183 protein-coding genes, 1 tRNA gene, 2 other RNA genes, 5 pseudogenes and 1 riboswitch (2 of these 192 only partly in view) are annotated in these 230,686 nt (G+C 36.9%); of the genes and pseudogenes, 75 read left to right on the forward strand and 116 right to left on the reverse strand.

Translation table 11 applies throughout. The features are described from left to right. The 5 genes from CUB63_RS06810 to purL all read right to left on the reverse strand — a co-directional run. Positions 1-163: the 5' portion of an NAD+ synthase gene (locus CUB63_RS06810; protein ID WP_072063248.1), read on the reverse strand. 1,454 nt of this gene lie to the left of the window's left edge; only the first 163 of its 1,617 coding nucleotides appear in the window; it begins with the start codon at positions 161-163; its stop codon lies off the left edge, out of view. A gap of 73 nt (positions 164-236) precedes the next feature. Then, positions 237-1,574 (reverse strand): two-component system response regulator GlrR, encoded by a 1,338-nt coding sequence (glrR, locus tag CUB63_RS06815; protein ID WP_072063249.1) that lies wholly within the window; start codon positions 1,572-1,574, stop codon positions 237-239. Between the two features lie 11 nt (positions 1,575-1,585). Continuing rightward, the gene (gene qseG, locus CUB63_RS06820) at positions 1,586-2,641 is read right to left on the reverse strand and encodes a two-component system QseEF-associated lipoprotein QseG (protein ID WP_229096562.1); all 1,056 of its coding nucleotides are present in this window, start codon (positions 2,639-2,641) and stop codon (positions 1,586-1,588) included. After that, positions 2,641-4,089, reverse strand: coding sequence for a sensor histidine kinase (locus tag CUB63_RS06825; RefSeq protein ID WP_072063251.1), 1,449 nt, complete (start codon positions 4,087-4,089; stop codon positions 2,641-2,643). Before CUB63_RS06825 ends, qseG begins: the two co-directional genes overlap by 1 nt. 691 nt (positions 4,090-4,780) lie before the next feature. Continuing rightward, positions 4,781-8,671, reverse strand: a complete 3,891-nt coding sequence (purL, locus tag CUB63_RS06830) for a phosphoribosylformylglycinamidine synthase (RefSeq protein WP_109847736.1) — start codon at positions 8,669-8,671, stop codon at positions 4,781-4,783. A gap of 264 nt (positions 8,672-8,935) precedes the next feature. Here purL and mltF point away from each other — a divergent pair, with 264 nt between their 5' ends. From mltF to CUB63_RS06860, 6 genes are all read left to right on the forward strand, one after another. Continuing rightward, complete coding sequence (gene mltF / locus CUB63_RS06835) at positions 8,936-10,396, forward strand: membrane-bound lytic murein transglycosylase MltF (RefSeq protein WP_006533474.1); 1,461 nt, start codon at positions 8,936-8,938, stop codon at positions 10,394-10,396. An 807-nt stretch (positions 10,397-11,203) separates the two neighbouring features. Beyond that, positions 11,204-11,752: a fimbrial protein gene (locus tag CUB63_RS06840; RefSeq protein WP_006533475.1), complete on the forward strand. Its 549-nt coding sequence runs from the start codon at positions 11,204-11,206 to the stop codon at positions 11,750-11,752. 174 nt (positions 11,753-11,926) lie between these two features. Continuing rightward, positions 11,927-14,413 carry a fimbria/pilus outer membrane usher protein gene (locus CUB63_RS06845; protein ID WP_109847737.1) on the forward strand — a complete coding sequence of 829 codons (2,487 nt, stop codon included), beginning with the start codon at positions 11,927-11,929 and terminating at the stop codon, positions 14,411-14,413. A gap of 30 nt (positions 14,414-14,443) precedes the next feature. Further along, complete coding sequence (locus CUB63_RS06850; RefSeq protein WP_072063254.1) at positions 14,444-15,208, forward strand: fimbrial biogenesis chaperone; 765 nt, start codon at positions 14,444-14,446, stop codon at positions 15,206-15,208. A gap of 94 nt (positions 15,209-15,302) precedes the next feature. Continuing rightward, positions 15,303-16,307, forward strand: coding sequence for a fimbrial protein (locus CUB63_RS06855; protein WP_229096611.1), 1,005 nt, complete (start codon positions 15,303-15,305; stop codon positions 16,305-16,307). Then, positions 16,307-16,855 (forward strand): fimbrial protein, encoded by a 549-nt coding sequence (locus CUB63_RS06860; protein WP_109847738.1) that lies wholly within the window; start codon positions 16,307-16,309, stop codon positions 16,853-16,855. Before CUB63_RS06855 ends, CUB63_RS06860 begins: the two co-directional genes overlap by 1 nt. A gap of 8 nt (positions 16,856-16,863) precedes the next feature. On the opposite strand, the gene tadA is transcribed toward CUB63_RS06860, so the two are convergent. Continuing rightward, positions 16,864-17,394: a tRNA adenosine(34) deaminase TadA gene (gene tadA / locus CUB63_RS06865; RefSeq protein WP_006533484.1), complete on the reverse strand. Its 531-nt coding sequence runs from the start codon at positions 17,392-17,394 to the stop codon at positions 16,864-16,866. Positions 17,395-17,748: 354 nt separating this feature from the next. On the opposite strand from tadA, the gene CUB63_RS06870 reads away from it, so the two are divergent. Next, positions 17,749-18,009 (forward strand): YfhL family 4Fe-4S dicluster ferredoxin, encoded by a 261-nt coding sequence (locus CUB63_RS06870; RefSeq protein WP_072063256.1) that lies wholly within the window; start codon positions 17,749-17,751, stop codon positions 18,007-18,009. 40 nt (positions 18,010-18,049) lie between these two features. Here CUB63_RS06870 and acpS read toward each other — a convergent pair whose 3' ends face one another. The 12 genes from acpS to trmN all read right to left on the reverse strand — a co-directional run bounded on the left by acpS (position 18,050) and on the right by trmN (position 28,632). Beyond that, entirely contained in the window at positions 18,050-18,430 is a 381-nt protein-coding gene (gene acpS / locus CUB63_RS06875; RefSeq protein ID WP_072063257.1) for a holo-ACP synthase, read from the reverse strand. Then, entirely contained in the window at positions 18,430-19,161 is a 732-nt protein-coding gene (pdxJ, locus tag CUB63_RS06880; RefSeq protein WP_006533563.1) for a pyridoxine 5'-phosphate synthase, read from the reverse strand. Before pdxJ ends, acpS begins: the two co-directional genes overlap by 1 nt. Before the next feature lie 72 nt (positions 19,162-19,233). Then, positions 19,234-19,971, reverse strand: coding sequence for a DNA repair protein RecO (gene recO, locus CUB63_RS06885; RefSeq protein ID WP_006533564.1), 738 nt, complete (start codon positions 19,969-19,971; stop codon positions 19,234-19,236). A gap of 9 nt (positions 19,972-19,980) precedes the next feature. Then, on the reverse strand, positions 19,981-20,889 hold the full coding sequence (gene era / locus CUB63_RS06890; RefSeq protein WP_072063259.1) for a GTPase Era: 909 nt from the start codon (positions 20,887-20,889) through the stop codon (positions 19,981-19,983). After that, entirely contained in the window at positions 20,886-21,566 is a 681-nt protein-coding gene (gene rnc, locus CUB63_RS06895) for a ribonuclease III (RefSeq protein ID WP_072063260.1), read from the reverse strand. Before rnc ends, era begins: the two co-directional genes overlap by 4 nt. A 194-nt stretch (positions 21,567-21,760) precedes the next feature. Then, positions 21,761-22,732, reverse strand: a complete 972-nt coding sequence (lepB, locus tag CUB63_RS06900) for a signal peptidase I (RefSeq protein ID WP_006533568.1) — start codon at positions 22,730-22,732, stop codon at positions 21,761-21,763. Positions 22,733-22,746: 14 nt separating this feature from the next. Further along, the gene (gene lepA, locus CUB63_RS06905; RefSeq protein WP_072063262.1) at positions 22,747-24,543 is read right to left on the reverse strand and encodes a translation elongation factor 4; all 1,797 of its coding nucleotides are present in this window, start codon (positions 24,541-24,543) and stop codon (positions 22,747-22,749) included. 301 nt (positions 24,544-24,844) lie between these two features. After that, the gene (rseC, locus tag CUB63_RS06910) at positions 24,845-25,309 is read right to left on the reverse strand and encodes a SoxR-reducing system protein RseC (protein ID WP_006533571.1); all 465 of its coding nucleotides are present in this window, start codon (positions 25,307-25,309) and stop codon (positions 24,845-24,847) included. 12 nt (positions 25,310-25,321) lie between these two features. Then, entirely contained in the window at positions 25,322-26,290 is a 969-nt protein-coding gene (gene rseB / locus CUB63_RS06915) for a sigma-E factor regulatory protein RseB (protein WP_072063263.1), read from the reverse strand. Between the two features lie 47 nt (positions 26,291-26,337). Then, a complete protein-coding gene (rseA, locus tag CUB63_RS06920) occupies positions 26,338-26,964 on the reverse strand; it encodes an anti-sigma-E factor RseA (protein WP_202608224.1) in 627 nt (208 codons plus the stop codon). Between the two features lie 38 nt (positions 26,965-27,002). Further along, a complete protein-coding gene (gene rpoE, locus CUB63_RS06925; RefSeq protein ID WP_006533574.1) occupies positions 27,003-27,581 on the reverse strand; it encodes an RNA polymerase sigma factor RpoE in 579 nt (192 codons plus the stop codon). A 295-nt stretch (positions 27,582-27,876) separates the two neighbouring features. After that, positions 27,877-28,632 (reverse strand): tRNA(1)(Val) (adenine(37)-N(6))-methyltransferase TrmN, encoded by a 756-nt coding sequence (trmN, locus tag CUB63_RS06930; protein ID WP_072063265.1) that lies wholly within the window; start codon positions 28,630-28,632, stop codon positions 27,877-27,879. A gap of 263 nt (positions 28,633-28,895) precedes the next feature. Here trmN and srmB point away from each other — a divergent pair, with 263 nt between their 5' ends. After that, on the forward strand, positions 28,896-30,260 hold the full coding sequence (gene srmB, locus CUB63_RS06935) for an ATP-dependent RNA helicase SrmB (protein WP_072063266.1): 1,365 nt from the start codon (positions 28,896-28,898) through the stop codon (positions 30,258-30,260). Between the two features lie 144 nt (positions 30,261-30,404). Here the strand turns inward: srmB and grcA are convergent, their stop codons facing one another. Next, the gene (gene grcA / locus CUB63_RS06940; RefSeq protein WP_109847739.1) at positions 30,405-30,788 is read right to left on the reverse strand and encodes an autonomous glycyl radical cofactor GrcA; all 384 of its coding nucleotides are present in this window, start codon (positions 30,786-30,788) and stop codon (positions 30,405-30,407) included. 335 nt (positions 30,789-31,123) lie between these two features. On the opposite strand from grcA, the gene ung reads away from it, so the two are divergent. After that, positions 31,124-31,804 carry a uracil-DNA glycosylase gene (gene ung, locus CUB63_RS06950; protein ID WP_006533579.1) on the forward strand — a complete coding sequence of 227 codons (681 nt, stop codon included), beginning with the start codon at positions 31,124-31,126 and terminating at the stop codon, positions 31,802-31,804. Between the two features lie 117 nt (positions 31,805-31,921). Here the strand turns inward: ung and grpE are convergent, their stop codons facing one another. Next, on the reverse strand, positions 31,922-32,533 hold the full coding sequence (gene grpE / locus CUB63_RS06955; protein ID WP_109399836.1) for a nucleotide exchange factor GrpE: 612 nt from the start codon (positions 32,531-32,533) through the stop codon (positions 31,922-31,924). Positions 32,534-32,633: 100 nt separating this feature from the next. Between grpE and nadK the strand changes: the two genes are divergently transcribed. The 3 genes from nadK to bamE all read left to right on the forward strand — a co-directional run bounded on the left by nadK (position 32,634) and on the right by bamE (position 35,758). Next, positions 32,634-33,533, forward strand: a complete 900-nt coding sequence (gene nadK / locus CUB63_RS06960; RefSeq protein ID WP_109847741.1) for an NAD(+) kinase — start codon at positions 32,634-32,636, stop codon at positions 33,531-33,533. Between the two features lie 87 nt (positions 33,534-33,620). After that, on the forward strand, positions 33,621-35,282 hold the full coding sequence (gene recN, locus CUB63_RS06965; RefSeq protein WP_109847742.1) for a DNA repair protein RecN: 1,662 nt from the start codon (positions 33,621-33,623) through the stop codon (positions 35,280-35,282). Positions 35,283-35,395: 113 nt separating this feature from the next. After that, positions 35,396-35,758 carry an outer membrane protein assembly factor BamE gene (gene bamE / locus CUB63_RS06970; protein ID WP_006533585.1) on the forward strand — a complete coding sequence of 121 codons (363 nt, stop codon included), beginning with the start codon at positions 35,396-35,398 and terminating at the stop codon, positions 35,756-35,758. Between the two features lie 206 nt (positions 35,759-35,964). Here bamE and CUB63_RS06975 read toward each other — a convergent pair whose 3' ends face one another. Both CUB63_RS06975 and CUB63_RS06980 read right to left on the reverse strand, forming a co-directional pair. Next, the gene (locus CUB63_RS06975) at positions 35,965-36,261 is read right to left on the reverse strand and encodes an RnfH family protein (RefSeq protein WP_369961909.1); all 297 of its coding nucleotides are present in this window, start codon (positions 36,259-36,261) and stop codon (positions 35,965-35,967) included. Continuing rightward, on the reverse strand, positions 36,251-36,685 hold the full coding sequence (locus CUB63_RS06980) for an SRPBCC family protein (RefSeq protein WP_006533588.1): 435 nt from the start codon (positions 36,683-36,685) through the stop codon (positions 36,251-36,253). The genes CUB63_RS06975 and CUB63_RS06980 overlap by 11 nt, the downstream gene beginning before the upstream one ends. Positions 36,686-36,840: 155 nt before the next feature. On the opposite strand from CUB63_RS06980, the gene smpB reads away from it, so the two are divergent. The 5 genes and pseudogenes from smpB to CUB63_RS07005 all read left to right on the forward strand — a co-directional run bounded on the left by smpB (position 36,841) and on the right by CUB63_RS07005 (position 39,991). Next, complete coding sequence (smpB, locus tag CUB63_RS06985) at positions 36,841-37,323, forward strand: SsrA-binding protein SmpB (RefSeq protein WP_069367807.1); 483 nt, start codon at positions 36,841-36,843, stop codon at positions 37,321-37,323. 59 nt (positions 37,324-37,382) lie between these two features. Continuing rightward, positions 37,383-37,749: a transfer-messenger RNA gene (ssrA, locus tag CUB63_RS06990) on the forward strand. A gap of 171 nt (positions 37,750-37,920) precedes the next feature. Then, entirely contained in the window at positions 37,921-38,283 is a 363-nt protein-coding gene (locus CUB63_RS06995; protein WP_109847743.1) for a hypothetical protein, read from the forward strand. A gap of 668 nt (positions 38,284-38,951) precedes the next feature. Next, positions 38,952-39,086 (forward strand): annotated as a pseudogene (locus CUB63_RS07000) (DNA polymerase III subunit theta); the annotation flags it as partial. A gap of 236 nt (positions 39,087-39,322) precedes the next feature. Then, entirely contained in the window at positions 39,323-39,991 is a 669-nt protein-coding gene (locus tag CUB63_RS07005) for a hypothetical protein (protein WP_109847744.1), read from the forward strand. Positions 39,992-40,367: 376 nt separating this feature from the next. Here CUB63_RS07005 and CUB63_RS18045 read toward each other — a convergent pair. Further along, positions 40,368-41,501, reverse strand: a pseudogene (locus CUB63_RS18045) (phage tail fiber protein). 136 nt (positions 41,502-41,637) lie between these two features. On the opposite strand from CUB63_RS18045, the gene hprR reads away from it, so the two are divergent. The 4 genes from hprR to CUB63_RS07035 all read left to right on the forward strand — a co-directional run bounded on the left by hprR (position 41,638) and on the right by CUB63_RS07035 (position 45,393). Continuing rightward, positions 41,638-42,330, forward strand: coding sequence for a response regulator transcription factor HprR (gene hprR, locus CUB63_RS07020; protein ID WP_072063303.1), 693 nt, complete (start codon positions 41,638-41,640; stop codon positions 42,328-42,330). Then, entirely contained in the window at positions 42,305-43,663 is a 1,359-nt protein-coding gene (locus CUB63_RS07025; RefSeq protein WP_109847747.1) for a heavy metal sensor histidine kinase, read from the forward strand. The genes hprR and CUB63_RS07025 overlap by 26 nt, the downstream gene beginning before the upstream one ends. Before the next feature lie 108 nt (positions 43,664-43,771). After that, positions 43,772-44,782: a protein-methionine-sulfoxide reductase catalytic subunit MsrP gene (msrP, locus tag CUB63_RS07030; RefSeq protein WP_109847748.1), complete on the forward strand. Its 1,011-nt coding sequence runs from the start codon at positions 43,772-43,774 to the stop codon at positions 44,780-44,782. Further along, positions 44,782-45,393 carry a protein-methionine-sulfoxide reductase heme-binding subunit MsrQ gene (locus CUB63_RS07035; protein WP_109847749.1) on the forward strand — a complete coding sequence of 204 codons (612 nt, stop codon included), beginning with the start codon at positions 44,782-44,784 and terminating at the stop codon, positions 45,391-45,393. Before msrP ends, CUB63_RS07035 begins: the two co-directional genes overlap by 1 nt. Positions 45,394-45,654: 261 nt before the next feature. Here the strand turns inward: CUB63_RS07035 and CUB63_RS07040 are convergent, their stop codons facing one another. Continuing rightward, positions 45,655-46,554, reverse strand: a complete 900-nt coding sequence (locus tag CUB63_RS07040) for a PhzF family phenazine biosynthesis protein (RefSeq protein WP_109847750.1) — start codon at positions 46,552-46,554, stop codon at positions 45,655-45,657. 120 nt (positions 46,555-46,674) lie between these two features. Further along, the gene (locus tag CUB63_RS07045; RefSeq protein WP_109847751.1) at positions 46,675-47,256 is read right to left on the reverse strand and encodes a histidine phosphatase family protein; all 582 of its coding nucleotides are present in this window, start codon (positions 47,254-47,256) and stop codon (positions 46,675-46,677) included. Between the two features lie 506 nt (positions 47,257-47,762). Here CUB63_RS07045 and CUB63_RS07050 point away from each other — a divergent pair. Further along, positions 47,763-49,313 carry a methyl-accepting chemotaxis protein gene (locus CUB63_RS07050; RefSeq protein WP_109847752.1) on the forward strand — a complete coding sequence of 517 codons (1,551 nt, stop codon included), beginning with the start codon at positions 47,763-47,765 and terminating at the stop codon, positions 49,311-49,313. Positions 49,314-49,407: 94 nt separating this feature from the next. Here CUB63_RS07050 and CUB63_RS07055 read toward each other — a convergent pair whose 3' ends face one another. The 3 genes from CUB63_RS07055 to CUB63_RS07065 form a co-directional block, all read right to left on the reverse strand. Beyond that, positions 49,408-49,986 carry an NAD(P)H-dependent oxidoreductase gene (locus CUB63_RS07055; RefSeq protein WP_072063310.1) on the reverse strand — a complete coding sequence of 193 codons (579 nt, stop codon included), beginning with the start codon at positions 49,984-49,986 and terminating at the stop codon, positions 49,408-49,410. Between the two features lie 355 nt (positions 49,987-50,341). Next, positions 50,342-51,241, reverse strand: coding sequence for a LysR substrate-binding domain-containing protein (locus CUB63_RS07060; protein ID WP_109847753.1), 900 nt, complete (start codon positions 51,239-51,241; stop codon positions 50,342-50,344). Positions 51,242-51,439: 198 nt separating this feature from the next. Further along, on the reverse strand, positions 51,440-51,730 hold the full coding sequence (locus CUB63_RS07065; RefSeq protein ID WP_006533613.1) for a putative quinol monooxygenase: 291 nt from the start codon (positions 51,728-51,730) through the stop codon (positions 51,440-51,442). Between the two features lie 2,015 nt (positions 51,731-53,745). Here CUB63_RS07065 and CUB63_RS07070 point away from each other — a divergent pair. The 4 genes from CUB63_RS07070 to CUB63_RS07085 all read left to right on the forward strand — a co-directional run bounded on the left by CUB63_RS07070 (position 53,746) and on the right by CUB63_RS07085 (position 58,250). Next, positions 53,746-55,272: an L-lactate permease gene (locus CUB63_RS07070; RefSeq protein ID WP_006533616.1), complete on the forward strand. Its 1,527-nt coding sequence runs from the start codon at positions 53,746-53,748 to the stop codon at positions 55,270-55,272. Between the two features lie 118 nt (positions 55,273-55,390). Then, positions 55,391-56,110 (forward strand): (Fe-S)-binding protein, encoded by a 720-nt coding sequence (locus tag CUB63_RS07075; RefSeq protein ID WP_072063314.1) that lies wholly within the window; start codon positions 55,391-55,393, stop codon positions 56,108-56,110. Between the two features lie 12 nt (positions 56,111-56,122). Then, positions 56,123-57,544 carry a LutB/LldF family L-lactate oxidation iron-sulfur protein gene (locus CUB63_RS07080; protein ID WP_109847754.1) on the forward strand — a complete coding sequence of 474 codons (1,422 nt, stop codon included), beginning with the start codon at positions 56,123-56,125 and terminating at the stop codon, positions 57,542-57,544. Position 57,545: 1 nt separating this feature from the next. Beyond that, positions 57,546-58,250 (forward strand): LutC/YkgG family protein, encoded by a 705-nt coding sequence (locus tag CUB63_RS07085; RefSeq protein WP_109847755.1) that lies wholly within the window; start codon positions 57,546-57,548, stop codon positions 58,248-58,250. Between the two features lie 122 nt (positions 58,251-58,372). On the opposite strand, the gene umoC is transcribed toward CUB63_RS07085, so the two are convergent. Then, positions 58,373-58,777: a lysozyme inhibitor LprI family protein gene (gene umoC / locus CUB63_RS07090; RefSeq protein WP_109847756.1), complete on the reverse strand. Its 405-nt coding sequence runs from the start codon at positions 58,775-58,777 to the stop codon at positions 58,373-58,375. Positions 58,778-59,065: 288 nt separating this feature from the next. Between umoC and CUB63_RS07095 the strand changes: the two genes are divergently transcribed. Next, positions 59,066-59,410, forward strand: a complete 345-nt coding sequence (locus CUB63_RS07095; RefSeq protein WP_006533623.1) for a DMT family protein — start codon at positions 59,066-59,068, stop codon at positions 59,408-59,410. 403 nt (positions 59,411-59,813) lie between these two features. After that, a complete protein-coding gene (locus CUB63_RS07100) occupies positions 59,814-60,197 on the forward strand; it encodes a YkgJ family cysteine cluster protein (RefSeq protein WP_072063318.1) in 384 nt (127 codons plus the stop codon). Between the two features lie 466 nt (positions 60,198-60,663). On the opposite strand, the pseudogene CUB63_RS07105 reads toward CUB63_RS07100, so the two are convergent. The 10 genes and pseudogenes from CUB63_RS07105 to galE all read right to left on the reverse strand — a co-directional run bounded on the left by CUB63_RS07105 (position 60,664) and on the right by galE (position 73,925). Then, positions 60,664-61,282, reverse strand: a pseudogene (locus CUB63_RS07105) (DUF1287 domain-containing protein). A gap of 173 nt (positions 61,283-61,455) precedes the next feature. Then, complete coding sequence (locus tag CUB63_RS07110; protein ID WP_109399814.1) at positions 61,456-62,625, reverse strand: MFS transporter; 1,170 nt, start codon at positions 62,623-62,625, stop codon at positions 61,456-61,458. Positions 62,626-63,017: 392 nt separating this feature from the next. Further along, a complete protein-coding gene (locus CUB63_RS07115; protein ID WP_229096483.1) occupies positions 63,018-63,875 on the reverse strand; it encodes an alpha/beta hydrolase in 858 nt (285 codons plus the stop codon). Positions 63,876-63,990: 115 nt separating this feature from the next. Further along, positions 63,991-66,031 (reverse strand): annotated as a pseudogene (locus CUB63_RS07120) (IreA family TonB-dependent siderophore receptor). Between the two features lie 255 nt (positions 66,032-66,286). After that, a complete protein-coding gene (locus tag CUB63_RS07125; protein WP_072063323.1) occupies positions 66,287-67,921 on the reverse strand; it encodes a sodium/sugar symporter in 1,635 nt (544 codons plus the stop codon). A gap of 319 nt (positions 67,922-68,240) precedes the next feature. Further along, positions 68,241-69,254: a substrate-binding domain-containing protein gene (locus CUB63_RS07130; protein ID WP_109847757.1), complete on the reverse strand. Its 1,014-nt coding sequence runs from the start codon at positions 69,252-69,254 to the stop codon at positions 68,241-68,243. A 183-nt stretch (positions 69,255-69,437) separates the two neighbouring features. Next, positions 69,438-70,508, reverse strand: a complete 1,071-nt coding sequence (galM, locus tag CUB63_RS07135) for a galactose-1-epimerase (protein ID WP_109847758.1) — start codon at positions 70,506-70,508, stop codon at positions 69,438-69,440. Continuing rightward, positions 70,508-71,668: a galactokinase gene (gene galK / locus CUB63_RS07140; RefSeq protein WP_109847759.1), complete on the reverse strand. Its 1,161-nt coding sequence runs from the start codon at positions 71,666-71,668 to the stop codon at positions 70,508-70,510. The genes galM and galK overlap by 1 nt, the downstream gene beginning before the upstream one ends. A gap of 135 nt (positions 71,669-71,803) precedes the next feature. Then, positions 71,804-72,859, reverse strand: a complete 1,056-nt coding sequence (locus CUB63_RS07145) for a UDP-glucose--hexose-1-phosphate uridylyltransferase (protein ID WP_109847760.1) — start codon at positions 72,857-72,859, stop codon at positions 71,804-71,806. A gap of 49 nt (positions 72,860-72,908) precedes the next feature. Continuing rightward, complete coding sequence (gene galE / locus CUB63_RS07150; RefSeq protein ID WP_109847761.1) at positions 72,909-73,925, reverse strand: UDP-glucose 4-epimerase GalE; 1,017 nt, start codon at positions 73,923-73,925, stop codon at positions 72,909-72,911. 577 nt (positions 73,926-74,502) lie between these two features. On the opposite strand from galE, the pseudogene CUB63_RS07155 reads away from it, so the two are divergent. Beyond that, positions 74,503-75,461 (forward strand): annotated as a pseudogene (locus CUB63_RS07155) (NAD(P)-dependent oxidoreductase). Positions 75,462-75,533: 72 nt separating this feature from the next. Here CUB63_RS07155 and CUB63_RS07160 read toward each other — a convergent pair. Further along, positions 75,534-76,448, reverse strand: coding sequence for a cation diffusion facilitator family transporter (locus CUB63_RS07160; protein ID WP_072063491.1), 915 nt, complete (start codon positions 76,446-76,448; stop codon positions 75,534-75,536). A 534-nt stretch (positions 76,449-76,982) separates the two neighbouring features. On the opposite strand from CUB63_RS07160, the gene CUB63_RS07165 reads away from it, so the two are divergent. Next, positions 76,983-77,420 (forward strand): universal stress protein, encoded by a 438-nt coding sequence (locus CUB63_RS07165; RefSeq protein ID WP_006533647.1) that lies wholly within the window; start codon positions 76,983-76,985, stop codon positions 77,418-77,420. Between the two features lie 90 nt (positions 77,421-77,510). Here the strand turns inward: CUB63_RS07165 and eco are convergent, their stop codons facing one another. Further along, positions 77,511-78,002: a serine protease inhibitor ecotin gene (gene eco / locus CUB63_RS07170; protein ID WP_109847762.1), complete on the reverse strand. Its 492-nt coding sequence runs from the start codon at positions 78,000-78,002 to the stop codon at positions 77,511-77,513. Between the two features lie 252 nt (positions 78,003-78,254). Here eco and CUB63_RS07175 point away from each other — a divergent pair, with 252 nt between their 5' ends. Beyond that, complete coding sequence (locus tag CUB63_RS07175) at positions 78,255-78,470, forward strand: DUF465 domain-containing protein (RefSeq protein WP_006533649.1); 216 nt, start codon at positions 78,255-78,257, stop codon at positions 78,468-78,470. A 115-nt stretch (positions 78,471-78,585) separates the two neighbouring features. After that, positions 78,586-78,825: a YecH family metal-binding protein gene (locus tag CUB63_RS07180; RefSeq protein WP_006533650.1), complete on the forward strand. Its 240-nt coding sequence runs from the start codon at positions 78,586-78,588 to the stop codon at positions 78,823-78,825. A gap of 122 nt (positions 78,826-78,947) precedes the next feature. Here CUB63_RS07180 and CUB63_RS07185 read toward each other — a convergent pair whose 3' ends face one another. Then, positions 78,948-79,193, reverse strand: coding sequence for a DinI-like family protein (locus CUB63_RS07185; protein WP_072063330.1), 246 nt, complete (start codon positions 79,191-79,193; stop codon positions 78,948-78,950). Positions 79,194-79,372: 179 nt separating this feature from the next. On the opposite strand from CUB63_RS07185, the gene CUB63_RS07190 reads away from it, so the two are divergent. Next, the gene (locus tag CUB63_RS07190; RefSeq protein ID WP_109847763.1) at positions 79,373-79,723 is read left to right on the forward strand and encodes a nitrous oxide-stimulated promoter family protein; all 351 of its coding nucleotides are present in this window, start codon (positions 79,373-79,375) and stop codon (positions 79,721-79,723) included. Here the strand turns inward: CUB63_RS07190 and CUB63_RS07195 are convergent. Further along, positions 79,701-80,258, reverse strand: coding sequence for a GNAT family N-acetyltransferase (locus tag CUB63_RS07195; protein WP_109847764.1), 558 nt, complete (start codon positions 80,256-80,258; stop codon positions 79,701-79,703). The two genes, CUB63_RS07190 and CUB63_RS07195, sit on opposite strands and share 23 nt — an antisense overlap. A gap of 81 nt (positions 80,259-80,339) precedes the next feature. After that, positions 80,340-80,855, reverse strand: coding sequence for a bactofilin family protein (locus CUB63_RS07200; RefSeq protein ID WP_232240024.1), 516 nt, complete (start codon positions 80,853-80,855; stop codon positions 80,340-80,342). Positions 80,856-82,052: 1,197 nt separating this feature from the next. Here CUB63_RS07200 and CUB63_RS07205 point away from each other — a divergent pair. Both CUB63_RS07205 and CUB63_RS07210 read left to right on the forward strand, forming a co-directional pair. Next, entirely contained in the window at positions 82,053-82,889 is an 837-nt protein-coding gene (locus tag CUB63_RS07205; RefSeq protein ID WP_109847766.1) for a helix-turn-helix transcriptional regulator, read from the forward strand. 84 nt (positions 82,890-82,973) lie between these two features. Beyond that, a complete protein-coding gene (locus CUB63_RS07210; RefSeq protein ID WP_109847767.1) occupies positions 82,974-83,849 on the forward strand; it encodes a T3SS regulon anti-activator ExsD domain-containing protein in 876 nt (291 codons plus the stop codon). A gap of 59 nt (positions 83,850-83,908) precedes the next feature. On the opposite strand, the gene CUB63_RS07215 is transcribed toward CUB63_RS07210, so the two are convergent. Both CUB63_RS07215 and CUB63_RS07220 read right to left on the reverse strand, forming a co-directional pair. After that, entirely contained in the window at positions 83,909-86,611 is a 2,703-nt protein-coding gene (locus CUB63_RS07215) for a sugar transporter (RefSeq protein WP_109847768.1), read from the reverse strand. 5 nt (positions 86,612-86,616) lie between these two features. Beyond that, positions 86,617-87,111: a hypothetical protein gene (locus CUB63_RS07220; RefSeq protein ID WP_006533661.1), complete on the reverse strand. Its 495-nt coding sequence runs from the start codon at positions 87,109-87,111 to the stop codon at positions 86,617-86,619. 431 nt (positions 87,112-87,542) lie between these two features. On the opposite strand from CUB63_RS07220, the gene CUB63_RS07225 reads away from it, so the two are divergent. From CUB63_RS07225 to CUB63_RS07235, 3 genes are all read left to right on the forward strand, one after another. Further along, entirely contained in the window at positions 87,543-88,091 is a 549-nt protein-coding gene (locus tag CUB63_RS07225; RefSeq protein ID WP_006533662.1) for an NADPH-dependent FMN reductase, read from the forward strand. A 499-nt stretch (positions 88,092-88,590) separates the two neighbouring features. Then, positions 88,591-88,800 (forward strand): sigma-S stabilization anti-adapter protein IraP, encoded by a 210-nt coding sequence (locus tag CUB63_RS07230; protein ID WP_006533663.1) that lies wholly within the window; start codon positions 88,591-88,593, stop codon positions 88,798-88,800. A 273-nt stretch (positions 88,801-89,073) separates the two neighbouring features. Then, positions 89,074-89,277: a hypothetical protein gene (locus CUB63_RS07235; protein ID WP_109847769.1), complete on the forward strand. Its 204-nt coding sequence runs from the start codon at positions 89,074-89,076 to the stop codon at positions 89,275-89,277. Between the two features lie 350 nt (positions 89,278-89,627). Here CUB63_RS07235 and CUB63_RS07240 read toward each other — a convergent pair whose 3' ends face one another. From CUB63_RS07240 to xerD, 7 genes are all read right to left on the reverse strand, one after another. Next, positions 89,628-91,178: a methyl-accepting chemotaxis protein gene (locus CUB63_RS07240; protein WP_109847770.1), complete on the reverse strand. Its 1,551-nt coding sequence runs from the start codon at positions 91,176-91,178 to the stop codon at positions 89,628-89,630. Between the two features lie 376 nt (positions 91,179-91,554). Beyond that, a tRNA-Gly gene (locus CUB63_RS07245) sits at positions 91,555-91,628 on the reverse strand. 164 nt (positions 91,629-91,792) lie between these two features. Beyond that, complete coding sequence (gene lysS, locus CUB63_RS07250) at positions 91,793-93,307, reverse strand: lysine--tRNA ligase (protein WP_109399796.1); 1,515 nt, start codon at positions 93,305-93,307, stop codon at positions 91,793-91,795. Between the two features lie 8 nt (positions 93,308-93,315). Further along, a protein-coding gene (prfB, locus tag CUB63_RS07255; protein ID WP_109399795.1) for a peptide chain release factor 2 occupies positions 93,316-94,414 on the reverse strand; the annotation gives its coding sequence in 2 pieces (ribosomal slippage) (positions 93,316-94,338 and positions 94,340-94,414; 1,098 coding nt in all). 171 nt (positions 94,415-94,585) lie between these two features. After that, positions 94,586-96,319: a single-stranded-DNA-specific exonuclease RecJ gene (gene recJ, locus CUB63_RS07260; RefSeq protein WP_109847771.1), complete on the reverse strand. Its 1,734-nt coding sequence runs from the start codon at positions 96,317-96,319 to the stop codon at positions 94,586-94,588. Positions 96,320-96,328: 9 nt separating this feature from the next. Further along, positions 96,329-97,036, reverse strand: a complete 708-nt coding sequence (dsbC, locus tag CUB63_RS07265; protein WP_109847772.1) for a bifunctional protein-disulfide isomerase/oxidoreductase DsbC — start codon at positions 97,034-97,036, stop codon at positions 96,329-96,331. Between the two features lie 33 nt (positions 97,037-97,069). Further along, positions 97,070-98,008, reverse strand: coding sequence for a site-specific tyrosine recombinase XerD (xerD, locus tag CUB63_RS07270; RefSeq protein WP_006533672.1), 939 nt, complete (start codon positions 98,006-98,008; stop codon positions 97,070-97,072). A 108-nt stretch (positions 98,009-98,116) separates the two neighbouring features. On the opposite strand from xerD, the gene fldB reads away from it, so the two are divergent. Then, entirely contained in the window at positions 98,117-98,635 is a 519-nt protein-coding gene (gene fldB / locus CUB63_RS07275) for a flavodoxin FldB (RefSeq protein ID WP_109847829.1), read from the forward strand. Between the two features lie 16 nt (positions 98,636-98,651). Here fldB and CUB63_RS07280 read toward each other — a convergent pair whose 3' ends face one another. After that, positions 98,652-99,059 carry a protein YgfX gene (locus CUB63_RS07280; RefSeq protein ID WP_109847773.1) on the reverse strand — a complete coding sequence of 136 codons (408 nt, stop codon included), beginning with the start codon at positions 99,057-99,059 and terminating at the stop codon, positions 98,652-98,654. Positions 99,060-99,533: 474 nt separating this feature from the next. Continuing rightward, entirely contained in the window at positions 99,534-99,809 is a 276-nt protein-coding gene (sdhE, locus tag CUB63_RS07285; RefSeq protein WP_072063493.1) for an FAD assembly factor SdhE, read from the reverse strand. Between the two features lie 264 nt (positions 99,810-100,073). On the opposite strand from sdhE, the gene ygfZ reads away from it, so the two are divergent. Next, on the forward strand, positions 100,074-101,060 hold the full coding sequence (gene ygfZ, locus CUB63_RS07290) for a tRNA-modifying protein YgfZ (protein ID WP_109847774.1): 987 nt from the start codon (positions 100,074-100,076) through the stop codon (positions 101,058-101,060). Between the two features lie 31 nt (positions 101,061-101,091). Beyond that, positions 101,092-101,694, forward strand: coding sequence for an HD domain-containing protein (locus tag CUB63_RS07295; protein ID WP_109399790.1), 603 nt, complete (start codon positions 101,092-101,094; stop codon positions 101,692-101,694). A 68-nt stretch (positions 101,695-101,762) separates the two neighbouring features. Here the strand turns inward: CUB63_RS07295 and gcvP are convergent, their stop codons facing one another. The 7 genes from gcvP to CUB63_RS07330 form a co-directional block, all read right to left on the reverse strand. Then, positions 101,763-104,639 (reverse strand): aminomethyl-transferring glycine dehydrogenase, encoded by a 2,877-nt coding sequence (gene gcvP, locus CUB63_RS07300; RefSeq protein ID WP_109847775.1) that lies wholly within the window; start codon positions 104,637-104,639, stop codon positions 101,763-101,765. A 134-nt stretch (positions 104,640-104,773) separates the two neighbouring features. Further along, positions 104,774-105,166 carry a glycine cleavage system protein GcvH gene (gene gcvH / locus CUB63_RS07305; protein WP_006533681.1) on the reverse strand — a complete coding sequence of 131 codons (393 nt, stop codon included), beginning with the start codon at positions 105,164-105,166 and terminating at the stop codon, positions 104,774-104,776. Positions 105,167-105,200: 34 nt separating this feature from the next. Next, positions 105,201-106,295: a glycine cleavage system aminomethyltransferase GcvT gene (gene gcvT / locus CUB63_RS07310; RefSeq protein WP_072063348.1), complete on the reverse strand. Its 1,095-nt coding sequence runs from the start codon at positions 106,293-106,295 to the stop codon at positions 105,201-105,203. Between the two features lie 414 nt (positions 106,296-106,709). Then, positions 106,710-107,945 (reverse strand): FAD-dependent 2-octaprenylphenol hydroxylase, encoded by a 1,236-nt coding sequence (gene ubiI / locus CUB63_RS07315; RefSeq protein ID WP_109847776.1) that lies wholly within the window; start codon positions 107,943-107,945, stop codon positions 106,710-106,712. Positions 107,946-107,974: 29 nt separating this feature from the next. Then, positions 107,975-109,147, reverse strand: a complete 1,173-nt coding sequence (ubiH, locus tag CUB63_RS07320; RefSeq protein ID WP_109847777.1) for a 2-octaprenyl-6-methoxyphenyl hydroxylase — start codon at positions 109,145-109,147, stop codon at positions 107,975-107,977. Positions 109,148-109,160: 13 nt separating this feature from the next. Beyond that, positions 109,161-110,471: a Xaa-Pro aminopeptidase gene (gene pepP / locus CUB63_RS07325; protein WP_109847778.1), complete on the reverse strand. Its 1,311-nt coding sequence runs from the start codon at positions 110,469-110,471 to the stop codon at positions 109,161-109,163. A 51-nt stretch (positions 110,472-110,522) separates the two neighbouring features. Next, positions 110,523-111,101 (reverse strand): YecA/YgfB family protein, encoded by a 579-nt coding sequence (locus CUB63_RS07330; protein ID WP_109847779.1) that lies wholly within the window; start codon positions 111,099-111,101, stop codon positions 110,523-110,525. Between the two features lie 176 nt (positions 111,102-111,277). On the opposite strand from CUB63_RS07330, the gene zapA reads away from it, so the two are divergent. The 6 genes from zapA (at position 111,278) to CUB63_RS07360 (ending at position 118,335) form a co-directional block, all read left to right on the forward strand. Beyond that, the gene (gene zapA, locus CUB63_RS07335; RefSeq protein WP_023581530.1) at positions 111,278-111,607 is read left to right on the forward strand and encodes a cell division protein ZapA; all 330 of its coding nucleotides are present in this window, start codon (positions 111,278-111,280) and stop codon (positions 111,605-111,607) included. A gap of 109 nt (positions 111,608-111,716) precedes the next feature. Continuing rightward, a non-coding RNA gene (ssrS, locus tag CUB63_RS07340) (6S RNA) lies at positions 111,717-111,900 on the forward strand. Positions 111,901-112,069: 169 nt separating this feature from the next. After that, entirely contained in the window at positions 112,070-112,669 is a 600-nt protein-coding gene (locus tag CUB63_RS07345; protein WP_109847780.1) for a 5-formyltetrahydrofolate cyclo-ligase, read from the forward strand. 101 nt (positions 112,670-112,770) lie between these two features. Continuing rightward, complete coding sequence (locus tag CUB63_RS07350; protein WP_109847781.1) at positions 112,771-114,843, forward strand: peptidase domain-containing ABC transporter; 2,073 nt, start codon at positions 112,771-112,773, stop codon at positions 114,841-114,843. Between the two features lie 5 nt (positions 114,844-114,848). After that, a complete protein-coding gene (locus tag CUB63_RS07355; protein WP_202608235.1) occupies positions 114,849-116,210 on the forward strand; it encodes an HlyD family type I secretion periplasmic adaptor subunit in 1,362 nt (453 codons plus the stop codon). Positions 116,211-116,223: 13 nt separating this feature from the next. Continuing rightward, entirely contained in the window at positions 116,224-118,335 is a 2,112-nt protein-coding gene (locus CUB63_RS07360) for a type I secretion system permease/ATPase (RefSeq protein WP_109847782.1), read from the forward strand. A gap of 76 nt (positions 118,336-118,411) precedes the next feature. Here CUB63_RS07360 and serA read toward each other — a convergent pair whose 3' ends face one another. After that, positions 118,412-119,662 carry a phosphoglycerate dehydrogenase gene (serA, locus tag CUB63_RS07365; protein WP_006533704.1) on the reverse strand — a complete coding sequence of 417 codons (1,251 nt, stop codon included), beginning with the start codon at positions 119,660-119,662 and terminating at the stop codon, positions 118,412-118,414. Between the two features lie 272 nt (positions 119,663-119,934). Beyond that, positions 119,935-120,591 (reverse strand): ribose-5-phosphate isomerase RpiA, encoded by a 657-nt coding sequence (gene rpiA / locus CUB63_RS07370; RefSeq protein ID WP_072063358.1) that lies wholly within the window; start codon positions 120,589-120,591, stop codon positions 119,935-119,937. Between the two features lie 160 nt (positions 120,592-120,751). On the opposite strand from rpiA, the gene CUB63_RS07375 reads away from it, so the two are divergent. Next, the gene (locus CUB63_RS07375) at positions 120,752-121,651 is read left to right on the forward strand and encodes a LysR family transcriptional regulator ArgP (RefSeq protein WP_109407438.1); all 900 of its coding nucleotides are present in this window, start codon (positions 120,752-120,754) and stop codon (positions 121,649-121,651) included. A 72-nt stretch (positions 121,652-121,723) separates the two neighbouring features. Here CUB63_RS07375 and CUB63_RS07380 read toward each other — a convergent pair whose 3' ends face one another. The 10 genes from CUB63_RS07380 to ampD all read right to left on the reverse strand — a co-directional run bounded on the left by CUB63_RS07380 (position 121,724) and on the right by ampD (position 135,855). Further along, positions 121,724-122,458 (reverse strand): oxidative stress defense protein, encoded by a 735-nt coding sequence (locus tag CUB63_RS07380; protein ID WP_006533709.1) that lies wholly within the window; start codon positions 122,456-122,458, stop codon positions 121,724-121,726. A gap of 86 nt (positions 122,459-122,544) precedes the next feature. Continuing rightward, the gene (gene argO / locus CUB63_RS07385) at positions 122,545-123,168 is read right to left on the reverse strand and encodes an arginine exporter ArgO (RefSeq protein WP_072063360.1); all 624 of its coding nucleotides are present in this window, start codon (positions 123,166-123,168) and stop codon (positions 122,545-122,547) included. 166 nt (positions 123,169-123,334) lie between these two features. Further along, positions 123,335-124,195, reverse strand: a complete 861-nt coding sequence (gene mscS, locus CUB63_RS07390; protein ID WP_006533711.1) for a small-conductance mechanosensitive channel MscS — start codon at positions 124,193-124,195, stop codon at positions 123,335-123,337. 92 nt (positions 124,196-124,287) lie between these two features. After that, a complete protein-coding gene (locus tag CUB63_RS07395; RefSeq protein WP_006533712.1) occupies positions 124,288-124,659 on the reverse strand; it encodes a YacL family protein in 372 nt (123 codons plus the stop codon). A gap of 136 nt (positions 124,660-124,795) precedes the next feature. Then, entirely contained in the window at positions 124,796-127,393 is a 2,598-nt protein-coding gene (gene acnB / locus CUB63_RS07400) for a bifunctional aconitate hydratase 2/2-methylisocitrate dehydratase (RefSeq protein ID WP_109847783.1), read from the reverse strand. A gap of 485 nt (positions 127,394-127,878) precedes the next feature. Next, on the reverse strand, positions 127,879-129,306 hold the full coding sequence (gene lpdA / locus CUB63_RS07405; protein ID WP_072063363.1) for a dihydrolipoyl dehydrogenase: 1,428 nt from the start codon (positions 129,304-129,306) through the stop codon (positions 127,879-127,881). Between the two features lie 201 nt (positions 129,307-129,507). After that, a complete protein-coding gene (gene aceF, locus CUB63_RS07410) occupies positions 129,508-131,373 on the reverse strand; it encodes a pyruvate dehydrogenase complex dihydrolipoyllysine-residue acetyltransferase (protein ID WP_109847784.1) in 1,866 nt (621 codons plus the stop codon). 12 nt (positions 131,374-131,385) lie between these two features. Then, complete coding sequence (gene aceE, locus CUB63_RS07415; RefSeq protein ID WP_072063365.1) at positions 131,386-134,052, reverse strand: pyruvate dehydrogenase (acetyl-transferring), homodimeric type; 2,667 nt, start codon at positions 134,050-134,052, stop codon at positions 131,386-131,388. Positions 134,053-134,215: 163 nt separating this feature from the next. Then, entirely contained in the window at positions 134,216-134,986 is a 771-nt protein-coding gene (gene pdhR, locus CUB63_RS07420) for a pyruvate dehydrogenase complex transcriptional repressor PdhR (RefSeq protein WP_072063494.1), read from the reverse strand. A 326-nt stretch (positions 134,987-135,312) separates the two neighbouring features. Beyond that, complete coding sequence (gene ampD, locus CUB63_RS07425) at positions 135,313-135,855, reverse strand: 1,6-anhydro-N-acetylmuramyl-L-alanine amidase AmpD (protein ID WP_109847785.1); 543 nt, start codon at positions 135,853-135,855, stop codon at positions 135,313-135,315. A 211-nt stretch (positions 135,856-136,066) separates the two neighbouring features. Here ampD and ppdD point away from each other — a divergent pair, with 211 nt between their 5' ends. The 6 genes from ppdD (at position 136,067) to yacG (ending at position 140,783) form a co-directional block, all read left to right on the forward strand. Beyond that, positions 136,067-136,510 (forward strand): prepilin peptidase-dependent pilin, encoded by a 444-nt coding sequence (ppdD, locus tag CUB63_RS07430; RefSeq protein ID WP_109847786.1) that lies wholly within the window; start codon positions 136,067-136,069, stop codon positions 136,508-136,510. Positions 136,511-136,616: 106 nt separating this feature from the next. Beyond that, positions 136,617-137,717, forward strand: a complete 1,101-nt coding sequence (locus CUB63_RS07435; RefSeq protein WP_109847787.1) for an ATPase, T2SS/T4P/T4SS family — start codon at positions 136,617-136,619, stop codon at positions 137,715-137,717. Continuing rightward, entirely contained in the window at positions 137,714-138,913 is a 1,200-nt protein-coding gene (locus CUB63_RS07440) for a type II secretion system F family protein (protein WP_109847788.1), read from the forward strand. The genes CUB63_RS07435 and CUB63_RS07440 overlap by 4 nt, the downstream gene beginning before the upstream one ends. A 234-nt stretch (positions 138,914-139,147) precedes the next feature. Continuing rightward, positions 139,148-139,771, forward strand: coding sequence for a dephospho-CoA kinase (gene coaE, locus CUB63_RS07445; RefSeq protein WP_109847789.1), 624 nt, complete (start codon positions 139,148-139,150; stop codon positions 139,769-139,771). After that, positions 139,764-140,516 (forward strand): cell division protein ZapD, encoded by a 753-nt coding sequence (gene zapD / locus CUB63_RS07450; protein ID WP_109847790.1) that lies wholly within the window; start codon positions 139,764-139,766, stop codon positions 140,514-140,516. The genes coaE and zapD overlap by 8 nt, the downstream gene beginning before the upstream one ends. 54 nt (positions 140,517-140,570) lie before the next feature. Beyond that, positions 140,571-140,783, forward strand: a complete 213-nt coding sequence (gene yacG, locus CUB63_RS07455) for a DNA gyrase inhibitor YacG (protein WP_006533733.1) — start codon at positions 140,571-140,573, stop codon at positions 140,781-140,783. Between the two features lie 77 nt (positions 140,784-140,860). Here yacG and mutT read toward each other — a convergent pair whose 3' ends face one another. From mutT to tnaC, 3 genes are all read right to left on the reverse strand, one after another. After that, positions 140,861-141,253 carry an 8-oxo-dGTP diphosphatase MutT gene (gene mutT / locus CUB63_RS07460; RefSeq protein WP_072063371.1) on the reverse strand — a complete coding sequence of 131 codons (393 nt, stop codon included), beginning with the start codon at positions 141,251-141,253 and terminating at the stop codon, positions 140,861-140,863. 106 nt (positions 141,254-141,359) lie between these two features. Continuing rightward, entirely contained in the window at positions 141,360-141,569 is a 210-nt protein-coding gene (locus CUB63_RS07465) for an aromatic amino acid transport family protein (RefSeq protein ID WP_311753156.1), read from the reverse strand. Positions 141,570-141,891: 322 nt separating this feature from the next. After that, positions 141,892-141,996, reverse strand: coding sequence for a tryptophanase leader peptide (gene tnaC / locus CUB63_RS17970; RefSeq protein WP_109847791.1), 105 nt, complete (start codon positions 141,994-141,996; stop codon positions 141,892-141,894). Between the two features lie 607 nt (positions 141,997-142,603). On the opposite strand from tnaC, the gene CUB63_RS07475 reads away from it, so the two are divergent. Together CUB63_RS07475 and hpmA are read left to right on the forward strand one after the other, a co-directional pair. Then, positions 142,604-144,289 (forward strand): ShlB/FhaC/HecB family hemolysin secretion/activation protein, encoded by a 1,686-nt coding sequence (locus CUB63_RS07475; RefSeq protein WP_109847792.1) that lies wholly within the window; start codon positions 142,604-142,606, stop codon positions 144,287-144,289. Positions 144,290-144,322: 33 nt separating this feature from the next. Beyond that, complete coding sequence (gene hpmA / locus CUB63_RS07480; RefSeq protein WP_109847793.1) at positions 144,323-149,056, forward strand: calcium-independent hemolysin HpmA; 4,734 nt, start codon at positions 144,323-144,325, stop codon at positions 149,054-149,056. Between the two features lie 194 nt (positions 149,057-149,250). Here hpmA and secA read toward each other — a convergent pair whose 3' ends face one another. Both secA and secM read right to left on the reverse strand, forming a co-directional pair. After that, positions 149,251-151,959 carry a preprotein translocase subunit SecA gene (gene secA, locus CUB63_RS07485; protein ID WP_072063376.1) on the reverse strand — a complete coding sequence of 903 codons (2,709 nt, stop codon included), beginning with the start codon at positions 151,957-151,959 and terminating at the stop codon, positions 149,251-149,253. A gap of 95 nt (positions 151,960-152,054) precedes the next feature. Further along, a complete protein-coding gene (gene secM / locus CUB63_RS07490) occupies positions 152,055-152,582 on the reverse strand; it encodes a secA translation cis-regulator SecM (protein ID WP_109847794.1) in 528 nt (175 codons plus the stop codon). 45 nt (positions 152,583-152,627) lie between these two features. Here secM and CUB63_RS07495 point away from each other — a divergent pair, with 45 nt between their 5' ends. Further along, the gene (locus CUB63_RS07495; RefSeq protein WP_006533744.1) at positions 152,628-153,143 is read left to right on the forward strand and encodes a DUF721 domain-containing protein; all 516 of its coding nucleotides are present in this window, start codon (positions 152,628-152,630) and stop codon (positions 153,141-153,143) included. A 34-nt stretch (positions 153,144-153,177) separates the two neighbouring features. On the opposite strand, the gene lpxC is transcribed toward CUB63_RS07495, so the two are convergent. The 19 genes from lpxC to leuO form a co-directional block, all read right to left on the reverse strand. After that, on the reverse strand, positions 153,178-154,095 hold the full coding sequence (lpxC, locus tag CUB63_RS07500) for a UDP-3-O-acyl-N-acetylglucosamine deacetylase (RefSeq protein WP_109847831.1): 918 nt from the start codon (positions 154,093-154,095) through the stop codon (positions 153,178-153,180). Positions 154,096-154,193: 98 nt separating this feature from the next. Beyond that, the gene (gene ftsZ, locus CUB63_RS07505; protein WP_072063378.1) at positions 154,194-155,360 is read right to left on the reverse strand and encodes a cell division protein FtsZ; all 1,167 of its coding nucleotides are present in this window, start codon (positions 155,358-155,360) and stop codon (positions 154,194-154,196) included. Between the two features lie 70 nt (positions 155,361-155,430). Next, entirely contained in the window at positions 155,431-156,687 is a 1,257-nt protein-coding gene (gene ftsA, locus CUB63_RS07510) for a cell division protein FtsA (RefSeq protein WP_006533748.1), read from the reverse strand. Positions 156,688-156,732: 45 nt separating this feature from the next. Further along, on the reverse strand, positions 156,733-157,518 hold the full coding sequence (ftsQ, locus tag CUB63_RS07515; RefSeq protein ID WP_006533749.1) for a cell division protein FtsQ: 786 nt from the start codon (positions 157,516-157,518) through the stop codon (positions 156,733-156,735). A 1-nt stretch (position 157,519) separates the two neighbouring features. Next, the gene (locus CUB63_RS07520; protein ID WP_006533750.1) at positions 157,520-157,876 is read right to left on the reverse strand and encodes a hypothetical protein; all 357 of its coding nucleotides are present in this window, start codon (positions 157,874-157,876) and stop codon (positions 157,520-157,522) included. 5 nt (positions 157,877-157,881) lie between these two features. Beyond that, entirely contained in the window at positions 157,882-159,345 is a 1,464-nt protein-coding gene (murC, locus tag CUB63_RS07525; RefSeq protein WP_006533751.1) for a UDP-N-acetylmuramate--L-alanine ligase, read from the reverse strand. 41 nt (positions 159,346-159,386) lie between these two features. Then, positions 159,387-160,469, reverse strand: a complete 1,083-nt coding sequence (gene murG, locus CUB63_RS07530) for an undecaprenyldiphospho-muramoylpentapeptide beta-N-acetylglucosaminyltransferase (protein ID WP_072063380.1) — start codon at positions 160,467-160,469, stop codon at positions 159,387-159,389. Further along, complete coding sequence (gene ftsW / locus CUB63_RS07535; RefSeq protein WP_072063381.1) at positions 160,466-161,659, reverse strand: cell division protein FtsW; 1,194 nt, start codon at positions 161,657-161,659, stop codon at positions 160,466-160,468. Before ftsW ends, murG begins: the two co-directional genes overlap by 4 nt. Further along, positions 161,659-162,969 carry a UDP-N-acetylmuramoyl-L-alanine--D-glutamate ligase gene (gene murD, locus CUB63_RS07540; protein ID WP_006533755.1) on the reverse strand — a complete coding sequence of 437 codons (1,311 nt, stop codon included), beginning with the start codon at positions 162,967-162,969 and terminating at the stop codon, positions 161,659-161,661. The genes ftsW and murD overlap by 1 nt, the downstream gene beginning before the upstream one ends. Before the next feature lies 1 nt (position 162,970). After that, on the reverse strand, positions 162,971-164,053 hold the full coding sequence (gene mraY, locus CUB63_RS07545; protein WP_023581493.1) for a phospho-N-acetylmuramoyl-pentapeptide-transferase: 1,083 nt from the start codon (positions 164,051-164,053) through the stop codon (positions 162,971-162,973). Then, positions 164,047-165,429, reverse strand: coding sequence for a UDP-N-acetylmuramoyl-tripeptide--D-alanyl-D-alanine ligase (gene murF / locus CUB63_RS07550; RefSeq protein ID WP_109847795.1), 1,383 nt, complete (start codon positions 165,427-165,429; stop codon positions 164,047-164,049). The genes mraY and murF overlap by 7 nt, the downstream gene beginning before the upstream one ends. After that, the gene (murE, locus tag CUB63_RS07555) at positions 165,426-166,913 is read right to left on the reverse strand and encodes a UDP-N-acetylmuramoyl-L-alanyl-D-glutamate--2,6-diaminopimelate ligase (protein ID WP_109847796.1); all 1,488 of its coding nucleotides are present in this window, start codon (positions 166,911-166,913) and stop codon (positions 165,426-165,428) included. The genes murF and murE overlap by 4 nt, the downstream gene beginning before the upstream one ends. Then, the gene (gene ftsI, locus CUB63_RS07560; protein ID WP_072063385.1) at positions 166,900-168,696 is read right to left on the reverse strand and encodes a peptidoglycan glycosyltransferase FtsI; all 1,797 of its coding nucleotides are present in this window, start codon (positions 168,694-168,696) and stop codon (positions 166,900-166,902) included. Before ftsI ends, murE begins: the two co-directional genes overlap by 14 nt. Before the next feature lie 10 nt (positions 168,697-168,706). Beyond that, positions 168,707-169,024, reverse strand: coding sequence for a cell division protein FtsL (ftsL, locus tag CUB63_RS07565; RefSeq protein ID WP_006533761.1), 318 nt, complete (start codon positions 169,022-169,024; stop codon positions 168,707-168,709). Continuing rightward, positions 169,025-169,972 (reverse strand): 16S rRNA (cytosine(1402)-N(4))-methyltransferase RsmH, encoded by a 948-nt coding sequence (rsmH, locus tag CUB63_RS07570; protein WP_109847797.1) that lies wholly within the window; start codon positions 169,970-169,972, stop codon positions 169,025-169,027. A gap of 3 nt (positions 169,973-169,975) precedes the next feature. After that, positions 169,976-170,434, reverse strand: a complete 459-nt coding sequence (gene mraZ, locus CUB63_RS07575; RefSeq protein ID WP_109847798.1) for a division/cell wall cluster transcriptional repressor MraZ — start codon at positions 170,432-170,434, stop codon at positions 169,976-169,978. A 685-nt stretch (positions 170,435-171,119) separates the two neighbouring features. After that, positions 171,120-172,127 (reverse strand): catabolite repressor/activator, encoded by a 1,008-nt coding sequence (gene cra / locus CUB63_RS07580; protein WP_072063387.1) that lies wholly within the window; start codon positions 172,125-172,127, stop codon positions 171,120-171,122. Between the two features lie 223 nt (positions 172,128-172,350). Further along, positions 172,351-174,156 (reverse strand): AMP-dependent synthetase/ligase, encoded by a 1,806-nt coding sequence (locus CUB63_RS07585; protein WP_006533766.1) that lies wholly within the window; start codon positions 174,154-174,156, stop codon positions 172,351-172,353. 519 nt (positions 174,157-174,675) lie between these two features. Next, positions 174,676-175,620 (reverse strand): transcriptional regulator LeuO, encoded by a 945-nt coding sequence (leuO, locus tag CUB63_RS07590; protein ID WP_109847799.1) that lies wholly within the window; start codon positions 175,618-175,620, stop codon positions 174,676-174,678. A gap of 867 nt (positions 175,621-176,487) precedes the next feature. Here leuO and leuA point away from each other — a divergent pair. The 6 genes from leuA (at position 176,488) to mutH (ending at position 184,438) form a co-directional block, all read left to right on the forward strand. Next, complete coding sequence (gene leuA / locus CUB63_RS07600; RefSeq protein ID WP_006533771.1) at positions 176,488-178,047, forward strand: 2-isopropylmalate synthase; 1,560 nt, start codon at positions 176,488-176,490, stop codon at positions 178,045-178,047. 2 nt (positions 178,048-178,049) lie between these two features. Next, the gene (leuB, locus tag CUB63_RS07605) at positions 178,050-179,141 is read left to right on the forward strand and encodes a 3-isopropylmalate dehydrogenase (RefSeq protein WP_006533772.1); all 1,092 of its coding nucleotides are present in this window, start codon (positions 178,050-178,052) and stop codon (positions 179,139-179,141) included. A gap of 1 nt (position 179,142) precedes the next feature. Next, positions 179,143-180,552: a 3-isopropylmalate dehydratase large subunit gene (gene leuC / locus CUB63_RS07610; RefSeq protein ID WP_006533773.1), complete on the forward strand. Its 1,410-nt coding sequence runs from the start codon at positions 179,143-179,145 to the stop codon at positions 180,550-180,552. Positions 180,553-180,560: 8 nt separating this feature from the next. Continuing rightward, a complete protein-coding gene (gene leuD, locus CUB63_RS07615) occupies positions 180,561-181,166 on the forward strand; it encodes a 3-isopropylmalate dehydratase small subunit (RefSeq protein ID WP_006533774.1) in 606 nt (201 codons plus the stop codon). A gap of 291 nt (positions 181,167-181,457) precedes the next feature. Continuing rightward, a complete protein-coding gene (gene sgrR / locus CUB63_RS07620; RefSeq protein ID WP_109847800.1) occupies positions 181,458-183,137 on the forward strand; it encodes an HTH-type transcriptional regulator SgrR in 1,680 nt (559 codons plus the stop codon). 623 nt (positions 183,138-183,760) lie between these two features. Further along, positions 183,761-184,438 carry a DNA mismatch repair endonuclease MutH gene (gene mutH / locus CUB63_RS07625; RefSeq protein WP_006533777.1) on the forward strand — a complete coding sequence of 226 codons (678 nt, stop codon included), beginning with the start codon at positions 183,761-183,763 and terminating at the stop codon, positions 184,436-184,438. Positions 184,439-184,527: 89 nt separating this feature from the next. Here mutH and CUB63_RS07630 read toward each other — a convergent pair whose 3' ends face one another. The 3 genes from CUB63_RS07630 to speA all read right to left on the reverse strand — a co-directional run bounded on the left by CUB63_RS07630 (position 184,528) and on the right by speA (position 194,818). Next, a complete protein-coding gene (locus CUB63_RS07630) occupies positions 184,528-191,622 on the reverse strand; it encodes an anthrax toxin-like adenylyl cyclase domain-containing protein (RefSeq protein ID WP_109847801.1) in 7,095 nt (2,364 codons plus the stop codon). 265 nt (positions 191,623-191,887) lie between these two features. Further along, positions 191,888-192,808 carry an agmatinase gene (speB, locus tag CUB63_RS07635; RefSeq protein ID WP_006533786.1) on the reverse strand — a complete coding sequence of 307 codons (921 nt, stop codon included), beginning with the start codon at positions 192,806-192,808 and terminating at the stop codon, positions 191,888-191,890. A 102-nt stretch (positions 192,809-192,910) separates the two neighbouring features. Then, a complete protein-coding gene (gene speA, locus CUB63_RS07640) occupies positions 192,911-194,818 on the reverse strand; it encodes a biosynthetic arginine decarboxylase (protein ID WP_109399752.1) in 1,908 nt (635 codons plus the stop codon). A gap of 689 nt (positions 194,819-195,507) precedes the next feature. Between speA and metK the strand changes: the two genes are divergently transcribed. Beyond that, positions 195,508-196,662: a methionine adenosyltransferase gene (gene metK / locus CUB63_RS07645; protein WP_006533789.1), complete on the forward strand. Its 1,155-nt coding sequence runs from the start codon at positions 195,508-195,510 to the stop codon at positions 196,660-196,662. 117 nt (positions 196,663-196,779) lie between these two features. On the opposite strand, the gene CUB63_RS07650 is transcribed toward metK, so the two are convergent. From CUB63_RS07650 to CUB63_RS07660, 3 genes are read right to left on the reverse strand one after another with little or no spacing between them, the layout of a single operon-like run. Continuing rightward, positions 196,780-197,193: a YeeE/YedE family protein gene (locus CUB63_RS07650; RefSeq protein ID WP_006533790.1), complete on the reverse strand. Its 414-nt coding sequence runs from the start codon at positions 197,191-197,193 to the stop codon at positions 196,780-196,782. A gap of 4 nt (positions 197,194-197,197) precedes the next feature. Then, on the reverse strand, positions 197,198-197,632 hold the full coding sequence (locus tag CUB63_RS07655) for a YeeE/YedE family protein (protein WP_006533791.1): 435 nt from the start codon (positions 197,630-197,632) through the stop codon (positions 197,198-197,200). Between the two features lie 3 nt (positions 197,633-197,635). Beyond that, on the reverse strand, positions 197,636-197,959 hold the full coding sequence (locus tag CUB63_RS07660; RefSeq protein ID WP_036912417.1) for an ArsR/SmtB family transcription factor: 324 nt from the start codon (positions 197,957-197,959) through the stop codon (positions 197,636-197,638). A 105-nt stretch (positions 197,960-198,064) separates the two neighbouring features. On the opposite strand from CUB63_RS07660, the gene CUB63_RS07665 reads away from it, so the two are divergent. Then, positions 198,065-198,571, forward strand: coding sequence for a SprT family zinc-dependent metalloprotease (locus CUB63_RS07665; protein WP_147280391.1), 507 nt, complete (start codon positions 198,065-198,067; stop codon positions 198,569-198,571). A gap of 85 nt (positions 198,572-198,656) precedes the next feature. Here CUB63_RS07665 and mgtE read toward each other — a convergent pair whose 3' ends face one another. The 4 genes from mgtE to hcp form a co-directional block, all read right to left on the reverse strand. Continuing rightward, positions 198,657-199,730 (reverse strand): magnesium transporter, encoded by a 1,074-nt coding sequence (gene mgtE, locus CUB63_RS07670; protein ID WP_006533794.1) that lies wholly within the window; start codon positions 199,728-199,730, stop codon positions 198,657-198,659. A gap of 76 nt (positions 199,731-199,806) precedes the next feature. Next, positions 199,807-199,978: riboswitch (M-box (ykoK) riboswitch) on the reverse strand. Positions 199,979-200,192: 214 nt separating this feature from the next. Continuing rightward, positions 200,193-200,528: a DUF6694 family lipoprotein gene (locus CUB63_RS07675; protein ID WP_006533795.1), complete on the reverse strand. Its 336-nt coding sequence runs from the start codon at positions 200,526-200,528 to the stop codon at positions 200,193-200,195. A gap of 270 nt (positions 200,529-200,798) precedes the next feature. Beyond that, positions 200,799-201,803 (reverse strand): NADH oxidoreductase, encoded by a 1,005-nt coding sequence (gene hcr, locus CUB63_RS07680; protein ID WP_109399750.1) that lies wholly within the window; start codon positions 201,801-201,803, stop codon positions 200,799-200,801. A 57-nt stretch (positions 201,804-201,860) separates the two neighbouring features. Further along, complete coding sequence (hcp, locus tag CUB63_RS07685; protein WP_109847802.1) at positions 201,861-203,513, reverse strand: hydroxylamine reductase; 1,653 nt, start codon at positions 203,511-203,513, stop codon at positions 201,861-201,863. A 494-nt stretch (positions 203,514-204,007) separates the two neighbouring features. Between hcp and CUB63_RS07690 the strand changes: the two genes are divergently transcribed. Continuing rightward, entirely contained in the window at positions 204,008-205,489 is a 1,482-nt protein-coding gene (locus CUB63_RS07690; RefSeq protein ID WP_109847803.1) for an aldehyde dehydrogenase family protein, read from the forward strand. Between the two features lie 187 nt (positions 205,490-205,676). Here the strand turns inward: CUB63_RS07690 and CUB63_RS07695 are convergent, their stop codons facing one another. Further along, positions 205,677-207,077, reverse strand: a complete 1,401-nt coding sequence (locus CUB63_RS07695) for an alanine/glycine:cation symporter family protein (RefSeq protein WP_109847804.1) — start codon at positions 207,075-207,077, stop codon at positions 205,677-205,679. A 195-nt stretch (positions 207,078-207,272) separates the two neighbouring features. Between CUB63_RS07695 and clcA the strand changes: the two genes are divergently transcribed. Beyond that, positions 207,273-208,694 (forward strand): H(+)/Cl(-) exchange transporter ClcA, encoded by a 1,422-nt coding sequence (clcA, locus tag CUB63_RS07700; RefSeq protein ID WP_109847805.1) that lies wholly within the window; start codon positions 207,273-207,275, stop codon positions 208,692-208,694. A 68-nt stretch (positions 208,695-208,762) separates the two neighbouring features. Here the strand turns inward: clcA and tehB are convergent, their stop codons facing one another. The 5 genes from tehB to CUB63_RS07725 all read right to left on the reverse strand — a co-directional run bounded on the left by tehB (position 208,763) and on the right by CUB63_RS07725 (position 213,375). After that, complete coding sequence (gene tehB, locus CUB63_RS07705; RefSeq protein ID WP_109847806.1) at positions 208,763-209,617, reverse strand: SAM-dependent methyltransferase TehB; 855 nt, start codon at positions 209,615-209,617, stop codon at positions 208,763-208,765. A 78-nt stretch (positions 209,618-209,695) separates the two neighbouring features. Continuing rightward, positions 209,696-210,811 (reverse strand): NAD-binding protein, encoded by a 1,116-nt coding sequence (locus tag CUB63_RS07710; RefSeq protein ID WP_229096600.1) that lies wholly within the window; start codon positions 210,809-210,811, stop codon positions 209,696-209,698. 79 nt (positions 210,812-210,890) lie between these two features. Next, positions 210,891-211,973 carry a linear amide C-N hydrolase gene (locus CUB63_RS07715; RefSeq protein ID WP_202608236.1) on the reverse strand — a complete coding sequence of 361 codons (1,083 nt, stop codon included), beginning with the start codon at positions 211,971-211,973 and terminating at the stop codon, positions 210,891-210,893. 235 nt (positions 211,974-212,208) lie between these two features. Continuing rightward, positions 212,209-212,787, reverse strand: a complete 579-nt coding sequence (locus CUB63_RS07720; protein WP_109399744.1) for a YceI family protein — start codon at positions 212,785-212,787, stop codon at positions 212,209-212,211. Positions 212,788-212,820: 33 nt separating this feature from the next. Further along, on the reverse strand, positions 212,821-213,375 hold the full coding sequence (locus CUB63_RS07725; RefSeq protein WP_072063409.1) for a cytochrome b: 555 nt from the start codon (positions 213,373-213,375) through the stop codon (positions 212,821-212,823). A 1,008-nt stretch (positions 213,376-214,383) separates the two neighbouring features. Here CUB63_RS07725 and CUB63_RS07735 point away from each other — a divergent pair. The 8 genes from CUB63_RS07735 to CUB63_RS07770 all read left to right on the forward strand — a co-directional run bounded on the left by CUB63_RS07735 (position 214,384) and on the right by CUB63_RS07770 (position 228,215). Next, positions 214,384-215,211: a MurR/RpiR family transcriptional regulator gene (locus tag CUB63_RS07735; protein ID WP_072063411.1), complete on the forward strand. Its 828-nt coding sequence runs from the start codon at positions 214,384-214,386 to the stop codon at positions 215,209-215,211. Between the two features lie 228 nt (positions 215,212-215,439). After that, positions 215,440-216,189 (forward strand): YadA-like family protein, encoded by a 750-nt coding sequence (locus tag CUB63_RS07740; protein ID WP_109847809.1) that lies wholly within the window; start codon positions 215,440-215,442, stop codon positions 216,187-216,189. 228 nt (positions 216,190-216,417) lie between these two features. Then, a complete protein-coding gene (locus CUB63_RS07745; protein WP_072063413.1) occupies positions 216,418-216,909 on the forward strand; it encodes an N-acetyltransferase in 492 nt (163 codons plus the stop codon). 325 nt (positions 216,910-217,234) lie between these two features. Beyond that, positions 217,235-218,794 (forward strand): sulfatase-like hydrolase/transferase, encoded by a 1,560-nt coding sequence (locus tag CUB63_RS07750; protein WP_072063414.1) that lies wholly within the window; start codon positions 217,235-217,237, stop codon positions 218,792-218,794. 151 nt (positions 218,795-218,945) lie between these two features. Next, a complete protein-coding gene (locus CUB63_RS07755; RefSeq protein ID WP_006533824.1) occupies positions 218,946-219,830 on the forward strand; it encodes an OmpG porin family protein in 885 nt (294 codons plus the stop codon). 36 nt (positions 219,831-219,866) lie between these two features. Then, complete coding sequence (locus CUB63_RS07760) at positions 219,867-222,032, forward strand: autotransporter family protein (RefSeq protein ID WP_109847810.1); 2,166 nt, start codon at positions 219,867-219,869, stop codon at positions 222,030-222,032. Positions 222,033-222,043: 11 nt separating this feature from the next. Next, positions 222,044-225,109, forward strand: coding sequence for a chondroitinase family polysaccharide lyase (locus CUB63_RS07765; RefSeq protein WP_109847811.1), 3,066 nt, complete (start codon positions 222,044-222,046; stop codon positions 225,107-225,109). A gap of 55 nt (positions 225,110-225,164) precedes the next feature. After that, positions 225,165-228,215: a chondroitinase family polysaccharide lyase gene (locus CUB63_RS07770; RefSeq protein WP_109847812.1), complete on the forward strand. Its 3,051-nt coding sequence runs from the start codon at positions 225,165-225,167 to the stop codon at positions 228,213-228,215. Between the two features lie 1,194 nt (positions 228,216-229,409). On the opposite strand, the gene CUB63_RS07775 is transcribed toward CUB63_RS07770, so the two are convergent. Together CUB63_RS07775 and kduD are read right to left on the reverse strand one after the other, a co-directional pair. Further along, positions 229,410-230,471 (reverse strand): glycoside hydrolase family 88/105 protein, encoded by a 1,062-nt coding sequence (locus CUB63_RS07775; RefSeq protein WP_006533832.1) that lies wholly within the window; start codon positions 230,469-230,471, stop codon positions 229,410-229,412. A 17-nt stretch (positions 230,472-230,488) separates the two neighbouring features. Then, on the reverse strand, positions 230,489-230,686 hold the final stretch of the coding sequence (gene kduD, locus CUB63_RS07780) for a 2-dehydro-3-deoxy-D-gluconate 5-dehydrogenase KduD (RefSeq protein ID WP_006533833.1). Its footprint extends 558 nt past the window's final position; the window shows 198 of its 756 coding nt (coding positions 559-756); the start codon falls outside the window, past its right edge; the stop codon is at positions 230,489-230,491.

Genomic DNA, 230,686 nt, shown 5'->3' on the forward strand with positions numbered 1-230,686 from the left:
GCAGATCTTCAGGAGAGTAACCACATAAAGCCAACTCAGAGAACATGACCAAATCAGCCTCTTCTTGTGCTTTAATGGTAGATAACATGCGTTCGCAGTTACCTTCAATATCGCCAACAACCCAATTAAGTTGAGCCATGGCGAGTTTTAGTTTACGACTCATAAAAATTAGTCTCTCCGCTATCTTCCGCATAAAAGGAAAATTAGTTTAAAAATATATTCGTTATCTGAAAAGGTTATTCCTTAAAATCATTCGCATCTAGCTCATGACGAGATAACAATTTATAAAACTCTGTTCGATTGCGTCCAGCCATACGCGCGGCTTGAGTCACATTGCCTTTTGTCATTTGCAAAAGTTTTCTCAAATAGGTCATTTCAAAATGTCCTCTAGCTTCTGCAAATGTCGGCAGTGCCGTATTTTCACCTTGTAATGCCTGTGTGACAAGCGCTTCACTAATCACAGGTGCTGTTGTTAACGCAACACATTGCTCAATAACGTTAACCAATTGACGCACATTACCCGGCCAACTTGCTGTCATTAAGCATTTCATCGCATCGGTTGAAAAACTTCGAACAAAAGGCTTATGGCGTTTAGCCGATTCACGTAGTAGATGATTTGCAAGAACGGGAATATCTTCTGCTCTCTCACTTAATGTCGGTATACGTAAGTTAACCACATTTAAACGATAGAATAGATCTTCACGAAATTCATTACGTTCCATCGCTTTAGGTAAATCACGATGCGTTGCAGAAAGAATACGTACATCAATATCAATATCGCGATTACTGCCTAATGGACGAACTTTTCGCTCTTGTAAAACACGTAATAACTTAACTTGCAATGCCATTGGCATATCGCCAATTTCATCTAAAAATAATGTGCCGCCTTCAGCTGCCTGAAATAGACCTTCACGACTACTCACTGCTCCTGTAAAAGCGCCTTTCGCATGGCCAAATAATTCAGACTCTAGAAGTTGCTCAGGTAAGGCGCCACAGTTAATGGCAATAAAAGGTTTTTTCGCTCTAGGACTGGCACGATGAATAGCTTGAGCAAGCACTTCTTTACCTGTGCCACTTTGACCGTTAATAAGTACACTGACATCAGATTGTGCAACTAACTTTGCTTGCTCTAATAAACGTAGCATTTGCGGGCTACGTGTCACGATATCTTTTGACCACTCTTCATCTGAAACAATAGTCACAAGCTCAAGTGCTTCATCAATCGCTTTATAAAGTGCATCTCTATCAACGGGTTTAGTTAAAAAACTAAATACACCTTGCTGCGTTGCAGCCACTGCATCAGGAATAGAGCCATGGGCGGTAAGAATGATAACAGGCATACCTGGTTGCTGGCGTTGTATTTCAGCAAACAGCGCCATACCATCCATTTCATCCATTCGGAGATCACTAATAACAAGATCTATTTTTTCTTTTAAGAGAAGTTTTAGTGCTTCTTGTCCACTTTCAGCGGTGAAGATATGAAAACCTTCACTTGTTAATCGCATGCCAAGTAACTTTAATAACCCAGGATCGTCATCGACAAGTAAAAGATTTGCTGATTTATGGCCAGCCATGCACATTCTCCTTATTTAGAACCTGCTTCAGTCGGTTTTGAGCTTTGCGTGTCAGTATCAGTTTTGACTGGTTCTGATTTTACCGCCTCAGATTTCGTTGATTCGGCTTTCGTAGATTCTGGTTTTGAAGGCTCTGGTTTAACCGCTGTGGCAGAAGGTTGTTTTTCCTCACCCTTTGGCTTCTCTGTTATCGATTGTGTCGAAACAGGTTTTTCAGTCGTTTTTTCAACAACAGTTTTTTCAGTGGTAGTTTTCTCTGCATTCACTTTTTCTGTTTCCGCAGATGTTGCAGTTGCGCTCTCAGCTAAATCTTCATTTTGCGATAACGAATCAACAGAACCACTCTGTTTTCTATTCGATAACTGTCGTTCAATTTGGGTAAGGCTCTCAAGCTTTTTCAGCGTGACACTCAGTTCATGTTGTAACGCATTATTCTCTTTTCTTAGCGCATCAATTCTATTATCTGTATCTGTAGTTAAACGACGATAGCGATTCTTTTCTTCAGCTAAAGAGAGAATGAGTGTTTGGTTCTCAATCCATATCGATAATAGAACCCGCATAGAACTCGGAAATTGTAATTTATAGCTTTCTAATAACACTAATTGTGTTCGACGTTCGGCAATCGTCATTCCAGCACGTTCTAATAGAATACTTTTATAAAATGCATCATCCCAACCAGTGATGATAACATTGCTTGCTTGGCGTTGTGCTTCAGTCGTCATTATGCGGTTTGTACATTCAATAACACGTAACCAATAAAGTGCGTTATTAATGCCTTCATCATAAAATGAGCTTAAGGTTTTACATTCAGCCCAACGATAATCAATCGTTTTTTGTTTAACAACGGGAATTTCTTGCTCAGGCTCTAGTGTATTAGTGAGCGACTTTGGTGTACACCCTGAAAGAACCAGTGGAAGCATAATAAACAAGAAACATTGCTTCCAATTTAATGCGATTTTTCTAGTTGATGCAGGGGCCATAAATAACCATTCAATACCAAGCATCTTCTTATTTATTTTTTTATATTCATGATGAGGAGATGCTTGTTTTTGTGACCTGATTTGCATTATTTAATCTCAGAAAGTAGCGGTAATTCAATACGAAAACAGACATCAGCATAGTCAGAAGGAACAACACTTAATTCACCTTCCATTCTTTTGATACAGTCATGAGCAATACTCAAACCTAAACCACTTCCTTTGACAGCCCCTTTACGTAGCAAAGAACCTTGGAAAAAGGGTTCAAAAATCATTTTTTGTTCAGATTCAGGGATCGGTGTTCCTTTATTGGCTATATCAATAACTATTTTCTGTTCAACTTGATAACTAGAGATCCAGATATTACCTGATTCGGCACCATAGTGCACCGCATTCGAATAGAGATTGTCGATAACTCGTGATAATAATGTCGCTTCTGCTCGACATTTTGTCAGATTAAGTGAAATTATCGTTTTAATCTCTTTTGCTCTGGCAGGTAAGCTGTGTGCTAATACCACATCATTCACTAAATGAGTTAAATCGACCTCTTCAATTTGCTGAGGAACCTCAGAAAGTTTACGATTATAATCAAGTAGTTGTTCAATTAATAACTGTAACTGTTTACTACTATTATCAAGAATAGAAACCACTTCTTTTTGATCGAGCGTTAAAGGACCCGCAACTTCATCGGCTAATAATTCAGTACCTTCCCGCATACTAGCAAGTGGCGTTTTTAACTCATGAGAAATATGACGTAAAAACTCATGACGTTGTGATTCAAGCCATGCTAATCGTTCACTTAACCAAATAATGCGTTGAGCTAACGATCGCAGTTCTCGCGGTCCTTGAAAAGAATCCAAATTGTTACTAAGCGTTCGACCTTCACCTAATCGGTTGATCATCTTTTCAATCCCTTTAACAGGACCAATAATCATTCGAGTAAATAGCGCGATGAGGATCAAGCTGAAAACAAAAACGATAAGGCTTTGCCAACCGAAATAGCGTCCTTTCTCAGCAATTGCCATTTGAAGTTGTTCACCGCGACTAAAAATAATCTCTTTGGTTAAGACAACAATACGATTATTGGCATAAGAGAACTGCTCAAGAGCTTGTTGCATCTCTTTCGTAGGCTCACTGCTTTCACACTGAATAGACTTTAGCTTTTCAAGTGAAGAATTAAGCACGTCGGCTTCTTTAGATGAAGAAAGTGGAATTATGGTTTGCTGTAATGTTGAGAAAAGTTTGGTGTATTGCTGATAGCGTTGTTGGTACATATCATCATCAGTCTTATCACGTAAAACACAATAACGACGATAGTTTCCTTCCATCTCAATAGCTAAATTTCGCATAACTTCACTGCGTTCAGTATCGGCCAATGCATTTTTATTAGTAATTGCTGCTTGATTACTTAATTGATCGAGACTTTGATAAGCTTGATAAGCAAGGACAAGTAAAGGTAATAGCACCATCCAAAATGCCATTATCACGAGCTGTCTTAAAGAACGAGGAAAAATACGCCACTTTTTCAATGAAATCATCTCAACACCTATTAGAGTAATGCGATGCTACATGACTTGATAACAAGAAAAAAGTCCGACATTAGGAAAATCAGGCAAGAGAACAAACACAATAGAGGAAATGCGACAGGCTCTAGAAGTGGGAGAGCGGAATATCTTATTGAGATATTCCGCTCGTCAATATTTCATCTCTTTTTTCTCTAAAAGAGAATGAAGGTGGTGCCTCACTCCACGTGTCGCCCTGTGTTTGATAAGGTCCGAAGACGAGTATCATGATGTTGGACGGTAGGCACCTTACTCTGGCGTCATTCCTGGCTTATGTGGTATGTTCCCACCCATTATTGTGGACCGACATAAAAAGTTGAATGAGCAACTGATTTATATAATGCACAAGGCGTGCCAACCTTCAAAGTAATTGTTTAATATATTGAAAAATAACAAAAAATAAAAACAACCCTCTGATATTTTATGTATAACTCTTTTTTATCTAGTTATAAAACAACCAAGCTGTCTCCATATCCAGACAGAGTTACCCTAAATTTTATAATTACTTATATTTCAATAATATATATGTCGCCAAAAGGAGACACATAAAATAGTGAATGTCGTCGTTTTTACACAACAATAAATAATTCTTTTATTATCAATGAAATAAAGCCTCTAACAATGTAGAGGCTTTATTTGTTTATCACTAAGACAAGATGACTTTTGATTAATCAAATTGCTTTCTTGCATTACGGAATAATCGCATCCAAGGGCTGTCTTCGCCCCAGTTATCTGGATGCCAAGAATTACTAATTGTTCTAAACACGCGTTCTGGGTGAGGCATCATAATGGTTGAACGACCATCTTTTGTCGTAACAGCAGTGATCCCTTTTACAGAGCCATTAGGGTTTAATGGATATTGTTCTGTTGGATTACCATAGTGATCGACAAAACGTAATCCCACTAAATTTTGAGCTTCTAGTTGTGCTAATTGCTCTGCATCACGGAATTCAGCAAAACCTTCACCATGAGAAACTGCGATAGGCATTTGCGAACCCACCATACCTTGCAGTAATAACGATGGACTTTCTGTCACTTTCACTAAACTAAAACGTGCTTCAAAACGCTCAGAACGATTGCGCACAAAACGAGGCCACAAATCTGCACCCAGAATAAGTTCTGATAATGTTGACATCATCTGGCAACCATTACAGACCCCAAGGGATAAGGTATCTTGGCGTTCAAAGAATTGAGCAAATTCATCACGTAAGCGAGAGTTAAATAAAATAGACTTCGCCCAACCTTCACCCGCGCCTAATACGTCACCGTAAGAGAATCCACCACACGCCACCAGCACATCAAAATCACTAAGTGAACGTCGTGAGGAGTGTAAGTCACTCATATGAACATCGATAGCATCAAAACCCGCTCTGTCAAAAGCCGCCGCCATTTCAACATGAGAGTTGACGCCTTGCTCCCTTAATACCGCAATACGAGGACGGCTTCCTGTTGCAATATAAGGTGCAGCAATATCTTCATTTGGATCAAAGGTTAAATTCACATTTAACCCCGGATCGTTGAGATCTTGTTTTGCTTGATGCTCTTCATCTGCACACTCAGGGTTATCGCGTAAACGTTGCATTTGCCATGTTGTTTCTGCCCACCAAAGACGCAAGGTACTGCGTTTTTCATTATAAACTTCAGTTTCACGGCTTTGGATAATAATGGCGTCATTTTCTGTTGCTTGACCTAAATAGTGTAAACAATCCGATAAGCCATATTCAGCAAATAATGCTTCAACAACCTCTTGATGTTCAGCACTAATTTGGATCACGCCACCGAGTTCTTCATTAAAGAGTCCAGCTAAAATATCTTCATCATACGCACTGATATCAACATGTAAGCCACAATGGCCTGTGAATGCCATTTCTGCAAGAGTGACAAATAATCCACCATCAGAACGATCGTGATAGGCCAACAATTTGCGCTCATTAACCAATTGTTGCATTACATTAAAGAACTGTTTTAACTGCTCAACATTACGAAGATCTGCCGCTTTTTGGCCGAGTTGACGATAAACTTGTGCTAGTGCCGTCGCACCTAATGCGTTATGCCCATTTCCCAAATCAATTAGATATAGGCGATTTCCTGCTTGTGTTGATAATTCAGGTGTCACTGTTTTACGCACATCTTCAACACGAGAAAATGCCGTGATAACTAAAGATAATGGAGAAGTAACCTCTTTGGTTTTCCCATCTTTATCTTGCCAACGCGTCTTCATTGACATTGAATCTTTGCCCACAGGAATAGTAATGCCTAACTCTGGACATAACTCTTCACCAATGGCTTTCACTGCATCATATAAACCCGCATCTTCACCAGGATGGCCTGCTGCCGACATCCAGTTAGCCGAAAGTTTAATACGATTAAGCGCTTCCACATCACAACCCGCCATATTTGTTAACGCTTCGCCGACAGCCATACGTGCAGATGCAGCAAAATCTAATAGTGCGATTGGCGCGCGTTCACCGATCGACATTGCTTCACCATAATAGCTATCTAATGTTGCTGTGGTAACAGCACAGTTAGCAACAGGAATTTGCCAAGGACCAACCATTTGATCTCGCGCAACCATACCCGTTACCGAACGGTCACCAATGGTAATTAAGAAGGTTTTTTCAGCAACAGCGGGTAAATGAAGAACACGATATATGGCATCTTTTAAATCAATATCTTTACGATCTAGATACTCACCTTCTGTTTTTTGTGATTTCACATCACGTAACATTTTAGGCGCTTTACCTAATAATATGTCCAATGGCATATCAATAGGTTTATTATCAAAGTGTGTATCGTTTAATACTAATTCACGCTCTTGCGTAGCTTCACCAATTACAGCATAAGGTGCTCTCTCACGTTGGCATAACGCATCAAAAAGAGGCATTTTTTCAGGTGATACCGCCAATACATAACGCTCTTGAGATTCATTACACCAGATCTCAAGTGGGCTCATACCCGGTTCATCATTAAGAACATCGCGTAATTCAAAACGACCACCACGCCCCCCATCATTGACTAATTCAGGCATTGCATTCGAAAGGCCACCAGCACCAACGTCATGAATAAATAAGATTGGGTTATCGTCACCTAATTGCCAACAACGGTCGATAACTTCTTGACAACGACGTTCCATTTCTGGGTTATCACGTTGAACAGAAGCAAAATCTAAGTCCGCATCAGATTGGCCTGATGTCATAGAAGAAGCTGCACCACCACCAAGGCCAATGTTCATAGATGGTCCACCAAGTACAATCAACTTAGCACCAACAGTAATTTCACCTTTTTGTACGTGATCTTCACGAATATTACCAATTCCCCCTGCTAACATGATTGGTTTATGGTAACCGCGAATTTCAACGCCATTGTGACTATTAACTTGTTCTTCATAAGTTCTGAAATAGCCTAGTAATGCCGGACGACCAAACTCATTATTAAATGCTGCACCACCTAATGGGCCTTCGGTCATAATATCTAATGCATTAACAATTCGCTCTGGTTTGCCAAAATCTTCTTCCCAAGGCTGTTCAAATCCAGGAATACGTAAATTAGAAACCGAAAATCCAACTAGACCCGCTTTAGGTTTTGCACCACGCCCCGTTGCACCTTCATCTCGAATTTCACCACCAGAACCTGTTGCAGCCCCTGGCCAAGGTGAAATCGCCGTTGGGTGGTTATGTGTTTCCACTTTCATCAAGATATGTACGGGTTCTTGATGATAATGGTAATGCCCTTTCTCAGCATCAGGATAAAAACGCCCTGCCACAGAGCCTTCCATTACAGCAGCATTATCCTTATAAGCAGACATGACATAATCAGGCGTTTGCTCAAACGTATTTTTAATCATTTTAAATAATGATTTATCTTGAGCTTTACCATCAATTATCCAATCTGCATTAAATATTTTGTGGCGACAATGTTCAGAGTTGGCTTGTGCAAACATATAAAGCTCAACATCAGTTGGATTACGTTGTAAGCGGTTAAATGCATCGACTAGGTAATCAACTTCATCATCTGCCAGCGCTAATCCCATTTCGATATTCGCTTTTACCAGTGCATCCTTGCCTCTTGCAAGAACATCAATAGTTTTTAGTGGTGCTGGCGTTTGCTCGGCAAAAAGTGCATTTACATCTTGATAATTTAAGAAAATGGTTTCCATCATTCGATCATGAATAAAACCATAAAGTTGTTGCCACTGAGTGTCTGTCATCGTACCGCATTCAATAAAGTAAGCGATACCACGTTCAATTCGGACAACCTTGGCTAAACCACACTTATGTGCAATATCTGTCGCTTTAGAAGACCAAGGTGAAATTGTTCCTGGGCGAGGCGTAACAACTCGCATTTCCCCAACAGGCTCATGCTCTGTTAATGAAGGCCCATAATGCAGTAGTTGACGTAATTTAATTTGGTCATCTTCAGATAACTGCCCTTCCACTTTCGCGAAATGGACAAATTCCGCGTATATACCTTGTACAGGAAGAGCATTTTCCTGACATAGAGTGAGTAATTTATTAATACGAAACGCGGATAAAGCGGGGGAGCCACGCAGGATTTCCATAGTATTGAGTTCTCTCTTTTAGCAGCTAGCCTGATCAATCATTCAGGGGAAACTCGCCTAGTATAATAGAATAACCGTCCAGACGAAACCGTTTGCGTGAACAAAATAACGGCATTTAACTTAGAGTGTTTTAATGATTAATTGGTGTAATCAAGTTGCGTCTTGCCAATATGTTAAGCAAAATGCTCGATTACTGGAAATTTATCCATGTTAAAATGACGATTTTACACACAACAATAAACAACGTTAACGAGAACCAACCTATTGAATAATATAAGGATAAACTATTTCGTTATCGTTATCATAGCGCTCTTTTCAGCGGCCATTATCGCATTGAATATTACATGGCCAGATAGGCAAAAAGCGCAGATAAATAAGATTTTATCTCGTGGTGAGTTAAGAATTAGTACGATACCTTCACCATTGATAACGATGAACGATAAAAAGGACCCCGTAGGTTTCGATTATGAATTAGTTAAACGCTTTGCAGACTACTTAGGCGTGAAACTTGTCGTTAATATGCGGACAAATATCAACCAAATGTTTGATGATCTGGAGAATAATAAAGCTGATTTTATCGCCGCCGGATTACTTTATAATCAAGAGAGATTAGATAAGACACGCAGTGGCCCTGCTTACTTTTCAGTTTCTCAACAGCTCATTTACCGTAAAGGGACATTGAGGCCACGTAGCTTTGATACGTTAGATGGGCGCCTTGTTGTCACGGCTGGCTCTGCTCATGCAAGTTTATTGCGAACATTAAAAGAGACGCAATATCCCGAGCTTGAATGGGAAGAATCAGATAATCAGACAACCTCACAACTGCTAGAAGCATTATCTGAAGGCAAAATAACCTATGTGTTAGCAGACTCAATCAGTGTTGCAGTACAACAACGCATTCATCCGAATGTTGCCGTAGGGTTTGAAGTCACGGAAAGCCGACCATTAACATGGTATTTGCCGGATAGTGAAGATAACAGCTTATATGCGGCGATGCTTGATTACTTTAATCAATTATCTCAAGAAGATGTGTTAGCAAGACTTGAAGAAAAGTATTTTGGCCATGTGGGTTCGTTTGATTACTTCGATACTATCTCTTTTATTACGGCGATAGATTCTGTTTTACCAAACTATCAGCCCCTTTTTGAAAAATATGCAGATACTTTCGATTGGCGGTTATTGGCAGCTATGGCATGGCAAGAATCACATTGGGACCCTCATGCTACATCACCAACTGGAGTAAGAGGATTAATGATGTTAACTCGTCCCACGGCATCAAGTATGGGCGTTACTGATAGGCTTGATCCTGAAGAGAGTGTTCGAGGTGGAGCGCAATATCTTAAGCATCTCCTTTCGCGTTTACCAGATTCTATCCCTGAAGATGAAAGAATTTGGTTTGCATTAGCAGCATATAATATAGGATTTGGCCATATGCTTGATGCCAGAAGACTTACTGAGCAACAAAATGCCGATCCTGACAGTTGGCTAGATGTAAAATCAAGATTACCTCTACTTAGCCAAAAGAAATATTATGAAAATCTCCCTTATGGCTATGCCAGAGGGCATGAGGCTTATCGCTATGTTGAAAACATTCGACGATATCAACTCAGCCTTGTTGGTTACCTTCAAGCCAAAGAGAGCAAAAATAAAATATTATCTAAAGATCAAGAGGATGATGAAGAACAAGGAAGCTCACCATTGACTCAAGATATGGCTTATCAATAATTTTTTGTACTTAAAAACAACCAATTAAACAGCATAGCCTCTTTTATAGAGGCTTATTTATTTCATTTCTCTATTGAAAAATCTTTCCTGTCATAAAGCAATCCCTAAATTAATATTTTCTTAATACTAAGAATTGTTACATTTTTTCAAGTTTTTTTTCCCAAAAATAGGGAAAACTCATGTGTTAAAAAATGTAACACTCATTAGCAAAAACACTCAGCCAATGAGTAAATTGTATTTTAAATAACCTAACTAGTCATTTTAAGAGTATCAGAATAGGTAAAATATAAGAAAAAATTAACTTAAATACGTAGGAATTATCTCATTAGTTACTATTCATTTTATGATTATTATTTTGTTAAAAACTTTTTTTTCGTCAAAAATTAACTCAACCACTTCTTTATTAACATCTAACTTATTGAATTATATATATTATGATAATCTATAATTGTTTTTATTAATTTTCTTAACCTAATGTTAAGAACCTTACCTTTTATAAAGTTAAAATAATGTTAATTATATTGTCTATTAAATTTATCTGCCTGATAAACTTTTTAACCCATAAAGAGAGTAATAAAAATAATAAACCTATACAAAACTCTATTAATATGGAATAGGCGAGATTAAATATGAAAATTGAGGAAATCAACAAAACGTTATATCAAACAGAGCACATTTGTTGATATCATATAAACCAGTCATTATTCGAAATAACTCGAAATATAATGCAAATCAATTTTTATATTCCGACATTAATATTATTTTCTACAAGTAATAATACGCACGATCTTCAAGGGATTATTTATAATGAAACTGAGTAAAATTGCTTTAGCTGCTGCTTTAGTATTTGGTATTAATTCTGTTGCAACTGCTGAAACTCCTGCACCAAAAATTGGCGCAACTAAAGGCGAAATTCAATTAAAAGGTGAAATTGTTAATTCAGCTTGTGGATTAGCCGCTTCTTCAAGCCCTGTTATTGTTGACTTTAGTGAAATCCCAACTTCTGCATTAGCAAATATGCAGAAAGCAGGTAACGTTAAAAAAGATATCGAATTACAAGACTGTGATACTACCGTAGCAAAAACAGCTACTGTTAGCTATACACCAAGCGTTGTTAATGCAACAAATAAAGACTTAGCTTCTTTCGTATCTGGCTCAGCTTCTGGCGCAGGTATCGGTTTAATGGATGCTGGCAGCAAATCAGTAAAATGGAACACAGCAACAACACCTGTACAATTAGTTAATGGCGTTTCTAAAATCCCATTCGTTGCTTACGTTCAAGCTGAATCAGCTGACGCTACTGTAACTCCTGGTGAATTCCAAGCCGTTATCAACTTCCAAGTTGATTATCAGTAATCGTTTTATTTATTTTAATTAATTAAATAATAAATTACTGCATTAACGCAGGGGATTTCCTCTGCGTTAAATTTGATAAAACACTTCAATTTAATAAGAATAAAATAAAAATTAATTAAATAAATATTCATTATTTAATTGGTTTTTATTTTATTAATAATTAGGCGTTTATTCATGTTAATTTCTTTTTTTCACAGCACAATATGGAAAAACATTTGTGCCATTTTGCTATTGTGCTTAGCGTTTTCCGCTCAAGCTGAGCAAGATGATTCTGTGGAATTTAACATTCATATGCTAGATGCCGAAGACAGAGATAATGTTGATTTATCTCGTTTTGCAACTTCTAATTACATTATTCCGGGTATGTACTACTTAGATATCCGTATAAACGGCCGTGATTTCCCTCGCCAAAACATTAATTATGTTGAAGTGAAACCCAATTACTCCATCGCTTGTATTGACCCTACTCTTCTAAAAAAATTAACAGTTAACGAAGAAAATCAAAAATTTATCGAAGAAATCTCACCAGATTGTTTCGATATTAGTCAATTACCGGGTATCTCTATCAAAAATGATGGTGGTGTTCTCGATATTGTTATACCTCGCTCACTAATGAAGTATGAAGATACGGATTGGACGCCACCTGAATTGTGGGATCCGGGTGTATCTGGGCTATTAGTTGACTATACCTTAACAGGGACATCGACACGTCCTAATAAAGGTAATAATAACAATTCATTGACAGGATATGGGCAAGCAGGGATTAACCTTGGTGAATGGCGATTACGTGCTGAATATCAAGGAAATTATTCATCTGAATACTCATCAAACAATAGTTTTGATTGGAATCAGATTTACGCATATAAACCATTACCTAACCAAGCAGCAAAATTAACGCTTGGTGAAACTTACTTAAACTCCCAAGTTTTTGATAGTTTTCGTTTTACAGGCGCCAATATACAAAGTGATGAAAGAATGTTGCCCCCGTCGTTGCAAGGTTATGCACCTGAAATTCATGGTATCGCAAACACTAATGCCAAAGTAACGGTAACGCAAAATGGTCGCTTAATTTATGAAACCACCGTACCTGCGGGCCCTTTTGCTATTAAACATTTACAAGATACGGTACAAGGTCAATTAAATGTCAGAGTTGAAGAGCAAAACGGTAAAGTAAACGAATTCCAAGTACAAACAGCCAATCTACCTTATATGACTCGCCCAGGTTCAGTGCGCTATAACACATCAATCGGTCAGTCATCACTCAACAACCATAAAATGCAGGGGCCTGTTTTTTATCAAGGCGATTTTTCATGGGGTATGAACAACACATGGTCACTGTATGGCGGAGTTTTATTAACGGTTAAAGATTACAATGCGTGGTCATTAGGCTTAGGTCACGATATGGGGCGTTTAGGTACCCTTTCAGGTGATATTACTCAATCTTATAGCAAAACCTATGATAATGAGAATATCAACGGGATGTCTTTCAAACTGAACTACGCTAAAACATTCGATGAGTACCATAGTACGATTACTTTTGCTGGTTACCGTTTTTCAGAGAAAACATTCCGCTCTTTCTCTCAATATATAGATGAGCGTTATAACAATATTAATAACAATGGTTATGAAAAAGAGATGTATACCATTACAGGTAACAAAACTTTTTGGGCTGATGATATTGAAAAATCGACAACACTTTATCTATCTTATCGACACCAAAACTATTGGGATAAAAATACACAAGAACAATATGGTGTTACGGTAAGTCGCAATTTTTCTATTATGGGTATAGAACAGATTAATACTAATTTATCAGCATTTCGTACTCAGCATAAAGGAAATACTGATGACAGTATTTCTTTCAATATTTCAGTTCCATTAGGAAGTAGCAAAAGCCTTGGTTATAGCTTGCAAAACAGTAACGGAAAAGTGAACCAAATGGCCTCTTATTCTGATAATAGCAATTATAATAATCTATGGCGTATCCGAGCTGGTTTAAGCTCAGATAATAAAGCGAATACTGATGGTTATTATCAATACCGCTCGCAATATGCAGAAATTAATGCCAATGCAAGCTATCAACAAGATAACTATGTTGCTGTAGGTGCAACAGTAAAAGGCGGATTTACAGCTACTCGTCAAGGTGCTGCATTACATAGTAGCAGCATGACATCGAGTACAGCTCGAATGATGGTTGATACAGATGGCGTTGCAGGTGTTCCATTTAATAATCAAAGCACAACAACCAACCTATTTGGTATTGGAGTATTAACTGACTTAACCAGTTATAACAATGTTGATGCTCGTATTGATGTTGATAAAATGGATTCAGATATTGAAACACACAAAGCCATTACATCTGCAACGTTAACTGAAGGTGCGATTGGCTACTATAAATTTCCTGTTCGACAAGGTGAACGCCTAATGGCTATCTTACGAACTGTCGATCAAGCATACCCACCATTTGGTGCCGAAATTACCAATAAAAACGGTGAAAATATGGGAATGGTAATGGAAGATGGTTTAGTTTATATCGCCGGTGTTAACCTTAATGAATCATTAAACGTGATTTGGGGTGGTAAAACCCAGTGTACGATTACAATTCCAGCCGTAATTAACGATCCACTAAAACGTGAATCATTATTATGTCAGGGACTTTAATGAACAAAATGAATTACTAGAGATAATTGTATGAACTCATTCAACACACTCAAAACGCTTTTTTGTGGCTCATTAATTGCACTCAGCATAGTGAGTACGACTCAAGCGGGCGTGTCATTAGATAGAACTCGCGTTGTGCTTATGGGCAACGAAAACTCAGCGAGTGTAAACTTAAAAAATACTAGCCCTGATATTCCTTTTTTAGCGCAATCATGGGTTGAAAATGAACACGGACAAAAAATCGCATCTCCTTTAGTGGCGTTACCGCCCTTACAGCGTCTTGATGGTGACCAAAAAGGTGTTGTCAGAATTACCAAAACAGCAGAAATTGGGCTTTTGCCACAAGATAGAGAATCATTGTTTTATTTAAATGTTCGTGAAATTCCTCCGGCACCAAAACAAGCGAATGTGTTGCAAATGGCAATGCAGTCTCGCATTAAATTATTCTACCGCCCAACTGCTATTATTCCTGAAAAACCGGGCATGATTTGGCAAGACCAATTAGTATTTAAAAAACAAGGTAATCAATTTATTGCCGAAAACCCAACACCTTACTACATCACAATTATTGGGCTTTCTAATAAATTGAATGGTGAAGATAGCGATAAGTTAACCACTTTTCCTGGTTTAATGGTTGCGCCTAAATCATCACTGGAAATTCCAGTTAAAACGAGTAACGTCAATCAATTTTACATGATGTATGTAAATGATTACGGTGGGCATCCAGAATTAAAATTTGTTTGCCAACAAAATAGCTGTAAAGCAGCACCGAAAGACCAACAACCAAAATATTAATTAACTTGACGCCGGTAGGAATAAAATGCAATTAAATAAAAAAAACATTCATTCCAAATCAGTAATGCTATTTTTTACCGGCATTTTCTCATTAATGCCAATTTCAGCTATGGCTTATCTACAAGGGGAGGTAACAACCAATGGCGGACCTAATATTTTTTATGCTGCATTAGATAACACAACGTTCCCTAATAATCGAGCAGGTGAAACAACGACGGTTAGATTTTCCTTGCCAGATCGCTATGATGGTACGGTACATTGCCCTAGCACAAATATTGATAAAAGAGCATTAACTTACTTTAAAGCAACAACCGACTTAATTCCTGTTGGTGGCAATTTTTATCAATTAAATGAATACGTAGATGTTCGTATTAAATTTGAAATTTGGGGTCCAGATCCTCTCCCTACAGTCCCTTTTGAAAATAAAGAAAACAAAAGAAATAATCTGCAAGGTTGTACAAGACCTAATTCTCCCAAACCTCATATCGCATCAGGTAGCAGTGGAGAACTTACTTTCCGTTTAAGAAAACCGATTATTAACGGAGTAAGCTTAAATGGTCAATCTCTTGCACAAATGTATGCCATGGTAAGCTACAGAAACAAGCCGACAGAATATGGTAACGAACCTATATCTAAACTGATTATTACATCAGGGATCATCACAACTGAAGATAAATGTATCTTTAATAACGGTTCCCCAATTACCTTTGATTTTGGCAATGTTGGTAATACTTCTGACTATTTGAATGGCCAAAACTACAAGATCACACGCAATATTCCAATAAAATGTGAAGGTGGTAGTTTTACTAATCCTAACAGTCGAATTATGTTTAAAATTCAAACAGGAAGCTCAGGTATCGCTAGTTTTAATCCTAATTATCTTGGTACCACAGGACCTGTAGATAGGACAAATTTGGGGATTGTTTTAAGAGACAAATCAGGAGCGATTGTGCCACCTAATCAATATTTTTCTGTCGGGAAGCTGAATAATTTTAAAGGTAATTGGGAAGTTACTGCGGCTCCCATTGCAAAAACAGGTAGCAAAATTACAGAAGGCGAGTTTTCAGCACATGCCACATTAGTTGCGGAGTTTATGTAATGGGAACTCCAATAATAAAATCTGCTATTTCTCTTTTATTATTACTATCACCTTCTGCCTTTGCTGCTACAGAGCTGATTGGCGGTGATATGGAATTTAAAGGCGTTGTGGTTGCACATGGTTGTACCATAGTTGCTGGTGATGAAAATAAAGTAATCGATTTTAAGCAGATATCCGCCAAAGATCTCTATACCTTTCAAAAAAGTGAACCCGTTGCTTTTAGTATTAGTTTAGAAAATTGCAGCCAAGACATTTATAAAAGTGTCACAATTACACTTGATGGGAAAGAGCATCCGACTATGTCGAATCATCTTGCTGTTGTTGGTACAGGATCTGAAGATCCTAAAAGTATTGGGATTGTATTTACTGATATGCAACGCAATATAATTCAATTAAAAAAACCGAGCTCAACTCAACTTCTTAATAATAAACGTATTCAGTTTAATTTTATGACATATGTTGAAGCATCACCCTCTGCGCTGAAAAATCAAACATTGTTAACAGGCCCTTTCCAAGCACAAGCAACCTATACCCTTAATTATCAGTAAACAGATATCTATTCTTTTGTTGCTTGCTCTGTATTTGCTAAAACAGGACTATTATTTTGCTTTTTAAGTTGTTTCTTTTCAGCCCTTCTCATCTTAAAAAATTGGCTTAAAAGCTGTGAACACTCTTCACCTAATACACCTGAAGTTATCTCAACTTTATGGTTCATGCCGGGATGCTGTAAGATATCAATAAATGAGCCCGCTGCACCTGTTTTTAAATCTGAGGCGCCATAAACCACGCGTTTTACACGGCTATGTACAATCGCGCCAGCACACATCACACAAGGTTCGAGAGTAATATAGAGAGTAGCATCGAGGAGACGATAATTTTGCAAATGCTTCCCACCTTTGCGTAATGCCATAATCTCTGCATGTGCTGTAGGATCGTTATCGATAATTGAATGATTCCACCCTTTAGCAATGATTTTATTATCAACGACTAATACCGCACCCACCGGAATTTCGCCTATCTCTTGTGCTTTGTGCGCTTGCTCAATCGCTTTATGCATCCAATAAATATCATCTTTAACTTTATTCACAAGGATATCTCTTCATTATCATATAGCGGGATATTGTACCCTGTTTTCTATTGATAACTAAAGAGATTGTCTTGAATTGTTTATGACAAATATCGTGAAGATTAACTTTTAGTTTCTTCTTCACATAATCTGATAGGTCATTTGAATGATGTTACTTTAGGAAATGCCCTAGAAATGGTAATCTTATCTTCCTTTGCTTATCTCTCACTAAGCAAGAAAATTTAGGCGATATCCCTATTTGAATGATAAAGCACTACTTTATTGGATATAGCAACACAAAACTGATAGATGGTAACATATAAGTGCAAGATATAAGTTACTGAAATTTAATAATTTATATATTAAGTGACTGATATGGCTTTACTAATTACAAAGAAATGCATCAACTGTGATATGTGTGAACCAGAGTGCCCAAATGATGCTATTTCAATGGGGGATGATATTTATGAAATTAATCCTGATCTTTGCACTGAATGTGTAGGACATTACGATAAACCAACTTGCCAATCGGTTTGTCCGATTACCAATACGATCATCACTGATCCTACTCATATTGAATCTCAAGATGAATTATGGGAAAAATTTGTGTTGATCCACCACGCAGATAAGATCTAAATCTTAATCGATGATTTTGTGGGTGATAAATCTAAGAGAGCTATTTTTCTAAAATAACTGTCGCACAAGCATAACGCTGTTCATCAGCAAGTGTTACGTGAACAGAATTTATCCCCGCTTTCTCTGCCATCTCTTTTGCAACTGCTAAAAAATGCAATGTGGGTTTACCTAACTCATCATTACGCACTTCAAAATGATTAAAAGCCAATCCTAAACGGATACCTGTTCCTAATGCTTTTGCCGCAGCCTCTTTTACTGCAAACCGCTTAGCTAAAAAGCGAATTGGCTGTTTATGGGTTTGATAGATTTCCCATTCCGTTTCAGTAAGGATGCGACGAGCAAGGCGTTCACCAGAACGCCCTATAATATCTTCAATGCGTGATATCTCGACGATATCCATACCTAAGCCAACAATAGCCATTAACGACGCGCTTCTCGCATTAAGCGTTTCATTTCTTCAACCGCTGGTGCTAATCCACTAAATACGGCTCTACCAATAATTGCATGGCCAATATTCAGTTCATAAAGTTCAGGTAATGCAGCAATACGTTGTACATTGTGGTAATGCAAGCCATGTCCTGCATTCACTTTTAAGCCTTTAGATGCGGCATAAGTCACTGCATCACGTATACGCATAAACTCTTTTTCTTGAGCCATTTCATCTTCAGCGTCAGCATAAGCACCAGTGTGGATCTCAATAAAAGGCGCGCCAACACGGTCGGCTGCATTAATTTGTTCATGGTCAGGATCAATAAACAGAGAAACTTTGATACCTGCTAAAGATAAGCGTTTAATGGCATCAGCAACTTTTGCTTCATTGCCAACAACATCTAAACCACCTTCTGTTGTCACTTCTTGGCGTTTTTCAGGTACTAAACAGCAAAAATCGGGCTGAGTTTGACAAGCTATCTCGATCATCTCTTCAGTGACTGCCATTTCCAGATTTAATCTTGTCTGCACTGTTTGGCTTATCAGCATTAAATCGCGATCAGTGATATGACGTCTATCTTCACGTAAATGAATAGTAATACCATCAGCACCAGCTTGTTCTGCAATAAAAGCCGCTTGAACAGGATCGGGATACGTTGTGCCTCGGGCATTACGAAGGGTGGCGATATGGTCAATATTAACACCAAGTAGAATATCAGACATGCTCTTCTCCTGAAAAATAACGTTGCATTACCTTAGTTTACACATTCCATTGAGAAGAAAAAGACAATATTACTATTCTGCCTTCAATGCTTTTTCCTTTGGGGATTTTTTAATGGCAAATTGTCTAAAAAGTTCTCTACTTTTTAATGGTTTTCCGCCTAAGTAAGGCTTCAATGCCATTCGAGTAAACCTTTTTGCCGCTTTTAATGTTTCAACAGTAGGAAATTCTCGACTAGCTAAGGATTTTAATTCAAATCCAGTAAAACTATTATGATCAACCACTAAACTCGCAATAAAACCTTTTTCTTCCCGATAACGATAGGTCATTGAATCGGAAACAGGCTCTCCACTTCCGGCACAATGCAGAAAATCTAAGCCATAGCCAAGCTGTGTTAATAACGCAAGTTCAAAGCGTCTTAGTGCGGCTTCGGGTGTGGTTTCGCTAGCAGCAAGAATTTGCAAGCAGGAGAGGTATTCAAAAAAAAGTACACTGTAAGACGTACCATTTTCTAAAACCCGAGACAATAACTCATTAAGATACAAGCCACTGTATAGTACAGAGCCTGTCAGTGGTAATGCTAAAGAGATAGGTTCAGCATCACGAAGTGTTTTTATTTCTCCTCGCCCACTCCAACGAATGAGCAGAGGAGTAAAAGGTTGTAGCGCCCCTTTTAAGGGTGAACGACGGCCTCGCGCACCTTTTGACAAGATGCGTACTCGCCCTTCATTTTCAGTGAAAAAATCGAGTAATAAACTTGTTTCACTGTAAGGTCGAGCATGGATAACGAATGCACGTTGCCAGCCATCCACTTTAGTTACCTACTTTAAATCGTCCACATAGCCGAGACTACGTAAAGCACGCTCATCATCAGCCCAGCCAGCTTTGACTTTCACCCAAAGTTCTAAGTGAACTTTGTTTTCAAATAAGTCTTCCATATCCATACGGGCTTCAGTGCCAATTTTCTTGATTTTCGCACCTTTATTACCAATAACCATTTTCTTCTGGCCTTCACGCTCAACCAGAATTAATCCGTGGATATCATAACCACCACGCTCATTGGTAACAAATTGCTCAATTTCAACAGTGACCGAATAAGGTAATTCTTCACCCAAAAAGCGCATCAATTTCTCACGAATAATTTCTGAAGCCATAAAGCGCTGAGAGCGATCAGTAATATAATCTTCAGGGAAATGATGCGTAGCTTCTGGTAAACAATTACGCACGATTTTGGCTATCGTATCGACATTCATGTCTTTTTCAGCACTGATTGGTACGACATCAAGAAAATCCATTTGTTGGCTTAAAAAACCAATGTGTGGAAGTAACTTGGTTTTATCAATCACGTTATCCACTTTATTAATTGCTAATAAAACAGGGCAACGTAATGATTTTAATTTGTTCAATACCATTTCGTCGTCAGGCGTCCAGTTGGTGCCCTCAACAACGAAAATAACTAATTCAACATCACCAATCGAGCTGCTTGCTGCGCGGTTCATTAGTCTGTTGATGGCTCGCTTTTCTTCAATATGCAAACCAGGTGTATCCACATAAATTGCTTGGTAAGCACCATCTGTATCAATACCCATAATACGATGGCGCGTAGTTTGCGGTTTACGTGATGTAATAGAAACTTTCTGCCCCAGTAATTGGTTCAGTAGTGTTGATTTTCCCACATTTGGGCGACCGACTATCGCAATAAATCCGCAATAGGTTTGTTCTTCGCTCATTCAAGCTCCAGTTGTATTAATGCCTGTTCAGCAGCGGCCTGTTCAGCTTTACGACGACTCGTACCCATCCCTTTGACAGGTTGTTCGATACCGCTTATCTGACAATGGATCGTAAACTCTTGATCATGGGCTTCACCACGAACCTGTACCACATTATAAGAAGGTAATGGTAAGTGACGGCCTTGCAGATATTCTTGCAAACGAGTTTTAGGATCTTTTTGCTTATCGCCTGGACTGATTTCAGCCAAACGATTTTCATACCAGTTTAAAATGATTTTTTCGATATTTTGAATATCACTATCAAGGAAAATTGCACCAATTAAAGCTTCCACCGTATCCGCTAAAATTGATTCACGACGAAAACCGCCGCTTTTTAATTCCCCAGGGCCTAAACGTAGACATTCGCCCAGTTCAAATTCACGCGCTAATTCAGCGAGCGTGTTTCCACGAACAAGCGTTGCTCTCATTCGACTCATATCCCCTTCATCAACACGAGGAAATCGATGATAGAGCGCGTTAGCAATCACATAGCTTAGAATTGAATCACCTAAAAATTCTAAACGTTCATTATGTTTACTGCTGGCACTACGATGCGTTAAAGCCTGTAGTAATAATTCATTTTGCGTAAAAGTATAGCCCAGTTTTTTTTGTAACTGGTTTACTAATAAAGTATTCATGTGCGATCAATTTCCATAACTTAATTTGAAGCACACGCAACAAATCTGTTTAAGACAACGAGATATTACCGAGTTGGATAACAGAACTGTTGCGTTTGCACTGGCTCCTGTGAATAACAGGAGCCAATCATATTAAAGAAGTGGCATATTCTACACTGAGATAGAAAGGAATGCTGTAGCTATTTTGTCAATAGTTACTTAATGCCACCGATACGACTGAGACGAACACCAGTAGGCCATTCATTCTCTACTTTTTCGAAGCTCATCCAGATTGTTGTCGCTTTACCGACTAAGTTTTTCTCTGGAACAAAGCCCCAGAAGCGACTATCTGAACTACCGTCTCGATTATCCCCCATCATAAAGTAATGACCTTCAGGAACAATCCACGTACCGACTGGTAATCCTGGTTGGATAAACTCGGGCATTGTCATATCACCCGGTATTGTCATAATACGGTGAGAGACTTTATCAATAGTTTCTACCCTTTCCTCTTCACGTAATTGAGTTGCTGTTGAAATAGGCTCCTCAATTGGAATGGATTTCATACCATTAATACGCTGGCCACCTGGTACATTTTGTAATAATAGCGTCCATTCACTTGGGTACGCAGTACCATAAGTTACTGATATTTCGTCATTACAAATGGCTTTATCACAATTTGGATAGATATGAAGTTTTTTCGACATCATATCATAAACAATTTTATCACCTGGTAATCCTATAACACGTTTAATAAAGTCAGTAGAAGGATCACGAGGATACTTAAATACTGCGATATCACCTCGTTTTGGCTTCCCTGTATTAATTAATGTGGTTTGCGTAATTGGATCTTTTAATCCATAAGCAAACTTTTCAACCAAGATAAAATCGCCAACTAACAAGGTTGGCATCATGGAGCGAGAAGGTATTTGAAACGGCTCATACACAAATGAACGCAGAACCAAAACAATAATCAAAACTGGGAATAAGGAGCCTAATGTCTCTGCCCAGCTTGGTTTATTAATTGATTTTGCTAACTCTTGCTGATCCTCGGACCCTTGCGTCATCTCTTGAAGACGCTTTAGTTTTGCTTTTCGGGCTGGCTTGAGCTTAAAGCGCTCAATTCCCCAAAAAACGCCTGTTATTAGCGTTGCCAGCGTTAGGATCAAGGCAAACGTGTTAGCCATGTTTTCTCCTTAAATTATTTATCTTTACCAACATGAAGAATGGCTAAAAACGCTTCTTGTGGTAGCTCTACGTTACCAATCTGCTTCATGCGTTTTTTACCATCTTTCTGTTTCTGTAACAGTTTCTTCTTACGGCTAACGTCACCACCATAACATTTGGCTAATACGTTTTTACGTAACTGTTTAACAGTTGAACGAGCTATAATATGGTTGCCAATTGCCGCTTGGATGGCGATATCAAACTGTTGGCGTGGAATAAATTCTTTCATCTTTTCCACCAGCTCACGCCCACGATAAGGTGCATTATCGTTATGTGTAATCAATGCCAAAGCATCAACGCGATCACCATTAATCAAGACATCTACACGTACCATGTTAGAGCCTTGGAAACGAATAAAGTTATAGTCTAAAGAAGCATAACCGCGTGATGTTGATTTTAAGCGGTCAAAGAAATCTAATACCACTTCAGCCATCGGAATTTCATAAGTCAATGAAACCTGATTACCATGATAGACCATATTGGTTTGAACACCGCGTTTTTCGATACATAAAGTAATTACATTACCTAAGTATTCTTGCGGTAATAACATATGACATTCAGCAATAGGTTCTCTGATTTCTTCAATATTATTTAGTGGAGGCAATTTAGATGGGCTATCCACTGATATAATATCGCCGTTAGTCATTTCAACTTCATAAACTACGGTTGGGGCAGTTGTAATCAGATCAAGGTCATATTCACGTTCTAAACGTTCTTGAATAATCTCCATATGAAGGAGACCCAAGAAACCACAACGGAAACCGAAACCTAACGCGGATGAGCTTTCTGGCTCATAAAATAATGACGCATCGTTTAAGCTTAATTTACCTAATGCATCGCGGAATGATTCATAGTCATCAGAGCTAATTGGGAATAACCCCGCATAAACCTGTGGCTTAACTTTCTTAAAACCTGGTAAGGGTTTATCTGCTGGTTTTTGTGCCGCAGTTAAGGTATCCCCAACCGGCGCACCTAAAATATCTTTAATACCGCAAACAACCCAGCCGACTTCACCACAATTTAATGATGTAGTGTCAATTTGTTTTGGCGTAAAAATACCAATACGGTCAATGTTATAAACCTGTCCCGTACTCATTACCTTAATTTTATCGCCCTTGCTGACTTTACCGTTTTTAACGCGGATCAGTGAAACAACCCCAAGGTAGTTATCAAACCAAGAGTCAATAATCAGTGCTTGCAATGGAGCTTCAGGATCACCCTCAGGTGCGGGAATTTCTTTCACAAGGCGTTCGATAACTTCTTTAACACCTATACCTGTTTTTGCGGAACAACGCACCGCATCTGTAGCATCAATCCCCACAATATCTTCAATTTCTTCAGCAACACGCTCAGGCTCTGCTGCTGGTAAATCTATTTTATTTAAAACTGGAACGACGGTGAGATCCATATCCATCGCGGTATAACAGTTTGCTAATGTTTGCGCTTCAACCCCTTGTCCTGCATCAACGACCAATAAGGCACCTTCACACGCAGCAAGTGAACGAGATACTTCATAAGAGAAGTCAACGTGTCCTGGGGTATCGATAAAGTTAAGCTGATAAACTTCACCGTCATCAGCGGTGTAATTCAAGGTTACGCTTTGCGCTTTGATTGTAATACCACGTTCACGCTCAAGATCCATAGAATCAAGAACCTGCGCAGCCATTTCACGATCTGATAAGCCACCACAAATTTGAATAATTCGATCTGATAACGTCGATTTACCGTGGTCAATATGTGCGATAATGGAAAAGTTACGTATGTTTTTCATTCTGAAATTATTTTTCTCTATTGCTTTGCTCTATAAATCTGGCTTTGGAGTCATTCATGGACACAAAGCGAAAACTCTATATTGCAGGAGTTATTATTGATGACGCATTCTACACACTAGAGACATTATACTCAAAGAAACGTTCATCAAACACAAACATTTATGCTAAGACTTGCATTTATTTGTAATTTTTTGCGGGTAATTTCCAGATATAGAAACGCGTTAATTTAAGATAGATATTATTACAAAAGCAACATGGCAAAAATAATGGGGCAAATGCCCCATCTGTTTAATCAACCCATTATTTTTGAAATTGAACGCTAAGTTCATTCGGTGGAAGCCCTATTTGCAATACAATAGGTTCAAAACCTTCATCTTTACTCCACCAGGTCGCCACTTTTTTAGCAAATAAGAAACCAAGGACACCGCCCATAAGTCCACTGCAAAAAATAGCAAATTCACTGGAAAACCAAAGACCCGCAATGCCTGCAACAATAAATAAGCCAATAAGTGGCGTTAAATACACTAGCATTGCGGAAAGAAGTAGATTATTTTCAGGAATACCCACTTCCACTTTTTGCCCTTCGACTAAAGGTTGTGCGACGGGGAGTTCGAGTTGATGAACTGTCTCAGGCCCTATTTTATTTAATAAATAAGAGCCACATGCAGCCCGAGCTTGGCAACTACCACAGCCAGAAGACGATCCATAGCGTAATAACGCTCTTCCTTCATGCCAATGTATAACTGTTGCCCACTCTTTAACCATAACTTATACCTTTTACTTTTTCGTAAATACAACACTGTTGACTATCTTCTGTGCCGTAGAAAATGGTAATTGACCAATAAAGGTAATTTCATTGCCTTCTTTGTCATAGGTATAAATTGTATTACGACCATACCTCAACATTTTATCGCGTTCGGGCGAATTAACCTGTTGACCACTTTTATTAACATAAATGGAGAAGTCAAATAAACCGTCGCTAAATAAAATAGACTGACTAAACTCGGTTTCAGAAATCTGATGGTGACTACGTTTTACCTCTTTAAAACCCTCAGGCAATTGACTAACCGACCAGTTATAAACCAGAGGTTTAGCTTTTGGTACAAGTAATAAAGGTGGCATATTGACGGTACGTAACGAATTAAGTTCAGTTTCGACTTCACTCCCTTCATTAACTGTGATCACTCGAAATTGTTCAATGATGTCATTATTCTTATCTAATAAATCGACTCTTAACGGCAGATATCTCTCTTCATCAATAAACAAGACATAATCATAACGGTCATTATTTTTCGATAGTACTCGAACAACTCGGCTTGGAATATCACCAATATGCGTTCTACCTGCATCAATAAAATTATAATAATCTGATAATTCATTGAAATCTTGGTAAATGATAGAAGGGATATAATCAACGATATGATCATTTCTTAAGCTAAAAGCATCTAAGCCTGGTTCAAAGTAACTGATTTCATCACCACGTTGAACTATTTCACGGCGAGTACTATCCATTTGCATTAGTTGTGCAAGGGGTTTGCCATCAATAAGAGTATGACGATAGCGAATAGGAACAATACCTTGAGAATTAATATTGATAAAAGATAATTCATAGGTAGAAGTTTGACTTGTATGACCCATCTTTTGCAACAAAGCCTTGACACTACCTATTTGCGGTTGTGCCAAGGCTTGTATCGGCATTGACAGGCTGCCCACCAATAATAAGGTGGATAACCATGATTTTTTCATTACGACAGTTTCATTCCCACACGTTATTTATACATTCACATCTATTATTACTGTGTTACTACAGATTGAGTTTCACCTTGAGCACTAACTGGTGCTTCATTTTGTGGTGCATTATAGATACGACGATCTAACTCATACTGTTGCAACATTAATCCAAGGCGTTGATTACGCTCTTGTAAACGTGTTTGTTGGTCTTTACCTAAAGTATCGTTTTGAAGATTTAGGCTTACTGGTGAACCCGCCCCCATAATAGGTTGAGTATTAAATACAGGCGTATCTACTTGGAAATCTTCAGAACCACTTTTTCCATTATATTGCTGAACACCAACAATAACAGCTAATGAAACACAAGCCGCAACACCGATTTGAGTTAACTGACTTGCCCAAGGACGTAACGTTTGTAAGAAAGAGTGCTGACGCCATTGTGATGGCGCAGGTTGCTGCTCTTGTTGTTGTTCAGGACTTATGCGAACAGGTTCATTCTCTAAAGCGAGCGCAACGCGACTTGCGATATCAAAGTGGACTACTTCACCTACATCACCACGCATTGTGTCACGAATTAAATGGTAGCGTTGCCATGTCTCCTTCATGGAGTCATCACGAGCAATTGCACCCATTAATTCTTTATCAAGAACTTCGCCATCCATAAATGCAGAAAGTTTTTCTTTTTGCATGTAAAAGTACCCTTCAGTCAATGATGGTTCACCCACAATTAAAACTCTTGTATTAATGGTTGAACCTTATTATCAATAGCTTCTCGCGCCCTAAAAATACGTGAACGAACTGTTCCGACAGGGCAATCCATAATGACTGCTATCTCTTCATAGCTTAGTCCGTCAAGTTCCCGAAGTGTAATAGCAACCCTTAAATCTTCAGGTAATGACTCTATGGTGTGAAAAACCACTCTCCGTAACTCTTCAGACAACATTAAATTCTCAGGGTTCGAAATTTCTTTTAGTGCGTTTGGTGATTCGAAATTTTCCACATCACTTGCATCTAAATCATTCGAAGGCGGACGTCGCCCCTGTGCAACCAAATAATTTTTTGCTGTATTCACTGCAATACGATAAAGCCATGTATAAAAAGCACTATCTCCACGGAAAGAACCGATGGCTCGATAAGCTTTAATAAAGGCTTCTTGCGAAACATCTGGCACATCACCCTGTGGTACATAACGGGAAATCAGGCTTGCTACCTTGTGTTGATAGCGGATAACCAGCAAATTAAACGCTTTCTGGTCACCATTTTGTACCTTTTCAACCAACATTTGGTCCGTTAACTGCTCGCTCATTAGAGATGGACTCTCCCGAAGTCAAGCTTCGCACTATTTTTAAATGACTCCGTCATATTTACTCTCGTTATTCCTTCTCGTTTTTATGAGCTACAAGACTTAGAGCGAAAAAATAGTATGAAGTTCAATTCAATCATTATTTTAAGAGATGAATCACAAAAAAAATATCATGGTGATCACCAACCAAAATGCAATTTGCCAATAAAAAAACGATAACACAATGATATTATTTAAATATATACAATTACTTACAACAATATATATTATCCTAAATAATATATTATTAAATATAGATTTAATAATATAAATAAAAGTCAGTCACCCAAGATTGGAACTTATCGGTATAGTGCCCGTCATTATGACGAATAATAAGTTCATCTATACTGCATTCAACACTGCCTTGGTTTTGTCTTTGAAATGCTAACAAAATTCGATGATAAGGTTTATCTGCGCTGTCTTTAATATTAACGCGTTTTACAACATTCCACTCTTTTTTTTCTGCAATTTCAATAAATTGCTCGCCAATAGAATAAGGCAATACAACACAGAATAAACCATCTTCGGTGATAAGTAATTGCGCACTATCCAATAATCCCTCATGCGTTAAGGTTTTGGTATAACGCGCTTGCTCACGAACATCATTACGACAAGCAATTGCTGGCTCAAAATAAGGAGGATTACTAACAATCAGATCATACTTATTTTGTGCTTGCTCTGCATAATGATGAATATCACTATGATAGATATGAATAAGTGAATGCCATTGTGACTCTTGGGCATTTTCCGTAGCTTGTAATGCCGCCTTTTCATCAAGTTCAATGCCATCAATACACTCAACTTTATTCGCTCGTTGAGCTAGCATTAATGCAATTAAGCCACTCCCAGTACCAATATCAAGTGCTCTTTTTATATTATTAATAGGCGCCCAAGCCCCTAATAAAACACCATCTGTACCCACTTTCATTTCACACTTATCATGAGCAACAAAAAATTGTTTAAATGTAAAACCACCTTTGCGTAATCCCGCTTTTTTCACTTTCTTTTGATTCATCTATAAACTCTATTGATTCGCCTTACTATCTCTTTTTATTACTTATCATTCATGTCATTGAAAAAGAGATATATGGTATGATAACGCTTCTGCAACCCCTATCTTAACATTAAACTATTTGTATACGATGCACGCTTATTTAGATTAAGCCTAAAAACAACGAATACCTTCGTCTATCGGTAATATATAATGTGATAGCGGTAAATCCTCTGGCTTTTAGCGGGGGATAATGTCAAAATCCGCGCCCTAAACAGAGGTATACAATGACAGCCACGACATTTTCCAGTCTTGAACTTGATGAAAGTTTATTGACCGCATTAGAAGAAAAAGGATATCAACGTCCTACTGCAATTCAAGCAGATGCTATTCCAGCAGCAATGGATGGACGTGATATTTTAGGCTCTGCGCCAACAGGCACAGGGAAAACTGCGGCATTTTTACTTCCGGCAATTCAACACTTGCTTGATTATCCACGTAAAAAATCAGGCCCGCCGCGTATTCTTATCCTAACGCCAACACGCGAACTTGCTATGCAAGTTGCCGAGCAGGCAAAAGAATTATGTGCGCACACACATTTAGATATCGCCACAATCACCGGCGGTGTTGCTTATATGAATCACGCTGAGGTTTTTAGCGAGAACCAAGATATCGTTGTTGCAACTACAGGTCGTCTATTACAGTACATCAAAGAAGAAAACTTTGACTGCCGTGCGGTAGAAATGCTGATTTTAGATGAAGCAGACCGCATGTTAGATATGGGTTTTGCTAATGATATCGAAACTATTGCAGGCGAAACTCGCTGGCGCAAACAGACATTACTGTTCTCAGCAACACTAGAAGGTAATGCGGTTATTGATTTTGCACAGCGTATCCTCAACGAGCCGGTTGAACTAAATGCCGATCCATCTCGCCGCGAACGTAAAAAAATTCAGCAGTTCTATTATCATGCTGATAATCTTGAACACAAAACCGCATTACTTGCTGCATTACTGAAGCAAAACGATGTTAAAAAATCGATTGTCTTTGTTCGTAAAAGAGAGCGAGTAAGAGAGCTTGTCACTGCATTAGAAAAACAAGGTATTAAATGTAGCTACCTTGAAGGTGAAATGGCGCAAACACAGCGTAACGATGCGATCAAACGTTTAGAATCAGGCAAAATGAATGTGCTTGTTGCCACAGACGTTGCTTCTCGTGGCCTTGATCTAGATGACATCACACACGTTTTCAACTTTGACTTACCTCGTACTGCCGATGTTTACTTGCATCGTATTGGTCGTACAGGACGTGCGGGTCGTAAAGGTATCGCAATTTCATTAGTTGAAGCTCACGATCACCCATTATTAGGTAAAATTGGCCGTTATGTTCAAGAACCCATTAAATATCGTGTTATTGCTGAACTACGTCCAGAAACCAAAGCACCAAGCCTGAAAGCAACATTCAAACCTTCTAAAAAAGTGCTTGCTAAACGCAAAGCGAAAAAAGAAGAAGAGAAAAAAGCAGTTAAAGAAAAAGTGCGGACTCGCGATCGTAAAAATATTGGTAAACGTCGCAAAGCAGTTGCTAAGCATACAGAAAAAAACGTTGCTCCTACTGCACCAGCAAAAGAAACGAATACTGATAACGAATAATCTGTATTCTTTATGATGTTATAAAAAACCGTAGCTATATAATAGTTACGGTTTTTTGTTATTTTATCTTTCTTCTTATTTTATATAAAAAAAGCCCGATATTTTCATATCGAGCTTATTATTAACTTATTACTTTAGTGAAAATTACAGGCTTTCTGTGAAAGTACGAGTAATAACATCACGTTGTTGTTCTGGGGTCAGTGAGTTAAAACGCACTGCATAACCAGAAACACGAATAGTTAATTGCGGATATTTCTCAGGATTGTTAACAGCATCTTCCAGTGTTTCGCGGCTTAATACGTTAACGTTAAGGTGTTGACCACCTTCTACACGAACAACCGGTTTAGATTCTACAGGTACTTCACGGTATTCGATATTGCCTAACTCTTTACGGCTAATTACTTGGCCTTCTTCAAAGCCTTTTTTAGCACAGATGCAACGAGCTTCGCCGTTTTCATCATCTAACAACCAGAAAGAGTGTAATAAATCGTCGTTATCAGCTTTAGTAATTTGGATACCAGTAATCATTTCGACCTCCAATTTGGGCGCAAAATCAAATTCTAATCTCATATCAGAACTTGGGTATTTGGTCTAACCAATGTTTCTGTCTACTTATATACCAGTATAAATGGTGCCATTCTTTGATAAATATCAATAAAATTCATAAGCACTTTACCTACCAAGGCGCAAAGTGTTGTTTTAAATCAATTATTATTAAAAGCTAACTTGCAATTTTTTTTGTAAATTTTCAAAGAAAAGTTGAGAAATCAATTAATTTTTTATTTTTAGTCCGTAATATTTTCATTCCCCTGATGAAATCGGTAAGCTTAGACACGATAAGATATCAACAAGGATTTTAGGTTATGACTGCACCATTAACTTGGCATGATGTGATAGGCGCTGAAAAAGAAAAGCCTTACTTTCATCAAATTATGTCTCAAGTCGCACAACAAAGAGCCGCAGGTAAAATTATTTATCCTCCTCAAGAAGATATTTTTAATGCTTTTCGTTTTACGCCTTTTGATAATGTAAATGTCGTTATTTTAGGACAAGATCCTTATCACGGCCCCAATCAAGCTCATGGGCTCTCTTTCTCAGTACGACCAGGCGTACCAGCCCCTCCTTCATTAGTCAATATGTATAAAGAGCTTGAAAAAGAATACCCTGATTTTAAACGCCCTAACCATGGCTATTTAGAAAGTTGGGCAAAACAAGGCGTTTTATTGCTTAATACCGTATTGACCGTAGAGAAAGGCCAAGCACATTCTCACGCTAATTATGGTTGGGAAATATTTACAGATGCTGTTATTGAGCAGATTAATCAACGTAGAGAAGGTGTTATTTTCCTACTTTGGGGCGCACATGCTCAGAAAAAAGGCCGTTTTATTGATACAAATAAACACGTTATTTTAAAAGCACCTCATCCATCACCACTTTCTGCTCATAGAGGCTTTTTAGGCTGTGGTCATTTTAAACAGGCTAATGATATTTTACAGCAACAAGGCCGAACACCAATCAATTGGCATCTTGATCCTATTGAATAAAATCACTCTATAAAATATAAAACCGCACAATAACAAGAATATTAAATAATCTTCGTGTTGTGCGGTTTACTTTATCTACATGTAATAGCACATGTGATAACTAATGTTTTATTGATATTATTTAGAAACGATAACCATCGCTGGGCGCAATAAACGACCGTTTAAGGTATATCCTTTTTGCATAACATCGACAACATGATTAGATTCATGCTCAGGGCTATCGATTAAAGTCATCGCTTGGTGAACTTCTGGGTTAAATGCCACATTTTTTTCTTCAACCACTTCAATGCCAAATTTACGAACGGCATCTAAGAATGACTTCAGTGTTAACTCTAACCCTTCAATCATTGGCTTTAATGATTCATTTTCATGATCAGCCGCAGATAACGCACGCTCTAAATTATCAAGTACCGGCAATAACTCATTAGAAAATTTTTCAAGTGCAAATTTATGTGCTTTCTCAATATCCTGTTGAGTACGGCGACGCACATTTTCAACTTCTGCTAAAGCACGAGCCATGGCTTCACGCTCTGTTTTTTGAGATTGCTCTAGTTGTTTTTCAAGAGAATCAATACGCGCTAATGCTTCCACTAACTCCGCTTGAGCATTAAAGTCCGCTTGTGCTTCTTCAGTTGTTACTTGCTCTTGAGACTCATCCATTACAGATCCCATTCCTTCTTTTTCTTTTGAGACTTGCTCTTCATGTACATTTTGTTCTTTACTACTCATGAACATCTCCGCGTAGTTTTAGTATTCATCTTCATATTTAGTTTATTATGGGGATCAATAAACGGGTTTCAAGGAATTGGCGCAAAACGAGGGTAAAAAAATGCCAGATAATACCGTAACGGAAGAAAAACACTTTAAATGTATTGGCATTGTTGGTCATCCACGCCACCCCGAAGCAATTTCAACTCATGAAATGCTCTATCATTGGCTATTGGCTCAAGGCTATGACGTTATTATTGATACACAAGTTGCTCAAGAACTAAAGCTAGAAAATGCACAAACAGGTGATCTAACTCAAGTTGGTAAAGCAGCCGATCTGGTCATTGTTGTTGGTGGCGATGGCAATATGCTTGGGGCTGCACGTGTTTTATCTCGTTATAACATCAAAGTGATTGGTGTTAACCGGGGTAATTTAGGCTTTCTTACTGACCTTGATCCTGATAATGCCTTACAGCAATTAACCAATGTATTGGCTGGGCACTATCGTGAAGAAAAGCGTTTTTTACTTGAAGCACGCGTCTATGCAGAAGGTCAAAGAAATCGCATTGGTACAGCAATCAATGAAGTCGTGCTTCATCCTGGTAAAGTGGCTCATATGATTGAGTTTGAGGTTTATATTGATGATCGTTTTGCTTTCTCTCAACGTTCTGATGGCTTGATTATTGCAACACCAACAGGATCAACAGCCTATTCACTTTCTGCGGGGGGGCCTATTTTAACTCCAAATCTTGATGCTATTGCACTTGTCCCTATGTTTCCACATACCTTATCAGCACGGCCTTTGGTTATCAGCAGTGATAGCCAAATTCGCTTAAAATTCTCACAAACAAATATCGATTATGAAGTCAGTTGTGATAGCCAATTAGTGTTACCAATTAAAGAGGGTGATGAAGTTATTATTAAAAGAAGCCGTCAAAAGCTCAACTTAGTTCATCCGACTGATTATAATTATTTTAATACACTCAGCTCAAAATTGGGTTGGTCAAAAAAAATGTTCTAATTTTTGTGCCTCACTACTTTACTGTATAAAAAACCAGTTTATACTGTATGTAATTACAGATATGTTTTTATACACAGGAGAGGCACTATGCTGACTCAATTAACCATTAGTCATTTTGCCATAGTCCGTGAACTTGAAATCGATTTTTCAGGTGGCATGACCACCATTACAGGCGAAACTGGCGCAGGTAAGTCTATTGCAATTGATGCTCTAGGTTTATGCTTAGGTAACCGTGGTGATGCTAATATGGTGCGCCCAGGTGCAACTAGAGCCGATTTATGTGCACGATTCTCACTCTCTGATACGCCATCAGCACAACATTGGCTTGAAGAACATCATCTTGATAATCATAACGAATGTCTATTAAGAAGGACTATCTCTGCTGATGGGCGTTCTCGTGGTTTTATCAACGGTACTTCCGTACCTCTTTCACAATTAAGAGAGCTTGGTTCCTTACTTATCCAAATTCATGGGCAACATGCTCACCAGCAACTTCTAGAGCCTCGTTATCAAAAACAACTACTAGATATCTATGCCCATGAACCTACTTTATTAAAAAACATGAAGTCGGCTTATCAAACATGGCATCAAAGTTGCCAAAATTTAGCCGCATTTCAACAACTCTCTTTAGAACGAGAAGCAAGGCAGCAACTGGTTGATTACCACTTAAAAGAACTCAATGAATTTCAGCCAGTACAAGGCGAATACCCTGAATTAGATCAAGAATATAAACGTCTTTCTAACTGCGGTCAGTTTTTAACGCTAAGTCAAAATAGTTTGCAAATTTTAAGCGACAACGAAGAGCAAAATATTTTAAGTATGCTCAACGTGGCTAAACATGAAATTACTGAACTAACCTCTATGGAAGGTCAATTCAATTCATTATTAGAGATGCTAGAAGAGGCTACCATTCAGATTAGTGAAGTGAGTGATGAACTTCGTCATTATAGCGATCGCTTAGAGATGGATCCTAATCGCTTATTTGAAGTCGAAAAACGTATGTCTAAGTACATTAGTTTGTCACGCAAACATCGCGTTGCACCTGAAGAACTTTATGATCTTCATCAGCAATTAATTGAAGAAAAAAATGCCTTACTTCGTCAAAATGACGACTGTGATGCCTTAATAGAACAAGTCAAAGCTGACCATTTAATTGCATTAGATGTCGCCAAAAAACTGCATCAAGTTCGCCAACAATATGCAAATGAGTTAAGTCAACTTATTACTAATAGTATGCATCAGTTATCAATGCCACATGGTTATTTTACTGTTGATACCTATTTTGATGACAGTTCACTGCAAATTGATGGTGCCACAAAAGTTGAATTTAATGTCACCACCAATCCAGGACAACCTCATCAAGCGCTTCCTAAAGTGGCTTCTGGTGGTGAGTTATCTCGCATTGCGCTCGCAATCCAAGTGATCACAGCAAAAAAAATGGATACACCAGCACTTATTTTTGATGAAGTTGATGTGGGTATCAGTGGTCCAACAGCAGCGATTGTGGGCAAATTGCTCCGTGAATTAGGTGAGTCAACTCAAGTGATGTGTGTCACTCACTTACCTCAAGTTGCAGGTTGTGGTCATCAACACTATTTCGTTAATAAAGAAACCAATGGTGAAGAGACAGAAACCACAATGAAACTATTATCGAAAAAAGAACGATTACAAGAGCTTGCCCGTTTATTAGCAGGAAGTGAAGTCACCAAAAATACCTTAGCAAATGCGAAAGATTTGTTGGCTGCATAACGATTAACAAACTTTTATTGATATTTAAGGTCATAGGCAGAGCGTGAAAGGTTTTCAATTGCTGCGTTGTCGATTATCATCGTCACTATGACCCTAAAAGGAATGTAATAACCATGCGTTTTAAACTGTTAAAAGTTGCCGCCTTATCTTTAGTCGTAATGACTTCAGGTTGCTCTATGTTCGAGAGACTGGTTTATCACCCAGATATCAATCAGGGAAATTATTTAACACCAGCCGAAGTCGCAAAAGTTCAGCAAGGAATGACACAGCAGCAAGTTCAATTTGCCCTTGGTACGCCAATGCTTAAAGATCCTTTCGGAAGCCAGACTTGGTATTATGTTTTCCGTGAAGAACCTGGTCATCAGAAAGTACGTCAAGAGACGCTCACCCTGACTTTTGATAGCAATGGCATACTGACTAAGATTGATAAGCAAGGCAATATGCCTAACTTCGCAGCACCTGAAACAAAATCGTAATACGATTACTGTGCTAAGAAGGCTTAGTTTTGTATAAGATTGGCAAAAACGAATTGCACCCCATACGTTAAATTTGACGTTGGGGTGTGTTTTTATAAAGAGGAATTGCTTTATAACAGTGTTGTCTTTTTATTGTATCTGACTGTAACCAAATGGCCTATCAACGCAGTATGTGACGCCCCTTTTATTATTGGGCAAACATAATATTAGTCCGCTTTTTGTCGTGCTTTTTCAGCACGCTTACGGCGCATTTCTTTAGGATCAGCAATTAAAGGTCGATAAATTTCAACTCTATCACCGTCTCGCACATTATCGCTTAACTTTGCTGGTCGACTATAAATACCCACTTTATTCTTAGTTAAATCAATATCATTACAAATCGTTAAGATATTTGAAGCAATAATAGCTTGTTCAACAGTATCCCCTAATGTTAGTTCAACAGGGATAAGGTACTGTTTGTCGGGCAACGCATAGGTTACTTCTACCCATATTTTAGTCACGATAAATCTCTTTCGCTCGGTGAGTAAATGCTTGAACCATATTGTTCGTTAAATCCTTAAAAATACGCCCAAAAGCCAACTCAATTAATTTATTAGTGAACTCAAAGTCTAGCTGAAATTCTATCTTACACGCATTATCATCAAGTGCGGTAAACACCCATCCTCCAGTCAATTTACGAAAGGGGCCATCAACAAGACGCATATCAACACGTTCATTAGTCTTTAAAAAGTTATGGGTAGTAAATGTTTTACTAATTCCCGCTTTTGAAACATTTATTGATGCAATCATTTCTTCTGGTGTGCTTTTGATCAGTTTACTTCCAACGCATCCTGGTAGAAAATCAGGATAAGTAAGAACATCATTAACCAGTTTAAACATTTGCTCTGTACTAAAAGGGACGAGAGCAGATCGACTAATCTGAGGCATAGTTATTCCTGTACGACAACACTGTGTGGATCATATCATTGAACAGTGACTAATTAAAAATCTAATGGAATATAGCTTAAGTTTTATGCAATTGAAAAGAAAACAGTCAGTTAAATGATTTCTTTCTATTGCTCATACAGTATAATGTGGAAATTATGACAAAGAAAAAATCACACAAACCTGGTTCTGCGACCATTGCGTTAAACAAACGCGCTCGCCATGAATATTTCATTGAAGATGAGATAGAAGCGGGCTTGGCTCTCCAAGGTTGGGAAGTTAAATCACTGCGTGCAGGAAAAGCCAACATCAGTGATAGCTACGTTGTCATGCGTGACGGTGAAGCTTATCTTTTTGGTGCAACCATTACACCTTTAAATGTTGCATCAACTCATGTGGTTTGTGATCCGACACGTACCCGTAAATTATTATTAAAACAGCGTGAACTTGATAACCTTTATGGTCAAATTAACCGTGATGGTTACACCGTTGTTGCTCTCTCCCTTTATTGGAAAAACGCTTGGTGCAAAATCAAAATTGGCGTTGCAAAGGGTAAGAAAGATCACGATAAACGTGAAACGATTAAAGATCGTGAATGGAAATTAGACAAAGCACGTATTATGAAAAATGCTAACCGCTAAATTGCGTTAAGTACTAGCTATTACAAGTATTTTTCTGATATACTCGCTTTTAACAACTTGGGGCTGATTCTGGATTCGACGGGATTTGCGAAACCCAAGGTGCATGCCGAGGGGCGGTTGGCCTCGTAAAAAGCCGCAAAAAAATAGTCGCAAACGACGAAAACAAACTAGCACTAGCAGCTTAATAACCTGCTCAGAGCCCTCTCTCCCTAGCTTCCGCTCTTAAGACGGGGATCAAGAGAGGTCAAACCCAAAAGAGATCGCGTGGATGCCTAGCTTGGGGTTGAAGCGTTAAATTTAATCAAGCTAGCTTATTCATGGCGTGTCTGTCCGCAGTGGGTAAGTGAAATCAAAGACTAGACTAAGCATGTAGTGCCGCGGATGTAGAAATTTCGGACGCGGGTTCAACTCCCGCCAGCTCCACCAAATTTGGTGGGTCAGTGATAGGACAACGGTTTCAAAAACAAGAAGTTAGCGAAATCATCAAGACTACACACTGACACAGATAGGACTCTAAATCATACGCAAAACGTACGCGGATATTTAGAGTTCAAAAAGGCTCACTTCGGTGAGCCTTTTTTATATAGGAGACCAAGAGTGGATACAGTTAATAATATTTTATCAAATTCCGCGTTGGGTACAGTGATTGGGATCATTGGTATTCTTATAGCCATTTTTATTTATGTTTTAACTCGTAAAGTTTATAAAATCTCTAGCTGTCATGAATTTTCAAACCTCATAAATAAAAACCACTCGAGCCTACCACAGCAAATAAGTGTAATGTATGATGGCTCATTAGTAGAAAGTGTATCTTCTTCTGAATTTGTTATTTGGAATTCGGGTAACTCTGTTATAACAAAAAGTGCATTAGCTACTAAAGAACCTCTAAGAATTGAATTTAGCAGGGAAATTCAATTATTGCGTTATCAAGTCGTAGCATCAAACAATCCAATAATATAGAGCTAAAGACTGACAGCGAATATCCTAATTGTATTCTTATTGATTTTGATTTTATTGAAAAAAATGAAGGTGCTAGAATAGAAATTCTCCATACTGGAGATAAAAACGATGTTAGAGAGAAAGGAAAACTAATAGGTGTAAAATCTATCTTTAGTAAACAGAAAAAACTATCAAGAAAAAAGAAAAAATCCCAAAAAACTTTTAGTAAAAAAGCATTAGATGTAATTCTTTTATTGTTGTCACTATTGTTTCCAATAATGATCCTATTAATGATTATTTACTCATTCGCCTCTCCAGAGGCTTTTATTTCTACACCCCGCCCCGTTAGAGATAGTAGTTCTCCATGGGTGATGCGTATTATGGGCTTTTCCGTGATATGTGTATTTATTTTTCAATATATTAGCCAGCGTCCCCCTTACCCATCAAGTTTAAAAAAGCCTTAAATTAATATTATATTACACACTGTCATGGGGTGTCTGGGGTCGTAGGTTCAAATCCTATCATGCCGACCATTTTTATTTAAGAAAACCAACCACTAATGGTTGATTTTCTTATGTTTGGAATTTGCTTGGTGTAAAACCCACATCAGATTTACCATAGTTAAAATTCAATCCTCGCTCTATTCCTATGCTATACTTATTCTACAATTCATTAATATAGCTTATAGAATGAGAAACCTTGCGAACTTATCTCAAGAAAAAAAAGACAAAATCAATGTCGATTTAGCCGCCTCAGGTGTCGCTTATAAAGAACGCCTCAATATGCCAGTTGTTACGTCCGAAGTTGAACGACAACAACCAGCACCGAAGCCTGCAGCCCGGATCATCCCACTACCAACGAAAGTCGGTCAGGCCAAGCTCGGTAAAGGCGCTTCTTTTCACTGGACTAGCCCCGATAGGCAGGGCTTGGGGTGTGGCAACAATTTCCGCTGTGTCCATAGAAAAATCGCCAAAGGTGGTATCTGACGAGGCCTGCGCGTTAGCAAGTTTCGTTTATTCGCTCACAACAATAGAGAGCTCATACAAGAAGGAGATTAGCAATGAATGTATCAAACCCTCTTCGCCTGCAATTCATCGATGCTTTCGGGAATGTTTGCTTTACTGCGTTCTGCTACAACCTGAACCAGCTTTCGGGCGCGGTTCAAGAAGCCGCACAGCGCGACGCGCAGAAGTTGGTTTCTATCGACGTGATGGAGCCAAAAGGCTCTAACACTATCAGCACCTACAGTTGTTCGCTAATCGTAGGGCCGACTGGCGCAGAGCAGAGCAGTCTGTACAAACAAGTTCTGCAAGCGGCCAAAAGCAATCTGAACTGGCCGCAAAACTACATGCCCGCGTCTGCGACCGAGAAGGAACTTGAGAACCTAGGAATTCAGATCGCGGCCGGTGTGGCAGCCCAAGTTATCGTCCAGATTGGCGGTAAGGCTGTTAAAATGATCCTGCGCAAACTGACCGGCGTTCCAGCCCCAGCAGTAGTTGACGGAAACGACCCGACCCCGCCTGAAAGCGCTGGCGATGTGATCGGTCGCGTTCCCGACCCAGACCCCGAAGGCTTCTTGCCAGAAGGTGGCGATTCAGGCGACAACCCGGAAAACAGCGGCGACGGTGATGGTGACGGCGAAGATGGTGGCGACGGCGATGGTGGTGGTGATGACGGCTTTGACCCCGATATCCCCGATATCCCCGATGTCTTCGAAAAGAAAGACTAAGCACCCGAAGGCCCCTTATTGGGGCCTTTCTTCATAGGTTCAATTATTTCGGGGGGAAGTGGTTAGGGCGAAAGGTCTTTATGCATTTGGTCTTGCGGCTGGCCTAGTGGTCGGGGTTGCGCGCCCATTTCATCGAAAAGTCAAAAAAAACCAAAAAACCGTGAAATGCCGCTAGCTCATTAGCACTAAAACCAGCGCTATGTTCAAATTCCCCCCAAGAAATTGGATCGAATTTTATTAAGAATGATAGATATTCATCGCATAAACTGACTAACTTTAGCAACATCCGCTTCTGGAACAAAGCAGACTACTGGATCACATATAGTTTGATGCTATAACAGCATAAGTTCTAATATTGAGCCAGTACAGCTAATATCTATAACAATACATCATGTTCACCTAACCCTAATTGCGCTTTCATTTCCTCTTCTTTTCCCCTGCGCTCCTCTTCCGCTTTCTGCGCTTCTTCCATCTCACGTATTTTCACGTTATAGATTGACTGCTCTGGCATCTGTACACGAACGGAAATAAAACGACCATCAGGGATATCAATTGGGTCGCCGTCTTTGTAACCATCAATATCATTACGAGCAAACTTAGGTGCATTGGGATGGGTTCGGTTATACGTTTTGACGAGAATCGAACCGTCCTCATTTACTTCAGAGTCAACCCAAATAAGAGGCTGTTTATTAACATCAAGTGGAATTTCAATACCCCCATCAACACCGCCCCAACCTGCGTCTGAATTAAAACCTAGCACACCTTCGATAAGATATTCACTCTGTCCTACTCAAGCAACAGTTGCACCATCGGATTCGTCGTTTGTAGTGAATGTGCCGTCGGGGTTGATGTTGATAATAGGGGAAGCTTTTTTGATAAAGCCTTGCGGGTCTGTGGTTGTATTGCCAGAGCCCCATGTTGTGTTCCAAACCATTCCAATAGGGCTTATATTAGTTCTCCTAACGTTAGTAATTATAGATCCATCTTTGGGGTTTATAAAAAGTTTAAATGAATTTGCAAAGTCATATTTAATATTAATTCCCGCTCCCCATGTTGAGAAATATTTGTCATCAGAACCCCCGCCTTGCCTAAACAAATAACTTTCAGTCCTTGTATTATGTAGATCTGTATCTTTTAATGAAATAGCATCACCACCAATCCCATAATCACCAACAAGCATCATTTTGCCAGTCTTTTCAGGAAGCGTTGTTCTATAGTATGTTCCATTTATTTTATATAAAAATGATGGTGAAGGGTCTAAACTAAGAAATAAGTCATTACTACTATTTCTTGAACCTACAGCACCCGCGGAAACAATACCTCCTTTAAAATCTTGAGGAGTCGTTCTTGTTAAGTCAGCTTTATTGGCAATATCCCCCTGTATCTTTTTAATACTATCAAGTGTGACAACTTCACCATTTGGCATCTTAATTTTTGTCTGCCCTGTTTCAGTCATCCATGTATTCATCGCATCGAGAAAATATTGCGTGTATGCATTTATTGCAACCATCGTTCTTGCTGCATCACTATTATTACAAGGTCATTTTTAGTAAAAACTATCATATTTAATTAGCTCTATTAATCCTATATATGACTAGTTTAAAATAATACAAAATACCTATTCTAAAGAGTTTAAGAGGATCATAATGAAAATACTCTTAATTGAAGATCACGAAAAAACGGCCAATTGGGTTAAAAAAGGGCTAGAAGAAGCTGGATATACTATTGATATTACGAATGATGGTCGTGATGGCCTCTATTTAGCATTAGAAAATGATTACAAATTGATTATTCTTGATATCATGCTTCCCGGAATGAACGGTTGGAATATTTTAAAAATATTACGCACATCAAAGTCAGTCCCTGTGATTTGTTTAACAGCAAGAGATGCTATAGATGACCGAGTTAAAGGATTAGAATTAGGTGCAAACGATTATTTAGTAAAACCTTTCTCATTTTCAGAATTATTGGCAAGGGTCAAAAATCAATTAAGAGTTCAACAAAATATTTCAACAATTATTGAAATTGCTGACTTAAAAATCAATTTATCTCGTCATGAAGTGGAGCGTAATAATATACAGATCCCAATGACTCGCCAAGAATATTCTTTATTACTTTTTTTTGCTTTACATATTAATGAAATATTACCTAGGACATTAATTGCAAGCGAGATTTGGGGAATTAACTTTGATAGTGATACTAATATTGTAGATGTTGCTATCCGTCGTTTACGAAAAAAAATTGATGATGGATTTGAAATCAAATTAATCGAAACGGTTAGAGGAATGGGATATAGGCTAAATGGAGTCAATAATGAAAACAAAATCACTGAGATTTAAAATTATCTCTTTATTTATCATATTGATGATTGCAAATGCAGGTTTTATGTCTTTAACGCTTTATCAATCGCTTAAAAATGAATTAATATCTCGTGATAATACCTTACTTGTAAATCGTGCAGACCAATTAGTAAAGTTAATTAATAGTGGAATTGATATCAAAACATTACCTATCTATTTTCAACGTATGATGGATATGCAACAAGATATTATTTATATTACGGATGCTAATAATAAAATTTTAGTTGATACTAATTCAGATATTTTATTTACAGATCATCTAAAAACCACTGATACAAAGAATATAGATTTAAACATGATTACCTCCTGGGAAACAGAATCAGGAGTTCCTGTTTCGGCTATTAACTTTACAATAGAATCACCAATAGGCGTGTTAAATGTTGTGATCGCCAAAGCATCCTTTGTGCGCATCAGTATGCTAAGCGAATATTTAAGTAAAATATTAATTATCTCATTGGCTTCTATTTTATTTATGGGAATATTAAGTTTTTGGTTAATTAAACATGGATTGAGAGATATCCGTTTTCTTAGCCAAATTACGGCTAAAACAGATATACATACTCTTAGTCAAACCATAAATATCTCACAACTTCCCAATGAACTGAAAAGTTTAGGTGACTCATTAAATATAATGAGAAAAAGGTTAAAAAATGATTTTATAAAGTTAACTCAATTAGCAGATGACTTGGCTCATGAACTCAGAACCCCCATTAACGCTATAAAACTTCAAAATGAAATTATGTTACAACGTTCTCGTAGCGTAGAAGAATATGAATCAATTATTATTAGTAATATTGAAGAATTGGATAAACTTGCAAAAATAATTGAAAATGTTTTATTTATCGCTCGTGCTGAAAATAAAAATATCATTTTAAATAGAGAAAGCTTGAATTTATCGGATCTAATTGATGAAATTTATAACCTATTTTCCTTTTATGCAGAAGAAAAACAGATTACCTTATTAAAAGAGCCTACAACATTAACAGTTAGTGCAGATCACTTACTTTTTACTCGCATATTAATGAACCTCATATCAAATGCAATTAAATATTCTCCTGCTAATACACAAGTCGTTACTCAATGTAAAAAAGAAAAAAATCAGTTACTGATTTGTATCAGTAATATTGGTGATGAATTGAATCAACATGAACAAATATTTACTCGTTTTTGGCGTGGTGATAATGCAAGAACAACAGAGGGAAGTGGCTTAGGTTTATCAATTGTACAAGCGATTATGACATTACATGAGGGTAAAGTCAGTTACGAGCGTATTGGAAAACATAATGTATTTATTTTAGCCTTTCCATGCTAATTACGCGATATGACAAAATTGTCATCTTTTTGTCAGCTTTTTTATAAAACATATCTGCATAATTAACTTATCAATCAAATATCTTCTTAATTATGTAGAGGTAACATCATGAAAAAAAACAGGAAAAATAATCTATCAGAAATTACACCTGAATCTGTTTTTATGATGAAACGACGTAATTTACTAAAATTATTAGGCATCGGCGCTACTGGAATAGCGGTTTCATCCACTGTAAAAGCCGATTTATTTTCATGGTTTACTGAAGATAACAAACCAACGACACCAAAATCATCCCGTAAAGAATTACAATTTATTCAACCTGAAGAATATCAATCTTCATTACAATTAACTCATGAAGATAAGGTAATCGGATATAACAATTTCTATGAATTTGGCCTTAATAAATCCGATCCTGCTAAGTATGCACACACAATGAAAACAGAAGAATGGACATTAACTATTGATGGTGAAGTTAATCGCCCACTTACTTTAAACTTAGACGATATTAATCATAAATTTCAATTAGAAGAACGCATCTATCGTATGCGTTGTGTTGAAGCATGGTCGATGGTCATTCCTTGGGTCGGTTTTCCATTAGCGAGCTTACTTTCTTTGGTTGAACCCAATAGTCGTGCAAAATATGTTGCCTTTGAAACGCGTTATGCACCACTGGAGATGCGCGGACAAGATAGTCGCTTCATTGGCGGCGGTTTGCAATACCCGTATGTCGAGGGATTAAGACTCGATGAAGCAATGAATCCACTCACATTATTGGCGACAGGAGTATATGGAAAATCCTTGCCAAACCAAAATGGCGCACCTATTCGCCTTGTTGTTCCGTGGAAATATGGATTTAAGGGGATCAAATCCATTGTCAAAATTCGCTTAACTGAGTCAATCCCACCAACAACGTGGAATCTTTCGGCACCACATGAATATGGTTTTTATGCAAATGTTAATCCAGATGTTAGCCATCCTCGTTGGTCACAAGCAACAGAACGCTTTATAGGCACAGGTGGATTAGGTCAAGTTACAAGACAACCAACACTATTGTTCAATGGCTATGGCGACCAAGTCGCGCATTTATATAAAGATTTAGATTTACGGAGAAATTTCTAATGAAACCAGTATATGGAATAGAAGTTAAATTATTAAAAACCATATTCCATCTTATTGGTTTATTGGCTTTCACTTGGCTTATTTATACAATTTATACGCAAAATTTCAGCGCAGATCCTTCAAAAGATATTCAGCATTTTACTGGAATTACAACGTTACGTTTATTAATTATATTAGCTCTGATCCCTATGGCTGCTTTTTGCTTAAAATTAAACACATTATTTCAAGTAAGAAAACTATTAGGGTTATGGTGTTTTTTTTGGGCTAATTTACATTTAGCAAGTTATCTGCTACTTGAAATAGGTTGGGAAAATATTACTTTCTTTTTTAGCGAAGTTTTTTCCCGTACTTATCTTATTATAGGCGCTTTATGTTGGATAATTTTATTATTGATGGCTATAAGTTCATTTGATTGGTTAAAAAATAAATTTAATCAAGAATGGAAAAGAATACATAGTCTATTTTATCCACTCTTATTATTAGTCTGTATTCATTATTTTTTATCATTAAAATCGCCAACACCAGAGCCTATTATTTATCTAATTATTATTGGATTAACTTACCTTTTTCGCTTTTGGCAACAGAAAAAAAACAAATCAACTAATATATAAAATAATTTACCCACCAATTTAATTCTAATATTATATAAATGAGCTTATTAAAGCCTCATTTAAGAGGCTTTAATAAATTGTAATAAACTATTTACATTATAGTAAGCCGTTATGTCAAATACAGTTTAAAAATCAATATGATATAGCCATTCACAGCCATTCCGTATTGCTTGATTACCTTCTTTTCGTGCTGAATAAGTCATAAATATCCCTGCACCATATTTTTTATCCGCATTATCATAAGATAAGGAAGAAACCCATTTAACAGGTTGTATAGAAAGTAATAATCTTCGAGCCTATCATTGTTGCTTTTCCTCCCACTCTCACTCGACTAATTGTATTTTCTGTTGAATCAATAATAACGTGAATAAGAGAAGAACATTGCATTGCACGCCCCTGCTCTAATAGAAAATGCGTTTTATGAGGGAAAACATGCTTAACAAGATAGCAGCCTAAAGCGCCACTAGAACTCCCTGTAGCAGATTCTTCATTGATGCCATATAAAGGTGCAAAGTTACGGCAATGAGCTGTAATTTCTTTATCTTGGCTAAGCTCAAAAACATGAAAGCCAATAGTATTAAATTCACGACTTAAGTCTGCAATCGCATCAAAATTCGGTTTTAGCGTATCTAATTGCCCAAATTGTACGGGGATCAAAATATCAGATAATCCTGTTGAAAATATCTCAATAGGTAAGCCTGTTTCTGAAATAACTTCGCAATTTACTCCCAATGCAGCAGCCACTGCATCGATCTTTGGAGCTTGTCGTGAAACAGGCAGTGTTTGCTCCATAACAACATTTTCAGTATCAATTGCTACGCTTAAAATACCTGCCTTCGTTTTTTGTGTGTAATGGCCAGAAGCCAATAAATTGAGTGAAGATAAAGTGAAAAATACCGCTAATGTAGCATGACCACAAAAATCGACTTCTCCTTCAGGAGTGAAAAAATTAACTTCAAAATCAGTCTCGTCACCTCGATAGACAAAAGCTGTTTCAGAAAAGCCGACTTCTTTAGCGATAGCTATTTTCTGTTCATCACTTAATTGAGGGGGATTTAGTACTACGCCAGCAGGATTCCCCCCTGTATTATTCCGAGTAAATGAGTTTACAAGGTATACTTTGATCTCGTGCTCTACTGAGCGTATAGCTTCATTCTGCATATATTTTCCATATTACTTCAAATCGCATTAAACTTGTGTGTAAAAAAATAGAATTGTCTAGATCTATCTTGTATTACTCCACTTTAAATATATTTTTTTAAGTAGTAGATAAAATTCTCACTAATTAGGGCAAACTGCTGACACGCTATCTAAGCCTTGTTGTCTTTGTTCAAATGTGACACTTTTATTATCACCTTCTCGGATAATTTTTAAGATATAAATACTATCAAAATCATTACTTTTCCATTTAGGGATTAATTTAGGATCGCCCCCCACTCGCTTCATAATATCTCGTGCCACTTTAACTAAATTGTCATGCTCCCATGCAATAAAAATAACTGCATTTTCATATTTCTTACTTAACAGGGCTTCACGCAATTCTTTTACTTCTTTAGCATGAAATTGAAGATGAATAGGCAACGAGGTTTTAATAGCAATAGGAGAAATTGTTTGGAGTGAGCGTAATGAATTGCCTAATTTACTCTGTTTGGGTGCAGCGGCAAATAATGCATCAGGTTTGCCAAATTGATTTATAAGTACATCAGGTAGGGCTAATGCTCTATTTAATCCCTTACAGGTCAATTGCCCACTATCATTATCAGGTTTTTCACCATGCCTTATAAAGACAAGTGTTTGATCGGAGTACGCCATATGACTAAATCCTAAAATAAATATGCTCAAAAATATAAATACACTGCGCATACAGCGTTGCCTTTAAGTCAATTAAGTATAAGAAATATAGAAAATTAAAACATACCTAATATTAACCATAAACTCACCTATTTGATGTCATTCAGTCTATCATAGACCAAAGTATTTTAGCGGTGAGCGAGTCTTAGATAACGTACATTTAGCCACTCTTATAATTTATTGACCTTTATTCTATCTTCTAAACACCCCAAGATTAATTAACAAATATTAAAATCGAACAAACAATTGTTAACGGAAAATAAAGAATATCTTTAATTTTTTATTACTTTACGTCCAAGTTTATAAAATTGGATTAAACTTAAATACTCAGAACTCTTAGATAAAAAAGAGAGGAAATCTCTTTTTTAAAATAAAAACAATGTGTTAAAAATCAATGCAAGCCTTTTTATCTCCCTTTACTTAGTTTAATGACTAAAGTTCTGCCACTACTTACCGATACTGTTTGTTCTTAAATAAGTTACCAATACTTATTAATTTTTATTTATCCAGGGTTAAGCATGTTCTTTAAAAACTTTAAAATTCGTACAAAGTTAACCATCGCATTTACAACTTTTGTGATGTTAATTATGTTGGGTTCTAGTTTCGCATTAATGGGTTTAAATAGTGCGAATCAAGATATTCATGATGTCGTTGATGATATCTATCCAACCACGGTCAAAGCCAATTTACTGATTAATAATTTCAATGAGTTTATTATATTTCAGCAACTCACTATGCTTGATGAGCAAGAAAGTTTAGCAACTGAACAAGAGAGCAAAAAAGCAGAGATCACCGCTAAAGTTGCGCAATTGCTGAAAGAGTTAGATGAAACTACACACGATGCTGAGTCAAAAAAAATCTTAGCAGAAGTTTATGACATTCGTCAGCAATATATAACCTCTCAAAACTTTGTAATAAAGGCATTTAATGAAAATAACAGACACGCCGCAGTCAATGAACTGATCACAAAAACCTCCGCTATCCAATTAAAATATCGCGATAAAATATTAGAGTTTATCGAATTACAAAATCAAAAAATGGAGGAGGCAGGTGACGCTGTTGAACGTAATTTTATTGAGAAAAGAACATTTTTAATATTATTAACTCTTGTCAGTATTATTGTGGGCAGTATTTTAGGATGGTTTATAACTAAAGGCATTACTCTCCCATTAGAGAAGGCAATAAACTTTGCAAAAGCCATTGCAAATGGTGATTTAACACAAGAAGTGAATACTGATTATCATGATGAAGTAGGGATATTATTACGGGCCCTCGCTGAAATGAAAAAGCGCCTATTAGAGGTTGTGCAAAATGTACAAAATGGCGCTGAAAATATTTCATCGGCAGCAGAGCAAATTACTGCTGGTAGCCAAAATTTAGCAGCAAGAACAGAAGAACAAGCAACCTCAGTAGAAGAAACGGCAAGCTCAATGGAGCAAATGACGTCAACCGTTAAAAACACAACGGATCATACTCATAATGCAATTAATGTTGCTGAAAAAACTGAAGTCGCCGTACATCACAATGGCAAAATGATGCTTCAGTTAACTGAAAAAATGAGAGCAATTAATAGCTCATCATCTCAAATGACAGATATTATTAACTTAATTGATGCCATTGCATTCCAAACTAATATTCTTGCACTAAATGCTGCTGTTGAAGCCGCTAGAGCAGGTGAACATGGTAAAGGTTTTGCAGTTGTTGCTGGTGAAGTCAGACTACTGGCACAAAAAAGTGCAGATTCCGCTAATAATATACGCACTCTTATCGATAACTCATCAACTCAAACACAGGAAGGGATGGAATTAGTTGAGCAAGCAGGCTCTCAAATCAAAAAAATGATCACCGATGTTGAAGAGATCAGCGCATTATTACGAGAAATTGGGCAAGCAAGTAATGAGCAAAGCGCTGGTATATCACAAATAAACAATGCTATAAGTCAGCTTGATTCGACAACTCAACAGAATGCAGGATTAGTTGAAGAATCTGTCGCAGCCGCAAATTCTCTCAACGACCAAGCCTTAAATCTAACCAAACTCGTTAATTACTTTCAGATTAAGTGCATCTAATTCGTTATTGTATTAGATAGTGTTGTTCAAGGTCACTCAGTGGAAACTGTCGTGACCTTGAAATCATATTTAGATGAAAGAATAACCTTTTATATCAACCAAAAACGTGAGTTAAATGTGCTTTATATTCAGCAATATCATTATCAATTTTTGGCTCTTTAATAACGTCATTGACCATAAAAGTTGGTAATTGAGATAATCCTAAAAATTGTTGTGATTTGTGAAAAGCAAAATAAACACCATCAACACCTCTGCCATCAAAAAAATTGCCAAATTCATTAAAGGCTTCAACGGGAGCATTCCATGTTACGGAGAGCATATATTTTTTACCTTGTAATAGTCCCCCTGTACCGTATTGCTTTTTAGGATCACGACGAGTACGTCCATCATTCTCATATAACTTGCCATGACCAAATGTATACACATCATCCATATATTTTTTTACTTTCCATGGCATCATCATCCACCAGCCAGGCATTTGATAAATAATGGTGTCTGCCCATAGAAATTTTTCTATTTCATCATCAATATCATAGCCTTCTTCTATTTGAGTCTCTTTAACACCATGACCTAATGTGACTAAATGTTCAGTAGCAACATCATGCAATGTGCGGTTTAATTGACCAGCAGAATGACCAAATTTTTGGCCACCATTAATCAGTAAAATATTCATGCTAACTCCTAAATTTTTTCTTGCGATGTGTCTAATGGAGTTAATTTAACAGGAAATAAATAAGTTCGCACACGACAATAAAATTACAAAACAAACAAAAAGCAGAATTATAATCTTTATTTTGACTAAAAAAATCAGTTTTAAAAACAAAAAACCAGAAACAATCACTTTTACGATTACGTATATTAATAATAGCGATTATTGCTTTTTAGGTAAAAGTCTATTGTTTCTTAGGCTATTTTTTTAATGACTGGCTGTTATAACATTAATAGGAGTACCTTCTAGCCAGATAGGATTGTATTACTATCACATTGAGATAAATTGTAAGAAATAAAGCACATCAATGTGCTAAAAGTTACAGCTTTAATGTATCTGATAGATATTGAGTTAAACTATCAATAAAAACGCGAATGCGCTGGCTCACCACTCGATCACTATAATAAACAGCATGAAAAGGTAATGGCATAGATTGTATTTTATCGCTAAATAGTTCAACTAGTTTGCCTTCTTGAATATCTTTATTCACCACAAAATCAGATAAACAAGCTATTCCTTCACCACTCATACATAGTTGCCTTAATATTTCGCCATTGTTTGCAGATATCCCTTCCGTTACCGTAATGAATACATTTTTTTCGATTTCTAAAGGCCATGTATTTAATGAAACAGGCTCAGTAAATGTTAAACAAGTATGTTCGCTCAACATTTGCGCTGTTGTCGGAAATCCTTTTCGCTCAATATATTTTGGCGAAGCAATAATTTTGCGATGGCTATTAAATAAAGGACGAGCACGTAAACTTGAATCGGTTAAATGACCAACTCGTATAGCCACATCCACTTTACGTTCAATTAAATTAACAAAGGTTTCAGAAGAGACTAATGACAAAATAATATCAGGATATTGTTGGCGAAAAACAGAAATAAAAGGGATCAAAAGATGCAATACCACAGGTGTAGCAGCGTCAATACGCAATAAGCCTTTAGGGGAACGTTGTGTACCATGTAACTCATTTTCAGCGGCTTGCATTTCTTGCAATATCACTTTCATTCGCTGAAAATAAAGTTCACCTTCTGAAGTAAGAGCTATTTGGCGGGTTGTTCTATTCAGTAAATTAACACCTAATTTATCTTCTAATTTTTTTACAGTACGACTTACCGCTGAATTAGCGAGATTCAATTTATCTGCAGCTTTTGTAAAACTTTTATGTTCAACGACTTCAACAAATACTCTCGCTTCTTCTGATGTTGCTTTCATATCATAAACCTCGGTAGCATTAAGTAACGCACTGAAATTTAAGAATACGAGTATCTTTTCATTATTGCAATTAAGTTAATAATAGAGAGATATAGTGAGTTACTAGTCATAATCTACTATAAGTAATGTATATATCAAAAAAATAAGCAGGTAATCCTTAATGAGATACCTGCTTAACTCACTGTGGAAAAAATAACATTAAGCCAATTTCTCAATAAATTTAATCTCTAGTGAATCAGTTTTATCTTTTAAATTTTCGATAAATGTTTTCATATGTGCCGTTTCATTATGTTTATCAATGGCACTTTGGTTCTCCCATATTTCAAAGAAAATAAAAGTTCTTGGTTGAGTGGTATCCTTATGAAGTTCATACTGGATACAACCTTCGTCTTGATGACTTGGCTTTATCATCGCCAGACAAGCAGACAAAATATCGCTCTCATAATTTTCTTTTGCCACAATAGTGGCTATTAATCTGATATTGTTCATATAAAATCCTATCGCTCGGCTATGAGATTGTTAAGTACATTGATTAATAAACTCAAATTACTCTAACACAATTCTTATCTCATTCTTCATTCCAATTATTTCCATTTAAGCAAAAGTATTTTCCATTTAAGCAACTGGATCTACCTCAAAGAAATGGTGATTAATCCTTGTCTCTAAGTAAAACTTCTCAATCAAAGTAGTGAACAAATAATCCCTACTTTGTCACGAGTGTCATTACAATAGCTTTTATAATGGCATTCGATTTATACATTAACACGCATTTATCCCAATGAAAAAAAGCAACCTAGCTCACACTTTTGTTCTTTTTTTTATGTGTAACAACATCGCCAATGAAATGTAAACAAATTTACCAATATCAGACAAACTGTTTGTATTTGCAAAATTATTTCAACGGTAATGGATAGCGTCAAATGTTAAATCCTAAAACATCGCTAACATAATCGCTGATTTCTGTTATCAAAACAGGGCTATTTAATGATGAAAATAATCTTTTCACTATTAATACTTCCATAATAATCTCAACGTAATATCACTTATTGTAAGTGAAGCTTATCGCGCTAAAAAATATCCTCCCCCCCTCCCTCACACTAAAGAAAACATTTCGCGAGAGATTATTACGTAGTTAAAACAAAAATAATTATCTACAAACTCATTTTTCAATCATTTTTTTACTTTCAATATTTGTATGACAATTTTTAGGTAAAACAAATATCTTATCTAAAAATGAAACTATTACTTCAAGAACATTTCATATCTTATTTTTGCTCTATAACAGTTAACTTAAACACTTTAAATAAGGTATAGAAAAACCATTAAATAAATATTTTCCTCTTATTACATAGGGCTTATTCTATGCTTTTTCATTTATGAAAATAAGAAAAAATAAATTTTTTTACTTTTAAAAATACGATCAAGATCACTTAAATTATGTCTTTAACTGAAAATCATTAAGAATAACCATTCTCATTTTATATTTATTTCACACATTACATATCCATTATCCCTCTGATTTGTATTACAATTAAATCTAGTGTCAAAGCGAGTCATTGTGCCTATTAAGAGACAAAAAGAAGTCAATCACTGATGATGAAATCATATTAACATCGACTTAAACAGTTAATATAAAAATATTATTTTTGTATAATTAACATTGTTAAATTTAAAAAAAAGAAAAAACAAACCATAATAAATTATATTCTTACAATAAAACAAAAATTTCTATAATTAGAATAAAAAAACATCGTGATTTATAAATAAAAAACAACAAAAAAAACAAACAAGAAATAAAAACAATGTAAAGAAAATAATTAATATAAAAAAACAAAATAAAAAAAAAACAACAAACCAAAAACAAAATAAATACAACAATAAAAGCAACCATTGAAAAATAAAATTAAAGATAATTTAAATAATAAAAAAATAAAAACTTATAATAATAAAAAATTAAAATATATAACATTAAAGCTATTTGTTAATAAAATAGCCCCTTCAAACAATACATTAATTTAATTTATGATTAATTAAAGCATAGATAATCATTTCTATCCTAAAAAATGGCATTTTAGACTTAAATTCATCTTTTTATTACATAGCTAAAACCATCAATATCGTTCTTTTTTTCATCAAAAACCAATTTGATAACAACATTAGCAATCCAATTACATTGATGAACATCAAAAAACACGACAATTAACAAGCAAATAATGAGAAAAAAGGAATTTTTTTATATTTGTCACACAATTGATTTTATTCTATTACATCTCAATAAATATTCCCTACAATAGCCAACCAATCTAGCCTAACAATTTCATGAGTGATAATGTTTTTCATTGTTTAGGCTGGTAACTATCTTTTTTTATTTATGATTTATCGTTTCAGCAAAGTAGAGCATTAATAAAACCTAGTACCCTACACAATTATATGATGACCAATTTATAGGTTTGCCAACGCAGTTATAAACGATAAAAATTGCAAACTTAAGGATAAAAATAATCATGTCCGACTATCTATCATTCTTATTAGGTATTGTGCCTTTAGCGGTTTTGATTTTTATGATCTTAAAAATGAAATCAGCCGTTCACCATGCCGTGCTTGTGTCTTTAGTGATAACGGTTGCGCTGGCCATTTTCCATTGGAACAACACCATTCAATTTGCTTCAGTCTCGGTCCTTTATGGTGCAGTTAAAGGATTGTGGCCAATCATCATCGTCATTCTTGCCGCTATTTATAGTTATAACTTAATGCTAAAGACAGGTGGCATGGATGTACTGAAAGATGTACTCGCGGGTATAAGTGATGATAAGCGCGTGCAAGTTCTGCTTATCTCATGGTGTTTTGGTGGCTTCCTTGAAGCAGTTGCGGGTTATGGTACTGCGGTTGCCATTCCTATCGGCATTTTAATCGCACTTGGATTTGATCCTTTTAAAGCAGCTGTTGCCTCTTTAGTTGCCAATACGGTTCCTACTGCTTTTGGTGCAGTCGGCATTCCTGTTTCAATTTTGGCACAAAACACTGGGCTTGATGTATTAGTGCTAAGTAAAACGATTATCATTCAGTTGGGATTATTTAATATCGTCTTGCCTTTTGTCATCGTTGCCATTGCTGGTGGTGGAATTAAAGCAATTAAAGGTGTCGGATTTATTACTTTAATGTGTGGTATCAGTACACTGATCCCTCAATATATCGTTGCTGCTAATTTAGGTGCTGAATTACCGGCGTTTGCTGGTAGCTTAGTCAGCTTAATTGTGGTTATTTTCCTTGCTAAACGCATGAAAAACAGTGGTGATAAACAACAAAATATCAAAAAGCACACGGGCAAAGAGTTGTTAGTAGCAAGTTCTATTTACTTGTTTACCTTTATTTTTATTTTAGCGTGCTCACCTTTATTCCCTACACTTCAAAGCATGGCGGGTTCAATATCCACAAAGATCCCATTTGTATTAAGTGAGACACAAACGGAATATCAAACCATTGCTTGGTTAAGTACACCAGGTGTATTAATTATTCTCGCCAGCTTTGTAGGCGGCACCATTCAAGGTGCAAGCGTTTCAACACTTATCTCTGTTCTGGTTAAAACGACGATCCAACTGAAAAACTCTATTATTGCCATCACAGCAATTGTAGCGATGGCAACTGTCATGGATTTCAGTGGCATGATTGGCAGTATCGCCGAAACCTTAGTTGATTTCACAGGTGCAGGATTTATCTTTATTGCGCCAGTAATCGGTGCGTTGGGAACCTTCGTAACCGGTAGTGACACCAACTCTAACGTACTGTTTGGTAAGTTACAAACCAGTGCGGCCGCTAAACTCAATATCGATCCATTTATTCTGGCTGCGGCCAATACCTCTGGTGCTACGGGCGGTAAAATGATTTCACCACAAAGTATCGCCATTGCTGTTTCAGCGACCAAAATGGATGGTCAAAGCAGTGCCATCATGCGTGAAACCTTAAAATACTGTATCGCCTATATCATTATTCTCGGGGCGAAGATCGGTATTATTTATCATCTAATGAACTAATTAATAAGGAGAAGGGAGTGTGTTCATTCCCACTCTTCTCCTCTTATAACAAATCAATAAAAGAATTTTATCTTTAGTAAAAATGACAACATCTGAGCGATGTTTTGGAGTTCGATTAATGAAAGTTAATTTTTATGCGACCTGTCTTGGTGATGTGCTGAAAGCAGATTCAGCTCGAGACACCGTCCTGTTACTTGAAAAATTAGGCTGCGAAGTCTTGTTTCAAGAACGCCAAGGTTGCTGTGGTCAGCCAGCGCTTAATAGCGGTTATGTAAATAACGCAAAACCAGCCATGAAATCGTTAATTGAAACATTGGAAGTGAACGACTATCCCATTATTTCACCCGCAGGCTCCTGTACTTATGCCATTAAAGGCTATCCAACTTACCTTGCTGATGAACCTCAATGGGCATTACGGGCACAAGGTGTTGCCGATCGCCTGATTGATTTAACCAGCTTTATTGTTAACAAACTTGGTGTTGTTGATGTTGGCGCTCGCCTTCCTGGTAAAGCGGTTTATCACCCATCTTGCAGTTTAACCAGAAAATTAGGTGTCGTAAGTGAGCCTTTAACATTATTAAAACATGTTGAAGGTCTTGAAATGTTGCCATTTGCAAACTCAGAAACCTGCTGTGGCTTTGGGGGGACATTCTCCGTGAAGATGTCTGAAATTTCAGGCGAGATGGTGACCGAAAAAGTAAAACATATCATGGATGTGAGCCCTGATTATGTCATTGGTGCCGATACAAGTTGCTTAATCAACATTCAAGGTCGCTTAAGTCGTGAAAAGCGTCCTGTAAAAGTGTTGCATATTGCACAAGTTTTAATGAGCCAATAAGGGAGCTTGCTTATGTCTATCAAAACCAGTGATATAGATTTCAGACCTCGTCTAGAACATGAAATGAAAGACACAATCATGCGTAATGCGGTTGTTATGGCGCAAGAACGTATTGGGGCTAACCGTCAAATCATGGTCAAAGAGCTGGGAGATTGGGAAGAGTGGCGTGATCGCGCTGAACAAATCCGTAACCATGTTCTTGAAAACTTAGATGCTTATCTCTATCAATTATCTGAAAAAGTAACAGAAAACGGAGGTCATGTTTATTTTGCTAAAACAGCAGAAGATGCCTCTCGTTACATTTGTGACGTTGCCAAAAAGAAAAACGCGAAGAAGATCGTAAAATCTAAATCAATGGTCACCGAAGAAATTGGGATGAATAAGGCCTTACAGAATGAAGGCATTGAGATCATCGAAACTGACCTTGGTGAATATATTCTTCAATTAGATAACGATCCACCGTCTCATATCGTGGTTCCTGCGATCCACAAAGATCGTTATCAAATTCGCAAAGTCTTAAATGAAAAACTCAATTATGAAGGCAGTGAAACGCCTGAAGATATGACGCTTTTCATTAGACAACGTATAAGACAAGATTTCCTTTCTGCAGATATTGGCGTTACTGGTTGTAACTTTGCAGTAGCTGAAACAGGCACCGTCTGTTTAGTCACTAACGAAGGTAATGCCAGAATGACCACCACATTACCTAAAACCCATATTGCAGTCATGGGCATGGAACGTGTGGCACCGACATTTGAAGAAGTTGATCCATTAATTACAATGTTATGCCGTAGCGCGGTTGGTTCTCGTTTAACCAGTTATAACACTTGGGTAACTGGCCCACGTGAAGCTGGCAATGTTGATGGTCCTGAAGAATTCCATTTAGTGATTGTCGACAATGGCCGTTCTGAAATTTTAGGCTCACAATTTAAAGATATTTTACGCTGTATCCGTTGTGGTGCTTGTCTTAATACATGCCCTGCTTATCGTAATATTGGTGGACATGCTTATGGTTCAATTTATCCAGGTCCAATTGGTGCGGTCATTTCACCACTGCTAGGGGGCTATAAAGATTTTCATAATCTCCCTTACGCTTGTTCATTATGTAATGCATGTAATGTGGTTTGCCCAGTCAAAATTCCTTTAGCACAACTCATTTTAAAACATCGCCGAGTGATGGCAGAAACAGGTCTTACACCCAAAGCTGAACGTCGAGTCACCGGTATGTTTAACTACCTCAATTCACACCCTGCTCTTTGGAAAGTGGGTATGAATGTTGGTGCGAAAATGGCGGGATTAATGATCAAAAATGGTTCTACACCAATCAAAATCAGTGTTCTTAACGATTGGATGGAATCGCGCGATCTCCCTGAACCGGATGGTTATAGCTTCCGTAGTTGGTTTAAACGCCATAAAGCAGAAGGAAAAAAATAACATGTTAAACGAACAAAACCGTAATGAATTTCTGCAAACTATTGCTGAAAAATTAGGGCGTCCTATCGCTCATAAACCACAGCCACAACCTACACCGGTAAATAATTTAGCAAAAACACGGTTAACTAATTTAACTCAAGATGAATTGTGCAAAGAATTTACCGATTTTGCACAAACTCAAATGGTGAAATGTGTTGTTAGTAAACCAGAAGAGCTTATCAATAACTTAATTGATCTCTGTGAAAGTTATGATTGTAAAGGCTCAGTGGTAATAAGTGGTGATGATCGCCTAGATGCATTAGGTGTGACAAAAGCGATTAGTGAAAAATACGAAACCTATATTTGGAACCCAGAACTTGGTCATGAAAATATTATTCATGCTGAACGCTCTCAAATTGGAATTGTCTTTGCTGAAGCGGGCCTAACTGAATCAGGAGGGATTGTCTTATTTTCTTCACCAGAAAAAGGACGTGCCGTTAGCTTACTACCTGAAACATCAATTGTTATTCTACGTAAAAGTGATATTTTGCCTCGTGTGGCTCAAATTGCTGAGCGTTTACATAAGATGGCTCAAGAAGGTGTAAGAATGCCGTCTTGTATCAATTTAATTGGTGGTGCAAGTTCTACTGCTGATATTGAGTTGATTAAAGTGTGGGGGGTTCATGGCCCTGTTCATGCGGCTTATTTAATTATTGAAGATTGCTAATTCAAGATAAAATAACGTTAAAACGATAACAAAATAACTAACAGTCTGAGTCAATCATCGACTCCTAAATCAAACCCAAAAGATAAGTTAATGGCTTTTGGGTTTTCTCTATTGTTTACCAATTAATTATTTAATAAAACTTTTGCTCTCCATTGATTCAATTTTATTTCACATGCGAGTAAAACATCTCCTGCCCCCGTTCCCCCCATTAGTAACGCAGATTGTCGTTGGCATTCAGCGCTTCTAAATTGAATAAAATGCTGTTGAGAACTGGCTAATGCATCAATGGCACTTTTCGCTGCAATAGAATCAGTATCTTCAAGATCACTCTTACTTTTGTCATAAATGACATTCATTTGCTGTTCTGCCAGTTTTAACTCATCCAATAAACAAGCTTGCACTGCTGTTCTTGGCTCGTTTGCAGTCACTTCATAACATTTTGCTAAAGGATCGTATTTGTTTTGTGCCAAAGAAAAAAAACTAACTGTCAGTAAGCTACAGAAGATCATAAATAAACTTATCTTCACACGAACTCCTTATAGATATTTATAATAAAATTTATGCTCAACATAATGTATAAAATAGCCAATATTACATCTATTAGTGTGAACAGTATCATTTTAATGATATATCGCATATTACTTGATAACTTTAAATTTCAATCAAGTAATTATAAAAAAACATTATTAATGCCTTTTAAATTTAAACCTGTTTTTTTTCTTAGTATAGCAATAGAAAATCCACTTTTTTTGCAGTAATCTCATACCATTCTTATTGGCAATTTTTAACTAAAAACGACCAGTGGTATCACCAATATGCTCTACAAATTCACTCCCATTATTCTTCTCATCATTTCCAACGTTTTTATGACATTTGCTTGGTATGGACACCTAAAATATGGCAATAAACCCCTTATTGTTGTCATTATTTTAAGCTGGTTGATTGCCTTTGTTGAATACTGTTTTGCTGTGCCCGCAAATCGCATTGGTCATAATTATTACAGTGCGGCAGAATTAAAAACCATACAAGAAGTGATCACATTAACTATTTTCGCTATTTTTTCTGTCACTTATTTAGGAGAAAATTTTACATTAAATCACTTTATTGGTTTTCTTTTAATTGGTGCAGGTGCTTTATTTATCTTTAAAGGTCCTTTTTAGAAAAACCAATTAATAGATATTGTTAGCTCATCTTTTCAGCATATTATCTACGCTTATTTATTATCGCCTTATCAAAACTGATAAGGCTTTTTTATTCAAAACTTAACTTTTTGATTACTTTTAATACTATTTATAGTGTGGTTTTTACGGAGGGTTAAATAACACCATCACTTACCATTAAGTTATATAGTCTATTTAGATAATTTTTCCAAAATAATAGTCTGTTTTTTAATAAATACGCTCTACATATAGAAATATTTCTCTTGAAAAATATTTTTCATTCAGCGCATAATGATTGCTCTAAGAGAAGCATCGTTTCTCTGTCTTTTTTGCTTCTCTTAAACTACCGCACCCTTAGAACGTGCGTTTTGTCACTTTAACGTCAGATAAAATGGTATCTGGTATGAGCAAACATTCTAACGATTTTATTTATATGCAGGATAACCCCTGTATGCATTGTGGTGCTTGTTGCGCCTATTTTAGAGTTTCGTTCTATTGGGCTGAAATGGTAAGTGGTGGAGGCGTGGTTCCTGATGAACTAACAGAGCCATTAACGCCTTTTCTCTCTTGCATGAAAGGAACAAATTCTAAAAAACCACGCTGTGACAAACTGATTGGTGAGGTTGGAGAGTGTGTAAGCTGTTCTATCTACGAGCAACGCCCTTCTCCTTGCCGTGAGTTCCAACAATCTTGGGTAAATGGCATCCATAATGAAGCTTGCGATCGTGCGAGAGCGGCTTATGGTTTACCGCCATTAACTCACATCACATTGCCTCACAGCGCGTAAGACATCAGAGGGGTTAATCCCCTCCTGATCATTTAATACTATCCAATATGCATTTTTTATAAAAAATAAAATAATAGAACAAAAAAGCATTATTAAATAACACGTTAGTTTGACTTTATTTTTAAATAACCTAGTATATAAGAGAATTAATTAATAACTCTTATTTAGTGAGGTTTTTTATTTAAAAGAAGCAACAAACTTGGGGGGCATTATGATCAGTAGCTCTTTTTTTATCCTTTTCCTTTCTTTTATCTGTTCTACTGCTGTCGTTAGTATGTTACTCGGTGGCTTAGAGGAATAATTATGAATATTTCTGATGAAAATATTCTTTCCCAGAAATAATGCCCATACTTTACATAAAATCAGTATGGGCATTATTTTTTAAATTTTATATTTTTTACTGTTGTTATTTTTATTCTATTTTTTATAAAAAACTAAACATCTCAATTTTTCCTCACTTACCTATTTAGTAAGTAAAATGCCCGGTTATTTTCCATGAAAATAAGACATCCTCAGCAACTTGCCCAAATCCAATATTATGCATAACGAGATAGCGTTGATTGTCCCAACTTTTTTTTATTTACTACAATGCCAATATGAGGCCGCCCATTATCTAGGCGCCAACTAATAATATCGCCTGGAACATAATCTTCTGCATTTTTTGTAATCGGCTTTACTTTTCCTTTTCGTGTAAAAAAGACTTCTAAATTGGGAACTCTACGGTGATCAATGTTCGTATCAGGCTTATTCAATCCCCACATTCTTTTACTTGGGTAAGCAGAAAAATGTGCTTTAATGTCTTCATGCAGTAATTTTTGTAGATCGATATCAATTCCACGATAACTACGAATAATAACGTCGCTACAAACTCCCTTATAAGCAGGAACATCACCATTTGGGTAATCTATTTTGCGATAATCTGAGTCATAAATTACGGCTCTTGGTAAATCAGTGGCATATTCCACCAGCTTTTTATTTTGCTCTGCCGTTATTGCTTTGGCACTTGAAAAAGGAATAATCAATAAAAGCAAAAAGCTGAGTACCGTTATTCTCATTATATAATCTCCATGAAAAGTTAAATCCATTATCTTTAAAGAAGGGATTGGATGATCTGTTTATACTGATAAAATACAGTATAAAAATATAAGTGGAATCTTAATTAATTTTTAAATATAACATAAAAAAACCGAGCGACTTTTTACAGTTAGCTCGGCTGATAATAAAATAAAAGAGAAAGAGATCTAATTAAGAGAAATTGTTAGTTCAACACAATATGGCTTTTGCGTCGTAAACTGGCAAAAAGCATATAAATCGCCGTCACTAATAACACCACAAAGAAGAAGTTCATAATGCCATTATTGGCAGCTTGAGCCATAAACATTCCTGCGCCTAAAGGCCCAATGGCAGAACCAATGCTATAACTTAATAACATTACTTGTGTGATTGCGACAATATAACTTGCATTAACATGATCACACGCCAATGTAATAGCGATAGGATAAAGTGCAAAAGAAGACATTCCCAATAACGCTAGTGCAATAATAAGCACCATATAATCGCTAGAAAGATAAGTCAGTCCCATGGCAAAAACGCCCACTAAACACATCATCGCTAATAACAGTGTCTTACTTATCATCACAGACAATTTGCTAATAATAGGCTGAACCACCATTCCTCCTAAAATAATTGCTGCCATCAACACACCTATTTGGTCTGTTGTAAATTGCCCTTGATTTAAAGCCAATGGCATCATGCCATAAATACTGCCCATCACCACACCAGAGACCATACAGCCCACCAAAGCCGCTTTATTTAATCGGCTCATCTGCTTGAGTGACAAACTTTTATGATCATGTCCTTGTGGTTGCCCTTGTTTAAAAAGCAGAGGCGGTAATACGGCGATTAATAACAAAACTAATATCGCCATAAACGGGATAGCGCCTTGCGTACCAATTGCGCCAATTGCCAATTGTCCTAATGTTGTGCCACCATAAAGCGAGGTCATATAAAAACCTAAGCGTTTAGCTCGCTCTTTAGGATTATCGCCAATTAATAGCCATGACTCGACAACAACAAATATCCCTGCGACCGCCATACCACCAATAAAACGGAAAATTATCCATGCTGATAAATAAGGCATGAAAGGCAACACACCGACAGTCACTGCCAGTAATAATAAAAATACAACGAAAGAAAGACGATGCCCTATTCTTGCAATAATAGGTTCTATCATGACTGAACCTATTAATAATCCGATAAAATAAATACTTGCTAACCAACTGGCATAGAGTGTATCCATTCCAAAACTGCTCATAGACAGCGGAATTAAACTCATTAAATAGCCTGACGCGATAGCAAATACCGTTAACCCAGCCACAGGTACTAATGTACTGTCGCCTTTGCGTACCAAAGTAGTGTGCTGTTTCACTACCCTCGTCTCCACAATCAAAACGGTTGATGATGCGCTGTTTTCTCGATGCCAGATAGAGGCGGTTCTTTTATCTAGGAAAGATAAAAGAAACAAAGGTGAAAACAGTGGATGGCGTCCCTAAATTTAGGAGACGCGAATATAACGCTTAAACTGCCATAAATAAAATTATAAAATCTAATGCCAACAAACAATTTTATTTATATCACTCACAATTATCGTCTTTTCCTACAAAAAATAAATAGCTTGATTAAAATATTTATTTTAATAAAAAGATAAACCTTTTTTATTAAAATCATTACGGATAAATACGTATTCAGTAAAATAAGAAATACTTATAGCTATCCTATTATCGCCCTATAGGATAGCTAAAAATAAAGAGATACTTTTGTTTATTCTGCACTTTTTTCTAAAGCAATATTTATGGCATCAGGGATTGAACCACCATGGCCTTTACCTTCAAATAGATAAAATTTACACTGTTTTCCTTCATCCAATAAATATTGGCATAACTGGCGTTGCGTTAACCAACTACTACGTTCTTGATAATTCTTTTGTTGTTCTTCACTTAATTTACTTAAATCTGGTTTTTCTTCTTTTTCACCTAGCGTTATTGTAATAGAAATATCATCAGGAATAGCTTGCCATTGCTCTTTTTTTACCCACTCACCATTTCCCCACCATAAAGAAGGGCTTGCTGCTATATAACGTTGAAACGTTTCTGGATGATTAAATAAAACATATAGCGTAAATACACCGCCAAAAGAGTGACCAAAAAGAGATTGCTGGGTAACTGAAATATTCTCTTTCGCGAGTTGTTCAAACGCATAAGGCCTGACTTGCATTAGGATAAAATGATAAAAACTCTCTGCATTTCCGCCTTGATTAAATGCCTCTCCTTTTACACTCGGCGTATAGTCATGCGTTCTCTCTGTAATAAAATAAGCTTTATCACCCACATACCCCACACTAATAATTGCAGGTAGCGGTTTATTTTTCTGCTTTATAGCTTCGTTTATCATCAATGGAAACTGCGCATTTCCATCAACACTATAAATGAGCGCTGCCTTAGTGGTATTTTTAGGAATAGCAAGAAAGAGACGATATTGCTTTCCTTCATATGCCACTTCTTTTTGTGTGATTTGATAATAAGATTGTGCTTGTTCTTCAATTTTAGGCACTTCTTGGTTAGGTCTAGCTTGAGCAACCGCAGATAACATAATCATTCCACATAACATTAGTATTCGCATAAATCAGATACTCTGTCAGTAATATAAAAAGGTGAACAGTTAAACTGAAAATAATAGAAAGTGATAAAAAATAAACCCCATATAAAATACGGGGTTTATTTCAATTTAGGCTCAATTAGAAACTATATTTAATATTCGCCCAATAACGACGTCCTTCATCAACTACCCAGTTACCGCCTTTATCATTTACAGCAGGCCCTGTTTCATCTGTAATATTTAATACTGCGAAGTTAAACATGGTATTTTTATTAAAGTTGTAAGTCATCCCTAAATCAAAGGTTGTGTACCCACTACGATAACGTGCACCTGAATGGCTATTTCGTTGTGCTGCCCAAATTTGTTTGCCCGTATAAGCGGTATTGGCATAAAAACTAGTCGCTTCATCAAACTGCCAATCCACGCGCGCGTTGGCACTGTGTTTAGGCGTCATATCTAGTGGATATCCTTTTAATGACTCACCAGAAGCTAGCTTTTCGTCATCACTTTTACGTTCTGAATCAATATAGGTGTAGTTCGCATTAATATGCCAGCTTTCAGCAATAGGGAAACCAATCGCGGTTTCAATTCCTTTAATATTCGCCTTTCCTACATTGTCATACTGATATAAATCTAATCCAGTGATTGGATCTTTCTCAGCAGTTTTGTAATTCGTTAACTTATCTTTAAAATCCGTATTAAAGAAAGTCACACTTGCAGTAACGCCATCCCCGTTATCATAACCAATACCAATTTCTTGGCTAACTGAAGTTTCAGGTTTTAAATCACGATTACCATACATAATTGCATGGCCTTTATCGGTTGAGGTGCCATATTCTGGGCTGATTTCACGCAGGCTTGGCGCTTTAAAGGCTTTCGCTACACCACCTTTTAAAGTCAATTCATCTGTTAAATGATAAACGGCATAGGCTCTTGGGCTCCAGTGATTACCGTAATACTCGTGATCATCAAGACGCACACCTCCCGTCAATGCTAAATCATCCGTAACGCTATATTCATCTTCAATAAATAACGCTTTTTGATCAGCCGTAATGGTCGATTGTTTTATATCTTTGCCACCAAGAGACGATTCATCTTTTAAACGTGAATATTGATATTGACCACCAAAGGTCATCACATTTGAAGGTAAAAACGCGGTAAATTTTGCATCAAAAACGGTATTAGTGATCTCAGGGCGACGAGCTTCGTAATATTTATAGCTATTTCCCGTCGCCTTATCAACGGCTTCGGTTTTTTTGAATACGTTTAGTTTGTTCTTGATAAACACTTAATTCAGAGTGAAGAATATCAAACTGATTTTTATAAGTTAATGCCCAATGGTTACGATCATTATTGGTTTCTAACATCTTGTTTTTATCAAGACGCCCACCACGATTGGTAAATTCACTCATGGATTTACCTGGTGTCGTTGTGCGTTGTAACGTATTACGACCTGCTTCTAATAAAATGGTTTGATTATCAGTCGGTGTGAATGCCAATTTTGCCGTAATATTTTTATTGTCATTACGACCTTGCCCATAAGTGATTTTATCTTCTGCACGTAAGTAGCTACTGCCATAAAGCTGTAGGCCTAATTTATCTTCAATTAAAGGCCCCGAAAGATAAAAATCACCATTAATAGAATCACCTGCATCACGGTTATGTTGCAATGTACCGCCAAGTGCAACAGAGCCATGCCACTCTTTTGTTACTGGTTTAGTGATGATATTGATAACACCACCCATTGCATCTGAACCATACAGAGATGACATGGGTCCACGAATCACTTCTATTCGTTCAATCGCATCTGCGGGTGGAATAAAGCCACCTTCATAACCACCACTCCCATTTGGGCGCGACTCGCGGCTATTTTGACGGCGACCATCAACAAGAATAAGTGTGTATTCACCCGGCAAACCACGCATCGTGATTTCTTGTTTGTTGGCATTACCGTTAATGCTAACACCTTCAACACCTTTTACGGCATCGGCTAAATCATGAACCGGTTTTTTTGCGAGTTGTTCTTTGCTAATCACGGTGATACTTGCTGGTGCATCTGTAATTTGTTGAGCAAACCCTGATGCTGATACAACAAGTTTCTCTTCTTTATTTTCTTGTGCATACAGCGGGTAAGAGGCAGATAAAATACAGGCTGTTAAAACACCCATTTTAAAGTTCATAGTGGTTCCCTGAATTGATAACAGTTATAGTAATGAGAATGATTAATATTAACTTAATCAAATATTCATGAGAATGATTTTCTTTTCATATTTGGTGTTTTTTTTTAATCTGTATCAAAGTAAATCAGCACCATTTTCGCTAGACCTCTTTGTAAACAATTCAAACATAAAAAAAGCAGAAGGTATTAACCCTCTGCTTTCTTCTTTTGTAGGATATTTATAGATTTAACGGATCAACAAATCATCACACTGTTATTACCAGAACACAGCATAAAGCACACATAATATGACCATGATGGCATAGGAAGCGATGTTAAATCCGCTTTGTGTTTTAAAGGTTTTATCTGTTAATGTAATCGCCCCTACGCTGTCATCTGTTTTCGTTGAGGTTAAGCTCACTAAACCAATCACGACGGTTGTAAACATAAAGGTGTACATCATTTGATCAAGGAATGGCATACCTAAAGGCATTAATTTTAGGAATAGAGCAAACGGTATAGATAAGACCACACCAATAATCGCACCTTTTGCGTTTGTTTTTTTCCAGAATAAGCCTAATAGGAATACAGCTAAAATACCTGGACTTACTAAGCCAGTATATTCTTGAATATATTGGAATGCCTGATCGATACCACCCAATAATGGTGCGATAAAACAAGCAATAATCAGAGCAATAACCGCACTGATACGCCCCACATTCACTAAACGCGTTTCAGAAGCTTTAGGCCCGACATATTCTTTATAAATATCCATCGTGAAGATAGTCGCGATAGAGTTAAGCATAGAGGCCAAAGATGAAACTATTGCAGCAGCAAGTGCAGCAAAAACAACACCTTTTGCACCTACTGGTAAGAACTGAGTTAACCAAGGATAGGCTTTATCTGCTTGTGACAACGTTGGAATATGCGCTTGTGCCATTGTCCCTAAGCCCGCCATTAATTCAGGGTTAGTTGTAATAACAAATGCAGCAATTCCCGGAACAACCACAAGAACAGGAACAATTAATTTTAAGAATGCAGCAAACACGAGTCCTTTTTGTGCTTCATTGATAGATTTAGCAGCTAAGGCACGCTGAATAATATATTGATTAAAGCCCCAATAATAAAGGTTAGCAACCCATAAACCACCAATTAGCACAGCGATACCCGGTAAGTTCATAAACTGCGGGTTATCTTTTTCTAAGATCATTTTAAAGTGATCTGGCGCGGCTTGTGTCATTTTGCTTAAGCCTTCCATGATCCCGCCATCACCACCGATATAGCTGACCGCTAATACCGAGGTAAATAAACCACCAAGGATAAGGAAGAACACTTGTACTACGTCTGTCCATGCAACAGCAGAAAGTCCACCATAAAGTGAATAGATAACCGCAAATAATGCTAAACCAATAATGGCATACATCATTGGTACACCTAAGATGGTTTCTAATGCCAATGAACCTAAATAAAGTACCGATGTTAAGTTAACAAAGATAAACAATGCCAACCAGAACACGGCAAGAATGGTTTTTAAGTTACGGCTTTTAAAGCGATTCTCGACAAATTCTGGAATGGTATAAATACCTTTTTCGATAAAGACAGGTAAAAAGTATTTAGCAACAATAATTAATGTCAGCGCTGCCATCCATTCATAAGAGGCGATAGCAAGACCAATGGAGAAACCAGAACCTGACATACCAATAAATTGTTCTGCTGAAATATTCGCGGCAATAAGCGAAGAACCAATTGCCCACCAAGGAAGGGTTTTACCTGCTAAGAAATAATCCTTTGTTCCTTTTTTCTCACCATCCTTTGAACGAGAAACCCACAATCCTAGACTAATAATGATGACGACATAGAGGGCAAAAATTGCATAGTCTATTGTGCTTAATCCAACACCTTCTGTATGCATAATATTTTCCTTTCAGACCCATAGAGAGAGTAGATTTTCAATGTAAACGTTTTCACAATCTTTTTCCGTTACTCCGTTCACAAATTTATCGCTTATGTTACGTAAATGGATCACAAAATAAGAAAACAAACGATTACCATGGCGAGCAAAGCAAAATTTAAGCTTAAAATACAATGATAGCTTTATTTAATAAATTTCAGACTCTCAAATAATCGTTTAAAAAGGCCTTAAAATGATAACGATTACACAGGTTAATTAAGTTTGACCTCTTAATGTGAAAACCATTAAGAGGATAGACTAGATTAAAAAGTAAATAAGGTTATTTAGAGAGGTGACTAAGATTAAAAACAGAATTACGTTGAACTAATGTGGGTGAAAAAATACGTTGTTTTTGTTCGAGGATTTCACCTTTAGAAAGCCTGATAGCAAGTGTTGCGGCTTGCTCTGCCATCATTTGTACAGGATAACGCACCGTGGTTAAACGAGGGTGAATATAGCGTGCAATTAAGACATCATCAAAGCCAATAACTGAGATTTTTTCAGGTACAGGGATTTCATTTTCATCAAGAACAGATAAAGCCCCAGCGGCCATAAAATCGTTGTAAGTCACTACTGCTGTAAAATCAATTGATTTTGTTAGCAAATGCATCATGGCTTTTTCTCCCCCTTCACCTTCCGGCTCGCCATACTCAATATAGCTTTCAGGCAATGAGATATTATTAGCTTCTAATGCAGCTTTATAACCAGCAAGGCGCTGAGTTGTATCTTCAATATGATGAGTAGATGAAATATACGCGATTTTAGTATGCCCTTGACGAATAAGATGCTCGGTTGCCATCCATGCCCCTTTATAATTATCTAAAGCGACACAACGTTCGGCAATTTCAGGAATAAAACGGTTAATCAATACCATGCTTTTAACTTCATACGCATAAGCCAGTAACTCTTCATCAGAGAGGGCTTTTGAATGAATAACAAGGCCATCGCAGCGGCTATTAATCAATAACTCAATAGCTTGTCGCTCATCTTGAGCATCATGATAACCATTACAGACTAAGATGTGTTTCCCTGATTGTCTTGCAACGTTATCAACCGCTTTAACGAGTGTACCAAAAAAGGGATCAGAAACGTCATGCACTAAAACCCCCAAAGTTTGCGTACTTTGACTAACCAACGCCCTTGCTGCCGCATTAGGTCGATAGCCCAGTTTTTGCATCGCTGCATTAACGGTTTCGATAGATGTTTGACTTGCTTTCGGCGAGTTATTGATGACTCTAGATACCGTCGCGACAGAAACACCCGCTTCTTTCGCTACATCTTTGATAGTCGCCATATCCACTCCTTATGGATCACCTTTATTCATGGTTAAGAAATAACGAGCCGTTAATCTACAAACAAAGAAAAAAGAGAATAATAGAATTTAAGTGGCTTGATTATCAGCGAAGAAGTGAAATTTAAAAAGTAAAAAGATCAAATAAATAGTGAAAAGGAAAGCGTTTACACTTTCCTTTTGTTATTACGAGTAAAACTTATAGATTGTTTGGCTATTCCACGCTGTATTGGCAGGTAAAACACCTTGGTTTTCATGCCATTCAGGATGATTAGGGCCATCTGGAAAATATTGTGTTTCTAATGCCAATCCTGAGTAATTACCGTAATGGCGACTCTTTCCTCTTGTTCCTGCCAGAAAGTTACCTGTATAGAATTGGACAGAAGGCATGGTTGTAAAAACATCCATTTTAAGTTCGCCTTCAGGGGCAATAACGGTCGCAACGGGCTTTTTATCCTCAATCGCTTTTTTATCTAAAATAAATGCATGATCGTAACCATTTGCGGCTTTTTGACATTCATCTGCCATAAAATCAAGGCCAACACGTTTTAATTTACAAAAATCAAACCCAGTTCCAGCTACGCTTGCAAACTCACCCGTAGGAATATTGCCTTTACCATTTTTTAAATAATGAGTCGCACAAATTTTTAAATCATGCTCAAGCGCGGTGCGCTCAGTGTGTTCGCCCGCAAGGTTGAAATATGCATGATTAGTTAAACTTAATGGCGTAGTTTTATCACTCATCGCCTGATAATCAATACATACTTCATTATTATCTGTCAGTGTATAGGTCACACTTACTTTTACCGTACCGGGAAAACCTTGGTCACCATCACTAGAAATCAGCGAAAAAGTGACAGATTGCGAAGATTGCGCCGTGATCCCCCAGCGAAGATGGCTAAAGTTTTGCTTACCGCCATGTAAGGTATTTTTACCCTCATTAGCACTAATTTTATATTCTTGCCCCTCTAATACAAACTTAGCCCCTGCAATACGATTAGCAAAACGCCCAACCGTTGCGCCAAAATACGCGGTTTGTTGTTTATGGGCATTCATATCCGCAGAGCCTAATAACACATCCCGACGATATCCATTAACCGGTACAATACAGGTTAACCAAGTTGCTCCAATATCCATTAAAGAGATAGACATACCAAAACGATTTTTAAGCACGACCACTTGTGCAGGTTTTCCATCTGATGCAGGTTGTGCTGTCATTTGTTCAGGTTCAAGAAAGCGAAGCTCATTAGTCGCCATTATTTTGCCTCCGAATAGCCCGCTCCTTGGCTTGCAGAGCAGACATAGATAGTTTCTTTTAATCCCGTTTTAGCTTCGTATTGCGCCTTAACAGAGTCAATGACTTTATCAACTAAATCTGGTGTCACTAATGCTACGACACAACCACCAAATCCACCACCCGTCATTCTTACGCCACCACAATCACCAATCACCGATTTCACGATTTCAACCAATGAATCAACCTCTTTAACTGTGATTTCAAAATCATCGCGCATTGAGAAATGTGATTGCATCATTAACTTACTCAATGTACTTAAATCACCATGGCGTAAGGCTTCTGCAGCATCTAATGTACGATCATTTTCAGTGATAACATGACGTGCCCGACGATAAACCACTTCGCTCATTAATGATTTTTTTGCAACTAAATCATCTAATGTGGCATCTCTTAATGCAGCCACATTTAGAATACGAGCAGCTTCTTCACACTGTTGACGACGGGTATTGTACTCACTATCCACTAAACCACGCTTTTTATTGGTATTGATAATCATCACAACCATATTTTCGGGCATTGTTACCGCTGACGTTTCTAATGAGCGACAATCGATTAATAGTGCATGATTTTCTTCACCACAAGCCGAAATAAGCTGATCCATAATGCCACAATTACAACCAACAAATTGGTTTTCTGCTTTTTGGCCATTTAATGCAATCTCTTTTTGGCTAATAGGTAATTGATAAAGTGTTTTAAGCGTTTGGCCAATGGCAACTTCTAATGCAGCAGAAGAACTTAACCCAGCACCTTGAGGGACATTTCCGGATATCGCAATATCCATACCATGAAAAGAGTAGTTATCTTTTTGTAGAAAATGAATAACACCACGAACGTAATTAGCCCACATTTTATTAGGTAAAAACTCAATGGTATTATCGAGGCTAAATTCATCAACATCATTTTGGTAATCAACCGCAATGACACGGATAGTATTATCTTCTCGTCTTGCCGCTGCAACGACCATTTGATAATTAATTGCACAAGGTAAAACAAAACCATCATTATAATCAGTATGTTCGCCAATAAGATTTACCCTACCTGGCGCTTGAATAAAATGTGTAGGCGCGTAACCAAAAATAGTTGAAAATGAACGAGTCACATTATTAATAAGTGCCTGCATAATAAATCCTTAGCTTAAAATTAAGTAATAGAAACCCCATCACATCATTATGTAAATAATGAGATGTTTGATTTAATTTATTTCGTGCTCAATAAAAAGCAGATTAATTAAAATACCTTGCTATATCGCAGATCATTAATGTTGCTCTTTATAATGAATATCACTTACTTGACGTAAATTATTCGCGGCTTGTTCTGGCGTTAGATCTCTTTGTGATTCTGCCAGCATTTCATATCCCACCATAAATTTACGTACAGTGGCTGAACGTAATAGTGGCGGATAGTAAAGCGCATGTAATTGCCAGTGATCGATATTTCTCTCATCTTTAAAAGAAGGCGCAAAATGCCATCCCATTGAATAAGGGAAAGAACAATGGAATAAATTATCATAACGGCTGGTTAATTTTTTCATTGCAATAGCAAGATCATCTCGTTGAGCACTATTTAATTCACTCATTCTTCGAATATGCACTTTAGGTAACAACATCGTTTCATAAGGCCAAGAAGCCCAATAAGGCACTACTGCCAGCCAATGTTCTGTTTCAACTACGGTACGACTTGCATCTTTACATTCAGCATCAACATAATCGATTAATAGATTGCGTCCATATTTTTCAAAATAAGATTTTAATTGCGTATCTTTTCGCGCTAATTCATTAGGCAAGAAATCACTCGCCCAAATCTGTCCATGAGGATGAGGTTGAGAGCATCCCATCGTTTCGCCTTTATTCTCGAAGACTTGAACCCAAAGGTATTCTTTACTGAGCTCTTTTATTTGGTTATCCCAAGTATCAACAATTTTACGTAAGCTACTGACGGGCAATTCAGGGATCGTTTTTCCATGATCAGGCGAGAAACAGACAACTCGACTAATACCTCTTACTGTTTGAGTTTGAAATAAAGGGTTTGATGAAGGCTTAGCATCATATTCATCTTGCAACAACGCAGAATGGTCATTATTAAAGACATACGTTCCTGTGTAATCGGGATTCTTATCACCGGAAACACGGATGTTATTTGGACACAAATAACAATGCGGATCATAAGAGGGAAGTGTCGCAATCTGAGGCTTTTCATCTTTACCATTCCAAGGTCGTTTCGCTCTATGTGGTGAAACTAAAATCCACTGACCCGTTAGCGGATTATAACGACGATGAGGATGTTCAACAGGATCAAAAATCAGTTTCGACATAACCTTCTCTCTTATTTATTCAAGATTATCTGAATACTTACTTTAAATCTTATTTCAGATAACCATTTGGGTTTTGTAACTGCCAACGCCAAGCATCCGCAGCCATATCATCAATTGAACGAATAGCTTTCCAATGTAAATCTTTCTCTGCTTTTGCTGGGCTTGACCAACATTCTGCAATATCACCAGGACGACGAGCTTGTAATTGATAAGGAATAGGTTTACCGCTAGCTTTACGAAATGCTTCAATCATTTCAATCACACTAGTACCATTACCTGTTCCCAAATTATAAATATGTAAGCCCGCTTTTTTACCTAATTCATTTAATGCTGCGATATGACCATCAGCCAGATCCATAACGTGGATATAATCGCGAACACCTGTACCGTCTTTTGTTGGGTAATCATTACCAAAAACAGCGACTTGTTCACGACGACCAATTGCCACTTGAGAAATATAAGGGGTTAAGTTATTTGGAATACCTTTAGGATCTTCGCCCATCGTACCTGATGGATGCGCTCCTACTGGGTTAAAATAACGCAGCAAACTAATAGACCAACTTTCATCAGCAACAAATAAGTCAGATAAAATACGCTCAACCATATATTTACTGGTGCCATAAGGGTTAGTTATCCCTCCTACTGGCGAATCTTCAGTAATAGGAACCGTTTGAGGATCACCATAAACGGTTGCAGATGAGCTAAAAATAATGCTTTTTACGCCCGCATCACGCATACAACGCACTAGCACCAATGTGCCATTAACATTGTTATCGTAATACTCGATTGGCTTCTGAACAGATTCACCGACCGCTTTCAATCCCGCGAAATGAATAACAGACTGAATAGAATGCTTCGCAAAAATTGATGCTAATAGCTGGCCATCACGAATATCACCGTTATAAAACAGAGGGCGTTTACCTGTTAAGGCTTCAACACGATTAAGTACTTCTTCATTCGCATTGCTAAGGTTATCTAAAACAATCGGTGTCATTCCCGCTTCGATCATTTGTACGCAAGTATGACTACCGATATATCCCATACCACCCGTTACTAATATTTCCACATTCACCTCTTTTGATTCAATTCAAAGGAAAAGCGCAAGACGGTTTCTGTTCACTGACACAGAGTTTAGCAAGATCCACAAAATCATTTCGTGATCAAACCGACATTTAGTGTAAACGTTTACACTCTTTTGATACGCTTTAAATTTTAATACAACATCTTAATTTAGGATTGCATTACAGTAAGTTAATAAAATACATAATACATTCCACCTATTTATCTCTAAAATAAACACCCACTTAAAGTAAACGGTTACATTTCAATTAATCAGTGAATTACATGATAAGACTGACATTCAATGGGTTTTATCATACCTTATTAACTTCTCCGCTAATATGTTTAAGCGGAGTAAGAACACTCCCCTTTAAATAATTCGGAGAAAAACGGGTCAACGACTACATACAATAGTCACCATTAATAAACACATTGAATATATACGCTAAATAATTCAAGGTGTAGCTAGGCGACAAGTAAATGAGTCGCTAGGAGCATACAGTAGTATGTGAGACTAGTGCGAATGAACGCAGTCAACAACGCTGTGATTTGAAGTATGACGAGTATCGAGTATGGAGAACATAATGAAACCGACTGTCTTGCTCTACCAAGATCTGCCCGAAAAACTGTACAACAAACTATCTGATTTTGCTGATATCAGACAATTTAAAACGCTCTCTTTAGACTCTAATGACTTCCGTTTAGCACTTGCTAATGCCTCTGGATTACTCGGTGCAGGTGGCAATATCGATGAAAATTTTATTAACCAAGCACCTCATTTAAAAGCCGTTTCAACGGTTTCTGTAGGCTATGATAATGTTGACGTTAATGCACTCACCAAACGTAATATTAAACTAATGCATACTCCAACTGTATTAACAGACACTGTTGCAGATACCATGATGGGGTTAGTCCTTGCTGTAGCAAGACGTATTCCTGAACTTGCTGATAATGTTAAACAAGGTTTATGGGTTAAAAGTATCACTCCTGATTGGTACGGCACCGATGTTCATCATAAAACTATGGGTATTATTGGCATGGGGCGAATAGGCAAAGCCTTAGCTCAGCGCGCGCACTTTGGTTTTAATATGAATATTCTTTATCACTCACGAACGGAACATACAGAAGCAAACAATAAATTTGCAGCAAAGCATTGCTCTTTAGAGGCCTTATTACAGCAATCTGATTTCGTTTGTATCACGTTGCCATTAACACCAGAAACGCATCATTTAATGGGGAAAAACAATTTTTGATGATGAAATCTGATGCTTATTTAATTAATGCAGGGCGCGGAGCTGTAGTGGACGAATTGGCACTAATCAGTGCATTAGAACAAAAAGAGATCGCAGGTGCTGGACTGGATGTTTTTGAAAAAGAGCCTTTATCTTCATGTTCACCTTTATTAACAATGAAGAATGTGGTTGCTGTTCCGCATATCGGCTCTGCAACAAAAGAGACTCGCTATGCGATGGCGGAATGTGCCGTAGATAATCTGATTGCAGCGCTAAGTAATCAAGTAAAAGAAAACTGCGTCAATTTTTAAAGTAGTCATTTAAAGTACAAAAAAGGTAATGAAAATCTATCATTACCTTTTTTATTAGTTGTTCAATTTAATTTAAGCAGGATCAACGTGAGCCATTACACTCAAGATCTGTTTATTTTGCAAAACATTATTACGTGCATTAACAACAATTTCGTGACTTTCATTGACTGTGAGATCACCTCTGATTTCAAGATGTACATCTACAAGTAAATAATCACCAGAACGACGCGTCTTTAAATCATGAACACCTTGTACACCCGGTGTTGAAACCAGTACCTGTTTGATCTCTTCCAGCGTTTCTTCATCAGCGCCTCTGTCCATTAAATCTTGTAGAGCTTGATAAGTAAAACGCCATCCCATACGACCAACAAATAATCCGACAATTAATGCAGCTAATGGGTCAAAAAATTTAAATCCAGCCAAACTTCCGATAATACCAATCGCAACAACTAATGAAGAAGCAGCATCAGAACGTGCATGCCAAGCATTTGCGACTAACATATTTGAGTCGACTTTCTTTGCAACAGCAAGCATATAGCGAAATAATCCTTCTTTAGCCGCTAATGCAAGTAAAGCCACATATAAAGCAACACTATGAACTTCTGGAATAGTAGATGGATCTAAAATTTTATGAATGGCTGAAAACACCATCCCTAAACCCACAATTAATAAAATAACCCCAAGAATAAGTGATGCCACGTTTTCATAACGAAAATGCCCATAAGGATGGTCTGCATCCGGTTTTTTCTGACTACCTTTATTGGCAATTAAAACAACAAAGTCAGCAATAAGATCAGAAAGTGAGTGAATACCATCAGCAATTAAACCTTGAGAATGTGAGAAAAAGCCCACTGTAATTTGCCAAATGGATAAAATGATATTGACAAAAACACTCACTAACGTACTTTTTTTAGCTGCCTTAAATTTTTCAGACTGCTTATTATCAGCCCGAGCCAACTCAATATCATCAATGTGATTATGTGTCATAATAATAATCTTATTTGGTTTTAAATAGCCTACTCTATTGCCATAGATAAATAGAGTTCCACAGGTTATTTCAGGTTCCATAACTCATTGGTGAGAATAAAGGACGACTCTGAATAACAATCCAGTTTAGGGACTAAGATTGCTGTCCAAACATCATATTGAGATGTCATTACCTATTAATATGCCATATTTAAATCTTTCTGTCTCTTATTTTTACTAATAAAATCTTATAGATACAAAACAATAATATAATTGATAATCATTCTTTTATGCATCTTCTATTTTTAATGAGAAAAAGAAAATTTAGTTTTTAATACGACTTTATTAATTGCTTTCCTGTCAACAAGTTAAGGTGTATAACTTATTTTGATTATATTTCTAATATTATTTTAGACTATTTTTAATTTTTAATGCTTAATACTATAAAGTAGTAAATAATCATTCTCACTCTTATTTAAAACACAGATCACAGCTATTTTTTACTATTAGGAGATAATAGTAATTATTTTAAACTAACGCTAAGTGAGGTTTGTAATGTATAAGAAAATCCTAGTTCCCATTGATATTTTAGAAGATGAACTTTCTCAGGAACTAATCACTCACATTGAACAAATAGCAAAGGTGGGTAAACCTGAGATCCACTTCCTCACCGTTATACCTAATGCTGAACTTTTCTTTGGTATCGAGTTTGCCGCTATTCCTGAAAAATTCAAAGATTCGTCAGAGCGTACTCGCCTTGCTTTTGTTGCACTACAAGAAATGATCAAAGATGCAAAAATTCCTGATGAGCAAATTATATGTAATGTGGGTGTTGGTAATGCAAAAGATGAAATTTTAGAATATGCCCGCCACATTGATGCTGATTTAATTGCGATTGCCTCACATAGACCTAATGTTTCCTCTTATTTATTAGGTTCAACAGCATCATCAATTGTACGCCATGCCAAAATGTCAGTTTTAGTTATACGTTAATATTTAGCTTTTAAATCGCAACAAAGCCCTTTGTCTCAACAACAAAGGGCTTTTTAGTAAATGAAGATCTATCCTAAATAGGGCTGGCTGTTATTTTTTCACAGAATCTTGAGTAGTCTCAGCCGCTGACCAAATACGATATTTCACATCAACATCTTTTGGCGCATAAACAACAATAGGTAATTTGCTGTTATAACGGATGAAAGCACCTGATCCTATATTAGCCTGTACAAAGGCATCTTTTTTCGTATTGTCAGCGCATCCCATCATTGTAGACATTGGGCCATTTAAATCACCAACAACATAATAGCTATAACCCCAACCTTCTAAATTCTTTTCATCTAAATCCGCACCAAACCACTGATGATTGCAATCTACTTTAAGTTCTTTACCGATAATTAATTCAACCTGATAATTGCTTTCATTATCTTTTTTCTCTAACTCAATAACATGACGAACTTGATTTTCTTGAGCCTTAGGATAAGGCGCAACTTTATCTAAACTGTCAGTAGCTTGTGCACACGCAGATAAAGACATTGCTGCTACTAAAGATAATATTACTTTGTTCATCACTCTCTCCATTTTTACAGCGAACACTTCGCCGTTAATAAAATTAGTCAGATGTTTTTATTGCTCGTTATCTGAATACTAATATTTTTAGTGCTTGAATGCTAACATCTTAGTAAATAGTACTATGAGTGGATAATTCTGAATGTTTTAAAAAGAAAAATCACGTTTTTTCATGAAATGTAAATTTGTGATACATCGCCGTGCAGATAAGCTATCTATGATTATACTGAAATAGAGACCCAATTTCTTTTCATAGGAGGTTATATGTTCTCAGATCAACAATCCCTTGTTTCTCAATTAAGAAATAGTGATCCCCGCTTTGAAGCTCTCTACGATAAACATCATCGACTCGACCAAGAAATTGCTAAATTAGAAGGCCCTAACGGAGCTGGCTATAATGATGAAGTTGCCAAACTAAAAAAAGAAAAACTTCATCTCAAAGATGAAATGCAAAAAATACTTCAACGAAGTGAAAAATAAGGCTCTTTTTAAGCGATGATTTATTATCATCGCTTTTTATGATTAAAAACAAAGATACCACATCATAAAGATGCATAATTAATATATCTTTTGTTTTTTTAAGGGCTCACTCACTATGTCATCAATACATGGTCATGAAGTTTTGCAAATGATCCTTTCTTCAGAAATGACATTCACTAAATTATCACTAATTGATGCTATCCATAAACAATTCGGCGATGACTCACGTTTTCATACTTGCTCAGCTGAAAATATGACAGCGACTGAATTAGTTGATTTCTTAGAAAGGAAAGGTAAATTTATTCCTGCAGAGGGGGGATTTACAACAAGTGAAAATAAGATTTGTCATCATTGATAGACATACAGTGTTAAAGTTAGATTGCCAGTGATTTCCTTTTCTATGTCATTGGCTTTTTTATATAAACAAGTAAAAAGCCAATTCGTTCTGGCAATCGTTATTACTTTATTTACTACATTTTATTCATCGTCTATTTGTAACCAACCATCATCTTCCCAAACACTTTGAATAAGTTCCATTATGTGTTCATGCTTAGTTTCATCTTTTATGCCCGTAACTTGAATCGAGTTCATGCTACTAAAGGCGATACGAAACTGCATATCTGGATATTCTGGAGTGATCTTTTTTCTCAGTTCGTGTTCTAAGAGCGGAAATAAGGAGTCAGTTATCTTAGATTGTTTATTAAATAAAATTTCCACACGCATTGGTTTCACCATTTAAAGGCAAATAAACTGTATATAAATACAGTAGTATATTCTAAGAAAAAAGAAAAGTCTTTTTGATAAAAATTTTTATCATTATGCATTACATAATATTTTAGCATCTCTATTGACTCAATGATAACATGCATAATAAATACAACATATTGCTAAGAGAGAAAGACATGTCAGGAAAAAGAATAAATCGTGAGAAAAAAACTATTCAAAAAATGGTTCACCTTTATGCTCATTCGCACCCTAAAACTGACTCAGATTATTATCAACAATTAATCGATTACGCCTACAACCGGTTAGATAAATGTCGTTATGGTGAAGATAAACCGGCCTGTAAACAATGCCCTATTCATTGTTATCAACCCGCTAAGCGAGAAACAATGAAACAAATCATGCGTTGGGCTGGTCCACGAATGTTAATTTATCATCCAATTTTAGCAATACGTCACCTTATTGATGATAAAAAACCTGTTCCACCACTTCCTGAAAAAAAGCGTACTATTCGTTCAACTGAAAAGTAAAATCAGATTTCTTCAAACGGTATAAAACATGCTCAGCTAGAGGATGTGTTTTATCTAATGATGGATGAAAGAAATGATCAGATTGATGCATACCAAGTTTCTGCATTACACCTTGAGATGGAAGGTTTGAAACTGCAGTAAAAGCAACAACCTCTTCTAACCCCAATGTCTCAAAAGCAAATTTAAATACAGCTAAAGCCACTTCATAGGTATAACCTTTTCGCCAAAACTTTTTCGCAATTCGCCAACCAATTTCTACGCAGGGATTAAATGGTAAAGGCGCTACCGGAATATTTAACCCAACAAAACCAATAAATTCTTGAGTCTCTTTTAATTCAACAGCCCACATTCCCCATCCATTTTGTTGAATAAATTTTTCACGGATAATATCAACCATACTATCACTTTCTAATCGAGATAAAGTGCAAGGAAAATAACGCATCACTTCAGGTGAAGAGTTGATTTCAGAAAAAAATGGCGCTTTATCGCTTTCACGCCATTCTCTTAGGTGTAGCCTGGGAGTCTCTAAATTCATCGTTATTCTCTGTTTATATAAAATTAAGACAATAGCGATAAAATAGGATAAGTAACGAACAATGAAAAGAAAAATGGTACTTTATTTTTTGTTTTCTTTTAGTTGATTTTCTACTGGAGCAACAACTTTATCTTTATTTGCATTAGAGCTTTCTTTTATTGAAACAACGCGTTGTTGAGCTACTGATTTTGCTTGATGTTCAACTTGCTCTGATTGCCCAGTAAAAATACCGCCACGCTTAATAGACATACTGCCACAACGACTAGTACCACGTAACTCGCCATGTTCTAAGATATCTAAATTATTTGCAGCGCAGATACCTTTTACAAAACCATCAATAATAATATCAGGTGCAGTTAATTCACCTTCAACTTGCCCCGCATGCATAACACGAATAACGCCATCTTTAACATTAATATTACCAGCAACTTTACCCCAAATTTGAATATCGCCATCAACATTAATATCGCCTTGGAATACCGTTCCTTTCGCAATAATGGTGTATAGTTTTTGCTCTGGCATCGGTTTTTTCTCTTCTGTTACTACTGGTGCAACAGGCTCTGCTGCTTTTGGTGTTTCAGTTTTACGACTAAACATAGCGGCCTTTTTTAACCTCAACGTTATAGAATAAATAATAATGCTAAAAATTAGGATTAGAATAATCAAAAATTCACCCGCCATTTGATAACGCCAAAAGGCAATTAAGGCAAGAGTCCAAATTATCCATATCCCACTGAATATAATATTTCGCAGTGTTCGCTTATTATCCATAATTAGCTATATCCTTTTACCTCCCTGACAATAAATACACTTATGCATTCACCATTCTAATAAACAAACGGCAAGCATAATGCCGGCAATAAGCCTATTATTACCTTTTAGTTTTTTGATTTGTTCCTTGAACAAAATAAAATTTAGCTTAATTAAATTAGGAGATAAAACACACTATTTTAACAATCTACGCGCAATGTAAATAAATCGTAATAATTATCAGCTTATTTGGATAAATATTTTTCATTAAAAATTAACATTTAACACCTAAATCCATATTTTCACAAAAGTTCATTCAAAAAAATTCAATATCTCAAATTAACTCTATCTAAAATTTATCAAAAAAAATACGAGACATTGATCACACAAACAATAAAAACAAACGATAAAAACAAAGCAAATAAACAAATAATAAATTTTTTGTGTACTATTTTATGGTTTATGGCTTGTTTTATATTATATAGAAACAACGTTATAGTAACAGTGGTTAATATAACTTAATATTATTATTTATTTTTTCAATTTTGATCTTCTTTATAGTTATGTTCCTCGCTTGATTTTTTAAAATTTATTTAACAACTATTTTTCATAATTACTACGAATTAGCATTTATAATAAATTTTGCATTTTAAATGCATTTATTATTTTTTTACACTGTAAAGAAATAATCAAAATCAACTAATTGTTATATATGGGTTTTATTTAAATTTATAAAAAGCGTAAATTATTAATTACATTAATACTCATACTATTACTGAGCGCCTCAAAGAAAAAATTTATCCGTATTTAATTTCTTTTTGCAATTTATAAGGAATGTCATTAAATTAACAAAATGACTTATCTTAAATTAACAAAACAAAATGCAATGCCTAATATCTAAAAAAAAACCACATCAAATTAAAGAAAATAGTCTCTTTTTTATTTTTAATAACATTCAATAATAAAGAAGTGTTTTTATAAATATTCTGATATTTATCTTTATAAAAATGCAGTGATACTTATATAATATTTTTTGGGCGAAAAATGAATACAATACAGTGTGACAAAACCGAGCAATATAATTGTACTATTCAAAAAAAATCTTATTTTTATCCACAATATCAAATATTAGAAAATGAACAAAAAGCGATCTTTCTTATAAGAAAGAATGCACTTATATTACAAAATTGTACTGACACAGTGACAATTAATGAAAACCAAGTTCTTTTTCTACAACAAGGTAGTTATACAATAAAAACTCAAGGCGCAGAGCCTAGCGATATTATTTATATCCCTATTTCTGATGACTTCTTAAGAAACTTCATGTCTAAGCATAACGATATCTTGTGCCAAATAGAAAGAGATGAAGAGTTTTCTCGAGCCTTTATTTGTTTTCAAAACTCACCTCTCATTCAGTTTTGTAGTAATGGCTTTGAATATCTTACTGCTCAATCTTGTCCTGAAACTTTCACTCAATTACGCATTGAAGAGCTTTTAGTTCTATTGCTTTCAACTGAACAAGGTTCTGACTTAATGGCGTTATTTCGTCAACTTAGCCATCGTCAAGTTGATCGCTTAAAGATTTTTATGGAAAAAAATCATTTAAAAAATTGGAAGCTCAAACAATTTGCTCGAGAGTTTGGAATGGGATTAACAACGTTTAAAGAGCTTTTTAGTCATGTTTATGGTACTTCACCAAGAACATGGATCTGTGAAAGACGAATTATTTACGCACACCAACTACTGCTGACCACAGAAATGAGTATTGTTGATATCTCAATGGAATCAGGTTTTTCAAGCCAATCATACTTTACACAAAGCTATCATCGTCGTTTTAATATGACGCCAAGTAAAGCGAGAAATATCAGATCAAAATTATAAAAAATCCGACCGAATATCATAATATCTAAAAGCAATTTATAGTTAGAATACTTGAAATCTATTCTTATACGTGAATTGTATATCGTGATAAAAGAAAATATATATAGTACCAAAGCCCATTATTATGGCTATTTAGCCCTATTAAAAAAGATAATGGCATCAAATAATGAAGAAACTGTAGATAACTTGTTTGATCTACAGTTTTCTTTCCGCTCGAATAAAAACACTATTACTACATGTGATATTAATGAACAACAAATAAAAATACTAGCTCGGGTTTTATGCCGTGAAAGCTTAGACAGTTTATTACAGTCCACTTGGTTTTTACGAAAGAAATACTGCTTTGTTGTTATATCTAAAGAAGATATACGTGATGTTATTAATTTCGCAAATCATTTTCATGCAGAGCAACCATATTCAACAATAACACTGGCGGATTGGGATAAATCGTTAAAAGCAACGGTCAATATCAATGAGCATATGCGTTTAATTCAAGCTGTAATAAAACCACTTTTTATGTGGTGGGTTCAACACATTACACCTCAGCTTTTCACGCTTTATGACACAAAAAGAGAACTTGAGCTTCAAATTAAGCAGTGTGAAAATATTAAGTTATTTGAAGAAAAACAACTATCAAATAAAAGTGATTCTTTTTTATCTTTAAATGATATAAATATTAAACTTAATGCGGATAAAGCCAGACTAATTGTTATTGATGACTTATTACAGAGTAATATCCAGTTTCTCCTCGATAATTGGAAAAATGAACCTGTCTTTAATATTGAAATTAATAATACTTTAGATTACATCCAAAAAATAACACCGAATTCTGAATTAATAAAACCATTATGGAAGATTTTAAACAGTATTCCAGAACATCCTAAAAATTGTCAAAAATTAAAAGATTGGTTGCTAGAAAGAGAACTTTGCTTAAAGAACGATGAGTATTTATGGCGATAATAAAATTTCAGCTCTTCTCTAAATAAAAAGAAAAGAGCTGATGCTAACTTTTAATTATTCTATTTAATATCTAAAATCTCAATTGTTACAATAGACATGGATTCTGGAGGTACTTGCCCAGGTACACCATTTTTCCCATAACCGCCACTTGGTTTTATATAAATTTTGGCTTTACCATTGATACCCGCTTTTGCAATAAAGGTATTCAGTGGTAATGGCAGTTGACGGTAAGGTAAGATAAGTGGCTTAGATTTATCATAATTAAGAGTTACAGTACCGTCAGTCAATGATTCATGCATTGTAAATACAACTGTTTTACCTGTAATTGAAGCCACTGGTTTACCCTGTTTTAAGATTTTAAAATAGGTATTATCGTCATATTGTACGTAATTTTGTTTTTGGATCTCAGATAAAATGGATTTATTACGCTGGGCATTATCTTTTCCAATGATCGAATAAGCATAAGCAAGTTGCCCAGCAATCATTTGCCCTTCACCCGCCATTTTCTCAAGCTGCTCTTTTAGCGTTTTATTCTCTTTTAAAATATTATTAGTGTCTGTATTAACTTTTGCTAATTCAGCATCTTTTGCTTTAATTTGCTCATTTAATTTAGCAATAGATTCTGTTTGCTGTTGCTTTAATATACTGATTTTTTGTGTGTTTTCTGTATTCTGTTTTTCTAATTGTACTTTTGCTTCAGCTAATTGAGCACTCAATTTATCCGTCGTATTTTGCTTTTCAGCGAGTTGTTTTTCTAGTAATGCTAAAGCTTTCTCACTCTCTGTTTTGCTCGTGGTAACTTGAGCTAAGACGATATTATTCTCTTTAAATTGTGTATCTAATGTTTGATATTTCTCAGATAGCTCAGTTTGCGCTTTTTCTAATTTGGCTATCAGATTATTTTTATCAGCAATTAAATTATCAACAGCTTTTTCACCGGCAGATAAACTCTTCTTCAAATCAGCTAATTCAGTGACTTTATTATCTAACTGTGATTTTAATTCTGGGATCGCTTTTAATTTCTCATCCACTTGCTCTTTTTGCTGTTGAACAGCTAAAAGCGATTTATTAAGTTGAGTTTGTTCCTGATTACTTTTTTCAACTTGTATTTTTAGTTGTGCTATTTCTTTGCGTTGTTCCTCAACAAGTTTGCTATTAACATCTTGTTGCTTTTCTGCTTCTGCTACTTTTAATGCAAGTTCTTTAGATAAATCTTCACGTTCTGATGTGATCTTCAATAATGTACTTTGCAATTTATCTATTTCTTTTTTCGCAGAGTCATCTTTTAGCAATAGTTGAGCCTGTGTAAATTGAGTCTGCACATCTTCTTTCTCTTTCTTTATTATTGCTAATTGATTTTGTACATCTGTGAGTTGTTTAGTTAATTTTTCTTGTTCCGTTGTTATTGTTGATAACGAATTTTCTAATGTTGCTATCTCTTTATTTTTTACTGCTTCTAAATTAGCTAATTCTTGTTCTTTTTGCTTATTATTACCAACTAGCAATTGCTGAGATTCAACATACTGAGCTTGTATCGTTTCTTTTTCTTGTTCAATTTTAGCGAGTAATATCTGCTTTTCATTTAATTGGCTAATTAATTTTTCTTGCTCTAGTTTTATACTCTCAAGTGAACGTTGTAATTTATCAATCTCTTTTTTCGCGCTATCATCTTTTAACAGAGTTTGAGCCTGCTGATACTGAGATTGTAATTGTTCTTTTTCTTGCTCAAGCTGAGTATATTTTGCCTCTAAGGTTTTAAGTATTCCCGCTTGGTTTTCAAAATTTTGTTGCTGTTTTGCTAACTCTGTATTTTTTACTGTTGTTGCCTGTAATACGTTCTCTTTTTCAGATAATTGTTTAACTAATAAATCACGCTCTTTTTGTATTGTTTCTAAATCACTTTGTAGCTTAGCAACCGCCTGTTTTAACGTGTCATCAGTAAGTAGGTTGTTCGCTATAGCTAACTTTTCTTCTGTTTCAGCCAGCGTTAATTCAAGTTGTTTAATTTGGTTATTTGCATTTTGAAGTTTTTCCAAATGCTCTTTTGTTATAGCTGCCTGCTCAGTGTATTTTTGATACAACGATTGATATTTATTTCTCGTATCTGCTAAACGATTTAATAGCTCTTTATTAAAAAGCGGTTGTTTATGATCGAGTACAGAACGATTGAACTGATATGCAAAGTGAAAAGGGATAGCCGTAACAGAATAAAATGTTCCTGGAATAACATCTAACAAGAAATTGTCATTACGTTGAGGCTTTGTATAACTTTCTTTTGAATAAAGGGTCAACGGGTTATAAACCGTTGTATTATTTCTGTAGCTATAACGATTAAGATCCTCTGGTGTAAATTGTGGTTTTATAGGAACAAATGAAAGCAACGGAGTTAAATAACGAGTGTAATCACTCTCTAATTTTGAATAATTAGTGGGTAACACAAGGCAATTTTCTGCCAACGTAATATCAGGCGTCTTAATAGGTTCGACTGCTTGATTATCTGTTTTAGCTGGCGTAGAAGGTTTAACTTGTCGCTCTGGTTTTGTTTGTTGAGTCGCTGTTGTGGTGAGGTTTACTCTACGATTAACCTGACCAGTTCTCGTTGACGATGAAGTTATAGCAGATGTTTTAGGCTCAATTTTAATTGGCTCTTGCGTTTCAAAATAACGGTCAAAATCTTCAATAACAGAATTAAACTCATTATTGGCAAACGATAGCGTTGGAAACAGCATAAAAGCGAGACAAACACTCTGCTTTAATTTCATAGTAATTATTCACCTAATTTTTTTAATGTCGAATTAACTGACATAATCGACAAATAGCGAACTTTTGCACATAAAACTTCTGTTTTTGATTCAATGCTCATTTTTAATAAATCTAAGCTATCTTTACTTGCTGTACTTTGAACACTACGGTACATCGCATTGATTTCGCTAATTTCTTTAAATGCGCTCATCATAGATTTATAGTCAGATGGAGAAAAAGTTTTCAAAGAATCAAGTTGTTTGATACAAGCACTTTGAGGTGCTATCCCCAGTTTTCCTGCATCTACACCACTATCTACAGACTCTGATGAGGGTGCCATAGAAAGCGGTTGTGCAACTGCCACTGGCTGAGTTTGTACTACTGGCTGTGTAGTTTGTGCTGGCGCAGGCGTTTCAACTGGACGAGAATAATCAGTCCACGTACACCCAGATAATGTGAGAACGCTGGTTGCCATAAATACAGCAAGGACATTCTTTTTATTTTGTAATAAGGACATCATTTTTCCTTAATTCCGATCAGACTTAAATAAGAGCATATGAGTTGTCGCATTTTAAGCCATTTTATTATAATTTTCTATTACCTACTGCATACTAAATAAATAAGCTAGCGTCCTTAATTTCAATGAGTTCTCATATCAATTCATTTTTTTACTTAAAACACTACTTACATCACACTAAACACATCAATTTTTGAATATTGGATTTATTTAGTAAAGACGTTGTCATATAAACTATATCGTTTTTATATTATTAAGATAATACCAGATAATAATAAAAATAATAATACGAATTTTATCATTTAGTTACGCAACTTACGTGTAAAAATATTCTTGTATTCTGTTGCTGTTTTTGAATACAAAGATAAAATCAAAAAATGAATATCTAATATAAGAGTTGATATTCATTTTATCCTTCCAATAGGAGAACTAAGATGAGTCATTTTAAAATTGGTATCGTTGTTGGTAGTTTAAGAAAAGATTCGTTTAATAAACAAACAGCACATGCCTTAATTAAGTTATTTCCTCAAGAATTTACCTGTCAGTTTATTGATATTAGTACTCTTCCTCTCTATAACCAAGATGATGACAGCAATACCCCCGCCTCTGTTATCGATTTTAAACAGCAAATAAAAGCGTGCCAAGGCATCATATTCATCACACCGGAATACAACCGCTCAATACCCGGTGTGCTTAAAAATGCGATTGACCAAGCCTCTCGCCCTTATGGAACAAATGCTTGGAATGAAATTCCAGCCGGTATTATTGGCGTTTCAACCGGCAATATTAGTACCGCAATAGCTCAACAGCATTTACGTAATTCATTAGCCTTCTTGAATATGCCAACACTAAATCAACCAGAATGTTATCTAAAATGGTATGACGGAATGGTTGAGAATGGGAAGTTTTCAGAGAAAACAGCAACTTTTATACAAAGCTGGGTTGATGCCTACATTGCTTTTGTGAAGCAAAATAATCATTAATCAAACTCCAAAGAGCTTTATATAAAAAATATAAGCTCTTTTTTTATTACCAGAGCTAATGTAATTTATTGGGTTATAATATCCCCGCTGACAAATAAAAAATTTAATCTTTCATAGACAACAAATAACGACATCCCTTGCTGATTTCAATATTAAGCAATGTGAGACAAAAATAGATTATCTTTAAAAGATATATTCTTATTATTACAACTAAGAATTGTTTACTATACAACCAGCAATAAAGCCATTAAAAGAGAACTAAATTTAACATCAATTTTAATCATTTATCTTATTCATTATAATGTCAGAGGATATCAATAAAGCCTTAATCTACAGCCACATATAAAATTTACTATTTGATAATTATTTTTAATGTTTTATATTAGGTTAAAACACTAGACATAATGTGCGATATTTCTCTAAATAATATGCTTCTATAATTGTGATAAACAAAAAAATTACCTATATTACTCACCTATTAAATACTGGCAGGTAAACCATGGATAAAAATTTAAAAGAAATTGAATGCGAAATTGCCGCTCTAAAAATTGTTATCAAATCCTTACTTTCCACGCTAAGTGATAAACAACGAAGAGATATGTTGGCCAATATATCTGTAGTACTTGAGGATACATCGAACAAATATCCTCAACTCAATGAAATCATTAACTTAACTGAACAATATGTGAAGAAGCTTACTCAACCTTAATGAAAATGATATTTACTATTGCTATAAAATTTACCCCTTAGTTTTATAGGGTATTCTGTGATTTTCTACCCATTAATACAATGCTAAGTTAAATTTACTGAATATCTGTTTTTCAAATCTCAAATACCCTCATATTTACTGTTCTAATATACAACATGATAAAATCGTATATTCTTTATCAAGTTAATTTTTTCTTGGATTTTATTAAGTAATTAATTAATATAAAAAACAATTTATCACAAAGCAATAAACTGCCGTTCTTTTGAGGATCTTATGGAAAAAAAAGTTGTCAATATAGCGTATGAAATTGCGGCAGTGAAAGTAATTTTAAAAGCCTTGTTATTGACTTTGACAGATAAACAAAAAGAAAGAGTAATCCATGATATAAATAAGACCGTCAATGAGGCTTATCTCAATCATCCTCAATACCAAGATGTTATAAGCAAGACAGAACAATATATAAAAAAAATACTCTAAATATTGATTCTGTATTCTTTAGCACCCTCTCTTATTATTTATAATAAGCGAGGGGATGTATATCTTTATATTTAAAAAATCAAATCGCTTCAAGCTATAATATAATCACTGATTGACTATAAGAATTGAAATAGAAAGTACTTTTTGATTAATTGAATATAAATGAAATAATACTATTACTTATAGCTCACTTAATTTGGGTATAATTTTCTGTTTCTCATGGAAGATGTCATGAACTATGCTGTTTCAATACTCAATAAATGACTAAATTAAGCTTTATATTTATTATGTTCACGCGTCTAACGAGTAAAACTTACCACCTTAGACACATACTCTATGCATTTTTTATATCAACGATGAACAAAATTGAATTTTTGTACAGATAACTGTAATTCTTCGGTTTGCCTTTCTAATGAAATGGCCGCCGCTGAAACTTGTTCAACTAAAGAGGCATTCTGTTGCGTTACACCATCCATTTGGGTAATAGCTACACTCACTTGACCAATACCTTTACTTTGCTCTTCAGATGCAATCGTGATTTCTTTCATTATTGACGTTACCTGTTTAACTCCCGTCAAAATATCTTCCATCATTTTTTCCATATTACTCACTAATCTTGCACCTTTTTTTACGCGTGTTGTAGAATCAGCAATAAGGGCTTCAATCTCTTTCGCAGCTTTAGCACTATCTCCTGCTAAATTACGCACTTCATTGGCGACAACCATAAACCCTCGACCATGAGCTCCTGCTCTTGCCGCTTCTACTGACGCATTTAAAGCGAGTATATTCGTTTGAAAGGCAATGTTATTAATGACATTGATAATATCTGCAATCTGACTTGAACTATTAGAGATCCCATCCATCGTTGTTACAACAGATTCAGCTAATTCATTGCCTTTTTCAACAGTCACTGATGCAACTTCAGCCAATTCTCTCGCTTGATAAGCATGTTCCATATTCTGGTTAACAGCTGCGGTTATCTCTTCCATACTTGCTGCTGTTTGCTCTAATGCCTTTGCTTGCTCTTCTGTACGAGAAGCTAAATCGTTATTCCCTCTGGCAATTTCAGATGCACCACGATAAATATTATCACTTCCCATTCTGATCGTGCTTACCGCGTCATGTAAACTATTTTGCATATCATTTAATAACGGTATTAATCGCCCAGCACAGTTATTACCAAAAGGCTCTAGTGGCTGACTCAGATCACCTTCTGTAATTTTCACAAAATGTTGACGAATGCTTTCTAGTGGTTTTTGTAACATTACCACTAAATAACGATCAGTGAGGATCAGGATACATCCCCCTAAAATGGCGCTAATAATAATAACAATTTGTGTCACTTCAATAAGCTCATTCACTTCTTTAATCGTACTATCAATTTTTATATTTGCGACATTATTAAAGTTTTCACTCACATTACCTAATTCACGACTCAATGCTGGTGTTACATTTTTTGCATGATGTTCATATTGCTCTATGGTGCCATTGAGTGCTAATTCCATCTGCTTTTTTACGCCTTGCTCAAAAAGCGCTTGCCATATATCCATTAACTCTTTTGATACTTTTGCATCCATTGGCCCAGGAGAAACAGATTTCATATACGCAATCTGTTTTTCCATATTTTCCATCGCCAGCTGTGCTTGTGTAAAATCGACGTCTTTACCTTTTGCTTTTTCCTCAACAAGACGATTTAATCGAGAAGTGAATCGAAAATACTGATCATTTCCCATGCTAAGAGCAGCCATTTGCTTAATTATTTTATTATCAGATTGATTACCTTCAGATATTTTTGATAGTGACCATGCGCTATAAAAACTAACACTGCCAAATAACACACATAAAGTCCCCAATATGATTATCATCATCAGACGAATAGTAATGTTACGAAGTTTCTGCATCGAATTTCTCAACTAACAAGATAAAGTAAGCCCAATAGGGCGTAATGTACTCTTATCGACACTTTTTCAATTTATTTTAATTTTTTACTAAAGTTTTTTATAATTTGATTTTTTATTTTATATACATAAAAAGAGTTATGCGCAGGAAGCAAAAATGTTACTTATATATCATTTTTTATAATTCCAGATAAAAAACAAAAAATCATTTAAAATCAGAACGTTGATATAATGATTACGATAAAAATAAATAAGAAGCATTAAAGAGAGAAAAGAATAATTGAGGGGAAAAATAAGGTTTGGAATATTCTTAAATTAGCTAAATAAACATAAATGTTGAGTGGACAATATTGAGAGAGTATTTGAGGAAAAGAGTTTTTGGAGCGGGCGAAGGGAATCGAACCCTCGTATAGAGCTTGGGAAGCTCTCGTTCTACCATTGAACTACGCCCGCAGTTGTTTTTTCCAATTATACGCTCCCCTAATCTAACAGCAATCCCCTTCTTATTTAAGTGATTATTTAATCATCATGAAAAATATAATCTATTAATAATAAACATAAAAAAGCCACCTATCGGTGGCTTTCAATTAATTGCGATTCTTTAATTAGAATAACAATTATTTATTAGGACGCATTGCTGGGAATAAAATGACATCACGGATAGTATGACTATCAGTAAATAACATTACCATACGGTCAATACCAATACCTAAACCTGCTGTTGGCGGTAATCCATGTTCTAATGCCGTAATATAGTCATGGTCAAAGAACATCGCTTCTGCATCACCGGCTTCTTTTTGACGAACTTGATCTTCAAAACGTTCGGCTTGGTCTTGTGCATCATTAAGTTCTGAGAAACCATTACCAATTTCACGACCACCAATAAAGAATTCGAAGCGGTCAGTGATAAATGGATTATCGTCGTTACGACGAGCTAATGGTGAAACTTCTGCCGGATATTCAATGATAAAAGTTGGTTGAATTAAGTGACTTTCTGCAACTTCTTCAAAAATTTCACACTGAACACGGCCTAAGCCCCAGCTTTTCTCAATCTTAATACCAATAGATTGAGCAATAGCAACTGCCTTATCCATATCATCAAGATCAGCCATTACCGTTTCTGGACGATATTTGCAGATAGCTTCTTTCATGGTTAATTTGGCAAATGGTTTGCCAAAATCAAACTCTTGGTCGCCGTATTTCACTAACGAAGAACCCAATACATTTTCAGTTAATGTACGGAATAATTCTTCCGTTAATTCAATTAAGTCACGGTAATCTGCATACGCCATATAGAGTTCCATCATAGTGAACTCTGGGTTATGGCGTGGTGATACACCTTCATTACGGAAATTACGGTTGATTTCGAATACGCGATCAAAGCCACCCACAACTAAACGCTTTAAATATAGTTCAGGTGCAATACGCAGATACATATCAATATCTAACGCATTATGGTGAGTAATAAACGGACGCGCACTTGCTCCACCAGGAATGGTTTGCATCATCGGCGTTTCAACTTCCATAAAGCCTTTGTTCACCATAAATTGACGAATACCCGCCATAACTTGTGAACGAATTTGGAAAGTTTTACGTGATTCCTCGTTAGAAATTAGATCTAAATAACGCTGACGATAACGCATTTCTTGGTCAGCTAAACCGTGGAATTTATCCGGTAATGGGCGCAATGCTTTAGTTAATAAACGTACTTCTGTACAGTGAACACTTAATTCACCAGTTTTCGTTTTGAAAACTCGCCCACGAGCACCTAAGATATCGCCAAGATCCCATTTTTTAAATTGCTCGTTGTAGATACCTTCTGGCAAATCATCACGAGAAACATAAAGCTGGATGCGCCCCCCCATGTCTTGCAATGTAGCGAAAGATGCCTTGCCCATAATGCGGCGAGTCATCATACGACCTGCAATAGCAACTTCCACATTCGCTGCTTCTAACTCTTCTGCACTCATTGCATCATACTTTTGATGTAATTCGTTAGACAGAGAATCTCTGCGGAAATCATTTGGGAATGCGTTACCATTATCACGTAAAGCGGATAATTTTTCGCGACGTGTTTGCAGTTCGTTATTTAAATCAGGTGCCTGCTCCGCACCTTGTTGCTGTTGCGACATGTTTTTCCTCACAGGCCCGCTTTTAAGCTAGCTTCAATAAATTTATCAAGATCACCGTCTAATACTGCTTGTGTATTACGCGTTTCCACACCAGTACGTAAATCTTTAATACGTGAATCATCAAGAACATAAGAACGAATTTGACTACCCCAGCCAATATCGGACTTGTTATCTTCCATTACTTGCTTGTCTGCATTTTTCTTCTGCATTTCCAGCTCGTATAACTTCGCTTTCATCTGCTTCATTGCCTGATCTTTGTTCTTATGCTGAGAGCGATCGTTTTGGCATTGAGTGACAAGACCTGTAGGAACGTGGGTAATACGAACCGCAGATTCTGTTTTGTTGACGTGCTGTCCACCCGCACCTGAAGCACGATAAACGTCAATACGTAAATCAGCTGGGTTGATTTCAATATCAATATTGTCATCAACTTCAGGGTAAATAAAGGCAGAGCTAAATGAGGTATGGCGACGGCCACCGGAGTCAAATGGGCTTTTACGAACTAGGCGATGAACGCCTGTTTCTGTACGTAACCAACCATAAGCGTACTCACCAATAATTTTGATAGTCGCTGATTTTAATCCTGCAACATCACCGTCAGATTCTTCAATAATTTCAGTTTTAAAGCCTCTTGATTCAGCCCAACGTAAGTACATACGCATCAGCATACTTGCCCAATCTTGTGCTTCTGTACCACCAGAGCCAGCTTGTAAATCAAGGTAGCAATCCGCACTGTCATATTCACCAGAGAACATGCGACGGAATTCTAATTGCTCAAGCTTTTTATTTAACACATCTAATTCAGCAATGGCTTCGTTAAATGTCTCTTCATCATCAGCTTCAACCGCTAATTCAAGTAAACCAGAAACGTCTTCTAATCCTTGGTCTAATTGGTCGATAGTTTCTACGATAGCCTCAAGAGATGAACGCTCTTTTCCCAATGCTTGCGCCCTTTCTGGCTCATTCCACACATCAGGTTGTTCTAATTCAGCGTTAACTTCTTCTAAACGCTCTTTCTTGGCATCATAGTCAAAGATACCCCCTGAGAACATGTGTTCTTTCAGAGACTTCTTCAATTTGGTGTTTTACTGGGTTGATTTCAAACATGCTTTTTCGTCTTTATGTTGTTTTCAAAAACAATTGGAATAAATTTTGAACCGCATATTGTAACGGATATATCCACGGGTTTATAGCATTTATATACAATTGTCTACTCAATAGTTGTTGTCATAACAACGTTTTACTTTATATCACAATAAATTGCTTAAATTATTCGTATTAACAAGGCCAAATGTGCTCAACAAGCAGTTGCGCATTTCTTTGCCCTCTAAATTCATTCACATCTAATCGATAAGCTAACTCAACGGTTTTAATACTGTTATCAGGCCAAATATTGATATCAACATTAAATGCTATAGCATCAATCATAAGATGACTATTTACTGGCTGAAGCATCATTTTTAAATGCTTACTGCCTACAATACGCTGTTGCAATAACGTAAATTTGCCATCAAATAATGGCTCAGGAAAAGCTTGCCCCCATGGGCCTGCTTCTCTTAGCATTTCAGCGATAGGTAGCGATAATTGATTTTCCGTTAGTTCACCATCAGATAAAATAACACCTTGCAACTGCTCGTCAGAAACCAATTCAGACATTAAAGAGGAAAAATGACGCTGAAATAGCGGGAATTTATCTTCTTCAAGTGAAAGTCCTGCCGCCATTGCATGCCCACCAAATTTGAGCATCAGACCTGGGTTTAATGTATTTAATCGCTCTAACGCATCCCTGAGATGTACCCCACTGATTGAACGACCTGAGCCTTTTAATAGACCATCCCCGCTAGGGGCAAAAGCAATAACAGGGCGATGTAATTTTTCTTTAATGCGAGACGCTAAAATCCCCACAACACCTTGATGCCATTCAGGATGATAAATTGCTAAACCATTCGGCAAGTCATGTTGAGTGCCCATAAATTGACGGAAAATAGTGGAGGCTTCTTCTTGCATACCCGCTTCAATTTCACGACGAGTTTGATTTAAGCCATCAAGTTCATTAGCAATTTCACGCGCAGAGCCAATATTATCGGTTAAAAGTAAAGCGACACCCACAGACATATCATCAAGACGCCCAGCTGCGTTTAAGCGAGGCCCTAAAGAAAAACCTAAGTCACTACTAACCAATTGAGAGAGCTCTTTACGAGAAACTTCCGTAAGTGCCTTTATCCCTACGCAACAACGACCCGCTCTAATTCGGCGTAATCCTTCATAAACAAAAATACGATTATTTTCATCTAGAGGAACAACATCTGCCACAGTACCTAGCGCTACTAAATCGAGAAAATCCGCCATATTGGGGCGAGGCAAGTTTTGTTGCTCAAACCAACCTTGTTTTTCTAATTCAGCTCTTAATGCCGTCATTAAATAGAACGTAACACCAACGCCCGCTAATGCTTTAGATAAAAAAGGACAATCAGAAAGATTAGGGTTAATAATCGCATCAGCAGCAGGTAATGTTTGTCCCGGCAAATGGTGATCTGTTACTAGAACTCGAATACCGTATTCATGGGCAGTTTCCACCCCTTCAAAAGAGGAAATACCATTATCAACAGTAATAATGAGATCAACCCCTTTTTTTGCAACATCATGAACAACTTGAGGGCTTAAGCCATAACCATCATCAAAGCGATTAGGAATATGATAGCTTACTTGCTTAAATCCCATTTGGCGTAATGCTTTGATAGCCAATGCTGTACTGGTTGCACCATCAGCATCAAAATCACCAACAATCACGATACGAGATTGCTGTTTTAAAGCCTCTATGAGTAATGAAATTGCCGTTTTAATTCCTGTTAATGCTTGGTAATGAAGTAAGCCTTTTAACGATCGTTCTAGTTGAACTTCGGATGTTATTCCACGATTAGCATAAATCTGTCGTAATAAAGGATCTAAGTTATCCGGCAATTGAGTTGCCTGTGCAATTCGACGACGTAGTGTCGGTTCAATAGTGACCATAAAACGTGATTACTTCTCTTTTTTATCTAATAATTCAATAAGGTTTTGAGCAGAAATATATCCACCATAAATACTCGCATTAGGTAACACAATAGCAGGTGTGCCTTGAATTCCTATCATGGTGCCTAATTTAAAATGTTCATTAATATTGATTTTTTTACATTCATCAATGGGAATAATTTTGTCACCTTTAAATGCACTGTCTAACGATTTATTAGGGAAACCGCTACACCACACCGCATTCATTTCTTTACTCACAATATTATTGCCAACACCATTACGAGGAAATGCTAAATAACGGACCGTTATCCCCTGTTTATTCAGCTCAGGGACTTCTTGGTGAAGTTTTTGACAGTAAGGACAACTAATATCAGTAAAAATGGTGATCACATGGCGTTCATTACGCGCTTTATAAACGATCATTTCATTTTTAAGTGAATCTACTTTTTTCATAATAACTTGATTGGCAATACTAACAGGCTCACCGCTGCTGATATTATAAATAGGGCCTGCTGTTAGATATTTACCATCGTCAGTAATGTAAAAAATACCTTTATCTGATAACACCGCATTTAATCCAACAATCGGGGTTGGTTGAATGCTTTCTGCTTTAATTTGCATTTTAGCCAATTGCGCTTCAATAGAAGCATTGTCAGCAAGCACAGGCATTGACACCATGCTTAATAGTATTGGCAACCAGCGTAATTTCTTTTTCATTTAAATTCCTATTTAATGCCAGCGTGTTGATGGCTATCCCCTTGGATGATGTTGCTGATGAAGCACTTTCAAGCGCTCTGTTGCAACATGGGTATAAATCTGTGTTGTAGAGAGGTCACTGTGCCCCAATAACATCTGTACAACACGCAAGTCTGCTCCATGATTTAAAAGATGTGTTGCAAATGCATGGCGCAACACATGGGGTGATAACTTTTCAGTATCAATTCCAGCAATCACAGCATAATGTTTTATCCGATGCCAGAAAGTTTGTCGTGTCATTTTCTGCCCTCTTAGGCTAGGAAAAACAATATCGTCTGTTTTTCCTTGCATTAAAGTGGGTCTTCCATATTGCAGATATTGTTCTAACCAGTAAATAGCCTCTTCCCCTAAAGGGACAAGTCGTTCCTTATCGCCCTTACCGATCACTCTTAATACACCTTGCCGTAAGCTGATATCAGAAAGAGATAACCCCACTAATTCAGACACACGAAGCCCACAGGCATAAAGCACTTCAAGCATTGCTTTATCACGTAATTCTAATGGTTCATCAATACAAGGGGCATTGAGTAAATCATCAACTTGTTGCTCGCTTAAATCTTTTGGTAAACGCTTAGGAAGCTTAGGGGTTGAAAGCAATGCGCTAGGATCGTCTAAACGTAATTTTTCACGATATAAATATTGGAATAACCGACGCATTGTACTGAGTAATCGAGCTGCACTGCTGGCTTTATAACCTTCATCTAAACGCGTCGCGAGAAAAGATTGCAAATCCAAAGTAGAGACTGACAACCAATCTAATTGATGATGTGCAAGCCATTGCCCTAATGCTTGCAAGTCTAAGCGATAAGAGCTAAGCGTATTTGCGGATAAGCCTTGCTCTAACCAAATATTGTCGAGAAATTGTTCAATGATAATATCTGTATCTTCATTGATCTGAGTTGTCTTTTTTATCGATAATTTGGTTTGTGACACAGTCTGACTCTCCCTCTCTTTAGCTTATCGCCTTTACATTATGCCTTATAAAAAAATTTTTCTGGTACAATAGTGACCTTTATTGGCAAAAATATCCTAGAAATCTTTATGAAAATTGGTCTATTTTACGGTTCCAGTACCTGTTACACCGAAATGGCAGCAGAAAAAATTCGTGATATTCTCGGTGAAGAGTTCGTTGATCTTCATAATGTTCAAGAGTGTGATATCACGCTTATGGAGCAATATGACATCCTTATTTTAGGTATTCCCACTTGGGATTTTGGCGAGATCCAAGAAGATTGGCTCAATATTTGGGACACGTTGCCAACATTAAATTTAAAAAATAAACTTATTGCCATGTACGGAATGGGTGACCAAGTCGATTACAGCGAATGGTTTCTTGATGCGCTGGGTATGCTCTATCATCATTTATTACCAAGTGGTGTTAAATTTATTGGTTTCTGGCCTGTCGATGGATATGAATTTATCAGCCCCAAACCTTTATCAGATGATGGCAAACATTTTGTTGGTCTTGCATTAGATGACGTCAACCAGTTTGAAGAGACTGATGAACGTTTATCACAATGGTGTATGCAAATTCTACGTGAAATAGAAGAAAACTTATAAATTTAATATCCAGATATTAAATATCTGGATATTGCATTAATAACTGAGAGAAGTTACGCCACTCATTTTCAGTCATACTATCAAATGCAACCCATAACGTGATTTGCTTTTTATTTAGAATAGAAGTCAATGTTATTCGAGTGCCAAAACGGCTTATCCAAGGACGTTTCGTTATTTGCCATTCATGTAGTTTCCATTGAATTCGATTGCCATTTAGTAAAATAAAATCTCCTTTGATACGGCTAATATTCTTTTGTGTGAAATACCAACTGCTTATCAGGAGAAGTAACAATGGCACCCAAACATAAATAAAATCAGGTGGCCATGGATACAACAGTAAAGCTATCACAAAGGCAACATAAGCAACCGTTGAGAAGAGTTGAGTGAACCATGATACTGTGAGGTGCGATTTCCATAAAATCACGAGTTATATTCACTCCTGCTATAATTCTATATAGATAGAAATAAGTTAAAGATAATAAAAAACCAACCTATTTATAATGTAACTTCCTTCTTAACCTTGCAAATAGTTTATCTTATATTTTAGCTTGATTATTAATTGTTAATTTTTCTATTTAATCTGTGTTTAAAAAACACAATTTAATAATAAGTACGTAATTTTTATTCTTTTTTAATTGCTGTTTTAATAAAATAAGCATACCCGATCGACTAAATATCCAGAAGATAATCGTGAAAAAAAATCATTTAAACGATAATTTATAGAGATAACACGCATTTTTATCGCAAACCTGTTTTTTATTTCATCACATTTTAGAACATGAATAATATTATTTTTATATAAAAATAAAAAAACGCCTTTATGAGATAATAAAAGCGTCATTTATAATCAACAAAAAATTATTATTTAGCCTATCGCTGATTTTATACGTTTTTTTTATTAATATTTATCAACGATTTCCGCCATCCTAGCTTTATTGCGATCTTGAATTAATTTCACCATATAATAGAGCTCATCATCATCAGGGCGTCCATGATTCATTAACCAGTTAAATAAATCAGGATCTGCACACTCTAGTAAACGAACAAAAAGTGCTTTATCGTTATCAGATAGCGTATCGTACTCATTCTCGAAAAAAGGCATGATAGAAATATCTAGTTCACGCATTCCACGACGACATGCCCAGTTAATTCGTGCTTTATTCTCTATATCGATAGTCATACTCTGCTCTTTACATTGTTCAAATCAAGAAATACCACTATTTCTTCCTAGCATTGATGATAGTCTTATCGCAAAATTTTTAACATCAAAATGATCACAGTTTGCATGTTTAGTCTCATAGACAACCTATTGAACACACATTCATTTGTTATTTATCAAGTTCATTTTCTGTGCGTTAAAAATAATAATGACTTGCATTGTCTTGTCACTCTTTTACCATAACCGATGTATCTGATTAATTTAATAGCTGGTGACATCATGACTCAAAATTCTATTCAGGCTAAACGCCCTCATGCAGCAATCAATTTGCCATTAACACTGGTTTCTTTAGATGAATGGTCACTGATAACAGCAACAGGTGCTGACAGTGAAAAGTATCTACAAGGTCAATTAACAACGGATATTGCAGCACTTCCAACAACGACACATACATTGGCTGCACACTGTGAAGCAAAAGGTAAAATGTGGAGCACACTTCGCTTATTCCACCAGCAAGAAGGTTTTGCTTATATTCTGCGTAAAAATATCGCACAAAAACAACTTGCCGAATTAAAAAAATATGCCGTATTCTCAAAAGTAACCCTAGCTGAAAATACAGATAGCGTTTTATTAGGATTAGCTGGACAAGGTGCAGCTCTTGCATTAGCTGATTACTTTCCAAATATCCCTCGTAAAGCAAACGAAGTCGTTAATCATGATAATACTTATATTCTTCAACTGCCTTTACCTACCGAACGCTTTTTAATCGTAACTGATGAAGAAACAGCAAAAAATCTTGTAGCAACATTAAAAGCAGAAACCAGTAATAGTGAGCAATGGTTAGCTTTAGATATTGAGGCTGGATATCCTATTATTGATACTCCAAATATTGAGCAATTCTTACCTCAAGCAACAAACCTACAAGCATTGCCACTGAGCATCTGCTTTAAAAAAGGATGTTATACAGGGCAAGAGATGGTCTCTCGTGCGAAATTTAGAGGTGCCAATAAACGTGCAATGTATCTGTTATCAGGTGGTGGTACTGAGTTACCTGAGATCGGAGGTAGCATTGAGTGGCAATTGGGTGAAGATAAATGGCGTAAAACGGGCACTGTATTAAGCGCTGTACGTATGGCTGATAATACTATTTTGGCTGAAGTTGTTATGAATAACGATATGGAGTTCGATAGTGTATTTCGAGTTCAAGGCGATAGCACCAGTCGTTTATCCATTAAACCACTGCCTTATTCTTTAGAAGAAGAGTAATTCTTATTTATCATAACCAATACGGATTTTTATGACACAATTACCTAAAGGCGCATTTGGCCCCTTCTCTGATACGATTAACTTTATTATGGAGTTAGATAAACTTAAACGTGTTTATCGTAAAAATAATGTATTAGACAATAGCCGTTCTGAAAATACAGCAGAACATAGCTGGCATTTTGCGGTTGCTGCAATGAGTTTCCAACCTTATGCGGGCGATATTGATATGGGGCGTGCTATTCAATTAGCTTTAGTCCACGATATCGTTGAAATCGACGCTGGCGACGTTATGGTGTATGACGTTGCGGCACGTGAAGCTATCAAAGAACACGAGCAAAAAGCGGCAAGACGCATTTTTGCTTTATTACCCTCCCCACAAAGTGAATATTTCCTCAATTTATGGTTGGAATATGATGCTGCTGAAACACCCGAGTCTCAGTTTGCTAATATTCTTGATCGCACCATGCCAATGCTGATGAATTTACATAATGAAGGTCAAAGTTGGGTAGAAAATAATATCCGCTTAGAACAAGTATTAGCGCGCAATCTGTTTATTGAAAAACAGTGGCCAGAATTTTGGCAATATCTCTACCCTCAATTATTAGAGGCGCAGAAAAAAGGCTGGTTGAAGTAACAACAAAAAAATACCGATGGCTAACTTAACCATCGGTATTTAATTTAGGAATATTGTTAGATTAAAGCTTATTCATAATCACTAATTGGCGCACATGAACAATGTAAATGGCGGTCGCCATACACATCATCCAGACGTTTAACCGCAGGCCAATATTTGTTTTGTTTCGTTGCTTCACTTGGGAATACAGCACACTCTCGGCTATAACCGTGTGACCACTCTTGCACTAATTCATATTGTGTATGAGGTGCATTAACTAATGGATTGTCATCAATTGGCCATACACCTTTATCTACCTGTGCAATTTCAGCCCGAATAGAAAGCAGAGCTTCAATAAAGCGATCAATTTCCACTTTGCTTTCTGATTCTGTCGGCTCAATCATCAATGTACCCGCAACAGGGAATGACATGGTTGGAGCGTGAAATCCATAGTCAATTAAACGCTTAGCCACATCCATTTCACTGATACCGTAATTCGCTTTTAATGGACGAATATCGATAATACATTCATGTGCGACATAACCATCAGCGCCAGCATAAAGAATGTCATAGTCATTTTTCAGACGTTGCGCGATATAATTCGCATTTAAGATTGCCACTTGGCTTGCTTGTTTAAGCCCTTGAGACCCCATCATACGAATATACATCCAACTAATGGGGAGTATTGAAGCGCTACCAAATTGGGCTGCAGAAACCGCGCCTTGTGTGGTGACATTCTCCATTTCAACAACAGAATGTCCCGGTACAAATGGTGCTAAGTGTGATTTCACACCAATAGGTCCCATACCTGGGCCACCACCGCCATGAGGAATACAGAAAGTTTTATGTAAGTTTAAGTGAGAAACATCAGAGCCAATAAAGCCCGGTGTTGTGATCCCCACTTGCGCATTCATATTGGCACCATCAAGATAAACTTGTCCGCCATATTGATGAATGATTTCACAAACTTCACGAATACCTTCTTCATAAACACCATGCGTTGATGGGTATGTCACCATTACACAAGAGAGTTCAGCTTGATGTTTTTCTGCTTTAGCTTTTAAGTCTGCAATATCAATATTGCCGTTATCATCACATCCCACCACCACTACCGTCATTCCCGCCATATGAGCAGAAGCAGGGTTAGTACCATGAGCTGAACTTGGGATCAAACAGATATGTCGCGTTCCTTCCCCACGACTTTGGTGATAACGACGAATAGCTAATAAACCTGCATATTCACCTTGAGCACCCGAGTTTGGTTGCATACACATTGCATCATAACCGGTTAATGCAGCAAGCCAATTAGCCAATTGCCCAATCATGACCTGATAACCTTTCGCTTGATAAGCTGGGCAGAATGGATGTAGCTCTGTAAATTCAGGCCATGTAATAGGGATCATTTCAGCTGCAGCATTAAGTTTCATCGTACATGATCCTAATGGGATCATCGCTTGATTCAATGCTAAGTCTTTATTTTCCAAACGATGCATATAGCGCATCATTTCTGTTTCACTGTGATACTGATGAAAGTTTTCATGTGTCAGCACAGTGTCTTTACGTTGCATAGATGCGGGAATAGATGCTGAAGATGAAGCGACTTGTTTATCAAGTGTATCAATATCACCCACCAATGCTTTACCACTGATAATTTCAACTAGCTTTAATACATCTTCACGAGTTGTAATCTCGCTTAATGTGACACCAACGGCACCCACAATATCAGTGCGCAAGTTAATTTCAGCGTCTTTTGCACGTTGTAATACAGCGGCTTTATCTGCAGTTTCAACTGTTAAGGTATCAAACCAAGTTTGATGGCGTAAGGCCATGCCATTTTGCTGTAAACCCGCCGCCAAAATATCCGTTAAACGATGAATACGTTGAGCGATAGTTTTTAATCCTTCTGGCCCATGATAAACCGCATACATAGCAGCAATGTTGGCAAGCAAAACTTGAGATGTACAGATATTGGAGTTGGCTTTTTCACGACGAATATGCTGTTCACGCGTTTGCATTGCCATGCGTAATGCCCGATTACCCGCAGCATCACGAGATACCCCAATAATACGCCCTGGCATTGCTCGTTTATATTCATCACGACAAGCAAAGAATGCTGCATGAGGGCCACCATATCCCATCGGTACACCAAACCGTTGTGCTGAACCTAATACGATATCAGCGCCTTGATGACCCGGTGCTGTTAATACCACCAGCGCCATTAAATCGGCAGCAACACTAGTAATGATTTTGCGTTCTTTCAGTTCAGCCAATAACTTACTGTAATCATGAACTTCACCCGTTGTGCCGACTTGTTGTAATAGCACACCAAAAACACCTTCAAGTTCCAATACTTTCTCAGCTTTATCAACAACAACATCAAAGCCAAAGGTATCTGCACGAGTTCTGACAACATCTAAGGTTTGAGGATGAATATCATCAGCGACAAAGAAACGATCTGCATTTTTTAGTTTGCTTACACGTTTTGCCATCGCCATTGCTTCAGCTGCAGCCGTTGCTTCATCTAGCAATGATGCAGAGGCGAGATCCATTCCTGTATAATCGATTGTCACCTGTTGGAAATTCAGTAATGATTCTAAACGACCTTGAGATACTTCTGGCTGATACGGTGTATAAGCGGTATACCAACCCGGATTTTCTAATAAATTACGCAAAATCACAGGCGGTAATACAGAAGGCGCGTACCCCATTCCAATATAAGAAGTAAAGCGTTTATTTTGGCTAGCGATCGCTTTCAATTCAGCTAAGGCTTCTTGCTCTGTTGCCCCAGCACCCACATTCGGTGGTGTTTCTAATTGAATATTATCTGGAACAATTTTTTGAGTTAATTCATTTAATGAGGAGACGCCAACAGCACTGAGCATCTCTTTAATCTGTTCTGGTGATGAACCAATATGGCGACGAATAAATTCATCGCGATACTCTAACTGATTTAAAGTCTGTGTCATTGCAAGTAATTTCCTGAATTCACTATGATATGGATAGGTAAATAGCACACGGCTTAAAGCGCGTTAAGACAGCATTACGATAACAAGCTAACAAATGAAAACGCCCCGACATTAATTTGACGGGGCGCTTCGGTTTACTCTTCGCTATCTACCAATTCTTGATAACCAGCAGCATCAAGTAGGTCATCTAATTCACTTTCATTATTTGCTTTAATGCGAAATAGCCAACCTTCTCCGTAAGGCGCGCTGTTTACCAGCTCTGGAGAACCATCTAACTCTTCATTTACTGCGATAATTTCACCCGATAATGGTGAATAGATATCTGATGCAGCTTTTACTGATTCCGCGACTGCACAATCATCACCTGCTGCCACTTCTCTACCCACTTCAGGTAGATCAACAAACACCATGTCACCTAATAATTCCTGTGCATGTTCAGTAATACCGATAGTGTATTCACCATTACCTTCTGAACGGATCCACTCATGAGACTGCGCGTATTTTAATTCACTAGGTATTTGACTCATTGACCTTACTCTCCATTTAAAATAATTGTGCGTGTTATACCAATGCTTTACCTGAACGAACAAAGCCAGGTTTTACCACTTCTACTGGCATCTCACGATTACGCATTAATACAATTGCGCTATCTTTTATACCTGCGGGAACTCTTGCTAATGCAATACTAAAGCCTAATGTGGGCGAGAAAGTACCACTTGTAATCACACCTTCTCTTAATTCCCCCAAATCATCAGTAAAGTGTACGGCAGTACCTGCACGCAACACACCTTTCTCTCGCATGACAAGGCCGACAAGTTTATCTGTGCCTGTTGCGCGTAATTTTTCTAATGCTTCACGACCAATAAATTGACGATCTTCAGGTGCCCATGCAATCGTCCAGCCCATATTCGCTTCAAGTGGATTAATAGTTTCATCCATCTCTTGGCTATATAAGTTCATTCCCGCTTCTAAACGTAATGTATCTCTTGCGCCTAATCCGGCAGGTTTAACACCCACCGCTAATAATTTTTTCCAAAAATCGACAGCTTGCTCTTTTGGCATTGCAATTTCATAACCTGCTTCACCGGTATAACCTGTTGTTGCGATAAACAAGTCATCAAGCTCTACGCCATAAAAAGGCTTCATAGCTGAAACAACTTGGCGTTGCTGTTCAGTTAATAAACGTTGAACCTTTTCTTGTGCATGAGGGCCTTGAACCGCGATTAATGCCAAATCGTCACGAACAGTGATATCAACGACATAATCTGAAGCATGATGCTCAATCCATGCCAGATCCTTTTCACGAGTAGCGGAGTTCACCACAAGGCGATAGAAAGAATCATCAAAGTAATAGACGATAAGATCATCAATTACACCACCTGATGCATTAAGCATACCGGTATAAAGCGCCTTACCTTTTTCGGTGAGTTTAGCGACATCATTCGCTAATAAATAACGTAGGAAATCTTTAACTTGCGAGCCATGTAAGTCAACAATGGTCATATGAGAAACATCAAACATACCTGCATCACGGCGTACATTGTGATGTTCATCTATTTGAGAGCCATAATGCAGTGGCATCATCCAACCATGAAAATCGACCATACGAGCACCGCAGGCTACGTGCTCATCATACAACGGAGTCTGTTTTGCCATTCTTCCCTCTTTCTACTTTTACTTTAGATTATTCAGAGAACGCAATTTGTTAAATATAAAATTAAACTTGATTAGAAATCAGCGTATTAATCACGAGTTTAAGTTTATTTTTAAACAGAGATTTAACAAATACGAGCAATTAACGTACAACGCAAACGATACCATCTTCTTGAACTTAGCATTGTCAGAAAAAATAAACCATAAGTTAAAATAGGGTATTGTGTTTCTCAATCATAATAGAGAGATATGAGTATGCAGAACTAATGATTGCAATTATGCGTATCAGCGCTCATTTTTAGCGAGGAATTCCTATAAAAAAGGAATTAGTGCAAAGAATAGACTGAAAAAATAGATTTTTTTAGTTCTATTTCTTCAGTCAGATATAAATAAAAGTAATGTGAAATAAGAGAGGAATTAGATTTTTTCAACTGAAGTGAAATTTTTATCACTTAACCATTCAGGTAAATCAGAAAGTCCCATTGCTTGTTCAAGTAACTTTGGTTTTACGCCCGGTAAACTATCTGCTAACGAAAGACCGATATCTCTAACCAGCTTTTTAACTGGATTGTTGCCAGCAAAAAGTTCACGAAATCCCTGCATACTTGCCAACATAATAGCAGCAGCATGTTTGCGACGACGCTCAAATCGTCTCAAGTAGAGATATTCACCAAAATCTTTACCTTCTGCTTTTAAGCGACGGATCTCACCGATTAACTCAGCAACATCCATAAAGCCAAGGTTAACGCCTTGTCCAGCTAAAGGATGGATAGTATGTGCCGCATCGCCTAATAATGCTAAACGAGGCGCTGCAAATTGGCGTGCATAACGACCTGTTAATGGTATGGTCATACGATCACTGATTAATTCACATTGGCCTAAACGCATATCAAAAGTCACACCTAATGTACGCTCAAACAGTTTTTTTTCTGCGTTTTTATAACTTTCAGCGAGGTTATTTGGTAAAGACCAAACGATAGAACAAGTATAAGGATCAGAAAGAGGCAGGAATGCCAAAATACCTTCGCCATGAAAGACTTGGCGAGCAACATTATCGTGGGGTTGTTCAGTACGAATAGTCGCGACTAATGCATGGTGTTCATAATCCCAAAAAGTCAGAGGAATATCTGCATGTTTGCGTAACCATGAATTAGCACCATCGGCTCCGACAACTAATCTTGCCGTCAACATTTCACCATCATTAAGGGTAATAAATGCATCATTTTCCCCCCAAACAACACGTTCAATTTGTGTCGATGAATAGAAGGTTATATCACTGTGGCTTTCACATTTTTGCCAAAGCACTTCTCGAATAAGATTATTTTCAATAATAGAGCCTAAATGGCTGAACCCTTCTTTTTGTGCCGAAAATTCAATACGACCAAAACTATCTTGATCCCAAACTTCCATACCTTGATAAGGTGCAGTTCGTAATGCTTGTAAACTTTCCCAAACACCTAATTTTTTTAGCAACATTTCACTGGCTGTATTAATAGCAGATACCCGTAATGAAAAATCATCTTGCGGGTGAAAATGTTTTGTTACTGGGTGATTTTCTATTATCGCTATCCGTAATCCACACCCGTGTAATCCGCAGGCTAATGCAAGCCCCACCATTCCACCACCAGCAATAACAACATCAAATGATTTCATAATAAAAGTATCCTAAAAAGCGATTATATTTAGTCTGTCCAGCCAAGTGTTTGATGCGCCAATTTATCTCTCATCATTGGAAGCAACTCCATCGTCATTAACCCTAAGTTGCGAGAAACAATCAGTGGCACACAACGATTTGCAAACACTTTCACCAACCCATCAGTAATAGAGATTGTTTTTTCTCTATCTTGTTGGCGAAGCCGTTGATATTGAGAGAGCACTCGATAACTACCAATATCAGCATTGGCATTAATCGCTTGAGTGATCGTATTGGCGAGTGCCATAACATCACGTAAACCGAGGTTAAAACCTTGCCCTGCAATAGGATGAAGTGTTTGCGAAGCATTGCCAACTAACGCTAAACGATGACCAATAATTTGATTGGCTTTTTGTAGTGCTAAAGGGTAGCAATTGCGTTTACCAATATGTTCTATTTTTCCTAAACGCCAGCCAAAGTCACGCTGTAAATGTGCAACGGTTGTTTCATCATCCCACTGTGAAATTTCATCCCATTTTTCAATCGGATGACACCACACTAATGAGCTGCGCCCTTCACTCATCGGTAACATGGCTAATGGGCCAAATTCAGTAAAACGCTCGAAGGCTTTTCCCTCTGGGTCTATTTCTGTTTTGACATTAGCAATTACAGCGACTTGATGATAAGGCTCACGTTGCCATTGAATATGGCATTGGTGGCCTATAGGCGAATTTGTACCATCTGCTGCAATCAGTAAATCACCTGTTACTTGCGTACCATTATCAAGCGTTACCTCAACGCAGTCGATATTACGCTGAACTTGTTCAACTTTAGCAGGGCAATAAAGCGTGATATTAGATTGCTTTTTTAGCTTGGCAAAGAGTAGCCGCCCTGCATCATGCAACTCAATCACATAACCCAGAGCTGAAATATCATAGTCTTGTGCATCAATATTAACAAAACCACAATGACCTTTATCAGAAACATGAACATGATTAATGGGAGTGACAAAAGGTTTTAATGTTGACCAAAGCCCGATTTGCTCTAACCGTTTCGCTGTTCCATGAGCCAATGCGATCGCTCTTGCATCAAACCCCGGATGCCCATTCTCAGGCTCTTTTGCTTCAATTAACGAAATTGAAATCTTACCTTTATTTAATGCAGAGAGTGCAAGTGCTAATGTCGCACCGGCCATTCCACCACCCACAATAATCACATTCATGCTGATTTTAGCCTTAAATTTTTCCTGCCATCAGAGCTTCAATTTCATCAGGATCTTTAACGACAGATGCCGTTAAGTTCTCATTACCTGTTTCAGTGATAACAATGTCATCTTCAATACGAATACCAATCCCACGATACTCTTGTGGTACATCGGCATCTGGCGCGATATATAACCCCGGTTCGATAGTCAGCACCATGCCTGGCTCTAAAATACAGTCACGGTCTGTGCCATAATGTCCAACATCATGAACATCAAGACCTAACCAATGGCTTAAGCTATGCATAAAGAAACGCTGATAAGCTTTTGTTTCAATAAGATGCTCGATTTCACCGTGCATAATGCCTAGTTTAACCAATCCTTCGACCATGATATACACGACATGCTCAGTGACTTCTTTGATGCTTGTACCAGGTTTATACAATTCCAAAGACACATTGATGGATTTTAAGACAATGTCATAAATTTCACGTTGTTGACGGCTAAATTTACCATTGACAGGGAAAGTACGGGTGATATCACCAGCATAACCTTCATATTCACAGCCTGCGTCAATGAGTACTAAATCCCCATCACGCATTTTGGTTTCGTTTTCGGTGTAGTGCAAAATACAACCATTTTCACCGCTGCCGACAATACTGTTATAGGAAGGAAAACGCGCACCATGAGAGACAAACTCATGTTCAATCTCACCTTGAAGTTGATATTCATACATACCAGGCTGACATTTTTGCATCGCACGCGTATGTGCTAATGCAGTAATTTTTCCGGCTTTACGCAGTAATTCAAGTTCAAAATCAGATTTAAATAGGCGTTGCTCATGAACAATTGGACGCCAATCAATAATAATTTGTGGTGCTTTTAAATTACGACGAGAACCTTTTCTTAAGGTTTCTAATGCATTAAAGACTATCTCATCAGCAAACGCATATTCACCTTGAGCATGATAAACAACATCTAACCCGTTTAATAATTGGTAAAGTTGTTCATTAACATCTTCATAAGGTAGCGCCTTATCAACGCCCAATTTTTCAGGTGCAGCTTCTTGCCCAAGGCGACGACCAAACCAAATTTCAGCGGTTAAATCTCTAACACGATTAAAAAGCACACTATGATTATGTGTTTCATCACTTTTAATCAGCACAAGAATAGCTTCAGGCTCACTAAAACCCGTTAGATAAAGGAAATCACTATGTTGACGATAAGGATACTCACTATCGGCATTACGTTGCGCTGGTGGTGCAGCGAAAAAGATAGCTGCACTCGCAGGCTTCATTTGAGCTAATAATGCCTGACGACGGGATAAAAATTCTTGCTTATTCATACCCACTCCTGTCTTTCATTTATCTTTATGGTTATCTAATTAATGATGAAATTAATGTAGTACACGTTGCTCATTTTGTTCGTTATTGTCTTTGTCTTTTGGTGCGACAAAAGTGATATAACAAAGTTGAACGGATACTTTTACATATTCACTGACTTCTTCAAGTGCATCTTCAAGTTCTTCTTGGTTTTCGTCTTCTTCGTAACCTAGCGCACCTATATTACGCAAATCAGTAATCACTTCGGTCAATTCTTTATGATCAGACAACTTAGGTTGAGCAACTCCCAATCCTAAAAGAAAATGATTAACCCAACCCGCAAGCGCATCAGCTCTTGAAAAAACCGATTCCGACTCGTCAGGCACTAACATAAAGAAGTTAAACACACTGTCATCAAGCTGTTCATAGGTGATGTGATAAAGCTCTTCAAGCGGCTCTGATAGCGTTTTAGGAAAGGCTAAACCTTCATTAGTCAGATCGTGCAATAAGGTTTTCCAACTGCTATCGCGCACTGCACCGCAAATAAATCCTGTAATCAAACCATGCATTTCAGCCGCAGTTAAAGGTACTGTATGTTGCTGTAATAATGCATCAATAGTTTGATAATTTGGTAATGTGTTCTGTTTTGACATAAGAATAAACGTCGCATTTAGGGGAATAGTTCAAGATATGCTACCATCAATAGAAGTCGCTGTACCAGTTAAGCCATGTTAATCATTGGAATTTTTGCAGTAATAGCGTTTAATACAGTGTTATAACCGTATACACTACTAAACACGTAGCACAGATTTTATGTCAGGAAGGAATCATGTCCGCACAACCCGTTGATCTTCAAATTTTTGGGCGCTCATTACGTGTCAATTGCCCACCAGAACAAAGAGATGCTTTACTGGCTTCTGCTGCTGAACTGGAACAACGATTACAAGATCTCAAAGAACGCAGTGGTGTTTCCAACACAGAGCACTTAATTTTTATCGTGGCATTAAATATGAGTCATGAGTTGGCAGAAGAAAAGTTAAAAACCAGAGACTATGCCTACAACATGGAAGAAAAGATAAAAATGCTACAACAATCCATTGAACAAGCTTTACACGATCAAGGCAAGCACCATGATCGCACTTTTTCAACTGCGAAGTAGATTTGTTCAGAAAGCATGCGTATACCACGAAATTCACAGATAATAGGTTGCTTTCTACAATTAAAATAATACAATAGTTCATAGATAAGGTGCTTAACGCACCCACCAAATTTCTCTGAGATGTTTGCCAGCGGGCCAGTCCCCTGAGCCGATATTCGAAACACATAGAACGTGGTGATCTGTTGCTTGTGAGCATACCCGATTCGTTCAGGCAGCCTAATGGTAGCAACACTATGTTCACCTTGGACCATGGGTTCAAGGGTTACAGCTTGCGGCGGCATCTTGGAGACCCTACTAAAGTTCTAAACATTAAGTATTTTATAACTACTTAGTGTTTAGAACTTTTTTTATGCTTCTATTCTCATATCTTCAACCTCTTCGCTTTCTTACCTCTAAAGTGTGATAAATTGATAAAAATGATGATTCCCACTTAACACTAAGCACTTATTGATGGATTAATGAATGACGCATACTTCACTTTTTCAACAAAGAGATGAAATCCGCAAAACTATTCGCCAAAAACGACGTTTACTGACATTAGACGAACAACAACAGGCTGCTGATAAATTATGTGAGCAAGTTCTTACTCATCCTAAAATCAAGCCAGCGCAGACGATTGCACTATTTCTTTCTTTTGATGGTGAAATTGATACATCACCTTTGATCTCTCAACTATGGGCATTAAATAAACAGATTTGCTTACCTGTATTACACCCATTTCATCGTCATCACCTCCTTTTTTTGCGCTACACACCTTCTACTGTATTAGTCAAAAATCGCTTTAATATTTCTGAACCCCCTTTAAATGTGAATATGGTTATTCCTATCTCTAATATTGATATTATTTTTACACCATTAGTGGCTTTTGATACCCAAGGCCAACGATTAGGTATGGGAGGTGGTTTTTACGATAGAACACTAGAAAACTGGCAACAAAAATCATTTTACCCAATGGGGCTTGCTCATACTTTCCAACAAGTTGATTATCTTCCTATTGCTAATTGGGATGTTCCATTACCTGAAATTATTACACCTAATAAAAAATGGAGCTTCAATAACTAACTTATATATATTAATTTTTATTTTCCACCATCTTTGTTTTTTTATATCATTATCTTACATTATTAGTTTAAATCTCTATTTTTAACCAAACTGTATCTAAGATGAAAAATAGAGAAAACACAAAGATTATAAAAAGTATCAATATAATTCTGAATCTATCGGGAAAACAATTAAACAATGACAATTTAACTAATAATGAATGTAATAACACTATTTCATCATTAGAAAAAACCTACGCTTTTAAACTAAGAAAAAAAAGCATTCATCATGTTTTTAAAAAACAATTAAATCATCCAATTATATTTTTAGACAATTTAGAAAACATATTTATTATTTTAAAATATAATGATCATGAGTTTCTGATTTATAACCTACAAACTGACCAAATGGAAACATGGAACAAAGAAACATTAATAAAAAACAGTGCACATCACTATTATTATCTAGATTTTTTAACAAAGCATTTTTTTGATATTTCTTGGTTTATTCCTACTTTTATGAAATATCGTTCATTCTTTCAAAGTGTTTTATTTTACTCGTTGATTCTTCAGCTGCTAGCACTTGCATCTCCTCTAGTCATACAAATAATTATGGACAAAGTTATTATACATCGAGCTTTGTCCACACTTGATGTATTAGTAATAGGTCTTATTTTTGTAGCTATTTCAAGCTCTGTACTTCAGGGAATAAGAGAATATATTTATCATCATACTGCTAATAAAATTGATATGTTACTGAGTTTAAAATTGACTCATCATTTATTCAAGTTACCTATTAGTTACTTTAAATCTCGCCAAACAGGTATTATTGTCACCCGTGTAAAAGAACTTGATATTATTCGAGAATTTATTACAAAGACCTTATTAATGTTATTAGTTGACTTCTCATTTATTTTTATTTTTCTGTTTGTTATGGCATATTTGTCATTAAAGTTAACATTAATATTTCTTACCACCATTCCACTCTATTTTATATTAGCTAAATTAATTGCACCAAAAATAGAAAACACAGTACAACAACTTTATCAATGCTCGGCAACAAATAGTGCTTTTTTAACAGAAACACTAGGAGGCATAGAAACAATAAAAAGTCTTTCATTAGAACCGCGTTTTACACAACAGTGGAATACGCAAATTCATCAACTAACTAATGAAAATTTAAAATTGCAAAAAATTGATAACCTATCGCAATACATTGTTTCATTTTTACAAAAAATAACGATAGCCACTCTTTTATGTCTTGGTGCCTCTGAAGTGATTTCACTCTCAATGACCATAGGTCAGCTAATAGCATTTAATATGTTGTTAACTCATTGTTTGCAACCTTTAAGTTCTGCAATAGAAGTTTGGGGAAAGTATATAAGAACAAAAACGGCTGTTTATAATTTACAAGACATTCTTAATCTTCCAATAGAGCAAGAAAAAGCACATAAGAAAATTATATTACAAGGTGAAGTGAGTTTTGAGAATGTAAGTTTTTACTATCAACATGATGCTCCCGCCATTTTAAAGCAAATTTCTCTTGTGATTAAAAAGCATGAAACTATTGGCATAGTTGGAACTTCTGGATCAGGAAAAAGCACATTAGCACGCATGATCGCAGGACTTTATATACCACAATTAGGACTAGTTAAGCTTGATGGAATTCCTGTTTGCGAAATTCCTCCCACAGTATTACGTCAACAAATAGGATTTGTATTACAAGAGAATTTTTTATTTCATTTAACCGTTTTTGATAATATCCGATTAACCCAACCATCAGCCTCATTAGATGAAGTTATTCATGTTGCTAAATTAGCAGGTGCTCATGAATTTATTTTAAAGCTTCCTTTGGGATACGATACCTTAATTGCTGAAAATGGCAGATCTTTATCTGGGGGACAACGCCAACGTATAGCAATTGCCAGAGCCTTACTATCATCACCTAAGATTTTAATTTTTGATGAAGCCACTAGTGCATTAGATGGCGAGTCTCAAGCCATAATTGAAAAAAATCTTCCTCTTATAACGCAAAATAAAACCGTCATTATGATAGCTCATCGCCTTTCAACAATAAAAAACTGTGACCGCATTATTGTATTAGAAAATGGTCAGATAATTGAAGAAGGAAAACATAATGAATTGATTAAAAAAGATAGTTCTTATAAAAAACTTTGGCTACATCAACAAGGATAAAAATAATGAAATCAAAAATCAAACAACTCATTAATCATTATTTTAAAGCTAAAAAAGAGCCTAAAAACTATGATTTTTACCCTAATCATATTGCAGTGCTTGAAAAACTACCAACACCTTATAGCCGTATTATTGCGATAATAATTTCATTAAGCGTTATTATATTTATACTCTGGGCATATATAGGAAAATTGGATGTACTCTCATCAGCAATAGGGAAATTAGTTGTTTCAGGTTACTCTCAACAAATTCAAATTTATGAACATAGTCGCTTAACAGCAATCCATGTAAAAAATGGTCAACAGGTTTCAAAAGGAGAAGCTTTATTAACACTCGATATTTTAGGTGTTGATGAAGAGATTAATAATCTAAAAAATAAAATAGAGAATCTATTATTACTAAAAATCCGTTATCAAGCCTTAAGCCAAATTACTTTACCTGATACATTCCCTCAATTTAATTTATTAAATGAGAAAAACAAAGAATCAATTTTATTAAGTTATAAAAAAGAAAAAGATGAATTTGATGCCAGTATCAACAATATTAATGCTGAAATAGAAACTAACAATAAAAATAAACTCCTTACTCATCAGGAAATTGACTCATTAAATAAATTAAAGAAGAATATTGAAAATCGCTTTAATATAAAAAAGACACTTTATGATAAGAAAATCATTAGTACTATGGAATTTTTGGAAAATCAACATGAACTACTAGAAATTAATCGTTTTATTAAGAGGAAATCATCAGAATTAATTATCTTATCCAGTCAAGAAAAAAAGCATATTAAAGAACGCGACAGATTAGAAAAACAAAAATATCTAGAGTGGTATGACAAATTTAAACAATATGAAAGTGAAATTTTTCTTTATCAGCAAAATCTTTATCATGCTCAGAAACGTCAGCAATTAAAAATTGTACGCTCTCCTGTTACAGGTACTGTCCAAGAGCTCTCTGTTCATACTCTAGGAGCCGTATTACAACCTTCACAAGCAGTAATGGTAATAGTACCAGATAATCAACATAATGTTGCAGAGGTAAATATTCTCAATAAAGATATTGGTTTTATCTATCCAGGACAAAAGGCGGTAATTAAAATTGATGCTTTTCCTTATACCCGTTATGGCACCATTGAAGGAACTATTATCAATATAGCAAAAGATTCCGTACAGCATGAACAATTAGGCTTAGTTTATCCAGTCCTTATTGAACTAGATAAACAAGCTATTGGTGAAGATGAAGAGCAATATCAGCTTGCCACAGGGATGTCTTTAGTCGCTGATGTAATTATTGAAAAACGTCGAGTGATTGATTATTTACTCAGCCCAATAGAAGTTTATCGTCATGAAGCATTAAGGGAAAAATAATAGAGAGATATCTATGAATAATATAGCTAAAAATCATCTTCCTCTTCATCCTTCAATTATTGATGGGTTAATTTATTTTTCAAAAGAAAATAAGAATTCATTAAAAAAAGAGCAGCTTATTCATTTTTTAGGTGATACTAATCATCTTTCAGAGTTAAATATTATTGAAGCTGCTGAACAGCTAAATTTAAAATGCGAATTCTCTCACCTTAATAATAAAGATGAAAGTATCATTGATACACTTATTGAAATAAACGGATATTGGTATATTCTAAAGAAAAGAATAAATGATAAATTAATTATTATTAATCCAAGTACTAACACAGAAAAAATTCATCATATTAATAAAAACATCACTTTTCCAACGCTGCTAATTATTAATAAGATACTTACAAATAAACTAAGCAAGTTTAGTTTAATGTGGTGTATTCCTTCTTTATTAAAACAAAAAAAATCATTATGTTTAATTTTTATTTTATCTTGTTTTATTCAATTATTTTCCTTGGTAAATCCAATCATTTTTGAAAAAATCATTGATAAGGTATTAACAGGAAGAAGCTTATCTAATTTACAGGTTTTAGGTTGGGTGCTTGTACTTATTGCTGTTATAGAGCCTATATATCTTTTAGTACGGGATAAACTTTATGCTTTTGTTTCTTGCACCCTAAGTGCGGAATTTTCTGGTAAAATTTATAAGCATCTCATTCGATTACCAAATCAGTTTTTTAATCAACGTCAATCTGGACAAATTATCTCTCGTATTCAAGAGCTTGCCCATATTCGCCAATTTATTACTGGCTCAGCACTGATGATGGTGTTGGATTTTATTTTTATTATCGTGTTTATTTCTGTAATGTTTGCTTACTCAGTTTTATTAACTTGGATAACCATAGCAGCATTAGTACTTTATTTTTTACTCTGGCTGATACTTGGCCCAATGATCCGTTATTGGGTTGAACAAGAGTACCAAGCGAATGCCGATAATACGAGCTTATTAACTGAAGCCATCAATGGTATAGAAACCATTAAAATAACAGCAACAGAAAACCAATTTATTGAAAAATGGCAATATAAGCTCACCAACCATATTCTTAAGCGTTTTTCTGCTGCCAAAAAAGCGTTACTTGCTCAGCAATTAATTGGCGCTGTTCATAAAATTACTATGGCAATTATCTTGTGGCATGGTGTGAACTTAATTATGAAGGCACAGTTAAGTGTGGGAGAATTAGTGGCTTTTAATATGTTTGCCGCTCATATTACACAACCTATTTTACGTTTAGCTCAACTCTGGCAAGATGTTCAACAAACTAGCATCTCAATACGTCGTATTGGCGAGATCCTCAATACTCCCACAGAGTATCAACATCAAGGGCTTGCCACTGTACCGCATATTAAAGGAAATATAGAATTTTCTCATGTACGCTTTCGGTATACAGACAATACTCCAGATGTGATTGAACAACTTTCTTTCGCTATTCCTGCAGGAAAGTTTATTGGTATTACAGGACCATCAGGTTCAGGGAAAAGTACCATCACACGTTTAATTCAACGTTTTTATACCCCACAACAAGGGCAAATTTATATAGATGGCATGGATCTCGCGATTGCCGATCCCCTTGCTTTACGCCAATCGATTAGTGTTGTTTTACAAGATAATTTTTTATTTAGTGGCACTATTATGGAAAATATTCGTTTATCAAAACCTGATTGTAACGAAGAAGATATTATTGAAGCGACCAAATTAGCAGGGGCTTTTAATTTTATTACTCAACTCCCTAATGGGTTTAATACGCAAGTAGGAGAAAGAGGAAGTAATTTATCAGGGGGGCAGCGTCAGCGCATTGCTCTAGCAAGGGCACTTTTACCTAATCCGCGCATTCTTATTTTAGATGAGGCAACATCCGCATTAGATTATGGCTCAGAAGCTGAAATCTTAGCAACCTTTCCTGCTATTTGTAAAAATAGAACGGTAATTTGTATCGCTCATCGACTTAATTCCATTTCTATTTCAGATTATATTTATGTCATTGATAAAGGTCGTATATTAGAAGAAGGTACACATACAGATTTATTAAATAATAAAACACTTTATCAGCAATTGTGGCAACAACAGACACAGCAATAAACCATAGTAAGTGATGAATCATAAAAATAAAGGCTCAAATTATTGAGCCTTTATACTTAATATTAAAATCGTTTATTTAGTACAACATACGAGCACGAATTGTACCTGGTAACTCTTTTAGTTTCTGCAACACTAACTCAGCTTGAGCTTTAGTTTGTGTTGTAATATCAATCACAACATAACCTACATTACCTGATGTACGTAAATACTGTGCGGCTACATTAATATTTTCTTCAGTAAACACTTTATTGATGCTATTCATCATACCTGGGCGGTTTTCATGAATATGCAGTAAACGGTTTACATCATCACCGTGGCTTGGCAGTGATACTTCTGGGAAGTTAACCGCAGATAACGTAGAGCCATTATCTGAATATTTCGCTAATTTACCTGCAACTTCATAACCAATATTTTCTTGCGCTTCTTGTGTTGAACCACCGATATGAGGCGTTAATATCACGTTATCGAATTTAATAAGTTCAGAGACAAACGGATCGTTAGGATCGTTATTTGCACCTGGCTCAGATGGGAACACGTCAACGGCAGCACCAGATAAATGTTTTGATTCTAACGCTTGCGCTAAAGCAGGAATATCAACCACAGTACCTCGAGAAGCATTGATAAGAATTGAACCTGGTTTCATGCGCTGAATTTCTTCATGACCAATCATATTCTTTGTTGATGGTGTTTCTGGTACATGTAAGCTGACAATGTCACACATATTCAATAGTTCAGACAGATGACGAATTTGCGTTGCATTACCCAGTGGCAGTTTATTTTCAATATCATAAAAATAAACATCTAAACCCACACTTTCAGCCAAAATACCTAACTGTGTACCAATATGACCATAACCAATAATACCTAGTTTTTTACCGCGCGCTTCAAAACAACCTTTGGCTTGCTTATCCCAAACACCACGGTGGGCTTTCGCGTTTGCTTCCGGAATACGGCGCAGTAATAACAGTAATTCACCTAGCACCATCTCAGCCACGGAACGAGTATTTGAGAAAGGAGCGTTAAAAACAGGAATACCGCGACGAGCAGCAGCATCTAAATCAACCTGATTGGTCCCAATACAGAAGCATCCTACAGCAACTAATTTTTCAGCGGCTGCAAAAATTTCTTCTGTTAAATGAGTACGGGAACGAAGACCAACAAAACGTGCATCACGGATAGCTTCTTTTAATTCTTCGTCCGATAATGCGCCTTTGTGATATTCAATGTTGGTATAACCCGCAGCTCTTAAATTTTCTACTGCACTTTGGTGCACACCTTCAAGGAGTAGAAACTTTATCTTTTCTTTTTCCAAAGATACTTTGACCATTTACCCTGCCCTATCGTTGTTACATTTAATGAAAAACAAAATCCTGTCTCAACAACATAACAAAAATAGAGTTTGTGGCAATACAACCGATTGCAGTGATGACAGAATAAGCGATAAAGAAAGCGATTTTCTACCGAGTAAAATGATTTTGACTTTGAAAAAGGCAGGATTTTAAAGAGAGATATAACTATGGTGTGATATATATCACTGAATTTGCAGTTTCTAAAATAATTTTAAAAAGAGGTCGCCATTGCCACCTCTTTTTAATCATCTTACTTAATCGTTTTAACGCCTTCAGACGTTCCCATTAAAACGACATTTGCACCACGATTAGCAAATAATCCTACTGTAACCACACCTGGAATACTGTTAATTTTATTTTCCAGTTCAATAGGGTTAAGAATTGTTAAGTTATGAACGTCTAAAATAACGTTTCCATTATCTGTTACCACGTTTTCACGATATTCAGGCAAGCCACCCAGTTTAACCAACTCACGAGCGACATAAGAGCGCGCCATTGGAATAACTTCAACAGGTAGAGGGAATTTACCTAATACATCGACTTGTTTAGATTCATCAACGATACAGATAAATGTTTTTGCCACACCTGCAATAATTTTTTCTCGCGTTAATGCAGCACCGCCACCTTTGATCATTTGCATATGGTGGTTGATTTCATCAGCACCATCAACATAGATATCTAAAGAATCGACTTCATTACAGTCGAAAACAGGAATGCCGTAACTTTTTAATTTTGCAGTTGATGCTTCTGAACTTGAAACAGTGCCTTCGATTTGACCTTTCATTGTTGCTAATGCATCAATAAAGTGAGAAGCCGTGGAACCAGTACCGACACCCACAATCGTGCCTGGTTTTACATATTCAAGCGCTGCCCAACCTACTGCTTTTTTCAATTCATCCTGAGTCATTTAAAAAACCTTATTTATCACATTAATGGATTAAGAATAGCATATTGCATTCAAAACTAGCACTGGACACATCAAAAACTGAGAAGCAACATTTTAACTCATTACAACCAAAAATATGGCATAGTAAGCAATAGAATATAAAATCGAAGAGAGTCTGTTAATGAAACGCCCTGATTATCGAGCATTACAAGCCCTTGATGCCGTCATTCGAGAACGTGGTTTTGAAAGAGCCGCGCAAAAGTTATGTATTACACAATCTGCCGTTTCTCAGCGTATCAAACAGTTAGAAAATTTATTTGGACAGCCGCTATTAGTCAGAACTGTTCCACCTCAACCCACTGAGCAAGGACAAAAATTATTAGCGCTATTGCATCAAGTAGAATTGCTTGAAGAGCAATGGTTAGGTGATGAAAATAGCGGCTCTACACCTCTTTTACTCTCTTTGGCGGTGAATGCGGATAGTTTGGCAACGTGGTTATTACCCGCTTTGCACCCTGTCTTAACGCAACTGCCTATTCGTCTTAATATTCAAGTAGAGGATGAAACTCGTACTCAAGAACGATTAAGGCGAGGTGAAGTCGTTGGTGCCATCAGTATTCAACCACAAGCACTACCAAGTTGCCTTGTCGATCAATTAGGCGCTCTTGATTATCTATTTGTGGCCTCACCTGATTTTGCCCAGCGTTATTTTGCAAATGGTGTAACTAAGTCGTCGTTATTAAAAGCGCCAGCAGTCGCATTTGACCATCTTGATGATATGCATCAGGCATTTTTACAACAAAATTTCGGTTTATCTCCAGGTAGTGTGCCGTGTCATATCGTGAACTCCTCTGAAGCCTTTGTGCAATTAGCTAAACAAGGTTCGACATGTTGCATGATCCCACATCTACAAATTGCTAATGAACTAAAAAGTGGAGAGTTGGTTGATTTAACACCGGGACTTTGCCAACGACGTATGCTCTATTGGCACCGCTTTGCACCAGAAAGTAGAACAATGAGAAAAGTAACAGATGCACTAATTGATTTTGGCCGTAAGGTTTTAAAACAAGGTGAAGAGTAATACATTATTTTATCTTGTTACCATAAAGAATAGGCTTCATATTGAAGCCTATTCTATTTTATCGCAGTACAATTATTTAGTGCGTTTTAATTCAAAAACCACATCCACATAATCTTTAAACTCAATACTTTGTTGTTGATAAGTTTCTTGTACGGCGGCAGGTGCTTGTGCTTTCAATGTCATTGCATCCATACGCACTTGTGCGATTGGATAAGGCGTTGCCTCTGGTGCTCGATAACTTACACTATAGACTGCCCCTAAATCAGCGCCAAAACCTTTTGCAACTGAACTTGCTTGATCAATCGCGTTTTTAATCGCCACTTCACGTGCTTTCGCTTTATATTGTTCTGGATTATTAACACCAAATTCAACGTTATTAATCTCATTTAAACCCGCCGCTAATGCGCCATCAAGTAGCGTATTAAGCTGTTCTAATTTCTTAATTTTAACATTAACAGTACGTGTTGCTGTATAACCATTAATCACCGAACGCTCTGCTTTTTTATCATACTCATAGTTTGGTTGAGTACGAATATTAGCAGCATCGATATCTTCCTTCACAACACCATTTTCTTTTAAGAAGGCAAAATATTTTGCAACACGCTCATCAACTTGTTTCTTAGCCTGAGCAGCATCTTTTGCTCTTTCGCTAACCTGAATATTTAATGTCGCCATATCAGGAGCTGCTTTAATTGTCGCATTACCCGATGTTGTAATATGTGGTCCTTCTGGCTCCGATGCAGCTAGTGCAATGGAAGGTAATCCCAACGTAAACACGGATGCTAATACAATCGCTTTTAATTTCACAAAAACCCCCTGACAAAATAAATTTTAATGCCCTGTTTTTAGGACTAAGAAGAACATTAGCATATATGATGTAAAGTTCTTTAAGATTAAAAGAGAGTTTTCCATCCTTGAGCCGCTAATTGCACAGCAATAAACCACATTACACATCCTACAAACAAATTAATGATACGTTGAGAGCGTGTTTTGCTTAATATTGGAGAAAACCAAGCCGCAAGTAGTGATAATGCGAAAAACCAACTTATAGAGGCAAATACTGCACCAATTGTAAACCAAGGGCGAAGATCTGTGGTTAATTGTCCACCAATACTGCCTATCACAACAAAAGTATCTAAATAAACATGAGGATTAAGCCAAGTTACGGCAATTAATGTCACAATCACACGCCAACGGCTTTTTACCTGATTTTCACTTTGTGATAGTTCAATATCTTTTGAAAAAGCTGTTTTAAATGCATTCCAACCATACCAAAGTAAAAATGCCACGCCTCCCCATGTGATCAATAATAAAAGCGTTTCTGATTGACTAAGTAATGCACTGCCACCAAAAACACCCGCTGTTATTAATACAACATCACTTAAAGCGCATAAAAATGCACTCATTAAATGAAATTGTTTTTTACTCCCTTGCTGTAAAACAAAAGCATTCTGAGCACCTATAGGTAAAATCATGGCAGCACTTAATAAAAAACCCTGAAAAAAAGTTGTAAACATGCAAAATACCTTAATAATTATTCGTTAGATATTAGCTGAATAATAGAGGGGTTTTGATATTAGAGGAAATGAATCATTCTTATCGGTAATAAGAAAAACTAATGGCGATAAAGACAAAAAAAGCCACGTTATTAACGTGGCTTTATGTCATCTATTTACTGTAAAACTACTCGGTTTTAGCTGTTGTATTTTGTGTTTGATGCATATAAACATCCATTTGTGGGAATGGAATACCAATATTATTTGCATCTAATGCGCGTTTAAAATTTTCCATTAAATCCCAATAAACCGGCCATGCATCAGCATTCGTTGTCCAAACTCGTACCACAAAATTTAATGAAGATGGCGCCATTTCATGTAAACGGATCGTCACGTCTTGTTCATGTTGAATACGTTTGTCTTTTGCAACAACGTCACCCAATACTTGTTTTACTTTATCAATATCAGCATCATAAGCGACACCAACAATAATTTGAGTACGGCGATTAGGCTCGCGACTTAAGTTGATCACTTCACTACTGATAATTTTACTATTTGGGATAACAATAATTTTGTCATCTGCTGAGCGTAATGTTGTAGAAAAAATCTGCACATCTTTCACAGTACCTTCTACAGAGCCAATCATCACATATTCATCCGTACGAATTGGACGGAAAATAACAATTAATACACCAGCAGCAAAGTTAGACAGCGAACCTTGTAATGCTAAACCGACGGCTAAACCGGCAGCACCTAGCACTGCGATAACAGACGCTGTTTGAACCCCTAATCGTCCTAATACTGCAATTAAGGTAAAAGCAACAACGGTATAACGAACTAGGACAGACAAAAACGTCACAACAGTAGCATCAATATGGCGCAATGTTAAAACTCTGGCGACACCTTTACCAATCATTTTTGCCACAAAAAGACCGACAAATAGTATCAAAAATGCAGCAATAATATTTACCGCATACTGAATAAAGAGATCCTGATTTGCGACAAACCAACCTGTTGCTTCATCTAAACTAGCGGGTAAATCATTCATTAGACCACCTTTTAAACTTAAAAACGTAATGAAAAGAATAGTAATTCAATAGTATATTGTGGCAGATTTATTCAAGAAATATATAGGATTTGTTAATTTCTTCTATTATCCAGAATAAATAACCGATATTTTTGTAACATAGTAGCAAAATCATCTAAACCACAAAAAGAGATGCTTTCATTATCGTAATAGCTCATACCCTCTTCCATTTCATCTGTCTCAAAATGCAAGGTATTGGCTCTTACCATCACTTCTTCGTCATCAATAGAAAGACTGTATTCTTTACCGATAAGTTCCCACTGTCTTTCACTGCCTTTAATACCTTCCATTTCTTCAATAATTTGATCTATCAGACTAATATCGCCTTGAATTTCATCATTCAACCAATAGCCTATTGCTTCATGATCCATCGAAAAACGGGCTAGTATACCGCCAGTGAGATCTCGCTGAAATTCATAATCCATGGTGTACGCCCCTTATAAAGCTCTCGCTTTTTTAATAAAAAATATCTTATTCTTATTATGACAAAAATAACAAAAAACGGGAGGCATTTGCCTCCCGTTTGTTCACATAAAATACTTTAAAGCAATAAATTAACCGTTATACCGTTGTTTGGAAAATAACTTGATCCGCTTTATCCGTATATTGCTCTAGTTGATCAAAGTTTAGATAACGATAAGTATCTTCTGCAGTTTCATCCACTTTACTCATGAAATCCAAATACTCTTGTGGCTCAGGTAAACGACCTAGTAATGAAGCCACTGCCGCAAGCTCCGCAGAAGCAAGATACACATTTGCACCTGTACCTAAGCGATTAGGGAAGTTACGTGTCGAAGTTGAAACAACTGTTGCACCATCAGCCACTCGCGCTTGGTTACCCATACAGAGTGAACAACCTGGTACTTCGATACGCGCGCCACTTTTACCAAAGACGCTATAATAGCCTTCTTCCGTTAATTGTGCCGCATCCATTTTTGTTGGTGGCGCAACCCACAAACGTGTTGGTAATTGACCTTTGTGTTGATCAAGCAGTTTACCCGCAGCACGGAAGTGACCAATGTTAGTCATACAAGAACCAATGAACACTTCATCAATTTTGCTGTTTGCCACTTCAGATAGTAGGCGAGCATCATCTGGATCGTTAGGCGCACATAGAATTGGCTCTTTGATCTCATTTAAATCAATTTCGATCACTGCGGCATATTCTGCATCAGCATCCGCTTCAAGTAATTGCGGATCTTTCAGCCAGTTCTCCATCGAAGTGATGCGACGTTCAATCGTACGACGATCACCATAACCTTCAGCAATCATCCATTTCAGTAAGATGATATTAGATTGCAGGTACTCAATAATAGGCGCTTTATCCAGTTTAATAGTACAACCCGCCGCTGAACGTTCAGCTGATGCATCAGCAAGCTCAAAAGCTTGTTCTACTTTCAGTTCTGGTAAACCTTCAATCTCAAGAATACGACCAGAGAAAATGTTTTTCTTACCTTTTTTCTCAACTGTCAGTAAACCATCTTGGATCGCATAATAAGGAATAGCATGAACCAAATCACGCAGTGTCACACCCGGTTGCATTTCACCTTTAAAACGTACCAGAACAGATTCTGGCATATCTAATGGCATAACCCCAGTTGCTGCTGCAAAAGCCACTAGACCAGAGCCTGCTGGGAATGAGATACCAATAGGGAAACGAGTATGCGAGTCACCACCCGTACCAACAGTATCAGGTAATAACATACGGTTTAACCATGAGTGGATAATACCATCGCCCGGACGCAATGAAACACCACCACGATTCATAATAAAGTCAGGCAAAGTATGATGTGTTGTAACGTCTACCGGTTTTGGATAAGCAGCAGTATGACAGAATGATTGCATCACTAAATCAGCAGAGAAACCAAGGCAAGCTAAGTCTTTTAGCTCATCACGAGTCATTGGACCCGTTGTGTCTTGTGAACCTACTGAAGTCATTTTAGGCTCACAATATTCGCCAGGACGAATACCTGTACGACCACAAGCACGACCAACCATTTTCTGAGCTAATGAGAAACCACGGTTGCTTTCTTCAACAGATTTAGCATGGCGGAATAGCGTGCTAACTGGTAAGCCTAGTGATTCACGCGCTTTTGACGTTAACCCACGACCAATGATCAATGGAATACGACCACCAGCACGAACTTCATCAATTAATACTTCTGTTTTCAGCTCAAAGGTTTCTAGTAACTCATTCGTTTCATGGTTACGAATTTCACCTTTATATGGGTAAATATCAATAACATCACCCATATTTAATTTAGAAACATCAACTTCGATAGGCAATGCACCTGCATCTTCCATTGTGTTAAAGAAGATAGGTGCAATTTTACCACCGAGAACAACCCCGCCACCGCGTTTATTAGGAACGAATGGAATATCATCCCCCATAAACCAAAGTACAGAGTTTGTCGCTGATTTGCGAGAAGAACCCGTCCCTACAACGTCACCAACATAAGCCAGTGGGAAGCCTTTTTTATTTAATGCTTCGATTTGTTTGATAGGACCAACACTACCCAGTTGATCAGGTTCAATTCCTTCGCGCGCATTTTTTAACATGGCTAAAGCATGTAATGGGATATCTGGGCGGGACCAAGCATCTGGAGCTGGAGATAAGTCATCGGTATTGGTTTCACCAGTGACTTTAAATACGGTAACAGTAATTTTTTCTGCTAATTCGGGGCGCTCAGTAAACCACTGCGCATCAGCCCAAGATTGCATAATCTGTTTAGCATAAACGTTGCCTGATTTGGCTTTTTCTTCAACATCATAGAAGTTATCGAACATCAGTAATGTGTGAGAAAGCGCTTTGGCTGCAATTGGGGCTAATTTATCGTTATCCAGAGATTCAATTAAAGCATGAATATTATAGCCACCTTGCATGGTACCTAATAATTCAACGGCTTTTTCTGGCGAGATAAGAGGTGATGTGGTTTCGCCTTTCGCGAGGGCAGTTAAAAAACCCGCCTTAACATAGGCAGCTTCATCAACTCCAGGTGGAACACGGTTAACAATTAAATCAAGAAGAAATTCTTCTTCACCTTTAGGGGGATTTTTTAATAGCTCAACAAGTGCGGCTGTTTGTGTTGCATCGAGAGGTTTTGGAACGACACCTTCAGCTGCACGCTCTGCTACGTGCTTACGGTATTCTTCTAGCACGACTGTCTCCTCGCTTCTTTGTCATTTTGTATAACCCGGCTGTCTGCACCTTATTAATAAAGTGCCAGGTCAGAGGATCTTTTGCTCGCATAAAACATAAGAGGTTGTGAAATTATGCCCAGCTAAGGGCTATCAGCATAGCAAATCTTCAACACGATGTTAATTCGTTCACATAAAAGTAACATTAATCAGATTCAAATATCCACTTATTCAGATTAAAACACTTAAACAAAATATATAACAGAGACTTTTAACCAAGATTTTGGTTAATAACCACACTTTTTATAGTTTTTTTCATACCCAAATTAGTACTAAAGTAAAATTTGCGGTCAAATAAACATCAATTACACAAAATAACCAGCATCACACAACCGAAGACAATCAAGCATTCAATAAAAAATATAAAAAAAGAGCCAAGTTCCATAAAGAACTTAGCTCTTATCATTTAAACTACTTTAGTAAACTGTTTTCAGTAAAAAAGTTGCTTATTTTTTCTTTTTCGCTTTTGGATTTGGCAGGTCAGTGATACTACCTTCAAATACTTCCGCAGCCATACCAATTGATTCGTATAACGTTGGGTGAGCGTGGATAGTTAATGCGATATCTTCAGCATCACAACCCATTTCGATTGCTAGGCCAATTTCACCTAATAGTTCACCACCATTAGAACCAACAATTGCACCACCGATAACACGGTTAGTTTCTTTGTCGAAAATCAGTTTAGTCATACCATCTGCACAATCTGATGCGATTGCACGGCCTGATGCAGCCCATGGGAAAGAAGCCACTTCATAGCTAACACCTTTCTCTTTCGCTTCTTTTTCTGTCATACCAACCCATGCAACTTCTGGTTCAGTATAAGCGATTGATGGAATAACTTTAGGATCGAAGTAATGTTTTTTACCAGAGATAACTTCTGCTGCAACGTGACCTTCATGAACACCTTTGTGAGCCAGCATTGGTTGACCAACAATGTCTCCGATAGCAAAGATGTGAGGTACATTAGTACGCATTTGCTTATCAACATGGATAAAGCCACGATCATCAACTTCGATGCCCGCTTTACCTGCGTCTAATAATTTACCGTTAGGCACACGACCGATAGCAACTAATACTGCATCGTAACGTTGTGGTTCTGCTGGCGCTTTTTTGCCTTCCATTGTTACGTAGATACCATCTTCTTTTGCTTCAACCGCAGTTACTTTGGTTTCTAGCATCAGGTTAAATTTCTTGCTGATACGTTTGGTAAATACTTTAACCACGTCTTTGTCAGCAGCAGGAATAACCTGATCAAACATTTCAACTACGTCAATCTGAGAACCCAGAGAGTGATAAACCGTTCCCATTTCCAGACCAATGATACCGCCACCCATAACCAGTAAACGCTCTGGTACGGTTTTCAGTTGCAGTGCATCTGTTGAATCCCATACTCGTGGGTCTTCATGTGGAATGAATGGTAATTCGATTGGACGTGAGCCGGCAGCAACGATTGCATTTTCAAAAGTGATGGTAGTTGTACCTTCACCACCTTCAACAGACAATGTGTGAGAACCTGTGAATCGTGCTTCGCCATTAACAACAGTCACTTTACGGCCTTTAGCCATGCCCGCTAAGCCACCGGTTAATTGAGAAATAACTTTGTCTTTCCAGATGCGAATTTTGTCGATATCTGTTTTTGGTGCATCAAAAACAACACCGTGTTCAGATAATGCTTTCGCTTCTTCGATAACTTTAGCAACGTGGAGTAACGCTTTAGAAGGGATACAACCCACGTTCAGACAAACACCACCTAAAGTAGAGTGACGTTCAACTAAAACTGTTTCTAAACCTAAGTCAGCGCAACGGAACGCCGCGGAATAACCCGCAGGGCCTGCACCGAGAACCACTACCTGTGCTTTAATTTCAGTACTCATCGTGACCTCATTATTTATTTGTCCGGCGAGTCAGACGAAAATCCATATTTAACACCGAGACTTACATACCGCATGCAGTTTACAGAAATGTTAATAAACTGAAAAGCGCTCTAACATGACGGATCTCACAACCTAAGATGTATGACTGTAAAATCCATCACTGTAATCAGAGAAACCGGCGCTAAGCACCGGTTTAAATAATTACATTACCAAACGACGTAAATCGCTCATGTACTGATTAATCAGAGTGATGAATCGAGCACCGTCAGCACCATCGATCACACGGTGATCGAAAGAGAGTGACATTGGTAGAATCAAGCGTGGTACGAATTCTTTACCATTCCATACTGGTTTCATAGAAGAACGGGAAAGTCCCATAATCGCAACTTCTGGTGCGTTAACGATCGGTGCAAAACCGGTAGTACCGATACCACCAAGGCTAGAAATAGTGAAACATCCGCCTTGCATATCTGCAGCTGTCAGTTTACCTGCACGTGCTTTCTTAGAAACTTCAGCTAACTCATAAGACAGTTCGATAATGCCTTTTTTGTTAACATCTTTGAAAACAGGAACAACTAAACCGTTAGGTGTATCTACAGCAATACCAATATTGATGTATTTTTTCAGGATCAGTTTCTGTCCATCTTCAGAGATAGAGCTGTTAAAGCGTGGCATATCGGCCAGTGCTTTTGCTGCTGCTTTCATCACGAAGACTAACGGAGTGATCTTAACATCCAGTTTTTTCTTCTCTGCTTCTTTATTTTGCTGTTTACGGAATTCTTCAACCTCAGTGATATCTGCTTCATCGAACAGATTTACGTGAGGGATCATCACCCAGTTACGGCTTAAGTTAGCACCAGAGATTTTCTGGATACGGCTTAATTCAACTTCTTCAATTTCACCGAACTTACTGAAGTCAACTTTCGGCCAAGGTAACATGCCTGGTAATCCGCCACCTGCATTCGCTGGTGCAGATTCAGCACGTTTAATTAACTCTTTCACGTAAGACTGGACGTCTTCACGTAAGATACGGCCTTTACGACCAGTACCTTTCACTTTCGCTAAATTCACACCAAATTCACGCGCCAAGCGACGAATAACCGGTGTTGCATGAACGTAAGCATCATTTTCAACGAATTCTTCTTTCGCCGCTGGTGCAGTCGCTTGTGCTTTAGCAGGTGCTGCCGGTGCAGAACTTGCTGGTGCTGGTGCAGTTGCCGCTGGTGCTTGAGCAACAGGTGCTGCACCTGCAACTTCAAACATCATGATCAGTGAGCCAGTTTTCACTTTGTCGCCCACCGCAATTTTGATCTCTTTAACCACACCTGCAAATGGTGCTGGAACTTCCATAGAAGCTTTGTCACCTTCAACGGTGATCAGTGATTGTTCTTCGGAGATGGAATCACCGACTTTAACCATCACTTCAGTCACTTCAACTTCGTCATCACCGATATCTGGTACATTCACTTCTTTCACAGCAGATGTTGCTGGTGCAGATGCTGCTGGAGCTGGTGCTGCCTGAGCAACAGGTGCGCTACCTGCAACTTCAAACACCATGATAAGAGAGCCTGTGCTCACTTTATCACCCGTTGCGATTTTGATTTCTTTCACTACACCAGCAAATGGAGCTGGAACTTCCATAGAAGCTTTATCACCTTCTACAGTGATCAGTGATTGTTCTTCAGCAACGCTATCACCCACTTTTACCATCACTTCGGTAACTTCAACTTCGTCACCGCCGATATCAGGTACATGAACTTCTTTTAATTCAGCTGTCGCAGGCGCAGCGGCTGGTGCAGGTGCTTCAGCTTGAGCAGGTGCAGCTTGCGCAGCACCTTCTGCTTCAAAAATCATGATAAGAGAACCGGTTTGAACTTTATCGCCCACAGCAATTTTGATCTCTTTCACTACACCCGCTTGTGGTGATGGGACTTCCATAGAAGCTTTGTCGCCTTCTACAGTAATTAAGGATTGTTCTTCCTCAATACGGTCGCCCACTTTCACCATCACTTCGGTGACTTCAACTTCATCCGCACCGATATCTGGGACATTAATTTCAATAGACATTCACTTTACCTCTTACGCCAGACGTGGGTTTACTTTTTCAGGGTTGATGTTGTATTTATTGATTGCTTCTTCAACAACCTTCACATCAATCTCACCACGTTTAGCTAATTCACCTAATGCAGCAACAATCACATAAGAAGTATCAACTTCGAAGTGGTGACGCAGGTTTTCACGGCTATCAGAACGACCGAAACCATCTGTACCTAATACGCGGTAATCATCTGCTGGTACATAAGTACGAACTTGTTCAGCGAACAGTTTCATATAGTCAGTAGAGGCTACAGCTGGTGCATCATTCATAATTTGAGCGATGTAAGGTACACGCGGTGCTTCAGATGGGTGTAGCATGTTCCAACGTTCACAATCTTGACCATCACGAGCCAATTCAGTGAATGAAGTTACGCTATAAACATCAGAACCAATACCGTATTCAGTAGACAGGATTTGTGCTGCTTCACGAACGTGACGCAGAATAGAACCTGAACCCAGTAACTGAACTTTACCTTTCGCGCCTTCCAGTGATTCTAGTTTGTAGATACCTTTACGGATACCTTCTTCAACACCGGCTGGCATTGCTGGCATATGGTAGTTTTCATTCAGTGTAGTGATGTAGTAATAAACGTTTTCTTGTTTATCACCATACATACGCTCTAAACCATCCTGCATGATAACAGCAACTTCATAAGCGAATGCTGGATCATAAGAGATACAGTTAGGGATAGTTAGCGATTGAATATGGCTATGACCATCTTCGTGTTGTAGACCTTCACCGTTAAGTGTTGTACGGCCTGAAGTACCACCTATTAAGAAACCACGAGCTTGTTGGTCACCTGCTGCCCAGCATAGGTCGCCAATACGTTGGAAACCAAACATTGAGTAGTAGATATAGAAGGGGATCATTGGCAGATTGTTAGTGCTGTAAGATGTTGCAGCTGCTAACCAAGATGCGCCAGCACCCAGTTCGTTGATACCTTCTTGCAGAATTTGGCCTTTAACGTCTTCTTTATAGTAAGCAACTTGCTCACGATCTTGAGGCGTATATTGTTGGCCATTCGGGCTATAAATACCGATTTGACGGAACAGACCTTCCATACCGAAAGTACGTGCTTCGTCAGCAATAATAGGTACTAAACGATCTTTGATAGATTTATTTTTCAACATCACGTTCAGTGCACGAACGAATGCGATAGTTGTAGAAATCTCTTTAGATTGTTCTTCTAATAATTGGCTGAAATCTTCCAGTGTCGGAATATCCAGTTTTTCGTCAAAACGAGGACGACGAGCTGGTAGGTAACCGCCTAAATCCTGACGACGTGCGTGCAGATATTTGTATTCTTCTGACTCTTTATCAAAAGTAATATAAGGCAGGTCTTTGATTTGCTCATCAGCAACTGGAATATTGAAACGATCACGGAAATGGTGAACACCATCCATGTTCATTTTTTTAACTTGGTGAGCGATGTTTTTACCTTCTGCTGTTTCACCCATACCATAACCTTTAATGGTTTGAGCTAAAATAACAGTTGGTTTGTTTTGAGTGTCTTTTGCTTTTTGGAATGCTGCAAAGACTTTCTTCGGATCGTGACCACCACGGTTTAGTGCCCAGATTTCATCATCAGTCATATCTTTAACTAATGCTGCAGTTTCTGGGTAACGATTGAAGAAGTGCTCGCGAACATAAGCGCCATCACGAGATTTAAATGTCTGGTAATCACCATCCAGAGTTTCATTCATTAATTGAATGAGTTTACCAGAGGTGTCTTTACGCAGAAGCTCATCCCAACGATCGCCCCACATGACTTTGATAACGTTCCAGCCAGCACCCGCAAAGATACCTTCTAATTCGTTAACAATTTTGCCGTTACCAGTAACTGGTCCATCAAGACGTTGTAAGTTACAGTTAACAACGAAGCACAGGTTATCTAATTTTTCGCGAACTGCGATGGTGATTGCACCTTTAGATTCTGGCTCGTCCATCTCTCCGTCGCCTAAGAACGCATAAACCGTTTGTTTAGTCGTATCTTTTAAGCCACGGTGATTCAAATATTTCAGGAATTTAGCTTGGTAAATTGCAGATAGTGGTCCCAGACCCATAGAAACAGTTGGGAACTGCCAGAATTCAGGCATTAATTTAGGGTGTGGATAAGAAGATAAACCTTTACCACCAATTTCTTGACGGAAGTTGTTTAATTGCTCTTCAGTTAAACGACCTTCTAAGAATGCACGTGCGTAGATACCTGGGGAGATATGGCCTTGGAAATAAACCAAGTCGCCGCCATCATTGTCATTATGGGCACGGAAGAAGTGATTAAAGCATACTTCATATAACGTTGCAGAAGACTGGTATGACGCCATGTGTCCGCCGAGTTCCAAATCTTTTTTGGATGCACGCAGAACCATCATTACTGCGTTCCAGCGAATAGCAGAACGAATACGACGCTCTAATTCCAGATTGCCAGGGTAAGCGGGTTCATCTTCAGCAGGAATGGTATTGATATAATCACTGTGTACAGCACCGCCTAAAGCGATATTAAGACCACCATTACGGGCTTGTTTTAATACCTGATCAATCAGAAACTGTGCACGCTCAACACCTTCTTCACGGATGACCGAGTCGATCGCTTGTAACCAGTCGCGAGTTTCGATCGGATCCACGTCATTTTTCAGCATATCTGACATGGTGTATTCCTTATCTGTTATCTGTTTTTAATGGTTATGGGAGCCTATCTTCCCGTTATACCCATCTGATATGACGGGAAGATAGGCCCTGCTGTTATTACCGCTTCCCCTGAAAATCACAGGGCGATAGGTAGTACAGACTCAGCGGTCAGGATCTGTGCTACTAAAATAAATCAGGATGTTGTTGTAGCCGGCGCAAAGAGCGCTCACGGCGAGTATGTTCACGACTCATATCCAACAAAACATCTTCAATAAAGGCCAAATGGCGATGTGAAGCTTCACGCGCTACCTCCGGCTCTCTATTAATAATAGCCTGATAAATCTGACTACGATGTTCACTTACTGCTGTTAACATCTCTTTACGAGTGTAAAGAAACTCAAAATTCTGGCGAATATTTTGCTCAAGCATTGGCACCATGCATCGTAATAGATGCAATAAAACAACATTATGAGCAGCTTCCGTAACAATTAATTGATATTGCAATACCGCTTCAGATTCAGCGACTAAATCACCCTTTTCGTGGGCTTTCAAGATGCAATCATGACTAGCTTTGATACGTTCAAGATCTTCATCGGTGCCACGTAATGCAGCATAATATGCAGCAATACCTTCAAGTGCATGGCGCGTTTCTAAAAGATCAAATTGAGATTCGGGATGTCCGCTAAGCAGTTGAGCTAAAGGATCACTAAAACTTTGCCAGAGATTGTGCTGAACAAAAGTACCACCGCCTTGGCGACGGAGTAAAAAACCTTTAGCTTCTAATTTTTGGATTGCTTCACGCAATGAAGGGCGAGATACATCAAATTGCTTCGCCAGTTCACGCTCAGGTAAGAGTTTTTCTCCCGGACGCAGAGTACCTTCTAAAATCAGATGTTCAAGCTGTTGCTCAATAACATCAGAAAGCTTAGGTTGGCGGATTTTTGTATAAGCCATATTGCTGAAAGCCATTATTGGATAACTATTACCTTAGTGATTGAGTTGTCAATTGGTAATACCAATTTAATATAACGGATAATAAAGTAACAAAGTATTCACTAACTGTCCATACAGTTGTTGAGCGAAATCATAAAAACCTGCAAATTTTAACAAATTATTTTAAAAATTCATCAAAAGTGATAACCAGATCGCATTATTCAGAAACGTCAAAAAATAAATTTTTTAACGTTTTTTAAACACATAAACAGTCAAACTGAAGCGTGACAGCAATATTATTTTGAATTTAAAATTAAAATTAATGATTTAAAATTCAATTCAACTAGTTATTTTGTTAACAAACTGCGGAAATAAGCCCAATCAAAGTGAGGCCCCGGATCAGTTTTTCTATTTGGTGCAACATCACTATGCCCAGTAATATTTTCTTCAATGGCAGGATACAGAGCAATAAGCGATTGAGTTATCTTCACTAATTGCTGATATTGCTGCTGAGTAAAATCGCATTCATCAGTACCTTCAAGCTCAATACCTATTGAGAAATCATTACATTTTTCTCTGCCTTTATATAAAGAAACGCCAGCATGCCATGCCCTCTCTGTAAAAGGCACATATTGTACAATTTCACCATCACGCCGAATAAGACAATGAGCAGATACTCTTAAACCGATTATTTCACTAAAAAAAGGATGATCTTGCTCTGATAATGTATTGGTAAAAAGTTGGTCAATATAAGGCCCACCAAATTGGCCTGGAGGCAAACTGATATTATGAACAATTAATAAAGAAGGAGACTCACCTTCAGGTCTCTTATCATGATTAGGTGAAGGAACATGTCTAGCATCGATTAGCCAACCTTGTTTTATTTCCACATCAACCCTCTTTTATTTTGTTTTAGACATTATCAATAACTTTATTAGCTCATACTCATCAATAAATGCGAACTTTCCCTCAATAATAAAGGTTAAATATGTATATCTCCTTTTTCTTTTCGATATTTTACTCAAACTTTATTTTATTTATTCGCCAATAAAGTCCTTTTTTTTCATACTTCTAGTGTCTATTACTCAAGGAGGACGCTAGATGAATGTACTTAATTATCACTCTAATGAAAATGGCTTTACCCTTATGGAACTTATGATTGTGATTGCTATCATCTCGATTTTAAGCTCTGTTGCTATTCCGGCCTATCAAGGTTATATCCAAAAAGCCGCATTAACCGATGTATTGCAAACACTGTCGCCCTATCGTTCTGCGGTAGAATTATGTCGTTATGAAAATGAGCCTCAACACTGTAATTCTGATTCAACCTTTGTGCCTCAACAATTTCGTAGTCGATATTTGTCTGATATTAATGTGTTAAACGGCGTGATTAGTGCAACTGGAAAATCTCAGCTTGATGGTCTAACGATTACAATGTCTCCAGAAAATAGAATTAACGACCTTCTTCCAGTCTGGAAAATACAATGTTCAGCAACAAATCTTACGTTGCAAAAACAGTGCAATGAAATTTTAAAATCAGATTAGTGCTTTAAATATAAAAGAGCACTCATATTGAGTGTTCTTATTATGTACTTTAAATATCGCAGACAACGCAAATAAATTAAAAAGTAAAAGTATAAAGAGGTGAAGAATGGATATCACACACTCTGCAACAGAATTTATTGAGCATCTATTACGTGAAAGTATTTTAAAACGCGTCTCTGATTTACATATAGAGCCTCAACAAACCAGTGTAAGAGTTCGCGCCAGAATAGATAATCATTTATATCTATTATCATCCCCTCCGGATGAATTCTCTGAAGAAATAGTCACTCGATTAAAGATACTTGCTAACTTAAATATTGCAGAAAAGCGGTTACCTCAAGATGGGCAATTTAGTTGGTCTTATCATGAAAAAAGATATTCAATACGAATAGCGACACTTCCCACGCTGTATGGTGAGAAAGTTGTTTTACGACTAATAAATAATTTACAACAACCAGAATTAAATCATCTAGGTTTTCAACTTTCACACTTAACGCTATTAAAAAAATATTTAAATTTACCTCAAGGAATGATTTTAGTCACAGGGCCAACGGGAAGTGGAAAAACACTCACTTTATATAGTTGTTTACACTATTTAAATAGAGAGAACCTAAATATAAATAGTGTTGAAGATCCAATTGAATTACCTTTGAAGGGGATTAATCAAATTCAAATTTCTGAAAAATCAGGGATCTCATTCACAACAATATTACGAGCATTACTACGCCAAGATCCTGACATTATTATGGTAGGTGAAATACGTGATCAATCTACAGCCGAAATGGCAATAAAAGCAGCACAAACCGGGCACCTTGTATTATCAACCTTACATACTAATTCGGCTTCATCTACAATAATGCGTCTACATAACTTAGGTATTGAAAAAGATCTTATCCATTCCTGTATTAGTTTAATTATTTCACAACGATTAGTTCGTTGTTTATGTCCACACTGTAAAATATGCTTATCCAATAAACAGCATATTAATATCAATAAAGAAATAGTCGAATTACCAAATTGGCAAGCCGTTGGTTGTCAGCAATGCTGTTCAGGCTATAATGGAAGAACGGCTATTTATGACTGTTTTGAGCCGTCAAAACAAACACATTCATCCCTTTATCACTTATTCTATTCCGGTTTTTCGTTAATAAAACAAGGGATCACAACACTTGAGGAGGTTTATCAAACGCTAGGAGATATTGAATGAAATTACAGCTAATTTATCGCTATGATGCATTAACTTATCAAGGAGAATTATGCACTGGAAAAATACTTGCGTCCTCGAATAACGAAGCATTTATTAACTTAACTCAACAACAAAAAATCCCCATAAAAATTCGTTTATATAAGATCGTTTTATTTCAAGATGCTGATAAACAATATCGAATTCAATTATTCGAACAATTAGCTTTATTACTACATTCTGGTTTAGCACTTCTTCCTGCATTAACACTATTAAAAAATGAATGTCGTTATACACATTGGCAATGTGTATTAGAAGATATTATTTTTAACTTAATGCAAGGAGGTTCTCTTTCTAAACAATTAAATCGCTATCCACTTTATTTTCCGACCTCACTAAATCGTTTTGTTCTTATTGGTGAAGAAAGTGGAAAATTAGATGAAGTGATTACGCTGCAAATAATACAGTTAAAAAAACAGCGAGAGATTGTAAAAAAAATTAAAAAATCGTTTAAATATCCTGTCTTTTTACTGACTATATTAGTTTTTATTACCAGTATTATGTTGCTTTATGTTTTACCTGAATATCAGTCCTTATACAGCGCCTTTAATACAGAACTTCCTCATTTAACATTAATCCTGATTAATTTTTCACAATGGCTTACTGATTATATCAGTATGATAGCGTTTATCTTCTTCGGTTTAATATTTTTTTATCGTTTAATTCGTTACTCTTTATCACCCTTTTATTTCGCTGAACAAGCTCTTCTTCTTCATACTCCCTATTTAGGTAAACTTTTAAAATATCAGCAATTACATCTTATTTTTCAAATAGTCAGTATTACACAACAAGCAGGATTACCTTTATTACAAAGCTTAAAAATAGGAACAGAACAACTTTCACATCCTATTTATAAACAACTCCTTTCTAAAATGAGTGATCACATTATACAAGGTAAATCGTTGAGCTTATTTATGAAAAATGAGCCACTCTTTACGCCTATTTGTTATCAGTTTATTATTTGTGCAGAAAACTCTGGGCAATTGCTCTATTTTTGTCAGCAATTAAGTGATTGGTTTTATCATCAACTCGATGAGCAATTAAATACCATTAGTGCTTGGTTAGAGCCAATACTTATGACGGTCATCGCATTGATTATTGGTACATTAATCATTGCTATGTATCTTCCTATATTACAGTTAGGTGATACTATACAGTGAGTCACAATTTTTATGAGTGAGAGGCTGTTACTATGTTTTGCACTAACTCATTGATTGATGGTAATTCTATCACATATTATCAGGTAGGATGTTAGGGTAGCAGAAAATCACCTATCATAATAACCGAATAAAACCCAAATATTGCGGTTATTATCTTGTGATAAAAACAAAATTAGGCTTTAGAATACCTAGACTAATAGTAAATTTTAATTCATTAAAAACAGATAAACTCAAATGGCTTATACGGTTGCTCTTACAGGCGGAATAGGCAGCGGTAAAACTACCGTTGCTAATACTTTTGCCTCATTAGGTGTACCTCTTGTTGATGCTGATATTATTGCTCGATTAGTGGTAGAGCCTCACTCCTTAGGACTAAATGCATTGCATCAACATTTTGGTGACTGCATTTTACTACCCGATGGCTCATTAAACCGAGCGCTGTTGCGCCAGATTATTTTTGAAAATAATGAAGAAAAAGATTGGGTTAACAATCTTCTCCATCCATTGATACAGCAAGAGACTCAAAAACAGATACAGCAAATTAATGCGCCCTATCTTATTTGGGTTGTTCCATTATTAATAGAAAATAAATTAACGCATCTCGCCTCTCGTGTTCTTGTTGTTGATGTGACACAGGAAGAGCAAATAGAAAGAACCATGAAACGAGATGGCGTAAGTCGAGAGCAAGTTCTCAATATTTTAAAAGCTCAAGCTCAAAGACAAGAACGATTAGCCGTCGCTGATGATATTATTGAAAATCACGATAATAGCCAACATATGATTGAAAAAGTTAAGCAACTTCATCAGCATTACTTAGAATTAGCTCAACAAGCGTTACAGGACAATTGCCATGAGTGATGACATCACAACAATCATCTTCGAACATCCCCTCAATGAAAAAATGCGTTCATGGCTTAGAATTGAAAACTCATTGATTCAAATTAACAGTTTTAGTGCAATTGATTCATTACCCACGGCTCTCTCGTTTTTCCGTGCGATATCAGAATTTATTGAAGTACTTGATCGTGGCGAAATCCGCGCTGAATTACTTAAAGAATTAGAAAAAAGACAAAAAAAATTACAGCAATGGCTTTCATTTCCTAATGTTGATAAAGCAATTGTCACTCAAATTATTGATGAATTAGCTGAAAATGCAATTGTATTAAGTAAAGCTCCTCGCATTGGTCAACATTTAAAACAAGATAAAGTCATCAATTTAGTTAAACAGCGCCTAAGTATTCCTGGTGGATGTTGTAACTTTGATGTACCAGCATTACATTTGTGGTTAAGCTTACCTCAAGCAATTCGTGATGAAAGATTACAAAGCTGGCTGACGGGGTTATTGCCATTACAAAATGCATTAAATAGTTTACTTATGCTTATTCGCCAATCAGATACATTTAAGCCCGTTCTCAGTCACCGTGGTTTTTATCAAGACAGTGCTGAAGAAGCTGAATTGCTACGTGTTAAAATAGCCATCGAACACCAAATCTATCCTCAAGTCTCTGGGCACAAAAATCGCTATGCGATCCGCTTTTTACCACTTGATAGTGAGAATGGAACAGTACCTCTAGATCTACCTTTTGAGATCGCTTGTTGCTAACATTATGTTTATTGATATGAGCATAAATCGCACCAATGAAATCTAGGAGAGATAATGAGCGAAGAATTAGTTGTAAAATGTCCAACCTGTCAAACAGAAGTTGTTTGGAATGAAAGTAGCCCTTATCGCCCTTTTTGTAGTAAGCGTTGCCAACTTATTGATTTAGGTGAATGGGCTGATGAATCAAAGCGTATTCCAAGCCAAAGTGATATTAATGATAGTGATGATTGGAGTGAAGCTCCGCAATATGAGCCTAAAGACATCTAACTTTCTAATTCTACACATAAAAAATAGCCACTCAATCGAGTGGCTATTTTATTTATAAACGCTTATTTAACACTATTCTACTTTTGCAATAATGCCACAATGGTGCGGTTTGCAGGTGGGAAATCATCAGCATTTAACGATCCAATAGATGTCCACTTAAATTCTTGTCCTTCTTTACCATATGGCTCATTATTCCATTGCGTGACTAAGAAAAAAGATAAAGTAATGTGTCTATCTGGAAAATCATGCTCTACCGTTTCAAAAAGTGAGCATTGCGTTACATCAATACCAATTTCTTCTTGTAATTCACGGAATAGCGCCTGTTCTGGAGTCTCTTTATCTTCTAATTTTCCCCCGGGAAATTCCCAAAATCCCCCCATATGCGATTTTAGAGGACGTTGTGTGATAAAGACATTATTGTGTTGATCACAAATAATACCCGCAGCAATATGTAGCTTCTTCTTATCCATTATAGACAACCTATTGAATATTAACGTCATTATAACATCTTAGTGTTATTATAACGCATATCCAACCGTGCTACTCTGGTTTTCTTTCCCTTGCTATCTTGATTAATTAACGATAAATAGGTAACAAACCAAACTGTGCTAATGTTTGGCAAATAATCCCTACGGCACCAAAAGCGATAACTGAATAAATTAATCCTTTACCTCCCCACACTTTAAAGCCTGAGTTGGGAAATTTATCTCGCGCTTTCAGTGCCATAACTGCAGGACAGATAATTGCCCAGATACAAGCAGCCGTACCTGCATACGCAATTGCAATATAATTGAAGGTTCTTTATTAACCGACTTATTTTCTATTTTTTAGTCCTTACTAAAATAAGGATAGAGCTATCACATTGCACGAGAGCCATTATTATTGTGGAGTATTATTTATTTGATAGGTTTTAATATAGCAGTAAAGTGTCTTAACACAGGTGGTTCATATTCGAATTCAAGACCTTTAATTCAACGTGTGCTGCTGTTGTGTCAAAATGGAAATGAGAAATAAATACAGGATTTTTCGCTTTTCCATCTTTTTGTTTATCTTTTAATAATACTGGAAAAAGAATATTAAATATATTTTGGATGGATATAAAAAAGGATTATTTTTCAGGAAAGAAGAAGGCGAGTTCAGAATCAATATTAAACCATTTATTCAATCTGAAGAAACCTCTTAATATTATTAAGACATTAAATGATGAGAACATACTTTAACCCTTAATAGTCAGGAAACAGTACAATTTACACGCTAATTTATATAACAGTTAAACACGATTAGTAATTTAACAATAAAGTCCTAATCTTTTAACCACCCATTTTATTCATTTAAATGAAATAATAATTCATGAAATATTTATTCCAAAATAAAACATTAATAAACTTATAAACAACAAATGAAAAGCTAATTAGCACTTTATTTTTATATTTTTGAATCTCCTCTCATTATTTATCTTCTCATTATAAAAAATGAAAAAATTTTAATTAACATTACTGAATTGATGATAGTTTAAGCAATAAGAAAAATAACACTGAAGATTATCACTATGAAAATCAATACACTAGACACCCTTAAAATTAATCATTTGTTTAATCAATACAATTTGAGATGTTAATCATTTTAGTTATATCGCTATTTAATATCGAAAGAGATGAAAATTTATCTTTATTTCATCTATTTTTAATTTCTTTTCATATTGAGAGTACTCAGTATTTATTATTCTAAAATTAACGATAATATAAAAACATTAATTATTATCTTTCTATATTTAAGCAATATTATTTATATTTGAATTAATACCTTTATATTGAGGTAAAATGAGAAAAAAAGTTATTTTATTAACACTATTAAGTGGATTATCAACCACTGGATTAACAGCAAATGACACCGGTTATTCAGGCTCGATGGGAGAATCGCGGCGCGCATTACAAGAGAGTCAACGTGAAATAAATCAACTTATTGAACAAAATCGCTATCAACAACTTCAAGAAAATGCATTAGAGGTTTCACCTTCCCCCACACTTATTACTGAATCAGAACATTGTTTGCCTATTAATGGAGTTTATGTTCAAGGAATTACTTTACTTGATGAAAAAGATCTTGATTCCTTAACACCATTACCAGAGCAATGTATAAAAAGTGCTGACGTTAATCGTTTAATCAAAGAGTTAACTCAACGTTATCTTCAACATGGCTATATTACTGCCAGAATTCAATTTTTACGTCCTAATCAAGAACAACAACTTGGGTTGTATGTTATTGAAGGTTTTATTGAAAAAATAGAAGGTGGCGATCGAGGCGTTAACACCGCATTACTTTTCCCTCATATTGAAGGAGAACCTCTTGAACTCTCAAAATTGGATCAAGGGCTTGATCAAGCAAACCGCTTACAATCGAATAAAGTTAAATTAGATATATTGCCTGGTACGCAATTAGGTGGCTCCATTATTCAGCTCTCCAATCAGCGACAAGCACCATGGCACCTAAATATTTCGAGTGATAATTATGGACAAAAAAACTCGGGGCGCTGGTTAGTTCGAACGAATGCAAGCTTAGACAGCCCATTGGGGTTATCTGATTTTGTTAGCTTAAACGCTAGCATTACCACTGATAAACCCAATACACGTTTTAATCGTGCTTACACCCTACTCTATTCTTTACCTTATGGCGCATTGACATTCAGTACTTTTGGTAGCTATTCCGAGTATGAATTTCATCAAGCATTACAAACACGTACCGTACGTTTGTCTGGAGATACAACACAAGTTGGTTTAAGGGGCGATTACGCGTTTTATCGTAGTCAAAAGCAGATTGATACCTTAAATATGCAGGTAACACATAAACAAATACGCAACTATTTCAGCCAAATTCGCCTTGATTTAAGTAGCCCTGCACTTACAACAGTAGAGCTAGGTATCAACCATTTACATATTATTCAAAATGGTGTTATCAGTGCGAATTTAAGTGCAGAAAAAGCCATTGGTTGGTTTGGTGCAGACGAATCACCTCGTGTTACTAATGGCGATGGTAATGACTATCGCTTTACAAAAGTTAAGCTTTTTGCCAATTGGCAACATCGTTTTGCTATATCGAATTCTACATTTTTATTCAATAGCGCCTTCTTTGGCCAATATAGCCCTGACACCTTACCGGGAGTGGAATGGCTAAGTTTAACGGATAAAAATGCGATCCGCGGTTTTGATCAAAGTACACTTTCTGGCGATAACGGCGGCTATTTGCGCAATACGCTTTCTTATCCTTATCGAATAAATACCTTTTCAATCACCCCTCGAATTGGCCTAGATGCAGGTCGTGTTCAACAACATGGCAACTATGAAGGATGGCGTAGTGGTTATGGACTAAGTTCAGGCTTAAATCTTCAATATCAAAAAGCACAATTCGATATCGAAGTCGCTAAGGGGCATTTGCTTTACAACCAAACGAATTCCAATAAAACCAAAGACCCTACTCAAGTGTTAGTTAGATTTTCATATTTATTTTGATTCACACTCATAGCAATAAACGGAGAAAACTCTATGAAATCAAAAAACTTCAAGCTCTCTCCTTCGGGTAGGCTTGCTGCATCTTTAGCGATTATTTTCGTATCACTAAATGCATATGCTGGCGGTATTGTTCCTGATGCGGGCAATCAAGGACCAAATGTTTCATCAGTTAATGGTGGTACTCAAGTCATTAATATCGTTACACCGAATAACGAAGGTATTTCTCATAACCAATATCAAGATTTTAATGTAGGCAAACCTGGCGCCGTATTTAACAATGCCTTAGAAGCTGGGCAATCACAGCTTGCTGGACAACTCAATGCCAATAGTAACTTAAACGGACAAGCTGCTTCTTTAATTTTAAATGAAGTTGTTAGTCGAAATCCTTCATTCTTATTAGGTCAACAAGAAGTTTTTGGTATAGCGGCGGAATATGTACTTTCTAACCCAAATGGAATTACCTGTGATGGATGCGGTTTTATCAATACCAGTCGCTCTTCTTTAGTTGTAGGTAATCCACTGTTTGAAAATGGTGAATTAAAAGGTTATAGCACGCTGAATAATACAAATTTACTTTCTATTGGTAAAAATGGATTACATGCACCTCGTCTTTTAGATTTAATTGCACCTCGCATTGATAGCCGAGGTAAAATAACCGCAGCTGAGATTTCTGCATTAACAGGTCAAAACACGTTCTCTCAACGTTTTGATATTCTTTCATCACAAAAACCTACGTCAGCTTTAGACAGTTATTTCTTTGGAAGTATGCAATCTGGTCGTATCCGTATTATTAATACCGCAGAAGGAAGTGGTGTTAAATTAGCCGGTAAATTTGTTGCTGATAATGAATTAAGTGTTAGAGCGGACAATATTCAAACGGATAGCCAAGTTCGTTATGACAGTTACGACAAAGAGGGTAGTGAAAACTATCAAAATTACCGTGGCGGTATTGCTGTTAATAGCAGTGGTTCTAGCCAGACTCTGACAAAAACAGAGTTAAAAGGTAAAAATATCACTTTGGTCGCTGATAATAAAAACCAAATCAAAGCCTCTGATTTAATGGGTGATGATATTTTATTACAAGGCGCCCATTTAACTGTTGATGGCAAACAGTTACAGCAAAAGGACACCGATACCGACAATCGTTGGTTCTATTCTTGGCAATATGATGTCACTAAAGAAAAAGAGCTAGTACAGCAAGTTGGTAGCCATATTGAGGCGAAAAATAGTGCAACATTAACAGCGACTAAAGGTGATGTCACACTTGAAGGTGCAAAAGTTAATGCAGGTAATACTCTGGCAATTAATGCCAATAAAGATATTAATATCAATGGATTAGTTGAAAAAGAAAATCGTAGTGAAAATGGCTATAAACGTAACCACACTTCTCGTTTAGAGACAGGAAGTTGGAGCAATAGCCATCAAACAGAAACCTTAAAAGCAAGTGAGCTGACCGCAGGTAAGACACTAGGTTTAAATGCCGAAGGGTCTGTTACCGCTCAAGGCGCAAAATTACATTCTAATGAGAATGTTGTCGTCAACGCTAAAGAGAACATCAATCTTAATGTTCAAAATACCAACAATGATAAAACCGTAACCGACAATCATGTTGTTTGGGGCGGGATCGGTGGTGGTAATAATAAGAACAATAACAACAAACAAGAAGTCAGCCATTCAACACAATTAACGGCCAATGGACAACTGTTACTTGCAGCAGATAACAGTGTCAAAGTTACAGGCAGCCAAGTGAAAGGCAACCAAGGCGCATTTGTTAAAACGACTCAAGGTGATGTTGTTATTGATAATGCGATTAGCGAAATCATCACTAAAACAGATGAACGTACAGGTACTGCATTTAACATCACTAAAAACTCCCACAAGAATGAAACTAACCAACAGCATTCAACTGGTAGTGAATTAGTTTCAGATACAGAGTTAACTGTGGTCAGCGGCAAAGATGTTAATGTGATTGGTAGCTTAATAAAAAGTGCCGACGAGTTAGGTATTGAGTCTTTAGGTGATATCAACGTTAAATCTGCACAACAAACCACGAAAATCAATGATGAAAAAACATCATTAGAGATCACTGGTCACGCTAAAGAAGTTGAAGATAAACAATATAGTGCTGGTTTTCATATCACTCATACATCCAATAAAAGCAATAGCACAGAGACAGAACAAATCGGTTCTACCCTCAGTGGTGGCAGTGTTAAAGTTCAAGCGGATAAAGATGTCACTTTTGCTGGTTCTGACTTAAAAACAACAGCAGGTAATGCCACTGTTTCAGGTGACAATGTTGCTTTTGTTTCAACAGAAAACAAAAAAGAGACTGACAGTACAGATAGAACCATTTCAGGTGGATTTAGCTATACCGGTGGCGTTGATAAAATCGGTAACAAAGCTGATTTCCAATATGACCAACAGCATACAACAACCGAAATCACCAAAAATAAAGGTAGCGAAACGCAAGTTGCGGGTGATTTAACTATCACTGCAAACAATGATGTAACACACCAAGGTGCATCACACAAAGTTGATGGCACTTATAAAGAATCGGGTGAAAATATCAATCACCTTGCTGCCAATGATAGTGCAACATCTAAAACAGATACTTTAAATATCGGTATCGATGTAGGTGTTAATCTTGATTATAGTGGTGTTACTAAACCAATTAAGAAAGCTGTAGAAGACGGGATTGATACCACAAAACCGGGAAGTAATACGGATTTAGATAAAAAAATCACCGCTAAAGATGCCATTAACAATCTTGCTAACTTAAGTAGTTTAGAAGCACCTAATGTAGGTGTTGAAGTTGGAGTGAAAGGTGGCGGAAGCCAGAAATCACAAAACGATACCCAAGCAGTTTCAACATCAATTACTGCCGGTAATATTAATACTGACAGCAATAACACCTTACATGACCAAGGAACTCATTATCAATCAACTCAAGGTGATGTTACGCTAACTGCTAACACTCATACTAGTGAAGCAGCGCAAAATAAACACCAACAGTCCTTCCATGAAACAACGGGAGGTGGTCAAGTTGGTGTCAGTACCAAAACAGGCTCTGACATTACCGTAGCAATTAAAGGTGAAGGTAAAACCACTGACACTAGTTTAACGACAACAAAAGCTGAAGGTAGCCAGTTTAATTCAGCTGGCAATATCAATATTAATGTACGTGATGATGCGCATTATGAAGGCACTAAATTTGACGCTCGCGATGGCAAAACTGTCATAAATGCAGGCGGTGATCTAACGCTTGCACAAGCAACAGATACTCATTCTGAAAATCAACATAATGTAAATGGTAGTGCAAACCTGAAAGTAGGTACAACACCAGACAGTAAAGATTATGGTGGTGGCTTTAACGCAGGTGGGACAAATCATCAAAAAGATCAGACAACAGCGAAAGCGGGTTCAGTGAATGGCTCACAAGGTATTGAGTTAAATTCAGGTCATAATCTGACTTTGCAAGGAACTCATCTAACCAGTGAAAATGATGTTGCTCTGACGGCAACGAATAAAGTTGATTTCAAAGCAGCAGAATCTCAACGTACTGAAACAGGTAAAAACTTATCAGGCGGATTACAAGCAGGATTTGGCCAGAAAACGGGAGAGAAATCCTCTTCTGTCAATGGGTTAGGTGGCGCTGAATTAGCCATTGGTAAGCAAGATGAGAAAACAGTTTCTCGTGACGGTGGAACAATTGCTAATCAAGGCAATTTAACCGTTAACGGTAGCTCTGTTAATCTTCAAGGAACTAAAGTTAATAGCAAAGATACGCAATTAACTTCTCAATCTGGTGACACCACACTGACATCAGCACAATCCACAGATTACAAAAGTAATTGGGGAACAGATATCTCTTTAAATGGCAAACAAACCAATACCACGCCAAAAGAAGTGACCGAAGAAAACCCAGCCACCTCTATCCATAATATTGGTGGCAAAGTTTTAGTACACGTTGAAGATCAACAAAAATCTACTCACCAAAATACCTCCGTAGAAACTGGCTCCTTAACTATAAATAGTGACAAAAACCTCACTCTTTCTGGTGCAAATGTTTCCGCGGATAATATAACGGGTAATGTAGGCGGTGATTTTACGGTAACGAGTCAAAAAGACAGCGATCGCCACGTTAATGTTGATGTAAATGTTGGTTACAACCACAACAATGATCCTAAATCTAGCCAAGTTAATAAAACCGCTGAAGCAGGTGGATCACTATTAGAAGACACTATCAAAGAAACTATTGATTCAGGTATTAAATCTGCAACTGATGTTATCTCTGATAAATACAATTCTCTTTCTTCTGCTATCGCAGATAAAACGGGGATCAGTGGCGAAACAAAAACCAAAATTGATAAAGGCGTTGGAACAATAGGTAATGGTATCAAAAATATCGTAACAGGCGCTGAAGGCCATACGGCGAACGCGGATATTAAAGTTTCTCATATTGATAATGATGCAGTTACCCAAACCACAACCTTAACAAGCAAAAATGCTATTTCATTAAATGTAAGTGGTACAACTCAACTTACAGGCGCTGAAATTAAAAGTGAGCAAGGCCAGGTTGATTTGGGCGGTAGCAGCGTTCAATTAAATAATATTGAAGGCCATCAATATGAAGCCGGAGCAGATCTTGATCTGAAATCATCTGCTGTTGATCTAGTGAAACAACTTGCAGGTGGTGACTTATCATTAAAATCACCTGTTAAAGTTAATGAAACAGTAAATACAAAATCGTCTATTTCTGAAAAGTAATAGACACATGATAAAAGAGTAATGCCTATTCTTTTGTAAACTAAACCCGCTTGTTATTACAATAAGCGGGTTTTATAGATCAATTCAAAATAAAAAAACAGAATACAATCTGTAAATAACAAAAAAGACCCACTGATGACTGAGTGGATCTTTTTTAATCAGTGCATTACACACTTGTTATCAGGATAAATAAATTAACCTAACTGACCATGACAATGTTTAAATTTCTTACCTGATCCACAAGGGCATGGTTCATTACGACCCACTTTTTTACCTGCAGCCACTTGACCATCAACTGCTGACATTTGAGACTCTTTTGTCACTTCATGGCTTAATTGTTGCTGTTTAGCTAAACGCTCTGCTTCTTCACGACGACGACGTTCTAACTCTTCAACTTCTTCAGGTAAACGAACTTGTACTTTGCTTAGTGTGCTGATCACTTCATATTTCAGTGATTCTAACATATTAGCAAACATCGCGAACGATTCACGTTTGTACTCTTGTTTTGGATCTTTTTGTGCATAACCACGTAAATGGATACCTTGACGCAAATAATCCATTGCTGCTAAGTGCTCTTTCCACAGTGAATCTAGCGTTTGTAACATCACGCCTTTTTCAAAGTTACGCATCATTTCAGCACTAACGATTTCTTCTTTCGCTTTATAAACTTCGATAGATTTTTCTAAAATACGCTCACGTAATGTTTCTTCGTGTAATTCAGGCTCTTTATCTAACCACTCTTTGATTGGAAGATTTAAATCAAAGTCTTTTTGTAGACATGCCGTTAAACCTTCAATATCCCACATTTCTTCCAGTGATTGAGGTGGAATATAGTTATCAATCATTGAAGTGAAGACGTCTTGACGAATGCTATCGATAGTTTCGCTTACATCTGCCACATCCAGTAATTCATTACGCTGAGTATAGATTGCACGACGCTGATCATTCGCTACATCATCATATTCAAGCAGTTGCTTACGAATATCAAAGTTGCGGTTTTCTACTTTACGCTGTGCGTTTGCTATTGCTTTAGTTACCCAAGGGTGCTCAATCGCTTCGGTCTCATTCATGCCTAATTTACGCATCATGCCAGACACTTTGTCTGAAGCAAAAATACGCATTAAAGAGTCTTCCATAGACAAATAGAAACGAGAAGAACCTTCATCCCCTTGACGACCCGCACGACCACGTAACTGGTTATCAATACGACGAGATTCATGACGCTCAGTACCAATAATATGTAAACCACCTGATGCTAATACGGCATCATGGCGCTCTTTCCATTTAGCTTTGATTTCTTCGATTTGCTCTTCCGTTGGCTCTTCAAGTTTAGCCACTTCAGTTTGCCAACTCCCCCCTAACACGATATCAGTACCACGACCCGCCATGTTAGTTGCAATAGTTACCGCTGAAGGTAAACCTGCGTTAGCAATAATATCCGCTTCCATTGCGTGGAATTTCGCATTCAGCACGTTATGGTGAACATTCGCTTTAGTCAGCGCTTTAGAAATCTCTTCTGATTTTTCAATTGAGATAGTACCAACAAGTACAGGTTGGCCATTCTTGGTACGCTCACGAATATCTTCAATAATGGCCGCAAATTTACCTTGCTCATTCATATAAACTAAGTCAGGGAGATCTTTACGCACCATTGGACGATTAGTTGGGATAACAATGGTTTCTAAGCGATAGATAGAGTTAAATTCAAACGCTTCAGTATCCGCAGTACCCGTCATCCCTGCTAATTTTTCGTATAAACGGAAATAGTTTTGGAATGTGATTGACGCTAATGTCTGGTTCTCATTTTGGATCTTCACACCTTCTTTTGCTTCAACGGCTTGGTGTAAACCATCGGACCAGCGACGGCCTTGCATTGTACGACCAGTATGTTCGTCAACAATGATCACTTCGCCATCTTTAACGATGTAGTCAACATCTTTAGTAAATAGAGCATGAGCACGCAATGCCGCTGTCACATGATGCATGAGCATAATATTAGCTGGTGAGTATAAAGACTCGCCTTCTTTCATCATGCCAGCATCGGCTAATAACCCTTCAATTTTAACCAGACCGCGTTCTGTGATATTCACTTGACGTGTTTTTTCATCAACAGAGTAATCACCTTCGCCTTGGAAAGTATCTGAATCTTCTTTTTCTTGAGAAACCAAATGAGGGATCACTTTGTTCATTTGGATATAAAGCTCAGAGCTATCTTCTGCTGGGCCTGAAATAATCAGAGGTGTACGTGCTTCATCGATTAAGATTGAGTCAACCTCATCCACTAATGCGTAGTGTAATTTACGTTGAACACGCTCTTGAGGACTAAATGCCATGTTGTCACGTAGATAGTCGAAACCGAATTCATTGTTCGTACCATAAGTGATATCAGCATTATAAGCTTCGCGTTTTACTGGTGGCGCCATATTTGGCAAGTTGATACCAACGCTTAAACCTAAGAATTCAAACAGAGGACGGTTATTTTCGGCGTCACGTTGTGCAAGATAGTCATTAACAGTAACAACGTGAACCCCTTTACCTGATAGCGCATTTAAGTATGCAGGTAATGTTGCCGTTAATGTTTTACCTTCACCTGTGCGCATTTCAGCAATACAACGTTCATTTAGAACCATACCACCAATTAACTGCACATCGAAGTGGCGCATACCAAAGACACGTTTACTTGCTTCACGAACAGTCGCAAACGCTTCTGGTAAAATATCTTCTTCTTTTTCACCGTTTTTTAAACGCTCACGAAATTCATTTGTTTTCGCTTTTAGCTCAACGTCGGTGAGTTTTTCAAACTCTGGCTCTAGTTTATTAATTTCATTAACAACTTTTCGCATACGACGGATTGTACGATCATTACGACTACCAAAAATTTTGGTTACAATTTTACCTAACATAAATCTTTATTCTCATTTATGGCGTGAAACGCCGAAAAAAGCCTCTGTATCGATAAACAGAGATAATCATAATCTTATTAGATTAAGTGACCCAATTAAGCTGTTAGGTAAGGCCCTGCACGAATACCGCGGATTTGTGCAAGCCATAATCCGGTATGATAAGAATTTGTATTCTGTACTAAAACATAGCCAGAAAGAGGAAGGTTGCTTAATGCAGATGATGGAGTCTCTGTTAATAAGGCATACAGCGTATCAAGCATAACCGCTGCAACATTAGAAACAGGTAACGGTTCATCTTTTACTTTAACCATCAATTCTGGTGAATTAATGGTGAATGCAAAAGAGAGCTGTTTAATCACATTTTTTACTGCGTGTTGTTGCCAGTAATTAAAGGTGAAGGATGAAGCAGGATTCTGTACACTTTGACGTAAGAATAAGTTATCAAACGCAATAAGTGCCTGACTTTGACGGTTTTGAGATGAAGGGGTATCAGTTTGCTGTGGATTCTCGGCATGAGCAGACAACAGCGAAGGTATTCCAATACCTGCTGCTACCATCCCTAAAAGCAGATGCGACCAAAAATATCGCCTGCCAAACTGTCGCCAAAAACTTATAATTCTCATTAACCTTCGTTGCTCATTAATTTTTATTTTGTGGAGTCAAAATCTATGCGGGATAGTTACCCACAATCATTGGAAAAAATCTTCATTGAACTTGAAGGTTCCAACAAGAGTACATTACAACTTATACAACAGCGCGCAACAATTTTACTAAAATTAAATCGCGCCGTCATGGCTCTTTTACCCGTTCCTTTACGAGATAAGTGCCGTGTCGCAAATTATCGCAACGCTATTTTAATTATTGAAGTTGCAAACGCAAGTTGGTTAACTCGCTTACGTTATGAAACCCCATCATTACTTTCTGCATTGAGACAAGAAATTTTACCATCCTTATCCTCAATAGACATCAAAATAAATCCCTCTTTAGGAATAAAACAGGAAAAAAGATCTTTAATATCATCATTAAAAGAGCAAGCACCGATAAAGAGACGTCACTTAAGTTTAGAAAGCGCACAGTCATTAAAGTATTTGGCAGAAAAAAGCCCGAAGAAATTAAGAGAGAAATTAGAACGGTTGGCTGCACTTGCCGGAGAGAGTACAAGTACAGCCAAAGATGAACGTTAATTAGAGATAATTAACGTACTTTCCTTCACAGGAATTAAGCAAAGACCATTGAGGGAGCTTTGAAGGCTACTGGCATTTGCGCTTCGTCTTCAAATGTGACAAATTCCCATGCAGATTCTTTTGCTAATACAGCTTGGAGCAATTTATTGTTTAGTGCGTGACCTGATTTAAACGCGGTGAATTCACCGATAATGTTATAGCCACACATAAATAAATCACCGATTGCATCCAACATTTTGTGACGAACAAACTCATCTTCAAAACGCAGGCCATCATCGTTGAGAACACGATAGTCATCAACTACGATTGCGCAATCGAAGCTTCCGCCTAAACACAATCCTTTAGATTGCAGATATTCGATATCACGCATAAATCCAAAAGTACGAGCACGGCTAATTTGGCTCATAAAAGATTCAGCGGAGAAATCTAGTTTATAACGCTGTGTACTTGAATCAATGGCTGGGTGATTAAAATCGATAGTAAAATCTAATTTAAACCCATTGTATGGGCGCATCTCTGCCCATTTATCACCATCTTCTACACGTACGGTTTCTTTGATTCGAATGAATTTCTTCGCTGTACGAAGTTCTTCGATACCTGCATCAAGTAACAAGAAAACAAAAGGTGCCGCACTTCCATCCATAATTGGGATTTCAGGTGCATTCACTTCAATTACAATATTATCAATGCCTAAACCAGCCAGTGCTGCGTTTAAATGCTCAACGGTTGATATACGCACATCGTCTTCGTTAACTAAGCAAGTACATAACATAGTGTCACGAACTGATTTTGCGTCTGCTGGAAAATCCACCGGTGGATTTAAGTCAGTACGACGGTAGATGACCCCAGTGTTTGCTGGCACCGGACGCATTGTAAGCGTAACTTTTTTACCCGTGTGAAGTCCCACACCAGTTGCTTGTACAATTCGTTTTAATGTCCGTTGTTTGATCATCATTTTATCTCGCAATGTTATCCGTCCTACCAATCATTATACTTATAATTGGCAGGACAGTTTAGCACAAAAAGCGGAGATGCCAATCTTTTTGGCGATTAATCAGCCTGTTTTCTCAAGAACGCAGGGATATCTAAATAATCCGGTTCTTTGTTTGACTGAGTAGATTGTTCGTTAACGGCTTTTGCAGCAGGCTTACTTTCTTCTACGGAAGAGAAAGAAGACATGCTGTTTTGCATTTGCTGGTAACGATTCTCCATTGCGCTTTGCTGATTCTGTTTATTAGTTACTAGGGTAATTTCTGGACGTTTGTCCATGCCAATACCTGTTGCAACAACAGTTACACGCAATTCATCATTCATTTCTGGGTCAAGAGATGTACCAATAACCACAGTCGCATTATCTGATGCAAATGCACGAATGGTATTACCCACTGTTTCAAATTCATCAAGACGTAAATCAAAACCTGCGGTGATGTTGACTAACACACCACGTGCGCCAGATAAGTCGATATCTTCCAATAATGGACTTGATATCGCCATCTCTGCGGCTTCTTCAGCACGATCTTCGCCTTTCGCAGCACCTGAGCCCATCATGGCATAACCCATTTCAGACATCACAGTTCTTACGTCAGCAAAGTCAACGTTCATTAAACCAGGGCGAGTAATAAGTTCAGCGATACCTTGAACGGCGCCTTTTAATACATCATTAGCTGCGCCGAACGCATCTAATAATGAAATTCCACGACCAAGTACTTTTAATAATTTGTCATTTGGAATAGTGATTAATGAGTCAACGTGTTTTGATAACTCAGTAATACCTTGCTCAGCAAATGCCATGCGTTTTTTGCCTTCAAAATTAAAAGGCTTAGTCACCACAGCAACAGTCAAAATACCTAATTCTTTCGCCACTTCTGCGACAACAGGCGCAGCACCAGTACCAGTACCACCGCCCATACCCGCTGCGATAAAGACCATATCAGCACCTTCAAGTGCTGCACGTAATCCTTCGCGATCTTCCTCAGCAGCATTACGGCCTACTTCAGGATTTGCACCTGCACCTAAGCCTTTCGTAATGGCATTACCAATTTGGATAGTCTGTCCGACCGCTGTTTTACGTAGCGCTTGAGCATCCGTATTGACTGCAAAGAAATCTACGCCTTCAATACGTTCACGAACCATGTGCTCAACCGCATTACCGCCGCCGCCACCAACGCCGATGACTTTGATCACCGCATCGTTGGTTAATTCCATAGGTTCAAACATAATTTCTCTCCGTTTTGTGCCTTCTCAGGGCCGCTTGCTCAAACGACCTCTTTTAAAATTTGTCTGATTATTAAAACTCTCTTTTTAGCCAGCCAGTGAGTTTCTTAAATAAACCACTGACAGCAGAGCGTTTCTCGGTTTCAGTTTCCTCACCAAAGTGAGACTCTTTACCGTAATGCAAAAGCCCAACCGCTGTTGAGTAGTAGGGGTCCTGCGCATAATCTGTTAGCCCGGTAATATTTAACGGTTTACCGATCCGTACTTGTGTGTGAAAAACACGTTGAGCACATTCAACAAGTCCATCAATCTGTGCAGCACCACCTGTTAGCACAATACCTGCCGCTAAATGATGCTTAATCCCTTGCTGGCGTAACTGTTCTTGAACTTTTAAAATCTCTTCATTAACAAGATTAAGCAGTTCGGTATAACGAGGCTCAATCACCTCAGCAAGAGTTTGTCGTTGCAGACTTCTTGGTGGTCTACCTCCGACGCTTGGAACTTCAACATTTTCATCTTTACCAACTAAAGATCCTAATGCACAACCATGGCGAACTTTGATAGCTTCAGCATCATTTGGCGGAGTGCCAAACGCATAGGCGATATCACTGGTTACAACATTTCCTGCATAAGGAATAACGCGGGTATGTCTTAATGCGCCACCGGTATAAATAGCGATATCCATTGTACCGCCACCAATATCAACAACACATACACCTAATTCACGTTCATCTTCTGTTAATACAGCGAAACTTGAAGCGAGTCCCGCGAAAATCAGTTGATCCACTTTTAACCCACAGCGTTCAACTGCTTTTACAATATTCTTTGCCATATCGTTATGGCAGGTAATTAAATGAACTTTAGCCTGCATACGCACGCCCGATAATCCAACTGGGTTTTTGATCCCTTCTTGATAATCAATGGCATACTCTTGCGGTATAACGTGTAAAACACGGTGTTCATCTTTTACTTTGACGGATTTTGCGGTATGAACCACACTATCAACATCATCTTGAGTCACTTCTTCTTCTGAAATTGGCACCATACCAATCTCATTTTGGCAACTGATATGCTTGCCTGATAACGCCAAATATACTGAAGATATTTGACAGTCAGCCATCAACTCAGCCTGATCTACCGCCCGTTGCACACATTTTACGACAGATTCGAGATCATTAACGCCACCTTTATCCATGCCCCGAGATGGACAACTTCCCACCCCGATAATATTCACTACACCATCAGGCAGGATCTCACCGACAAGGGTGGCTACTTTGGCCGTACCAATCTCAAGACCAACTACTAATTTTCTGTCCGTCGCTTTGATCATTATTGTTCTGCCTTCGCCGTCATCGTGTCATCTGCCACGTCTTGTTTATTCATTCTCAAGTAATAAAGGAGCCCATCCGACTGCACCACCGCTGTCATAACGCAGATCTACGTAATCAACACGTTTATCTGTTTGTTGTTGCAGTATCGGATACAACTCAATAAAGCGAGCGATCCGTTTTTCGTTATCCTTACGTCCTAGCTCCAATCGAACATCATTGTCTAAAACTAATTGCCATCCTTGACGGGCTGACATTGACGCCGCTTTTAAATTCAGGTTACTTGCAAGAAGCTGATCTCTCATTGCCACATAACCTGATAACACCATTTTTTCACTTCCTTGAGGGCCGTATAACAAAGGATAGCTTCCTTTGTTTTCCAACTGAGTTGGCAGACTGAAAACGCGCCCTTCTTTATCAAGAAAGTAAGTATCATTCCAACGGGTAAAGGGAACATATTCTACCAGATGGATTTTAAGTTCATCAGGCCACTGTTTACGAACAGTGACTAGCCTAATCCATGGCATACGTTCAATCTGTTGCTGAATGATATTCACATCCTGTGTCATAAATGTGCCCGGCTGTCCTAAAGACAAAATGGCCTGGCGCACATCATCATTCGTTGTGTAATGCCTTTCACCGGTTAATACAAGTTTTGAAATTGGCAGGCGATCTGCGTCTTTCATCCAATTAACCACTTGTATCCCACCCCAAACGATGGTGGCAATCACACATAAGAAAAAGATTAATCCTGATAAATAAGTACCATTACTCGGTCTGTCAGAATGTTGCTTCTCTTTGTGTTCTTTTATATTTAGCGCTGCTTGTGACATATTAACCCACTAACTCCTGAGCAACGTTTAAACAAGAGAATCGCCCATCCTTTTGTCCGATATTCCAGCGATTAATGTTTTTCCTACATATATATACTTTATGAACACTTTTAGGTTTGATAATTAAATCACTAAATTGTTCAATCTGTTGAGAATTATTTACTTTAAAAGAAGAAATTGCGAATTTTTCTTCGTTTTTCTTACTTTTTAACTGAAATTTCTTCTCAACACCGATTTGAGCAAGCGAATTCTCGATCATTTTTTTCGCTAATATCGTGTTAATTTTCTCATAACACGCCATCATTACAGTGACTTTATTGACTGTTTCACGATAAATGATGTTCACTTGCTCAAACATCCGCCTTAATCCTCGCTGAAAGATGGCTGTAATTTTGTATCGGCTAAGCGACGCGCTATTTTACCAATATTTCCAGCACCTTGAACTAAAACAAGATCATTATCTGTTAATACACCCGCTAATATTGACGAAATATTAGACACATCAGAAACCCATATAGGATCGAGCTTCCCACGTTGGCGAATAGTTCTACAAAGTGAGCGACTATCGGCACCAGCAATTGGCGCTTCTCCAGCAGAATAAACATCTGTTAATAATAAAATATCAACCTGATTGAGAACTGTGGCAAAGTCTTCATATAAATCACGAGTACGTGTATAGCGATGAGGTTGGAAAATCATCACTAGACGTTTATCTGGCCATCCTGCTCTCGCTGCTTTAATCGTTGCATCAACTTCTGTTGGATGATGACCATAATCATCCACCAGCATCACTTCACCTTCTTGACCATTAACATGCTCAAGCCCGTAGTTACCTAAGAAGTCGAAACGACGCCCAGTACCTTGGAAGCTAAGTAATGCGGCTAAAATATGTTCGTCAGCAATACCTTCTTCTGTCGCTACTGCAACTGCGGCTGTCGCATTCAAAGCGTTATGGCGACCAGGTGCATTTAATACAACTTGTAAATCAGGCATACCTTCACGAGAAATCGTGAAAAAGCCCTGAGCGCCTTTTTGTTCATAATGCGTAATACGAACATCCGCATCTTCACTAAAGCCATAAGTCGTAATATAGCGACCCACTTTAGGAATAATTGAACGAATAACATCGTCATCCAAACACATCACTGCACGGCCATAGAATGGTAGATTGTGCAAAAAGGTAATAAACGTCTCTTTTAGATTGTCAAAATTACCGTGATATGTGTCCATATGGTCTGCTTCGATATTGGTAACGACCGCAACCATGGGTTGTAAATGTAAAAATGATGCATCGCTTTCATCAGCTTCAGCAATTAAATAACGACTGCAACCTAAGCGAGCATGTGTGCCAGCCGATTTAACAAGCCCACCATTAACAAAAGTAGGATCTAAACCTGCTTGCGCATAAATATTTGAAATCATTGCCGTTGTTGTAGTTTTGCCATGTGTTCCGGCAATCGCTACACCATGACGATAACGCATTAATTCAGCCAACATTTCAGCACGACGAATAACAGGAATACGTGCTTCTCTTGCTGCAATAATCTCAGGGTTTTCAGCACTGATTGCTGTCGAAACCACAACAACACTTGCGCCACGAATATTTTCAGGGCGATGATTGAAATAGACTGTCGCGCCTAAGGCAACGAGCTGTTGTGTGACTACGTTTGGCGCTAAATCAGAACCGCTGATTTCATAGCCTTCGTTAGCCAACACTTCGGCAATTCCCCCCATACCAGCACCACCGATGCCGATAAAGTGAATATGCTTAACTTTTCTCATTTCAGGCACAAACGATCTTAATTTTGCCAGTTGTTGTGTATTCACTATTTACTTCTTCACTCTAAGTTAATGGTTACAAGTTACGTTTATTTTTTTGCCACTTCGATTATTACATTTGCTACGCGCTCTGTGGCATCCGTAATCGCAACACTTTTTGCTTTTTCTGCCATCGCTAATAAGGTTTCTCTATCCCAATTTTTCAGGGTTTGTGCAATGACTTCTGGAGTTAAATCATTCTGTTCGATAATTCGAGCGGCACCCGCTTTTTCTAGCGGCAGTGCATTCCAATATTGCTGTCTATCTTTGTGCTGGAAAGGAACAAAAATAGCGGGTAATCCCGCTGCGGCAATTTCGCTAACCGTTAATGCGCCTGAACGACATACAACAACATCAGCCCATTGGTAAGCTTGCGCTATATCATCAATAAATTCAGTAACTTTATATTCAGATTTAACTGAATTTTTTGCTAATTCGTTCTGATAGCGTGTTTTTGTATCACTTTCGCCACCTTTTCCTGCTTGATGCCAGATTGTAACATGTTCACCGAGTAAACCTGCAACTATGGGTAAGGTGTGATTTAAAATTCTAGCGCCTTGGCTACCACCAATAATCAATACACGAACAGGCCCTGTTCTCTTATTTAATCGTACTGAAGGTGCTTCAAGTGCCAACACATCTTCACGAACAGGGTTTCCAACCACTGGTGCATTAGGAAATGCTCCCGGAAAAGCCTGTAATACGCGTTTCGCAATTTTCGATAGCCAGCGATTAGTTAATCCAGCGATACCATTTTGTTCATGTAAAATAACAGGTATCCCACACATCCAAGCCGCAACACCACCGGGACCTGAAACGTACCCACCCATACCAAGCACAGCATCGGGTTGATAGCGCTTCATGATGGCACGTGCTTGAAAAATAGCTTTAATAATACGAATAGGTGCTGCGATTAACGCTTTAATACCTTTACCACGTAAACCTGAGATACGAATAAATTCAATTTCTATACCGTGTTTAGGGACTAAATCGGCTTCCATTCTATCCGCGGTTCCTAACCATCGGATTTCCCAACCTTGAGATTGTAGATAATGAGCAACAGCCAGTCCCGGGAATACATGCCCCCCAGTACCACCAGCCATAACCATTAAACGGCGTCTACGTTCGCTCATTTCGGGCTCCTTACAAACGCCTGAGCTCGTGCTAGACGTGTTTCATAATCAATTCGTAATAACATCACGATGGCGGTTGACATAATAATTAAACTCGAACCACCGTAACTAATAAGAGGAAGGGTTAATCCCTTTGTTGGCAACATGCCTGCTGCTGCACCTACATTGACCAATGATTGGAATGTAAACCAGATCCCAATAGAACAAGCTAAAAAGCCTGAAAAACGTTGTTCGAGGAGCAGCGCACGTCGTCCAATTTGCATCGCGCGAAAAGCGATGAAGAATACCATTAAAAGCACTAAAACCACACCGATATAACCAAGTTCTTCAGCAAGAATAGAGAAAATAAAGTCGGTATGCGCCTCAGGCAAATACTCTAGTTTTTGCACTGAGTTTCCTAAACCTTGTCCAAGTAAATCACCACGACCAAATGCCATTAAAGATTGTGTAAGCTGATAACCACTACCAAATGGATCTTCCCAAGGTTCTAAGAAAGAAGTAATACGTCGAACACGGTAAGGTTCAACAATAATCAACATAACAACAGCAGCAATACCTGAGCCGATAATAGCTAAGAACTGCCAAATTTTAGCACCGGCTAAAAATAACAGCGCTAATGTTGTTACGAATAAAACCACAACGGTTCCTAAATCTGGTTGTAATAACAATAAAACAGCCAGTACTAACATCACCCCCATCGGCTTACAGAAACCCCAAAAGTTATTTCTAACCTCTTCAACTTTTCGGACTAAATAGCTCGATAAATAGCAAAACAGTGCAAGTTTTGATAATTCAGCTGGCTGGAAATTTAATGGTCCCACAGCAATCCAACGTGAAGCACCATTAACTGAACTCCCGACCCCCAATACCATCAATAAAAGTAGTATCGAACCAAACAACATTAAGCTGCTATAACGTTGCCAAATTGCCATTGGGATACGCATGGTAACTAACGCAATAAAAAATGCGACAACGATATAGATGCCATCACGTTTAGCAAATAAGAAAGGATCTTCTGCGAGACGTTGACCAACAGGCATCGAAGCCGATGTCACCATAACAAAGCCGACAACCGCTAATCCGAAAGTAAACCAGAGCAAGGTGCGATCATACGGCACAAATGCTGTATTCTCAGTTTGATAACTGCCCACTAGCCACTGTTTTAATCTTCGCATTGCGAATATGCTCATCAGCCAAGCTCCCTTGCTAAACGTGCAAATTCATCACCACGCTGCTCAAAACATTTAAACTGATCTAAGCTTGCACATGCAGGAGAGAGCAACACCATATCACCTGATTTCACAGTAGGCGCTAAGGCTCGCATGGCTTCTTCCATTGTCACTGTTAATAAAGAGACATCAGGTCGTAGATTTGCCAATGCTTGTCCATCTTGTCCAAAACAGTACAGACGTATATTGTCGCCACTGATATAAGGCAATAAAGAAGTGAAGTCAGCCGACTTCCCATCACCACCTAATAAAAGATGTAATGTACCTTCAACTTCAAGTCCACGTAATGCCGCTTCTGTACTTCCTACATTGGTGGCTTTCGAGTCATTTATCCAACGTACATTTTGGTGTGAATAAACTAATTGAAAACGGTGAGCAAGACCGTGATATGTTTTCAGTACCTCGATTGTCGCTTTACGAGAAATACCCACGGCATCAGCAAGTGCTAATGCCGCTAATGCATTGGTATAATTATGCTGTCCTGAAAGATACATCTCAGCCGTTGAAAGGACTTTTTCACCTTTCACTTTTAAAATGCGATTTATATTATCAAGCTGATAATCACCTTGCCCAACACCAAAACTAACACAACGATTATCTTTACCCGCTAAAGGTAACGTTAATGCATCATCTTCGTTATAAACACAGGCTTTTGCGTTATCGTAGATACGCAATTTTGCTTCACGATATTGCTCTAATCCTAACGGATAGCGATTCATATGATCTTCGCTAATATTTAATACCGTTGCAGCTGCTGCTTTTAAGCTATAAGTCGTTTCTAGTTGAAAACTCGATAACTCTAATACATATAAATCATGAGGCTCAGTTAATAAGGTCAGAGCTGGGACACCGATATTGCCACCGACTCCAACGCGAATACCATCCGCACTCGCCATTTCTCCTACCAGTGTTGTCACTGTGCTTTTACCATTAGAGCCAGTAATCGCTACAATAGGTGCTTTGGCTTCACGGCAAAACAATTCGATATCACCAACAATTTCAACGCCATGATTTGCTGCTTCAACAAGCGCAGGTGTCGAAAGTGCAATCCCCGGACTTGAGATAATTAAATCGGCATCATTAAGCCATGCTTGATGAAAACTACCTGTATGATATTCAACGTCAGCAGGAAGCTTATCTAAGCCTCCTGGTTTTTGGCGTGTATCAATAACCTTAGGTGTAACACCTTGGCGGATAAAAAAGTCAACGCAAGAAAGGCCTGTTATTCCAAGCCCAACAACAACCACTTTTTTTCCCTGATAATTTGCCATCTTAACGTACCTTTAATGTCGCCAGACCAATAAGCACTAACATCAGTGAGATGATCCAGAAACGGACAATAACACGAGGTTCAGGCCAGCCTTTTAATTCATAATGGTGATGAATTGGGGCCATACGGAAAATACGTTGACCGCGCAACTTAAATGAGCCAACTTGTAAAATTACGGAAAGTGTTTCAACAACAAACACCCCACCCATAATGACTAATAGGAATTCTTGACGTAATAACACCGCAATCGTTCCTAATGCACCACCTAATGCAAGAGAGCCTACATCCCCCATAAAAACTTGAGCTGGGTAAGTATTAAACCAAAGGAAACCTAAACCCGCACCGACGATAGCAGTACAGACAATCACCAATTCACCCGCATGCATCAAGTAAGGAATTTTTAAATAGCTTGCAAAATTAACATTACCAGTCGCCCATGCAACTAATGCAAAACCCGCGGCAACAAAAACTGTTGGCATAATAGCTAAACCATCTAAACCATCGGTTAAGTTAACTGCATTACTGGTCCCAACAATGACGAAATAAGCCAGTAAGATATAAAGCATCCCCAATTGAGGCATGACATCTTTAAAGAATGGCACGACCAGCTGTGTTGCTGGCGTATCTTTGCCAATGGCATACATACTAAATGCAACAACAAGCGCTAATACGGATTGCCAGAAATATTTCCAACGTGCGATTAAGCCTTTGGTATCTTTACGAACAACTTTGCGATAATCATCAACAAAGCCAATCACACCATAGCCAATTAAAACCAGTAATACACACCAAACATAAGGGTTATCTAACCTTGCCCATAATAGTGTAGAGATGGAAATAGAGAACAGGATCATAATCCCGCCCATTGTTGGTGTACCACGTTTGCTAAAATGCGACTCAGGGCCTTCACTACGAACCACTTGTCCAATTTGCATTTTTTGTAACCATGCGATGAGATGAGGCCCCATCCACAACGCAATAATTAATGCCGTCAATAAACCAACAATTGCCCTGAATGTCAGATAAGAAAACACATTAAAAAATGTATGGTATTTAACCAAATATTCAGCTAGCCAAACTAACATTCAAAGCACTCCTTTAATGCGTTCACGATATCTTCCATCGCGGAGCTTCGTGAACCTTTTACTAAAACTGAAACAACATCATGCTGCTGTAATAATGGAATTAATTGAGCAAGTAAGTCGGCTTTAAATGCAAAATGCTGACCACCTTGATTTTCATCACTAATGAAATGGCTGTGCTCCCCAACAGTAAGGACGCTATCAATCCCTGCATTGTGAGCAAAACGCCCCACATCACGGTGACATTTCTCTGAGTCTTTACCTAGCTCAGCCATATCTCCCGCAACAAAAATCTTATATCCTGGCAATTGAGATAAAACTTGTAAGCCAGCAATCATCGAGCCATCATTCGCATTATAAGTATCATCTAACACCATTTTCCCTGTGGTTAACTCCACAGGGTACAATCTTCCTGGTACTGCTTTTAATGTCGATAAACCAAGGCGAATATCTTCAAGTGTTGCCCCAGCAGATAACGCAAGTGCGCTTGCAGCCAAAGCATTCGCGATATTATGACGCCCCGGTAACGGAAGCGTGACTTCAACACAACCTTCCGGTGTGTGTAAGGTGAAGTTTGTGATAAATTGCTTAACTGCGATCTCGGTAGGATAAAAATCTGCGTTGCGTTGTGCAGATAAAGAGAACGACCATTTTGTTTGGCGTGCATTTAAATGATGTTCCCACAGAGGTAAGTCATTACTATCAAGATTAATAATGGCTGTGCCTTGCTCTTTTAAATGCGTAAAGATTTCACCTTTTGCCTGAGCAATTCCTTCCAGTGAGCCGAAACCTTCGATATGTGCAGAAAATAGGTTATTTACCAACGCACTATCTGGTTTCACCATATTTACGGTATAGGCAATTTCACCAATATGGTTTGCACCTAATTCAATAACCGCAAAACGGTGTTCAGGAGCTAAACGAAAAAGTGTTAAAGGCACACCAATATCATTATTTAAATTGCCATGGGTATATAAGGTTTCACCGCAATGACGCAAAATAGATGCGGTCATCTCTTTAACAGACGTTTTTCCGGAAGATCCCGTCAGCGCAACAATCTTGGCGTGGCTAAGCGAACGAATATGTGCAGCAATCTCCCCCATTGCTAGATGTGTATCTTTTACAATGAGTTGCGGACAATCAACATCAATTTCACGATTAACTAAAACCGCAACAGATCCCTTTTCTTTTACATCAGCAATAAAGTCATGAGCATCAAAACGCTCACCAGCTAATGCAATAAACAAACAATCTTCATCAATTTTACGGCTATCAGTTGAAATCGATTTGATAATAAGTTGGTCTGCTTGGTTTTGAGCGATATTGCTCAATTTACCTTTGGTAATTTGTACAATATTTCCTAAAGATAGAGGGATCACGCTATCACCCCCAATAACCGAGCAACGGTTAATCTATCTGAATAATCAAGGCGACGTGAGCCAACCAACTGATAATCTTCATGTCCTTTACCTGCAACTAAAATCATATCATTGGTATCCGCTTGCATAATCACGTTAGTGACCGCTTCTGCTCGGCCTTCAATAGCTATCGCACGACCAGAGTCCATTAAACCCGAAAGAATATCTTGAATAATGGCTTGTGGCTCTTCACTACGTGGATTGTCATCAGTGATAACAACTTTGTCAGCCAGCTCTTCTGCGACTGCCCCCATTAGTGGGCGCTTACCTTTGTCTCTATCTCCACCACAACCAAATACACACCACAATTTGCCTGTACAGTGTAAACGAGCAGCTTGAAGTGCTTTCTCTAAAGCATCTGGAGTATGGGCATAATCGACAATAACTGTAGGGCGATTATTCGCGCTAAATACTTCCATACGACCGCAAACAGGTGTCAATGAAGATGAAGCATTTATCACCGCATTTAATGGGTATCCTAATGCCAATAATGTCGCTAAAGCACATAAAAGATTACTGACATTAAAAGCGCCCATAAGTGGGCTTTCAATTATCCCTTCACCCCAACTAGAACTAAAGTGGATCGTTGCGCCCGCATCATGATAATTAATACGAGTTGTTTTAACAAAACGACCTTGCCAGTTTTGTGGCAAGGTGTTCTCCATTGTCACAGCAACAGCGTCAGGTAAACGAGATAACCATTTTTGACCAACGGCATCATCCGCATTAATAATTTTTTCACCACTATGATGAGTGGAAAAGAGTAACCATTTTGCTTCTTCGTAATTAGCCATATCACCATGATAATCAAGATGATCACGGCTTAAATTCGTAAATACACTCGCCACAAAAGGCAACGCACTGACACGACCTTGAACTAAACCATGAGAAGAAACTTCCATAGCTGTCAATGTCGCGCCTTGATTTAATAATTGCTGTAACTCTAATTGAATATCAACCGCAGAGCCTGTGGTGTTCATCGCAGGAACAACATGATCTAAAAGCCCGTTACCAACGGTTCCCATCACAGCACTTATTTCACCTAAACCTTGCGCCCACTGTGCTAACAATTGTGTTGTTGTCGTTTTTCCATTAGTCCCAGTAACACCTATCAGCTTCAGCTTTTCCGCGGGTTGATGATAAAAATGTCCCGCTAACTTTGATAACTTGGCATTAAGATTATCAATATAAATAATTGGAATACCGTGGCTTTCACGGATTTCACCATGCGTTGCAACATCTTGTGCTTCCGCTAATACTGCTGAAACACCTTGAGCAATTGCTTGAGGAATATAGCGTCTACCATCAGTTTCATGACCTTTAATGGCGATAAAAAGATCACCACTCGCCGCTTTTCGGCTATCGAGTGTCATGTCTTTGAGCATCAATGATGGTGCTTGTATCCCGAGTGCCCCTAATAGGTCACTTAAGTTAGGATCGGCCACTTGTATCCTCTTCTTTTTTAATTACAAATTCATTTTTATCGTCTGGCGTCAATGCATCAGGTTCTACGTTCATTGTGCGTAAAACTGCGCCCATGATTGAGCCAAACACCGGTGCGGATACTGCGCCCCCATAATACTTACCAGCTTTAGGTTCATTGATTATCACAACCAACGCAAAGCGAGGGCGACTTGCAGGCGCAACACCCGCTGCATAAGAGATATATTGATTGATATATTTTCCGTCTGGCCCTACTTTTTTCGCCGTACCTGTTTTAATCGCGATGCGATACCCTTTAATAGCCGCACTTACACCGCCACCACCAGGCAATGCAACACTTTCCATCATATGCACGACAGTTTTCATTACTGGCTCAGGAAATACGCGCGTTCCAGGTACAGGAGGGTCAACTTTAGTAATAGAGAGTGGACGGTAAATACCAAAACTACCAATCGTTGCATAGACACGCGCTAATTGTAACGGTGTTACCATTAGCCCATATCCGAATGAGAAGGTGGCCCTTTCAAGATCGGACCACCGTTGTTTTTTTATTGGAAATATGCCACTACTTTCACCAACTAGCCCCAAGTTAGTTGGTTTGCCTAATCCAAACCGTGAATAAACATCCACAAGTTCAGATGCAGGCATCGCTAACGCTAGTCGTGAAACACCAACGTTACTCGATTTTTGTAATATTCCTGTTATCGTTAGCTCATTATATCGCCCTACATCTTTGATTTGATGTCCGCTAATACGATAAGGAACAGTATTAATAACACTATTTTCTTGAATGATATGATTATGAAGTGCACTCATCACAACCATCGGTTTTACAGTGGAACCAGGTTCAAAAATATCGGTAATAGCACGATTACGCATCGCATCTTTAGGTGTACCCGTTAGATTATTTGGGTTATACGACGGACTGTTAGCCATCGCCAGCACTTCACCGGTATTTACATCAACTAAGACAGCGGTTCCTGATTCAGCTTTATTCTTAATAACCGCATTAGTTAATTCACGATAAACGACAGATTGCAAACGTTCATCAATACTTAACATCAGATTATGAGCTGCTTGGCTGTCTGTTTGAGCGATATTTTCAATAACACGATTAAAACCATCTTTACGAACAACACGCTCACCAGGGGCACCTGTCAGCCACTGGTTAAAACTTTTTTCAACCCCTTCAATACCATCACCATCAATATTTGTTACACCGATGATGTGAGCGGTTACTTCACCTGATGGATAATAGCGTTTTGACTCTTGGCGCATATTAATCCCAGTGATTTTTAGCTTACTAATATAATCACTAATTTCAGGATTAACTTGTCGAGCTAAATAGATAAAACGAGCAGAAGGTGTTGCGACAATTTTTTGCTCGATTTGATTCACCGGCATTTTCAATGCATCAGCAAGTGCTAACCAACGAGAGTCAGTCATATCAGGATTAGCATCTAATACAACTTTAGGATCTGCCCAAATAGCGAAAACAGGTACGCTAACGGCAAGAGGTCTGCCCATTCTATCGCTGATCATACCTCTTGCTGTTGGGACTTTTTGCACACGTAGAGAACGCATATCCCCTTCACGAATAAGGGGATCTGGATTAATAATCTGTAAATAGGCAACACGGATTAATAGCGCGACTAAAGCGATACCAATACCACCGCAAAGCAACGCAAAACGCCAACTCACAAATCCTGTTTTTTCTTCAGGCTTGCGTAGTTTGGCATTTGACTTTGTTTTTGCTTTCGCTTTTGCCGAACGTGAAAATTTCATACTTGCCTTATTATTTAGTCACCACGATGTTCTCTTTTGTTGGGTCAACATGGATCATCCCCAAGCTATCACTGGAAAAACGTTCAACTCGGCTATGATCTGCCAGCGCATTTTCTTCAAGAATGAGATTGCGCCATTCGATCTCCAATACGTTTTTCTCCAGCACTAAACGCTCTTTCTCTGCTGTCAATAAACGTGTTTTATGTGCTGTTGTTACAACATAAATCGCAGAAATAATCACAGCGATCAGTAAAAATACAGGTAATTTGCCATGACGCAGTAAATCCTGCCCTATAACTCTCGGTAGTGAATGTCGTTCGGTAGACATTTATTCCTCAATACGTTGTGCTACACGTAATACAGAGCTTCGTGCCCGTGGATTTTCTTCAACTTCTACCCCTGTCGGTTTCATCTTGTGAATACTTGATAAGCGAGCACTTCCTAACTCTTTTATCTGCGCTTCTGTGAGAGGAATACCCGCAGGGACAACAGGCCCCTTGCTCTCATCTCGAATAAAACGCTTCACCAATCTGTCTTCTAACGAATGAAAACTAATTACTGACAAACGTCCTTCAGGTGCTAAAACAGAAACCGCACCTTTTAATGCTTTTTCAATTTCATCTAATTCACTATTAATATAGATGCGAATTGCCTGAAAACTTCGTGTTGCTGGGTGTTTATGTCGCTCTTTTACCGGGCTTGCATCACTAATTAAATCAGCCAATTGCTTGGTTCTAGTCAAAGGCTCTTCTGTTTTATTACGTGCAACAATGGCACGAGCGATACGCTTAGCAAAACGCTCTTCACCAAACGTTTTTAATACCCATGTAATGTCGTCTTCTTCTGCTGTCATTAGCCATTGCGCAGCAGATTGTCCTGAAGTGGGATCCATACGCATATCAAGTGGCCCATCTCGCATAAAAGAAAAACCACGTTCAGGATCATCAAGCTGAGGTGAAGAAACGCCTAAATCCAGCAAAACACCATCAATCTTCCCAACTAAACCTAACTCATTGACATACTGTTCAATATTTGAAAAAGGCCCATGAACAATAGAGAATCGTGCATCATCAATTTCATTCGCAACTGCTATAGCTTGAGGATCTCTGTCTATCGCAATCAATCGTCCTTGTTCCCCTAATTGCGATAAAATTAGACGCGAGTGACCTCCACGACCAAATGTTCCATCGATATAGATACCTGAAGGCTTAATATTCAACCCATTCACTGCTTCATCCAGTAATACACTGGTATGACTAAAATTATTTGTTGTCATTATTTAAAGTGATAAATCCAATAGTCGTGTCGATAACGGTTCCTGTGAGGTTTGCTCGGCTACAATGTCTTTTTCGATCTGTTTGTACCAGATCTGTTCATCCCACAATTCAAATTTATTGAATTGACCGACTAACATGACCTCTTTTGTTAACCCCGCATGCTGTCTTAGCGTACTAGCTAACAAAAGACGTCCTGCGCTATCCATTTGGCATTCGCTGGCGTGACCTAATAACAAACGTTGAACTCGACGTTCCGCAGGGTTCATGGAGGACAAAGCCGCTAATTTTAACTCAATCTTTTCCCATTCTGGAAGGGTATATAGCAATAAACATGGCTGGTTGAGATCAATGGTACAAACCATTTGACCTTCAGAAATCTCACTCAGCGTTGTTCGATAACGGGAAGGAACTGTTATTCGCCCTTTGCTGTCAAGATTAACGAGTGTTGCTCCACGAAACATCCTCATTACCCCCAGCGTTATAATTTACACCACATTATCCCACAAATCCCCACAAATAGAGTTTACGGATGGTATGAAAACGTTGTCAAGCCGGATATAGGAAGCTTTATTTATATTTACAGTAAATTGATAAGCACACAGAAATGTTCAAATGATCGACAAAAAGAAAAAGGGGAATATTAACACTATGATTAATAGAGGTTATTTTTTAAATTCTATAAACAATCACGAAAAGTAATTATTTATAGCGATTACAAGCAAGAAAACCAGATAAAGAAATCATAATAAGTAAATCATGATTTTTATGATAAAAAACTAATTTATTGCAGTTCATTTACCTTTAGCCAACATAATAATTTGGGGCCGCTTTTATATAAGCAATAATAGCAAGACAAGAAAAAAATAATTCAATATCATAAAGATAGTTATTTATTTTTTTCTTAAGTTTTTCAAAATAAAATTAATTACTCATTAAATTTAAGCAGTACCACTTATAGATATGTCAAAATTTAATCTACTAACCTAGTAAAATTCGAAAAATAGTAAAAAGATGCTTAAGATTAATCTCAAATTTAATATTCTCTAAGCAATTCGACATTCTTAAATCCAATAACTCATCCCCGCTTTAATTTAATTAAACGGGGATGAGTATAAATGTAGATAATTACCAACAAAGTGAGAGCAATTAACGAGTACGTCCTAAACTACCTCGACGACATAAATCACGACGAATACGTGTAATTCCTGCTTGTGGTTTTTGTTCTTCTTCAAGACTCGCAAGCACAAGTTCTAATACACGTTCAGCAATATCACGATGTCGCTGAGCAACAGATAAAACAGGACACTCAAGGAAATCCAATAACTCATGATCACCAAAAGTCGCAATAACCAATTGCGTTGGTAAACGACCACTACGTTGTAATGTCACATCCATAACCCCTTGTAATAAAGCAAAAGAGGTAGTGAATAGCGCATCAGGCATTGGATTGTTATTTAACCATTCAGAAAAAGCAGCCGCTGCAGCTTCTCGTTCATAACTATTTGCATATAGGTAGGTGACTTCTCTAGGATCATCTTTCCATACATTACGGAAACCTTGTTCACGTAAAAAACTCACAGAGAGTTCAGGAAGTGCACCTAAATAGAGTACAGATTGCGAAGGAAATGCTTTTAATTCTGTTGCCAACATTTTGGCATCTTCTAAGTCATCGCCAACAACACTGATAAAATGTTCACTTTCTAATGCTCGGTCTAACGCAATAATTGGTAATGAACGATTTGCCCAGCGCTGATAGAAAGGATGCTCTGGTGGCAACGCAGTTGAAACAATAATGGCATCAACTTGACGTTGCAGTAAGTGCTCAACACAACGAATTTCGTTGTCTGGTTGGTCTTCTGAACAGGCAATCAATAATTGATAACCGCGTTGACGCGCTTGCCGTTCAAGGTAATTTGCAATCCTGGTATAACTGGTGTTTTCCAAATCAGGAATAACCAAACCGATAGAACGCGTACGACCAGCACGTAATCCCGCGGCAACAGCGTTCGGGTGGTAATTATGCTCTCTGACCACCGCCATCACTTTTTCGACAGTCTTGTCACTTACACGGTACTGTTTCGCTTTACCATTAATGACATAACTTGCTGTTGTTCGTGAAACACCAGCCAAGCGGGCGATTTCATCCAGTTTCACATTAGCCTCTTTTAATTATTAAATGTGTTATTTATTACATATTGCTATAAATTTCAGTCATCATGCTGATCTGAGTTTGCATTTTAACACAATTTACTGATAAAACCGTATGCGTCAACGTTTCCGTTTATGTCTTTTATCAATTATTTCAATCATCGTTATCTATCAATATGTAATTTTAAAAGAAAAAAGCACCAATCAGGTGCTTTCTCATCAATTAAAACTAATCTTGATACATTAATTCGATTTCGTTTCGATAGCGTTCAGAAATAATTTTACGGCGAAGTTTTAATGTTGGCGTTAATTCACCTGATTCCATTGAAAAACCTTCAGCAAGCAATGTAAAGCGCTTAACTTGATGAAAACTTGAAAAGTTTTTTTGCATTTCACGTAAACGTTCATCAAACAGCTCTTTAATTTTAGTATGACGTAATAATTCGATGCGATCATGGTACTTTAGATTTAATGCTCGGGCATGTTCTTCAAGAGCATCAAAACAAGGCACAATTAGTGCAGAAACAAATTTCCGCGTATCAGCAATCACCGCAATATGCTCAATAAAGCGATCTTGCCCTAATGTTCCTTCGATCATTTGTGGCGCAATGTATTTACCATTTGACGTTTTCATTAAATCTTTTAAACGTTCCGTGATAAATAACATACCATCACTATCAAGTGCGCCTGCGTCTCCAGTGCGTAACCATCCATCCTCTGTAAAGGCAGCAGCAGTATCTTCCGGCTTATTAAAATATCCTTTCATGACAATGCTGCCACGTACTTGAATTTCGTTTTCTGCACCAATTCGCACTTCAATGCCTGGCAATGGGGTACCAATAGAACCTAACTTATATTTATTCTCTTCCCAGCATGAAACTGTGGCACAAGTCTCTGTCATACCATAGCCATATTTAATATTAATACCGGTGGCCAAAAAAAAGCGGATAACAGCATCATCTAAACGAGCACCAGCTGCAGGTAAAAAGCGAACTCGCCCACCTAAGATTTGACGCAATGGATTTAACACTTTTTTATCTGCAAAGCGATAGCATAAGCGGGAAATAAAGCCCTGTTGGCGCTGATTCAGTTGCGCTTCACGCCTTTTTTCACCCTGCTTTATCGCCCATTTAAAGATAAGTTGACGAAATACTGAAGCTTGAGACACTTTATCTTGAATAGCGCTATACACTTTTTCATAAAAGCGAGGAACAGCACACATCACAGTAGGTTTAACCTCACTCATTGCTTCTCTAACAGCATGAGTGTCCGTTAAATAGACGTTAACCGCACCTGTATGCATGACATAGAAGCTCCATGCGCGCTCAAAAACATGAGAAAGAGGTAAAAAACAAAGCGAAACATCTTTATCAGATAATGAGAGACGCTCATCATGTAGATAAAGCTGTGATGCTAGGCTTGTGTAGTCGAGCATCACGCCTTTAGGTTCACCGGTGGTGCCTGATGTATAAATCAGAGTAAACAGATCATCTAAACTGCATTCATTAATACGTTGCTTTAACACGTCATCATGCTGAAAATGCGTCTGATTAATTAAATCTTCCAGATAGCACGAAGGTGTATTTGCGTTTAACACAACATCGGAGTTAAACACAATAACATGTTCAAGCTGAGGACATAACGCTAATAATTCAGAAGCAATATCATATTGCTTCTGGTCACCAACAAAAAGAATGCGAATATTCGCATCATTTAAAATGTAAGTGGCTTGCTCAACACTACTTGTTGCATAAAGAGGAACGGTTACTGCACGTAGTTGCAAAGAAGCAATATCAGCTAAAGACCAATCAATGGTATTTTGAGAAAAGATCCCAATATTTTCTTGAACATCTACACCCATTTCTAACAATGCATTTGAGAGCGCGTGTGTTTTCTTTTCAACCAACGCCCATGACATTTCGATATTGCGCTTAGCATCCCACTGACGATAAGCAATTTTATTCCCGCTGTGTAAAAACTGTTTTTGCAATCGTCTAATTATATGATAATCATGAAGATTATTATTATTTATCATAATTTTCCTGCTATTTATGGAAAAGCGACCCTGTTCTGAAACCGAAATAGAAAAAATGTCTCTTTTACAATTTCAGCTTACACTTGTTCGCTGACTCGAATAAAAGTCTAAGTGATCCGCCAAAATAAAGGAATTCAATTTTACATAAATTTGTAAAATTGTGAGTTATGAAAAGTTTTGTCAAAAAAGGCTATCCCATCATAGTGAGAAAATGAATTATTGTGTTCTTATTTTTTATGGAAAGCTAAAAAGAAAAACTGATAAATAACAATAGGTAATTATAATAACTTAATCAATGACAATATAAAGAGGAGGATATTATTGCCAAAAAACAAGCCTAATATAGTTATAATACGAATAAGAGTTATTATTACAAAGAAAGGGCAAAAATAGTGACAGCAATCCAATTGAGTTTACTTAACTGTATAAACGCCATTTTGGTCATCAGCCGAATAACTAATGCTATCTGCCACTATTTCTGCATAATTAGTAATAAGTACTAATTATGAGCAAAAAACTCTAGTTTTGACAAACTTCGCTTAGTAAATTTTTCATCCATAAATGGCCTTTATCGCGCGCGGTTGACTCGTGCCAAATCAAATAACATGGACTCGCTATTTTTTCCCAAGGTAACGACACGGCTTTAATATCTAATTGTTCAGAATAATTCTCAACTAACCATCTTGGTGCAATAGCAACTAAATAAGTTCTAGATACAATATTTAATACACTATTTAAATCTGTTCCTTGATAAGTGATTAAATCTTCCAATTGAGTATCTTTATAATAAGGCGCACTAAATGAACCAATATCATCTAAAGAAACAATCGAATGTTGCTCATTTAATAACATTTCTTTGGTCACACTCTCTTTAATACGAGGATGTTTATTAGAAACGACCAAAACAACTTCGTCATTAAATAGTGGTTGTGAATGAAACTCCGCCTTTTCAAATTCCTTATAGCTAATAAAGAATTCAATCTCTTGATATTTTAATTGATGTTCTATATTACTATTTAAATAAGACTTAATATTAACGTTAATATTAGGCGTTTCATTTTTAATTTGTTCAACTATTTTTGGTGCTAGTTTTATATCGAGAGGACTACAAATAGATAAATTAAATATACGTTCACTTTGTTCTGGTTCAAATCCTGCGCCAGGAAGTTCGTTATGAACCAATTGTAAAGCTTGTCTGACTGGACCAAAAAGTTGTTTAGCTTTTAATGTAGGTTGAATTCCTCGTCCATAGCGAACAAATAATTCATCATTAAACATAACCTTAAGGCGAGATACAGCATTACTTACTGCGGGTTGTGACATGCCCAGTACTTGTGCAGCACGGGTAACATTTTGCATTTGCATAACAGCATCAAATACCGTTAATAAATTAAGATCAACATTACGTAAATGCATATCTGCTGATTCTCTACTGGTAACTGTTGCTGATGTGTAATCCGTCATTTCTTACTCCACTATGTTATCATAATAGACAAACAAATATTATTAACCAAGAAATTGTTAATAATAGATAGGCTTTAACTATTACTTAAACTATTTATTAAAATTTATTATTCATCATCCATGCATACAACTAAACACATAAATTTCATATCAATAAAAAAATACATTTCATATAAAAATAAAATTGATATTGAAATTACATATCTAGAAAATGATTATATCAATATATATTACAACCTGTTTTACTTTCTGCCTTGCAAATAATAAAACAAAGTATGATAAAAATCATAATAAAATAGTGCACCTTCATTCCTAAAATAGATATCCGATATCTATTTTTTATCATAATACAATGATTTTTATTCTTACATTCAAAACGTTGCTCACATTTATCAATCATCCCTTCCCTAACACCCTCTTTTTTATCAATCAACCAGCTGATTAAAAAAAAAGCAAACAATCGTTTAATTTTCCATTTCACTCTTTTTTAAACAATGTACGGAACATTAACCCAATCAATGATTTGCTGATAGTCATAATCATTAGTAAAAATTTAGATATTAGTCAGAATCACTTTGAAAAATTTATAAATAATACCGCTAAATGATTTTAAAAATTTCAATGCTTGACATCTTTATTGGTATTATGTATCAATAAATACAGATTATTGAGAACCTATCTAAGGATGTTTCATGTTGAACGCAATTTTACTATCAAGCCTACTACTACTCGCAACTTTTATGCGCGGTCGGCTTATGGGTAAAAAGTGAAACACACCTGCCCTTAGAGAGAAAACCCGCGCTAATCGCGGGTTTTTTTATACCTGGGAGAGCGCAAACAGCAAATAAAAAGAGAAAGGAACAGATTATGAGCAATGACGTGATTATTTTTGATACCACATTAAGAGATGGCGAACAAGCATTGCAGGCGAGCTTAAGCGTAAAAGAGAAGTTACAAATTGCTTACGCCTTAGAACGCTTAGGTGTGGATATCATTGAAGCGGGCTTTCCTGTTTCTTCTCCAGGTGATTTTGAATCCGTACAAACTATTGCGCGCGAAATCAAAAACAGTCGCATTTGTGCATTAGCACGCTGCGTTGATAACGATATTGATGTTGCAGCAGAATCCTTAAAAGTCGCAGAAGCTTTTCGTATCCACGTATTCTTGGCAACCTCGGCATTGCATGCTGAACATAAATTGAAGAAATCGTTCGAAGATATTATTGAAATGGGCGTGAATGCAATAAAACGAGCTCGTCGCTATACCGATGATGTGGAATTTTCTTGCGAAGATGCGGGTCGTACTCATATCGATAATTTATGTCGAATTGTTGAAAGCGCAATTAATGCTGGCGCAACCACCATTAATATTCCAGATACCGTAGGCTATACAACGCCTTATCAGTTTGGAGGCATTATCACCAATTTATTTGAACGTGTTCCCAATATTGATAAAGCCATTATTTCTGTTCACTGTCATGACGATTTGGGCATGGCTGTTGCTAATTCGATTACTGCGGTACAAGCAGGTGCAAGACAAGTAGAAGGGACGATTAATGGCTTAGGCGAACGTGCAGGTAACTGCGCATTAGAAGAAGTCATTATGGCGATAAAAGTCCGTGAGCAAATGATGAATGTTCAGACACGGATTAATCACAAAGAAATTTATCGTACCAGTCAATTAGTCAGCCAATTATGTAATACGCCAATTCATGCTAATAAATCTGTTGTTGGCTCCAATGCATTCGCGCATTCATCAGGTATTCACCAAGATGGTGTTTTGAAGAACCGTGAAACTTACGAAATCATGACTCCGGAATCTATCGGATTAAAAGAAGTGCAATTGAATTTAACTTCTCGCTCAGGTCGTGCCGCAGTTAAACATCGCATGGAAGAGATGGGTTATCGCGAAACAGATTATAACTTGGATACTTTATATTCTGCCTTCTTACGTTTGGCAGATAAAAAAGGCCAGGTCTTTGATTACGATTTGGAAGCTTTAGCATTTATGGGACAACAACAGCAAGAACCTGATGAGTTTGTAATGAATTATTTTAATACTCAATCTGGTTCATCAACCGTTGCTACCGCGAGTGTCAGTATTACTCATGGTAATAAAGAAATTACTGAAGCGGCAACGGGTAATGGCCCTGTCGATGCGGTTTATCAAGCCATCTCTCGTGCAACAGGTTATCCATTGAAATTAGTCACTTATCAATTAACAGCTAAAGGCGAAGGCAGAGACGCTTTAGGGCAAGTTGATATCGTCGTTGAATATCAAGGACGTAAATTTCATGGAATGGGCTTAGAAACGGACATCGTAGGTTCATCCGCAAATGCCATGATCCACGTTATTAATAGCATTTGGCGCTCAGAGCAAGTCGAAATAGAAAAACGCAAACAACATACAACACAAGAAGCGGTTTAATTATGTCAAAAAATTATCATATTGCAGTATTACCCGGAGATGGTATTGGCCCTGAAGTCATGACTCAAGCACAAAAAGTGATGAAAGCTGTTAGCGAGCGTTTCTCACTCAATATCACAACAAAAGAATACGATATTGGTGGCATTGCCATTGATAATCATGGCACACCGTTGCCCGCAGATACCTTAGTCGGTTGTGAACAAGCTGATGCGATTTTATTTGGTTCCGTCGGCGGCCCTAAATGGGAACATTTACCTGCAAATGAACAGCCAGAACGAGGTGCGTTATTACCTTTACGTAAACATTTTAAATTGTTCTGCAATTTACGCCCTGCTCGATTATATGAAGGTTTAGAAGCTTACTGCCCATTACGTGCAGACATTGCACAGCGTGGTTTTGATATTTTATGTGTACGTGAATTAACGGGCGGTATCTATTTTGGTCAACCTAAAGGCCGTGAAGGTGAAGGCGCTCAAGAGCGTGCTTTTGATACTGAAATTTATCATCGTTATGAAATTGAACGTATCGCACGCTTTGCGTTTGAATCAGCGCGTAAACGTCGCCATAAAGTAACTTCAATTGATAAAGCGAACGTATTACAAAGTTCTATTTTATGGCGTGAAGTTGTAACAGGGATCGCAAAAGAATACCCAGATGTTGAAATTCAACATATGTATATTGATAACGCAACAATGCAGTTAATTAAAGATCCTTCTCAGTTTGATGTGTTGCTGTGCTCCAATATTTTTGGCGATATTTTATCTGATGAATGCGCAATGATCACTGGCTCTATGGGAATGTTGCCATCTGCTAGTGTTAACGAAGAACGCTTTGGTTTATATGAACCCGCTGGTGGTTCAGCACCAGATATTGCAGGTAAAAATATCGCAAACCCTATTGCACAAATTTTGTCTGCTGCACTGTTATTACGTTATAGCTTTAATGAAGATAATGCAGCTCAAGCCATTGAAGATGCTATCACACAAGTATTAGCAAAAGGCTATCGCACCGCAGATTTAGCGGGTGATGGTAACGCAATCACAACTGCCGAAATGGGTGATCGTATCGCTCAGTATATTCGTGAAGGGGCATAACATGGGTAAAACATTATATCAAAAAATTTATGATGCACATGTTGTCAGGGAAGTGAGTGATGAAACACCCATTTTGTATATCGATCGACATTTAGTGCATGAAGTGACATCACCTCAAGCTTTTGATGGATTAAGAACAAAAGGTCGTCCTGTTCGTCAACCGAATAAAACCTTTGCAACAATGGATCACAACGTATCAACACAGACTAAAGATATTAATGCTTGTGGTGATATGGCGAGAATTCAAATGCAAGAGCTGATGAAAAACTGCCAAGAATTTGGCGTTACGCTGTATGACTTAAACCATCCATATCAAGGGATTGTTCACGTAATGGGACCAGAACAAGGCTTAACCTTGCCCGGAATGACGATTGTTTGTGGTGATTCACATACAGCAACTCATGGCGCTTTTGGTTCATTAGCTTTTGGGATTGGTACTTCTGAAGTTGAACATGTTTTAGCAACTCAGACGTTAAAACAATCACGCGCTAAAACATTAAAAATTGAAGTTCAAGGCAAGACTGCCATTGGGATCACCGCAAAAGATATCGTATTAGCCATTATCGGCAAATTAGGTAGCGCTGGTGGTACGGGCTATATCGTTGAATTTGCAGGTGAAGCTATTGAAGCCTTAAGCATGGAAGGTCGAATGACTTTATGCAATATGGCAATTGAAATGGGAGCTAAAGCAGGCTTAGTAGCGCCAGATGATACTACTTTTAACTACTTAAAAGGACGTCAATTTGCCCCTAAAGGCCAATCATGGGATGAGGCTATCGCTTATTGGAGAACCTTAAAGTCTGATGATGATGCAACTTTCGATGCCACAGTCACGATAAATGCGGCCGACATTGCGCCGCAAGTTACATGGGGCACCAACCCTGGGCAAGTTATTGCTATTGATCAAATAGTCCCGTTATTAAATAGCTTTAATGATCCCGTTGAACGCGCTTCTGCTGAAAAAGCTTTGGCTTATATGGGATTAAGTGAAGGCGTTAACTTAACAGACGTCGCTATTGATAAAGTCTTTATTGGCTCTTGTACCAACTCACGTATTGAAGATTTACGAGCCGCCGCTGAAATTGCCAAAGGTCATAAAGTTGCGTCTCATGTTCAAGCCATTGTCGTTCCGGGATCAGGCCCCGTTAAAGCCCAAGCAGAAGCTGAAGGCTTAGATAAAATCTTTATTGAAGCAGGTTTTGAATGGCGCTTACCGGGTTGTTCGATGTGTTTAGCCATGAATAACGACCGATTAAATCCGGGCGAACGATGTGCATCCACCAGCAACCGTAACTTTGAAGGCCGCCAAGGTCGTGGAGGTCGAACACACTTAGTCAGTCCTGCAATGGCAGCCGCCGCGGCGATTAATGGCCATTTTGCAGATGTTCGTACATTTGCAGTGGCATCTTAAAGGAGAACATGATGAATAAATTTACTCAACACACGGGTATTGCGGTTCCTTTAGATGCAGCCAATGTGGATACCGACGCCATTATTCCTAAGCAATTCTTGCAGAAAGTAACACGTACAGGCTTTGGTAAGCATCTGTTTCATGATTGGCGTTTTTTGGATGATGAAGGCACTCAGCCTAACCCTGCGTTTATTTTAAATCAGCCGATTTACCAAGGTGCTTCAATTTTATTAGCACGAGAAAACTTTGGTTGTGGATCATCTCGTGAACACGCACCTTGGGCATTAACAGATTATGGTTTTCACGCCGTTATCGCGCCCAGTTTTGCTGATATTTTTTACGGTAATTCATTTAACAATCAATTATTACCAATCAAATTAAGTGATGATGAAGTCTCACAATTATTTGATTGGGTAAAAGAACATGCTGGTACACCAATTACCGTAGATTTAGTGGCACAAGAGGTCAGAGCGGGTAAATTACATTTCTCTTTTGAAATCGACTCATTTCGTCGCCACTGCATGATTGAAGGATTAGACAGCATAGGATTAACGCTGCAACACCAAGATGACATTAGCACTTATGAGGCAAAACAACCGGTCTTTATGCGCTAATAAAGATAATTTCTTACCGTCTTCTACTTTCTGTGATGTTTACTTTGTTATTCTTGCCGTAAATTCATTTACGGCTTTTTTTATCCCAACAAAACTATTCCTATAAATCACCAATAAAAAAGCCAGTGACTAATCATCACCGGCCGGTAATCACCGAATGCTCAAATGGGGGAGTCTGTTAGTATTCCTAATTTGTGATAACTAACATGAGAGCTAACTTTAAACGTAGAGATTATCGGTCTAATATAAGGAAATTAAAATTGACCACTTTATCAAGAGATTTCCTCTTTTATGACTTCACCCCGCTTAGAATTACAATTTATTCGCTTATGGCAAGCCTTTCAGGGAAAAACAACCGAAACAACGTTACAAGAGTTAGCACAAACCCTGCATTGCACACGGCGTCATGTCCGCTCTTTATTAAATAAGATGCAAGAAATAGGTTGGATAAATTGGCAAGCAGAAGTCGGTCGAGGTAAAAAATCCACGCTTACTTTTCATTCTAATGCATTTGAAATCCAACAAAATCGCGCAGAGAAACTAATAGAAGAGAATGATATTGAAAAGCTTGTCGCACTAATGGGTGATAAAGATTCTGTACGCCAAATGGTGCTCTCTCAAATTGAAAAAAGTTTTCATCCTGGTCAACAATTGCTACGCATTATTTACTATCGCCCCTTTAAAAATTTATTACCTGGAACACCGTTAAGACGCTCTGAATTACATTTAATGAGCCAGATATTCAACTCATTAGTACACCTAAAAGAGGAAAATGGGGAAATCGAAGCCGAATTAGCTCATCATTGGCAAATGATCACAGAGCAACATTGGCGATTTTATTTACGTCCTTCTATCTATTTTCATCATGGTCGTGAGCTTACTCTTGAAGATATCAGCACTTCATTAATGAGAATGAAGCATTGCAATCCTCTTTATGCACATATAGAACAAATTTCTTCACCTCAACCATATGTGCTCGATATTTTCTTAAGCGAGGCTGATAAACAATTTGCAACGTTATTAGGTAGTCCACAAGCTGTTATTTTGCCACAAGAATGGGCCTCACTCCCTTCTTTTGCACAACGCCCTATTGGAACTGGCGCTTATCAAGTTATCGCTAATGATAAACATAAGTTACAAATCAAAGCCTTTAATCGCTACTTTGGCTTACGAGCATTATTAGATGAAATTGATATTTGGGTAGTTCCTGAACTGAATAAAAAGATGGTTTGTTCAACTATTCATTTAACAGATGATGATACCAACAAAGATTCACTAGAAAGCCGTAAAGAAGAAGGATGTTATTTCCTACTCTATGACAGTCGCTCAAAGCAGTGCCAGCAGTCTGAAATAAGGGAATGGTTAAGCAGTGTATTAACCCCTGTTAATATGCTGGCGCATTGTGATCCTTTCTATCAACGCCATTGGTCTCCTGCTTATGGATTATTACTTCATTGGCATCACAGTAAATTAATACGCCACCACCCTAAACCAACTTCATTAACAAAACTAACCGTTACTCTTTATAAAGAGCATCATGAATACAGCACTATTGCAGATTTAATAGAAAGTATTTTATCTCAATATGATATTGAACTAACCATCCAATTACTTGATTATGAACAATGGTATTACGGTGAAGCTAATAGTGATGTTTGGTTAGCGACAGTGAATTTTTATAAGCCTTTAGAGTTCTCAATTTTTGCTACACTTTATGAATTACCACTCTTTCACCAGTGTTTAGGAGCATCATTTTCACAAGAGCTCACATTATGGCACCAAAAATCTTTGCCACTTGAAGAGTGGTGCCGCAAACTAACACAAGATATTTGGCTTTATCCTCTATTTCACCATTTACTAGAGCTACAAGGGCAGAGAACCATACGTGGTGTTAAAATGAATACTTTTGGTTGGTTTGATTTTAAATCAGCATGGTTTACACCTGATATCGATACTCCTAGGATAAAATAGGTTATCGCCTCTTTTCAGTATTAAGAGTAGCCATAGTTTGCGTTAATTCACAGAAACCTTGAAAGTTATAAACACCTATATAAACCCGTAGGGGATTTATTCACTTTTTCTGTGGATATCCATGTGAAAAAGAGAGAGATAATCAGGGTATAGTTTTTATATTGTTAGAAAGGCTGTTGATATAAATTTTAAAATATCACTTATAATTCAAATTAATAGCAACATTATAATGCCTATTTCAGCGATTGAATAAAACAATTAAAGCCCCCCCTCGCTTAAATAGTACAAAAAACAACCACAGAGCATTTTATCCACAGGTTATGCCGATTAGTTAGACAAAACAGAGTAATTTTGGTAAATATCTGCAAAAGTCAAGGCTGTAAATCAGAACAGTGATCTCACTTTCTGTGAGTTATCCCATAAAGCTGTGGATAACCTAGTGTAAAAGCCTGTTTATGATTTCAGGATAACCGTGCACAACTTGGAATTATAAATATCAATTGGCGAATTAACTCAAAAAAATGATGATATATCATGCTATTATGATTTAAATAAAATAAAGCTAAATACATTATCAACGACCTGTTTTTTCTGTCTATTATTTATACAAGAAGATAATAACTATGTTTACACCACCAGTCGCCCCCGAAAATGAGCAAGTTCTATTCGAGCGAGCAAAAGCGCTTGCGGGTTATACTTTTGGTGAACTAGCCGCTTTTGCACAACTTCCAATCCCAATTGATCTTAAAAGAGATAAAGGCTGGGTTGGTATGTTGTTGGAATATTATTTAGGTGCAAGTGCCGGTAGCAAACCTGAGCAAGACTTCAGTGAATTGGGTATTGAGCTCAAAACAATTCCAATTGATAAATTAGGTATGCCTTTAGAAACTACGTTTGTCTGTGTCGCAGCATTAACCGGAAACTGTGGTATTACATGGGAAAATAGCCATGTAAAACGTAAACTCTCAAAAGTGTTATGGGTGCCTGTTGAAGGAGAAAGGGAAATACCATTAGCGCAACGCCGTGTCGCCTCTCCGTTACTTTGGAGCCCTAGCCGTACAGAAGAAGAACTATTACGTCATGATTGGGAAGAGCTAATGGATATGATTGTGTTAGGAAAAGTAGAAAGTATTACTGCCCGCCACGGACAAGTGTTACAAATTCGCCCCAAAGCCGCAAATAGCAAAGCATTAACAGAGGCTATTGGTGAACATGGACAACGTATTATGACATTACCCAGAGGCTTTTATTTAAAAAAGAATTTTACTGCACCACTGCTTGCTCGTTATTTCCAGCTTTAACATTATCTTATATATTTGTTATCTGTAAAACAGCTCCAAATCCAAATTGGAGCTGTTTTTTAAGTTATGTAGTCTTAATGATTAAAAAATCACAATTGTTTTTTCACTACTGCCAAAGGTGACCATGTCGATAACGAAATCGCTTCATGATTATTCACAGTAGTAAGTTGTTGCTGATTGAATATTGCCATCTCTTGGATAATATTAGCCACCCCTTGTAATGAAAGCTCTGAGGATGTTTTAGTAATCGAAATAACAGATTTTTGTTCTTGTTCATTAACCTCATTTTCCGCCATTTCTACAATTAACGTAAATTGCTTATCTTGAGTTTGATATTGTGTATTATTTCCAACTTGAGACGAAATCAAAGTTTCATTTTCCGCTAATCCTGTTACTAAAATATGGCTGTTTTTTCCTCCATCATAAATCGTCACACAACTTTGGCGCTTTTGTACTACATATACATTGTTACCTTCACCGCCACTCAGATAATCATGACCAAATTGAGAAATTAACAGATCGTTACCTTCACCGCCAATCAAGCGATCATTACCTTCTCCTGCAATTAAAATATGATGCCCTGTATTGACAAGAATATTGTCACCCCCTTTCCCACCATCAATCACTGAGCTCACATTATTATTATTAGCAATAATGTCATCGCCATCATTCAATTCAATAATAGGCAATAAATCAATAAGTTCTTTGGGCTTATCTGCAAGTGCTTCTGACAATAGTGTTGAATAAGACGAATTAACCACATAGGTAGATAATGCTTCTTTATTTAAAATAAGTGATTCAGGGATCACCAACAAATCATCACCTTGACTTATATTTAAATTCAAATTAACCATAGGCATAAGTAAGTTTGAATGACTATCTTGAGTAGGTAATGTAAAAACAACATTATCTTTATCTATTAATCGAATAGTCACGTTTATATCGACAATTTTATTTAATAATTCTGGATCAAAAGATAGCGTTAAATAATCATTTGGAAGGTAACGATGAGATAAAAGGCCATCTTTAAATGTTAAGTCAAAACCACTTATATCTGTTAAAAAGAAATAGTTCACATCATCATTAGTTAATTTATCTATATAATCAGAAAGTGAGATATTCACCCTTTCATTCTTATTTTTTGTTAAAAATGTTTTTATTTGATAACTATCATTTCCCTGGCTTAATTTAATGTATGAATTAGCCTCAATACCAAAATAACTATTGTTTTGGTTATTCCCTTGAATACCAAATCGTAAATTTGTTCCAGATGATAAACCACTGTATTTTAATTCTGGTAATAATTTTATACTTCTACTTTGATCTTTAAAAACAGTAATAAATAAATTACTATCCTCATTAATATAAAAATCTTTAATAGCTAGATTTGATTCATTATATTTTTCTAAATAACTAAATTTGTATAATACTTTATCTTTAGTGTTTTCATCCAAAGTGAGTGCAAAACCATCTTGAGTGATTAATGTATAATGATGTAAGGGCGTATTATTTACAGAATCATTATAAACATTTTTTAATGTTACAGAATGATAAATATGTTTTCCCTCTTGGTTTTCATTATCAATTTTAAAATCAAAAATAATATCCTTTTTATTACGTTTTATTGAAGTAATTTCATCAAAATAATAATTAAACCTTACAACACTAGATTCGAATTTATTATTTTCATTAATAATAGTTTCAAATAATTTATTATAATTTTGTTCTAAATAAGATCGTAAAATAATATAACTATCATTACCTTCACCACCTTCAGCATAACCTTCATTTAATACCAATGTATCATTTCCGCCTTTACCATATAAATGATCAACACCACCAGCACCATTTAAATAGTTAGCTTCTTCATTCCCTAAAATATAATCATCCCCAATTTCACTACCAATAACATTTTCAATACTGTCTAAATAAGCAATGACTTTTTGATCTTGTAACTCAATATTTGGCATGGTATCAACAAGTTTTTTAGAATAAAGATTCCCTTTATTTTGATAAAGATAAAGCTTTGAATGAAAGTTTTGGCTATTCGTTTTATCTTCTGAATCTTTAAATTTAACGTAATTATGTTGTAAATTGACTTTATAACCTGTGTATTTACCCGTGCTTTTTATCAGGCAAAGTGTGTCATTTCCTTCTCTACCATAAAAGCGGCTCGCATAATGAGGTGACTCTGATGTAAATACATTAAATACATCATCTTTTGAACCGCCACTTAATCGCTTAGTACCATTATAAATATCAAATGTATTTTGAGTTATTGAAGGTGCTGAAATAATATCATTACCATTATGTGTATTAAAATAAAGCACTGAATTTTCATGCCAACCTGAAGTATAATATTTTTCAATATCATTGACTTTTATTAATCCATTCTCTAATTTACTTTCTCCTAATTTATCAATCACATAATTTTTAGTTGTTCTACTATTCTTAAAAAAATCCTCATCCACCATCTCACCAAAAATAACATTTTCATCCTCAGAAGCAACTTTTATTGTATACCTGTTTAACTCATTAGCATAAAAATCAACATCAAAAATAAGTTTTTCATCTGTAGCAATCGCTTCTTTAGGTAAATAATATTTATATTCTGTTTTTTTCGCATATAGGTGAGAATTAAGCGCTGCAATTTCTTCAGCTTCTTGTTGGCTCATATTTTTAGCCATATGCTGTATAATAAAATCGCTTGACGGCATTAACATAGAATCAACTGTTTCTCCTATTAATATAGGAATAACTCTATAATAATAATATTCTTGATAAATCTGTTTTTCATTTGTATAAAAATAGAAACTATTTGAATTTTGTTTATTTATCTCTTCAAAATAAGTTAGTGCCTTTTTATCAATCATCTCTTCAAGTTGATTTTCAGTGTCTAAATATATTATCTTATTCTTCTTATCTGGCTTAATATCCCCCATAAGAAAAGCATAAAAACCATTATCTAATTCCTCCATAGGTGTAAAACTGACTTGCTTTTTTGCTTCTTCAATTAATCTTACAGCATTATAAATTGAAGTTGCCAATGCAATCAAAGTACCCGCGACAATACCAATAGGTCCTGCAATAGTTGAGCCAGCAAGCATAGCAATAGAAATTCCTACAGTAACAAGCCCTGAGACAACAGCTAATGAACCATTAACGATATAATCAATTTTCTTTTTTTCATCAGTTTCGCCAGAAATACGGCTGAAATTATCATAAGCATTATAAATATCAAATCCAACAGAAAGAATATTAAGCGCAATCCCCACTCGAGTGCTTATCTTACTTATATATTCCAAAGGATTGTTTCGATATCGCAATAATCCTTTTGCTATTACAATTTCAATTATTTCAGAAGCTCCATTAAATGCCATTTCAGACCACATTAATGACAAGTTAGTGATTATTTCTTTTCGTTGCTGTAAAGATATATTGGGATTATTGAGTTGTTCAGCCAAAGAAAAAGTATTATTAACAGATTGCCATATAGAATACCCAATATGGGTATAACCTACCTTACTCAATATTTTCATATGTCTAGGTATTTTTAATGAAGGTTTTCTGACGCTATCCCAATAATATTTATTAAATGGCGTTTTTTTTAATTCTAGAATTTTAACCAATCGCTCATAGCTTGCAAGATAATCAATACGTTCAGCATTCATTGAAATTAATTTTTTTATATTTTTCTCTTTATTTTTTAATAACTTTTTAATAATAAGAATAGCTTTTTTATCATCATCTGTTCCAGAAGCACTAAAAAAATAATCATTTATCTTATCTGCATCGAATGTAAGATTAGAATAATCATGTTTTTTTTCAAAAACATCAATATCCTCTATTTTTTTGTTATTAATTCTCACACCTAAACTGATAAGTAATCTTTTTTCCACTTCGATGCCATAGATCTTTATTTTATTCACTACAATTTTATTATTATTAAGCCCTAAACTTAATTCAAATAAATTATCAGTTGATTTTTTCTCATGTAATGCTTTCTTAATTAATGATCGCAACTCTTTTATTTCAACCGATGATAAAATGTTTTTATCGTTATTTAATGTGATTAAATAATCAATATCATTAATAGCAACATTATATAGCTGTGTATTTAAAGCTATTTTCAGCAGACCAATCGTCAATTTATTTTTATCAGGTTCATTAAAATAATGAGAGAGTAAATCAATAGATGCATCACTTAAATATTGAATCGATTTCGGCATGTCATAAATATGATTTATTAATAATTTAATTCTAATTACATTATCAATTACAGCATCATTTAAATAATTAAAATCATAGCTACTTTTCCATTCTTCTAAGGTTATATTATTATTCACATACTGATTAAACATTTTACTCATTAATGGGTCATTAATAGCAATATATAACTTATTAGATAATAAGGTGCTATTCTTACTAGAGAAAACCTTTGAAATTTCTTTAAAATATTTATGTGTTGCATATTCAACTGAAATTTTTCCTTCGATAATTTTATCTATTATATTTTTAATAGTTACCGATTTTAGTGATTCACCACGACAAGATTCAAAAATATTATTCAATTTGGAAACATTTAGATTTCTTTCAATTTTTTCGCTAAATGTCGTTCTATGTTTGTCAATACCAATGCCTTTTAATTCCCCGTCATATAAATCAAACACGGGCTCTTGATAATGTATTTCATTAGCAACTTTTAATACAACATAATTTTTATTATTGATAGTTTTATTGCTTATCACACGAAAATGTGTTCCTGGTACAATAATTGCTGTTTCTGAAGAACCTGAGTTAAGACTTGTTAATGGTTTCGCATTATGTTTTCCAATAATAGAAACATACACATTATCAGAGGATGTTTTTTTTACTTTTTCAATATTACTAAAACCATGAAAAACACCATCAAAAGCGAGTAATTTTCCTTTTTTATAATTATTTTTTAAAACATTACTGTTTTCAACACTAAATGATTTGTATATTGGTGTATTAATATTAGGATATTTAGATAACAAAGAAAAAAAGCTAATTAATCTGTTTTCATTCGTTTTATTCAGAAAAACCCCATCTTTATTAATCAATGACTTAAGTAATTTATAACCCGTTTTTTTAAACCACTGCACATCTCTTTTTTTAGAATAAAATTCTCTTTGTACCTTTCTAGGTAGAAGATGATTTACATTATTCATCTTATTAGAAAGATCATTTTTACGATTATATTCAGATGATAATAATTTTATTTCATCATCAACATTATTAAATTCTATTTTTGTTGAAATTATATTATTTTCAACATAAGAACCTTTATTAAACTTATTAAGAGAAGATTCATATTCTAACGTATATTTATCTTTTTTATCTATATTAAACTTTCGTCCTATTTCTTTTTTCGTATCAACAAATTTGCTAGAAATTTTTTGTTTTTTTGTAAAATAGTTATTATTGCTCCCATCGTTCCATTTTTCGTTTAAAGGAGCAATATAACCTAGATCAATCATAAATTGCTGAAACTTTGAAAATTCATCTGGTGATTTTAATACAACGGTTCCATTGTTATTAATATAAAATAAATCATCTAATGTTTTATTTTTTGAATTAAGCGGTTTATCCAATAGTGATTTAGGAACAAAAAAAGTAGCAGGAAAATTGTCATGAATTACCGCAAAGGGGTTAGCATCATCGGCACCATGATGAACTATTTCCATCCCTGTTGATCTTCCCAATGCTGTATTTAATTCTTTTTTTAGTTCTTTTATTTGCTGACTGATAAACCCTAATTGATGCCCTTCATTTTTTTCGTATAATAATTTATCGTTATACAATATTTTTTGCTTATCAGTTAGCTCAGCATAATTCACACTTTGTTTCCATTCCTCCCAAGATACAGGCTTGTTAACTCGTGTATTTGTTCCTAAATGACTATAAGGATAAATCACCGTAAATAAATCATAGTCTGCAATCATCGGTTTATTTGATATAGGATCAGACATCACCAATACAGGCTCTGTTCCACTATGATTATAGTATTGAACTAAATAATACTGTTTATTTTCTATTATTTTTGGCTCTAAAAAAAACTCATGCGTTTTATTATTGTGTATAACTTCAAATTTTATAGGTGAATTTTTATCATAAAGATAATCGATCACTTTATTCTCTACCAATTCGTTTACTCTTTCGGCTGAAATATAAAGCTTACTCACAGATGCAGCCCCAGAATTTATTGCTTCTTCTACTGCTTTATTGTATTTCAATAGATTTTTTTGTGCCGATGCTTTAGCCAATGATTGATCGACCGGAATAAAGCCAGCCATAGGCCCCCAATCAGAACTTTTCGCCTTAATAGCTAAGTTCTTACTACTATATTCTCCCGATGAAATTAATGAAGTTGAATTAACATCTATAGGTCTTACGCCAATAATAATCCCTTTTTCTTCTGCTATCTGAGAAAATATTTTTTGATCTTTAATTGGCATACCTATCTTTATTTTATTTATCTCATTTTTCTTATTGTTATAACCTAATGATTTTAGTGTTTTCTTTTGTTCTATTTTATTTAATTCTGAAAAACTATTATATTCCTCCCTATTAGTGAAACTAAATTTTTTTACTTTTTTATTTTTATTTAATAATTCTTTGTAGATAATATTATTATTATAATCCTCATTAGGATTTTCATAAGAGAAATAAATAGTTGTATTTATTTCTAAATCTGATGGAAAAATAAATTCATTTTTTGGAAGATAGCTACTTAATATAACACCTTTTATTTCATTATTTTTAGCAATATTATTTTTGGATAATAAAAGTGCATTTTCCCTTTGATCGTTATTTCCATGAATAAAAATATTTTGAGGTAATTGCCCCCTATTCTGTAACCAAAGATGTTCTAATAAATCAAAACCTGCATTTTTATTTTTTGATACATCAACAATAAATAAATCATATCCAGCTGCATGATATTCATCTACATATCTAATATAGTTCTTTTCTATTTCATCCGTTTCACTCAGAAGAATAATGATATTTTCATTTCCGTTAATACTCTTTTTTTTATTATATAATGAATAATATGCATTTATTTTATCATTATTTACTTTTTTTAAGGCATCTCCCTCTATATTTATAAGTGTAAAGCTATATGATTCATCATGACTTATTAATGATTTATTTTTTTCCATTTTATATTTTCCATTTAAATAATTTATTTATCTGAAAAATAATTACATTATTATACTAATGTAAATATAAAAAATAACACACATTAAAGTAAGATTTATAATTATAATAACGCGAATTAACATAATGATTTTATTAAAAAAGTAGCTTCATATTATGAAGCTACTTTTCTTTAGTTGAATCTAATTTATTTTTTAATATTAGTGATATAACGTTCTTGAATAAAAGTGTTTTCGTACCTAACTAATTTATTAGCATCAAACAACGTTATTTTTTAGCCGCCTGCAAATAGAGCATATCAAGTGCAATAGTCGCTCCTGCAAGTGCGGTTATATCTGATTGATCGTAAGCTGGAGAAACTTCAACTAAATCCATACCAACAATATTCAACGGTTGTAATGCACGTAAGATCTTCAGGGCTTTATCGGTTGTTAAACCGCCAACAACCGGTGTTCCTGTTCCTGGAGCAAACGCCGGATCAAGACAATCAATATCAAAAGTCAGGTAAACAGGTAAATCGCCAACAATACCTTTGATTTGATCAACAAGATCGGTTACACCACGATCGTTAACTTGTGCTGCATCCAATACAGTGAAACCATTGTCACTGTCATGATCAGTACGAATACCAATTTGTACTGAGTGGTTAGGATCGATTAATCCTTCATTTGGTGCATGGAAGAACATTGTACCGTGGTCAAATTTACTGCCATTACCATAAGTATCGGTATGCGCATCAAAATGAACTAATGCCATTTTGCCAAAGTGTTTTGCATGGGCACGTAATAAAGGTAATGTGACAAAATGGTCACCACCAAACGTTAAACATTTTTTACCTGCGGCTAATAACTTCTCTGTATGAGCTTGTAATTTATCGCTCATATCTTGTGCATCACCGAAGTTAAAAACTAAGTCACCGCAATCGACAACATTTAAACGTTCACGCATATCGAAATCCCACGGCCAGCGGTTACCTTCCCACGCTAAATTGGTTGAGATTTGACGAATCGCGCCTGGTCCATGACGAGTTCCTGCTCGACCCGATGTTGCCATATCAAAAGGCACACCCGTAATAACCCAATCTGCATCACTGCTGTAAGGCTGAAAATTCAGTGGAAAACGTAAAAAACCAAATGCATTAGAGATCAATGAATTATCAGTCTCATTACCTAACGTACTATTTTTCATGCTATTACCTCTGTTACTTATTTAAAATAAGCAACATACAATCAATATGATAGATAAAGAGTGATGTTTAAACACATCACTCTTGCATTGGAAAGTGAAGAATTACTCTTCTTCTTCCAGATACGTATAACCGTATAAACCACTTTCAAATTCAGTCAGGAATTGCTCTTGTAATGCTTCATCTAACTGTGCATTTTTTACTTGAGTGCGGAAACGTTCTAGTAGCACGGCAGGATTTAACTTAACGTATTGAAGCATATCAGCAACCGTGTCACCCTCTTCACTGAGTTGATAAGTCAGATTTCCTTTTTCATCAAGATAAACGTCTACAGCTGCAGTATCACCAAATAAGTTGTGCATATTACCTAAAATTTCTTGATAAGCACCCACCATAAAGAAGCCAATCATCGGTGGATATTCAGGATCATAAGCTGGCATTGGCATAGTTGTTTCAACACCATCACCATCAACATAGTGATCAATAATACCATCAGAGTCACAGGTGATATCCAACAATACTGCACGACGATCTAATGGTTTATCTAAACCTTCTATTGGTAAAACAGGGAAAAGCTGATCTATTCCCCATGCATCAGGTAAAGATTGGAACAGTGAGAAGTTAACATAGAACTTATCTGACATACGTTCTTGTAACTCATCAATAATAGGACGATGAGCTCGATTACTGGGATCGAGATCGTATTGAATACGACGACAAATATTCAAATACAGCTCTTCTGCCCAAGCACGCTCTGTCAGGCTTAACATGCCATGAACATATTGAGTATGCACATCATGAAGGTCTAATTGGCTATCATGTAGCCATTCACGTAGTGAACGACTATGCCCTTTAGTTTGCATCTCTTCCCATGTTTCCCAAAGGCTTGCAATAGGTCTTGCAGCATCTTCCTCTGGTGGTGTAATAGCTGTAAATTCATTACGTTCAACACCAATCACATTAGAAATCAGTACAGTATGGTGTGCTGTTAATGCGCGTCCTGATTCCGTAATTACCGTTGGATGAGGTAAATCATTTTCATCACAAGCGTCACCAATCGCCCAAATAACATTATTCGCATATTCATTAAGACCATAGTTAACCGAGCAATCAGATTGTGAGCGTGTCCCTTCATAGTCCACACCTAAACCACCACCCACATCGAAATACTGAATATTTACACCCAATTTATGCAGTTCAACATAAAAACGGGCTGATTCACGCACACCGGTTGCAATATCACGAATATTTGCCATCTGTGATCCCAGATGGAAATGTAATAACTGTAAGCTATCTATGCGACCAGCTTGGCGTAACATATCAATTAATTGCAGAACTTGTGTCGCAGCTAAACCAAATTTTGATTTTTCACCACCACTTGCCTGCCATTTACCTGAACCTTGAGAGGCGAGACGAGCACGAACACCTAAACGAGGAATAACTTCTAAACGCTCAGCTTCTTCTAATACCATTTTTATCTCAGACATTTTCTCAATCACTAAGAAAACTTTATGTCCAAGTTTTTCACCGGTAAGTGCTAAACGAATATATTCACGGTCTTTATAACCATTACAGACAATCACCGAACTTGTCATATTGGCATGCGCAAGCACAGCCATCAGTTCTGCTTTAGAACCTGCTTCTAAGCCTAAAGGTTCACCTGCATTGATCAATGATTCAATAACACGGCGTTGTTGATTAACTTTAATTGGATAAACCAAAAAGTAATCACCTTTATAACCATAAGCTTCACGCGCACGATGAAACGCCGCATTAATAGAACGCAAGCGATGTTGTAAAATCTGAGGAAAACAAAAAAGCGCAGGAAGGCGCAAATGTGAATACTCTTCTTGCACTTGCTTAACTAATTCAGTTAAGTCCAACGTTGCCTCTGGCACATCAGGATTAGGGCAAACACTAATATTTCCCCGATTATTCGCTAAATAGTACCCACCACCCCAATATGTGATGTTATAGGTGTGCTGCATCTTGCGAGCGATGTTATCATTCATGACATTCTCCTTAGGGAGTATGAGTTTATACCTTGCCTGTCACTATAGTAGTCAATTATCTGACAAAAATCTGAAACGACTGATAAATAACAGTTGGAAGTAATGACTCACTATATGTTTTTATATAATTATCCAGCTATACACCGGACATAATAGTAGAAAGTTCTTGAGTTAACCCATAATGAATTAACACAATTACCTATTGGCAAGTAACAGACAACTTCGCTCCAAAGAGAAAGAGCTCAAAGAGGAGATTACTCTAGATATACTACGTGTGTAGTATTGGCGAGTACTGTTTTGGTTTTTGAAAAGACTAACCTGTAGACAATGGATCATTACCCATTCACTCCACACATGGCTTAAACCTATAAGCCATTTCCCTAACAGAGAAACAGGATCAGAAATCCTGCGGTTTACACTGTGTTCAGATTTCACAGTAACCGCGAGGTTATACCTTTAGTTAATTAAAAATGCAAAGCAAAAAGTACAAAAAAATTATTTTTCTCTAATCCCTATTTTTTCAACCTCCAAATAGCGGGCAATAAAAAATAAGATCAACTGTTTGATTCTACTTTCTCCCTATATTTGATTAAAAAAAGCTGGAATTAAGGAGAGAAGGGTCGTAAAATAGACGTCTAGATGTTAAAACATCCATCCTTAAACCGTTTGTATTAAGGTAACGAGATATAATGACTACACACCTATTTACTTCTGAATCAGTCTCAGAAGGTCATCCAGATAAAATTGCAGATCAGATTTCTGATGCTGTTCTGGATGCGATTTTAGAACAAGATCCAAAAGCACGCGTTGCCTGCGAAACTTACGTTAAGACAGGCATGGTTATGGTAGGCGGAGAAATTACCACCAAAGCTTGGGTCGATATCGAAGAAATCACACGTAATACCGTTCGTGAAATCGGTTATACCAGTTCCGATATGGGCTTTGATGCTAATTCCTGCGCAGTTATCAGTGCGATTGGTAAACAATCACCAGATATCAACCAAGGTGTTGACCGAGCTGATCCTTTAGAACAAGGCGCTGGCGACCAAGGTTTAATGTTTGGTTATGCAACCAACGAAACTGACGTATTAATGCCCGCACCAATTACTTATGCTCACCGCTTAGTTCATCGTCAAGCACAAGTACGTAAAAGTGGTACTTTACCTTGGCTACGCCCTGATGCGAAAAGCCAAATTACCTTCCAATATGACAATAATAAAGTTGTCGGTATTGATGCAGTTGTTTTATCAACTCAACATTCTGAAGATATTTCACAAAAAGATCTGCATGAAGCCGTGATGGAAGAGATCATTAAACCAGTTCTACCCGTAGAATGGTTAAATGAACAAACTAAATATTTCATCAATCCAACAGGTCGTTTTGTTATCGGTGGCCCAATGGGCGACTGTGGTTTAACGGGCCGTAAAATTATTGTCGATACTTACGGCGGTATGGCGCGTCACGGTGGCGGTGCTTTCTCTGGTAAAGATCCATCGAAAGTAGACCGTTCAGCCGCTTATGCAGCACGTTACGTTGCTAAGAATATTGTTGCTGCTGGTTTAGCTGATCGTTGCGAAATTCAAGTTTCTTACGCAATCGGTGTGGCTGAGCCAACATCAATTATGGTAGAAACATTTGGTACTGAAAAAGTCCCAACAGCACAACTTATTCTGTTAGTACGTGAATTCTTTGACTTACGTCCTTATGGATTAATTCAAATGCTAGATTTACTGCACCCAATCTACCAAAAAACGGCTGCTTACGGTCATTTTGGTCGCTCTGAATTCCCTTGGGAAGCAACAGATAAAGCAGAGATCTTACGTGAAGCTGCGGGTTTAAAATAATCCTCTGCCATTAACATCACACTATTAACTAAATGTTCAATGCATTAAATACACAAACGGGAAGCACTGGCTTCCCGTTTAATTAATTCATTAAGAATATCAGTATAAAATAGTTTGTTATTGTGGCTTACGCACCAATCCAATTAACAGCCAACCCGCAATCATCGCAAGGACAAATAAAATACCTTGATAAAACCCTGCACCCGCTAATACCAAACCTGGGCCTGGGCAAATCCCCGCTAATCCCCAGCCAATACCAAATAACACACTCCCCAACACGAGAGGTTTATCAATAACCTTATTGGTTGGAATATTCAAAGGGCATGCTAATACACTTTGTTGTCTACGGCGTGTTAGTTGGTAACCTATCACACTGACAACCAATCCAGCTCCCATGATTATCAATAAAGAGGGATCCCAATCTCCAGTAATATCCAGAAAACCTAGAATTTTTTGCGGATTGCTCATTCCCCCCACGATCAACCCTGCACTAAATAGAAGACCACAAAGAAAAGCAACGAACTTTGTCATTTTATTAGCCTCCTATTACATGACGCTGAATATAAACAGTGATAAAAGCCGTCACCATAAACACTATCACAGCAACGATAGAACGACGCGATAATCGAGCTAATCCACAAATACCGTGACCGCTGGTGCAACCATTACCTAAACGTGTACCCGCTCCCACCAGCACACCTGCAATGATCAACATCCAAGGCGATGTTTCAATCACTGGCGCTAAAGGTTTATCAAAAAAATAAAACAGTGTAGGTGCGATTAGCATGCCAATTAAGAATGCCCAACGCCAGCCATTCCCCTGCTGTTTTGTTGATAAAATACCACCTAAAATTCCACTTATTCCTGCGATGCGACCATTAAATAACAATAAAATAGCGGCAGCCGCACCTATCATTAGTCCACCTATTGCCGCACTTAAAGGCGTAAAGTGAACCCAATCTATATTCATAACTTAACCTGCTATAGGGCAATAAAGCTGATAAAGCGTATTAAGAAGCACTAATACTTTTTCATCAGCAATAGAATAGAAGATACGTTTCCCATCACGACGAGTATTCACTAATCCTTCATTGCGTAAAACAGTCAGTTGTTGAGAAAGTGTTGGTTGACGTATACCTAAACTTTCTTCTAATTCACTCACACTTTTTTCGCCCTGACTTAATTGACACAATAATAAGAGGCGATCGCCATTTCCTAGCGTCTTAAGCATGCTAGACGCTTCATTAGCCGCCAATTTCATTGCATCTAATAAATCAGGTTGAACTCGTTGTGTCATGGTAAACTCCATAATCAATATACTTTTTAATAATATGTTAATTTATATATTGTGCAAGTTTTCTTTTTATTGCGTGTTTGTATAAGGCGCTATATGCTCTGTAACATGAAAACGGTAAGAATCCCCATCGCCTTAGTGCAAAGCGTTATGCGAACACTGCGTGAAAAATTGCAGCAGGCTAATCTTTATCTTAATACAAATTACCCAGAACCTACTCTACATTATAATCAGAGAGGAACTATTGCAGGCAGTGCCTATTATGCAAATTGGGAAATCCGTATTAATCCTACATTATTGATTGAAAATAAACAGAATTTTATTGAAGAAGTTATTCCCCATGAACTGGCACACTTATTAGTTAATCGCCATTTCGGTCGTGTAGCGCCTCATGGAAAAGAGTGGAAATGGATGATGGAAACAGTATTAGGCGTTTCGGCTAAACGTACCCATCATTTTGATGTTAGTACCGTTAAAGCCAAAACTTTTCGTTATGCTTGCCATTGTGAAGAGAAACATCAGCTCACTATTCGTCGTCATAACAAAGTATTACGCGGAGAAACACAATACCGTTGCCGCCATTGTCAGGCTATATTGAAATTTATAGGAAATTAAAACAAATAGATAAAAATAAAGCCGATGTGTTAGTTAAATCACATCGGCTTTATCTTGAGAATGAAAATTAATATATAGGATTGTCTTAGGCAAACTCGCTCATCACATGAGATGCGATTTCAAAGTAAATAATAAGACCTGTACCATCAATTAGCGTTGCAATAAACGGGGCTGACACAACGGCTGGATCAATACCTAAACGCTTTAATACCATTGGAATAACCGACGAAACAATAGCACTCCAAACCGTGATTGAAATAAGCGTTAAACCAACAACAATCATCACTTCCATGCCAACGCCTAAGAACCAAGCTCGTACAAAGCCCGCAATCCCCATGGTTAACGCAACCATGATAGATGTTGTTATCTCTTTTCTTAAAACAGACCACACATTGCGTAAGCTAACTTCACCTAACGCCATCGCACGAACAAGCGTTGAGGTGATTTGTGTTCCGCTATTTCCGCCAGTACCAATCAATAATGGAATAAAGAATGCCAATGAAATAGCGGCTTCTAATCTATCTTCAAAAGCATGTAATACCGTACTGGTATACGCTTCTGCCACGAACAACATCAATAACCATACAACTCGTTTACGCCATAATGTTACTGGGCTGGTTTCTAAATAAGGCTGCTCTAATGGTGACGTTGCCCCTTGCATCTGGGCGTCAAGGGTATTTTCATCTTCAATCAATTCTGCAATATCTTGAGGACGTAACACACCCACTAATTTTCCAAAATGCATCACAGGTACACTGTCTAAACCGCTATGGCTAATCAATTGATACACATCATGTCGATTCTGTTCAGGTGATACAGAGAAAAAAGTTTGACGCATAACATCAGACACAAATAGATCATTTGCCGCAGTTAATAATGATTTAACAGGTAAAATCCCATTAAGATAATTATCTTTATCAACAACATAGAGATAGGTTGGAATTAATTCATCTTTTAAATCATTAACCAGTTGGGCTTTTACATTCTCAACTGAATCGGCAACAGAAACCGCAATATAAGATTGGCTCATATACGCGCTAACCGTTGAATCATCTTTTAAACGATTGTATTGATCTTGTGTTGAATGATTTTGTGGTGTGTTTAAGGATGCATCTGCAACTAAGACAGCATCCATTTTGTTTTGAGTATTGAAAGTCATTTTTGTGGTTCCCTATTACTGTTTGTGTTTAGCAAATCAGTTCTCCATAGGGGCGAAACCAGAAGCGAGAATGCAAAAGCTATCTACACGTCTCGGTTTTAGCACTATACAACGTATCCGATGAATACTGGAAGTTACATGGGGATATACCTTCGGTCGATATATCCTGTCCTAATCTTGGGCGTCTCTCGACGTCGTCAGATCAGTAACCTGTGTTTGTATAGGAGCCTCGCCTAACGAGATACTGCACTTTTCTTGCGAATGCGCGCGCATTATAACCACTCACACTATAATGAAAAGCACGATAAGGATTTTGTTTAAGTTCTATTGAAAAACAGCCCGTAATATTCATTATGCAATTAAATAATACAATTACATTCGAAACTGATATATAAAAAAGAAATGAAGTTCTCCTACAATATCAAAAATCATATAGTAAAAGATAATCTGTTTATTAATTGATTATTTAAATGCTAATTTTTGTACTCTTATTTCTTCTGCCTGTGAAAATATTTCTTTTACTGTTTTACCATCTAATGATTGGCACATTTTACGAGTAATAATATCCGAATTTTTATGACGACCAGCGATCACTAAATCATTAAAATTAATATCATTAAGGATCGCTAATTCTATTGCTTCATCAAAACGCGCTTGTTCATCAAGGGGAAGTGAATTGCGCATTTCAACAATTGAGATACGTAGCGACTCTACATTAGAACCATCAAGGGTTTGTTGCGGTTTTTCACAACCAGATAACATGACACTAAACAAACAAATAACTAACATTTTTTTCATATATCCCCCCTTATCCAGTCAATAGTTTAAATAATAGCAGAATGTTTATAAGGAAACTCCCACTAACTAAAATATATTTTTAATTAGTCATCGTTGACAATATTTTTATTATTCTGAATAAATAAAAACCTTCTTTAATTAAAAATAAAGAGAAGTATTTTCCAGATTATTCGTTTTTTAATGCGAAGAATAGACATAAAAAACCCTGTTAATAAATTAACAGGGTAAAAAACAGGAAAGTAGAAGGAAATATTTAATGGAAAAAAGAGGTTAAGCGAGCTCAACATCTCCTTTTAAACGACAACTGCATGCTAAGACATAACCTTGAGCTATCTCTTCAGCCGTTAATGTACTGGTGCTGGAAACATCATAATCACCACTAACAATTCGCGTTTTACAACTACCACAAACACCTGCACGACAAGCAGCAAAAACGGGTACTTTATTCTCTTCCATTGCCGTTAACAAAGTGACACCAACAGGAACTTTAATTTGCGATAATGGATGACGAATAGTCATGGTTAATTGTTCATTTTCATCAACACAAACAGGTTCATCACCAAAACGTTCCATAAAGATATTTTCAGCCGGTACACCAAGATTTCTTGCAAAACGTCCTGTATCTTCCATGTAACTATTTGGGCCACAACACATAACAGTACGACTCGCAATATCAGGTACTAACGCTGCTAGTTTTTCTTGAGAAATGCGTCCACTAAATAACCCTTTATTGTCAGGTAATTTAGACATCATAATAAAATTGAGATTATAGGGATACGCATTGGCTAATTCGATCCACTCTTTCTCAAAGATAAACTGGCTTTGTTCACGAATATTAAAAATAACCGTGATATCTGCTTTTGGCTGATTATTTAGCAACCAACGTGTCATCGACATTACAGGGGTAACACCACACCCTGCGGCTAACATTAAATAGCGCGCATCTTCTTTACCTGCACAAGTAAATTCACCTTGGGCATCAGATAACCAAAGATAATCACCCGGTTTTACTTGTGATGTTAACCAACCTGAACCGATACCATTTTCTAAACGGCGAACAGTTAAAGTGACAAAAGGGCTTAATCCTGGAGAAGATGAAATGGTATAAGCACGCATTATTTCATCACTATTATTGATACTAACCAATGCAAATTGGCCTGGTTTGTATGAATAAAAGTCATGATTAATTAAATTTAGTGTCCACACTTCAGGGGTTTCCTGAACAATTGAGTGAACCTGCATACGATTAGGACAAAGGGAACTTGGCATCGTCATGGATATTTATTCCTTACCGAAGCCCGTAAGCCTCGGCAATGATGATGAATTAAACGATTAAGCTGAAAGGATCTCTTTAAGATCTTGTTCTGGTGTAGTAATTGAGCGCATACCGAACTTCTCATTTAAGACCGCCAGCAGATTGTCTGTTAAGAACGCAGGTGCTGTAGGGCCGGTATAAATGTTTTTTACGCCTAATGAAAGCAGAGTTAATAAAATAACAATCGCTTTTTGCTCAAACCAAGACAAAATTAAGGACAGTGGTAACTCATTGACACCACAGCCTAATTTTTCAGCTAGATTAACTGCTAGCATAATCGCAGAGTAAGCATCGTTACACTGACCCACATCAAGTAAGCGTGGTAACCCTTCTAAAGTACCAAAATCTAATTTATTAAAGCGGTATTTACCACACGCCAATGTCATAATTAAACAATCTTGTGGGATTTCTCTTGCTAAATCAGTGTAATAACTACGCTCACCACGGCCACCATCACAACCACCCACTAAGAAAACGTGACGTAATTTTTTCTGTGAAACTAAATCAATCACTGTATCAGCTGCATTTAATAGTGTTTCACGACCAAAACCAACCGTAATTAAATGCTCAATTTCGCTATATGGGAAACCTTCTAGTGATTGTGCTTGGTCTATCATTTCAGAGAAATCATCACCAGTAATATGTTTTACGCCCGGCCAGCCAACAATACTACGCGTCCAAATACGATCACCGTAATTACCCACATTAGGATCAATAATGCAGTTTGATGTCATTAGCACAGGGCCTGGGAATTTCGCAAATTCAATTTGCTGATTCTGCCAACCACTACCATAGTTACCCACTAAGTGTTTGTATTTTTTAAGTTCTGGGTAACCGTGAGCAGGTAACATTTCACCATGGGTATAAATGTTGATGCCTTTACCTTCTGTTTGCTCAAGTAGCATTTGTAAATCTTTCAGGTCATGGCCCGAAATTAATATTGCTTTACCCGCAACAGGGCGCACATTAACCGCAACTGGCGTTGGGTTACCATAAGCTTGTGTTTCACCTTTATCCAAAATTGCCATAATGCGGAAATTCATTTGGCCAATGCCCATCGCATTTTCTAACAATTCATTCATATCAGCAGGATCAGTTCCTAACCACGCCATATAACGGTGATACTCTGCATAAATTTCATTGTCGTATTGACCTAAAACATGCGCATGTTCCATATAAGCCGCCGCGCCTTTTAAGCCATATAAACACAGCATACGTAAACCATGAAGGTCATCACCAATCTGTGCTTTATCACCATTTAAGGCAAAAAGCTGGGCTTGTTTTTGTAAACTGTCTAAATCATTTCCAGCTAATTGAATTTCAGCTCTTGGATTAGTGACTTGAATCGCTGCATTTTTTGCTAAGGTACGAGATTTTAGACTTTCACGGAAATAGATAGCTTCTTTCGCATAACCGACAATACGATCAGAATCAAAGTTGACGTTAGTTAATGTAGAGAAAAAAGCGCGAGGCGCAAAACTGTCTACATCATGATCAATAATATCAACACTACGTGCCGCTAATGCCCAAGCAGAAAGCCCTTCCAACACAGCAACCAGTAAATCTTGAAGATCTGAAGTTTCTGCTGTTTTACCACACATACCTTGCGCATAGGCACAACCATTGCCTACAGGCGTTTTCATTGTTTGTTCACATTGCACACAATACATATCGTATTCCTTCTAATTATAAGATAACGCTTTATTTTTATAAGTTGCATTCTATATGCAACATAAGAATACGCCATTTTTATCAGAGAGAAAGTGCAATATTGAACAATTTAAATGTTGTTTGATCTAACGCAATTTCTAGTGAATCTTTTAATATCTCTTTTTTTATCTTTTGATCTCACATAAGTCTAAAGCCTGCTTTTTTAAACAGATTGCTTAATCGCATTACACCTTTAATAAGTAAATAAGAAAGAATATTGAAGAATAACGGATGGGTATTTTTTATTTAATTATATAAAGACTGATAGATGAAACGATTAAGTTAATTCATTTTTGTTAAATCCGTAATATTCATTACTATTTTTTATAGTTAATATCACCTATTGCATCAATAGCTAATCAAATTATTTCATTTGATATATGTTATTGGCACGAGTATTACGAAATGAAACTATAAGTTTAAATGATGCTCACCCCTACATTGGAGATTAAAAATGATTAAATTAAATAATGTTCCATCAGAATTTCGTCCTCTAGAAAGCTACAAAATGCTAATTGGAGGAGAATGGGTAACTAGCACATCGCAAAAAACAACTAAAACCTATAGCCCTGCAACCGGTGAATTACTAAGTGAATACCAATCAGGAAGTGCCGAAGACGTAGATCGCGCAGTCACTGCCGCACGTAATGCATTCAAAACATGGAGTAAAACATCTCCAGCAGAGCGTCAAGCCCTCTTATTAAAAATTGCAGATCGCTTAGAGCAAGAGCAAGAACGCTTTGCTTGGATTGAATCATTAGATAATGGTAAGCCACTCAATGAGTCGAAAAACATAGATTTACCTGCCTCTATTGACCATTTTCGATATTTTGCAGGCGTGATACGCTCTCATACCGATGAAAGTGCCGTCCTAGACGAAAATACCATTAGCCTTGTTATTCGTGAACCCATTGGTGTAGTTGGACAAATTATTCCATGGAACTTCCCATTATTAATGGCTGCATGGAAATTAGCGCCAGCAATTGCCGCGGGTGATACTGTCGTAATAAACCCAGCAACACTGACTTCCCTTTCATTATTAGAGCTAGGTCGTATTTTAAATGAAATATTACCAGCTGGTGTAATTAATATTGTTACGGGACGTGGATCTGTTGTAGGACAAGCTATTTTAGAGCATCAAGATATTGATAAACTGGCGTTTACAGGTTCTACCAATGTGGGTTATACCGTAGCAGAAGCAGCAGCGAAAAAAATGGTTCCAGCAACATTAGAATTAGGCGGTAAATCAGCCAATATTGTGTTCCCTGATGCAAATATGAAAAAAGCAGTCAAATATTCAGCATTAGCTATATTGATGAACCAAGGACAAGCTTGTGAATCAGGTTCGCGTCTGTTCTTACATAAAGATATTCATGATGAATTCTTGAAAGCATTAAAAACTGAATTTGAGAGTATTCGTGTCGGTGATCCCCTTGATCCTAATACACAAATGGGTACACAAGTTAGTCAAGATCAAATGGATACCATCTTAGCCTACGTTGAACTCGCGAAAAAAGAAGGTGCAACTGTTTTAACAGGTGGTGAGCGTATTACGGGTGAAGGCTATGATGACGGATTCTTTGTTCGTCCTACTATCATCATCAACGCAACAAACCAAATGCGTGTAGCCCGAGAAGAAATTTTTGGACCTGTATTGTGTGTTATTCCATTCGATAATGAAGATGAAGTGATCGAAATGGCGAATGACTCTGAATATGGCCTCGGTGGTGGTGTTTGGACTCAAGATATTAACCGAGCCTTACGTGTTGCAAAAGCAGTAAGAACTGGTCGTATGTGGGTTAACACTTATCACGAACTCCCAGCTCATGCACCATTTGGGGGTTACAAAAAATCAGGTTTAGGACGTGAAACGCATAAAATGATGTTAGATGCTTATAGCCAAGTGAAAAATATCTTCATCAGTCTGAAAGAATAAGGTTATCTCTCTTTTCTAAATTCTTATAAATATAATATCTATACTCATCTCTTCGCCTTCTCCCCAGAAGGCTTTTTATTATCTGTAATTTCTCACACTTTAAGTTACCACCATAAAAAACCGTATGCCAAATTTTAAGTGCATACGGTTTTTGTGTTGTGTTTTTTAGCCAATAAGTAAGAACGAGTTACTCTGCTTTGGCTTCTTTTTTGTTCACTGGATGAGTTTCTTTATTTAACCCAATATTATCAGCGTTAACATCTTTTATATGATCTCTTGTTAAACGATAAACAACTGGGCTTAATAAAGCTAATGCGATTAAGTTAGGAATAGCCATCATTGCATTAAGTGTATCGGCTAACAACCAGACAAACTCTAATGATTGCGTTGCACCAACTGGTAACGCAATTAACCATGCAACCCTAAATGGTGTAATCGCTTTAGGTCCAAAAAGATATTGCACACATTTCTCACCGTAAAAGCTCCAACCTAAAATCGTGGTAAATGCAAAAATGGCTAATGCAATTGCCACAATATAGTTACCACCCGGAATAGCGGTAGAGAATGATGCAGCGGTTAATGTTGCTCCACTTTGCCCTGTTAGCCATTGTCCTGTGATAATAATAGTTAATCCTGTTACAGAGCAGACAATGATGGTATCAATAAAAGTCCCTAACATCGCAATCAAACCTTGGCGAACAGGATTTTGTGTTTTTGCCGTTGCATGAGCAATAGGCGCACTACCCAATCCCGCTTCATTTGAGAAAACACCACGCGCTACACCAAAACGGATCGCAGCCCAAACAGCGGCACCAGCAAACCCACCTTGAGCAGCAACGGGCGTAAATGCAGATTTAACAATAAGGACAATAGCATCTGGGATCGCAGTTGCATTCAGTGCTAAAACAACAATACCTGCACCAAAATAGCCAACGGTCATAATAGGAACTAATTTACCGGCAACATCAGCAATACGCTTAATGCCCCCAATTAATACGGCACCAACTAAAACAACCAGAACAATAGCGGTGATTGTGGTCGAAATACCAAAGTTACTTTCCAATACATCAGCCACAGAGTTGGCTTGTACTGTATTACCAATACCAAACCCCGCAAAACTACCAAAAACAGCAAAAACAGTACCTAACCAAACCCAATTTTTACCTAATCCATTTTTGATATAATACATTGGCCCACCGACATAGTTCCCATATTTATCAACTTCACGGAAACGTACAGCAAGCACAGCTTCTGAATATTTGGTTGCCATTCCCACTAATGCTGTCATCCACATCCAAAACAATGCCCCGGGACCACCTAAGACAACCGCCGTTGCAACACCGGCAATATTACCAGTTCCGATAGTGGCAGATAATGCAGTCATCAATGCATTAAATGGCGATATTTGCCCTTCGCCTCTTTTATCATTTTTCTCAAATAAAAGTTTAAACCCTGTACCTAATTTCCTAATAGGTAAAAAACCAAGTCGAAACTGCATAAAAAGACCGATACCGAGAATACCGACAAGCATCGGAACTCCCCATACCACGCCATTTATAGCGCTTAATATGTTTGTGATGAAATCCATAATTTACCCTTTCTCGTCCAAATGTTATCTAAATATGTCTTTTTTGTTATCAATTACACTAAAGATGAAAAAGTGAAAATATGCTAGAAAAAAAAACGACTAAATCTAAAATTGATTACGTTATGTGAGAAATATCACTTCAATACAAAATTACGCTATCATTACGTTCATTGTTACAATACATAAATCAAAGTTATGCATAACCGTAAATCTATCCAAAATAGCCAAAATGAACGACGTTTTAATTTATTCAGAAAAGCACAAGAGACCAACCTTGCACCACTGAAAGTCCTGCTACTGTCTGCTATAGTCGGTTCGCTTGCAGGATTAGTAGGTGTTTTATTTGAAAAAAGCGTGAGTTGGGTTATAAATTTTAGACAAGAAGAGCTCGTCAAAACCTTCACCAATCCTTATGTTCTTGCAATGAGTACATTGCTCTTCTCCTCTATTTTAGCAATGCTAGGTTACTATTTAGTCAAGAAATTCTCACCGGAATCAGGGGGATCTGGTATCCCTGAAATTGAAGGGGCAATGATAGATATTCGCCCAGTTCGTTGGTGGCGAGTATTACCAGTAAAATTTATTGCTAGTATTGGAACATTAGGTTCAGGAATGGTATTAGGTCGAGAAGGCCCAACAGTTCAATTAGGCGCCAATATCGGTCAGCTCGTAAACGATATTTCTCGGGTAAATGATAAAGAGTCACGCCATACTTTATTAGCTACAGGAGCCGCCGCGGGATTAACCGCTGCTTTTAATGCGCCTCTGGCTGGTATTTTATTTATTATTGAGGAGATGCGACCTCAATTTAAATACAGTCTTATTTCAATTAAAGCGGTCTTTATTGGCGTTATTATGTCTTGCATTGTTTTTCGCCTATTTAATGGTGAAGGCGGTGTTATTCATATCGGTAAATTTTCATCTGCACCACTAAATACACTCTGGCTATATTTAGTTTTGGGGATGTTATTTGGCATTATTGGCGTTATATTCAGTAAATTACTTTTCTATGTCCAAACACAATTCCAACATTTTTATCAAGATAAAACCTCACGTTTTGTTTTAACCGGCGGTATTATTGGTGGGCTTTGTGGTCTATTGGCACTAATTATTCCTGAAATTACTGGCGGTGGATTTAGCATTATCCCAGCACTCAGTACCGGACAATATTCTCTTATTGCACTGTTACTTTTCTTTATTTTACGAACTATCACATCTATTATCAGTTTTGCCTCTGGTGCTCCTGGCGGTATATTCGCACCTACTCTAGCACTTGGTACTCTATTTGGTAGCGCATTCGGATTAACTGCAACCTTGCTTTTCCCTGATTATCAAATTCAAATTGGTACGTTTGCTATTGCAGGGATGGGCGCGTTATTCGCAGCAACGGTAAGAGCACCTCTAACAGGGATCGTTCTCGTATTAGAAATGACGGATAATTATCAGCTGATCCTGCCTATGATCATTACCTGTTTAGGTGCAACTATGTTGGCGCAACTATTAGGTGGTCGCCCTATCTATACGGTTTTATTAGAGCGGATATTGCAAAAATCTGAGGCAAAAGAGCAAAAAGACCAAACCCTAGATATTAAAAGCAATAAATCACCGCAACAATAAAATTCACTTAAACAGATAAAAAAACACCCCAATTATTTGGGGTATTTAAAAGAGATAATAGTTATTAACTATTTTTTGCGTGCGATTAAAGTAGCAAAATTTAAGGCGATACGATTACCATTGGCATCTGTTTTATGTAAATGACCTGGGTTTTCATTATATTTGATGATTTCCCAGTCTTTATAATAATCCGCTAACTCGCCTTGACGTAAAAAGGTCTTAAAAGGAATTTCTGCAGGATCACTATTTGACGATTCAACAGGACAAACAATTACATTGATACCGTTAGAGTTGGTACATTCCTGCATATTTTTAATAATACTTTCAATACGCTCCCGTTGGCAGAACATCAATACAACGGTTGAAAGGATAATATCGTATTTCTCTGTAAGTGAAGCTTCATTAATATCATATAAGCCACTTTTTACCGCTAATCCTGTTTTGGTTTTAACTGTTTCAATAGCATCAATATGTGAAGCATTAATATCTAACGCTGTTACATCATAACCTTGAGACGCTAAATAAAAGCTGTTTCGACCACGACCAGCACCTAAATCTAACACCTTACAAGGCTGGGTAAACGTTGCCATATAGCGTACTTCAGAATGGGGTAATGATAAGTCGTTTTCTTTAAATAACTTATCTTCTGGAGCACATAAAAAAGAGAGCTGGCAACGTACATCATCACTCGCTTTATCAATTTTATGCCACTGTTGAGGCTGAATTAGAGGTGGTTGGTTTTCTATATCACAATCCACCGAAATTTGTGAACCATCATCATTAAATACAATAAATGTCATATTACCTTGAAGGACTCGCATTTGAGCATAAGTACCTTCCTTTGTATTGTGGCGTTCTAACAACGCTAAAGGAATGGATGTGCGAGTCCACTCTGGCATTGTTTTATAATTTACAAGTTCCATCATTCAACCTCACTTAAGATGCATTTTAAATACATCTTATTGTAATCACGATCTTTCGTAAAGAAGGTTTTATCAAGATTATGATTTTAAATATTTGTTTAACAGCAAATTAGTCACATCTGAGGAAGAAATAGATTCACCACACAAAACTTTCATCATAATTTCTTTACCTAATGATGCTAAAGAAAATAACATATCTGGGCGTAACCGACTGATTTTATCTCTATTTTCATCTTGATTAATAATAGTGATCAATTTGGCATCAACATTAGAACATTCTTGGATAGTCAACAAAATAAAGGTATTTTCTGCATCACTTTCAGATAAAGTCACAACCCAACTTGCTTTCGCGATATTGGCAGATAGCAATGTTTTAAGATTAGTAGGATCACCTTCAATAATATTGGCTTGAGCATCATAGGAGGCTCTATTTTTATCAACACAAATCGCAATAACGGGTTTCCCTTGTTCTCTTAGCCCTTTTTCTAACTGAGAAGCCAATGCTGATGAACCAATAATAATAAAATGATTATGCATTTTAGCGATCCTTTTCTTAACAATATCGCGAGTGCCGCGCGCAAGAAATCCCATGACATACACAATGGAAGTAGTAAAAACAGTTATTCCCAAGATAACAACAGTGAGAGTAAAAATACGTGCATTCGTGCTAATTGGCACAATATCGCCAAATCCTAGTGTCGTCATACAGACGATAGAAAAATAGAATGCATCCATTAATGTTGTAATATGTGGTTTAAATTCATCGCCAATATAAAGACTTCCCAGCATTGAGAATAACAGCAAAGAAAGAGTGCAGATAAAGGCCACAAAGCCTGCGCTAGTTAAACTATGATGTGGAAATGCACGCCAGCTTATTAACAACCCAATCGCTAAAATAAAAGAAAAACAGGATTGAAAGTCCATTTGCTGATAAACAGCGACATCGAGAAAAACAATGGTGGCTAATAAAATCAAAGAGACACACCACGCAATTCTGGCACCAAGATACATAAATATTGAAAGCAAAATTAATGCGCAACCTAACATTACCTTAGGTATATCGAGCAGTTTTAATACACCTAAGGATTTTAGCCATGCTGAAAAACCATGAATCTCCCAATCCAGATAAACACCACGAGACAGCAAAATGGAATAAATGATGAAAATACCATTTAAGATAAGTAATAAAGACATCATTTTTCTTGTCACTTTAGATGTCTCTATCATATTTAATATTACGGATAATTTCATATTAGATATTGTGAATACTCAGCTAGTTATTTAAAGGTATATTATCTAATCCTTGAAATTTAAAAGGCTCTGCAGGTTTAAAATGACTTGTAGCATCAGCTGAATAGATTATCGATTGCTCTTCACCTAATGGTAATGTCATTACTTTCCCACTCTCTTTTGAAAAATCAATTTCTTTTAAATTAACCCAAAAGATATTCGGCGATAATGCGGATTCGAAAAAATATAATTGGTTTTTATGATCAGCCACTGTTCTCCAGCGTGTAGATGATATTTCTGGTGATTCAACTGTACTTAATCCATAAGGTACAGATACATTTCTGATCACACCAAATACGCTAGCGAGCGATTTTTTACTCGATTGAGCTTTAGGAATGGCATTCACATAAAAAGAAGCTCGGGCAAAACGATCTGAAGCACGATTAGTCCCTGGTAACATCACGGTTCCACCAATTTGTTGCCAATAACTATTCAACGCTAGCTGTTCTGAAAAAATAGGAGAGTTCGTCATCACTTGATACTCTTTACTGTGATGAATCACTTGCCTTCCATTTATATATTCAATAATGGCGCTATCTCCCGTTGCATCTGAAAGCGAAAGATGTAGTGTAGCCATTCTATCTTGCCCAGGAACTTTATCCGTCAATACAATAAAAGGCTCACTGTCTAATGCATTCACGGCTTCTTCGACCGAAGCAAAATTATCTAACACATACTGTGCCCATGCAGAAATTGAAATAGCTGGTTTTTCTTTGGTGTATGCTGGATAATTAGACTCAGCCAACCACAATAAATTAGCTACTAAACCTTTTTCATTCATGCCATCTGTTGTAGAAATATCATAACCAGATGCAATTACGCTTCCATATTTAGATGTCCATTTTATCGAATTATCACCAGCTTCTCCCGAACGTTGCATCCCCTGTGGAAATATCCATAAATTTGTTCCTATGTCATATTTCCAGTCCATTGAGCGAGCCGTAATAATTTGATTATTGTCTCCTAAATAAACAAGCCGAGTACATGCATCAGCATCAGTAATACCTACTGTGAAAAGACCAGATATAAATAGAGTACCCAAAAAAGTATGACGTAATTTTTTCATTATGACTCTTTCCCGTTAAATAAATAGATGGTTTCTTTATCGTGACCTATCTTTACACTGACTAAAAATCGATAAAACCTTAAAATAAATATTAGTCCTATTAAAAAATAAAAATTATTACTTAAGTATAAGATCATTCATCATGATTGTGCATAAAAAAACCGATACGTTAAAGTATCGGTTTATAAATCATCTAGATAATAAAAGGGTTTATTACCTTACAAAAAGTATTTAATTACGCTTTTTTTACACCTTCAATAGAGATAATTAACTCTGCTTCTTGTGATTTTGGCCCTAAGTCTGATTTAAAATTAAACTCTTTCAGATTCACTTTACCCGTTGCTTCAAAACCAGCACGGTAACCTTTCCAAGGATCAGTACCTTCACCAATTAATTTTGCATTTAATGAAACAGGTTTCGTTACACCATTTAATGTTAAATCTCCTGTAACGACATAGTTTTCGCCATCACGAGTCACTTGTGTTGAAACGAATCGAGCTTCAGGATATTTACTTGTATTAAAGAAATCAGCACTACGTAAGTGCTTATCGCGTTCTGCGTGATTAGTATCTAAACTTCCTGTTTTAATTACGACATCAACTTTGTCTTTTGATGGATCTTCTTTATCATAGCTAAATGTACCATCGAAATCTTTAAAAGTGCCATATAACCAGCTATAGCCTAAATGTTGGATACGAAACTGTACAAATGCGTGTTGACCTTGTTTATCAATAGCATAATCTGCTGCTAAAGCAGTACTTGCATTAAATAACAACGCACCTGCAGTTAAACCTAATAAAGCTTTCTTAAACATTATTATCTCCATAATCTCGTTTTATAAGTTTAATTATTTAGTCCGCATTCCTAGCATGCGTTTTAACGTGACATCTTTATCAATAAAATGATGTTTTAAAGCACCAGCAGCATGTAATAGCGATAATAAAACCACTGCCCAGGCTAAATAAAGATGAATATCACCAGCTAAATCTGCTTGTTTTGCTTCTCCAGTAAAAATGGCAGGTACAGAAAACCAATCAAATACAGATATAGCTTGTCCATCAGCAGTCGAAATTAAATAACCGCTAATCAGAATAGAAAATAAGATTAAATATAAAAGCATATGTACAATATGAGCACTAATACGTGTCAGTTTACTGTAACTTGATAAAGCTTTTGGAGGTGGAGAAATCCAACGCCATATCACTCGCACTATCAAAACAATAAATAAAAGAATACCAATGCTCTTATGTATTTCAGGTGCAGAATGATACCAACTATCATAATACCCTAATGTCACCATCCAAAGCCCTAAAGCAAACATACCATAGACAGTAAGCGCCATCCCCCAATGTAAAAGGAGTGACAAGTGCCCATAGCGAGACGCATTATTTCGCCATTGCATAATAAAAACCCAATAGTTTCCAATTCATTAAGATAATGTTACATAGTCTAGTATATCTAGAGTAAATTGTTAGCCCATAGTTCAGCAAATAATTTGCTTATCATTATCAATAATAATCAATAAGTAATGAGCTCTTATTAGTCACTCTGCTGATTATCTAATCAGTGCCATAGTTGAATTTTTTCAAAATAAGATAAGTATATTGGTGGGTGTTTATATACATAATAAAAAGAATAAATATAGAGGTAAAAATAAGAAACGAAATAAGATTAATACAACATTTGCCTAACTATAAAAACAATTGTTCCCTTCATTTATCCTAAATTAGAACTTATTAAGAAAAATACAATAATAATTAGAGGAACCGTAAAAAAAACGGATAACCAGCGCATTTCACGTATAACGCCAAAAATAATACCAACAATACAAATAAAAAATATAACTGGCATCATTTCTGAGTAATGATCATGACAATAGTGCATTAATAAATTAATCCACGGGTGATCGTTTTGCATATGAGAATTTCAACCAATAAAAATAAATTTTAATTAAGATAGAGATAAATTACTATCATTAATAAATAAAACAAGCGTTGTATTATAAATATCAATCATCGCGCACAAAGATATTAAAACACTTCATATTTCAAATAAAGAAAACACTGATAAATAAAAATAACAATTTAAGCCAAACTTACAACAAGATAAAACAAACAAGGTGAAATAAAACAAAACGTCACAATGAAAGCAATATCATTATTAATATCACCTTAGTTAAATGAAATAATAATTTCATTTAACTCCAAATAAAGAACATTAATTTCATTAAGTTATTATGAAATCAGTAAACAATAAATAAAATAGAGTTTTAAACATCAAATAATTACCTTTAGGTTATTCATTTATTTGGAATTAACTCTATATTTCATTTTAAATATTATTAGCTAAAAACATTCAAATACCATGCAAAAAACACTACAATTACAATAGTATTTTTATTGAGGGCACTATGTCTACTGCAACAAATCTGAATGAACTACAGGAACAAGTTCGCTCCCGCTATAATGGATTAAGTAAAAGGCTACAGCAGGTTGCACATTATCTACTTGATAATAAAAACAGTGTGGCATTTGATACAATTGCAATCCTTGCAGATAAAGCAAATGTTCCTCCATCGACATTAATTCGTTTTGCCAACGCATTTCATTTCAATGGCTTTAATGAAATGAAACAGTTATTTCAAAATCACTTGATGAATGAAATGGTAAATGAAAATGAAAATTTAACTTATAAACAAAAATATAAAGAGGAGCCCCCTAATCTGAATGAGCCTGCCTATATTTTGCAAGAATTTGCGCAAGCAAATAGCCATTCATTGCAACAATTGGCAAATCAGACTCACAGAGAAATGTTAAATAAAACATTACAATTGCTCGAACACGCTGACACAATTTATATTTGTGGCTTTCATCACTCATTCAGTGCTGCAAGTTATTTTTTTCATGCTCTCTCGCATATCTCTTGTGAGACTGTTTTTGTCAACAGTCTAGGTGGAATGTACAAAGAGCAATTAAGAAACATTACGCATCGTGATGTACTCTTTGGTATTCACTTCCACCCGTATTCAGATGAAATGCAAAAAATGTGTGAAATGGCAACTTACAAAGAAGCAAAACAGATTATTGTTACTGATAGTCCAATTAGCCCATTAGCGAGTTTAAGCGATGTTTGTTTAACTGTTAAAGAAGCTCAAATAAAAACCTTTCGTTCTCAAACGTCAACCATGTGTTTACTACAAGCAATCTCTGTCGCTTTTGCTTTTAGAAAAAAACATTAATAACTTTTTTATCCTAAACTGTATCTTAATTAAGATACAGTTTTTTTATAAAATAAATATTTATTAAGTACTATTAATGAATAACAACTATTAAACACATATTAAATAGCTTAGTATTTTATTTAGAACTATTTTTAAGAATGAATACAGATTTTTTTGTTTGTGATGAAAAAATTAATCATTTAGCATTAATTTATGCCACCTAAGATCATTAAAGGATTAAATTAAATGTTATTTAAAAAATTATTTTTAATTGTTTTTTTATTTCCAAACTTCTCCTATTCAAACACACATTCAATAAAAGAAAATAAAGAATCGCCAATAACTGTTAATATTCCTAGTGTTTCATTTGGTGATCAGAGTAATGCATCTGGTAACGGTTCAATTGCAATAGGAACAAATAGCCAAGCTAAAAGTGCACACTCAGTTGCTATTGGTACTAATTCATTAGCAACAGAAGAAAATACAGTATCATTTGGAAACATTGAAAATCAACACACTTCTCGATTAGTTAATATTAGTGACGGTAAAAATAATACAGATGCCGTTAATCTTATTCAGACTAAAAAAATGGTAGATAAAAATAGAATAGCAACAAATAATACTATCAATCAGCTAAAGAGAACTGTTAGTACAGATATCGGTAATATCAAAACCCATGTTAATGATTTTGATCATTATTACAGGAAAAGACAGGCCGAAATTACTGATTCAGTTGCAAATTTAGACAAAGAAATTATCGCGTTAGAAAAAAAAGTATTTGCGGGTATTGCATCATCAGTTGCAATGACTAGCATTCCTTATCTTGCTCATCATACCCTAAGTGGCGGAATTGGTATTAGTAATTATCGAACAGGTACAGCATTTGCTGGAGGTGTACAATATAAACCCAATAACGATATTGCATTTCGATTAAACTCTTCCATTAATAGCGAAAAAGAAATTATTATTGGAGGTGGATTAGCTTATGGCTGGTAAACAATTTTGATTCTCTATAATCCGATTATAAAAAAATAACCTTATAATTAAAGCAGTAATAATTTAAGTAACATTACTGCTTATTTATAAAAAGAATTTTAATTAGTAATAAATAAATCACCTAAAGAATAATTGATAAGTTTAACTTTAGTATTTTTAATATATTTTTGTAATATATATCATTTTTTATATACTAGGATTATAAGCTAGAGCCAAAAGGAATAAAAAATGAATTATATATTTCAAAAAATGACTGCTAAAGATATAAGTGCAGTAGCACGACTATTACAGGCAAATTCAGAATCTCAACAAGGTGGATTATATGGTGAATACCCTCTAAATAAAGTTGAGACGATGTATCAAAGTAGCACTAACGCCATTGTTGCACTCTACCAAAAAAATATTGTTGCTGTTGTTTTTAGCTTTCCTGTCACCTCTTTTTCGATCCCTCCAATTGCTCAAGCTATTAATCAACAATTTCCAGAAATAACACAAAACAATTGGTTTTATGGCCCTGTTTGTATTGATAAATCGCACCGAGGAAAATCACTATTAAAAAATCTCTACCAACAAATCTGTTCTTTACATGGCGGAAACCCTATCGCATTTGTTAATAGTGAAAATATTCGGTCACTAAAAGCACATCAAAAATTAGGCATGAAGGTCGTTAAAAACTTTGAATTTAAAAGCACATCTTGGTGGATCATCAAAGGACAATGAAAACAAACGAAAGAAAAATACTTACACTTTCTGATATACAATTTTCAGGCTGAAAATGAAGGCTTTTAAGTATTTTTGTTATCATCATCACAAAATAAATAATAAGCATATAAATCAACATGATATACAAAACAATGAAAAGTTAATCTATTCTTAACAATATTACAACTCCTATTTTAGCTGTCAATTTGCTTACAATTTGACATCATTCTGTGATCTCCCTTTCAATTCTTGATCTTTCGTTAACTTACTTTTTGATATTATGCAAAAGTATAAATAAGATAAATACACCAATTCGAAAGTAAACGTAAAATAGGAGGAAGCAATGACTGTTTCCCGCAGAACTTTTATCAAAGGACTCGCAGCCAGCGGTGCAGCAATGACTGTTTCTACCCCTGTTATTGCTAATTCAGAGAGTTCAACTTCTAACCCGCGCTCGCGCCCAGAGAATGCCCCTAACCTATTAATTGTTTTCCCAGATGAAATGCGTGCTCATGCATTACAGTTTATGGGGGAAGATCCTTCAATCACACCTAATTTGAATAAATTTGCGAAACAATCCAAAGTAATGACGCAGATGGCTTCAAACTACCCTCTTTGTTCTCCATTTCGTGGCATGTTTATGACTGGTCAATACCCTGTTCGTAATGGTATTACAGGAAATGCACATGACTATGGTGGCAAAGTGGGTATCGATTTATCGCCTTATGCAAAATGTTGGTCGGATGTTTTAAAATCTCTCGATTACAGCACTGGCTATATTGGTAAATGGCACCTTGATGCACCTTACGAACCATTTATTGAAAGTTACAACAATCCAATGGAAGGTCGTTATTGGAATGAATGGGCTGCACCGGATAGACGCCATGGTTTTGATTTCTGGTATTCTTACGGCACTTATGATTTACATTTGAAACCAATGTATTGGGCAAACGATACCCCTCGTGATAAACCAATTTACATTGATCAATGGGGACCTGAACATGAAGCGGATATGGCAATCAAGTTCCTCAAAAATGAAAACAATCAATTTAGAGATAATTCAAAACCATTTGCATTAGTGGTTTCAATGAACCCTCCTCATTCACCTTATGATCAAGTACCGAAAAAATACCTCGATGCATATCAAGGTAAAACGTCAAAAGAGCTAAATACACGCCCTAATGTACAGTGGGATACTGAATATCAAGAAGGCTATGGACCTCAATATTTCAAAGAATATATGGCTATGGTCAACGGTGTTGATGAGCAATTTGGTCGTATCGTCGATGAATTAGAAAAACAAGGCCTTGCAGATAATACTCTTGTTGTTTTCTTCTCTGATCATGGTAGTTGCTTGGGGGCAAATGGGCAAGCCACCAAAAATAATCCTTATGAAGAATCCATGCGTGTTCCGATGATGTTCCGTTTACCGGGTAAAATTAAACCAGGCACTGATGATGCATTAATGTCAGCACCTGATATTTATCCAACTATCTTAGGGCTACTTGGTTTATCTGAATGGATCCCTGATTCAGTAGAAGGTACTGATCTTGCAGATAGAGTAGTTACTGGCAAAGGCGACACAGCAAACTCTCAGCTTTATCTTTTTATTCCTTATGGCGAACCTTCATTCGGTAAACGAGGAGTAAGAACAAAAACTCATACTTTGGTTATAGATAGACAAGATGGACAACCATTAAAATATACTTTATATGACAATGTGAACGATCCATATCAAATGAAAAATATTGCCAAAGAGAATATGCCTTTAATTGAAAAATTAATTAAAGAAGAACTAACCCCTTGGTTGGAAAAAACAGGAGATTCTTGGCGTGCCACTGAATTCATTACGGCAACAACCAATAAATTAAATAAAACAATATCTACATGTAAAGAAAAATAATAAAAATATCTGCGCCATAATTTTATGGCGCTATATATAAACCCAATTCGCTGATATAAAAAATCCTTTTAATAAAATTAAATAAAAGGAAAGATGTCCTACACCTAAAAATTGACACAAATAAAAGCGAATAAAGAATTGGATATATACCATGAACAAACTTCGTATTGCTCTTTTTTTACCTCTTCTTGGCTTAGGTTTAACTTCTTTTCATTCTCAGGCAGCTAATGTCAACGCCATGTTTTCTTGGGAAACGGCCGATTACGACACACCAAATAACTATTCTGGTTATCGTGTAGATTTTAATATTAATCCAGATAAGTCTAACTGGTATTTCGATGTTGGTTTTCGTCAACGTGAGCATGACAATAAGAACCGTTATCAGCGTTATGATTTACAGGGTAGTTATCGTTTTAAATTAAATAATGGTTGGATCCAACCGGGTTTAAAAATACGTCAAGATCTCACGAATTATGATAATGGTAGCCGATTAACTATTGATTTTTATGAATCAAAAACTAATTACCAATTTCCAATTAATAAAGATTGGGTTTTAACTGGTAGCGTTTTATTTGGCTTACAAAAGAAAGAAGACAAACGTAGTAATGGCGTCACAAATACGGATTACTTAGGCTGGGAAATTGAACCTGGTCTACGTTATTTTGTCACCCCTAATATTAATACTACTGTTGCTTATTTTGATGGCGGTAAGCAAGCAATACGACATGAAGAATACGACACAAAAGAAACAAACCATAATCAACAATTACGTATGTATGTGAACTGGACAACACCAATAGGATTAATTGTTTCCCCATCAATGCGTAAATCTATTTTTGGAAAAATAGAAGATAGAACAAATAAAGGCGTTTATATCGAAAAAGATATGACACGTTATACCCTACAAATGGCTTATCAAATATCACCTCAATGGCGGATCATGACGGAATATTATAATGAACGAGTTGAAAACAAAAATGATAGTAGTAAATCAACTCAGGATTATTTCAAAGTTTCATTCCGAGCAACATTCTAATAATTAAAATCATATAATTGTTCATGGAGTTATATTGTGAAAAATAAAAAATTGTTATTTTTGAGCACTGCTATTTTATCAGCTATTTATGGTTCAGCATGGGCGACAGAATGTGATCCCACTTTAAATATCTGTGAAACGGTTAATGTTAATGACGGTAATACAGTTCAAATAAATAAAGATGTCACTGTTTCTCAAGGTGATGGCGTTGTCTTTAATGGCTCATCAACAGAATATAAAGCTCAAGCAATTACAAAAAACATTACTGTGACTGGTGATGGCGCAAGTGCCATCAAGATAAATCAAGGAGCTTCTTTTAGCAGTAACATCAACTTAAATGGTGCTAATGTGACCAGTGAAAATGGTACAGCCATATTGGTTGAAGGTGATTTTCCTAAACGAGGTACTGGCGTTTATGTAAGAGACGGTGCCATTATTCGAGGAAAAACTGCAGCTATTGATTTTAGTACACTGAAAACAGGTTTTAGAAGTGATGTAAATGGTGAGATCCACGGTGATATTTTAGGAAATGGGCATGCTGATACTAAAATAAATTTTGCTTATCAAGGTGGTTCTCAAAATGCGCTATTTGACGGATATAAAATTACCGGTGTTCCGTTAATTGAAAACCACGGCAACTTGACTATCCAAGGAAAAGACAGAACGATTAACTGGGAAGGTAATTTCCTGAATAAGGAAAATAGCCAGTTAATTTTCCGTATTGATGATAATACCAATACTAATGAAACTATTCTTCATGTTGACGGTGATGTCACTTTTAAAAAAGGCAGCCAAGCCAAATTGGATTTTAAAGGCACCAGTGTCGATAACATTATAAATAAAGATATTGTTTTGATTTCTTCCAATTCAGCGATTAAAGATGAAGCTGGAATTACGGTTACTGACGCCAATGCCATTGCACCCGATGTATCTCCTTTATTAGAAAAAACAGATTCATGGTTAGAAACTACACCGCCTAATATTAGTGGTGGTGTTAGTGGTAATCAATTAGTTGCACGTTATGGAATTAGCTATGAAGGTGGCAATAATTTTATTAGTGCGGCTGAACGAGGCGGTGTCAATGAAAATGGATTAGCAGCAGCTAATTTTGTTATTCCAACGGTTTTAAATGAGTTTAATAATACACGTAGCCAAATTTCAGATGAGGCTTTGAGTTTATTAGTCGCGGCTGGAAATGACGATAATAATATTGCTGCATTATCGAATGATTTAGCTCCTATCGCTGATGGTAGTGATATTCAAGCGGGATTAATCATGGTTGAAGATATGCGCAATAATATTGCACATCGTTATTTACGCTATGATAACCAATTACCTATTGAAGAAAAAGAAGCTGGCTGGAATAGTTGGGCTAATATGTTGTACGGTTACGGCACACAAAGTAATCAAGGTGGCATTAACGGTTACAACACTTATCGTACTGGTATTCAAATCGGCGCTGATTATGAAATTAATCAAGATGCTCTTATCGGTGTTTCTTTTGCTTATAACTATGCAAAGGCTGATGCAAAACAACGTAACGCAAGCAAAGAAATTAGCCATTTTGAATTTATGCCTTACACCGGTTGGTATAGTGACACATTATTCCTAAACGGTAATTTAAATATTGGTTATTACACTGTCGATAGTGAGCGAGATATCGGTGGCAATACTGGATGGGAAGGAAATACCAAAGCAAAAGGTGATTATTCTGGTGTGCAATTGGGTTATCAGATTAATGCTGGAACCTATTTTGATTTTGATTTCATCCATATTAAACCGATGCTGACTTACCAGTATCAATGGCTCAATATTGATTCTTGGGAAGAAACAGGTTCGGCGTTATCAATGCGTACTTATGGCCAACGCTATGCTGTCAATCAACTCGGTGGTTCAGTAGCATTTTGGAATACCTATCAAACCTCTTATGGCAAATTAACCCCTTCTCTTAATCTGCGTTATATCAAAGATATAGCAGGTGATAATCATATCGATCAACGTCATAGCCTCACCTATTTTAATACTGGAGGAAGTACCTTTGATATTAAAGGCAATCGTGTTGGTGGTGACATCATGAGTGCTGAATTAGGTGCCAATCTCGATATTACCCAGTCGTTGAATTTAGGTACAACAATGGGCTATCAGCGTTATGACAAATTTAATGAAGGACGCATTGGTTTCACTGTTAGCCAGCGTTTCTAAGGAGAAAAATAATGCCGATATTTCGCTTTACTGCACTTGCTATAACATTGGGGCTATTATCAGCTCCTTATAACGCGATGGCAGCCACCAGTAATCCTGCATTTGCTCCTAAAAATCTGATGCAGTCAGAAATCTATCATTTTGCCCAAAATAACCCGTTAGCTGATTTCACAACAGATAAAAACTCAACACTGACGTTATCTGATAAGCGTAGCATTATGGGAAGCCAATCCCTTTTGTGGAAATGGAAAGGTGGAAGTAGCTTTACTTTACATAAAAAGCTTATTGTACCAACAGATAAAGAAGCGTCTAAAGCATGGGGACGCGCATCTACACCTGTTTTATCATTTTGGCTTTATAACGAAAAACCCATTGATGGCTATCTCACTATCGACCTAGGAGAAAAACTTAATTCAATCAGTGAAGCTCAGGCTGGATTTAAAGTAAAACTAAATTTCACGGGCTGGCGTGCTGTGGGTGTCTCTTTAAATAACGATCTTGAAAATCGAGAGATGACTTTAAATGCAATCAATACCTCCTCTGATGGCTCTCAAGATAGTATTGGTCGATCTTTAGGGGCTAATGTTGATAGCCTACGATTTAAAGCCCCTTCTAATGTGGGACAAGGTGAAATCTATATCGATCGGATCATGTTTTCTATCGATGATGCTCGCTACCAATGGTCTGATTATCAAGTAAAAACTCGCTTATCAGAACCAGAAATTCAGTTTCATAACGTACAACCTCAGTTGCCAGCAACGCCCGAAAACTTAGCTGCGGTTGATCTTATTCGCCAGCGTCTGATTAACGAATTTGTTGGCGGTGAAAAAGAGACAAATCTCGCGCTAGAAGAAAATATTAGTAAATTAAAAAGTGATTTTGATGCACTCAATATTCACGCCCTAGCAGATGGTGGAACACAAGGGCGGCATCTGATCACGGATAAACAAACTATTATTTATCAGCCAGAAAACCTTAATTCTCAAGATAAGCCACTTTTTGATAATTATGTCATTCTTGGTAACTACACAACATTAATGTTTAATATCAGCCGTGCTTATGTTCTTGAAAAAGATCCGACACAAAAAGCCCAATTAAAACAAATGTACTTATTAATGACAAAGCACTTATTAGACCAAGGCTTTGTTAAGGGGAGTGCATTAGTCACAACCCATCATTGGGGATACAGTTCTCGTTGGTGGTATATTTCTACACTATTAATGTCTGATGCCTTAAAAGAAGCAAATCTACAAACTCAAGTTTATGATTCATTATTGTGGTATTCACGAGAGTTTAAAAGTAGTTTTGATATGAAAGTAGGAGCAAACAGCTCAGATTTAGACTATTTCAACACCTTATCTCGTCAGCACTTAGCCTTATTACTGCTAGAACCTGATGATCAAAAACGTATCAACTTAGTTAATACCTTCAGTCATTACATTACTGGCGCATTAACTCAAGTACCGCCGGGTAGTAAAGATGGTTTACGCCCTGATGGTACGGCGTGGCGACATGAAGGCAACTATCCGGGCTACTCTTTCCCTGCATTTAAAAATGCCTCTCAGCTTATTTATTTATTACGTAGTACTCCATTTGCCGTTGGTGAAAGCGGTTGGGATAACTTGAAAAAAGCGATGGTATCGGCGTGGATTTACAGTAATTCAGAAGTTGGATTACCTCTTGCTGGAAGGCATCCTTTTAACTCACCTTCGTTAAAATCAGTCGCTCAAGGTTACTACTGGCTTGCCATGTCTGCAAAACCGTCTCCAGATAAAACACTCGCGTCTATTTATCTTGCAATAAGTGATAAAACACAAAATGAATCGAGTGCTATTTTTGGAGAAACTATTGCGCCAGCGGCTTTACCTCAAGGCTTCTATGCCTTTAATGGTGGTGCTTTTGGTATTCATCGTTGGCAAGATAAAATGGTGACACTGAAAGCTTATAACACCAATGTTTGGTCATCTGAAATTTATAACAAAGATAACCGTTATGGTCGTTATCAAAGTCATGGTGTCGCTCAAATAGTGAGTAATGGTTCGCAGCTTTCACAGGGCTATCAGCAAGAAGGTTGGGATTGGAATCGAATGCCAGGAGCGACGACGATCCACCTTCCTCTTAAAGAATTAGACAGCCCTAAACCTCATACGTTAATGCAACGTGGAGAGCGTGGATTTAGCGGAACATCCGCCCTTGACGGTAAATATGGGATGATGGCATTCGATCTTATTTATCCCGCCAATCTTGAGCGTTTTGATCCTAACTTCACTGCCAAAAAAAGTGTATTAGCCGCTGATAATCACTTAATTTTTATTGGTAGTAATATAAATAGTAGTGATAAAAATAAAAATGTGGAGACCACCTTATTCCAACATGCCATTACTCCAACATTAAATACCATTTGGATTAATGGACAAAAAATCGAAGCCATTCCTTACCAAACAACACTTAAACAAGGTGATTGGTTAATTGATAGCAACGGTAATGGTTATTTAATTACTCAAGCTGAAAAAGTGAATGTCAGTCGTCAACACCAGACTTCGGCTGAAAATAAAAATCGCCAACCAACAGAAGGAAACTTCAGTTCAGCGTGGATTGATCACAGCGTTCAACCTAAAGATTCCAATTATGAGTATATGGTCTTTTTAGATGCGACTCCTGAAAAAATGGGAGAGATGGCAAAGAAATTTCGTGAAAATAATGGGTTATATCAAGTTGTTCGTAAAGATAAAGATGTTCATATTATTTACGATAAACTCAGCAATGTGACGGGATATGCCTTTTATCAGCCTGCTTCAATTGAAGATAAGTGGATCAAAAAAGTTGATAAACCCGCGATTGTGATGACTCATCGACAAAAAGACACTCTTATTGTCAGTGCTGTGACACCTGATTTAAATATGACACGCCAAAAAGCAGCAACGGCTGTTACTATCAATGTCGTCGTCAACGGAAAATGGCAGCCTACTGATAAAAATAGTGAAGTGAAATATAACCTTTCAGGTGATAACACTGAACTGACTTTTACCAGCTACTTTGGTATTCCACAAGAAATCAAACTCTCACCACTCCCATGATTTAATTAAAAGGAACGCCCTTGCGTTCCTTTTTTTATTTGCAGGAAATCTGATTATGCTAATAAAAAACTCTTTAGCCCACGCGGTTACATTAAGCCTCTGTTTATCATTACCCGCACAAGCATTCTCCTCTCTATCTCATGAAACTTTCGGCGATATTTATCTTTTTGAAAATGAACTGCCTAATACCCTTATTACTTCAAATAATAATCAATTATCACTGAGTAAACAGCGCGCTAAAGATGGTGAACAATCACTAAAATGGCAATATCAACCACAAGCAACATTAACGCTAAATAATATTGTTAATTACCAAGATGATAAAAATACAGCAACTCCACTCACTTTTATGATGTGGATTTATAATGAAAAACCTCAATCTTCCCCATTAACGTTCGCATTTAAACAAAATAATAAAATTGCACTAAGTTTTAATGCTGAACTTAATTTTACGGGATGGCGAGGTATTGCTGTTCCTTTTCGTGATATGCAAGGCTCTGCAACAGGTCAATTTGAACAATTAGTGATAACTGCCCTAGATCAGGCAGAAACTCTCTTTTTTGATCAAATTATGATGAGTGTACCTTTAGACAATCGATGGGCCGTTCCTGATTATCAAACTCCTTACGTCAATAACGCAGTAAACACGATGGTCAGTAAAAACTGGAGTGCTTTACTGATGTATGATCAGATGTTTAAAGCTCATTATCCAACTCTAAATTTCAATACTGAGTTTCATGATGCTCAAACTGAAATGGCATCAATTTATCAGCGTTTTGAATATTATCAGGGAATTAATGCTGATAAAAAAATCACCTCAGACATGCTTAATAAAAATTTAGCACTCTGGGAAAAATTAGGATTAACGCAACACGCTGATGGTTCAATAACAGGAAAAGCACTCGATCATCCTAACCGACAAAACTTTATGAAGGTTGAAGGCGTATTTAGTGAAGAGACGAAAAAAACATTACTTGATACCAATATGTTAAGAGATGTGGGCAAAACGCTTCTTCAAACTGCCATTTACTTGCGTAGTAATTCCTTATCAGCAACTGATAGAAAAAAATTAGAAGAACGCTATTTATTAGGAACTCGTTACGTCCTTGAACAAGGTTTTACACGAGGTAGTGGTTATCAAATTATTACTCATGTTGGATATCAAACTAGAGAGCTTTTTGATGCATGGTTTATTGGTCGTCACATTCTGGCAAAAAATAACCTTTTAGCACCGACTCAACAAGCGATGATGTGGTACAACGCCACAGGACGAATTTTTGAAAAAGACGATGAAATCATTGATGCAAACGTTGATATTCTTAACACACAACTACAGTGGATGATAAAAAGCCTACTGATGTTGCCAGATTATCAACAACGTCAACAAGCCTTAGTACAACTGCAAAACTGGCTAAATAAAACCATACTAAGTTCAAAAGGTATTGCAGGTGGTTTTAAACCTGATGGTTCTATTTTTCATCATTCACAGCATTACCCTGCTTACGCTAAAGATGCATTTGGTGGTTTAGCACCGAGTGTTTATGCATTGAGCGATTCGCCTTTTCGCTTATCGACTTCAGCACATGAGCGTTTAAAAGATGTGTTATTAAAAATGCGAATCTACACCAAAGAGACACAAATCCCTGTGGTATTAAGTGGCCGTCATCCCACAGGATTACATAAAATAGGAATTGCTCCATTTAAATGGATGGCATTAGCAGGAACACCTGATGGCAAACAAAAATTAGATACCACATTGGCTGCTGCCTATGCAAAATTAGATAACAAAGACAATTTTGACGGTATTAAAGCTGAAAATGAACCCACTGGTGCATGGGCGATGAACTATGCTTCAATGGCAATACAGCGTAGGGCTTCTATTCAAGTACCACAGCAAAGCTGGCTTGCAATTGCTCGTGGTTTTAGTCGTTATCTTGTTGGCAATGAAAGTTATGAAAATAACAATCGTTATGGTCGTTATTTACAATATGGACAATTAGAAATTATTCCAGCTGATTTAACTCAATCGGGATTTAGCCATGCAGGATGGGATTGGAATAGATATCCAGGAACAACCACAATCCATCTTCCCTATCACGAACTTGAAGCAAAACTTAATCAATTACCAGCCGTCGGTATTGAAGAAATGTTGCTTTCAACAGAAAGCTATTCTGGTGCCAATACACTTAATAATAACAGTATGTTTGCCATGAAATTACATGGGCATAGTAAATATCAACAACAAAGCTTAAGAGCTAATAAATCCTATTTCTTATTTGATAATAGAGTTATCGCCTTAGGCTCTGGTATTGAAAATAACGATAAACAACATACGACAGAAACAACATTATTCCAGTTTGCCGTCCCTAAATTACAATCAGTGAGCATTAATGGTAAAGAGGTTAATCAATTAGGTACTCGATTAACTTTAAATAATGCAGATACCTTAATTGATCCTGCTGGTAATTTATATAAGCTCGCTAAAGATCAAACCGTAGAATTTAGTTATCAAAAACAACATTCACTTGATGATAGAAATTCAAAACCTACAGAACAATTATTTGCAACAGCTGTTATTTCTCATGGTAACGCACCTAGTGATGCAACTTATGAGTATGCGATAGCGATTGAATCTCAAGATAATAAAGCCCCCGAATACACAGTATTACAACATAATAATCAACTTCATGCGGTAAAAGATAAATTAACTCAAGAGGAGGGATATGCTTTCTTTGAATCTTCTCAAGTAAGTTCACCTGAGGCAACAATATTATCCAGTAATGCACCTGTTATGATTATGGCTAAAACACAAAACCAGCAATTAACATTAAGTATTGTTAACCCTGATTTAAATTTATATCAGGGCATTGAAACAGATCAAGTTGATCATAAAGGTAATCAAATTGAAGTTAGTGTTTATTCTCGTAAATGGCTCACAGCAGAATCGCAACCAGTAAATAGTACAATTACTGTAAAAGGAAGATGGAAATTAATGACACCTCAATCTGGTATTATGATTAAGCATCAGGATAATAATACACTTATCACTACGACGACAATACAAGCAACACCGATTGTTATTAATTTAGTTAAGTCAACTTCTTAAATTTTAAAACAAAGAGTCTCGATATAAAATATCGAGGCTCTATTGTTATTAAAAGTAATTAACGAATTAATTAATAATTTAAAATAACGCGAAGAAATCGACACATTTATTATTGCTAATAAATGTGTTGTCTCATTTAAATAATTTGATATTCTCTGCGCGGGTGCTTGGATCAATCTGGTTCAAGCATTTGCTAAATGCCAGAAAGAGAAAAGCCCCGGAAAATATATTTATATTAACCGAGGCGGACTCAAACCTGAGAACTTGATTCTGCCTCCTTATAGAGGAGCTGTCAAGAAAATGAACAAATATTCTCTTATTAGTATGATTGTTATTAGTATAAATATCACCGTATTGCTGATATTTTTATTTTATAACAATCCAATTGAAAATTTCACAATTAATAGTGAATATATAAATGTTCAGGTTAAGTTTATCAGTAATAAACACTAACCTTGTGGGGGAGTCATCCCCCACAGTTTTCTAATTAAGTCATTATGGTTTAATCTAAGCACCCAAATTTATAATAAAAGGTAACAAATTACCGTTACCTCTTATTTTATTTACTCGCGCAGTTAGCGAATTAATTACTTATTTAAAATAATAAAAAAAATCGCATGATTTATTATTGATAATAAATATGTTGTCTCATTTTAATAGTTTGCTATGCTCTGCGCGGGTGCTTGGATCAATCTGGTTCAAGCATTTTGTAAAAGCCAGAAAGAGAAAAGCCCCGATTATGTTATTTAACATTAACCGAGGCCGAATCTAACCCAACAACTTGATTCTGCCTCCATTTTTATCGGAGTGCAAGAGGGAATGAAAAAATATTCTTTAATCGGACTGGTTATCGTGACGATGATAATATCGAACCACGTATTATTAGAGAGTAAATATCTTATTTATTCATACCAACTACTGGATATTTAATTATTCAGGTTAATATAGCTTTTACTTTATATTAATCTTGTGGGGGAGCGCTCCCCCACAGTTTCCTTATTCAATAGTTGTGTATTTATCTAAGCACCCAAATTTATAATAAAAGGTAACAGATTTATGTTACCTCTTATTATATTAAAAATAAAAAAGCCGACCCCTATTTTTGGTCGGCATCCTAGATAGGAAAATATTGCGCGGAAGGCATGTAAAGCGCAAGAAAAACAACAAAGCGTCAATATCAAAGCTCTAGCAATATTACAAAAGATTTAAAACTTCACTTCCTGCTAATAAATAAGCACCAGCACCATAATCCATATTATGTTCAAACTTCACTTCACGAGGGTTAAATGCAGGAAGTTGAACCCAACCTATCATGCCATTGTCATGAATACAGGTTTGTAATGCCGACCATGCTTTATTTAAAGCAGGAAAATAAATTTCTTTCTCTAATACTCCCTGATTAATTCCCCATGCTAGTCCATAACAAAATAGTGCTGTAGCTGAACTTTCTGGTGCAGGAAAATTATCAGGATCAAGTAAACTGGTTCGCCAAAAACCATCTTCATGTTGATAATCTAGGATGGATGTCGCTAATTCTTTAAACAATACAATATAACGTTCACGGCCATGATAATCATCAGGCATATATTTTAGGATGCGAGGTATCGACGCTAAAACCCAACCGATACCACGGCTCCAAAATACTTTTTCACCATTAGCTTCACGTAATTCATTGCCTTGACCATCAGGAATATAGCGATGATCACGAAAGATAAGCCCTGTTTCAGGATCACGTAAATGGTCAATCGCATCCCAATAAGCTGTGTGCATATAATCTAAATAACGTCGCTCATTGGTGATTTCAGCTAACGCAGCAAAACCAGGAGGCGCCATAAAGAGTGCATCACACCACCACCAGTCTTCACGACCAGGTTTTGGCTCATCAATCATAATATCAAATGCTTTGATTGTTGGCTCAACCACTTCAGATTGTTCAAACAATGGACTAATAGCCAGATAAGCTTGTGCACACACATGATCATCTGCAAAGCGAGGATTAGGACCCGTTCTAAACCCAGTATGTAGTGTGTAATTCAATACACCATTAAGATATTCTTCATCTTGTGTGGCTTGCCATGCTGCACTGACACAACTCCATAAAACACCGCGTTCCCAATCTGTGTCTTTAATAAAACGGGTTTTTCCACTACGGCGGCGGACACTGCGAACTTGATTAGCCGATTGATAACGATACACTCGCTTCATATTTTGCAATACGGTATTCTTTTGCAAAGCCTCTGTATTAGCGTGTTCCATCCTACTTCTCCATGAAATTAACGAGCCAACCAACCACCATCAACTGCAATAGTGTATCCATTAACATAATCACTGGCTTTAGACGCTAAAAAAATCGCAGGACCAGCAACATCTTCTGGCGTTCCCCAACGTCCTGCAGGAATACGTTCTAGGATAGCGGCATTACGCACGTCATCTGCGCGTAGTGCTGCGGTGTTATCTGTTGCCATATAACC

Source organism: Proteus penneri (assembly GCF_003144535.1).
GTDB lineage: Bacteria > Pseudomonadota > Gammaproteobacteria > Enterobacterales > Enterobacteriaceae > Proteus > Proteus penneri.

Coding starts and splice junctions, on each gene's coding strand:
- glrR (WP_072063249.1), bottom strand. CDS start 1,574: ATGGCTGGCCATAAATCAGCAAATCTTTTACTTGTCGATGACGATCCT.
- qseG (WP_229096562.1), bottom strand. CDS start 2,641: ATGCAAATCAGGTCACAAAAACAAGCATCTCCTCATCATGAATATAAA.
- CUB63_RS06825 (WP_072063251.1), bottom strand. CDS start 4,089: ATGATTTCATTGAAAAAGTGGCGTATTTTTCCTCGTTCTTTAAGACAG.
- purL (WP_109847736.1), bottom strand. CDS start 8,671: ATGGAAATCCTGCGTGGCTCCCCCGCTTTATCCGCGTTTCGTATTAAT.
- CUB63_RS06840 (WP_006533475.1), top strand. CDS start 11,204: ATGAAACTGAGTAAAATTGCTTTAGCTGCTGCTTTAGTATTTGGTATT.
- CUB63_RS06845 (WP_109847737.1), top strand. CDS start 11,927: ATGTTAATTTCTTTTTTTCACAGCACAATATGGAAAAACATTTGTGCC.
- CUB63_RS06850 (WP_072063254.1), top strand. CDS start 14,444: ATGAACTCATTCAACACACTCAAAACGCTTTTTTGTGGCTCATTAATT.
- CUB63_RS06855 (WP_229096611.1), top strand. CDS start 15,303: ATGCCAATTTCAGCTATGGCTTATCTACAAGGGGAGGTAACAACCAAT.
- CUB63_RS06860 (WP_109847738.1), top strand. CDS start 16,307: ATGGGAACTCCAATAATAAAATCTGCTATTTCTCTTTTATTATTACTA.
- CUB63_RS06870 (WP_072063256.1), top strand. CDS start 17,749: ATGGCTTTACTAATTACAAAGAAATGCATCAACTGTGATATGTGTGAA.
- acpS (WP_072063257.1), bottom strand. CDS start 18,430: ATGGCTATTGTTGGCTTAGGTATGGATATCGTCGAGATATCACGCATT.
- pdxJ (WP_006533563.1), bottom strand. CDS start 19,161: ATGTCTGATATTCTACTTGGTGTTAATATTGACCATATCGCCACCCTT.
- era (WP_072063259.1), bottom strand. CDS start 20,889: ATGAGCGAAGAACAAACCTATTGCGGATTTATTGCGATAGTCGGTCGC.
- rnc (WP_072063260.1), bottom strand. CDS start 21,566: ATGAATACTTTATTAGTAAACCAGTTACAAAAAAAACTGGGCTATACT.
- lepB (WP_006533568.1), bottom strand. CDS start 22,732: ATGGCTAACACGTTTGCCTTGATCCTAACGCTGGCAACGCTAATAACA.
- lepA (WP_072063262.1), bottom strand. CDS start 24,543: ATGAAAAACATACGTAACTTTTCCATTATCGCACATATTGACCACGGT.
- rseC (WP_006533571.1), bottom strand. CDS start 25,309: ATGGTTAAAGAGTGGGCAACAGTTATACATTGGCATGAAGGAAGAGCG.
- rseB (WP_072063263.1), bottom strand. CDS start 26,290: ATGAAAAAATCATGGTTATCCACCTTATTATTGGTGGGCAGCCTGTCA.
- rseA (WP_202608224.1), bottom strand. CDS start 26,964: ATGCAAAAAGAAAAACTTTCTGCATTTATGGATGGCGAAGTTCTTGAT.
- rpoE (WP_006533574.1), bottom strand. CDS start 27,581: ATGAGCGAGCAGTTAACGGACCAAATGTTGGTTGAAAAGGTACAAAAT.
- trmN (WP_072063265.1), bottom strand. CDS start 28,632: ATGAATCAAAAGAAAGTGAAAAAAGCGGGATTACGCAAAGGTGGTTTT.
- srmB (WP_072063266.1), top strand. CDS start 28,896: ATGACAGCCACGACATTTTCCAGTCTTGAACTTGATGAAAGTTTATTG.
- grcA (WP_109847739.1), bottom strand. CDS start 30,788: ATGATTACTGGTATCCAAATTACTAAAGCTGATAACGACGATTTATTA.
- ung (WP_006533579.1), top strand. CDS start 31,124: ATGACTGCACCATTAACTTGGCATGATGTGATAGGCGCTGAAAAAGAA.
- grpE (WP_109399836.1), bottom strand. CDS start 32,533: ATGAGTAGTAAAGAACAAAATGTACATGAAGAGCAAGTCTCAAAAGAA.
- nadK (WP_109847741.1), top strand. CDS start 32,634: ATGCCAGATAATACCGTAACGGAAGAAAAACACTTTAAATGTATTGGC.
- recN (WP_109847742.1), top strand. CDS start 33,621: ATGCTGACTCAATTAACCATTAGTCATTTTGCCATAGTCCGTGAACTT.
- bamE (WP_006533585.1), top strand. CDS start 35,396: ATGCGTTTTAAACTGTTAAAAGTTGCCGCCTTATCTTTAGTCGTAATG.
- CUB63_RS06980 (WP_006533588.1), bottom strand. CDS start 36,685: ATGCCTCAGATTAGTCGATCTGCTCTCGTCCCTTTTAGTACAGAGCAA.
- smpB (WP_069367807.1), top strand. CDS start 36,841: ATGACAAAGAAAAAATCACACAAACCTGGTTCTGCGACCATTGCGTTA.
- CUB63_RS07005 (WP_109847744.1), top strand. CDS start 39,323: ATGAATGTATCAAACCCTCTTCGCCTGCAATTCATCGATGCTTTCGGG.
- hprR (WP_072063303.1), top strand. CDS start 41,638: ATGAAAATACTCTTAATTGAAGATCACGAAAAAACGGCCAATTGGGTT.
- CUB63_RS07025 (WP_109847747.1), top strand. CDS start 42,305: ATGAAAACAAAATCACTGAGATTTAAAATTATCTCTTTATTTATCATA.
- msrP (WP_109847748.1), top strand. CDS start 43,772: ATGAAAAAAAACAGGAAAAATAATCTATCAGAAATTACACCTGAATCT.
- CUB63_RS07035 (WP_109847749.1), top strand. CDS start 44,782: ATGAAACCAGTATATGGAATAGAAGTTAAATTATTAAAAACCATATTC.
- CUB63_RS07040 (WP_109847750.1), bottom strand. CDS start 46,554: ATGCAGAATGAAGCTATACGCTCAGTAGAGCACGAGATCAAAGTATAC.
- CUB63_RS07045 (WP_109847751.1), bottom strand. CDS start 47,256: ATGCGCAGTGTATTTATATTTTTGAGCATATTTATTTTAGGATTTAGT.
- CUB63_RS07050 (WP_109847752.1), top strand. CDS start 47,763: ATGTTCTTTAAAAACTTTAAAATTCGTACAAAGTTAACCATCGCATTT.
- CUB63_RS07055 (WP_072063310.1), bottom strand. CDS start 49,986: ATGAATATTTTACTGATTAATGGTGGCCAAAAATTTGGTCATTCTGCT.
- CUB63_RS07060 (WP_109847753.1), bottom strand. CDS start 51,241: ATGAAAGCAACATCAGAAGAAGCGAGAGTATTTGTTGAAGTCGTTGAA.
- CUB63_RS07065 (WP_006533613.1), bottom strand. CDS start 51,730: ATGAACAATATCAGATTAATAGCCACTATTGTGGCAAAAGAAAATTAT.
- CUB63_RS07070 (WP_006533616.1), top strand. CDS start 53,746: ATGTCCGACTATCTATCATTCTTATTAGGTATTGTGCCTTTAGCGGTT.
- CUB63_RS07075 (WP_072063314.1), top strand. CDS start 55,391: ATGAAAGTTAATTTTTATGCGACCTGTCTTGGTGATGTGCTGAAAGCA.
- CUB63_RS07080 (WP_109847754.1), top strand. CDS start 56,123: ATGTCTATCAAAACCAGTGATATAGATTTCAGACCTCGTCTAGAACAT.
- CUB63_RS07085 (WP_109847755.1), top strand. CDS start 57,546: ATGTTAAACGAACAAAACCGTAATGAATTTCTGCAAACTATTGCTGAA.
- CUB63_RS07095 (WP_006533623.1), top strand. CDS start 59,066: ATGCTCTACAAATTCACTCCCATTATTCTTCTCATCATTTCCAACGTT.
- CUB63_RS07100 (WP_072063318.1), top strand. CDS start 59,814: ATGAGCAAACATTCTAACGATTTTATTTATATGCAGGATAACCCCTGT.
- CUB63_RS07115 (WP_229096483.1), bottom strand. CDS start 63,875: ATGCGAATACTAATGTTATGTGGAATGATTATGTTATCTGCGGTTGCT.
- CUB63_RS07125 (WP_072063323.1), bottom strand. CDS start 67,921: ATGCATACAGAAGGTGTTGGATTAAGCACAATAGACTATGCAATTTTT.
- CUB63_RS07130 (WP_109847757.1), bottom strand. CDS start 69,254: ATGGCGACTATCAAAGATGTAGCGAAAGAAGCGGGTGTTTCTGTCGCG.
- galM (WP_109847758.1), bottom strand. CDS start 70,508: ATGGCGACTAATGAGCTTCGCTTTCTTGAACCTGAACAAATGACAGCA.
- galK (WP_109847759.1), bottom strand. CDS start 71,668: ATGCAGGCACTTATTAATAATGTGACTCGTTCATTTTCAACTATTTTT.
- CUB63_RS07145 (WP_109847760.1), bottom strand. CDS start 72,859: ATGTCGAAACTGATTTTTGATCCTGTTGAACATCCTCATCGTCGTTAT.
- CUB63_RS07160 (WP_072063491.1), bottom strand. CDS start 76,448: ATGACACATAATCACATTGATGATATTGAGTTGGCTCGGGCTGATAAT.
- CUB63_RS07165 (WP_006533647.1), top strand. CDS start 76,983: ATGTATAAGAAAATCCTAGTTCCCATTGATATTTTAGAAGATGAACTT.
- eco (WP_109847762.1), bottom strand. CDS start 78,002: ATGGAGAGAGTGATGAACAAAGTAATATTATCTTTAGTAGCAGCAATG.
- CUB63_RS07175 (WP_006533649.1), top strand. CDS start 78,255: ATGTTCTCAGATCAACAATCCCTTGTTTCTCAATTAAGAAATAGTGAT.
- CUB63_RS07180 (WP_006533650.1), top strand. CDS start 78,586: ATGTCATCAATACATGGTCATGAAGTTTTGCAAATGATCCTTTCTTCA.
- CUB63_RS07185 (WP_072063330.1), bottom strand. CDS start 79,193: ATGCGTGTGGAAATTTTATTTAATAAACAATCTAAGATAACTGACTCC.
- CUB63_RS07190 (WP_109847763.1), top strand. CDS start 79,373: ATGTCAGGAAAAAGAATAAATCGTGAGAAAAAAACTATTCAAAAAATG.
- CUB63_RS07195 (WP_109847764.1), bottom strand. CDS start 80,258: ATGAATTTAGAGACTCCCAGGCTACACCTAAGAGAATGGCGTGAAAGC.
- CUB63_RS07200 (WP_232240024.1), bottom strand. CDS start 80,855: ATGTTTAGTCGTAAAACTGAAACACCAAAAGCAGCAGAGCCTGTTGCA.
- CUB63_RS07205 (WP_109847766.1), top strand. CDS start 82,053: ATGAATACAATACAGTGTGACAAAACCGAGCAATATAATTGTACTATT.
- CUB63_RS07215 (WP_109847768.1), bottom strand. CDS start 86,611: ATGAAATTAAAGCAGAGTGTTTGTCTCGCTTTTATGCTGTTTCCAACG.
- CUB63_RS07220 (WP_006533661.1), bottom strand. CDS start 87,111: ATGATGTCCTTATTACAAAATAAAAAGAATGTCCTTGCTGTATTTATG.
- CUB63_RS07225 (WP_006533662.1), top strand. CDS start 87,543: ATGAGTCATTTTAAAATTGGTATCGTTGTTGGTAGTTTAAGAAAAGAT.
- CUB63_RS07230 (WP_006533663.1), top strand. CDS start 88,591: ATGGATAAAAATTTAAAAGAAATTGAATGCGAAATTGCCGCTCTAAAA.
- CUB63_RS07235 (WP_109847769.1), top strand. CDS start 89,074: ATGGAAAAAAAAGTTGTCAATATAGCGTATGAAATTGCGGCAGTGAAA.
- CUB63_RS07240 (WP_109847770.1), bottom strand. CDS start 91,178: ATGCAGAAACTTCGTAACATTACTATTCGTCTGATGATGATAATCATA.
- lysS (WP_109399796.1), bottom strand. CDS start 93,307: ATGTCGCAACAGCAACAAGGTGCGGAGCAGGCACCTGATTTAAATAAC.
- recJ (WP_109847771.1), bottom strand. CDS start 96,319: ATGGTCACTATTGAACCGACACTACGTCGTCGAATTGCACAGGCAACT.
- dsbC (WP_109847772.1), bottom strand. CDS start 97,036: ATGAAAAAGAAATTACGCTGGTTGCCAATACTATTAAGCATGGTGTCA.
- fldB (WP_109847829.1), top strand. CDS start 98,117: ATGAAAATTGGTCTATTTTACGGTTCCAGTACCTGTTACACCGAAATG.
- ygfZ (WP_109847774.1), top strand. CDS start 100,074: ATGACTCAAAATTCTATTCAGGCTAAACGCCCTCATGCAGCAATCAAT.
- CUB63_RS07295 (WP_109399790.1), top strand. CDS start 101,092: ATGACACAATTACCTAAAGGCGCATTTGGCCCCTTCTCTGATACGATT.
- gcvP (WP_109847775.1), bottom strand. CDS start 104,639: ATGACACAGACTTTAAATCAGTTAGAGTATCGCGATGAATTTATTCGT.
- gcvH (WP_006533681.1), bottom strand. CDS start 105,166: ATGAGTCAAATACCTAGTGAATTAAAATACGCGCAGTCTCATGAGTGG.
- gcvT (WP_072063348.1), bottom strand. CDS start 106,295: ATGGCAAAACAGACTCCGTTGTATGATGAGCACGTAGCCTGCGGTGCT.
- ubiI (WP_109847776.1), bottom strand. CDS start 107,945: ATGAAATCATTTGATGTTGTTATTGCTGGTGGTGGAATGGTGGGGCTT.
- ubiH (WP_109847777.1), bottom strand. CDS start 109,147: ATGAATGTGATTATTGTGGGTGGTGGAATGGCCGGTGCGACATTAGCA.
- pepP (WP_109847778.1), bottom strand. CDS start 110,471: ATGAATAAGCAAGAATTTTTATCCCGTCGTCAGGCATTATTAGCTCAA.
- CUB63_RS07330 (WP_109847779.1), bottom strand. CDS start 111,101: ATGTCAAAACAGAACACATTACCAAATTATCAAACTATTGATGCATTA.
- zapA (WP_023581530.1), top strand. CDS start 111,278: ATGTCCGCACAACCCGTTGATCTTCAAATTTTTGGGCGCTCATTACGT.
- CUB63_RS07345 (WP_109847780.1), top strand. CDS start 112,070: ATGACGCATACTTCACTTTTTCAACAAAGAGATGAAATCCGCAAAACT.
- CUB63_RS07350 (WP_109847781.1), top strand. CDS start 112,771: ATGAAAAATAGAGAAAACACAAAGATTATAAAAAGTATCAATATAATT.
- CUB63_RS07355 (WP_202608235.1), top strand. CDS start 114,849: ATGAAATCAAAAATCAAACAACTCATTAATCATTATTTTAAAGCTAAA.
- CUB63_RS07360 (WP_109847782.1), top strand. CDS start 116,224: ATGAATAATATAGCTAAAAATCATCTTCCTCTTCATCCTTCAATTATT.
- serA (WP_006533704.1), bottom strand. CDS start 119,662: ATGGTCAAAGTATCTTTGGAAAAAGAAAAGATAAAGTTTCTACTCCTT.
- rpiA (WP_072063358.1), bottom strand. CDS start 120,591: ATGACTCAGGATGAATTGAAAAAAGCAGTAGGTTGGGCAGCGCTTGAA.
- CUB63_RS07375 (WP_109407438.1), top strand. CDS start 120,752: ATGAAACGCCCTGATTATCGAGCATTACAAGCCCTTGATGCCGTCATT.
- argO (WP_072063360.1), bottom strand. CDS start 123,168: ATGTTTACAACTTTTTTTCAGGGTTTTTTATTAAGTGCTGCCATGATT.
- mscS (WP_006533711.1), bottom strand. CDS start 124,195: ATGAATGATTTACCCGCTAGTTTAGATGAAGCAACAGGTTGGTTTGTC.
- CUB63_RS07395 (WP_006533712.1), bottom strand. CDS start 124,659: ATGGATTATGAATTTCAGCGAGATCTCACTGGCGGTATACTAGCCCGT.
- lpdA (WP_072063363.1), bottom strand. CDS start 129,306: ATGAGTACTGAAATTAAAGCACAGGTAGTGGTTCTCGGTGCAGGCCCT.
- aceF (WP_109847784.1), bottom strand. CDS start 131,373: ATGTCTATTGAAATTAATGTCCCAGATATCGGTGCGGATGAAGTTGAA.
- aceE (WP_072063365.1), bottom strand. CDS start 134,052: ATGTCAGATATGCTGAAAAATGACGTGGATCCGATCGAAACTCGCGAC.
- pdhR (WP_072063494.1), bottom strand. CDS start 134,986: ATGGCTTATACAAAAATCCGCCAACCTAAGCTTTCTGATGTTATTGAG.
- ppdD (WP_109847786.1), top strand. CDS start 136,067: ATGAATGTACTTAATTATCACTCTAATGAAAATGGCTTTACCCTTATG.
- CUB63_RS07435 (WP_109847787.1), top strand. CDS start 136,617: ATGGATATCACACACTCTGCAACAGAATTTATTGAGCATCTATTACGT.
- CUB63_RS07440 (WP_109847788.1), top strand. CDS start 137,714: ATGAAATTACAGCTAATTTATCGCTATGATGCATTAACTTATCAAGGA.
- coaE (WP_109847789.1), top strand. CDS start 139,148: ATGGCTTATACGGTTGCTCTTACAGGCGGAATAGGCAGCGGTAAAACT.
- zapD (WP_109847790.1), top strand. CDS start 139,764: ATGAGTGATGACATCACAACAATCATCTTCGAACATCCCCTCAATGAA.
- yacG (WP_006533733.1), top strand. CDS start 140,571: ATGAGCGAAGAATTAGTTGTAAAATGTCCAACCTGTCAAACAGAAGTT.
- mutT (WP_072063371.1), bottom strand. CDS start 141,253: ATGGATAAGAAGAAGCTACATATTGCTGCGGGTATTATTTGTGATCAA.
- tnaC (WP_109847791.1), bottom strand. CDS start 141,996: ATGTTCTCATCATTTAATGTCTTAATAATATTAAGAGGTTTCTTCAGA.
- CUB63_RS07475 (WP_109847792.1), top strand. CDS start 142,604: ATGAGAAAAAAAGTTATTTTATTAACACTATTAAGTGGATTATCAACC.
- hpmA (WP_109847793.1), top strand. CDS start 144,323: ATGAAATCAAAAAACTTCAAGCTCTCTCCTTCGGGTAGGCTTGCTGCA.
- secA (WP_072063376.1), bottom strand. CDS start 151,959: ATGTTAGGTAAAATTGTAACCAAAATTTTTGGTAGTCGTAATGATCGT.
- secM (WP_109847794.1), bottom strand. CDS start 152,582: ATGAGAATTATAAGTTTTTGGCGACAGTTTGGCAGGCGATATTTTTGG.
- CUB63_RS07495 (WP_006533744.1), top strand. CDS start 152,628: ATGCGGGATAGTTACCCACAATCATTGGAAAAAATCTTCATTGAACTT.
- lpxC (WP_109847831.1), bottom strand. CDS start 154,095: ATGATCAAACAACGGACATTAAAACGAATTGTACAAGCAACTGGTGTG.
- ftsZ (WP_072063378.1), bottom strand. CDS start 155,360: ATGTTTGAACCTATGGAATTAACCAACGATGCGGTGATCAAAGTCATC.
- ftsA (WP_006533748.1), bottom strand. CDS start 156,687: ATGATCAAAGCGACGGACAGAAAATTAGTAGTTGGTCTTGAGATTGGT.
- ftsQ (WP_006533749.1), bottom strand. CDS start 157,518: ATGTCACAAGCAGCGCTAAATATAAAAGAACACAAAGAGAAGCAACAT.
- CUB63_RS07520 (WP_006533750.1), bottom strand. CDS start 157,876: ATGTTTGAGCAAGTGAACATCATTTATCGTGAAACAGTCAATAAAGTC.
- murG (WP_072063380.1), bottom strand. CDS start 160,469: ATGAGCGAACGTAGACGCCGTTTAATGGTTATGGCTGGTGGTACTGGG.
- ftsW (WP_072063381.1), bottom strand. CDS start 161,659: ATGAGCATATTCGCAATGCGAAGATTAAAACAGTGGCTAGTGGGCAGT.
- murD (WP_006533755.1), bottom strand. CDS start 162,969: ATGGCAAATTATCAGGGAAAAAAAGTGGTTGTTGTTGGGCTTGGAATA.
- mraY (WP_023581493.1), bottom strand. CDS start 164,053: ATGTTAGTTTGGCTAGCTGAATATTTGGTTAAATACCATACATTTTTT.
- ftsI (WP_072063385.1), bottom strand. CDS start 168,696: ATGAAATTTTCACGTTCGGCAAAAGCGAAAGCAAAAACAAAGTCAAAT.
- ftsL (WP_006533761.1), bottom strand. CDS start 169,024: ATGTCTACCGAACGACATTCACTACCGAGAGTTATAGGGCAGGATTTA.
- rsmH (WP_109847797.1), bottom strand. CDS start 169,972: ATGACAACAAATAATTTTAGTCATACCAGTGTATTACTGGATGAAGCA.
- mraZ (WP_109847798.1), bottom strand. CDS start 170,434: ATGTTTCGTGGAGCAACACTCGTTAATCTTGACAGCAAAGGGCGAATA.
- CUB63_RS07585 (WP_006533766.1), bottom strand. CDS start 174,156: ATGATAAATAATAATAATCTTCATGATTATCATATAATTAGACGATTG.
- leuO (WP_109847799.1), bottom strand. CDS start 175,620: ATGACGGATTACACATCAGCAACAGTTACCAGTAGAGAATCAGCAGAT.
- leuA (WP_006533771.1), top strand. CDS start 176,488: ATGAGCAATGACGTGATTATTTTTGATACCACATTAAGAGATGGCGAA.
- leuB (WP_006533772.1), top strand. CDS start 178,050: ATGTCAAAAAATTATCATATTGCAGTATTACCCGGAGATGGTATTGGC.
- leuC (WP_006533773.1), top strand. CDS start 179,143: ATGGGTAAAACATTATATCAAAAAATTTATGATGCACATGTTGTCAGG.
- leuD (WP_006533774.1), top strand. CDS start 180,561: ATGATGAATAAATTTACTCAACACACGGGTATTGCGGTTCCTTTAGAT.
- sgrR (WP_109847800.1), top strand. CDS start 181,458: ATGACTTCACCCCGCTTAGAATTACAATTTATTCGCTTATGGCAAGCC.
- mutH (WP_006533777.1), top strand. CDS start 183,761: ATGTTTACACCACCAGTCGCCCCCGAAAATGAGCAAGTTCTATTCGAG.
- CUB63_RS07630 (WP_109847801.1), bottom strand. CDS start 191,622: ATGGAAAAAAATAAATCATTAATAAGTCATGATGAATCATATAGCTTT.
- speB (WP_006533786.1), bottom strand. CDS start 192,808: ATGAAAAATAGTACGTTAGGTAATGAGACTGATAATTCATTGATCTCT.
- speA (WP_109399752.1), bottom strand. CDS start 194,818: ATGAATGATAACATCGCTCGCAAGATGCAGCACACCTATAACATCACA.
- metK (WP_006533789.1), top strand. CDS start 195,508: ATGACTACACACCTATTTACTTCTGAATCAGTCTCAGAAGGTCATCCA.
- CUB63_RS07650 (WP_006533790.1), bottom strand. CDS start 197,193: ATGACAAAGTTCGTTGCTTTTCTTTGTGGTCTTCTATTTAGTGCAGGG.
- CUB63_RS07655 (WP_006533791.1), bottom strand. CDS start 197,632: ATGAATATAGATTGGGTTCACTTTACGCCTTTAAGTGCGGCAATAGGT.
- CUB63_RS07660 (WP_036912417.1), bottom strand. CDS start 197,959: ATGACACAACGAGTTCAACCTGATTTATTAGATGCAATGAAATTGGCG.
- CUB63_RS07665 (WP_147280391.1), top strand. CDS start 198,065: ATGAAAACGGTAAGAATCCCCATCGCCTTAGTGCAAAGCGTTATGCGA.
- mgtE (WP_006533794.1), bottom strand. CDS start 199,730: ATGACTTTCAATACTCAAAACAAAATGGATGCTGTCTTAGTTGCAGAT.
- CUB63_RS07675 (WP_006533795.1), bottom strand. CDS start 200,528: ATGAAAAAAATGTTAGTTATTTGTTTGTTTAGTGTCATGTTATCTGGT.
- hcr (WP_109399750.1), bottom strand. CDS start 201,803: ATGACGATGCCAAGTTCCCTTTGTCCTAATCGTATGCAGGTTCACTCA.
- hcp (WP_109847802.1), bottom strand. CDS start 203,513: ATGTATTGTGTGCAATGTGAACAAACAATGAAAACGCCTGTAGGCAAT.
- CUB63_RS07690 (WP_109847803.1), top strand. CDS start 204,008: ATGATTAAATTAAATAATGTTCCATCAGAATTTCGTCCTCTAGAAAGC.
- CUB63_RS07695 (WP_109847804.1), bottom strand. CDS start 207,077: ATGGATTTCATCACAAACATATTAAGCGCTATAAATGGCGTGGTATGG.
- clcA (WP_109847805.1), top strand. CDS start 207,273: ATGCATAACCGTAAATCTATCCAAAATAGCCAAAATGAACGACGTTTT.
- tehB (WP_109847806.1), bottom strand. CDS start 209,617: ATGGAACTTGTAAATTATAAAACAATGCCAGAGTGGACTCGCACATCC.
- CUB63_RS07710 (WP_229096600.1), bottom strand. CDS start 210,811: ATGTCTTTATTACTTATCTTAAATGGTATTTTCATCATTTATTCCATT.
- CUB63_RS07715 (WP_202608236.1), bottom strand. CDS start 211,973: ATGAAAAAATTACGTCATACTTTTTTGGGTACTCTATTTATATCTGGT.
- CUB63_RS07720 (WP_109399744.1), bottom strand. CDS start 212,787: ATGTTTAAGAAAGCTTTATTAGGTTTAACTGCAGGTGCGTTGTTATTT.
- CUB63_RS07725 (WP_072063409.1), bottom strand. CDS start 213,375: ATGCAATGGCGAAATAATGCGTCTCGCTATGGGCACTTGTCACTCCTT.
- CUB63_RS07735 (WP_072063411.1), top strand. CDS start 214,384: ATGTCTACTGCAACAAATCTGAATGAACTACAGGAACAAGTTCGCTCC.
- CUB63_RS07740 (WP_109847809.1), top strand. CDS start 215,440: ATGTTATTTAAAAAATTATTTTTAATTGTTTTTTTATTTCCAAACTTC.
- CUB63_RS07745 (WP_072063413.1), top strand. CDS start 216,418: ATGAATTATATATTTCAAAAAATGACTGCTAAAGATATAAGTGCAGTA.
- CUB63_RS07750 (WP_072063414.1), top strand. CDS start 217,235: ATGACTGTTTCCCGCAGAACTTTTATCAAAGGACTCGCAGCCAGCGGT.
- CUB63_RS07755 (WP_006533824.1), top strand. CDS start 218,946: ATGAACAAACTTCGTATTGCTCTTTTTTTACCTCTTCTTGGCTTAGGT.
- CUB63_RS07765 (WP_109847811.1), top strand. CDS start 222,044: ATGCCGATATTTCGCTTTACTGCACTTGCTATAACATTGGGGCTATTA.
- CUB63_RS07770 (WP_109847812.1), top strand. CDS start 225,165: ATGCTAATAAAAAACTCTTTAGCCCACGCGGTTACATTAAGCCTCTGT.
- CUB63_RS07775 (WP_006533832.1), bottom strand. CDS start 230,471: ATGGAACACGCTAATACAGAGGCTTTGCAAAAGAATACCGTATTGCAA.